Annotated in this window: 199 protein-coding genes, 3 tRNA genes and 2 pseudogenes (1 of these 204 only partly in view); 159 read left to right on the top strand and 45 right to left on the bottom strand. The window is 51.4% G+C overall.

Going from position 1 to position 199,555, the window contains the following annotated elements; translation table 11 throughout:
* The 5 genes from M2298_RS09835 to M2298_RS09855 form a co-directional block, all read left to right on the top strand.
* A protein-coding gene (locus tag M2298_RS09835; RefSeq protein WP_173598864.1) for a TIGR00282 family metallophosphoesterase crosses the window boundary here: on the top strand, positions 1–387 show its end. Its footprint begins 408 nt before the window's first position; only the last 387 of its 795 coding nucleotides appear in the window; its start codon lies beyond the left edge, outside the window; it ends in the stop codon at positions 385–387.
* A 118-nt stretch (positions 388–505) separates the two neighbouring features.
* Positions 506–766: a stage V sporulation protein SpoVS gene (gene spoVS, locus M2298_RS09840; RefSeq protein ID WP_003385776.1), complete on the top strand. Its 261-nt coding sequence runs from the start codon at positions 506–508 to the stop codon at positions 764–766.
* Positions 767–859: 93 nt separating this feature from the next.
* Positions 860–1,798: a dipeptidase gene (locus M2298_RS09845; RefSeq protein ID WP_173598863.1), complete on the top strand. Its 939-nt coding sequence runs from the start codon at positions 860–862 to the stop codon at positions 1,796–1,798.
* A 191-nt stretch (positions 1,799–1,989) separates the two neighbouring features.
* Positions 1,990–3,768: a 2-oxoacid:acceptor oxidoreductase subunit alpha gene (locus tag M2298_RS09850; RefSeq protein WP_122965261.1), complete on the top strand. Its 1,779-nt coding sequence runs from the start codon at positions 1,990–1,992 to the stop codon at positions 3,766–3,768.
* Complete coding sequence (locus tag M2298_RS09855; RefSeq protein WP_122965262.1) at positions 3,740–4,606, top strand: 2-oxoacid:ferredoxin oxidoreductase subunit beta; 867 nt, start codon at positions 3,740–3,742, stop codon at positions 4,604–4,606. Before M2298_RS09850 ends, M2298_RS09855 begins: the two co-directional genes overlap by 29 nt.
* A 49-nt stretch (positions 4,607–4,655) precedes the next feature.
* Here the strand turns inward: M2298_RS09855 and M2298_RS09860 are convergent, their stop codons facing one another.
* Positions 4,656–5,693 carry a YkvI family membrane protein gene (locus M2298_RS09860; RefSeq protein WP_242771119.1) on the bottom strand — a complete coding sequence of 346 codons (1,038 nt, stop codon included), beginning with the start codon at positions 5,691–5,693 and terminating at the stop codon, positions 4,656–4,658.
* A gap of 53 nt (positions 5,694–5,746) precedes the next feature.
* Here M2298_RS09860 and M2298_RS09865 point away from each other — a divergent pair, with 53 nt between their 5' ends.
* The 4 genes from M2298_RS09865 (at position 5,747) to M2298_RS09880 (ending at position 8,832) form a co-directional block, all read left to right on the top strand.
* On the top strand, positions 5,747–6,496 hold the full coding sequence (locus M2298_RS09865) for an MBL fold metallo-hydrolase (RefSeq protein ID WP_280648469.1): 750 nt from the start codon (positions 5,747–5,749) through the stop codon (positions 6,494–6,496).
* 35 nt (positions 6,497–6,531) lie between these two features.
* On the top strand, positions 6,532–7,092 hold the full coding sequence (mnmM, locus tag M2298_RS09870; RefSeq protein ID WP_063227550.1) for a tRNA 5-(aminomethyl)-2-thiouridylate-methyltransferase MnmM: 561 nt from the start codon (positions 6,532–6,534) through the stop codon (positions 7,090–7,092).
* 163 nt (positions 7,093–7,255) lie between these two features.
* On the top strand, positions 7,256–8,356 hold the full coding sequence (locus M2298_RS09875) for a YheC/YheD family endospore coat-associated protein (protein WP_122965265.1): 1,101 nt from the start codon (positions 7,256–7,258) through the stop codon (positions 8,354–8,356).
* Between the two features lie 128 nt (positions 8,357–8,484).
* A complete protein-coding gene (locus M2298_RS09880) occupies positions 8,485–8,832 on the top strand; it encodes a DUF3139 domain-containing protein (protein ID WP_122965266.1) in 348 nt (115 codons plus the stop codon).
* A gap of 64 nt (positions 8,833–8,896) precedes the next feature.
* On the opposite strand, the gene cbpB is transcribed toward M2298_RS09880, so the two are convergent.
* The 4 genes from cbpB to M2298_RS09900 form a co-directional block, all read right to left on the bottom strand.
* Positions 8,897–9,370 carry a cyclic-di-AMP-binding protein CbpB gene (gene cbpB, locus M2298_RS09885; RefSeq protein ID WP_122965267.1) on the bottom strand — a complete coding sequence of 158 codons (474 nt, stop codon included), beginning with the start codon at positions 9,368–9,370 and terminating at the stop codon, positions 8,897–8,899.
* Positions 9,371–9,590: 220 nt separating this feature from the next.
* Complete coding sequence (locus M2298_RS09890) at positions 9,591–10,730, bottom strand: acyltransferase (protein ID WP_173598860.1); 1,140 nt, start codon at positions 10,728–10,730, stop codon at positions 9,591–9,593.
* 54 nt (positions 10,731–10,784) lie between these two features.
* The gene (locus M2298_RS09895; RefSeq protein ID WP_122965269.1) at positions 10,785–11,627 is read right to left on the bottom strand and encodes a lipoate--protein ligase family protein; all 843 of its coding nucleotides are present in this window, start codon (positions 11,625–11,627) and stop codon (positions 10,785–10,787) included.
* A 163-nt stretch (positions 11,628–11,790) separates the two neighbouring features.
* A complete protein-coding gene (locus M2298_RS09900) occupies positions 11,791–13,017 on the bottom strand; it encodes an S-layer homology domain-containing protein (protein WP_122965270.1) in 1,227 nt (408 codons plus the stop codon).
* A 459-nt stretch (positions 13,018–13,476) separates the two neighbouring features.
* Between M2298_RS09900 and miaB the strand changes: the two genes are divergently transcribed.
* The 11 genes from miaB to hfq all read left to right on the top strand — a co-directional run bounded on the left by miaB (position 13,477) and on the right by hfq (position 25,491).
* Positions 13,477–14,988, top strand: a complete 1,512-nt coding sequence (miaB, locus tag M2298_RS09905; RefSeq protein WP_122965271.1) for a tRNA (N6-isopentenyl adenosine(37)-C2)-methylthiotransferase MiaB — start codon at positions 13,477–13,479, stop codon at positions 14,986–14,988.
* A 3-nt stretch (positions 14,989–14,991) separates the two neighbouring features.
* Positions 14,992–15,435 (top strand): YlbF/YmcA family competence regulator, encoded by a 444-nt coding sequence (locus M2298_RS09910; RefSeq protein WP_063227542.1) that lies wholly within the window; start codon positions 14,992–14,994, stop codon positions 15,433–15,435.
* Between the two features lie 135 nt (positions 15,436–15,570).
* Positions 15,571–16,131 carry an outer spore coat protein CotE gene (gene cotE / locus M2298_RS09915; RefSeq protein ID WP_063227541.1) on the top strand — a complete coding sequence of 187 codons (561 nt, stop codon included), beginning with the start codon at positions 15,571–15,573 and terminating at the stop codon, positions 16,129–16,131.
* Between the two features lie 122 nt (positions 16,132–16,253).
* Positions 16,254–17,540, top strand: coding sequence for a putative amidoligase domain-containing protein (locus M2298_RS09920; RefSeq protein ID WP_242771122.1), 1,287 nt, complete (start codon positions 16,254–16,256; stop codon positions 17,538–17,540).
* A gap of 85 nt (positions 17,541–17,625) precedes the next feature.
* Positions 17,626–20,199 (top strand): DNA mismatch repair protein MutS, encoded by a 2,574-nt coding sequence (mutS, locus tag M2298_RS09925; RefSeq protein ID WP_242771124.1) that lies wholly within the window; start codon positions 17,626–17,628, stop codon positions 20,197–20,199.
* A gap of 24 nt (positions 20,200–20,223) precedes the next feature.
* Positions 20,224–22,365 (top strand): DNA mismatch repair endonuclease MutL, encoded by a 2,142-nt coding sequence (gene mutL, locus M2298_RS09930; RefSeq protein ID WP_280648470.1) that lies wholly within the window; start codon positions 20,224–20,226, stop codon positions 22,363–22,365.
* 44 nt (positions 22,366–22,409) lie between these two features.
* On the top strand, positions 22,410–22,817 hold the full coding sequence (locus M2298_RS09935; RefSeq protein ID WP_280648471.1) for a Kelch repeat-containing protein: 408 nt from the start codon (positions 22,410–22,412) through the stop codon (positions 22,815–22,817).
* A gap of 21 nt (positions 22,818–22,838) precedes the next feature.
* Positions 22,839–23,225, top strand: coding sequence for a hypothetical protein (locus M2298_RS09940; protein ID WP_280648472.1), 387 nt, complete (start codon positions 22,839–22,841; stop codon positions 23,223–23,225).
* 255 nt (positions 23,226–23,480) lie between these two features.
* On the top strand, positions 23,481–24,266 hold the full coding sequence (locus M2298_RS09945) for a class I SAM-dependent methyltransferase (RefSeq protein WP_122965276.1): 786 nt from the start codon (positions 23,481–23,483) through the stop codon (positions 24,264–24,266).
* Positions 24,263–25,222, top strand: coding sequence for a tRNA (adenosine(37)-N6)-dimethylallyltransferase MiaA (miaA, locus tag M2298_RS09950; protein WP_122965277.1), 960 nt, complete (start codon positions 24,263–24,265; stop codon positions 25,220–25,222). The genes M2298_RS09945 and miaA overlap by 4 nt, the downstream gene beginning before the upstream one ends.
* A gap of 29 nt (positions 25,223–25,251) precedes the next feature.
* Entirely contained in the window at positions 25,252–25,491 is a 240-nt protein-coding gene (hfq, locus tag M2298_RS09955; RefSeq protein WP_063227534.1) for an RNA chaperone Hfq, read from the top strand.
* Between the two features lie 145 nt (positions 25,492–25,636).
* On the opposite strand, the gene M2298_RS09960 is transcribed toward hfq, so the two are convergent.
* The 3 genes from M2298_RS09960 to M2298_RS09970 form a co-directional block, all read right to left on the bottom strand.
* On the bottom strand, positions 25,637–26,656 hold the full coding sequence (locus M2298_RS09960; RefSeq protein WP_280648473.1) for a vWA domain-containing protein: 1,020 nt from the start codon (positions 26,654–26,656) through the stop codon (positions 25,637–25,639).
* Between the two features lie 74 nt (positions 26,657–26,730).
* On the bottom strand, positions 26,731–27,852 hold the full coding sequence (locus tag M2298_RS09965) for an AAA family ATPase (protein WP_280648503.1): 1,122 nt from the start codon (positions 27,850–27,852) through the stop codon (positions 26,731–26,733).
* A gap of 222 nt (positions 27,853–28,074) precedes the next feature.
* Positions 28,075–28,554, bottom strand: coding sequence for a DUF6530 family protein (locus M2298_RS09970; protein ID WP_122965279.1), 480 nt, complete (start codon positions 28,552–28,554; stop codon positions 28,075–28,077).
* Between the two features lie 272 nt (positions 28,555–28,826).
* Here M2298_RS09970 and M2298_RS09975 point away from each other — a divergent pair, with 272 nt between their 5' ends.
* On the top strand, positions 28,827–29,183 hold the full coding sequence (locus M2298_RS09975; protein ID WP_173596516.1) for a GIY-YIG nuclease family protein: 357 nt from the start codon (positions 28,827–28,829) through the stop codon (positions 29,181–29,183).
* Between the two features lie 146 nt (positions 29,184–29,329).
* Here M2298_RS09975 and M2298_RS09980 read toward each other — a convergent pair whose 3' ends face one another.
* From M2298_RS09980 to M2298_RS09990, 3 genes are all read right to left on the bottom strand, one after another.
* A complete protein-coding gene (locus M2298_RS09980) occupies positions 29,330–29,755 on the bottom strand; it encodes a VOC family protein (RefSeq protein WP_173596517.1) in 426 nt (141 codons plus the stop codon).
* Between the two features lie 194 nt (positions 29,756–29,949).
* Positions 29,950–31,176, bottom strand: a complete 1,227-nt coding sequence (locus M2298_RS09985; protein WP_173596518.1) for a multidrug effflux MFS transporter — start codon at positions 31,174–31,176, stop codon at positions 29,950–29,952.
* 48 nt (positions 31,177–31,224) lie between these two features.
* The gene (locus M2298_RS09990) at positions 31,225–31,695 is read right to left on the bottom strand and encodes a MarR family winged helix-turn-helix transcriptional regulator (protein ID WP_173596519.1); all 471 of its coding nucleotides are present in this window, start codon (positions 31,693–31,695) and stop codon (positions 31,225–31,227) included.
* 201 nt (positions 31,696–31,896) lie between these two features.
* Between M2298_RS09990 and infC the strand changes: the two genes are divergently transcribed.
* The gene (gene infC, locus M2298_RS09995) at positions 31,897–32,382 is read left to right on the top strand and encodes a translation initiation factor IF-3 (RefSeq protein ID WP_173596520.1); all 486 of its coding nucleotides are present in this window, start codon (positions 31,897–31,899) and stop codon (positions 32,380–32,382) included.
* Between the two features lie 17 nt (positions 32,383–32,399).
* Positions 32,400–33,182, top strand: a complete 783-nt coding sequence (locus tag M2298_RS10000; RefSeq protein WP_173596521.1) for a DUF4184 family protein — start codon at positions 32,400–32,402, stop codon at positions 33,180–33,182.
* Positions 33,183–33,258: 76 nt separating this feature from the next.
* Here M2298_RS10000 and M2298_RS10005 read toward each other — a convergent pair.
* A pseudogene (locus M2298_RS10005) lies at positions 33,259–33,360 on the bottom strand (AAA family ATPase); the annotation flags it as partial.
* A gap of 231 nt (positions 33,361–33,591) precedes the next feature.
* Here M2298_RS10005 and M2298_RS10010 point away from each other — a divergent pair.
* The 22 genes from M2298_RS10010 (at position 33,592) to M2298_RS10110 (ending at position 50,912) form a co-directional block, all read left to right on the top strand.
* Positions 33,592–34,524, top strand: coding sequence for an AAA family ATPase (locus M2298_RS10010; protein ID WP_173596522.1), 933 nt, complete (start codon positions 33,592–33,594; stop codon positions 34,522–34,524).
* A gap of 850 nt (positions 34,525–35,374) precedes the next feature.
* Positions 35,375–35,734, top strand: a complete 360-nt coding sequence (locus M2298_RS10015) for a hypothetical protein (protein WP_173596523.1) — start codon at positions 35,375–35,377, stop codon at positions 35,732–35,734.
* A 1,018-nt stretch (positions 35,735–36,752) separates the two neighbouring features.
* Positions 36,753–37,154 carry a hypothetical protein gene (locus tag M2298_RS10020; RefSeq protein WP_173596524.1) on the top strand — a complete coding sequence of 134 codons (402 nt, stop codon included), beginning with the start codon at positions 36,753–36,755 and terminating at the stop codon, positions 37,152–37,154.
* A 528-nt stretch (positions 37,155–37,682) separates the two neighbouring features.
* Positions 37,683–38,975 carry a GTPase HflX gene (gene hflX, locus M2298_RS10025; protein WP_173596525.1) on the top strand — a complete coding sequence of 431 codons (1,293 nt, stop codon included), beginning with the start codon at positions 37,683–37,685 and terminating at the stop codon, positions 38,973–38,975.
* An 8-nt stretch (positions 38,976–38,983) separates the two neighbouring features.
* The gene (locus M2298_RS10030) at positions 38,984–40,261 is read left to right on the top strand and encodes a methionine gamma-lyase family protein (protein ID WP_122965287.1); all 1,278 of its coding nucleotides are present in this window, start codon (positions 38,984–38,986) and stop codon (positions 40,259–40,261) included.
* A 251-nt stretch (positions 40,262–40,512) separates the two neighbouring features.
* Positions 40,513–40,923: a MerR family transcriptional regulator gene (locus M2298_RS10035; RefSeq protein ID WP_122965288.1), complete on the top strand. Its 411-nt coding sequence runs from the start codon at positions 40,513–40,515 to the stop codon at positions 40,921–40,923.
* Between the two features lie 34 nt (positions 40,924–40,957).
* Positions 40,958–42,292 carry a type I glutamate--ammonia ligase gene (glnA, locus tag M2298_RS10040; RefSeq protein WP_122965289.1) on the top strand — a complete coding sequence of 445 codons (1,335 nt, stop codon included), beginning with the start codon at positions 40,958–40,960 and terminating at the stop codon, positions 42,290–42,292.
* A gap of 116 nt (positions 42,293–42,408) precedes the next feature.
* Positions 42,409–42,693 (top strand): DUF4376 domain-containing protein, encoded by a 285-nt coding sequence (locus tag M2298_RS10045; RefSeq protein WP_244226807.1) that lies wholly within the window; start codon positions 42,409–42,411, stop codon positions 42,691–42,693.
* Between the two features lie 67 nt (positions 42,694–42,760).
* Positions 42,761–43,135 carry a C40 family peptidase gene (locus M2298_RS10050; RefSeq protein WP_122965341.1) on the top strand — a complete coding sequence of 125 codons (375 nt, stop codon included), beginning with the start codon at positions 42,761–42,763 and terminating at the stop codon, positions 43,133–43,135.
* 236 nt (positions 43,136–43,371) lie between these two features.
* Complete coding sequence (locus M2298_RS10055) at positions 43,372–43,590, top strand: hypothetical protein (RefSeq protein WP_122965342.1); 219 nt, start codon at positions 43,372–43,374, stop codon at positions 43,588–43,590.
* Complete coding sequence (locus M2298_RS10060; RefSeq protein WP_255679063.1) at positions 43,566–43,682, top strand: CD1375 family protein; 117 nt, start codon at positions 43,566–43,568, stop codon at positions 43,680–43,682. The genes M2298_RS10055 and M2298_RS10060 overlap by 25 nt, the downstream gene beginning before the upstream one ends.
* Positions 43,683–43,726: 44 nt before the next feature.
* Positions 43,727–43,861 carry a CD1375 family protein gene (locus M2298_RS10065; protein ID WP_254223122.1) on the top strand — a complete coding sequence of 45 codons (135 nt, stop codon included), beginning with the start codon at positions 43,727–43,729 and terminating at the stop codon, positions 43,859–43,861.
* 662 nt (positions 43,862–44,523) lie between these two features.
* Positions 44,524–44,919, top strand: coding sequence for a phage holin family protein (locus M2298_RS10070; protein WP_280648474.1), 396 nt, complete (start codon positions 44,524–44,526; stop codon positions 44,917–44,919).
* 1 nt (position 44,920) lies between these two features.
* On the top strand, positions 44,921–45,292 hold the full coding sequence (locus tag M2298_RS10075) for an N-acetylmuramoyl-L-alanine amidase (protein WP_481752851.1): 372 nt from the start codon (positions 44,921–44,923) through the stop codon (positions 45,290–45,292).
* The gene (locus tag M2298_RS28240; protein ID WP_370641078.1) at positions 45,289–45,405 is read left to right on the top strand and encodes a hypothetical protein; all 117 of its coding nucleotides are present in this window, start codon (positions 45,289–45,291) and stop codon (positions 45,403–45,405) included. The genes M2298_RS10075 and M2298_RS28240 overlap by 4 nt, the downstream gene beginning before the upstream one ends.
* On the top strand, positions 45,396–45,557 hold the full coding sequence (locus tag M2298_RS28245; RefSeq protein ID WP_373926282.1) for a hypothetical protein: 162 nt from the start codon (positions 45,396–45,398) through the stop codon (positions 45,555–45,557). Before M2298_RS28240 ends, M2298_RS28245 begins: the two co-directional genes overlap by 10 nt.
* Before the next feature lie 190 nt (positions 45,558–45,747).
* Positions 45,748–46,224 (top strand): DNA-directed RNA polymerase subunit alpha C-terminal domain-containing protein, encoded by a 477-nt coding sequence (locus tag M2298_RS10085; RefSeq protein WP_122965345.1) that lies wholly within the window; start codon positions 45,748–45,750, stop codon positions 46,222–46,224.
* Between the two features lie 147 nt (positions 46,225–46,371).
* Positions 46,372–46,536 (top strand): MerR family DNA-binding transcriptional regulator, encoded by a 165-nt coding sequence (locus M2298_RS10090; protein ID WP_229049696.1) that lies wholly within the window; start codon positions 46,372–46,374, stop codon positions 46,534–46,536.
* Positions 46,537–46,554: 18 nt separating this feature from the next.
* Positions 46,555–47,523, top strand: a complete 969-nt coding sequence (locus M2298_RS10095; protein WP_280648475.1) for an arsenic resistance protein — start codon at positions 46,555–46,557, stop codon at positions 47,521–47,523.
* 220 nt (positions 47,524–47,743) lie between these two features.
* Complete coding sequence (locus tag M2298_RS10100; protein ID WP_481752852.1) at positions 47,744–48,994, top strand: aminopeptidase P family protein; 1,251 nt, start codon at positions 47,744–47,746, stop codon at positions 48,992–48,994.
* A gap of 303 nt (positions 48,995–49,297) precedes the next feature.
* Positions 49,298–49,888 (top strand): sigma-70 family RNA polymerase sigma factor, encoded by a 591-nt coding sequence (locus tag M2298_RS10105; protein ID WP_122965348.1) that lies wholly within the window; start codon positions 49,298–49,300, stop codon positions 49,886–49,888.
* The gene (locus M2298_RS10110) at positions 49,863–50,912 is read left to right on the top strand and encodes a hypothetical protein (RefSeq protein WP_173598846.1); all 1,050 of its coding nucleotides are present in this window, start codon (positions 49,863–49,865) and stop codon (positions 50,910–50,912) included. Before M2298_RS10105 ends, M2298_RS10110 begins: the two co-directional genes overlap by 26 nt.
* A gap of 306 nt (positions 50,913–51,218) precedes the next feature.
* Here M2298_RS10110 and pdxR read toward each other — a convergent pair whose 3' ends face one another.
* The gene (gene pdxR / locus M2298_RS10115) at positions 51,219–52,598 is read right to left on the bottom strand and encodes a MocR-like pyridoxine biosynthesis transcription factor PdxR (protein ID WP_173596534.1); all 1,380 of its coding nucleotides are present in this window, start codon (positions 52,596–52,598) and stop codon (positions 51,219–51,221) included.
* 111 nt (positions 52,599–52,709) lie between these two features.
* On the opposite strand from pdxR, the gene M2298_RS10120 reads away from it, so the two are divergent.
* The 7 genes from M2298_RS10120 to M2298_RS10150 all read left to right on the top strand — a co-directional run bounded on the left by M2298_RS10120 (position 52,710) and on the right by M2298_RS10150 (position 57,179).
* Positions 52,710–53,102 (top strand): FMN-binding negative transcriptional regulator, encoded by a 393-nt coding sequence (locus tag M2298_RS10120; protein ID WP_256436763.1) that lies wholly within the window; start codon positions 52,710–52,712, stop codon positions 53,100–53,102.
* A 69-nt stretch (positions 53,103–53,171) separates the two neighbouring features.
* Positions 53,172–53,810 carry a LysE family translocator gene (locus M2298_RS10125; RefSeq protein ID WP_173596535.1) on the top strand — a complete coding sequence of 213 codons (639 nt, stop codon included), beginning with the start codon at positions 53,172–53,174 and terminating at the stop codon, positions 53,808–53,810.
* Between the two features lie 65 nt (positions 53,811–53,875).
* Entirely contained in the window at positions 53,876–54,265 is a 390-nt protein-coding gene (locus M2298_RS10130) for a hypothetical protein (RefSeq protein WP_173596536.1), read from the top strand.
* A gap of 327 nt (positions 54,266–54,592) precedes the next feature.
* Positions 54,593–55,012: a MarR family winged helix-turn-helix transcriptional regulator gene (locus M2298_RS10135; protein ID WP_122965352.1), complete on the top strand. Its 420-nt coding sequence runs from the start codon at positions 54,593–54,595 to the stop codon at positions 55,010–55,012.
* A 25-nt stretch (positions 55,013–55,037) separates the two neighbouring features.
* Complete coding sequence (locus tag M2298_RS10140; RefSeq protein WP_173596537.1) at positions 55,038–55,679, top strand: nitroreductase family protein; 642 nt, start codon at positions 55,038–55,040, stop codon at positions 55,677–55,679.
* A gap of 31 nt (positions 55,680–55,710) precedes the next feature.
* On the top strand, positions 55,711–56,007 hold the full coding sequence (locus M2298_RS10145) for a putative quinol monooxygenase (RefSeq protein ID WP_122965354.1): 297 nt from the start codon (positions 55,711–55,713) through the stop codon (positions 56,005–56,007).
* A gap of 794 nt (positions 56,008–56,801) precedes the next feature.
* A complete protein-coding gene (locus tag M2298_RS10150; RefSeq protein WP_173596538.1) occupies positions 56,802–57,179 on the top strand; it encodes a hypothetical protein in 378 nt (125 codons plus the stop codon).
* Positions 57,180–57,599: 420 nt separating this feature from the next.
* Here M2298_RS10150 and M2298_RS10155 read toward each other — a convergent pair whose 3' ends face one another.
* The 3 genes from M2298_RS10155 to M2298_RS10165 all read right to left on the bottom strand — a co-directional run bounded on the left by M2298_RS10155 (position 57,600) and on the right by M2298_RS10165 (position 59,577).
* Positions 57,600–58,238, bottom strand: a complete 639-nt coding sequence (locus tag M2298_RS10155; RefSeq protein ID WP_217021293.1) for a FusB/FusC family EF-G-binding protein — start codon at positions 58,236–58,238, stop codon at positions 57,600–57,602.
* Positions 58,239–58,408: 170 nt separating this feature from the next.
* Positions 58,409–58,723: a CD3324 family protein gene (locus M2298_RS10160; RefSeq protein WP_267901847.1), complete on the bottom strand. Its 315-nt coding sequence runs from the start codon at positions 58,721–58,723 to the stop codon at positions 58,409–58,411.
* Positions 58,724–59,007: 284 nt separating this feature from the next.
* Positions 59,008–59,577: a DUF4269 domain-containing protein gene (locus tag M2298_RS10165; RefSeq protein WP_173598843.1), complete on the bottom strand. Its 570-nt coding sequence runs from the start codon at positions 59,575–59,577 to the stop codon at positions 59,008–59,010.
* 126 nt (positions 59,578–59,703) lie between these two features.
* Here M2298_RS10165 and M2298_RS10170 point away from each other — a divergent pair, with 126 nt between their 5' ends.
* Positions 59,704–60,189 (top strand): DUF456 domain-containing protein, encoded by a 486-nt coding sequence (locus M2298_RS10170; RefSeq protein ID WP_173596541.1) that lies wholly within the window; start codon positions 59,704–59,706, stop codon positions 60,187–60,189.
* Positions 60,190–60,235: 46 nt separating this feature from the next.
* Here M2298_RS10170 and lexA read toward each other — a convergent pair whose 3' ends face one another.
* A complete protein-coding gene (lexA, locus tag M2298_RS10175; RefSeq protein WP_063228476.1) occupies positions 60,236–60,859 on the bottom strand; it encodes a transcriptional repressor LexA in 624 nt (207 codons plus the stop codon).
* Positions 60,860–61,171: 312 nt separating this feature from the next.
* Between lexA and yneA the strand changes: the two genes are divergently transcribed.
* From yneA to M2298_RS10195, 4 genes are all read left to right on the top strand, one after another.
* Positions 61,172–61,507, top strand: coding sequence for a cell division suppressor protein YneA (yneA, locus tag M2298_RS10180; protein ID WP_122965361.1), 336 nt, complete (start codon positions 61,172–61,174; stop codon positions 61,505–61,507).
* A gap of 92 nt (positions 61,508–61,599) precedes the next feature.
* Positions 61,600–61,797 (top strand): DUF896 domain-containing protein, encoded by a 198-nt coding sequence (locus M2298_RS10185; RefSeq protein ID WP_063228478.1) that lies wholly within the window; start codon positions 61,600–61,602, stop codon positions 61,795–61,797.
* 96 nt (positions 61,798–61,893) lie between these two features.
* Positions 61,894–62,259 (top strand): fluoride efflux transporter CrcB, encoded by a 366-nt coding sequence (crcB, locus tag M2298_RS10190; protein WP_274874020.1) that lies wholly within the window; start codon positions 61,894–61,896, stop codon positions 62,257–62,259.
* A 37-nt stretch (positions 62,260–62,296) separates the two neighbouring features.
* A complete protein-coding gene (locus M2298_RS10195) occupies positions 62,297–64,537 on the top strand; it encodes a HelD family protein (RefSeq protein ID WP_280648477.1) in 2,241 nt (746 codons plus the stop codon).
* A gap of 59 nt (positions 64,538–64,596) precedes the next feature.
* Here the strand turns inward: M2298_RS10195 and M2298_RS10200 are convergent, their stop codons facing one another.
* On the bottom strand, positions 64,597–64,899 hold the full coding sequence (locus tag M2298_RS10200; RefSeq protein WP_063228481.1) for a HesB/IscA family protein: 303 nt from the start codon (positions 64,897–64,899) through the stop codon (positions 64,597–64,599).
* 131 nt (positions 64,900–65,030) lie between these two features.
* On the opposite strand from M2298_RS10200, the gene ltaE reads away from it, so the two are divergent.
* The 3 genes from ltaE to M2298_RS10215 all read left to right on the top strand — a co-directional run bounded on the left by ltaE (position 65,031) and on the right by M2298_RS10215 (position 68,295).
* Positions 65,031–66,068, top strand: a complete 1,038-nt coding sequence (ltaE, locus tag M2298_RS10205) for a low-specificity L-threonine aldolase (RefSeq protein WP_280648478.1) — start codon at positions 65,031–65,033, stop codon at positions 66,066–66,068.
* A 249-nt stretch (positions 66,069–66,317) separates the two neighbouring features.
* Positions 66,318–67,961: a peptide ABC transporter substrate-binding protein gene (locus tag M2298_RS10210; protein WP_412679185.1), complete on the top strand. Its 1,644-nt coding sequence runs from the start codon at positions 66,318–66,320 to the stop codon at positions 67,959–67,961.
* Between the two features lie 139 nt (positions 67,962–68,100).
* Positions 68,101–68,295: a hypothetical protein gene (locus M2298_RS10215; RefSeq protein ID WP_063228484.1), complete on the top strand. Its 195-nt coding sequence runs from the start codon at positions 68,101–68,103 to the stop codon at positions 68,293–68,295.
* Positions 68,296–68,316: 21 nt separating this feature from the next.
* Here M2298_RS10215 and M2298_RS10220 read toward each other — a convergent pair whose 3' ends face one another.
* Positions 68,317–69,051 (bottom strand): alpha/beta hydrolase, encoded by a 735-nt coding sequence (locus tag M2298_RS10220; RefSeq protein ID WP_280648479.1) that lies wholly within the window; start codon positions 69,049–69,051, stop codon positions 68,317–68,319.
* 325 nt (positions 69,052–69,376) lie between these two features.
* Here M2298_RS10220 and pdhA point away from each other — a divergent pair, with 325 nt between their 5' ends.
* The 5 genes from pdhA to M2298_RS10245 all read left to right on the top strand — a co-directional run bounded on the left by pdhA (position 69,377) and on the right by M2298_RS10245 (position 74,655).
* On the top strand, positions 69,377–70,462 hold the full coding sequence (pdhA, locus tag M2298_RS10225; RefSeq protein WP_122965367.1) for a pyruvate dehydrogenase (acetyl-transferring) E1 component subunit alpha: 1,086 nt from the start codon (positions 69,377–69,379) through the stop codon (positions 70,460–70,462).
* Between the two features lie 3 nt (positions 70,463–70,465).
* Positions 70,466–71,446 (top strand): alpha-ketoacid dehydrogenase subunit beta, encoded by a 981-nt coding sequence (locus M2298_RS10230; RefSeq protein WP_122965368.1) that lies wholly within the window; start codon positions 70,466–70,468, stop codon positions 71,444–71,446.
* Positions 71,447–71,548: 102 nt separating this feature from the next.
* The gene (locus M2298_RS10235) at positions 71,549–72,946 is read left to right on the top strand and encodes a dihydrolipoamide acetyltransferase family protein (protein ID WP_122965369.1); all 1,398 of its coding nucleotides are present in this window, start codon (positions 71,549–71,551) and stop codon (positions 72,944–72,946) included.
* A 6-nt stretch (positions 72,947–72,952) separates the two neighbouring features.
* A complete protein-coding gene (gene lpdA, locus M2298_RS10240) occupies positions 72,953–74,362 on the top strand; it encodes a dihydrolipoyl dehydrogenase (protein ID WP_122965370.1) in 1,410 nt (469 codons plus the stop codon).
* Positions 74,363–74,493: 131 nt separating this feature from the next.
* Positions 74,494–74,655 (top strand): aspartyl-phosphate phosphatase Spo0E family protein, encoded by a 162-nt coding sequence (locus M2298_RS10245; protein ID WP_063228490.1) that lies wholly within the window; start codon positions 74,494–74,496, stop codon positions 74,653–74,655.
* A gap of 21 nt (positions 74,656–74,676) precedes the next feature.
* On the opposite strand, the gene M2298_RS10250 is transcribed toward M2298_RS10245, so the two are convergent.
* The gene (locus M2298_RS10250; RefSeq protein WP_217021275.1) at positions 74,677–75,399 is read right to left on the bottom strand and encodes a hypothetical protein; all 723 of its coding nucleotides are present in this window, start codon (positions 75,397–75,399) and stop codon (positions 74,677–74,679) included.
* A 154-nt stretch (positions 75,400–75,553) separates the two neighbouring features.
* Positions 75,554–75,703: a small acid-soluble spore protein P gene (locus M2298_RS10255; protein ID WP_063228492.1), complete on the bottom strand. Its 150-nt coding sequence runs from the start codon at positions 75,701–75,703 to the stop codon at positions 75,554–75,556.
* 207 nt (positions 75,704–75,910) lie between these two features.
* On the opposite strand from M2298_RS10255, the gene M2298_RS10260 reads away from it, so the two are divergent.
* On the top strand, positions 75,911–76,768 hold the full coding sequence (locus tag M2298_RS10260) for a HEPN domain-containing protein (protein WP_173596549.1): 858 nt from the start codon (positions 75,911–75,913) through the stop codon (positions 76,766–76,768).
* A 33-nt stretch (positions 76,769–76,801) separates the two neighbouring features.
* Positions 76,802–78,373 (top strand): ABC-F family ATP-binding cassette domain-containing protein, encoded by a 1,572-nt coding sequence (locus M2298_RS10265; protein WP_122965373.1) that lies wholly within the window; start codon positions 76,802–76,804, stop codon positions 78,371–78,373.
* A 68-nt stretch (positions 78,374–78,441) separates the two neighbouring features.
* Here M2298_RS10265 and M2298_RS10270 read toward each other — a convergent pair whose 3' ends face one another.
* Positions 78,442–78,951, bottom strand: coding sequence for a DUF6886 family protein (locus tag M2298_RS10270; RefSeq protein ID WP_173599480.1), 510 nt, complete (start codon positions 78,949–78,951; stop codon positions 78,442–78,444).
* A gap of 43 nt (positions 78,952–78,994) precedes the next feature.
* Positions 78,995–80,062, bottom strand: a complete 1,068-nt coding sequence (locus M2298_RS10275) for a phosphodiester glycosidase family protein (RefSeq protein ID WP_173596551.1) — start codon at positions 80,060–80,062, stop codon at positions 78,995–78,997.
* A gap of 129 nt (positions 80,063–80,191) precedes the next feature.
* On the opposite strand from M2298_RS10275, the gene M2298_RS10280 reads away from it, so the two are divergent.
* From M2298_RS10280 to M2298_RS10290, 3 genes are all read left to right on the top strand, one after another.
* Positions 80,192–80,335 carry a hypothetical protein gene (locus tag M2298_RS10280; protein ID WP_167470337.1) on the top strand — a complete coding sequence of 48 codons (144 nt, stop codon included), beginning with the start codon at positions 80,192–80,194 and terminating at the stop codon, positions 80,333–80,335.
* Between the two features lie 156 nt (positions 80,336–80,491).
* Entirely contained in the window at positions 80,492–81,781 is a 1,290-nt protein-coding gene (locus M2298_RS10285) for a DEAD/DEAH box helicase (RefSeq protein WP_242771178.1), read from the top strand.
* Between the two features lie 36 nt (positions 81,782–81,817).
* Positions 81,818–81,973: a hypothetical protein gene (locus M2298_RS10290; protein WP_173596552.1), complete on the top strand. Its 156-nt coding sequence runs from the start codon at positions 81,818–81,820 to the stop codon at positions 81,971–81,973.
* A gap of 66 nt (positions 81,974–82,039) precedes the next feature.
* On the opposite strand, the gene M2298_RS10295 is transcribed toward M2298_RS10290, so the two are convergent.
* Positions 82,040–83,524 (bottom strand): amino acid permease, encoded by a 1,485-nt coding sequence (locus tag M2298_RS10295; RefSeq protein WP_122965377.1) that lies wholly within the window; start codon positions 83,522–83,524, stop codon positions 82,040–82,042.
* A 228-nt stretch (positions 83,525–83,752) separates the two neighbouring features.
* Positions 83,753–84,601, bottom strand: a complete 849-nt coding sequence (locus M2298_RS10300; RefSeq protein ID WP_280648480.1) for a serine/threonine protein kinase — start codon at positions 84,599–84,601, stop codon at positions 83,753–83,755.
* A gap of 106 nt (positions 84,602–84,707) precedes the next feature.
* On the opposite strand from M2298_RS10300, the gene M2298_RS10305 reads away from it, so the two are divergent.
* The 3 genes from M2298_RS10305 (at position 84,708) to M2298_RS10315 (ending at position 87,629) form a co-directional block, all read left to right on the top strand.
* Complete coding sequence (locus M2298_RS10305; protein WP_063228500.1) at positions 84,708–85,823, top strand: DUF3900 domain-containing protein; 1,116 nt, start codon at positions 84,708–84,710, stop codon at positions 85,821–85,823.
* 11 nt (positions 85,824–85,834) lie between these two features.
* On the top strand, positions 85,835–86,422 hold the full coding sequence (locus M2298_RS10310; RefSeq protein ID WP_280648481.1) for a DUF1444 family protein: 588 nt from the start codon (positions 85,835–85,837) through the stop codon (positions 86,420–86,422).
* A gap of 310 nt (positions 86,423–86,732) precedes the next feature.
* On the top strand, positions 86,733–87,629 hold the full coding sequence (locus M2298_RS10315) for an apurinic/apyrimidinic endonuclease family protein (RefSeq protein ID WP_280648482.1): 897 nt from the start codon (positions 86,733–86,735) through the stop codon (positions 87,627–87,629).
* Here the strand turns inward: M2298_RS10315 and M2298_RS10320 are convergent.
* The 3 genes from M2298_RS10320 to M2298_RS10330 form a co-directional block, all read right to left on the bottom strand.
* On the bottom strand, positions 87,608–88,567 hold the full coding sequence (locus M2298_RS10320; protein ID WP_122965381.1) for a prenyltransferase/squalene oxidase repeat-containing protein: 960 nt from the start codon (positions 88,565–88,567) through the stop codon (positions 87,608–87,610). The genes M2298_RS10315 and M2298_RS10320 overlap by 22 nt on opposite strands.
* Before the next feature lie 20 nt (positions 88,568–88,587).
* Entirely contained in the window at positions 88,588–89,646 is a 1,059-nt protein-coding gene (locus tag M2298_RS10325) for a DUF2515 family protein (RefSeq protein ID WP_122965382.1), read from the bottom strand.
* 97 nt (positions 89,647–89,743) lie between these two features.
* Entirely contained in the window at positions 89,744–89,884 is a 141-nt protein-coding gene (locus tag M2298_RS10330; protein WP_167470339.1) for a hypothetical protein, read from the bottom strand.
* Between the two features lie 101 nt (positions 89,885–89,985).
* Here M2298_RS10330 and M2298_RS10335 point away from each other — a divergent pair, with 101 nt between their 5' ends.
* Positions 89,986–90,294 (top strand): iron-sulfur cluster biosynthesis family protein, encoded by a 309-nt coding sequence (locus M2298_RS10335; protein ID WP_063228506.1) that lies wholly within the window; start codon positions 89,986–89,988, stop codon positions 90,292–90,294.
* Positions 90,295–90,311: 17 nt separating this feature from the next.
* Here M2298_RS10335 and M2298_RS10340 read toward each other — a convergent pair whose 3' ends face one another.
* Both M2298_RS10340 and M2298_RS10345 read right to left on the bottom strand, forming a co-directional pair.
* Entirely contained in the window at positions 90,312–90,761 is a 450-nt protein-coding gene (locus tag M2298_RS10340) for a DUF441 domain-containing protein (protein WP_122965383.1), read from the bottom strand.
* A gap of 118 nt (positions 90,762–90,879) precedes the next feature.
* Positions 90,880–91,191 carry a YfhH family protein gene (locus tag M2298_RS10345; protein ID WP_063228508.1) on the bottom strand — a complete coding sequence of 104 codons (312 nt, stop codon included), beginning with the start codon at positions 91,189–91,191 and terminating at the stop codon, positions 90,880–90,882.
* 95 nt (positions 91,192–91,286) lie between these two features.
* Between M2298_RS10345 and M2298_RS10350 the strand changes: the two genes are divergently transcribed.
* Positions 91,287–92,051, top strand: a complete 765-nt coding sequence (locus tag M2298_RS10350) for an SDR family NAD(P)-dependent oxidoreductase (RefSeq protein ID WP_122965384.1) — start codon at positions 91,287–91,289, stop codon at positions 92,049–92,051.
* Positions 92,052–92,388: 337 nt separating this feature from the next.
* Here the strand turns inward: M2298_RS10350 and M2298_RS10355 are convergent, their stop codons facing one another.
* Together M2298_RS10355 and M2298_RS10360 are read right to left on the bottom strand one after the other, a co-directional pair.
* Entirely contained in the window at positions 92,389–93,027 is a 639-nt protein-coding gene (locus M2298_RS10355) for a cell wall hydrolase (RefSeq protein WP_122965385.1), read from the bottom strand.
* Positions 93,028–93,273: 246 nt separating this feature from the next.
* On the bottom strand, positions 93,274–93,969 hold the full coding sequence (locus M2298_RS10360; RefSeq protein WP_122965386.1) for a peptidylprolyl isomerase: 696 nt from the start codon (positions 93,967–93,969) through the stop codon (positions 93,274–93,276).
* Positions 93,970–94,095: 126 nt separating this feature from the next.
* On the opposite strand from M2298_RS10360, the gene M2298_RS10365 reads away from it, so the two are divergent.
* The 9 genes from M2298_RS10365 to M2298_RS10405 all read left to right on the top strand — a co-directional run bounded on the left by M2298_RS10365 (position 94,096) and on the right by M2298_RS10405 (position 103,274).
* On the top strand, positions 94,096–95,253 hold the full coding sequence (locus M2298_RS10365; protein ID WP_122965387.1) for a trans-sulfuration enzyme family protein: 1,158 nt from the start codon (positions 94,096–94,098) through the stop codon (positions 95,251–95,253).
* Between the two features lie 133 nt (positions 95,254–95,386).
* Positions 95,387–95,950, top strand: a complete 564-nt coding sequence (locus M2298_RS10370; protein ID WP_063228514.1) for an RNA polymerase sigma factor — start codon at positions 95,387–95,389, stop codon at positions 95,948–95,950.
* Positions 95,947–97,020 carry a TolB family protein gene (locus tag M2298_RS10375; protein ID WP_173596560.1) on the top strand — a complete coding sequence of 358 codons (1,074 nt, stop codon included), beginning with the start codon at positions 95,947–95,949 and terminating at the stop codon, positions 97,018–97,020. Before M2298_RS10370 ends, M2298_RS10375 begins: the two co-directional genes overlap by 4 nt.
* A 17-nt stretch (positions 97,021–97,037) precedes the next feature.
* Positions 97,038–99,269 carry a hypothetical protein gene (locus M2298_RS10380; RefSeq protein ID WP_280648483.1) on the top strand — a complete coding sequence of 744 codons (2,232 nt, stop codon included), beginning with the start codon at positions 97,038–97,040 and terminating at the stop codon, positions 99,267–99,269.
* A complete protein-coding gene (locus M2298_RS10385) occupies positions 99,263–100,195 on the top strand; it encodes an ABC transporter ATP-binding protein (RefSeq protein WP_122965390.1) in 933 nt (310 codons plus the stop codon). Before M2298_RS10380 ends, M2298_RS10385 begins: the two co-directional genes overlap by 7 nt.
* Positions 100,192–101,058: an ABC transporter permease gene (locus M2298_RS10390; protein ID WP_122965391.1), complete on the top strand. Its 867-nt coding sequence runs from the start codon at positions 100,192–100,194 to the stop codon at positions 101,056–101,058. Before M2298_RS10385 ends, M2298_RS10390 begins: the two co-directional genes overlap by 4 nt.
* 1 nt (position 101,059) lies before the next feature.
* On the top strand, positions 101,060–101,263 hold the full coding sequence (locus M2298_RS10395) for a hypothetical protein (protein ID WP_122965392.1): 204 nt from the start codon (positions 101,060–101,062) through the stop codon (positions 101,261–101,263).
* Positions 101,264–101,452: 189 nt separating this feature from the next.
* Positions 101,453–102,886, top strand: coding sequence for an ATP-binding protein (locus M2298_RS10400; protein WP_280648484.1), 1,434 nt, complete (start codon positions 101,453–101,455; stop codon positions 102,884–102,886).
* An 82-nt stretch (positions 102,887–102,968) separates the two neighbouring features.
* Entirely contained in the window at positions 102,969–103,274 is a 306-nt protein-coding gene (locus tag M2298_RS10405; RefSeq protein WP_063228520.1) for a DUF1292 domain-containing protein, read from the top strand.
* Positions 103,275–103,362: 88 nt separating this feature from the next.
* Here the strand turns inward: M2298_RS10405 and M2298_RS10410 are convergent, their stop codons facing one another.
* On the bottom strand, positions 103,363–103,740 hold the full coding sequence (locus M2298_RS10410; protein WP_122965394.1) for a YflT domain-containing protein: 378 nt from the start codon (positions 103,738–103,740) through the stop codon (positions 103,363–103,365).
* A 500-nt stretch (positions 103,741–104,240) separates the two neighbouring features.
* Here M2298_RS10410 and M2298_RS10415 point away from each other — a divergent pair, with 500 nt between their 5' ends.
* The 11 genes from M2298_RS10415 (at position 104,241) to M2298_RS10465 (ending at position 118,936) form a co-directional block, all read left to right on the top strand.
* The gene (locus M2298_RS10415; protein WP_122965493.1) at positions 104,241–106,211 is read left to right on the top strand and encodes a DNA gyrase/topoisomerase IV subunit B; all 1,971 of its coding nucleotides are present in this window, start codon (positions 104,241–104,243) and stop codon (positions 106,209–106,211) included.
* 2 nt (positions 106,212–106,213) lie between these two features.
* A complete protein-coding gene (gene parC / locus M2298_RS10420) occupies positions 106,214–108,760 on the top strand; it encodes a DNA topoisomerase IV subunit A (RefSeq protein ID WP_122965395.1) in 2,547 nt (848 codons plus the stop codon).
* A 6-nt stretch (positions 108,761–108,766) separates the two neighbouring features.
* Positions 108,767–109,093 (top strand): hypothetical protein, encoded by a 327-nt coding sequence (locus tag M2298_RS10425; protein ID WP_122965396.1) that lies wholly within the window; start codon positions 108,767–108,769, stop codon positions 109,091–109,093.
* Positions 109,094–109,278: 185 nt separating this feature from the next.
* On the top strand, positions 109,279–109,926 hold the full coding sequence (locus tag M2298_RS10430; protein WP_173596563.1) for a nitroreductase family protein: 648 nt from the start codon (positions 109,279–109,281) through the stop codon (positions 109,924–109,926).
* A gap of 155 nt (positions 109,927–110,081) precedes the next feature.
* Complete coding sequence (locus M2298_RS10435) at positions 110,082–110,762, top strand: metallophosphoesterase family protein (RefSeq protein WP_122965398.1); 681 nt, start codon at positions 110,082–110,084, stop codon at positions 110,760–110,762.
* A 115-nt stretch (positions 110,763–110,877) separates the two neighbouring features.
* Positions 110,878–111,918, top strand: coding sequence for a Gfo/Idh/MocA family protein (locus M2298_RS10440; protein WP_217021249.1), 1,041 nt, complete (start codon positions 110,878–110,880; stop codon positions 111,916–111,918).
* Positions 111,919–111,971: 53 nt separating this feature from the next.
* Positions 111,972–112,175 (top strand): hypothetical protein, encoded by a 204-nt coding sequence (locus tag M2298_RS10445; protein WP_063228527.1) that lies wholly within the window; start codon positions 111,972–111,974, stop codon positions 112,173–112,175.
* A 102-nt stretch (positions 112,176–112,277) separates the two neighbouring features.
* A complete protein-coding gene (locus M2298_RS10450; RefSeq protein WP_233454132.1) occupies positions 112,278–112,793 on the top strand; it encodes a MarR family transcriptional regulator in 516 nt (171 codons plus the stop codon).
* Between the two features lie 77 nt (positions 112,794–112,870).
* Positions 112,871–114,046, top strand: coding sequence for an MFS transporter (locus tag M2298_RS10455; protein ID WP_280648485.1), 1,176 nt, complete (start codon positions 112,871–112,873; stop codon positions 114,044–114,046).
* An 85-nt stretch (positions 114,047–114,131) separates the two neighbouring features.
* Positions 114,132–116,540, top strand: coding sequence for an AAA family ATPase (locus M2298_RS10460; protein WP_280648486.1), 2,409 nt, complete (start codon positions 114,132–114,134; stop codon positions 116,538–116,540).
* Between the two features lie 143 nt (positions 116,541–116,683).
* Positions 116,684–118,936 carry a S8 family serine peptidase gene (locus M2298_RS10465; RefSeq protein WP_173599518.1) on the top strand — a complete coding sequence of 751 codons (2,253 nt, stop codon included), beginning with the start codon at positions 116,684–116,686 and terminating at the stop codon, positions 118,934–118,936.
* Positions 118,937–118,984: 48 nt separating this feature from the next.
* On the opposite strand, the gene M2298_RS10470 is transcribed toward M2298_RS10465, so the two are convergent.
* Positions 118,985–120,631, bottom strand: a complete 1,647-nt coding sequence (locus M2298_RS10470) for a PucR family transcriptional regulator (RefSeq protein ID WP_280648487.1) — start codon at positions 120,629–120,631, stop codon at positions 118,985–118,987.
* Positions 120,632–120,802: 171 nt separating this feature from the next.
* Between M2298_RS10470 and M2298_RS10475 the strand changes: the two genes are divergently transcribed.
* Entirely contained in the window at positions 120,803–122,311 is a 1,509-nt protein-coding gene (locus tag M2298_RS10475; RefSeq protein ID WP_217021245.1) for a CoA-acylating methylmalonate-semialdehyde dehydrogenase, read from the top strand.
* A gap of 14 nt (positions 122,312–122,325) precedes the next feature.
* A complete protein-coding gene (locus M2298_RS10480; RefSeq protein WP_122965404.1) occupies positions 122,326–123,690 on the top strand; it encodes an aspartate aminotransferase family protein in 1,365 nt (454 codons plus the stop codon).
* An 89-nt stretch (positions 123,691–123,779) separates the two neighbouring features.
* Here the strand turns inward: M2298_RS10480 and M2298_RS10485 are convergent, their stop codons facing one another.
* On the bottom strand, positions 123,780–124,100 hold the full coding sequence (locus M2298_RS10485) for a MazG nucleotide pyrophosphohydrolase domain-containing protein (RefSeq protein ID WP_217021243.1): 321 nt from the start codon (positions 124,098–124,100) through the stop codon (positions 123,780–123,782).
* 95 nt (positions 124,101–124,195) lie between these two features.
* Between M2298_RS10485 and M2298_RS10490 the strand changes: the two genes are divergently transcribed.
* The 3 genes from M2298_RS10490 (at position 124,196) to M2298_RS10500 (ending at position 127,752) form a co-directional block, all read left to right on the top strand.
* Positions 124,196–124,780, top strand: coding sequence for an LOG family protein (locus M2298_RS10490; RefSeq protein WP_122965406.1), 585 nt, complete (start codon positions 124,196–124,198; stop codon positions 124,778–124,780).
* Positions 124,781–124,973: 193 nt separating this feature from the next.
* Positions 124,974–126,308, top strand: coding sequence for a hypothetical protein (locus tag M2298_RS10495; protein WP_217021241.1), 1,335 nt, complete (start codon positions 124,974–124,976; stop codon positions 126,306–126,308).
* A gap of 178 nt (positions 126,309–126,486) precedes the next feature.
* Complete coding sequence (locus tag M2298_RS10500; protein ID WP_280648488.1) at positions 126,487–127,752, top strand: hypothetical protein; 1,266 nt, start codon at positions 126,487–126,489, stop codon at positions 127,750–127,752.
* 53 nt (positions 127,753–127,805) lie between these two features.
* Here M2298_RS10500 and M2298_RS10505 read toward each other — a convergent pair whose 3' ends face one another.
* A complete protein-coding gene (locus M2298_RS10505) occupies positions 127,806–128,213 on the bottom strand; it encodes a hypothetical protein (protein WP_122965408.1) in 408 nt (135 codons plus the stop codon).
* Between the two features lie 9 nt (positions 128,214–128,222).
* Entirely contained in the window at positions 128,223–128,744 is a 522-nt protein-coding gene (locus M2298_RS10510; protein ID WP_217021233.1) for a hypothetical protein, read from the bottom strand.
* A gap of 189 nt (positions 128,745–128,933) precedes the next feature.
* Between M2298_RS10510 and M2298_RS10515 the strand changes: the two genes are divergently transcribed.
* The 6 genes from M2298_RS10515 to M2298_RS10540 all read left to right on the top strand — a co-directional run bounded on the left by M2298_RS10515 (position 128,934) and on the right by M2298_RS10540 (position 136,472).
* The gene (locus M2298_RS10515) at positions 128,934–130,277 is read left to right on the top strand and encodes an NAD(P)-dependent oxidoreductase (RefSeq protein ID WP_280648489.1); all 1,344 of its coding nucleotides are present in this window, start codon (positions 128,934–128,936) and stop codon (positions 130,275–130,277) included.
* Positions 130,278–130,379: 102 nt separating this feature from the next.
* On the top strand, positions 130,380–131,657 hold the full coding sequence (gene preA / locus M2298_RS10520) for an NAD-dependent dihydropyrimidine dehydrogenase subunit PreA (RefSeq protein WP_122965411.1): 1,278 nt from the start codon (positions 130,380–130,382) through the stop codon (positions 131,655–131,657).
* A 97-nt stretch (positions 131,658–131,754) separates the two neighbouring features.
* Positions 131,755–133,140 carry a dihydropyrimidinase gene (hydA, locus tag M2298_RS10525; protein WP_173596573.1) on the top strand — a complete coding sequence of 462 codons (1,386 nt, stop codon included), beginning with the start codon at positions 131,755–131,757 and terminating at the stop codon, positions 133,138–133,140.
* A gap of 34 nt (positions 133,141–133,174) precedes the next feature.
* Positions 133,175–134,065: a nitrilase-related carbon-nitrogen hydrolase gene (locus M2298_RS10530; RefSeq protein WP_173596574.1), complete on the top strand. Its 891-nt coding sequence runs from the start codon at positions 133,175–133,177 to the stop codon at positions 134,063–134,065.
* Between the two features lie 69 nt (positions 134,066–134,134).
* A complete protein-coding gene (locus M2298_RS10535; RefSeq protein ID WP_122965414.1) occupies positions 134,135–134,653 on the top strand; it encodes a hypothetical protein in 519 nt (172 codons plus the stop codon).
* A gap of 106 nt (positions 134,654–134,759) precedes the next feature.
* Positions 134,760–136,472: a methyl-accepting chemotaxis protein gene (locus M2298_RS10540; RefSeq protein WP_122965415.1), complete on the top strand. Its 1,713-nt coding sequence runs from the start codon at positions 134,760–134,762 to the stop codon at positions 136,470–136,472.
* A gap of 135 nt (positions 136,473–136,607) precedes the next feature.
* On the opposite strand, the gene M2298_RS10545 is transcribed toward M2298_RS10540, so the two are convergent.
* Positions 136,608–138,098, bottom strand: coding sequence for an NCS1 family nucleobase:cation symporter-1 (locus tag M2298_RS10545; protein ID WP_280648490.1), 1,491 nt, complete (start codon positions 138,096–138,098; stop codon positions 136,608–136,610).
* 176 nt (positions 138,099–138,274) lie between these two features.
* Positions 138,275–140,038 carry a UbiD family decarboxylase gene (locus M2298_RS10550; RefSeq protein WP_063228545.1) on the bottom strand — a complete coding sequence of 588 codons (1,764 nt, stop codon included), beginning with the start codon at positions 140,036–140,038 and terminating at the stop codon, positions 138,275–138,277.
* Between the two features lie 114 nt (positions 140,039–140,152).
* Here M2298_RS10550 and M2298_RS10555 point away from each other — a divergent pair, with 114 nt between their 5' ends.
* From M2298_RS10555 to M2298_RS10625, 15 genes are all read left to right on the top strand, one after another.
* Positions 140,153–141,763 (top strand): ATP-binding protein, encoded by a 1,611-nt coding sequence (locus tag M2298_RS10555; RefSeq protein WP_217021229.1) that lies wholly within the window; start codon positions 140,153–140,155, stop codon positions 141,761–141,763.
* The gene (locus M2298_RS10560; protein ID WP_122965419.1) at positions 141,760–142,461 is read left to right on the top strand and encodes a response regulator; all 702 of its coding nucleotides are present in this window, start codon (positions 141,760–141,762) and stop codon (positions 142,459–142,461) included. Before M2298_RS10555 ends, M2298_RS10560 begins: the two co-directional genes overlap by 4 nt.
* A 136-nt stretch (positions 142,462–142,597) precedes the next feature.
* On the top strand, positions 142,598–143,635 hold the full coding sequence (locus M2298_RS10565) for a Bug family tripartite tricarboxylate transporter substrate binding protein (protein WP_173596577.1): 1,038 nt from the start codon (positions 142,598–142,600) through the stop codon (positions 143,633–143,635).
* Positions 143,636–143,668: 33 nt separating this feature from the next.
* Positions 143,669–144,133 (top strand): tripartite tricarboxylate transporter TctB family protein, encoded by a 465-nt coding sequence (locus M2298_RS10570; RefSeq protein ID WP_122965421.1) that lies wholly within the window; start codon positions 143,669–143,671, stop codon positions 144,131–144,133.
* Positions 144,134–144,146: 13 nt separating this feature from the next.
* Positions 144,147–145,673: a tripartite tricarboxylate transporter permease gene (locus tag M2298_RS10575; protein ID WP_217021227.1), complete on the top strand. Its 1,527-nt coding sequence runs from the start codon at positions 144,147–144,149 to the stop codon at positions 145,671–145,673.
* Positions 145,674–145,796: 123 nt separating this feature from the next.
* Positions 145,797–146,387: a GNAT family N-acetyltransferase gene (locus M2298_RS10580; protein WP_217021225.1), complete on the top strand. Its 591-nt coding sequence runs from the start codon at positions 145,797–145,799 to the stop codon at positions 146,385–146,387.
* Positions 146,388–146,480: 93 nt separating this feature from the next.
* Positions 146,481–146,897, top strand: coding sequence for a DUF3054 domain-containing protein (locus tag M2298_RS10585; RefSeq protein ID WP_122965424.1), 417 nt, complete (start codon positions 146,481–146,483; stop codon positions 146,895–146,897).
* Positions 146,898–146,952: 55 nt separating this feature from the next.
* Positions 146,953–147,084, top strand: coding sequence for a hypothetical protein (locus tag M2298_RS10590; protein ID WP_255679059.1), 132 nt, complete (start codon positions 146,953–146,955; stop codon positions 147,082–147,084).
* Between the two features lie 163 nt (positions 147,085–147,247).
* A complete protein-coding gene (locus M2298_RS10595; protein WP_063230933.1) occupies positions 147,248–147,604 on the top strand; it encodes a hypothetical protein in 357 nt (118 codons plus the stop codon).
* Positions 147,594–148,223, top strand: a complete 630-nt coding sequence (locus M2298_RS10600) for a thiamine phosphate synthase (protein WP_280648491.1) — start codon at positions 147,594–147,596, stop codon at positions 148,221–148,223. Before M2298_RS10595 ends, M2298_RS10600 begins: the two co-directional genes overlap by 11 nt.
* Complete coding sequence (gene thiE / locus M2298_RS10605; RefSeq protein WP_122965426.1) at positions 148,220–148,882, top strand: thiamine phosphate synthase; 663 nt, start codon at positions 148,220–148,222, stop codon at positions 148,880–148,882. The genes M2298_RS10600 and thiE overlap by 4 nt, the downstream gene beginning before the upstream one ends.
* Positions 148,883–148,971: 89 nt before the next feature.
* Entirely contained in the window at positions 148,972–149,880 is a 909-nt protein-coding gene (locus tag M2298_RS10610; RefSeq protein ID WP_122965427.1) for a hypothetical protein, read from the top strand.
* 80 nt (positions 149,881–149,960) lie between these two features.
* Entirely contained in the window at positions 149,961–150,251 is a 291-nt protein-coding gene (locus M2298_RS10615; protein WP_280648492.1) for an antibiotic biosynthesis monooxygenase family protein, read from the top strand.
* A 492-nt stretch (positions 150,252–150,743) separates the two neighbouring features.
* Positions 150,744–152,105, top strand: coding sequence for a two-component system sensor histidine kinase NtrB (locus M2298_RS10620; RefSeq protein ID WP_233454133.1), 1,362 nt, complete (start codon positions 150,744–150,746; stop codon positions 152,103–152,105).
* 258 nt (positions 152,106–152,363) lie between these two features.
* A complete protein-coding gene (locus tag M2298_RS10625) occupies positions 152,364–152,864 on the top strand; it encodes a hypothetical protein (RefSeq protein ID WP_280648506.1) in 501 nt (166 codons plus the stop codon).
* 9 nt (positions 152,865–152,873) lie between these two features.
* Here the strand turns inward: M2298_RS10625 and M2298_RS10630 are convergent, their stop codons facing one another.
* On the bottom strand, positions 152,874–153,551 hold the full coding sequence (locus M2298_RS10630; protein WP_280648493.1) for a response regulator: 678 nt from the start codon (positions 153,549–153,551) through the stop codon (positions 152,874–152,876).
* Positions 153,548–154,750 carry a sensor histidine kinase gene (locus tag M2298_RS10635; protein WP_122965432.1) on the bottom strand — a complete coding sequence of 401 codons (1,203 nt, stop codon included), beginning with the start codon at positions 154,748–154,750 and terminating at the stop codon, positions 153,548–153,550. Before M2298_RS10635 ends, M2298_RS10630 begins: the two co-directional genes overlap by 4 nt.
* Before the next feature lie 209 nt (positions 154,751–154,959).
* Between M2298_RS10635 and M2298_RS10640 the strand changes: the two genes are divergently transcribed.
* The 14 genes from M2298_RS10640 (at position 154,960) to M2298_RS10705 (ending at position 165,489) form a co-directional block, all read left to right on the top strand.
* Positions 154,960–155,346 carry a MarR family winged helix-turn-helix transcriptional regulator gene (locus M2298_RS10640; RefSeq protein WP_063230942.1) on the top strand — a complete coding sequence of 129 codons (387 nt, stop codon included), beginning with the start codon at positions 154,960–154,962 and terminating at the stop codon, positions 155,344–155,346.
* Positions 155,347–155,422: 76 nt separating this feature from the next.
* Positions 155,423–158,557, top strand: a complete 3,135-nt coding sequence (locus M2298_RS10645) for an efflux RND transporter permease subunit (RefSeq protein WP_173596586.1) — start codon at positions 155,423–155,425, stop codon at positions 158,555–158,557.
* A gap of 30 nt (positions 158,558–158,587) precedes the next feature.
* Positions 158,588–159,820 (top strand): efflux RND transporter periplasmic adaptor subunit, encoded by a 1,233-nt coding sequence (locus M2298_RS10650; protein WP_122965434.1) that lies wholly within the window; start codon positions 158,588–158,590, stop codon positions 159,818–159,820.
* Positions 159,821–160,097: 277 nt separating this feature from the next.
* Positions 160,098–160,808 (top strand): cytochrome c biogenesis CcdA family protein, encoded by a 711-nt coding sequence (locus tag M2298_RS10655; RefSeq protein ID WP_122965435.1) that lies wholly within the window; start codon positions 160,098–160,100, stop codon positions 160,806–160,808.
* Between the two features lie 24 nt (positions 160,809–160,832).
* The gene (locus tag M2298_RS10660) at positions 160,833–161,366 is read left to right on the top strand and encodes a TlpA family protein disulfide reductase (RefSeq protein ID WP_122965436.1); all 534 of its coding nucleotides are present in this window, start codon (positions 160,833–160,835) and stop codon (positions 161,364–161,366) included.
* Between the two features lie 171 nt (positions 161,367–161,537).
* Positions 161,538–161,741: a hypothetical protein gene (locus M2298_RS10665; protein ID WP_173596587.1), complete on the top strand. Its 204-nt coding sequence runs from the start codon at positions 161,538–161,540 to the stop codon at positions 161,739–161,741.
* Between the two features lie 160 nt (positions 161,742–161,901).
* Positions 161,902–162,072 (top strand): YycC family protein, encoded by a 171-nt coding sequence (locus tag M2298_RS10670; protein ID WP_274874002.1) that lies wholly within the window; start codon positions 161,902–161,904, stop codon positions 162,070–162,072.
* Positions 162,073–162,146: 74 nt separating this feature from the next.
* Complete coding sequence (locus M2298_RS10675) at positions 162,147–162,713, top strand: thioredoxin family protein (RefSeq protein ID WP_122965438.1); 567 nt, start codon at positions 162,147–162,149, stop codon at positions 162,711–162,713.
* 68 nt (positions 162,714–162,781) lie between these two features.
* On the top strand, positions 162,782–163,093 hold the full coding sequence (locus tag M2298_RS10680; RefSeq protein WP_217021217.1) for a hypothetical protein: 312 nt from the start codon (positions 162,782–162,784) through the stop codon (positions 163,091–163,093).
* Positions 163,094–163,198: 105 nt separating this feature from the next.
* A tRNA-Tyr gene (locus tag M2298_RS10685) sits at positions 163,199–163,283 on the top strand.
* A gap of 49 nt (positions 163,284–163,332) precedes the next feature.
* Positions 163,333–163,414 (top strand) — tRNA-Leu (locus tag M2298_RS10690).
* A gap of 252 nt (positions 163,415–163,666) precedes the next feature.
* Entirely contained in the window at positions 163,667–163,969 is a 303-nt protein-coding gene (locus M2298_RS10695; protein ID WP_122965440.1) for a hypothetical protein, read from the top strand.
* Positions 163,970–164,183: 214 nt separating this feature from the next.
* Positions 164,184–164,257: transfer RNA gene (locus M2298_RS10700), tRNA-Gly, on the top strand.
* A gap of 593 nt (positions 164,258–164,850) precedes the next feature.
* Positions 164,851–165,489, top strand: a complete 639-nt coding sequence (locus M2298_RS10705) for a hypothetical protein (protein WP_280648494.1) — start codon at positions 164,851–164,853, stop codon at positions 165,487–165,489.
* A gap of 1,118 nt (positions 165,490–166,607) precedes the next feature.
* On the opposite strand, the gene M2298_RS10710 is transcribed toward M2298_RS10705, so the two are convergent.
* Positions 166,608–167,006 (bottom strand): hypothetical protein, encoded by a 399-nt coding sequence (locus M2298_RS10710; protein WP_173596590.1) that lies wholly within the window; start codon positions 167,004–167,006, stop codon positions 166,608–166,610.
* Between the two features lie 367 nt (positions 167,007–167,373).
* The gene (locus M2298_RS10715; RefSeq protein ID WP_173596591.1) at positions 167,374–167,742 is read right to left on the bottom strand and encodes a hypothetical protein; all 369 of its coding nucleotides are present in this window, start codon (positions 167,740–167,742) and stop codon (positions 167,374–167,376) included.
* Between the two features lie 944 nt (positions 167,743–168,686).
* Here M2298_RS10715 and M2298_RS10720 point away from each other — a divergent pair.
* From M2298_RS10720 to M2298_RS10745, 6 genes are all read left to right on the top strand, one after another.
* Positions 168,687–170,504, top strand: coding sequence for an APC family permease (locus M2298_RS10720; protein WP_122965441.1), 1,818 nt, complete (start codon positions 168,687–168,689; stop codon positions 170,502–170,504).
* Between the two features lie 61 nt (positions 170,505–170,565).
* Complete coding sequence (locus M2298_RS10725) at positions 170,566–170,691, top strand: hypothetical protein (RefSeq protein ID WP_255679058.1); 126 nt, start codon at positions 170,566–170,568, stop codon at positions 170,689–170,691.
* A gap of 142 nt (positions 170,692–170,833) precedes the next feature.
* Positions 170,834–171,820, top strand: a complete 987-nt coding sequence (locus M2298_RS10730) for a helix-turn-helix domain-containing protein (RefSeq protein WP_122965442.1) — start codon at positions 170,834–170,836, stop codon at positions 171,818–171,820.
* A gap of 254 nt (positions 171,821–172,074) precedes the next feature.
* Positions 172,075–173,064, top strand: a complete 990-nt coding sequence (locus M2298_RS10735; RefSeq protein ID WP_280648495.1) for an ABC transporter substrate-binding protein — start codon at positions 172,075–172,077, stop codon at positions 173,062–173,064.
* Between the two features lie 178 nt (positions 173,065–173,242).
* Positions 173,243–173,707: a Cys-tRNA(Pro) deacylase gene (gene ybaK / locus M2298_RS10740; RefSeq protein ID WP_122965498.1), complete on the top strand. Its 465-nt coding sequence runs from the start codon at positions 173,243–173,245 to the stop codon at positions 173,705–173,707.
* A gap of 190 nt (positions 173,708–173,897) precedes the next feature.
* Entirely contained in the window at positions 173,898–175,250 is a 1,353-nt protein-coding gene (locus M2298_RS10745) for an LLM class flavin-dependent oxidoreductase (protein WP_274873996.1), read from the top strand.
* Positions 175,251–175,421: 171 nt separating this feature from the next.
* Here the strand turns inward: M2298_RS10745 and M2298_RS10750 are convergent, their stop codons facing one another.
* Entirely contained in the window at positions 175,422–176,435 is a 1,014-nt protein-coding gene (locus M2298_RS10750; RefSeq protein ID WP_274873995.1) for an LLM class flavin-dependent oxidoreductase, read from the bottom strand.
* A gap of 377 nt (positions 176,436–176,812) precedes the next feature.
* Here M2298_RS10750 and M2298_RS10755 point away from each other — a divergent pair, with 377 nt between their 5' ends.
* The 10 genes from M2298_RS10755 (at position 176,813) to M2298_RS10800 (ending at position 185,456) form a co-directional block, all read left to right on the top strand.
* Positions 176,813–177,073: a glutaredoxin family protein gene (locus tag M2298_RS10755; protein WP_274873994.1), complete on the top strand. Its 261-nt coding sequence runs from the start codon at positions 176,813–176,815 to the stop codon at positions 177,071–177,073.
* Positions 177,074–177,314: 241 nt separating this feature from the next.
* On the top strand, positions 177,315–178,337 hold the full coding sequence (locus M2298_RS10760; RefSeq protein WP_141254259.1) for a methionine ABC transporter ATP-binding protein: 1,023 nt from the start codon (positions 177,315–177,317) through the stop codon (positions 178,335–178,337).
* Positions 178,337–178,987 (top strand): methionine ABC transporter permease, encoded by a 651-nt coding sequence (locus M2298_RS10765; protein ID WP_122965447.1) that lies wholly within the window; start codon positions 178,337–178,339, stop codon positions 178,985–178,987. The genes M2298_RS10760 and M2298_RS10765 overlap by 1 nt, the downstream gene beginning before the upstream one ends.
* A gap of 35 nt (positions 178,988–179,022) precedes the next feature.
* Positions 179,023–179,865 carry a MetQ/NlpA family ABC transporter substrate-binding protein gene (locus tag M2298_RS10770; protein ID WP_122965448.1) on the top strand — a complete coding sequence of 281 codons (843 nt, stop codon included), beginning with the start codon at positions 179,023–179,025 and terminating at the stop codon, positions 179,863–179,865.
* Positions 179,866–179,921: 56 nt separating this feature from the next.
* Positions 179,922–181,277 (top strand): LLM class flavin-dependent oxidoreductase, encoded by a 1,356-nt coding sequence (locus M2298_RS10775; RefSeq protein ID WP_242771222.1) that lies wholly within the window; start codon positions 179,922–179,924, stop codon positions 181,275–181,277.
* 43 nt (positions 181,278–181,320) lie between these two features.
* Entirely contained in the window at positions 181,321–182,478 is a 1,158-nt protein-coding gene (locus tag M2298_RS10780) for a M20 peptidase aminoacylase family protein (protein ID WP_280648496.1), read from the top strand.
* A gap of 9 nt (positions 182,479–182,487) precedes the next feature.
* Positions 182,488–183,273 carry a methionine ABC transporter ATP-binding protein gene (locus tag M2298_RS10785; protein ID WP_122965451.1) on the top strand — a complete coding sequence of 262 codons (786 nt, stop codon included), beginning with the start codon at positions 182,488–182,490 and terminating at the stop codon, positions 183,271–183,273.
* Positions 183,270–183,938, top strand: coding sequence for a methionine ABC transporter permease (locus M2298_RS10790; protein ID WP_122965452.1), 669 nt, complete (start codon positions 183,270–183,272; stop codon positions 183,936–183,938). Before M2298_RS10785 ends, M2298_RS10790 begins: the two co-directional genes overlap by 4 nt.
* Before the next feature lie 58 nt (positions 183,939–183,996).
* Positions 183,997–184,887: a MetQ/NlpA family ABC transporter substrate-binding protein gene (locus M2298_RS10795; RefSeq protein ID WP_122965453.1), complete on the top strand. Its 891-nt coding sequence runs from the start codon at positions 183,997–183,999 to the stop codon at positions 184,885–184,887.
* Positions 184,888–184,916: 29 nt separating this feature from the next.
* Positions 184,917–185,456, top strand: a complete 540-nt coding sequence (locus M2298_RS10800) for a GNAT family N-acetyltransferase (RefSeq protein WP_173599514.1) — start codon at positions 184,917–184,919, stop codon at positions 185,454–185,456.
* 202 nt (positions 185,457–185,658) lie between these two features.
* Here M2298_RS10800 and gltC read toward each other — a convergent pair whose 3' ends face one another.
* Positions 185,659–186,561, bottom strand: a complete 903-nt coding sequence (gene gltC, locus M2298_RS10805) for a glutamate biosynthesis transcriptional regulator GltC (RefSeq protein ID WP_122965455.1) — start codon at positions 186,559–186,561, stop codon at positions 185,659–185,661.
* Between the two features lie 122 nt (positions 186,562–186,683).
* On the opposite strand from gltC, the gene gltB reads away from it, so the two are divergent.
* The 8 genes and pseudogenes from gltB to M2298_RS10845 form a co-directional block, all read left to right on the top strand.
* A complete protein-coding gene (gene gltB / locus M2298_RS10810) occupies positions 186,684–191,303 on the top strand; it encodes a glutamate synthase large subunit (RefSeq protein ID WP_280648497.1) in 4,620 nt (1,539 codons plus the stop codon).
* A 207-nt stretch (positions 191,304–191,510) separates the two neighbouring features.
* Positions 191,511–191,939, top strand: coding sequence for a hypothetical protein (locus M2298_RS10815; protein WP_122965457.1), 429 nt, complete (start codon positions 191,511–191,513; stop codon positions 191,937–191,939).
* Between the two features lie 436 nt (positions 191,940–192,375).
* The gene (locus M2298_RS10820; protein WP_280648498.1) at positions 192,376–195,600 is read left to right on the top strand and encodes a late control protein; all 3,225 of its coding nucleotides are present in this window, start codon (positions 192,376–192,378) and stop codon (positions 195,598–195,600) included.
* Positions 195,601–195,609: 9 nt separating this feature from the next.
* Positions 195,610–196,053, top strand: coding sequence for a hypothetical protein (locus M2298_RS10825; protein ID WP_173598269.1), 444 nt, complete (start codon positions 195,610–195,612; stop codon positions 196,051–196,053).
* 188 nt (positions 196,054–196,241) lie between these two features.
* Positions 196,242–197,510 carry a hypothetical protein gene (locus M2298_RS10830; protein WP_173598270.1) on the top strand — a complete coding sequence of 423 codons (1,269 nt, stop codon included), beginning with the start codon at positions 196,242–196,244 and terminating at the stop codon, positions 197,508–197,510.
* A 59-nt stretch (positions 197,511–197,569) separates the two neighbouring features.
* Positions 197,570–198,001 (top strand): hypothetical protein, encoded by a 432-nt coding sequence (locus M2298_RS10835; RefSeq protein ID WP_173598271.1) that lies wholly within the window; start codon positions 197,570–197,572, stop codon positions 197,999–198,001.
* A 7-nt stretch (positions 198,002–198,008) separates the two neighbouring features.
* Complete coding sequence (locus M2298_RS10840) at positions 198,009–198,467, top strand: SUKH-3 domain-containing protein (RefSeq protein WP_122965459.1); 459 nt, start codon at positions 198,009–198,011, stop codon at positions 198,465–198,467.
* Positions 198,468–198,656: 189 nt separating this feature from the next.
* Positions 198,657–199,555, top strand: a pseudogene (locus tag M2298_RS10845) (late control protein); the annotation flags it as partial.

The raw sequence follows: 199,555 nt of genomic DNA on the forward strand, positions 1-199,555 counted from the left end.
CAAGCGCGCAAACGCACCAAATTGATTTTTGTCGATTTTCACGCCGAGGCGACATCAGAGAAGCAAGCCATGTCCTGGTACCTCGACGGGCGGGTTAGCGCGGTTGTAGGTACGCATACGCACGTGCAGACGGCTGACGAACGGGTTTTGCCGCAAGGAACAGGCTTTTTGTGCGACGTGGGCATGTGCGGCCCAAGCAATGGCATTCTCGGGATGGAGCGGGAAGCCGTGATCAAGAAATTTTTGACCCAGCTGCCTGTCCGTTTCGAAGTGGCGCCTGACCCGGCGCAGTTGAACGCTGTCCTGATTACGCTGGATAAAGCCACTGGTCACGCGAAGAAATTGCAGCGAATCAGAATTGACGCAGACCACCCGTTTATGGAATAATAAACATAAGATTAGAATTTTTTGAATCTTTCTAGCGAGTTAGCAGGAATTTTTAGGGGTTATGCGAATATCATTCTAATGATGACAGGATTCCTATCAGACGGGAGGTTCAAAAAGGATGGAAGTATTAAAAGTTTCAGCAAAGTCTAACCCCAATTCCGTTGCTGGTGCCCTTGCCGGCGTTCTTAGAGAACGCGGTGCAGCTGAAATCCAAGCCATTGGCGCTGGGGCGCTTAATCAAGCTGTGAAGGCCGTAGCAATCGCACGAGGGTTCGTAGCGCCGAGTGGAGTTGACCTCATATGTATTCCAGCCTTTACCGACATCGTGATTGATGGAGAAGAGCGTACTGCAATCAAACTAATCGTAGAACCCAGATAATAAAACTGCAAACGTATCGCCTGCCTGTTTGTTCGAAGAATGAACAGGTTTTTTCGTGTGCAAATATGCGGTTACATAGAAGGAGAGAGAATCATGAACGTATTCGATGCGCATTGCGATGTATTGTGCAAGCTGTGGAAAGAGCCGGAGCGTGACTTCTATAAAGAAGACGATTTTTTGCAGGCTGGTTTTCCCGCTCTCGTGAAAGGGAATGTAGATATACAGGTGCTTGCCTGTTTTGTTCCTACTCATGTGCCTTATGGCCGCCGTTTTCATACGATACTAGAAATGATCGATATATTTTATGAAAAGGTGGCGAGTGAACAATTCCGCCCGATTTACACGAAAGCTGATTTGGACGAGCGCGTATTAAAGGGGGAGAAAGGGGCTATTCTGTTTGTAGAAGGAGCACACGCCCTGGAGGAAAGCCTCGTACAGCTTCGCACATGGTATCGCCTTGGTGTTCGCGGAATGACATTGACCTGGAACCACGGCAACTGTGTGGCAGATGGCAGCGGGGAACCGAACCCGGGTGGACTCACCGCATTTGGTCGACAAGTAATAGAAGAAATGAATCGGCTCGGGATGATCGTCGACGTTTCCCACTTGGCCGATCCGGGGTTTTGGGACGTGATGGAGATTTCCAAAGCACCTGTCATCGCTTCCCACTCCAATGCGCGACAAATTTGCCGCCATCCGCGCAACTTGACGGACGAGCAGATTCGCGCCTTGATTGCCAAGGATGGAGTCATGGGGCTGACGTTTGTCGACTTTTTCACGGTGGAAGAGAAGCGGACGGCATGGATTGATGACTTGCTGCGCCATTTGGATCACGTATGCGGGCTGGGCGGAGTCGATCATGTTGCGTTTGGTTCCGACTTTGACGGCATCACGAACACCTTTGGCGACCTGTCTTCCTCAGCAGCGTATTCCCAATTACTAGAAGCTCTGCTTAGACGTTACAAAGAGGCGGAAGTATTGAAATTTGTGCGAGGAAATTGGTTGCGTGTTTTCGGAAACGTGCTACAATAATACATGAGGATATTAATGTACCAAGTTCAACATTAAAATTCAGGTCAAAAGTAAGTTGAGTAAAAGCACTTGCAATTTGACAGGGACAGGACTACAATTGTTACTGTCTATGCACAGAATTGTCACATCTTATCAATCTTTTCGGGTAAGATGGGCAGCTTTCTCACAGTCACTGAAAGGGTGGAATCTGAATGATTAGTCAACTTTCCTGGAAAGTTGGAGGACAGCAAGGGGAGGGTATCGAGAGTACTGGTGAGATTTTCTCGATGGCGATGAACCGGATGGGTTACCATCTGTACAGCTACCGTCACTTCTCTTCCCGTATTAAGGGTGGACACACGAACAACAAAATTCGCGTGAGCACAACACCAATGCGTGCGATCTCTGACGATCTGGACATTCTCGTAGCGTTTGACCAGGAGACGATCGATTTCAATGCGCATGAGCTGCGCGAAGGCGGCATCATTATCGCGGATGCTAAATTCAATCCAAAGTTGCCGGACGGGTTGAAGCCAGTTCGCTTCTTCACTGTACCACTAACTGAGATTGCTGATGAACTGGGAACTTCCCTGATGAAAAACATGGTGTCGATTGGTGCGTCCAGTGCAATCCTCGGCATTCCAGTGGAAAGTTACCGTGTTATCGTTGAAGATATGTTCCTCCGCAAAGGCGAAAAAGTGGTTGAAAAGAACATGGATGCCATTCGTCGCGGATTTGATTTCGTAAATGAACTGACTGGCGGTCAACTGCCTGAATTCCAAATGGAAAAAGCAGATCCGCAAAAACAACTGTTCCTGATCGGTAACGATGCGATCGCTCTGGGTGCTGTAGCAGCAGGCTGCCGCTTCATGCCAGCTTACCCGATCACACCTGCTTCCGAAGTAATGGAATACTTGATCAAAAAGCTGCCAAAATTGGGCGGAACCGTTATCCAAACGGAAGACGAGATCGCTGCGATTACAATGGCAATCGGTGCTAACTACGGTGGTGCCCGTTCCTTGACTGCTTCTGCAGGCCCTGGTCTGGCTCTGATGATGGAAGCAATCGGTCTGGCTGGTATCACAGAAACACCAGTTGTGATCGTGAACACCCAACGTGGTGGCCCATCTACAGGTATGCCTACCAAAATCGAGCAATCCGACGTGAATGCGATGATTTATGGTACTCACGGTGACATTCCAAAAGTTGTTATCACGCCAAGCACAGTAGAAGAGTGCTTCTACGATGCCGTTGAAGCTTTCAACATTGCCGAAGAATATCAGCTGCCAGTTATTTTGATGACTGACCTGACTCTTTCCTTGGGCAAACAAACCGTTACTCCATTTGACTACAGCCAAGTAGAAATCCGCCGCGGAAAACTGCTTGCTGGACAAGAATTGCCAGAAAAAGAGCAAAACGACCTGTTCAAACGTTATGAAGTAACCGAAGACGGCGTTTCTCCACGCGTAATTCCTGGTCAAAAATACGGTCTGCACCACGTAACAGGTGTTGAGCATGATCAAACGGGTCGTCCGTCCGAGAATGCTGCTAACCGTGTTCAACAAATGGATAAACGTATGCGCAAGCTGGAAGGCGTACTGAAAACTTTCAAAAACCCTGTAACTGTCGATGCACCTCACGCTGAAGCGGATGTTCTGGTAGTAGGTATCAACTCTACCATCGGTACGATTCAAGAAGCAAAAGGCCGTCTGGAAAAAGAGGGAGTGAAAGTAAACCACGCGCAAATCCGTTTGCTGCACCCATTCCCAACTGAACAAATCAAAGCACTTGTGGACAAAGCGAAGAAAGTCGTTGTTGTCGAGCACAACATCCAAGCGCAAGTTACAAACCTGCTCAAACAACACGTTGGAAACGCGGAAAAAATCCAATCTGTGCTCAAATATGACGGTAACCCATTCCTGCCGAAGGAAATCTATGCTGAAGTGAAGGAGCTGGTAAAACATGGCGACTATGAAAGAGTTTCGAAATAACGTAAAGCCTAACTGGTGCCCAGGCTGTGGAGACTTCTCCATCCAGGCGGCTATTCAACGCGCCGCAGCAAACGTAGGTCTGGAACCTGAAAATCTGGCGGTTATTTCTGGTATCGGGTGTTCCGGGCGCATTTCCGGTTACATCAACTGCTATGGTTTCCACGGTATTCACGGACGTTCCCTGCCAATCGCACAAGGTGTGAAAATGGCAAACCGCGAGCTGACTGTTATCGCAGCCGGTGGTGACGGGGATGGATTTGCAATCGGTATGGGCCACACTGTACACGCGATCCGTCGTAACATGAACGTTACGTACATCGTAATGGACAACCAAATTTACGGTCTGACAAAAGGTCAAACCTCCCCGCGTTCCGCGACTGGTTTCGTGACCAAGTCTACACCGCAAGGCTCTATCGAGTCTTCCATCACTCCAGTTGAACTGGCGCTGTCTGTTGGTGCGACTTTCGTTGCTCAATCTTTCTCCAGCGACCTGAAAGGTTTGACTGATCTGATCGAAAAAGGTATCCAACACGAAGGCTTCTCCCTGATCAACGTATTCAGCCCTTGTGTAACCTATAACAAAGTAAACACCTATGACTGGTTCAAAGAGAACATCGTGCCTGTAGACACAATCGAAGGCTACGATCCTCATGACCGCATCAAGGCTATGTCTACTTCCATGCAATACAAAGGTCTGATCACTGGTCTGATCTACCAAAACACCGAGCAAAAACCTTACGAAGCTCTCGTAAAAGGCTTCAAAGAAGAAGGCTTGGCAAACCAAGACATTCGTCTTTCCCAAGAAGACTTCGACAAACTGGTTGCAGAATTTGCATAAGGTTTCGATGAAAAAACCTCTCCGAAAAACGGAGAGGTTTTTTGCGTTATTACCAGGCGCGATCCCGCCATTGTCTGTAGACGAGCATCACCAGGAAAAACAGGACAAGCTGCCCAAACAGCGGGTACAAAAAGCGCAGCAGCGAGCTGAAGCCGATAAAGCTGACCAGGTAGCAAATCAGTAAAATGCCGAGAAGAATTGTCGGGCCACGCAACCGGGTAACTTGGCGGATTTGCTGGGCTAAGCCAAAGACGTTGGCTACGAGAGTCGAGAAAATTTCCGCGTAGACCAGCAGCGAGAACAAAAAGGGGATTCCTTTGCCCAGTCCTTTTAACAAGGCAATCATCGGCATTTCCGCCTCCTGGATACCCGGCATTTTTACCGACAGCGAGCAATAGGCGAGCAATAGGAGCAGGCCGATTCCCAGTCCACCGATGATTCCGCCGGCGATCAGTGGCTTTTCGCTCGTACTATGTCTGCCGATTGGCACAAGAACTGCTTGTGTAAGCGTGACATTTAAGGCAACATAATAGAGAGGAGAGCTGATCCAGGCCAAGGGGCGTACGGCTTCTACCGTGACGCCTGTAAACAGCCACGGCTTCGAATAGAGAAACACGAGCAGCGTAAACAAAATCAGCATCGGTACAAAGATGCTGTTTACTTGATGGATGGCAAACAACCCTTTGCGGGTCACGACGAAAATCAAGATCATGCTAAGCCAAATGCCGATTTGCGGAGACAAGCGAAACGACTCCCAGAAAATAGCGCCAGTAGCCGCTAACATGACGGATGTAGTTCCTAGCAACACCGTCAATAGCAACGTGTTGAAAACCGTGCCAAAAGGGTGCCCAAACAAATACGTGCTGACTTCTTGATAGGAATCGGCCTGGATGCGATAGGAAATCAGCATGACACGGATTCCGGCCCATACAAATAAACTTGTGGCGATGACAATGCCGATCAAGCCTTGCGTTCCGTATTGAACAAAGAACTCGACAATTTCTTTGCCAGAAGCAAAACCAGCCCCTACGACGGTACCGATATACGTAAAAGCGATTTGCCATGAGGCTCTCCATGTTCCTTGCATCTCAGACCTCCTGTCCCACCTTATTCCATCCTATGAATGGGAGTGAACCGAATATGCGCGTAACCGTACTTGGCTACCAATCTCCTTACCCAGGCCCTCAGGGTGCCACTCCAGGCTATTTGATCGAAACAGAGGAAGTGAAGCTGCTCCTGGATTGCGGAAGCGGGGTGCTTTCCCAGTTAGGCGTTCATTTGCCTGTTTACGAAGTGGATGCCTTGCTATTGTCTCACTATCATCACGACCATGTGGCAGATGTCGGTGTGTTGCAGTACGGCTTGATGGTTCATCAACTGTTCGGACAGCGGCCTGCTGACAAGCCGCTCCCCATCTACGCTCCAGACAAGCCAGAGGGACAGACAAAAACGTTGACGTACCGGGACGCAACCCGCTTTTTTCCGGTTCACGCGGAGACCAGCCTGTCCATTGGAGATGCGCACATCTCCTTTTTGCGTACCGACCATGGAGACGGCGACCCTTGCTATGCGATGCGCCTTGTGGCAAACGGCAAGACGCTGGTGTATGGCGCAGACAGCGGGCCTGGCACCAACTGGAGCGGTTTTGTCGATGGGGCAGACCTGTTCATTTGCGAAGGGACTTATTTGGATCATAACCTGCCTTCCAGGCCAAACGGGCATTTGTCCGTTCGCCAGGCAGCGGAGTTGGCGCAAGCGCACCACTGTCGTTCTTTGCTGATCACCCATCTGTTTCACGGGTATCCGGAGAGCGACGTACTGGCGCAGGCAGAGGCGTTTGTGGCAGGTCCCGTCTATGCGGCCCGGATTGGATTGAAAATCGAACTATAAGCGATGTGTGCGACACAAAGAGAGGAGAGAGGGCAGTGTTTCCAAATGTATTAGAGGTAGCACGAAAACTGATTCGCGAGCGAGTACAACCGGGAGAAACGGTGATTGACGCCACGATGGGCAACGGAAATGACACCATGTTTCTGGCGCAGCTCGTCCAGGAGACCGGGAAAGTTATCGCTTTTGATATTCAGCCACAGGCGATTGCCAAAACGAAAGAGCGATTGGAGCGCGAAGGCTTGGCAGAGCGCGTCGAGCTGAAGCTTGCCAGTCACGAGGAGATCGACCGACTGGACGGGCAAGCAGGTGCGATCATGTTCAATCTCGGCTATTTGCCAGGCGGCGACAAAGAAATTACGACGCAAGCGACGAGCACGATTCGAGCGATCCAGTCTGGTCTGCAAGTGCTTCGACCAGGGGGAGTCATGACCGTCATGATCTACTGGGGCCACACAGCAGGCGAAGTCGAGAAGGAAGCCGTCGAGTCTTTTTGCCAGGAACTCAGCCAGCTTGAGTTTCTCGTGCTGAAATACCAGTACGTCAACCAGCAAAACCAGGCTCCCTTTTTGCTGGCGATCGAACGCCGGGGGCAATGAGTTCATTTCCCTTTCCCGGGCAAGCGCATATTCCGACAGATTACGGAACGGGTACGAGAAATTTGTCTGGAGCTGGAATAGGCTTGCTGTTCGCAAAATAGGCACGCCCCTGCCGTTTTTCACACATACCTTATGGTGAGGAATGGAGCAAGGGGGATCTTTTGTGAACAGAATCGGCATTATGTTGGATTGGGGCATTATGCAGAAAGGGATCAAAGGAGACAAGTCTTACGAGCGTCTGCCGTACTATGTAGAAATCGGCAAAGAGCTCGGATTGGAGCCTGTCTTTTTTCACCCCAGGCATGTCCTTGCAGGCGATGAACGGGTGCAGGGCTATTTTTGGAACGGACACAGACTCGTTTCCCGATTGGTCCATATACCGAAAGTGATCCATAATCGCGTCCTGACAGGGGATCAAAAGGCCCGTGCCGTCATCTCCAGACTGAGCAGGAAAAAGACGGTCTTTAACGGCCTCGTTGTCCGCGACAAGCGCAAGGTCCACCAGATGCTTTGGAAAAATGAGCAGATTCGTCCATACTTGCCTAACACGGTTCCCTATTCAGGAGAACAGCTTCGCCAGTTTCTCGATAAATACCAAGTTGTCTACGTCAAGCCGTCGATTGGCTCTGTCGGCATCGGAGTAGCCAGAATCGAGCGACACGGCAGCGACTACCACTTTATCGCTTCGAAAAAACGCAAAGTGATGTCACGCCCCGAACTGTTGGCGGCTGTCCGCCGTTGGGTCGGCAACAAGCGCTTTCTCATCCAGCGCGGGATTCCGCTGGCGCGTTACGGAGGAAAAACGTTTGACATCCGTGTATCGGTGCAAAAAAACAGGGAGCGGGACTGGACAGTGAGCGGTATGGTTGCCAAAGTGGCCAACAGCAAAAACAAGCTGAGCAACCTTTCACGGGGCGGAAGAGCGGTTCCTTTTTCGGAGGCTGTGTCGACCCTGTTCACGCCTGAACAACAAGCGCAGACGGTCCAGCGAATCAATGACGCGGCAGTAGCGATCGCGAAACAGTACGGGCGTCATTTTCCTTCTCTGGCCGACCTTGGCATGGACATGGGGATCGACGAGAAAGGCAATCCGTATTTGATCGAGGTCAATGTGCGCGATCAGCGCTATTCCTTTTTCAAAGCAGGGGAAAAAGCGATGTTCAAGCAGACGTATCGTCATCCGATGGAGTATGCATTGACATTGATCGAGGAGCAAAAGCTCAGAAAAAAACATGCGGCCCAATACTTGCGGCTGCACGGTTGACGCTGGAAAGCAGACCATTGCGAGAGCAACGTCTGCTTTTTCATTTTGGCGGGAAAAGCAAGACACGTATTGACGAAAGAGAGCAGCTATGTATAATCTTGGGAAAAAGAGAAAGCGAGAAGCTGTGAATGAAACGCTACGTGTGGTGGATTGTGCTGGTCGTTGTGCTCTTGCTCGTGCTGACGCCTTTTGTTTATGTCGAATACAACAAGTACGCCTACGCCGAGCGCGTGAAAACATATTTGGTAGAGGAAGCGCATTACAAGCCAGAGCAGATCAAGTCGGTAACAGGGGTATGGAGCAAGAAGCTGCCGAGCTTTTTAGCGGAAGTCGTCTTTGCGGACGAGCCGGAAGTGACCTACATCTATTTCGCTCACAACGATGTGATGCAGTACGGTTATGTGCTCACAGACGAAGGGAAAAAGCGGGGATGGGAAGAGAAGGACCTGAAGCACGATCACCGCAAACAGGAATGACGGGAAAAGCTGATGGAGAACGAAAAGGACGGCGGCGCTGGCCCCCGTCTTTTTGCATGCAACGTCAAGCTTTCTCTTGTGCCGACTGCTGTTCGGCCAATGGGTACGGCAAGTTGCGGAAATGGCGATAAACCAGAGCCAAAATCGATTTGCGCGTTAAAATTCCTTGGAAGTAATGCTCCTTGTCTTCAATACAGACAAACGGGTGATTAATCGAGACTTCCAAAGCCTTTAAAAATTCATCCGTATCATTCAGACGCGGCACTTTCGTGTCCATGACATCATCGACGGTATGCTCGGAGATTTTTTCAAGCTCGAAGCGTTCGAGTCCAAGCGATTTGTTGATAATCATGTTCGTGCTGATCAAACCGTGCAAACGGTATTGGTGATCCAGTACCGGAACAGCCGAGTAACCGGATTTGATGAGGACGAGCAGGGCGTGCTCAAGTGAGTTCCCCAATTGCACATGAGCGACCTTAGTGGAAGCGATAATAAGCTCTTTAATGGGAGTATGTAACAATGGAATTTCCTGATTCATCAGATCGACCACCTTTTCTGTCGTCTACGGCAGCCAATGCGCTGCCAGTGATCCTCTTCTATGATACCGTAAGTGCGGTGCCAGCGGTAGATCTACACAAAAAAAGCCCGGCAGTTTGCCAGGCAAAGAATCGAGGTGTGGAACAATTGTCCCTGATTCTAGTATGCAAGAAGGAGCCTTTGATTACATTAGGAGTTTGGAGGAAAGCAAACGCGGGGCGCTATGCTTTGTAAACTTCCGTCTTGTAAAGCGGCTTGGATGTCGCCTTGCCTTTTCCCCGCATCCAGTGCGAGACGAGGGTATGCTCGTACAGGAAAATACAGAGCGGCGGCGTCACGACGAACATCGCCAGCATAATCCAGGGCGTGGACCAATCCAGCCGGAAAATGACATAGCTCTCAAGCAAAAACAAGATCAGCGGATGGACGAGATAGATCGCCATGTTTTGCCGGGCCATGTCCGATAGCCATTGCCCGAACTTGGGCAGCTTTCCGAGATAGCGGGAAAGCGAGTAGAAGCTGATCAGAAAGCTTGTCGTATAGAGCAAATAGAGCGGCTTGAAGATGTTCAGGCTCTCGTAATACGACTTCGAGCCGCTCACGAAATCGTTTGCAATCCAGAGCGCGGTGATCAGCGTGACGATACAGGCAGGCACTTGCAAACGCCATGTCCAGGCTCGCCATTTTTCCAGGTTCAGGCCAGCGTACGCACCGAGGGCGAACGTGAAGATGTACATATGCACGTAGTTTTGTCCAGCCACATACGTATGCTGGAAAAAAGTCAAAAGCGGTGAAGCTGCCCAGTCGATTTCCCAGAGCGGGTGGATGAACAAGTAGTTGTAAATCCCGTACAAGCCGATTTGTCCAACAAAAAGCACAACGAGCGTGCGAAAGCGCAAAAATCGCTCAAACCATGGCTTGATCAGGCAAAACAGCAGACACAGCTGCAAGTAAAGCGGGATGTAGTACAGATGGTAAAAGGCGCTGCCGGTAAAAAGGCTGTCCAAAAACGGAACAGCCAACACGCTCGGATCAACCGTCTGGAGCTTGAAACAGGTGAAGATCGCCGTCCAGATCACGTACGGCACAATGATGACCCGAAAACGCTTTTTCCAGAAGACAGCCCAGTTCATCTCCCGTTGCTGATACCAGTAAAACAGCAGCATGCCCGTCGCAAAAATAAACAGAGAGCGCCCGAAGCGCAACAAAATGAGCAGAACGGTTTCGATTTCGCCATTCCAAGGATAGTCTTGCTGGTTTTCCACAAAAAAACCGAGAATGTGAATCGCAAGTACAGAGAGTGCTCCAAAAACAAAAAGGGCATTCAGATCCTGAAACGTCCCCTTTCGATCGCTATTCATAAATCCTCCCAAAGTCTCACCGGCTACACCACCTGATTTTCCAGATGGAAAAGCTTATTTAGGCAAACGCCATTGGGGTATAGCCAGTTCTTTTGCGGTAAAGGAGAAAAGCTGCAAGCGCTGGGACAGATGATGCTCTGATTCGGCCAGCAACGACTCCTCTACGGAAAAAGGAACAGAGATGACAGGCCACTGGGAACGAATCGCAGCGAACAAACGCGCTTTTACATCGTCGACAGTAGTCGGCTTCCCGGTCAGTCCGGCAATGCTGCCTACCGTCGAGCCAACGATGCCAGGAATCGGCTTGTGCGCTTCCATCTCATCCAGTCCGGCCAGCGCATAAAAACGCTCCATCCATTCCCCGCGCGGTCTTTCCTCTATATTAATGCAAATCTGCAAAATCGATCCGTAGCGGGTACGGCGCTGCGCCATTCCCCCGATTTTTTTCCCGTGCAAGGAAAAATCGTACTCTCCGGCACAGTAAGATCCGACGACCTCGCCAAATTCCAGCTCGCCGTAGTCGCGCAGCCCAACTTGAAGCATGTCGGCTACAAAAGCAAAGAAAGCATCGATGGAGATTGCCGTATCGGGCAAGAGCCAGGCGATGTTGAGCACACCAGCATCCAGCGGTACACAGGCGCCGCCGGAAGATCGCAGCACACAGCCGAAGCCATCCTGACCGAACTGGTGCAGAGCTTGCTCCAGATGGGGGAGTCTGGCGTCTCTGCGCCCCAGATACAAAGCCTGATCGTATACCCAAAGGTGGATGATCGGTACAGCAGATTCCCGTTGCATACCAGCCGCCAAAGCCTCGTCGCGATACAACGGTTCAAGCGGTTGCCCTTGATAAATTCCTGAATCCATCCAGTGGAAAGGCTGATTGACAGAAAATGACATGAAAAAGGCTCCTCACAGGACAAGAATAGCTATCATTATACAACTGAACCGTGTACATTTCTAGGTTTTCGCCCCCCTTTTTTCTGGATGGGAAAAGCTTGCAGACAAGCCTGAGAAAAACAACACCCGACAAGCAGAGAGGCGCATGTCGGGTGTATGGTGGTTACTTCACTTCTTTCAGTTGGAAATTGTCCAGGTAAGTCATTTTGCGAGGAGCTTCTTCTGCCGCATCCTCTTGCATGTACAGACCAAGCTGTGTTCCTTCTTGCTTGATTTGTTGCTGTCCGAACAAATACTGATCGTTCGCATAAATCGAAACCGTGTTGCCTTTGACAGCTACCTTCAGGCGGTTGGACGATTTCAACTTGTAGGAACCGGATGCGATGACATCGATGTCGTCTTTGTTGGCGTCTGACACTTTGCCGAGAACGACGCGATCTTTTTGGACGAACACGACATTGGCTTTTCCGTCTTTTCCGTTGAAGAAAAGTCCGGCCAATCCATTCGTACCCGATACGTTTACATCGATGCTCAGCTCGTAATTTTCCGGTTTGGCGGATTCATTCCAGCTGAGCGGCAGGAAGTAGTGGTCGACGTCGTCATCGTCGGAAACAGCCGTAGCTTGCTTGCTGATGACGCCCCAGCTTCCGGTAGCCTTTTTCGTATCCCAGTTTTTCAAATCTGTGCTGGAAAAAGAGTCGCTGATGTTGATCGGTTCAGGCTTTGGCGGTTCCGGGTTCGGGAAGACGACTTTTGTTTCGTCGTCGCGGTCCAGGATGGCCCGGTACAGCAAGGAAGCAGCTTCTGCGCGAGTGATCGGGTCTTGCGGGCGGAAGTAGCTGTTGTAGCCTTTCATCAAATCAGTTTGCAGGGCGATGGCGATATACGGACGCAGGGCGGAAGAAATTTCGTTTTGATCCCGGAAGTTCTTCAACTGATCCAGGTCCGCCTTGTATTTTTTGTCATAGCCAAGCAGTCGAACGAGAGCCACCGCAATATCTTCGCGGACGGCGGATTGATCCGGTTTGTACGTGTAGGTGGAACCGGATTTGTAGCCAGTCAAGTAAGGCTTTGCGTACTCGACGTAATAAAACGCCCAGTGGGAACGGGGAACATCTTTAAACGTTGGACTGACGGAGTTTTTCTGGATGTTGACATCAGCTGCCGCAATCATGATTTTGGCAAACTCTGCGCGGGTTACCTGATTGTTGGGACGGAAAGTCCGGTCGTCATATCCTTTGATGATCCCTTTTGCTGCCATTTCGGTGATTTCCTTGTACGCCCAGTGACTGCGGGGAACGTCCGAGAATGAAGTCGAAGCGGCACCGACAAAAGGGATGGCAGTCAGGAACATCAACACCGACAGAAGTAAGGCGAATGCTCGTTTCATGCTGACCTCCTCAATTTTGCTCGTGTTTTTTGGTAGCTGCCTTCTTCGACGACGTCTGGGCGGGGAATGTTGCAAGGGACAAAGTCAATTCGGGAAAATTAGGAAAAAAGACGGAGGCCGTCCGCGGAAACGGCAGGAGCGCGGGGAAGCTTCTTAGGGAAAAGGTCAGGGAATCGTCAGGCAAAAAGGCTGGGTCATTACTGTCGAATAGGCAGAAGGCAGCTTGCACCATCTTGGCTTTTATACAGTGAGCAGCTTTTCGTTTCGCGAATAGCGAATGCCCGGCAAACTTGCATGTTTAATCATCGAAAAGCTGCTGTTGAAAAGCGTCCTTTTCGAAACGATTCCGTTCGTTTCGTACATATTTTGCCTCATTATGCATTGGCTTTTGTATGCACCAAAATGCTATAATTCTTTATTGGTTACTTATAAAGAAAATACTAGCTGAGGTGATACATGATGACGGAATCGAAAGTGGCGACTCCGGACTTAAAATCCGCCAAGTCACCGAAAACAACGGCGGACTTTGCGAAATACTTTCAGCCCCCGTCCTTGAAAGATGCGAAAAAGCGGGGAAAAGAAGAAATCCAGGTGCTTTACGATTTCGCGATCCCGGAAGACATGCAAGGAATCGGAAAAGGAAAGCGTTATCACGTTCGCACATACGGCTGTCAGATGAACGAGCATGACTCCGAGACGATCTCCGGCATTTTGCAGCAGATGGGCTACACTTCCACAGACGATGTGGAAGCGGCGGATGTCATCTTGTTCAATACCTGTGCGATCCGCGAAAATGCGGAGGATAAAGTGTTTGGCGAGCTGGGACATATGAAACGGCTCAAGCATAACAATCCGAACCTGATTCTCGGCGTTTGCGGCTGTATGTCCCAGGAAGAGAAGGTCGTCAACAAAATCTTGAAAAGCTACCAGCAAGTCGATTTGATCTTTGGGACGCATAATATTCACCGCTTGCCGCAGCTGATGCGCGATGCCATGTTCAGCAAGGAAATGGTGATCGAGGTATGGTCCAAGGAAGGCGACATCGTCGAAAACATGCCGAAGCAGCGGGAAGGAAACACCAAGGCATGGGTCAACATCATGTACGGCTGTGACAAGTTCTGTACGTACTGCATCGTGCCGTATACGCGAGGAAAAGAGCGGAGCCGCCGTCCGGAAGACGTCATCGCGGAAGTCCGTGACCTCGCCCGCCAAGGCTTCAAGGAAATTATGCTGCTCGGCCAAAACGTCAACGCCTACGGAAAAGACTTTGAAGACATCGAGTATGGCTTCGGCGATCTTTTGGACGAGATTCGCAAAATCGACATTCCGCGCATTCGCTTCACGACGAGCCATCCCCGCGATTTTGACGATCACCTGATTGAAGTGTTGGCAAAAGGCGGAAACTTGGTGGAGCAAATTCATTTGCCAGTCCAATCCGGTTCGTCGGAGATTTTGAAGCGCATGGCTCGCAAATACACGCGGGAGCACTATTTGGAGCTTGTACGCAAAATCAAGGCTGCGATTCCGAATGTATCCCTTTCTTCAGATATTATTGTAGGCTTCCCGGGCGAGACCGACGAGCAGTTTGAAGAGACGATCTCGATGGTCGAAGAAGTCCGGTATGAATTTGCCTATACCTTCATCTATTCCCCGCGCGAGGGCACTCCGGCTGCTGTCATGGAAGACAACGTGCCGATGGAAGTGAAAAAAGCGCGCCTCTACCGTCTGAACGAAGTGCTGGCCCGGATCGGCCTGGAAGAGAACAAAAAGCTGCAGGATCAGGTGCTGGAAGTGCTGGTAGAAGGCGAGTCGAAAAACAACCCGAACGTATTGGCTGGCCGCACGCGCACGAACAAGCTCGTGCACTTCACGGCAGACAAGTCTTTGATTGGTCAATATGTGCATGTCAAAATTACAGATGCGAAAACGTGGACGCTTCATGGCGAACTCGTAACCAAAGTCGAGGTGTAGAAGATGGAACAAACAAACCTGTACACACAAAAAGAAATTTTGGACAAAGCGCGCGAACTGGCTGCCATGATCTCCCGCACGAATGAAGTCGATTTCTTCAAGCGTGCCGAGCTGCAAATCAAGCACAATGAACGCGTGCAGGACTTGATCGACAAGCTGAAGCAAAAACAAAAGCAGATGGTCATGTTCGAATCGATCAATAAAAAGGAACTGGTGGAAAAGGTAGAAGCCGAATACAACCAGCTGCAAGAAGAGCTGGATGCGATTCCGCTCGTCACCGAATTTAAGCAATCGCAGGTCGATGTGAACGATCTGTTGCAAATGGTGACGAATGTCATCACGAACACCGTTTCCGAGCGTATTATTTTGGATACAGGCGGAAATCCGCTGACAGGCGAAACTGGCGGCGGACCGGAAAAGAAACATAGTGGCGGTTGCTGCTCGTAAGGTAGCATCCAACGCGCAAAACGTTGCTACGCGTGAGTTCCCAAACGAGGCACCCAATTTCAGGTGGGTGTTTGCACCCTAGCCGAATGCCCTGCATACAAATGTACAGAAACGTTGTATGGAGGAGGTAACGAAATGTCGGGTACAGACAAAGATCTACAGTGCCGGGAACTCATCGCGAAAGCTGTCTGCGGTAAAGGCCATAAATTCTCTACTACCACCCACACCATCATACCGTCGCAAACTCCTTCGACGATCCTCGGATGCTGGATTATAAACACGAACTTCCAGGCAGAGAAAGTCGGAGACGCGGTTGAAGTATCTGGTACGTATGACGTCAACCTGTGGTTCTCGTTTGCCAATAACACGCAAACCGAAGTCAAGCGGGAAACTGTCAAGTTCTCCGTACTCGTTCCGCTTACGTTCTTCGACAAAAACTGCAGAGGCGATCTGGAAATTGTCGCTCGCGCCGTGGAACAGCCGAAGTGCGTAAAAGCCGAGTTGAGTGCTGGAGGTACCATCACAGTCAGGGTTGAAAGCGAATTTGCCGTTGAAATCATTGGAGAAACCAAAGTCTGCGTAGTGGTATGCAATAACTGCGATGACAAGGACTTCACGCTGATTGGCGACTATGAAGAAAACAGTGATGAATTCGACGACTTTGATTCAGCCAGCATGCTCGATGAGCTTGACTAAAGAGGAGAGATATCTCCTCTTTTTCTTTTTTTATCGGGAAAAAGCGGTATAGGCTAGGCTCTCACTCTTCTCTGGGCGCGATCATATGATAACGAAGAATACAGCATGGGAGAGTGGAAAGCATGGTACGCACGCGAGGAAGGGCATGGGAGGGACTGCAGGAGAGCGCTGTTTCGCAGCCAATGACGGCAAACGCCAAAGAGGCTGTCGCCTTTTTGCACCGTCCCGAGATCGGGCGTTGGCTGTTGAAAACGAGTGGTCTGCCTGTGGCGTCCGGGCGCACGACACCGCCTGGATGGCGGACCTACAAGCTTTGCCTGTACCAGGACCTGGTGCTCGATGTCGCGCGGAGCCTGGAACACCCGCAATGGCTGCTTTATCGCCTGGAAGAGCCGGACTTTGAGCCAGTTCCGTTTCCCTCTTCCGATCCGGAGGTGCAAGTCGTAAAAGCGCTGGCCGTGCGCAGCTTGTATGCGGTCGGTGCCGAAGCGGGGCAAGTGACCGTCATGGCAGCGTCTTCTCATCGGGCGAAGGTCGTTCGCGTGGAACCGGATTGGCCTGCGCAAAAGGCAGATGCTTACATGCAGCGTGCGCGAGAGTGGTGGCGGGAGCGCATGAGCAGGCAGCCGCAAGAGCTGAACAAAATGGGAGCGGACCCGGAGTTTTCCTTGCGCCGGGCGACAGGCGAGATGGCGCTCGCCTCTGATTTTTTGAAAATCAACGGGACGGTTGGGTGCGACACGACCCGCTACCGGGAAGATTTGGCTCTGCATCAGCATCCTGTAGCCGAATTGCGTCCGGCCCCAACGGAAGACCCTGACGAGCTGTTTCTGCATATTTACGAAGCGTTGCGGCTCGCAGGGAAAAAAATCCCGCACAAGGATGTGGAGTGGCTGGCGGGCGGGATGCCTTTTTCCGGCTATCCGATTGGCGGACACATTCACTTCGGCGGGATGACGCCTACGTTTTCTTTGCGGCGCAAGCTCGATGCGTACTTGGCGTTGCCGCTCGTGCTGATTGAAGATCCGGGTTGCATCGAGCGCAGGCATCGCTACGGCTTTTTGGGCGATGTGCGGGAAAAGTCGTACGGCTTCGAATACCGGACGCTGCCAAGCTGGCTGGTGCACCCGGTCGTCGCGCGTGGAGTTTTGCATCTGGCCAAACTGGTCATGATGAGCCATGCCGAGCTGAAAGCGACCCCGCATTTGCAGTTGCCGCTGGTCAAGGCTTACTATCGCGGCGACCAAGAAACGTTGGAGCCGTACGTCAAGCAAATCCGCGAAGAATTGCGAGAGTTGCCTGGCTACGCGCTTTCGCGAATACACTTAGAGCAATATTTTGACTTGCTGCTGCGAGGCGAGACATGGCTTTGCGATTTCGACCTGAGAAGTGCCTGGAATCTTCTGTGAATTTTTTGCCGCGAATCGAGCATCAACATCATGGGAGGAACATGGTATAATAGCGTCGAGATTGGAAGGCTAGGAGAAGAAAAAAATGGCGCAATATACCCCGATGATTCAGCAGTATCTGGCTATCAAAAAAGACTATCCGGATACTTTCTTATTTTTTCGCTTAGGCGACTTTTACGAACTGTTTTTTGACGATGCTATTCTCGCGTCCCGCGAGCTGGAAATTACGCTCACCGGACGCGAGGGTGGTGGCGATGAACGGATTCCGATGTGTGGCGTGCCGCATCATTCTGCGGATGGGTACATAGCGGAACTGTTGAAAAAAGGTCACAAGGTAGCGGTATGCGAACAGGTGGAAGACCCGAAAGAAGCCAAAGGGGTCGTTCGCCGCGAAGTGACCCGTGTCATTACGCCCGGCACGATGATGGAGGGCAAATGGCTTACCGACAAGGAAAACAACTACATGGCTGCCTTGGCAGCGCTGGACGGCCGCGTCGGAATTGCCGCATGCGACATGAGTACAGGAGAAATGTACGTCACATCCGTGCTCGGCCAGATGGAGTCGGCTCTGGATGAGGCTCTGCAATACCGTCCGAAAGAACTGGTGTTCTGCGGTGTCGAAGCTTTGCCCAAGACAGCTTTGCCGACGACGGTTGTAGAGAGTCACCAGCTGGATGCTTTTGCGGTGGACAACCAGTATCCCGAAACAGGGAAAGAGCTGGATGTCTCCATGCGCTCGGCCGTCAACGCGCTGCTCTACTACATCGGCACGACGCAGAAGCGCAGTCTCGCGCACATGCGGCTCTTGAAGCGCTACGACAGCAAGCAATATTTGCAAATGGACGGCTTTTCCCGAAGAAATCTGGAGCTGACCGAAACGATCCGCGACAAGACGAAAAAAGGTTCTCTCTTGTGGCTGTTGGACCGGACGCAAACCGCGATGGGCGGACGGCTTTTGCGCAGATGGATCGAGCGGCCGCTGCTCGGACGCGCGGAACTGGATGCCAGACTGGAAGCGGTAGAGGCGCTGAAAGCCGATCTGTTGCTGCGCTCCGATTTGCGGACTTGCCTGGACAGCGTGTACGATCTGGAGCGGCTGGCTGGGCGGATTTCCTATGGGAACGCCAATGCCCGCGACCTGATTCAGCTGCGATTGTCGCTCACGGCAGTTCCTGAGCTGAAAGCGTACTTGGAGCAGACAAAAGCGCCCGTGTTGCAGGAGCTTTCCCGCGGCATGGATGAGTGCGCAGACCTCGTCAGCTTTTTGCAGTCGGCGCTCGTCGACGATCCGCCGATCTCCGTGCGGGAAGGCGGAATGATTCGCACAGGCTACGATGAATATTTGGACAAGCTGCACTCGGCGAGCCGCGACGGAAAAACGTGGATTGCCCAATTGGAGCAAAGCGAACGGGAAGCGACAGGGATTCGCTCGCTGAAAGTCGGATTCAACAAAGTGTTCGGCTATTACATCGAGGTGTCCAAGTCCAACATTGCCAACGTGCCAGCGGGCCGTTACGAGCGCAAGCAAACACTCGCCAACGCAGAGCGCTACATCACCCCCGAGTTGAAAGAGCGGGAAGCGCTCATTCTCGAAGCAGAGGAAAAAATGATTGAGCTGGAGTACCAGCTGTTTGCCGCCGTCCGCAGCGAAATCGCCAAGCACATTCCGAGATTGCAAAGCCTTGCCGAACGGATTGCCTCTGTAGACGTTCTCCAGGCTTTCGCTACGGTCAGTGACGAGCGCGGATTCGTGCGCCCGCAGCTTGTCGATGACGGGGAATACGTGATCGTGGACGGCCGCCATCCCGTTGTGGAAGCCGTATTGGAGCGGGAGAAGTACGTGGCGAACGACGTGAGGATGAACCAGGAAGAGCGTCAAGTGCTGCTGATCACGGGACCGAACATGGCTGGTAAAAGCACGTATATGCGCCAAATCGCCCTCATTACGGTCATGGCGCAAATCGGTTGTTTCGTCCCGGCAAAAGAAGCGAAGCTGTCGATTGTCGACCAGATTTTTACCCGGATCGGAGCGGCTGACGACCTCGTCGGCGGTCACAGTACGTTCATGGTCGAGATGCTGGAGACGAGACATGCCTTGCAAAAGGCGACAGCAAAAAGCTTGATCTTGCTCGATGAGATCGGTCGCGGGACTTCTACGTACGATGGCATGGCGCTGGCACAGGCGGTCATCGAGTACATTTGCCAGCGGATCGGTGCCAAGACGCTGTTTTCCACGCACTATCACGAGCTGACGGGCCTTGCGGAGACGATGAAAGGCGTCGTCAACGTGAACGCCCGCTGCGAGGAGCGAGACGGCAAGCTGTTGTTCCTGCACAAGATCGAAGAAGGCCGGGCAGATAAAAGCTACGGGATTCACGTGGCGGAGCTGGCGGAAATGCCTGGATGGGTCATCGAGCGGGCACGCAGCATTTTGGCAGGACTGGAAGCAACAAGTTCGGCTGCTTCCGACATGCAGATGTCGCTAGAGTCGCTCTGGTCCGCGCCAGTTGCCGCTGTGCGCGAGGAGCCTGTGTCGCTTTTGTCGTCGGAGGAAGAAGAGATTTTGCGCGATTTGCGTGAGATCGACCTGAATCAGACGACACCGATGGATGCGATGATGAAGCTGTTCGCGTGGAAACAACAGTTGAAGAAAAAATAAGCTTCGGGGGGAGGGGAGGATCGCATGGGAACGATTCGAGTGCTTGATGAGCAGCTCGCCAATATGATCGCGGCGGGTGAAGTGGTGGAACGTCCGGCATCTGTCGTCAAAGAGCTGGTCGAGAACGCGATTGACGCCAAAGCCACTTCGATTGAGATTCATGTGGAGGAAGGCGGTCTGGAGCTGATCCGCATTGTCGACAACGGACACGGCATGGATCGGGACGATTGCTTGCTGGCATTGGAACGCCATGCGACGAGCAAGATCAGCACCCAGCGCGACTTGTTCCGGATTCGCACACTCGGCTTTCGCGGCGAAGCTTTGCCGAGTATTGCCGCTGTGTCTCGGATGGAGCTGACGAGCAACCGATCGAGCCGCGAGATCGGTACGCGGCTGCTGGTCGAAGGCGGCGCAGTCAGCGAAGTGGCAGACGCGGCAGCAGTGCAAGGGACGGAAATATGTGTCCGCAGCCTGTTTTTCAATACACCTGCCCGGTTGAAATACATGAAGTCGATTGCCACAGAAGTTGGGCATATCTCGGATTACGTCAATCGGCTCGCTTTGACTCACCCGTCGATTTCCTTTCTTTTGACGCACAACGGGAAAAATTTGCTGCAAACGACGGGGGACGGCAAGCTGCTGCACGTCATGGCGGCGATTTACGGTGTGCAGATTGCCAAGCTTCTCATTCCGATTTCGGGGGAAACACTCGATTTCCGCTGGAACGGATTTTTGTCCAAGACGGAGGTAACGCGAGCAAACCGCTCCTACCTTTCTACACTGGTCAACGGTCGCTACGTTCGCAGCTATTCGCTCAACAACGCGATCATGCGCGGCTATCACACGCTTTTGCCGATCGGCCGCTTCCCGATCGTCGCGCTGCAAATCGAGATGGACCCGACGCTTGTCGATGTCAATGTCCACCCTGCCAAGCTGGAGGCGCGGTTCAGCAAAGAGGACGAGCTGTGTACGGCAATCGAGCAATCCGTCAAAACGACGCTCCGGCAAGGTTTGGGCATCGTCCGACCGATGGAGACACCGCAAAAGGCGAAAATCACCACGCAAGTCGTCCAGCCGCAGTTTGACTTGACGTTTGCCAAGCCAGCCGCGGAGACGCAGACGCGCTCACTTGTGGAAGCCAGCCCGCGCCTGCAAGAGTGGATGGCGCGGCAGGAGCAAAGCCAGCCGTTGCCGTTGCAAAAAGAAGCGGCAAGCGAGCTTTTGCCGGTTGCCCAAAGCAGGAAGGTTCAGGAAGCTTCCGAAGCTTATCCGCGTGCAGAGCAAGAGCAAGGGCTGGCGAGTTCTGCTCCAGAAGCAGAGAAAACAGGACAAGAGCAGGCCGCCGCTTCAGGGAGCGTGTTCGAGAAGGTCGCGCCCGTATCTGTTGCCACCGCTCCTTCTGCTTTCCTTGAAGGAACGAGTGATTCTGCCGCTCCTTCTGCCTCGCTTGAAGGGAAGACTGGTTCTACTGCCCCACTTGAAGGCATGGTCGCTCCACTTGCTCAACCTGATGCAGAGCAAGCGAGCGAGCCAGAGCAGAACGCCGCACCTGTAGCGGAGGAGCGCGTGCAATCGGCTGTTCCGGTCATGTATCCGGTCGGACAAGTCCATGGAACGTACATCGTCGCCCAAAACGATGAAGGGATGTACTTGATCGACCAGCACGCCGCCCAGGAGCGCATCTTCTACGAGTATTTCATGGCCAAGCTGGCAGAAGAAGGTGTGGCCAGCCAGATGATGCTGTTTCCGCACACGGTCGAGTTCACGACCGCGGAGGCGGCCAGACTGGAAAAACGGCTGTCGCTTCTGCAATCGTTCGGCTTGGAGGTAGAAGCTTTTGGCGGGCGCACGTTCATCGTCAGGGCGCACCCGCATTGGTTCCCGGAAGGAGCCGAGCTGGAAGTTATCGAAGAGCTGATTCAGTTCGTACTGGAGGCGGGAGAGCAAGGGCAGGCCCATCCTGTGCAAATGCGGGAAAAGGCTGCGATCATGATGTCGTGCAAAGCATCGATCAAAGCCAATCGCTTTTTGACCCACGCCGAAATGGAGAGCCTGCTGAATCAGCTGCGCGAGACGAGCAGCCCGTTTACGTGTCCGCACGGCAGGCCGATTGTAATTCACTTTACTGGCTATGATTTGGAGAAAATGTTCAAGCGCGTCATGTAGTGTGAACACGCATTTTGCTAATACCGCCCCTCGGATGAACGCCGATGAACGACGACCGATTCGGCGGGGCGTCGGCTGTCCTGGCGGATGGAGATGTAGTCGTGATTGGCGGCGGAATGGTGGCGACAGGCGAGCGGTACGATGTGAAAAACGATGAATGGTCGAGTCTTGCCCAGATGGACGAGGTTCGCTATGGTCCGGGCGCAGCGATTTTGCCAGACGGCAGAGTCCTTGTGGTTGGCGGAGATCCTGCCGGCAATCCGGATAAGATATGGAAAACAACCACCATTTACGACCCGGACTCGGACTCGTGGGAGCCTGGCGAGCCGATGAGCATCGAGCGCTTCAAACCGTTTGCCGTTGCGCTTGCGGATGGCAGAGTATTGGTAGCAGGCGGCATGTCCAAACGCGCCTATTTGAAGTCCGCGGAAATATACGACCCGCAGACGTAAAGCTGGAGCAAGGCAGCCGATATGACGATGACGAGAGAAGGAGCGAGCGCAGCGGTTTTGCCTGATGGACGGGTGCTGCTCGCAGGAGGTCAAACATCGAAAAGCGAAAAAGCCACCTTGTTCTACCAGCCACAGTTGCAAATCCGGCTGCTGTTCAGCGAAGCTGCCCGTTTGCAGGTCGACCGACAGGACGTTTTGCAAAATCTCTCCTACTCGATTGATGGGGGAGCTGACCAGGCTTTTGGCGAAGAGGATCGTGTTGTCGTATCGGAGGAGCACCTCGACATTACGCTGGATACTGTGCCGAAAGGATCGAACATTCGAATCAAACTCACAGCAGGCATTTTCGCCGATGAAGCCGGAAACGAAAACGAAGAAGCGATTACGGACAGCCTCGTGTACAACTAAAATCACCAGCTCGCCAATCGTTGAAAAGGCGATCGCCACCAAACAGGCCCAATCCGCTATGGGCCTGTTTGGCTTACGTACATTCATTCTTTGTAAAAAAATTCACAAGCTCGCAACGGACGAAGGAAAACATGATATGATAAGAAAAGAGAGGGAGTTTGGCTCAGATTCTATTTGACCGCCAAAATAATCCTGCTTACAATAAAAGAGTTTCCGTCCTGAAGAGGCGTAGACGTACGGAAAGGAAACAGATACGTGATTGTGACGACGGGACTTGAGCCTGCCGAGGAAACCTTGCGACACGCTGTACATTTGGCTCAGACATTCGGCGTACAGGCAGTCAGACGAGGCGACCTTTCTCTCAGTCAGCTGCGAAAACGGCATGGCGACGACGAGGTACTGGTTGTTTCAGCGCAAGGAGCGCGTCTGGAGGTACCGGGGAAAAAGCCTTTCTTTTTTCACCCGAACACTTCCGCTTTTCGTATAAAGCGGCTGTTGCGCGGCGATACTGATACTATGCTTGTTGCTTGCCAAATTCAGCCAGGTGATGAAGTGTTGGATGCTACGCTTGGATTGGGTGCTGACGCGATTGTGTTTTCCCATGCGACAGGAGCTAACGGGAAAGTAGTCGGTATCGAATCGGAACGGGTGCTGGCCATCATGGTCGAAGACGGGCTCAAGCACTGGACATCTGACTCGGAACAGCTGGAGACAGCCATGCGTCGCATTGAAGTGCGGTGCGGGAACCATTTGGAAGTCATGCAGGGATTGCCAAGCCGCTCTTTCGATGTCGTTTATTTCGATCCGATGTTTGAAATGACGGTGGAAAGCTCGGCAGGCATCGCTGGGGTACGGGAGTTTGCCAACCCGCAGCCATTGACAGAAGAAGCGATTGCAGAAGCACTTCGCGTAGCAAGAAGGCGCGTGGTGATGAAGGAAGGGAAAACAGGCAAAATCCACGAGCGCTTTGGTTTCACGCCATTTCGCTCTCGCGGCCAGCAGGTCGTGTACAGTTACAAAGAGACAGGTGGAGGGGAGTGACTTTGCAAGAGAGAGAAAAGCTAGTCGTCATTGTTGGACCGACAGCCGTCGGCAAGACCCAACTCAGTCTGGAATTGGCCCAGCAGTTCAACGGCGAGATTATTTCCGGGGATTCCATGCAAGTGTATCGCGGCATGGACATCGGGACGGCGAAGGCGGAGCCAGCCGAATTGGCACTGGTGCCGCATCATCTCATCGATATCAAAAATCCGGACGAAGAATATTCTGTCGCGATGTTTCAGGAAAGCGCTACCCAACTGATCAGCTCGATCAATGGGCGAGGCGGCCTTCCGTTTATCGTAGGCGGTACGGGTCTCTACATAGAATCGGTTACCCATCGTTTTCAATTTTCACAAGCCACGCAAGATCCAGAGCTGCGGGAAAGGTTGCAGCGTTTGGCGGATACAGAAGGCGTGGATGCGCTGCACGCGAGACTGGCCGACGTCGATCCTGTAACGGCTGAGCGATTGCACCCGAACGATGTAAAGCGGGTGATTCGCGCTTTGGAGATTTATGAGAGTACGGGCTACAAAATGTCCGACTTTCAGCTTCGAGCACAGCACTCCCCATACGAACTGGTGATGATCGGACTCACGATGGATCGCGCCATGTTGTATGAACGGATCAATCGTCGCGTCGAGCTGATGATCGAAGCGGGGCTGATCGAGGAAGTGCGCGGACTTCTGGACAAAGGCTACGACGCCTCGCTGGTGTCGATGCAAGGCTTGGGCTACAAAGAATTGATTCCTTATCTGTACGGTGAAATTACGTTGGAAAAGGCGATCAATGACATCAAGCAGCGGACGCGCCATTTTGCCAAACGACAGCTGTCGTGGTTCCGCCGTATGCCGGAAATCCAGTGGTTTGACATGACCGATCCGGCTTGTCAAGCGAACTCAGTGGAAACTATCAAGCAGATATTGGCAGGAAAGTTTCAACAATTGCCGAATATATAACATACAAGTCCTTTTAGGGGGTAGTGTACATGAAACAGACGATCAACATTCAAGATACGTTCTTGAATCATTTGCGGAAAGAAAACATCGCGGTTACCATTTACCTTGTGAACGGATTTCAATTGCGCGGGTATATTAAAGCGTTCGATAATTTCACGATTGTGATTGATAGCGAAGGCAAGCAACAATTAGTATACAAGCATGCGATCTCCACTTTCACTCCGCAACGCCCAGTTTCACTGATGTCTCAAGACAACAACCAGCAATAAGTCGTGAAATGCTCTGCCCACCAGCCAGGACCCTAGAGGTTCTGGTTTTTTCTTTTTGCCAAGCTTTTCTTTGCAAAAGCGCAACACAAACAAAGGCTCCCCGCTTATACACGGAAAGCCTTTGTCAGCTGAGTTTTCAGGCAAGTTACAAATACCGGGCAATCATTCGAACCAGCTTTGCAGGAAACTCGTGTAAATTTGTCATATCCAAAAAGCGTTCCTTTCCGTAAATTTCACTAATGACCTCCTTGTCTTGGCCGATGGCCGCTGCAAGGAAGGCGACTCCTTTTCGTTCGTATTCCTGGATCGTTTGCTGCATATCGGCAACCGCATGACTTCCGGTATAGTCGTCCAGCGCTTTCGGTTGTCCGTCGCTGATGCTGATCAACAATTTGGTCTGTTGCGGGCAGACGACTAGCCGTTCCGCCATAATGCGCAGTGCCATCCCGTCGCGATTGTTGCTTCTGGCTTGAATCCGCATCAGCCGGAAGCGGTCAGTGGCGTCCGTTTTGTCCAGGTCGACATAGGCGAAGACGGACATTTGCTCCAAGCGGGACACATCCGCCGTATCCCCGTAGATCAACACAGGAATGTGGCAAAGCTGACAAAATTCATAGACGGCGATGACCGCCCGTTTGGCCGCCTCCAATCTCCCGAAGGCTGACATCGACGCGGATTCGTCCACCCGCAGACCCACGACAAGCGACGGCGATTCCGTTGGCGGGCGTTTCTTGGCAAAATATTTGTAGTCTTTGTAGGCAACGCTGTCCGCTTGAAATTTGCTGCCGTAGTAACGATTCCGCGCAAAGTCGGAAGTGACCTCATGCTCTAAATAGGGAAGTGTCTTTCTGACAAGCTGTTGTACGATGGGCATGAGTCCTTTGCTCAGGCGGACGTACTCCTGCTGGTTTTCCTGATCGTAGTCAGGGCGGTGCACGATGAGCTTCACTTTTCGATGAATCGAATCGGAAATGACCTCTCGTGCGGCCTGATTCAGCTTTTTGCGGAAATCGCGCTCCTGTTGCTTCGCTTCCTCTGAGGCAGACTCGGGGTTTGCCTGATGATAGCGAGGGGTGCCGTCTTCCCCCGGAGTGGAGCGCTCGATTTGAGCAGGATCGTCGGAGACTTGCGAAGAGCTGTTGTCACTGTCAGCCGATTTTTTCAAGGCGATTCCTGTTTGCTCCCGTGGCTGGTCTGTGTCAAAAGCAGCGTCGTCAATCTCCCCGGATGTCTTGATTTCTATGGCATCGTCCCAGTTTCGTTTTTTTTTAGCTCACCAGAAGAGGCTGCCTCCAGACGGGCAAACAATTCATGCTGGGCAAGTGCTTCTTCCAAAAGCTGAATTTCTTCCGGATCGGTCGTGATTTTGTAGATGACCTTGTGGTAAAGCGATGCTTTTGCAGAAATGCCGTTGGCAATCGCATCTGCCCAGTAAAAGAACGAACGCATTCCCGCCACACCCTTGATCGCATTGGCTCGTGCCGTTTTGTCCAATAGCAAAATGACATCCGCTAAGAGAGACAGCATTTCTTCATCTTGGAAGCCCGTTTTGGCCTTGACGCGCCCGATCATGACCTCTTTTGTCGGCAAATCCATCTTTTCCGTATGCTGGACTCTGTCGCGCAGTGCCTCGTTTAACGGTCTTGTTCCGGCATAGCTGCGGTTTGTCGTGATCACGGCGATGAAGTCCGGGTGCCTGCGGATGATTTCCGTTGGAAGGTTGATGCTCCCATCCAGCTCCAGGGCAGAGTTTAGCGCCATTAACACCGCAGCATCGCGAATCACGTTCGGTTCCTGGATTTCCAAAAGATAGCCCTTTTGATAGGCTCTGACGATTTCAGAAGGGTAAAATCGGTATTCAATCGCTTCCCCATCGCTCTTTTCCGCGGCAAGCTTCCCTAATTGCTTCATCATTTTGGCGGCTTGCTCCCCGGAAATCCCCAATGCCTTCATCAAAATTTCCGTGCCGCTTGCCAATCCTTCGTTTTCATAGAGAGCTGTTAAGGCGGTTTGTTGCGCAGGCTGCAAATTGTTTAGGCGCTCAGAAGAAATCACCGGCAAAATAGCTCCAATAATATCTGATTTATCCATATCAGCAAAACAAGTGACTTTCGTGTACGGAAGCCCGAAATTCGCCGATAAAGCTTTTGCCAGTTGAGTCTTGCCAGAACCCGCATCGCCCTCCAGCAAAATGTTGGCGATCTTCATTTCCCCGCGATGCCAGTTGCGCCTGACTTCGTCACTAATGCGCCGCTCTTCTTCGCTGACTTGATGGGTAGGTGGCTTTTTCCACACGAGTGCTTTTTCTTCATCAGTCAACTGTCTATCAGGTGATAAATAATCGTGTCTGTTTTCTGTCATTCCATGTTCCTCCAAATTGTCGTCATGCTGCGTGTCGCTCTGCTTTGTGCCTTTTTTCAACAGCGACAAGCGGGAGCAGGCAAGTGGCATCGCCGATCATCCATGCTTCACTCGCGGCGTGTACCGCTTCTTCGAGGGAAAACGTGTCTTCGACTAGCCGGGTACGAATGTCCCGTTGACCAGCCTTCCGATGAAAACAGGGGTAACTGCGGCTAAACAAAGCTAATAGCCCATGTCTCTTAAAACTTTTGCCAATGAGCGCAGACGCTCGCCGATCAGTTCCCCGTCGTCGCTTAAAATTTGGCTGAACTGCTTGATGTCTTCATGGAGACTTTCGTTGTCTGTGCAGATTGCGACGTTCAACGCATCGCCTTGCAGGGCAATCCTGTCGATAACGGGCTTTTGCGGATCGTAAAAATGCTCATATCTGTATGCATCGTGAAAATGAGCCAACGACCGGCAAAGCAGCAGCGACAGATCAAGAACGCGATGGAGCGGGAGTTCCTCCGGTTGACTTGCCCCGTTTTCTCCCGCGCTTTTCCACACCTTGGCTGTGATAGCGGCTTTTTTATGGTCACTTTCCCGAGTCAAGCCGAGCGAGAGCGCTTGGACATCCGTGTTTCTGGCATGACGGCCGTCCACTCGATCGTAGTTTTCTGATACCACGACAGGCTTGTGTTCGGACGTAGCGGAGATTTTCATGTTCTTTTCCTCTTTCCTTTTCGAAATTACTGCAAAGTCTATCTGAGTTTTCCGCGAGAAGCAACACTTTTTTGTTAGGATTGACAAACGTTTTGTTTTTATGTTTATTATTATATAAACTTAATATTAATTTGTTTGTTTTTTATCGAGCCATCCGCGCCCCTCTTTGGAAGAGAGGGAGCTTGAGGAAAGTATACAGGCAGAAAAACGGATGGAAGACTATTACAGGCTGCAGGTCAGGTGTAGCTCGTGAAAAGTGAGGAGAAACCAAGATGAATCGCAAAGACGAACTGAAACAGACGTTTAAGGAAGCGAAGACAGAGGCGGGCGTGTATCAAATCAAAAACACCCTTAATCAAAAAGTGTGGATTTGCAGTACCCGCAATCTTAAAACGATGAACGGAAAACTGTTCACGCTCAAACTCGGCTCGCATATGAACAAGCAACTGCAAAGCGAGTGGGATGAGTACGGAGAAGAGGCGTTCGTTGCGGAAGTGTTGGAGGTTTTGAAAAAGAAGGAAGACGGATATTTTGATGAAAAGGATGAGCTGGAGAAACTGGAACAAAAATGGCTCGACAAGCTTCAGCCGTATGGAGAACGTGGCTATCATCAGGAGAAAAAGAAATAGGCGTGGGTCTAGTGGAGGGAATGCAAAGCTGTATGGATTGCAAACAAACGAGAGCGAGCCGAAACACGTTATTCTCGCGTTTCGACTCGCTCTGACGGCTGGCATGTCATGATCTACAGACAAAGAAACAGAACGGTCTTAGATGATTATTGTTCGCCTTTAGTGAAAATCTGGAAGGTGATGCCGAACTTGTCGCGCACGTTGCCGTAGGCAGGGCTGAAGAATGTTTCCTGCAAAGGCAGATGTACCTGCCCGTCCTCTTGAAGCGCTGCGAAAATGCGTTCTGCCTCGGCTTTATCCTCCAGCGAAATGCAAATGGTCACTTGATCGCCTAACTGATAAGGTTGTCCAGGAAACGCGTCAGAAAACATCAATTCGCTGTCGCCAATTTGCAGTGTAGCATGACCCACAAGATTTTTGGCTTCTGGCGGGAGCGGGTACTCAGGGTTTTCCGGCATTTCGCCAAACGTCTGCTTGTAAAGCACTTGCGCACCCAACACTTTTTCGTAAAACGAGATGGCTTCGCTTGCATTTCCGTTCAGGACAAGATAAGGGATCAGACGCAAAGACATGGAGGAATCAGCTCCTTGGAATAGTGGTCTAGGCATGGCTGACGACAGGAGAGCAGACAGGTATTCTGGCTTCCAATGTCATCCATAAGCAAATGATACCACAAAAGAACATACGTTCGCAATAGTGTCAAAAAAAAAAACGAGGCCGCATACGCGAATCCTCGTTTTGTTGCGTCTACGCCGCATCTGAAAAGTTACGCGGCTTTTCGACGAATCATGAACAGATAGCAGACAATCGAGCCGATGGTGGCAAGCGCCATGACAATGCCCATCGGCACAGCAGTGCCTTCCCCTCCGATTCCGACCAGCGGAGCGACAATACCGCCGCTGATGAAGGAGAGCAGACCTTGCAAGGCAGACGCACTGCCTGCTGCTTTGCTCTGATTTTGCATGGCGAGCGAGAAGCCTGTCGCCCCGACGATACCGACGCTGGAAACGACGAAGAACAAAGGCACGAGCACGGCAACCAGCCCAGCGTCAAGCACGATCATGGCGAGCAGCGTGATTCCGCCAAGCCCAGCCAGCAAAATGCCAGTGACAAACAGTTTTGTCTCTTTGACTTTTCCGGCAAGTCGTCCGGTAATTTGGCTGGCGATGATAATTCCTACCCCATTCATGGCAAAAATCATGCTGAAGCCTTGCGGAGAGACACCAAAAATTTTCTGGAACACAAAGGGCGATCCGGCGATATAAGCGAACATCGCGGCCGTGACCAGACCTTGCGACAAGGCGTAGCCCATGAAAACCCGATCTTTCACCAGCCCGCCAAAAGTGGCGAGCGTATTGCCGATTCCGGCTTTGGAACGGCGATTGACAGGCAACGTCTCCGGCAATCCGAGCATGACGACGAGCAGCATGACGGCGCCGATCAGACCGAGTGCGACAAACACGCCGTGCCAGGAGGTAAACTCCAGCAGCTGACCGCCGACGATAGGCGCGGCAATCGGCGCAATCCCGTTAATCAGCATCAGCAGGGCAAAAAACTTCGTCAGCTCTGTGCCCGAATACAAATCGCGTACAGTAGCGCGAGCGATGACGATCCCGGCAGAGCCAGCAAGTCCCTGCACAAAACGGAGGAAGATGAACGTATAGATCGAAGGAGCAACCGCGCACAAAAAAGAAGACAAGGCGTATAAAATAAGTCCGATCAAAAGTGGCATTCTGCGTCCGCGTACGTCGCTGATCGGTCCCGCGAAAAGCTGACCGACAGACAGTCCAATGAGGCAGGCGGTCAAACTGAGCTGCGCCATCGACGTACTGGTGGAAAGATCGTCAGCCAGAAGCGGCAAAGCAGGCAAATACATGTCCAGCGACAAAGGGCCAAACGCTGAAAGCGAGCCTAAAATGGTGGCGATCCACAGGCGGCGCGTCTTGTTTTCGGCAAGCGCCGATGAGTCCAGTTCTTTTGCTACATGGTTCAAAGGGATGTTCCAACCTTTCTGTTGTGGAATGAAAAGCAAACGCCCCCGCTACTCTTTGGCTTCTTCAGATGCTTGGGTGTTTTCCATATAAAAGGTCATCAAGTTGCCGTGCATTCTATCCAGCATGCCTTGCAGAACGATTTTTTCTTCATCAGTAAAATCTTCAAAGCATTTTAGTTCAAGAACGCGCAGTGCTTCCTTGACAGCTTTTGTCGCCAAACGACCTTTGTCTGTGAGAAAAACCCGCGAGATTCGCTGGTCGCGTTCGTCAGCACGACGTTCGACCAGACCGCATTTTTCCATGCGATTGATCATGACGGTAAGAGTAGCCGGTTTGACCTGGATTCGTCTGGCCAGCTCTTTCTGAATCAAGCCGTCTGTGTGGGCAAGACGCATGAGGAGGATGGGCTGTCCCGGATAGACGTCATAGTTTTGAATCAAGTATTCAACGTTCTTCTTGTGAAGCTTCATCACATGGCCCATTGCATGCGTCAAAGCAGTAGAATAATCAAATTCCACCAGAGTACCCCCGTTTGTTAGCTGGCTAACAGAATGTAAATGTAAATGATTCTCAATCCACTGTCAATACTGATCTATTATACAAAAACAAAGCGCGCTCGTCATGAGGTTGACCAAGAATGTTGCGAACAAAAGGAAGGAGAGGAGCAGCAAGCTGTAGAATGTAAGTTATTTGGAAATGAAAGGACAGGGTGAGCAAAGATGATTGTGAACGAACAAATAAAAGCGGCAGAAGTCAGCCTCACTGGAGTGGACGGAGAAGACCTCGGGATTGTCGCTACCAAAGTCGCGTTGCAAATGGCAAAAGAGCAAGGCGTCGACCTGGTGTGCCTCTCGCTGGCGACAAGTCCGCCTCCGTGCCAACTCGTAAACCGCACGAATCATAAAGAACAGCTCAATCGCGAAAAGGCCAAGCAGCGCAAGGCAGAAAAAGGCATGAAAGTAAAAGAGCTGCGCCTGAGCGCTTTTATCGAAGATCACGATTACGAGACGAAAAAGCGACAAGCCGAAAAAATATTGGCGGCAGGCGACGCCGTGCAATTGACCGTGCGCCTGGAGAAAAAAGAGAGCCAGGAAGCGAAAAAGCTCGTCGAGGGGCTGGTCAAAGAGCTGGCGCATTGCGGAAAACAAGATAAAGGGATTCAAGTGAGCGGCAAACAAGTTGTTGCCATCCTGCTCCCCAAATAAACAAAGCGAGTGATTTCATGCCATTTACTTTTTCGCATCCGGCGATTGTGCTGCCGCTAAGAAAGTTTGCCTGGGTATCGTTCCCGGCGCTTGTGCTTGGCAGCATGGCTCCGGACTTTGAGTATTTTTTGCGGTTGGCGCCTTACAGCGTCTACAGCCATACGACACTCGGACTGTTTACCTTTGACTTGCCGCTCGTCATGCTGCTTTATTTGCTGTATCGGTTTGTCGTGGAGAAAGGCTTGCTGGCGGTTGTGCCCCTGTGGGTGGCAAAGGGCTTGGCTGGCGACAAGGGCTGGGACCAGGCGAATCGCGGGCGAGGGCGAAGCTTCTTTTTATCGTTTGTGATTTTCGCTTATTCCGCTTTGCTGGGAAGCTTCAGTCACGTCCTCTGGGATTCTTTTACCCATGACCGGGGAAGCATGGTGGAACGATTTGCCTTGCTGCAACAACGCATTTCGCTTGCTGCTTGGGAGGTTCCCGTCTACAAGCTGCTCCAGCACGGGAGTACGCTGGTGGGCGGACTGGCTATTGTGTACGTCATCTGGCGTTGCGGGCGTGAGCGGAGGGAGAGAAGTATCCAAGTCGAGCAGGCGGCAGCGCATGTGAAAGGGCTGTTTTGGATCGGCGTAGCGGCCGTGGGCATGGTTGTAGCTTGTTGGGATGCGCTTTTTGTCAAAGGCGTTTCGCCCGTCTTGTATCCGCTGCAGCATGTCGTTCCGTTCATCTCGGGGGCATTGCTCGGGGTGTGCCTTTTCGCTCCAGTGGTGAGTAGGTTCGGCTTGAAAAATAAAGCTTAGAAAAGAATGCTGGCAACGAAAAAATCCCTCCTTCTTGAGAGGGATTTCATTGTATGGATGGGGAGACGCGGCAGCCCTATATGGTGAAATCCTCGGATTTTAGCGTCAGTAAATCTTCTTTCGTTGGCTCATACACCTTCAACAAGCGCACAGCTTGCACCCGGATTGCTTTTTCGATGTCAGCAAAAAAAGATTAATTTTCTTGTTTTGTATGATCTGCATTTTAATAAAAGTGTAACTGTAAAAGAACTGAATAAAAAATTGGTCATACTCCAGTGTATGTTAGGCGTATTTTTAAAGAGAATGGAAGCAATGCAGCGAAATCAGTTTGGGAAAAACGGCGATGATAAATTCAATTCGGGTGTAGAAAGCTACACGCATTCTATAGCGAGAAATGGGTGATAAACGGATGAAACAACAGTCGGAAAGCACTTCAGCGAGCTATCCCAACCGGATTCAAGTTGTTTTTAAGCGAGAGCCACCCAAAAAATTGACTGAGCCATTGGCTACAAGTATCAGATCAATTGTTCACTCAGAATTGTCGACACTTTTTAATGAACTCGAAGGACTTGTCGGCTTAACGGAAGCAAAGAAAACCATTTACGAAATATATGCCTTGTATCAAATCAACAAAGAGAGAGAAAAACATGGGCTTCAACTTGAAAAGCAAGTGTTTCACATGGTGTTCAAAGGAAACCCGGGAACCGGGAAAACGACAGTGGCTCGATTGTTTGGCAAAATTTTTCGCGAAATGGGGATATTGACCAAGGGGCATCTAATCGAGGTTGAGCGAGCAGATTTAGTTGGAGAGTTCATCGGTCATACTGCGCAGAAAACTCGTGAACTGGTCAAAAAAGCGTTGGGCGGCATTTTATTTATTGACGAAGCTTACTCGCTTGCTCGCGGGGGAGAAAAAGATTTTGGCAAGGAAGCTGTGGACTGTCTCACGAAATCCCTCGAAGATGCAAACAACGATTTCATCTGCATTATAGCGGGATACAACGAAGAAATGGAAAATTTTCTGGAACTAAACCCGGGCCTTCCCTCTCGTTTTCCAATTCACATTGATTTTTGCGACTACAGTGTAGATGAACTTCTGGAAATCGCACACATTATGTCAAAGAAAAAAGACTTTGAATTGACGGCTGATGCTTCCGATAAAATCAGGCGCAACCTTTTAAACATCCTGAGCAACCCATTTCAGGAGAACTTTAGCAATGCAAGGCATATTCGAAATTGCATTGAAAAAGCTATCAGAGTTCAGGCGGTTAGATTGTTGAGAAGCAACGAATTGACTAGGGAAGATTTGTTGCAACTTAAGGCGGAGGATTTTGTGGTTTAAGAATTTTGGAGGAACCTTTGAAGTGGAGTACAAGACAGAGAGAAGTTTCCTTTAATAGCCTGCTTTAGTGAGTCGGAATACTCAATCGATACTCGGGATCTGTTGAATTTACGAAAACTAAGCGACTGAGGAGATTGTTTAGCTAGCTGGCAAGACTTTTTTATATTTGAGAATGGTATACACTTTTCGGTTGCCAAAGTGTTTATATTTATATTACCAAGCGCAGTATGAAGGCGTTTCTGAATTTGTTGTAGGATTAGACACTGAAACGTCACTTCGTTAAATCAATTTCGTTTGGGGAGAGGCAACAGAGTTGATAACATTACACTTTAGATTTTAATCGCCGAATGATCTGTCCAGTAGTGGATGGGTCATTTTTGTTGCATTAGTTTGTCGAACAATAAAAGTTGATGAAAAGAAACAATAATGATACTATAATCGTCGTTAAAATCTATTTGTGGAAGTATATGGTTATTGATTGAAGAGAAGATGACAACCTTTAGGGAAATGATAAGGAATTTAGCGGTGACATATCAATTGCAGAATTGGTTAGATGGTCAGGTATCCAAAGAACTTAAATGAAAAAATATTACATTTAGTGAATGGTGCTATCATGAAAAGTTTCACCCACATTAACAAATGACAGGAAATTTAATATGAAAAGAAATTGCAAAATTCTAACCAATCGTTCCAAAACCAATTTTAATCTGCCATTAGCATCTACAGTTGCAGCAGTAGTAATCAGTTTACTTGTGCCTCAAGTAACTTGGGCTAATGAATTAAGGATAATAGGTGTATCAGCTTACGATCATATTTCTGATTTAACATTTGGGAATGATGATGCTACTTATTGGCAACAAAATTGCTGAATCAAGATTGGAAAGTGTCTTCGCATTACAATGAAGAAGCAACTCAAGATAAATTTAATAAAGCTGGAGATGACGATTTATTGTACTTTACAGGTCATGGATCGTCCAATGGCAGTCTAGCACTGCAAAAATATAAGAAACAAAATAAGCCAGAAGGTTCATATGCTAACTGGGATGATGCATGGCGGTTTGCAAATGTTGAATATAACGAATTTGATTGGGCGATTACAGGGCATAAAAAAATGAGGATGATTACTTTTGGGTATAAGATGGAACGACTACTGACGTTACTGGAACTAAAGACATCTACCATTGGTATAATGGAGGTGGGGACTATTTAGATGTTAAAAGCTTGACTAATGAGCGAAAAACGTCAAAACTATATAGGGACTAAGATTAAAAACAGAATCATTAGATGTTCAAACTATTGCCAAATCTCTGTTGGACGTTAATGAAAAAACACTAAGAGGAATTAACAACAAAGAACCTTATTACTTTTCAAACGAAAAAGGGAATCTTATCTCTTACCCATCTGGGGCAATTAATTATTTCCGAAACGTGTCAAATGATGGAATGCATAGCTCCAATGAAAAAGTTATTAAAGTCGCTGAGAAGTTTATAAGCGAACACGGTGGGTTTCCTAAGGATGCTCAACTAAATAGTGTTATACCCCAATAGAAGTTGATGCAAATACGAAAAAAGAAAAAGTTATCGGATACTTAGTGCAATACTCACGTGAGCATAACAATGTGCCAGTAGAGGGATATGCTGGAGACTCAATTAAGTTAATTATTGATGCTAAAGGTGTCACATACTATTTTAGACTTTGGAGAGAGATTGACGAATCTTCCTCTTCAAAGTTAAGTAGCGAACTAATCACTAATGAGGAAGCAGTTGAAAAAGGACTCGATGCCCTAAAGCCTTTCAGATAGGCGTAAAATCCAATCTTGCCCATTCCAAGTTCCTTGCACAACTCTTGGACAGAAAGACAGCCTATCTGTCCGTTTATAAGGTGGTTTTTGATCTCTGTAATTCGAACCACTTGTTAGAACAGCATTCTCCAATTCATTAGCCACTTGTTGCTTGGCCAGTTCTTGAGCCGCATTTCAATCGTTTTCTTCTTCAGCTCCAAACTAAATGACTGGAATTTTTGCCCCTTTTAGCCATGAAAAAAGTGCCTCCTAAAAAATTCATGGCTTTAACACCAAGCTGTTTTTCCAATAGCTGTTTTGTAGGTGCACTTCATTTGTGCAAAAACAAATAGTTTTGTTTATAAAAAATGAAAAGTGCTTCGTGTAAATACCCTGCTAATATTATAAAATATTCAAAATATAATTTTAAGAACTACGAGGAGAAAGCATGAATTCCATTTTGGCCATTGTATTTTCACTTTTGCTCACGTTTCATACCGTCCCTTATTCTATTGAGGTAGAGCCCCACTCCTATGAGGCAGAGTCATTGGCGTCAAACATAAAAACCAATGAAGTGAGAAAGGAATACTTGGAACAGTCATATCGCTTTTACACACGAATCGTTGAACTTGATAAAAAGAATATGAAAATGAGCGAAGAGTTCAAAACAGAATTTATGAATTTTGCCATTCAGATGGAAACAGAGAACCCTAGTGAGATGCTATTAGGTATATTGATTAGCAGGCTATATGTCAGGAAGATGGGGCTTGAATATAATGACAAAAATGCCAATGATAGAGCGACTTTCAATAAGACGGCCTCAGATTTGAAGATGGTATTTGGCAAGTAAGAAGCAGCAGGCAGCTTAGAAACAGTAAGAAGAAGTGGAGGCACTAATGAAGCCATTCCGAAAAACAGCGAAAAAAATTACGGTGAATGGAGTCGCATTCCACTGTGTTATCAATGAAATTCCTTCGAACGAAAATGTGTCTTTTAAGGCGTACCCTTGTGACACCAAACCTCTTCTTTCACAGTAAAATTCTCATGGCAGGGAAACTGGCATTTTAACCTGCATAAGCCGCAAAATTGTGCTCAGTTGATGAAATACGCAATCAGCAATGGCTGGGAGTATTATCGGGAGAAGCAAGTCATGGAAGTGGAGAACGGTGATTTCCTGATTCATGAGTTAGGGTTAACGGTGTAAAGGAAAGAAGAACCTTTCACCATGCAGATGACATACACGCGCTGCCCCTCCTTGGTGAGGGGCTGTCTGTTTCTGTAGCGCACTTTGAAAGGACAAGGCGGTCCATACCACACATCACACCCGTAACGAAATGGGCAAAATGTGGTATGATAAGAGAAGAAAGGGCGTGAATCGGTGAACGATCTGATCAAAACGAAAGAAACGGCGATCTTGGTCGGTTGCTTTTTGGATAACCGCGATGCAGAGCGAACACGTCTCTCCATGGAAGAATTGCATGAGTTGGCTGCCACTGCTGGCGTTGAGGTGCTCGATGTCGTGACGCAGAACCGGGATCGAATCGACTCGGCCTGGTATCTCGGGACGGGCAAAATTGATGAAATTGCCGAAAAGGCCCATGAGCTGGACATTGATGTGGTCATTTTCAACGACGAGCTGTCGCCGAGTCAGACGCGCAATCTCGACAGGATATTCGATTGCAAGGTCATCGACCGGACGCAGCTCATTCTGGATATATTTGCTGGACGGGCGCAGTCCCGCGAAGGGAAAATTCAAGTCGAGCTTGCCCAGTACAATTATTTGCTGCCACGTCTCGCAGGGCAAGGGAAGCAGCTTTCCCGGCTTGGCGGGGGAATCGGTACGCGCGGTCCCGGTGAAACCAAGCTGGAAAGCGACCGACGCCATATCCGCAAACGGATCAGCGAGCTGAAACAGCAGTTGGAAGACACCGTCCGCACGAGACAGCTGCATCGGGAGCGCCGCAAGAAAAACAAAGTGTTCCAGATTGCGCTGGTCGGGTATACAAACGCGGGAAAATCGACCATTCTCAATCAATTGACGCAAGCCAATACGCTGCAAGAAGATAAGCTGTTTGCCACATTGGACCCGACGACAAGACAGCTGGAGTTGCCAAGCGGCCTGGAAGTGCTCCTGACAGATACCGTTGGATTCATTCAGGACTTGCCGACGAGCTTGGTCGCTGCGTTCCGCTCTACGTTGGAAGGGGTAAAGGAAGCAGATTTGATTTTGCATGTGGTCGATAGCCACCATCCTGATTTTCGGGTGCACATGGAGGTTGTCGATAAAATTTTGCGCGAGTTGAAAGCGGAAGAAATTCCGCAACTCGTCGTATTCAACAAAGCGGACCTTTTGACAGAACGGTCTTACTTGCCGCATGCGGAGGATTCAATCCTCATTTCGGCCATGCGCAAGGAGGATCAGCAAAAGCTGCTGGCGAGACTGGAAGCTTTTGCGCTCGCTTCCTTCCATGAACTGAAGCTGCGTGTTCCGGTGGAGCGCGGAGATATTTTGTCCCTTTTGCATCGTGAAGGGGTTGAAATGGAACAGCAATTTAATGAAGAAGAGGAGTCATACCTGGTCACTGTACGCGTGAACCGGGACCATCCGATCTATGGGCGGATTGCTCCTTTTCTCCTGGATAAACCAGAGACTGTTGAAGAGAGTTGGTAAGATCACCTATGTTTCAATATTTTTCTCACGGGGAAAAGCTTCGTCCTCTCGTCCTGGAGGTAGAAGCGATGATCTCCGAAAGACATCGTCAAATTTCCGCGCTGGTGGACACCAATCAATTGAAGGTGCTGCGCTCTTTTCAAAAGCATGAGGTAAACGAATTTCACTTTTCGCCATCGACCGGATACGGATACGACGACTCCGGCCGGGCTACGCTGGAATCGATCTACGCAGACGTTTTTGGCGGCGAGGCGGCGCTGGTTAGACCGCACATCATTTCCGGAACGCATGCGATTGCCATCTCGCTGTTTGGGATTTTGCGTCCTGGCGACGATTTGCTCTACATCACGGGCAAGCCGTATGACACGTTGGAAGAGGTCGTAGGTGTGCGCGGCGAAGGCCAAGGTTCGCTGAAAGAATACGGGATCGGGTACAGCTATGTGCCTTTGACACCGGAGGGCGAAATCGATTTTGTCGCGGTGGCGCAGGCGATTACGCCCAAGACAAAAGTGATTGGCATTCAGCGCTCGCGCGGTTATGCGGATCGTCCGTCCTTTACGATCGCCAAAATCCGCGAGATGATCCGCATGGTCAAGGAAATCAATCCGGCGCTGATCGTGTTTGTAGACAACTGCTACGGTGAATTTACGGAAGAGCTGGAGCCGCTGCATGTCGGCGCAGACATTATGGCTGGCTCGCTCATCAAAAACCCGGGCGGCGGTCTGGTCAAGACTGGCGGATACATTGTCGGGCGGGAAGACCTTGTGCGTCTCGCTTCGTTCCGGATGGCAGCACCAGGGATTGGCGCAGAGGGTGGAGCTTCGCTGTACTCGCTGTTGGAAATGTTTCAAGGCTTTTTCCTGGCGCCGCACGTCGTGGGAGAAGCGCTGAAAGGCGCGGTGTTCTCCTCCGCCTTGCTGGAACGACTCGGCTTTCAGACCAATCCGCTCTGGCATGAACCGCGCACGGACCTCATTCAGTCTGTCGCTTTTGGCAGTGCGGAACGGCTGATTACTTTTTGCCAAGGGATTCAAAAAGCAGCTCCCGTCGATTCGCACGTCACGCCGTACCCGAGCGAAATGCCGGGGTATGCAGACCCGGTTATCATGGCGGCGGGAACGTTCATTCAAGGAGCGAGCATCGAGTTTTCCGCAGACGGTCCGATTCGCCCGCCATACTTGGGCTTTGTGCAAGGCGGTTTGACGTACTCGCATGTCAAAGTAGGGATTTTGACGGCGTTAAACGGCTTGCTGGACAAAGGATTGCTCGAATTGCCTGAGGCGTAAACGGTTTTTACAAAAGGAAAGACGGCATTCTCTCGGATGGGAGAAGCCGTCTTTTTGCTATTCGACTGTGCGCGGACGGTACTGCGAAAAACAACCATTGAGACAGGCATGTCGTGGGTTCCATACGGGGATAACGTGGATTTTTTCAAAAGAGGTCACTTTCTTGCGTAATATTTTCTAACATCCGTTGACAGTGTTTGTGCTTTTGCATAAAATAAAGCATAAGGAAAACGATAGAGGAGGGACAAGTCATGAGTGATGACCTTCGCCGGAATATGGCCCTCTTTCCAATTGGGATCGTCATGAAGCTGACTGATCTCACTGCGAGACAGATACGCTACTATGAGCAAAATGACCTGATTCAACCGGCTCGCACGGAAGGAAAGCAGCGGCTTTTCTCCTTCAATGATGTAGACCGACTGTTGGAGATCAAGGAACTGATTGAAAAAGGGCTCAACATTGCAGGGATCAAGCAAGTCTTGAAATTGCAAGAGTCTGTCATGGAACCGACGGAAATTTCTACAACGTCCGAAGTAAAGCGCAAGGACATGTCTGACAAGGAACTGCATCAGCTGCTAAGGCAACAAATCATGTATCGCAATGCAGCCCGCCCAGGCGAGGACGCATTGATTCGTGGAGAGCTTTCCCGCTTCTTCCACTGATATAAAGTTGTGAGAGAGACAGGAGGAGAGAAATGTGAGCAAGTACACAAGAGAAGACATTATGCGATTGGCCCAAGAAGAGGACGTGAGATACATCCGTCTGCAGTTTACCGACCTGCTGGGGATTATCAAAAACGTGGAGATTCCTTCTTCCCAACTGCCGAAAGCATTGGACAACAAAATGATGTTTGACGGTTCTTCTATCGAAGGTTTTGTTCGTATTGAGGAATCGGATATGTACCTGGTACCGGATTTGGATACTTGGGTTGTATTCCCGTGGGGTAACGAGCATGGGAAAGTTGCACGTCTGATCTGTGACATCTATATGCCAGATGGCTCTCCATTCGAGGGTGACCCTCGCTACATTTTGAAACGCGCGCTGAAAGAAGCAGAAGAAATGGGCTTCTCCGCGTTTAACGTGGGACCAGAACCTGAGTTCTTCCTGTTCAAGCTCAACGACAAAGGCGAACCTACGCTTGACCTGAACGATCAGGGTGGCTATTTTGACTTTGCTCCACTCGACCTCGGCGAAAACTGCCGTCGCGATATCGTTTTGACGCTGGAAAAAATGGGCTTTGAAATCGAAGCTTCTCACCACGAAGTGGCTCCAGGCCAACACGAGATCGACTTCAAATACGCAAATGCTTTGCAAGCAGCTGACCAAATCTTGACGTTCAAGCTGGTTGTCAAAACGATTGCGCAAAAACACGGCTTGCATGCGACATTCATGCCAAAACCGCTGTACGGCGTAGCGGGTTCCGGTATGCACGCGAACCAATCCTTGTTCCGTGGCAATGAAAATGCTTTTTATGACGAGACAGACGAAATGGGCTTGAGCCAAACAGCGAAGCATTACCTCGCAGGTATTTTGCAGCATGCTCGCGGTTTCACAGCGATCACCAACCCGTTGGTGAACTCCTACAAACGTCTGGTGCCTGGCTATGAAGCGCCTTGCTACGTGGCATGGTCCGCGAAGAACCGCTCTCCTTTGATCCGTATCCCTGCCTCCCGCGGCATGGGAACTCGCATCGAAGTGCGCAGCCCAGACCCGGCAACAAACCCATACCTCGCTTTGGCTGTCATGCTGAAAGCAGGCTTGGATGGTATCAAAAACAAAGTGACTGTGCCGCCAGCCATCGATCGCAACATCTACGTGATGACTGAGCAAGATCGCGAAGCAAACGGCATCGAAAACTTGCCAGCAACACTGAAAGAAGCAATCGAGTGCCTGAAAGCCGATCCAGTGATCTGCGAAGCGCTGGGCGAGCATGCACTGATGCACTTCATCGAAGCAAAAGAAATCGAGTGGGACATGTTCCGCACACGCGTTCACGACTGGGAGCGCGAGCAGTACATGGCTGCTTACTAAGAAGTCCAAACCCCTTGTGCCTCATGGTGCGAGGGGTTTTTTGCTTTGGTGGGTGCGGGTGTAAAAATCGCCTCACCCACAAGCGTACCCACAAATCACTCATAAATCTTCTGCATATGGTCTTCAAATTTTCTCGTGAAGGGCCGAACCCGGAGTGCTTCAAGGCGATTTACACAGGCTTTACCTCTGCGTCGACCGGACGCCAGTTCCGTTTCAACGAGGAAGACCAGGCAAACTTCAACCAGCAGAGCACGCTATTTCTGTTGAAACCTGATCTTGCCGAGACGCAATGGAAAACGGAAGACGCGGGCATCGTCAGCCTGACGCGGGAACAGTTCATTGAGGTGGTGCTGGAGGCAGGGCAGCATAAGCAGGAGCAAATCGCTAGGTACTGGACCTGAAAGCTCAGGTCGAAGCTGCTGAAACAAAAAACAAGTGAAATCTGTCAACTGGTAGGAGGTCGAGCGCATGGACTTGAAGCGCTTGGACCTTCTTTTTGTATCTGGTCGCTCGCCTTTGGCGGGGGCTATACAGTGGTTTACTGACTCACCATACAGTCACCTTGCTATCGTGCTGGATGACATGCACATTGCGGAGATGGATTGGCGGTTTCCATTGCAGCGGCACCACAATAATTATCCACCGTGGCAATGTGACGTGTACCGATATCGCGGCGAGCTGACAGCGGCGCAGGTTGCCACAATGACCGAATTTATCCAGGCGCACATCGGGACGGTGGACAAGATGTTTGAGGCAGCGGGCATCAGGCTGAGGAGCGGCGATATCGGCAAGGTTTCGCCTGCTGATTTGGCACGGTCAAGCCTGCTGCAAAGAGTCGCGTAGCTTTACATGACAACAAGACTGAGAGCCAGCCCCGAACAGATCGGGGAAATTTTTGTTCCCGGATGAGGGGGGATAGGAACATGAATTTTGACGGCATGATCACAGTTATTACAGTTGTGTCTGGACTTACAGGCATTGCGTTGGGGTGGATTGGCCGGGTCAGGACGGGATCAGTAAGGATGGACTGATGCCATGCAACGCGTCCACGTCTATGGATATGGGGGTGCTTTTGACTGATGAAGTTCAGCAATCAAGAGTCCATCACGGAAATTCGCAAAAAGCAGCAGGAAACGCCGGAACAAAAGATTGTCAGGCTGGAGGCGGAGCTGGTCGCCGAAAAAAATGACAAGTTAACAATCATGGAGGCAACTGCTCAACTGTATGAGGAGTTGCTGATGTTGAAAGAGCAGATGCCAGGAGGGACGGCAGAGTGGCAGCAATTTACTACAGTTTGATCAAGGCAGGCAGGCGGGAGATGGAACAAGTTCCCGCGCATCTTCGAGAGGAAGTGCAGGCGATGCTTGATGCTGAAATCAGCGCTAATTAATCTTGGCATCTGGTTCGTATCTTTGGGGGGGAGGTGAGGACATTTTGGTAGCGATCTACGTTGCTCTGATCGTCGCTGGCCGCCGCATATACAACAGTGTGTCGGTTGGCTTGAAACCAGCCGTAAAAGAAGACCCGGAAGCATTGGGGCTAGGCACTGAAGGTAAGCCTTTGGTGTAATGCTCCATTCGTTGAAAGGGGTGTTTTTTATGGGGGCGGCTAATGTGGCTCCCTATATATTTGTCGAAAACAATTTGTGTCAATGCAGACATAATTGGTGTACAATAAAAACGCCCATTGTGAATTTTCTTTCTTATCCGTTGATGGAACGCCGTGTGCGATGAAAGTCGCCTGCACGGTGTAGGCTCGAACGAAAACCCTCGTAAAGAGAAGGGAATAAGTCGAGAATAGCACACCAATATTTAATCTTGGAACAATGTTTGAAGATGGAGCAGCATTTGGTCCACAGGAATTACCATACAATCACAATCTCAGTGCAATCTTCCTGGATCAAGCGAATGGCCCTGGTACGGTTACATTTTCGAACGCGAGAAGCAGTGATCCTGCTGTAGGAAACCCTAGAATCCAGCATGGTGCGATGAATGTATCGTTGATCGTAGATAAGGTTGGGGTAGGGGAAACAACGGTATCATTTGATTACACTGACATCACCGGCGTCACCCGCACGCACTCTTGGGTTTTTAAGTTTAATTAATATCTTTGCTTCCATCAATGGCCCTCGGGAAATCCCGGGGGTATTTTTTATCAACTAGACCATGAGCCAGCCCCGAGCCGACCGGGGCAATTTTTACTGCACCGAGGGGAGAGAGGAAGAAGAGCGAATGGACAACTTTATCAAAACAGGAATTGCTATCGGAGGCGCAGCAGCCTCTTTTCTTTTTGGCGGCTGGTCAGCATTGCTCAGTGTGCTACTCGCATTCGTCATTTTTGATTTTGTCACTGGCCTGATTGCAGCCGGAATGGAAGGAAAGTTAAAAAGCAAGGTCGGTATGATCGGCATTGCGCGGAAGTTGTTCATCTTTTGCATGGTCGCGATGGTGCATCTGATCGACATGTCGCTTGGTGACCAAAATTTCATCCGCGACGCGACGATCTTTTTTTACCTGGCAAACGAGCTGCTAAGCATTATCGAGAACGAGGGACGCATTGGCCTGCCCGTTCCGGAATTGATTAAGCGAGCAGTAGAGGTACTAAAAGGGAGAGGGGAAGGGAAATAACATGCAAATCACAGAAATGCTACTCACGAACCCAACGGCCAGACCAGGTACAAAGATGGTCCCGAAAGGACTGGTCATCCACTGGACAGCCAACGAGAAAAAAGGCGCCGATGCGGTAGCAAACCGGAACTACTTCAACAAGCCGACGACAGAAGCCAGCGCTCACTACATCGTGGATGACTGGCAGATCGTCCGGTGCTTGCCGGAAATTGAAATGGGCTACCATGTCGGGGGGAAATCGTACAAGTCAGGCTATCGCCACTCGGGAAACCGGGCGTTTTTTATTTGCAAGTTTCCCAGTTGTTCGAATGAGAACAAACGTTCTTTTTGGGCGCGAACTTGTCGGCAGGAGAAGGCTTTGGCCGACAGATGAAGCTGGCGGAAGCGACGAATGATGCCATGGAGCTGTATGAGGCAGCCTGCCGGTTGTTTGCAGTATCGGGATCAACCTGGAACAACTCGTTTCCGATCATGCCGTGCAGCTGAATTTGTTCACAGACAACCACAAACGCCGTTCGCTCGCCCGGACGATCGATGAGATTCGTACGCGGTTTGGTACGGACGCGATTTTGCGGGCAGCCTCTGTCACGGAGGCTGGTCAGGCGAAAGAACGCGCGCAAGATCGGGGGGCACTATGAGTGAAAGAGACGCGTGTCTCTAGAAAAGATAACGTGTTTGCAGCCAGTCGATTTGTACTGGCCGGATCAAGCTGGTAAACGATGAGGACTGGCAGTGGATATCGATAGATGCTACCATGTCTGTCCGTTCATAGCCTTACCCTGCCGGACATAGTAAACTAGAGTAAAGTGAACAAGGCGGGGCTATTTAATGAAAAAAGCGCTGGTTTATATTATGGGTGTTAACGAGGCATCCGAAGCCTGGGAGCTTAGCAATGACACGATCAGAGAACTATGCAAGAGCGGTAAAATCGTCGCTGCACCAATTGACGACACATGGGCTATACTTCGTGAGCAATCAGAAGCAACCTTGCAACTGATCGAGGACATTCGGAAGAAAGAGAGTCTGTATCATGTTGCTGCAGATTCACCTGATGAGCCAATCATCAATTTATTAAAGGATATCGTACTACCTTTAGATCAGCCTATCGAAACGATCTTTGAGTATGACACTGGTCGCCTTTCTACACGAGCTATAAATGCACTGAGAAGAGTTGGCATCAGAACAGTACGTCATTTGGTTGAATCTACCTTTAATCGACTTTGGCCTATTCGAAATTTGGGCAATCGTGCTCTGATGCATACTTTTCACGCATTGAAGCAAGCAGCTACAATCCCGTCACCTTGACTTGGTGACGGGGAAACCCCTTGTGCCTCATGGTGCGAGGGGTTTTTTGTGCTCCACTCTTTGCTCATTTTGTCTACATCCTTTTCCTTAACGAGATATAATGGAATCATAAAACGTAAAGTTCACTTTAAGTCAAGGATGGCCGTTATGTCAGGTCTTAGCATCGGTCAATTGGCTGCAAAAGCAGAATTGAGCGCATCGACACTTCGTTATTATGAATCTGTTGGATTGCTGCCAGCGCCTGAGCGAAAAAACGGTCAGCGCCGCTATGATGAATGTTTGCAGAAGATAAACAATACGGGGGCGTGTTAGAAAGGGGCAGTGCGAGAAGTGATTGCAAGAGAGCAATTAGAAAAGCATCAAATATGGCTATATGCTGCTGTATTAATGATTGCTGCCGGATTTGGCTTGTTGTGGCCGGAATCGAGCAAAAGTTTCGATCAGATGATTTCGATTGTACTCGCCATTTTAATGTATGGCATGTTTGCGCAAATTCCTTTTTTTCGTTTAAAAGCGGCGTTAACAAATCGAAAGTTCATCTATGCACTACTTATTACGAATTACATAGCCGTACCTGTTCTGGTGTGGGGGTTAACCCGGTTTCTTTCAGCCGATCCAGCGATTCTGCTAGGTGTGCTTCTTGTTTTGCTCACGCCCTGCATTGACTACGTGATCGTTTTTACACATCTTGGGCGCGGGAACGAAAAGCTTGTTCTGGTTTCAACTCCCATCCTTTTTGTCACCCAAATGCTTTTATTGCCTGTTTACCTATGGCTGTTTATGGGCAAGACAGCGGCTGAAATCGTGAGTGTCGGGCCTTTTTTCGAAGCATTTTTAGGACTTATCGTTGCTCCGCTGCTACTTGCTCTGCTTACACAATGGTGGGCACGGCGACAGCCAAAGGGAGAACATCTCCTTGATGCGACTGCATGGCTTCCAGTACCTTTTATGGCCCTGACTCTTTTTGTTGTCGTTGCATCACAAATCGCCAAACTATATACCTCTTTTGAGTCTATTGTCCAAGTGGTTCCCGTCTATGCAGCATATATGGTCATTACGCCGATTGTTGCTCGTATCGTTTCTCGTCTGTTCCGTTTAGATACCGGAGCGGGGCGGGCCCTTATTTTTAGCGCAGCAACTCGTAACTCGCTTGTCGTTCTTCCCTTTGCACTGGCGCTACCAGAACCACTAAACGGGGTGGTGTCTGCTGTCATCGTAACGCAAACGGTTGTAGAACTTATCGGGGAGCTAGTATACATTCGGCTTGTTCCAAAGGTGCTTTTGCGAGGGACGGATTGAAAACCGAAAGCATGTTCCGCACAGGCATCCACGACTGGAAGCACGGATGAGGTAACAGGTTGGCACCTCAAAAAAGCTTTATTGCAAAATTCGTTTCCCAAATGCTAAAAATATCCTAAAATATTGATAATTGATCAAGAGCCCTTTTACACAACTAAATCAGACCATGCAGAAACTCACAAGCGAACAAGCGAAAAGAGGGAAACAAATGACAACAACCATGGATTCAAAAGAGTTCGTCAATCGCCGTCAAAAACTCGCGGAAAAAATGCCTGAGCATAGCGTACTGGTCCTATTCTCTGGGGTTGCCAAGACGCGCAGCCAAGACGATAAATATCCGTTTTCACCGAACCGCAACTTCTACTATCTCACCGGCATCGCGCGCAGCAACCTCATTCTCATGATCACGAAACGCGCGGGCAGCGTGAGCGAAACGTTATTTCTCCAGCGCCCAAATGAACTGGAAGCGAAATGGACAGGCGCCGTCTTGGCGGATCAAGAGGCAAAAGAGTTGTCTGGTATCGAATACTTCGACTATCTCGATGAGTGGCTGGAGGCTTTTGCGACTTTTGTGCGGCGTTGCGAAGGTCAGTGCTCGCTCTATCTTGACTTGTATCGTTACCAGTGGAGCGATGAGCAGACCCTTGCAGAGGCGTTTGCTAAAGACGCGCAAAAGAAATACAAGACTTTGCAAATGCAGGATGCAGGCCCGTGGCTGAAAGAACTGCGCATGGTAAAGAGTCCGGCAGAGATCGAAGAAATCAAGCGTGCGATTGCGATCACAGATGAAGCCATCCGGCGTATGTGGGCGCATGCACGTCCTGGAATCATGGAATATGAGCTGGAGGCGCACTATGATTTTGCGTTGAAGTCGAACGGGGTGCGCGAGCTGCCGTATTTGCCAATTATTGCGAGCGGCATCAATGCTACTGTTTTGCACTATGAGGCGAATAATCAGCGAGCGGAAGATGGTGACCTGGTCCTGCTCGACCTTGGTGCGGCATCGAACTACTATGCGGCTGATATTTCGCGTACATTTCCCGTGAATGGCCGCTTTACAGAACGTCAAAAAGCGATTTATCAACTCGTGCTCGAAGCCGAAATCAAGACCATCGAAGCTGTGAAACCGGGTGTCACGCTTCAACAACTAAACGAGGTCACGAAACAAGTATTGGCGGATGGCCTGTTGCGTCTCGGTCTTATCCAAGACAGCAGCGAACTGTCCAGGTACTACTACCATGCCGTGTCGCATCACCTTGGGCTGGATACGCACGATGTTTCGGACTACAGTGCTGTCATGCAGCCTGGTATGGTGATCACGATTGAACCTGGCCTGTACATAGAGGAAGAAGCGATTGGCATTCGGATTGAAGATGATGTGCTAGTCACCGCAGATGGCTATGAGGTGCTCTCAGCGCAGATCCCGAAGGAAATCGCAGAAGTGGAATTGCTGATCGGGAAAAAGGAATAGCGAACGCTTGCCAGCCAGATGGCATCGTAAGCAAGGCATCATGCAAGCATTCGTCTAATACGCGAAACGGGAGGGCGTCAGATTCGCACCAACACAAAAGGTGTGATCTGGCGCTTTTTATTTTGCCGCTGCCAAGCGCGTGGTTCGCATGGAAGCGGCGATGAGCCAGGATGCATGAGGCGATAGGAACGTAACCGGATAGCAACTGACGCTTTTCTTTTGCAAAATGCCAAACGGACCGAACCTTTTTGGGCAAACGAGACAATATAGGGTGTAAGCTGCTTACTCAGGAGGGCCCTCTGAATGCAAAGGGAATACATGTACGAATTGCTCGCGAAAATGAAAGAAGGGAATCGACAGGCGTTTCATGCGTTTTATGACGCAACTTATCAGGATGTGTACCGGACAGTCTCCTTTCTCGTGGATCATCCGCAAGATCGGGAAGATGTCATGAACGAGATTTACATGCAAATGTGGACCTCGCTCGCGAACTACGATACGAACCGGCCTTTCCACTTTTGGCTGCATGGCTTGGTCGTCCGCCAAGTACAGCGATTTCGGGTCAAACGCTGGCGGAGATTCCGAATTTTTGAGCGCGTCCGCGTTTTCTTTCGGGACGAGAATCACTGGGACCAACCGACTGTGCTGATGGATGGAACGAATCAAATGATAGAGCAGGCCATCCAAAAGCTGACGGACAAACAGCGAACGGTGATTATCCTCCGCTTTTTTCACGACTATACGCTGGAGGAAATCGCGGTCTTGCTGCAAATTCCGCCGGGTACAGTCAAGTCCAGATACCATGCGGGTCTTGAGGCGCTGCGAAAATACGTACGGAATCTCCCCCCGGAAAGGATGGAACAGCTCAATGCTTATGGAACGCAAAATTCGTGAACATCTCGAGCAAAAAGCAGAAACGATGGAGTGCCCGCCGGCCATTTCCAGACGAATCGAACAATCCTATTCTCACTATTTGCAACAAAAAAGGAGCGGAATAACTATGAAAAAACGATTGATAAGCGGTATCGCAGCCGCAGCGATTTTGATTCCAACGGCAGCATTTGCAGCCCCAGCCTTGATTGAAATTTTGACCCGAACACCGATGACTGCCGAACAAGTCCAAGTAGATGAAGTCGGCAAGGCAACACTTGAAAAGCTGTATCGTGCTTTTCCAGAGACAAAATCGTTTGCGATTATCGACGCCAGCAACGTTCAAGGTGTCCAAACAAGCATCACTTTGCAGGACAAAAGCGGGAGCGGCAAAAAGTTTACTCTTCATACAAACAGCCGTACGGGTACGATTGAACACATCATCCAGGAAAATGACGGGGGATCTGAGGAAAAGCCGCTGATTGCTTCCACCGAGCAGGAAATCAAGGCGAAAGTAGACGAGCTGCTGAATAAAATGTACGGCAACATCAGCGAGTACGAGTTTGCTATGGAGCAAATGGAGAACGCGGAGCAAAAAACGCTTATGCTCAATTACAGCAAAAAGGGAGCGAAAACCCCGTTCTACCAAGTATTTGTTCAGGGCAATACGATCAGCGCGTCGCTAATTGGAGGGGAAACGACACCTTCCGCCGCGAAAGTAGAAGGCTTTTTCACGATGAACGGCCAGCCTGATTATACTGCCGATGCTTTTTTCAATGATGAAAAGCTGTTGTCTTTGCTAAAAATGAGCGCAGCCGACTTAAAACAGGAACTGGCAAAAGGGAAATCGGTTGTGGAGATCGCAGCCGCTAAAAATATCTCCAAGCAACAAGTAATAGATGTCATTGCAACAACGCAGGTTGAGGTGCAAATGCAAGGGGAGAACAGCAAAGCAGGCAGCCATTCCAAAGAACAGATGCTGAAAGCGATTGAGCCAAAAGTATTGCAACTGATTGAGCGCAAAAATGAAACATCGAGCAAAAAATAGCAAGCTCGGCACATAAGGTTGGGAGATAGCGCGGGAGAAGCGAAATGACATTTTGCCAGAACCAGCAGCAATAACAGGATCAAAAACAGAAAAAACGCTTAACGAAGCTGCGCTACCAAACATTCGTTCACGGCATTAGCAGTAGCGTACGAAAACTTGAACTCAAAAAGGTGACCCGGAAGAGGCAGCGCTTGCAAAAAGTGCTCCTCCTGCGGGTCACTTGCGTTTTCATCAACAATTCGAATGACCGATGGTGTCACGGGGCAAAGGAGGGCGTTTGCAAAAATGGCACCCCAGTGATTTGTGCTATAACCAAGCCCGTTTTAACAACTCCACGCCAAGCTTGACTTCATCGCATGACAAGTTGCTGAACCCAAGTCTAATGATAGGCTCTGCGGTCTTGTTTTTCAAAAAATAGAGGGAAGTAGGATAGACTTTCACTCCCAGAAGGGAAGCTTGCTGAATGAGCCATTCCTCTGAACGCTCCAAGTGCACTTTGACCAAGACGTACAAGCCAGACTGCTCGCCAATGACAGTGATGTTGTGCTGGAAATGATTCCGTAATTCAGAAACGAAGTGCTGCATTTTGCGCTTATAAACAAGCCGCATTCGTTTAATGTGGCGATTCCATTCGCCTTCTTCCATAAATTTTGCCATAGCGAACTGGCTCAGCAGCGACGTCGTGCTCTCGAAATGTGCGAAGTGCTTTTTATAGCTGTCTAGCAGTGGCTGCGGCAACACCATGTAACTTAAACGTATGCCTGGCAGAAAGCACTTGGAAAAATTGCCAAGGTAAACAACTCTCGCGGAATCGATGGAAGCGAGAGCGGGGAATGGCTGTTGGGTATAGCGAAATTCACTATCGTAATCATCTTCAATAATGTACCCTTGCCGCTTGTTTGCCCAATGGATCAGCGCATGCCTTTGTTGAATGGTCATGCTTACTCCGTATGGACTGTGGTGGGACGGAGCCACATAAATTAATTTTGATTTCGTATGTGCCAATTGGGAAAAATCAGCGCCTGTCTCATAAACGGGTAACGTTTCCAGCGTAAAACGATTTAATTGAAAAGCTTCCCGAGCGCCATCATAGCCAGGGTCTTCCACAATGATGCTTGAGAAATCACGTTTCAGGACAAGACTTAAATACAGCAGCATTTGTTGGGTACTGCTTCCGATGATAACGGCATTCGGATCTGTGCGTACCCCGCGAGACTGGAGCAAGTAAGCTGCGATTTGTTCGCGCAAACACCGTTCGCCAAAAGGTTCTCCGTAGCGATAGGTGTCTTTTGCCGTTAAGATTTGATTCGAAATTCTTCTCCACGCTTTTACAGGGAAGTGCGTCTGATCGACGACATCTGCGCGGAAATCAATGCGAGCAGATGGTATCGGCTCTGCTTGCCTGTGATGAGGCGTGCTGTGAGTTGCTTGAAATAAAAGGGGCTCTAGCTCATTGACAAAATACCCTTTTCGACCTTCGCTACGTACATACCCTTCGGCAACAAGCTGTTCATAAGCCAGCAAGGTCGTATTGCGGCTGACATGCAAAGAATCGGCAAGCTGGCGGATGGAGGGCAAAGGCTCACCCGCCTTTATGTCGCCTTGCTCAATAAATGCTTTAAATTTTTCGTAGATTTGTTTGTATTTAGGAGAGTGATCCTGGAAGGTAAAAATGGTATTTTTCATCTATATCCCTTCTGACATGTACATTTACTCCGTATTGTATCTTTTTTTATGTCAGTTTGTATTTTATTGTTTGCTCATCGGGCAGTTATTTTGCATACAGAAAGGATGAGCATGGTGTACACTCCGAAGCAATATCGCATGAATCATGATGAGGCGGTTCAAATGATGAAGACTTCCCCGTTTGCCTTGCTGATTACGGTGGAGCAACAGCGCCCGTTGGCTACGCACATTCCGGTGGAGATTCGCGAAGAGGAAGGGAAAATTTATGCCACGGGGCACATCGCATACGGCAATACGCAGAAAAAAACGTTGAAAAACAATCGTGATGTCTTGCTGATTTTCCAAGGACCACACACCGACATTCAAGGGGCAGCCAAAATGAGTCAAAATCGCAACAACACCGATTACAAATCGATTGTGGGAGAGCTTGAAAAGTCAAATGATCAAGAGGAAAATCTCGTTGCTGAATGGCTGCGTGAGCAACGGAAAGAGTTATTTAAATAATTGGCCTGAAAGTGCTTTACGCAAGCCCAAGCAGATCGTGTACAAACATACAGCAAGGAGTTGCAAGTCATGGAATTTTCAACGGTTTGGCTGTTTGTAATTGCTGCCGCTACCTTGTTAATCATACCTGGACCTGCTGTGTTCTACATTATGGCAAGAAGTATAGATCAAGGCAAAAAAGCGGGCTTGGTATCGGTTCTCGGTGTATCTTTTGGTGGTTCTGTCCATGTGATCGCGGGAGCAATCGGAGTTTCTGCGATCCTGATGACGTCAGCAACAGCCTTTCATATCGTGAAATACGTGGGAGTTGCCTATCTGGTCTATCTCGGGTGCAAGACTTTGTTTTCCAAAGCGGATCGAACAGACGCAGAGATACCAAAAGCCCCTCGCAAACAGTTAGGGAAGATTTTTTGCGAATCCGCCATCGTGGAAGTCATGAATCCGAAGACAGCGCTCTTTTTTCTAGCCTTCTTTCCGCAGTTCATCTCACCTTCTGCTGGCTCCGTTACCGTACAGTTTTTGCTTTTGGGAGCGATATTTTTGATCCTGGCTTTGATTAGCGATGGGCTGTATGCGGTTCTCGCAGCAAGTATTCGCAAGCGGATTGTGGGCAGAACAGCGAGTTCCAGGTTAGTGAAGCGGATAACCGGCTATTTTTATATGGTTCTAGGGATCATTTCCGCCTTTGCCAGTCCTGCCAAAACATAAGAGCATGATCGTGTTGTGACGCAACAAATGACGTTTCTGCCAAAAATGAAAGGGAGAGATCAAGGATGCCTAGATTTATCGCGGAAGATGACTTTTGGTCGCTATTTCCCCAGGCCAAAATAGGCGTCGTTATTTGTCAGGGGATTGATAACTCTATCAAAAACGTTGAAGTTTACGAGAAGCTGCTACAGGAAGCAGGGAAAGAAGCGCAGCAATTCCTCAAGTTGGAGGAATTGAGCAGTAATCCGGTCATTTTGGTTTGGCGCGAGGCGCAGCGGACGATGCTAACCGAAAAGACGAAAAATGCTTTCCTCTGTATGGAATTAGTCGATGAAACGAGAAGCGATGAGTTTCATAGAGCGCTAAAAGAATTGTCTGATCTCGTCTCCCGCCATCTTGGCGGTACGGTGAAGCTGGAAGTATTGGACATCCATAACAGGGAAATGGCCATTTGAAACTAAGTGTTAAAGACGTGGAATCAGGATGTTTTTCAACCGAGATAGACAAACATGCGGCTGCGTCCCGCATAAAAGAAAAGCTTGTCAGAACTCTCAATCGACCTCGCTTCGGCGGGGTTTTTGCGTTAGGCAATGCCAAAAAACAACGCGAAGCATATTTGCGCCAGGCTAAAAGTTGCAATGGCGAGTGCATGATGGTATATTAATTGAGGTATCAATGATTGATGGGTCAAGTAATTGTCAGCCACTAACTGCATGCTGCTGAATTTGCTCATCCACACGCATGATCCGTATCGATTTACCAGCCCCCGGGAGGCATTTTTCATGACATACAAGGAGTTTGAAGAAGAACAAATTCTCAGCTTGCTCATTGGTTTAACCAATAAAATCAGCCCGAAATTCGAGCGCTGTACCGGAATCAGTTCGACTCGTCTCGCGATCTTGCAAATGTTGTGCGAGCGAAGCGAAATCAATCAGTCCCAACTGCAAAAGCACATCGACATCGATGGTGCGGCTATTACACGGCACTTGAAGCAACTGGAAGCGGATGGCATGGTGATTCGCTACAAAAATCCAAATGATAACCGCGAAACGTTCGTGCGCTTGTCCGACGAAGGGATCGAGCGGATTGAAGGGTACAAAAGCGAGAAACGGATTTTTATCCAGCAGATTTTGGCGGGATTCAGCGAGGAAGAGACGCGGGTCCTGGCTGATTTTCTCAAACGGATGCAAAACAACATTTGATCGATCAGAAAAGGAGTCTGTTACTATGGTGCGCACATTGCAAAAGACAAACGATTTTCGGGAAATTACATTTGGCCGTCGCTCTGTCAAACTGTATGACCCGGAAGTCAAAATCAGCAGGGAAGAGATGACCGAGATTTTAGCCGGAGCGACGCGTGCCCCATCTTCGGTCAATATGCAGCCATGGCGTTTCGTCGTGATCGAAAGCAAGGAAGGGAAAGAAAAGCTGGCCGAGCTGGCTCGTTTCAACAAGACGCAAGTGCTCACTTCGTCTGCGGTCATTGCCGTATTCGTTGACATGAACAATGCCGCATACATGGATGAGATTTTCGGAAAAGCGGTCGAGCTTGGTTACATGCCGCAAGAAGTGAAAGATATGCAGCTGCAAGCGGTGAAACCGTACTACGCGAATCTGTCGGTTGCTGATCTGCGGGACGTCAATTTTATTGATGCGGGACTCGTATCGATGCAACTGATGCTCGTTGCCCGTGCTTTTGGCTATGACACCAATCCGATTGGCGGCTATGAAAAAGAGCAAATCGCCGAGGCATTTGATCTGGACAAGGAACGCTATTTGCCGATCATGTTAATCAGCATCGGCAAAGCGGCGAAGGAAGGGCACTCGTCTTATCGATTGCCGGTGGAGACAGTGACCACCTGGAAATAATCCAACTACGTTTTCGAAAGGGAGAAAAAACATGCTGATCATTCATGCGCATCTGCAAGTAATTCCTGCACAGGAAGAAGCATTTTTGCAAGCGGTCAAAGGGCTGGTTGCTGCCAGCCAGGCGGAAGCAGGCAATCTCGGATACGTTCTGATGAAAAGCACAGAGCAAGAGCATTGCTATACGATGGTCGAGAAGTGGGCGGATGCTGCGGCAGTAGCGGCGCACAATGCAAGCGCTCATTTTCAGGCGTTCATCAAGCAAGCACCAGCTTTTGTTTCGGCACCGATGGAAGTGGAAGTATTCGCAGGCGAGCCAGTGAAGCTGTAAATCAGTCTGGAAAAGAAAAACAGCAAGGGTGATCCTGGGAGCTGACTCCAGGTGATCAGCTTTGCTGTTTTTTTGCATGACGGGAAGACATTGCGGTGGAAAGCATAGACCCGAAAAAAAAGACCCCACTTCTGGGGTGTAAATCCAATGACCCGTTGATGGAGGGGAGTTAGGAAACGCTTATTTCGAAGCAATCTGAGACAGTCCCACCTTTTCCGTCATGAGCGGTGACTTTCACGATAGCGTAATCTGAATGACCCGAAATGGTATGGAATACAATTTTTCCATAGTTAGGGCTAGTAACGACATCGTTGAAAGTGTAAACAAAGCCCGATCCCCGTTCAAATTGAATGGTAAAAGTCAGGCTATCTTCATCGGGATCAGCAAAATAATCGGTAAGGGAAACAGCCTCATGGGTTCCGGTAGGAGGGATAGCGAGATCAGGTATTCCCGAGCCTACAACAACCGGGGCTTGATTGCTATTCTCGACTTCTTCCCTGCTGTTTTGGAGGGATTTCGTTCGAGCCTACACCGTGCAGGCGACTTTCATCGCACACGGCGTTCCATCAACGGATAAGAATGGAGGAAAAGGAACAACGGGCACTATCATCGTACACCGCCTATGTCAAAATTTACACCTTTTCTTTCCATTTCACCCCAAAAAGCAAGCAATCACCAAAAGTTTGGGGAAAAGTATCCATTAAGACACAGGAGTCGTAATACATATAGACCCAGGCAATCTCGGTTCACAAGATGGAGAACAGGTCCGGAAAGATTTGAAATGGGGGGGTCTGATGAAAAAGCGGTTAGTAGTAAGCGGATTGATCCTTGTCTTTGCTTGCGCTTTCGTATTCGACAACAAACTTTACTATCCGCCACTCCCAATAGAAAGTATGAGCAAAAAAGCGGTGATAGAAAAGCTGAATGACTCTGACAAACCAATCGTTACATTATCGAACGAAAACGGTCAACAATGGTATATCATACGCGAACGAGATGCATCCGCAGCTGATGAGTTGATTAAGAAAATGGTCAGTCAAAAAGGATGGACGTTCCGACAAAAAGAAGGTAGTGGCCTCTTCTTTGAAAAACAAGGAGAAAATTTGATTGTAACTACCCAAAAGTGGACGGGTGACTATGTGTTAGTGAAAATTCCGGCCCCTTTTTCATGACTAAACGCGGTTCGCTTTCCGGTTATTTATGAGGCTGTCTGCTTATGAGTGATGAAGAGATAAAAAAATTAACCCCTACCTAACTTTCGATAGGAGACGGCAGAGAGGCAGGCAAAGTATAGTAAAAGTACCCGAAAGGAACATCCTCGCTTTAGTTGATGGACGCCATCTTCGATGAAAATCGCCCTCCTCGTGGCGTATCCTGTGTGGAAGGAACCATCTCTCCGTGCACCTTCCACACAGGAAGCGGGCTTATAATGGATTCCATTTGAGAGAATCAGATACAACCTCTCGCCCGCTTGCCATCAACAACCCCTTGAGCTGCACGAGGGGTTCATTTTTTTGCCAAAACAGCTCCTTGTTCATGAATGAGAACAAGGAGCTGTCATCGTTTTTGCCCAGAAAGTTGCTGTTGGTCCCTCATTTGATCATGAGAGCTAAAAACTCGTGCAGTTTATCCAAAGAGCGGATGTTTTGATTGCAGGTTGTGCTGTCTTGGCATAAATAGTTTCCTTTTTTCAAATACGTGCCGTCACTTGAACCGCGTGCTTCCAGGACGAACATGCCGATGTCGGAAACTTTGTTGCAGATGGCACAGATGCCTTTCTTCGCTATGGGCGTAAAAGTGCCGTGGATACCGATCAGCTTGTCGGGGTAGTTGGCGATGATAAATTTTTTATCAGAACCGTTGTCGAACCAACTGATGTACGACAACTCGGCATACGGAAGCTCGGCGGCTACTGGTGGCTTGAGCTTCTTGATCTTCGGGTACATTTTTTTGATCGCTTGCTCGGTAACAGCGGGAAACGGAACAACATAAGGCGACAAAGACAGCAGAAACTGTTTGGCTTCGTTCTTTTCTTTCAGCGAACGGATTGGCGCAAGTAGTTGTCTTTGTTCGTCAGAAAGATCAGCGAACAGCTGAAAAACCGCTTCCTGCGCAATGTCTTTTCGTGCCCGGATGACGTTCAAATCCGTGCTGCCCGTATACGCATTCAACAAGTTTTGCACCTGCCATTTGATAAAGTTGTAGTGGTGGGGAAAAATAAACGGTTGCATGTGATCGTGTACCTCCTGTATGTGTCCGCTGCGCTGGTGGAAGAACGCAGCAGTTTTGTCTCTTTTACTTTAAAAGCAAACGGCTGCGCTTGATAGGGAGAGAACGATTCTAAACAAAACTCGGCATAGAAAAAGCACTGATCGTCCTGGGGACAGATCAGTGCCTGAGTCTATTTGACATATACGATTTTTTTGATCGTTTCGATCGAGAGAAAGTACTGTTCGGCCAGCTGTGGAATGGACACACCTTCGCGAAAAGCGTTGCGGATCAGGTTGTTCCTTTCATCCAGCTGTTTTCTTCCGCCAGAGCGGGTTCCCCATTTATAATGCGTGGTTTTTGACTTCGGGATATAGATGGTTTCCCCCTGCACATACTTCTGGATTTCTGCAATCAGGCTTTCTGGCAGCATATTGGCTGCATTCGCATATTTCATTTTCGCTCGCTCCTTATTTTGGCATTCAAATAAGGGGCAAAGCCGGAAAATAAAAAATGAGATACATAACGGTAGGCGATGTATTGTCTAAACGACTGTCCACCTCATGCAAAGTATCGCCTTTTTATTTCCAGGCTTTGCATGAGACGCTGCAGTATCTGGCAAACTGAATCCATTCACCAACCATACACCCCCTCGATCACGATTCATACCTTCCTGTGCAGTACGCAAACTCTGCGCAGTTCCTTCCATTATAGATCATCTTGCAGCGATTTTCATGCGCAGATGTTTGCGAGCGCTTTGCCAAGTTACTCAAAAAACACGATCTTTGCGGCTTATCGGCCGACGATCAGGTCAAGCAACTGATCATCTGTCCATGGCTCCAGCGCAAGCAACGCTTGGTACGGGTCAGCTCCCGGGATGTGAAAGTAGGAGGCAAAAGCTGGCTCTGTCTTCAAGCCGTTTTGCTTGAGCTGGCGGATGTGCTGCCGCGCTTTCGGTCCTGCCAGTTGCAGCAAGCGATGTTCGATGATCATGTGCCGATACGCGTTTTGTTGTTCGACGGGGCGCGGTTGGGCAAAAAGCTCGAACCAGAAGCCGTGGGCAAAAAAGGAGACAAGACATGTGGGCACAGCTTGTACCGGCATGCGGGCTTCCTGGTATCCTTCGCAGTCTGCGTAAAAGCTGCGGGCGATCTCGGCGAACAGCTCAAGATCGTAGCATTCGCAGACGATGTCCAAATCACTGTCGCCAAGATCGATGTCGAGCGGAATCGTTCCGGCGAGCACCGGATCAAAAGCTTGCAGGCGTTGCAAGACCGCGCTTTGTTCGATGGCTCGTGCGGCTGTTTGCTGTTTTGCTGTACCGTTTTGCAAATAGGTGAGATCACGCCAGTTTCTCGTCATAGAAAACTCCTGTTTCCTTCGGTATTTGCAGATGTTTGTCGCAACAAGTATGATAGATTCGCGAAAACAAGTGTGCAACAAAAATCGCTTTTGCTCGTATTACCTATGTGAGGGGAGTGCATGCAGATGGATATTTTACTCTGGATCGTTGTTTTGGTGCTATTCGCGCTCAGTATTGCAGGTATATTTTTGCCTGTGTTACCCGATACGATTTTGCTGTGGGCAGGCTTTTTGCTCTACCACTTTTTCATAGCAGATCCGGGAGCGGGGTTGCCAGCGTCCTTCTGGTGGGGAATGGTGGTATTCAGTATTTTGCTGTACGGCGCTGACTTGTTGACCAACATGTATTTCGTGAAAAAATACGGCGGCTCCAAATGGTCATCGGTGGCGGCTGCCGCAGGGATTTTTCTCGGGATTTTCGTGTTCCCGCCATTTGGGATGATCATTTTGCCGTTTGTCTTTGTCGTGCTGGTGGAGCTGTTGGTGCAGAACCAGCCTTTCGAGCGGGCGGTCAAAGCGGGCTTTGGCTCCCTGATCGGCTTTTTGGGAAGCGCAGTAGTCAAAGTAGTGTTGCAGGTGACCATGATTATCTGGTTTTTCCTCGCCAGATAGAGAGAAAAAAGGACAGCGATGGCTGTCCTTTTTGTATGCCGCGAAATTAGTGAATGAGGCGGTAGACGCCGATGACTTTGCCGAGGATGGAAACGGCGTCCAAAATGATCGGTTCCATCGTGGCGTTCTCCGGCTGGAGACGGAAGTGGTTTTTTTCTTTGAAAAAGCGCTTGACGGTTGCTTCGTCTTCCTCGGTCATGGCGACAACGATATCTCCGTTGTTTGCCACATGCTGCTGGCGCACGATGACGTAGTCTCCGTCGAGGATTCCGGCGTCGATCATACTGTTTCCGGACACGCGCAGCATGTACACCTTGTCTGAAGTCACGATATTTTCTGGAAGCGGGAAGTATTCCTCTACGTCCTCAATCGCCGTGATCGGTTGCCCGGCAGTTACTTTCCCGATGACAGGAACGCGGACAACGGAGTCTTCGAAGTTGTCCTGGAAGCGATCTTCTTCAGACAACAGCTCGATCGCGCGCGGTTTGGTCGGGTCGCGGCGAATCAGGCCTTTCTTTTCCAGGCGGGCCAAGTGGCCGTGTACGGTAGAGCTGGAAGCCAGTCCGACAGCTTCGCCGATTTCGCGCACAGATGGAGGATAACCTTTGTCGCGAACTTCCTTCCGAATGAATTCGATGATGGCTTGTTGTCTGCTAGATAATTTTGACATAAAAAGACACCCCTGATTTCTCGAACATATTTTCCTATATTATACCATGGGAGCTTGCGTTCGACAAACATAAGTTCGATAAAAAGGCGAACAGGAATTTTTGCCCGAAAGAACGTTTCTTGTCGAATGGTTGGTGCGAGCCAGAAGCATGGCTGTTCGCGGATTGTCCCATACCAAAAGGGGAATTGGCCATCTTGCCGTCACCTGCGTGAATTTTGCAAAGGGGCAGGTTTTCGTATTGACATGAACATATGTTCTCATTTATGATTAGGGTACGAACTTATAGAACGTATGTTTGCAGGAGGTTATCCCATGAATGTCATGTCTATTCCTAACCGTTTTGAAAAAGAATCGTCCCGTCGCGTCCGTTTTGGTATTACCAGAGGCCAAGCCCTGTTGTTCCTGATTACGTTTTCTCTCTTTTTTTACTTGTTGACCGAACTGGTGTTTGCTTCTTCGCACACTGAGCCGCTAAAAGGAACAGAAGTGACGGTTCGCGACGGTGACAGCTTGTGGACCATTGCAGTCCGCCATCAAACGGAGACGGTCGATGTACGCGATCTGATCCAGGATATTAAAGAGGCGAACGATCTGCAGAGCAATCTGATTTATCCGGGACAGACCTTGCTCATTCCCGATCCGAAATGATAGAAAGCACTTGCCGGTTCGTCTCCATCTTGCGAGTTCGCCCTGATGTGATATAATTAAACGGCATTACTACTGGGTGGGAGGAACCGTACGTGGTATCTGACGCGGAAATCAAACGAATCAACGAACTGGTCAAAAAATCGCGCGAGGTTGGTTTGACCGATGAGGAAAAGCAAGAGCAGCAAGCTCTGCGACAAAAGTACATTGATGCGGTCAAGGCATCGCTGAAAGCGAATCTCGATTCCATCCGTTATGTGGAAGATCTTGAAGAGAATCGTCCCAAACATTAAGCTCACTTGTATTGATAAGGCAGACATCCTTGCTTGACGCTCGGGTGTCTTTTTGTTCCTTATGACTATCAGGTATTCGACAGAGGAGGAAAACAGATGGCGTGGGTGGCTGTAGCGGTAGGCGGTGCTGTCGGTTCATTGTTTCGCTATTGGTTGTCTTTGGCGGCGAATCAGCCGGGGTGGCCAATCGGCACCTGGTTAGCCAACATCATCGGCTCATTTTTGATCGGCGTGTTGTTTGTGATCGGCAAAGAGCGGGGAGGCATTTCTCCCGAAGCGTATATTTTGTTTACCACAGGGGTTATGGGTGGCTTCACGACGTTTTCCACCTTTTCTCTGGAGGTTGTTTCTTTTTGGGGCGACGGGCAATGGCTGCGCGGGACGCTGTATGCACTCGCGAGTATCGTGGTCGGGCTGTCCTCATGCGCCGTAGGGATTTGGCTTGCCCGGCAAATGCAATAATAAAAAATAATGGATAAAGCTGAGAGGGGGGATGGGTGTGAGTACCCAGCACCGCGATTACGAAGCAGAACAAAACAAGCTGAAAGAGACGATTGCGCTCATTGACGACGAGATTGTTCAACTGCGTGAGGAAATTAACGAAGCAACCGATGACTATGTGAAACAGGTCGTGAACTACAACAAGGCCAAAGATTTGCGGTATCTAGAAGATCACGGGCGAGACAAACCGTATTTCGGACGTGTGGATTTTCTCAAAGACGAGATTTACGAGCTGGATCAGGTGTATATCGGAAAACGCGGAATTGTCCGCAGTGATACGTTCGATTCGATTGTCGTGGATTGGCGAGCGCCCATTGCCAGTCTCTATTACTCCGGAGAGAGCAAGGATGCGTTTTACCGGATGGGGCGCGAGATTGTCCGTGGAGAGGTGCGGTTGAAGCGCAACTTTGCGATTGAGGACGGAGAGATTGTCGGGATTTACGATGGAGCGGTGAAAGAGACGATCAATCGGGAAATGGGGCATCCGGACGAGTTTTTGCAGGAAGGTTTCATCGACGAGTTTTTGAACGCGAATTTGAATATGGCCAATGACAGTCGCTTGAAAGATATCGTGGCGACGATCCAGTCAGAGCAAAATGAGATCATCCGGGCGGAAAAAGATCGGCCGATCGTCGTGCAAGGGGTGGCAGGTAGCGGAAAGACGACTATCGCCCTGCATCGGCTGTCGTACTTGATCTACAACTATCAGGATACGATGATGTCAAAAAAATTCATGGTGTTCGCGCCAAACCGGATGTTTCTTACGTACATATCAGAAGTGCTGCCTGAACTCGGCGTCGACGATGTCCAGCAGTCGACATTTGTGGACTGGGCGGCGCGGCTCGTCAAACCGCTCATGCCAAAAGGCTGGCGGATCGTCAGTCCCGACAAGCCGTTGCAGCTGTTTTTTGAGGAAGGTCAGGATCAGCGTGAACAGGAGATTACTCGCAACAGGCTGCGCTTCAAAGGCTCACTGGCGTGCAAGGAAGCGATGGAGCAATACATTCGCTACGTGATTGAGACGAGAATCCCTTTCAAGAAACTGAGTTTTCTATACAACAAAACAAAGCAAGTCTTCTCCATTCCGGGAGAGACGATCCGGCAATTTTTCCTGGAGCAGTTCGGGGCGTTGCCGTACCAGCGCAGGGTAGACGCGCTGCGCAAACATTTGAAGCAGGAAATGAACAAGCAGCTGTTTTCGCATTTGCGTGAACGAAAAGTCGATCTCGACAAGCAAGGGCTGGCCAAATTTGAAAAAATGCTGGAACAGATTTTGGATACATACCTGGTCAGCTTTCCGCGTCTGGATATTTTTGCGGCGTATCGGGAGTTGATTGCAGAGGAGGAATTGCTGCGCAAGCTTGCTCCGACTGCGATCCCGGACGAGGTGATCCGTGATGTCAGCACCTCTTCTGCCGCACTGCTGGAACAGGAGCGCCTGGAGCCGGAAGACATCGCGCCGCTACTGTACTTGCAGCATATTATCGAGGGCATGAACAAAGCGGAGCATTTTGATCATACGGTTGTCGACGAAGCGCAAGATTTGAGCGCATTGGAGGTTGCGGTCATCGGGCTTGCGACGAAGCGAAATTCCATGACCATCGTTGGCGACATTGCCCAAGGCATCCACAGCTATCGCGGCATTCACGCGTGGGAAGAGCTGACGCAAGGCATTTTTGAGCAGCTTCGTCCCGCCTACTATACGCTGGCACAAAGCTATCGTTCGACGATCGAAATCATGCAATGCGCCAATGAGGTGCTGCGACAGATTGATCTGCCGGAGACGGTTCTCGCCAAGCCGGTTTTGCGCCATGGGGAAAAGCCGGTGATGGTTCATGCCCATTCAAGAGCCGAGCTGTGGGACGATATTCGTTCGCGAGTCGCCGCCTTGCAACAGGAAGGCTTTCAAACGATTGCGATTGTCACCAAAACGATTTTGGCGAGCAAAAAGGCGCACAAGGCTCTTGCCGAAAGCATCGCCGATCTGACGCTTCTCGGCAGCAAGGACAACCAGTTTCCGGGCGGCGTAACGGTAATGCCAGCTTATTTGACAAAAGGCTTGCAGTTTGACGCCGTGATTTTGCTCGATGTTGCATCTTATCAAAACAACGAGTGGGACGCGAAGCTGTTGTACGTGGCGATGACAAGACCTGTCCACCGGCTGGTGATGACGCAGATGGCAGGCGAAGAAGCGCCGCTTTTAGCTAACCTCGCACAAGAACTGTATACGCAGGCGTGAACAGGAAAAATCCCCTCTGACTGAATAACAGCAGAGGGGATTTTTCCTGGCTGAACCGATTAATGGTCGCCTGTATTTCCTTTGGACGGATTGGTGATGACGAAGCCTTCCTGTGGCAGGAACAAGTAGTCGATGATGATGCCATCGAGCAATGGCTCGTCTTTTTTCACGATGACGTCAATTTCCTTGTCGGTGGAAACAACTACATCTTCTTCGGTTGGCTTGTCCAGAGCAAGACCGTAGTGCGCATGGTCACCGTGCGCGTGAGTGATATAGGCACGCAGCTTCAGGTCTTTGTCTGCTTCTTGTTCCATGATTGTGCCGAGCTGCTTCGCTGCATTTTTGGTAATCTTTACCTTCATAGGTCAAGTCTCCTAACTGTATGTATGTGAGTTTCTTCTCCATCTTAGCAAAGAGGGAAATGCAGATGCAATGTGGAAAGTGTTCTGGGTGATAGAGTTGCTAGACAAACTTGCGAAAAGGGGACGCTTTCATGAAGATTGATTTGCGCAGCGATACCGTCACAAAACCGACTGAAGCGATGCTTAGGGCCATGGCAGATGCCGAGGTGGGCGATGACGTTTACCGGGAAGACCCGACCGTTAACCGACTCGAACAGATTGCAGCCGAGCTGCTGGGGAAAGAAGCGGCTTTGTTTGTCACAAGCGGCACGCAAGGCAATCAGGTTGCCGTGTTGACGCACTGTGTGAACGGCGATGAGGTCATTGCGGAAGCGGATTCTCATATTTTTTATTACGAAGGCGGCGCGATGTCGGCTTTGGCTGGTGTGCAGACACGGACGCTGGCGGGAGAACGGGGCGCCCTGCGTCCAGAAGATGTGGAAAAGGCGATTCGCGGCAACAACATTCATTTTCCGCGCACGAAGCTGATTTGTATCGAAAATACACATAACCGGGCGGGCGGCGCGGTCGTTACGATCGAGCAAATGAAGGGCGTGCATGAGGTAGCGCAACAGCACAACATCCCCGTTCACTTGGATGGCGCACGACTGTTCAATGCGGCGGCAGCTCTGGGCGTGCCTGTGTCTGCGCTTAGCCAGCATACCGATACCGTCCAAGTCTGTCTGTCCAAAGGCTTGAGCGCGCCTGTAGGCTCTCTTTTGGCGGGGGATCGGGCCTTTATCGAAGAAGCGAGATGGTGGAGAAAAAAACTAGGCGGAGGCTTGCGTCAGGCAGGGTATTTGGCAGCGCCGGGAATCGTGGCTTTGACACAGATGACGGAGCGGTTGACGGAAGACCACGCGCGTGCGCAGCAACTGGCTGAAGGGTTCCGCAAGCTGTCGCTCGAAGTGGAGCCTGTCGAGACGAACATCGTGCTGGTGAAGACGGATTCGATCCGGGAGACGGCAGTTGCCTTTTTGCAGCGTCTTGCAGACAAAGGAGTCCTGGCAGTCGACTTCGATGAATACGTGATCCGCTTTACCACTCATCGCCACATTGATGAGCAGCAAGCAAACAGGGTGCTGGAAATCGTGGAAGAACTCATTGGCACGGCGAAGGTTTCGGGATAATTGTTGCGGGCACCAATCATGGGCAAAGCCAGTCTGCTTGAATCGGGGAGCGGATTGGCTTTTTCTGATTGCACCGTTCACTTGCGGCCGACTTTCGACAAATTGTACAAAAATTTTCGGAATAAAGAGAATATTTTTAACCAAGTCGTCCAGTTCCTTTCTCACTGTAATGCGATAGCATAATGATGAGTTGGAGCCTATCTTTCAGTCATCATCGCGAACTCGATACAGACGAGGGGGATGCCAGATTTGAAAAAGCGAATGGGCGCACTTTTGGCTAGTTTTCTGATTTTTCAATTAGTAACTGGATGTAGCACAGCGCAGCCAACAGCTACAGACAACAAGGGAACCGAAGCACCCAAAACAGACACAGCCAAAGCGAAAGAAATGGTCCTGAACTGGAACGCAGATGGGGGAGAACCGCCTACGGCCGACCCGGGACTTGCTTCAGATGGAACTTCTTTTGACGTCATTACGGCCTGTTTCGAGGGTCTGACACGCTATGGGACGGACGGGAAAATTGCGGGCGCGATGGCTGAAACGTATTCGGTTTCGCCAGATATGCTGACGTATACGTTCCAACTGAAAAAAGACGCGCTTTGGTCGAATGGAGATCCGGTAACGGCACACGATTTTGAGTTTGCCTGGAAACGCAATCTCGACCCGCAAACAGGATCGGAATACGCCTACATGCTTTATTTCATCAAAGGAGCGGAAGAATTTAATACAGGCAAAGGCAGCAAGGATGATGTCGGGGTGAAAGCGATTGACGATCATACCCTGGAAGTCAAGCTGAACTCGCCAGCGCCGTTCTTTTACGAGCTGACAGCTTTCCCGACGCTGTTCCCGCTGCACAAAAAAACAGTGGAAACTAACCCGGCCTGGGCGGCATCTCCGGAAAATTACATCGGAAACGGGCCGTTTAAAATGGAAACGTGGGAACACAAAAACAAGCTGGTTCTGGTCAAAAACGACAACTATCACGACAAAGGTGCAGTGAAGCTGGACAAGATCGTCTGGAGCATGATTACCGATACCAATACAGCGCAAGCTCTGTTCGATTCGGGCGATCTGGATTGGGGAGGCCATCCGACGTATACGCTCCCTGTAGATTTGCTGCAAAGCTTGCATGACGAAGGCAAAATTGTCCTCGATCCGTATCCGAACACGGTAGCCGTGACATTCAACACTACAAAGCCACCTTTTACGAACAAAAAAGTTCGTCAGGCGTTCTCGTATGCGATTGAGCGTCAGCCGCTGGTGGACGGCATCGTCATGCCGGGTGTGCCCGCTGCGTATGCCTGGGTTCCGCCGTCGATGAAGCTCAGCGGCAATGATTATTTCCAAGAAGATTCGGCGAAAGCCAAGCAGCTTTTGGCGGAAGGGTTGAAAGAGCTCGGTTTGACAGCGATGCCGGAATTTACTTTCTCCTACGGAACAGGGGATGACAGGCAAAAGAAACTGGCGGAAGCGCTTCAGGATCAGTGGAAGAAAAACCTCGGCGTAGAGGTGAAGATCAGCGGGCTGGAAGAAAAGGTATTCCTGCAAAACAAGCGCTCCAAAAATTATCAGTTTGCCTATCGGAATTGGGGAGCGGACTTCAACGACCCGATCAACTTCCTGGAGATTTTCAAAGACAAGACAGTCGGAACGAATGACGCCGCCTGGGAAAATGAACAGTACCGCAAACTGATCGTGGACAGCTATCTGGAACTGGATACAGCGAAGCGCAATGCGATCATGCAGCAAGCCGAGCAAATTTTGATGGACGAGATGCCGATTGCCCCGATTTACTATGGCGTGCGCCCGTACATTCAAAACGACAAGGTCAAAGGTCTGCTTCTGAATCCGTTCGGCGGCAGAGACTTTAAATACACTACGGTAGAAAAGTAAACGAAAAAGGCAAGAACCCCCTTTGTGCCAACGATCAGACCGGCGGCATGAAGGGGGTTTTCTCTGTTCAGCGCGTGTAATTCCGCACACCCAAAGAAATACTATAGCCATTGACTATGGAAGGAAATGAGGGATAGACATGATATCGGCCAAAGAGCGTGAGAGACTGCAGAACCAGATGAAACGCGATGAGAGCAAGATTGTCAACATTGTGCTCCAGGATGCCCGCCAAGTGGCAGGGGAGATTGAAAAAGCCACCCACCAAGGAATTTTCATGGTAGATGGCCGTTACTACGGATATGAAGACATCAAGGAAATCAACGGTTCACTCTAAACAGCGGATGTGCGTGTCCGCCTAAATCAACGGCGGCGGAAAAAAGTGACGCAAAGCATCGGGGAGTTCTTTTTGCCACAAGCCCCAGACGTGGTTGCCCGGTTTTTCCGAATAGGACAGGCTGGCGTTGCTGTTGGTGAGCAGTGTTTTTGCTTCCCGGTTCCATTGGACGAAGTCGAACGTTCCGATATGGGTTTCTACAGCGGTTTCATCCAGTCCGACAACCATCCAGAGCCGCAGCCAGGAAAGGTCTCCGCTGTTTTGGATGGCCGCTTGTGTCGGCTGGAAAAAGGCTCCTGACAGGGCAAGCACTTGGGAAAACAGTTCGGGGTGGTCCAGTGCGAGGTGCAAGGAAACCGTTCCTCCGAGCGAATCGCCCGCGAGCACGCGGGAAGCTTTGTCGCGTCTTACGGGATAGCGCTCCTCGATGTACGGCAGCAGCTCCTCGCAAAAAAAGCGTTTGTACGCTGCATTTTTTGCGCCTACAGGCGAATATTCACTCGTCCGTTTGCTGCGATCCACCGAGACGCCGACGACGAGGAACGGTTCGATGCCTTCTTCGAGAATCAACTGGTTGGCGATGGTGGCAATCCGCCCCATCGTAAAGAAATCGTTTCCGTCCTGACAATAGACGACAGGGTAAGAAAGCAGTTCATTATAGCCCGGCGGGAGGTACACTTTGACCGAGCGGGGAGTGTCTACGTGGACGCTTGGGACTTCTTCTTTTATGATTGTTCGTTTTACATAATCAGACATCGATTTACACTCCTGTTTGCTCAAATGTAAAACTAAGCCTTGAAAAAAACTGATACAGCTTATATAGTAAATGATAACAGAGAGGAAATAAACCCTGTAATATCAATACTATAACACGTTAAACAGACATTTTGTCTGCAATATAACAGGGTTGTGCGGACGGCGCTGTAAGCCCTTTCTTGCACACACAAACTTTCTTCTGCTTTTTATCAGGGGACACTTCCGACACGTTTCGTCTTCCTTGTCGATTGAGCACTGGCTCAGTTGCGTGGGACATGGCGAAGCAAGCAAGGAAGCCCCTTATTCTAGTGACGAGGTGAATGTGATGAGCGTAACCACTGCTGTTGAACAAACAGAGAACAACGCCCCGCTGCAAATTCTTGCTCCGGACGGTACGGTTGTTCGTCCTGACTTGATGCCTAAGCTCTCCGATGATGAACTGCGTGAACTGATGCGTAAAATGGTCTTTACCCGTGTGTGGGACCAACGCGCTATCAGCTTGAACCGCCAAGGTCGTCTGGGCTTTTACGCGCCTGTAGCTGGTCAAGAAGCAAGCATGATCGGTTCCGAGGCGGCTCTGTCCAAAGAAGACTTCATCCTGCCAAGCTACCGCGACATTCCGCAAATGGTCTGGCACGGTTTCCCTATGCACAAGGCGTTCCTCTACTCCCGTGGACACATCGAGGGTGGACGAATCCCTGAAGGCGTAAATGTATTGATGCCACAAATCATCATCGCAGCACAATGTACACAAGCGACAGGTGTGGCAATGGGCTACAAGCTGCGCGGTGAAAAGCGCGTTGCGATCAACTACTTTGGTGACGGGGCAACCTCCCAAGGTGATTTCTACGAAGGTATGAACTACGCAGGTGTTTACAAACTGCCTGTGATCTTCTTCTCGCAAAACAACGGTTATGCGATCTCCCTGCCGTTCGAAAAACAAACGGCTTCTGAAAATATCGCAGTCAAGGCAGTTTCTGCCGGTATCGCAAGCGAGCGTATCGACGGCATGGACATCCTCGCTGTTTACTACGCAGTTCAAAAAGCGAAAGAGCGCGGTGTTAACGGCGAAGGCGCGACTTTGATCGAGGCGCTGACATACCGTTATGGTCCGCACACCATGGCTGGTGACGACCCAACTCGCTATCGTACTGGTGAAGAGCAAAGCGAGTGGGAACTGCGCGACCCATTGATCCGCTTCCGCAAATTCCTGGAGAGCAAAGGTCTTTGGAGCGAAAAAGACGAAGAAGCTGTCATTGAAGAAGCGAAAGCAGCAGTTGCAGACGCAATCAAAAAAGCGGACGAAACTCCGAAAATGAAAGTGACTGAACTGATCGATGTAATGTTTGAGACACTGCCGCCTGCACTCGAAGAGCAAAAGGCAGAATTCCTGGCGAAGGAGTCGAAATAAGCCATGGCACAAATGACAATGGTTCAAGCCATTACGGATGCAATGCGCGTAGAATTGAAGCGCGATGAAACCGTACTTGTCTTCGGGGAAGACGTAGGGAAAAACGGCGGGGTATTCCGTGCGACAGAAGGTTTGCAAGCTGAATTTGGCGAGCAGCGCGTATTCGATACGCCGCTCGCTGAGTCCGGAATTGGTGGACTGGCAGTAGGCTTGTCCATTAACGGCTTCCGCCCTGTAGCGGAAATCCAGTTCTTTGGCTTCGTATTTGAAACGTTCGATGCGATCGCTTCCCAAGCGACTCGTATGCGTTACCGTTCCGGCGGTCGTTTTAGCAGCCCGGTAACTTTCCGTTCCCCATTCGGTGGCGGCGTGAAAACTCCTGAGTTGCATGCTGACTCTCTGGAAGGCTTGATGATGCAAACGCCGGGTCTGAAAGTGGTTATCCCTTCCAACCCTTACGATGCAAAAGGTCTGCTGATCTCGGCAATTCGCGACAACGATCCGGTTGTGTTCCTGGAGCACATGAAGCTGTATCGCTCTTTCCGTCAAGAAGTACCAGAGGGCGAGTACACCATTCCGCTCGGAAAAGCGAACGTAGTAAAAGAAGGCAGCGATGTTACCATCATCACCTATGGTGCTATGGTGCATACCAGCCTGAAAGCGGCTGAAGAAATCGAAAAAGCTCGTGGCGCCAAAGTGGAAGTCATCGACCTGCGCACCATCAGCCCGCTCGATATCGACACCATCGTAGCATCCGTGAAGAAAACAAACCGTGCGATCGTCGTGCAGGAAGCGCAAAAAACTTCCGGCGTTGCTGCGGAAATCATTACGCAAATCAACGAGCGCGCTATTCTCCACCTCGAAGCACCAGTGCTGCGTATCACGGCACCGGATACCGTTTATCCGTTTGCACAAGCAGAAGACATCTGGCTGCCTGACGTGAAACGCGTGGTAGACGGATTGACTCAAGTGCTCGATTTTTAATCGGTAACAGACATAATGGCGGAAAAGTTGAAAGCTTTCCGCCTTCTTTCCGAAATTTACAGGCTGTGAATACGGCGTAGTGTTTACTAAGGAGGAGATACTGTGAGTCGTTTTACATTCAGACTCCCGGAGCTCGGTGAGGGTATCCATGAAGGCGAAATCGTCAAATGGCACGTTCAGCCCGGAGATTCCGTAGAAGAAGACCAAGTCATTATGGAAGTGCAAAATGACAAGGCGGTAGTAGAAGTGCCATCGCCTGTAAAAGGAAAAGTTATCGAGCTGAAAGTAACAGAAGGAACGGTTTCTGTTGTCGGCGATCCTTTGATCGAGTTCGAGGTTGAGGGCGAGATTCCAAACCTGCCAGACCACGGTCATGGCAGCGCACCTGCTGCTGAAGCGGCGCCAGCACCTGCTGCTGACAAAATGGAGCCAGGTTGCGATATCGGTTCCCAAGTGAGCGCGAATGCGAACCAAGCGCTGGAAACACCAATGGCGCAAGCAACTGCGACAGCAGTAGCGGCTCCAATCGATCGCAAACACGTATTGGCTACCCCTTCCGTGCGTAAATATGCGCGTGAAAAAGGCGTTCAGCTGACACTGGTTCCTGGAACTGGCAAGCTGGGTCGCATCACTCGCGAAGACGTAGATCGCTTCGTATCGGGTGGCGCTGTCGCTCCTTCTGCACAAGCAGTGGAAACGGCTGCTCCAGCAGCAACAGAAGCACCGGCAGCTACGGCTCCAACAGGCGTAGCACAAGCTGCTTCCGCGCCAACTGTTCACTACAGTGCGCAAGCAGGCGAGCTGGAAGAGCGCGTTCCTTTGAAAGGAATCCGCAAAGCGATCGCCAAAGCAATGGTCAAATCCGCTTACACAGCACCACACGTTACTATTTTCGACGAAGTGGACGTAACGGCGCTGGTAGCGATGCGCAAAGACGCGAAACCACTCGCAGAAGAGCGCGGCGTGAAGCTGACTTACTTGCCAATGATCGTCAAAGCAGTCGTTGCTGGTCTGAAAAAGTTCCCAGAACTGAATGCTTCTATCGACGAGGAAAAACAAGAAATCATTTACAAAAAATACTACAACATCGGCATCGCGACTTCGACAGAAGACGGTTTGCTCGTACCGGTTGTCAAAGCGGCTGACAGCAAGTCGATCTTCCACATCGCGGGCGAAATCAGCGAGCTGGCGAAAAAATCTCGCGATCGCAAAGCGAGTGCTGACGAGCTGAAAGGTTCGACTTTCAGCATCACCAACATCGGCTCTGCTGGCGGCATGTTCTTCACGCCGATCATCAACTACCCTGAGGTTGCGATCCTGGGCGTAGGTCGTATCAGCGAAAAACCAGTGGTGAAAAACGGCGAAATCGTGGTTGGCCAAATGCTGCACCTGTCCTTGAGCTTTGACCACCGCTTGGTTGATGGCGAACCTGCACAACGTTTCGTCAACTACGTGAAGCAGCTTCTGGAAAACCCAACGCTGCTCGTCATGGAGGGATAAGAGACAATGGTAGTAGGTGAATTTACGACAGAAGTAGACGTGCTCGTCATCGGTGCGGGCCCAGGCGGATACGTGGCAGCGATTCGCGCCGCGCAAATGGGAAAAACCGTAGCGGTAGTGGAAAAAGCGGAAGTCGGCGGCGTGTGCCTGAACGTAGGTTGCATTCCTTCCAAAGCGATGATCCATGCTGCACACACGTATGAGCACGCTCAACATACCGAATCCATGGGCATCACCATGGAAAACGTCAAAGTGGATTTTGCCAAGGTTCAAGAGTGGAAAAGCGGGATTGTGAAACAATTGACAGGTGGCGTAAGCTCCTTGTTTAAAGGCAACAAAATCCAGGTGATTCCAGGTGAAGCACTGTTTGTCAGCGAAAACGAAGTGCGCGTCTTCCACGGCTATGACGTGAACCGCTATCGCTTCCAGCATTGCATCATCGCGACAGGATCTCGTCCGATCGAACTCCCTGCTTTCCCGTTCGGCAAACGCGTTCTGTCCTCGACAGAAGCATTGGCTTTGACCGAACTGCCTAAGAGCATGGTTGTAATCGGCGGCGGATACATCGGCATCGAGCTGGGTACCGTATTCGCGAAATTCGGCACCAAAGTAACCATTCTGGAAGGCTCCGATCAAATTTTGCCTGGCTTCGAGCCAGATATGCCTCGTCTCGTTGAGCGCAAGCTGAAAAAGCTGGGCGTGACCATCCATACCAAAGCGCTGGCGCAAGGAATGGAAGAAACCGAGAACGGCGTAATCGTCAAGGCAGAAGTAAAAGGCGAAGCGCAACAAATCGAGGCGGAATACGTCCTCGTTACAGTTGGGCGCCGTCCGAACACGGATGAGCTTGGCGTTCGCGATATCGGCATGAACCTGACTGATCGCGGCCTGATCGTCGTCGACAAGCAAGGCCGTACGAACATTCCTAACGTGTATGCGATCGGGGATATCGTGGCAGGACCAGCTTTGGCGCACAAAGCTTCCTACGAAGGAAAAGTGGCCGCTGAAGCGATTGCAGGCCATCCGGCTGAAGTCGACTACAAAGCGATCCCGGCAGTTGTTTTCTGCGATCCGGAAATCGCAAGCGTCGGTATCAACGAAAGAGAAGCAAAAGAACAAGGCATCGATTATGTGGTGGGACGCTTCCCATTCGCAGCAAACGGCCGTGCGCTCTCTGTCAATGCAGGTGAGGGCTACGTGAAGTTGATTGCCGAAAAAGAAACGAATCTCGTCCTCGGTGCGCAAATCGTTGGTCCAGAAGCTTCGAACATCATTGCAGAAGTGGGACTGGCGATTGAAATGGGCGCAACCCTTGAAGATATCGAATTGACCATCCACGCTCACCCGACTCTTGGGGAAGTGACGATGGAAGCGGCTGAACTGGCACTGGGTCGTCCGATTCACGTGATGAAATAACAGCAGCTTTTACGAAAAAAGCCTTGTACCTTTACGGTTACAGGGCTTTTTTCTTCCACATCTTACCCTTTCCACCTGTACTTATATAATGTAAAATAGTGGGAGACTGACGTGGGTGGAGGCTTGGCAGCATGGAGATTACAAATAAGATGATTGATGACTTGCGCCAAAAGCTGGAACGCGCAGCCAAAGAAGCAGGCTACAATTTTCTTGACCCCGAGATCGTAAAAATAAGTCAGCAGTTGGATAAGCTGATCGTCGCGCATATGTTGCATGAAAAACGCCCTTCGTAAGGGCGTTTTTAGTGGGCAAAATTAGGAGAAGGAATACAGCAGGTGGGCGTTAGACCCCATTTTTCGTAAACAAGGCTCTTGGGCATAATAATAGCTGGGGTACAAAATAAGCTGCTGCGCGTCATGGTTTGGCTCATCGCTCGGGTGCGTCAAATGACGAGCCGCTTCATCAAAAGCGAACGCAGGGGAAATGGTGTGCAAGTAGGCAAGCATGGCAGGAATATCTTGCACGGCATAGTAGATGCGCTCAGCTTCTTTTACAAACTGCGGGGCGATGACCTCCCAGTTCTCCTCGAAAACCATTTGCCAATAAGACGATACAAACAGGCTGAAGCGGCCTTTTACATAATCGGAGTCCTCCCGTATATCGAGAAGCACTTGTGGGATGCTGTGCTGCTCTAGCCATCGGTCCAGCATCGGGCTCACGCTTCGCACAAACTCTTCGGTTGGCAGGGTGACGAAGTATTCGTACTGATCGTCGACAGCCATGACCCCTTTGGTATGTACAGGATCGAACGAATCGGGGATGCCGTAACGAAACAGCGGCAGCAGATAGTCCCATTCTCTTTTCAGACGAACAGATTCAAATTGTTCAAGCTTGTCTTCCGACCATGAAATGAAGCGCTCAGGAGGAGTTGGCTGGGCAAGGGTATGCAGGCTGGCAGCCAGCTCGTACAAGGGAGAAACACTGTAGCTGATCGCGTTCGAAAGCGGGCTGTTGCCCGGAAGTGGAATAGTGATCATAGTGGGCTAAACCTCCATCATGGATACTGCATCCATCATAGATCATCCCTGTGGGACAATTCAATCTTTTTTATTGTAAGAAAAAGGAAAACCCGCACGGTCTAAACCGTCCGGGCTTCTGCACAATGCCGTTCTTGCGTAGGGAAAATTGCTTTCAGCCTTCCCTGGTCTTGATGGAACGAGAATGGTTTTTTTGCTTTACTTTTTTGGAGCCGGAAAGAGGCTCGCCAGTCTGTTCTTGCGGTTTTGCGACATTATTGTAAGTTTGATGAGGGTTCTCATCCAAAATATGATCCTTTTCCATAAAATCAGCTCCTTCTTTCCGTAGTTTGTATCAATCAGATGGTGACGAACCATAGGAAATGCTGGTATTCTATAAGGAAGCGTGCCCGCGATTGGTAGCAATGGATAGGTTGTCAAAAGAGCCAAAAAGCACGATACTGAAAGCATAACAGCATGTTTATTATGTAAACAAAAAACCAGGCTTTGATGGATCGGAAAGGAGCAGCTCATGCCACTGTTGATTGCACCCGTGTTTAATTCGACGACAGAACAGCCCATTCGGATCGAGCTGCCCAATTCGTACTACTTGGTCTCGGGAGCAGAGAGGCCGTACGAGATAGCCTCGCGCTATTTGCGCAACGAAATGGACGAGAACAAGCGCATTTTTGATCAGCGCGTGAGTCGCACCAGTCTGTTTTTGGTTGCAGAGCATGCCGAGATGAAAGTAACGGACGATCGCCCATGGATTGAAGAGATCGAGAACAAGCTGAACTTGTCTGCGTTTGACGGGACATGCTCCATTCCATACGTGCTGACGGTTAGCGGGAATATGTGCGGGATCACGTACTTGAAGCGCTCTATCGACGGAAACAAGCTGGCATTTGACCAGTCGACGCAGAACACGTTTCTGCGGATTTTGGAACATCAGCTGCCATCCCTCGCTTTTCGCCGCTATGTGCTGTCTCTTGAGAAAAAAAGCAACGAAGACCAACTGCTCGATTTGTGGATCGCGCTGGAATCGCTGTTTGCCCCTGACGGTAAAAAGGGAGAAATCACTTACAAACTGCGGGTACGGATGGCGTACTACTTCGGAGACTCGTATGCCCAGCGGCAAAAGATTGCCCAATTCGTCAAAAAATCGTACAATCATCGTTCAGAGATCGCGCACAGCGGAAAAGTATTCGGCGATAAACTGACCGATGAAGTCAATACGCTCAGATTGATGGCGAGAGCGACGATTTTGAATACGGCTATGCAAGGCATCAATCTGCAAGACATGCGCGTGCGCTTGGATGAGTTAATATTGTCTGGCGAGACCTATGAAGAACGGTACGAGCCGGCTTATTTTGAAAGAATCATTTTGTAGACCTCACAGAGGAAACAGGAGGAAGAAGCAAGCATGAGTGTTTTGATTGTAGAAGATTTGTCCCATGGGTTTGGGGATCGGATTTTGTTCCGCGACGTGTCGTTCCGTTTGCAGCCGAATGACCGCGTAGGACTTGTTGGAGCTAATGGTACAGGAAAGTCCACGATGATGGGCATTTTGACGGGCCAAAACATCGCGGATCACGGCCGTATCGAGTGGATGCCAAAAATTCAATACGGATATCTCGATCAGCACACGAAGCTGCAAGCAGGCAAAACCATCCGTGACGTGCTGAAAGATGCGTTCCTGCCCCTTTTGGAGCAAGAACAGGAACTGATGGCGATCGGGGAAAAAATGGCCGAAGCAACGCCTGAGGAACTGGAAGAGCTGCTGGAGCGCATGGGCGAAATTCAGGATAAGCTGGAGACGAGCGGTTTTTATTTGATCGATGCCAAAGTCGATGAGATCGCGAACGCTCTCGGTTTGAGCGCTATCGGTCTGGAGCGCGACGTTGCTTCCTTGTCCGGGGGTCAGCGGACGAAGGTTCTTCTGGCAAAATTGCTGCTGGAGCAGCCGACTGTTCTGCTTTTGGATGAGCCGACGAACTATTTGGACGAAGAGCACATTGTGTGGCTGAAAAACTACTTGCGCGAATATCCGTATGCGTTCATGCTGATCTCCCACGATACCGCGTTCATGAACGAAGTCGTCAACGTGATCTACCATCTGGAGTTTACCAAGCTGAACCGCTATACAGGCAACTACGAGTCGTTCCTTGCACAGTCCGAGATGAAGCGCAGCCAGCACTTCGACGCTTTTGAAAAGCAGCAGGAAGAAATCGCCCGCATGGAAGACTTTATCGCCCGCAACAAAGCGCGTGCATCCACTACAGGGCGCGCGAAAAGCCGTCAGAAGCAGCTGGATAAAATGGACCGTCTTGACAAGCCGGAAACGGCAGCGAAGCCTTCGTTCATTTTCAAAGAAGCACGCGCGAGCAGCCGCTTCGTGATTGAGGCAGAGAATCTGGAGATCGGTTATTCGCACCCGCTGCTGCCTAAACTCAGCGTGAAGCTGGAGCGAGGCGAAAAAGTAGCGATTGTCGGAATGAACGGTGTGGGGAAATCGACACTGTTGAAGACGCTGCTCGGCATCATCCCGCCACTTGGCGGCAAGCTGGAGCAAGGCGACTTCCTGCACCCTGCATACTTCGAACAAGAAGTGAAAGCCAAGCCGATCACGGCACTGGATGACGTCTGGAACGAGTTTCCGGCCATGAACAACCATGAAGTGCGCGGAGCTTTGGCGCGCTGCGGTTTGAAAAACGAGCATATCAATCGCAACCTGAACGCACTCTCCGGGGGCGAGCAGGCAAAAGTGCGTCTCTGTAAGCTTTTGCAACGGGAAAGCAACTGGCTTGTATTTGACGAGCCGACCAACCACTTGGATGTCGTTGCGAAAGAAGAATTGAAGCGTGCATTAAAAGAATTTAAAGGGACTGTCCTGCTCGTATGCCACGAACCTGACTTCTACGAGGATTGGGTGACACAGACGTGGGATGTTGAGAAATGGAGTCTGGAACAGGCAAAAACACCAATCAAGCTGTAACAAAAAAACAGGCAGCCACATTCAGTGGGACTGCCTGTTTTCTTTTGGCCAAAAAGTCGTGAGCTTCGTCAGCGGGCGTTGCGCATGCGAATCATCGAGAAGTGCAGGCTGCTGTCGAGCAAAGCTTCTTTGAGCGGCGTCAGCGACGGTGTGATTCGCAGCTCAATGTCCGCTTCGCCAAGACAGGCGAGCAAATCGCCCATGGCTGTGACCTGCAACGGTTGGACAGGCTCTTTGGAGACGAAGTAGCCCGCCCCTTCGTCGAGGCACGAAAAGGAATCGGCCGCAAACGTGTACTGGTAAAGCGTCGTCTGCGCAAGGATCGGATACCAGCGGCTTTCGATCGCAATGACCATTTTGGCGCTAGTCAGCCCGAGAAAACGTTCCTTGTCTGCCGAAGACGAATCTGGCTTCGCATAAAAAGCAATGCGCGGACAGTCGCGCGGGAAGTAATACATCGGTGCACGAGCCGCGTCAATCGCCCAGACGAGGGGAGGCAGGCTTGGGTGGCTGGGATGCAGCCGCGGCTGAAAATCGGCAATGGCAGAGTCTTCACTGTAATGAAACACCGTATGCATGTAAGCAAATTCCTTTCCGTAAGCAAAATGGAGGAAAGACAACCTAAATGACTGCCCAGGCATTTGGAAGGTATCGGCCCCGGTAGTATGGACACGATGTTTTCGTAATCGCTTCGCCGTTATGGAGCATCATCGAGCTGGAGCCGCCGTCCATCGCCATGGCAGTTACAACCCCATGCTCTTCCAGCAGTTCCGCCAGGTCATTCATGCTCGCCCCGATGGAATGCCCAGGCTGGCGGCCGTCGATGACGACGAATACAATCGTGCCGTCCGCTTTTTGCCCGATCGCGGTCCGTGGCTGGATGCCCCAGCTTTTGGCCGGCTTGTCTTTGAACATGTTTTTCCCGTTTACAATCAGTTGCGGACGGAAGCTCATCGCATCGCGAACGCCCATGTTGACCAATTGTTCGGCCGTGTAGTTGCCTGTAATCAGCTTGCCTTCGTAAGTGATGCCCAAGGCTGTCTCGCCGCTTTTGGGATTATAGCCTTGCAAAATTTTTCCGTCGTGGATGACCACGCCGTACGCCTTGGCTCCTTTTCCGTAGCCGTCAGGATCGGAGAAGCCGCTTGCGTTGACGATGCCGATTGCATTGGTTTTTTTGACAAATTCGTCGAGCAGATCGCCGCGGTCTTTGCGGTTTGTTACGACGAGCTGTACCCGTTTCGGGTCGTGGATGTACATGATTTTCCCTTTGAAATAGTACGTCTCTTTGGTCACGTCGATGTCTTCGATTTCGACCAACTCTTTCGGCTTTTCCGGCAGCGTGACGGTTACAGGCTGTTCTGTGGTAGGCGTTTCTTCCGGCTTGGTCGTGCCGTCAGGCTCTGAATTGATCACTTCCGGATTGCGAATTTGCTGCTTTAATGCATTCAATTTTTCTTCCGGCAAAAATGTATACGGCGCCCAGTAGTCGTGCTGCGTGGTCAGCAAGGTGCCTGCCGCCCACTCGCGCAGCTCTTCTCCGTTTTTCGTCCCAAACAAAAAGATGATACTTAACAAAGCGAGCGTCGTGCAAGTCAAAGCTGACACGAGCATCAGGCGCTTGACCCAGCGCCAAGGTCTTTTGCGAGTTGTGCGTTTGCGTGTGCGGGCACGTGATAAAGTTTGCATGATTTCTCCACATCCATCTGGTGTTAAAATTGACTGTTGCTATATGGTAAGGACGGATAAATGGGTAAAAAGTTTCAGGAAAATAATAAACGATCACCAGGGGAAAAATAGGGACAGGAGGTGAGGGCCGTGCGCGGCTATGATGAAGCATTTCAAAAGGAAGTAGAGGAGTACCAGGACAGTCCGAAAGGGACGCGAAACCAGACGACCAGTCGGGATCGCCAAGACCAGGGCGAGAAGCAGGAGACCCGAATCGATTCGAATAACGGGTAAAATGGCTGGCGGGCGGAGTCCACTTTGGATTTCGCCCTTTTTCCGCTCTGGGCAATCGGGCTTTCGCTGGAACGATTCAAGCGCAGGCCCTCTGTTATACATGGGCAAAGTGTGGTAAGCTTACCCAATGTACTTTTTTACGCCAGGAGGGTTCTTGTGAGCACCACGTTTGCAGATTTACAAATTAACGCGCCGCTTGTAGCGATTTTGCGCGACCAAAAAATGGAGACGCCGACACCCGTGCAGGTGGAAGCGATCCCATTGATATTAGCCGGACGGGACGCCTTGATCGAATCGCCTACGGGAACAGGCAAAACGTTTGCCTACTTACTGCCGCTGCTAACGAAAATCGATATGGATAAAAAAGATGTGCAGGTTCTTGTGCTGGCACCGACGCACGAACTGGTCGTGCAGATCGCCAAAGAAGCCGAAAAGCTTTTGCCGGGAGCCGATCATGCGGTTTTGCCGATCATCGGTGGAGTGGACGTCAAGCGCCAGGTGGAGCGCTTGAAGAAGAAGCCAGTGCTCGTCGTCGCTACGCCTGGTCGTCTGCTGGAGCTGATCGATCAAAGAAAACTGAAGGTGCACGAAGTAAAGACTGTCGTCGTCGATGAAGCCGACAGAATGCTCGATGCAGGTTTTGGCAAGCCGGTCCAGGAGGTCATGAAAAAAACATTGCGGGACACCCAGCGCCTGCTGTTTTCCGCAACGATTTCAGACCAGATCGTCGCGGCAGCCAAAGCGTTCACAAAAGAGGCTGCGCTTGTCCGGGCGCAAGCACCAGAAGGCGCAGCAGGAGTCGCGCATCTGTATCTCGTCTCTGATCCGCGAAAAAAAGTGGACACGCTCAGACGGTTGCTTCGGCTCGTCAATGTTCGCTCCTCGATCGTTTTTGTCAATCAGATCGAAAAAGTGGATGAGATCGTGTCCAAACTGAACTACCACCATTTGGAGTGCCGCCTGTTGCATCGCGATGCATCCAAGGAAGATCGAGCGCGTACGCTGCAAAAGTTCCGCGACGGGGCGTTCCCGGTATTGATTACGACGGATGTCTCGGCCCGCGGAATCGATATCCCGGAAGTCGAATGTATCGTTCATTACGATCCGGCCCCAGATGCGGATACGTACATTCACCGCAGCGGACGGACGGGACGGATGGGCCGTGCCGGACTTGTGTTCTCGATTCTCAGTCCGCAGGAGCGGTTTATTATCCAAAAGTTCGCCAAGCAGACGGAACTGGCGATTGCCGAAAAAACGATGGCGTACGGCGCTTTGGAAGATCCAAGACCGGAGCGAAAGCCAGCGGCCAAACCAACAGCCAAGCCAGCCGGAAAAGGAAAACCGCAAGACCGCAAAGCTGGTGGCGGCAAACCACCAATGAATGCAGGCAAAGAGTCTTCTTCGGCAAAGCGCGTACATAAGAAGGGCGGCTTTGGAACAAAGTAGGACAAGAAGCACACGTCTTGTTCTAAGGAGGGTTCCATGCGCAAAGATCGTTTGTATGAAGAGGACTTGCTGGTGAATGGCGCGGTTGGGGGAGAAGTGTTGGGCAAGCAAGAGCGGCAAACGCTTCGCCGCGAAGCGGGCGAACTGAAAGAAAAGATGGAAGCGGCCAAACAGGAGCCAATTTCTGAGTAACCCCACTGTAACAGTAAAAAAGAGCAGGGCTGCCGACCAATGCGGCGCCCTGCTTATTTTGATCGATTACTCGTCTTTTGTAAGCTGACATTGTTGCAGCGGAATGACTTTGGTCTTTTTCACGAACTTGTAGCCAAGCCACAGCAGGATGAACATGGGCAAGCCGATGTAGGAGACGAGAATGCCGTTCCAGTCGATGGTGTCGCCAGTGAATGCGCTGTAGTTTTGCCCGATAATAATGAAGGAGCAAAGGACGAAGGCGAACACAGGTCCGAACGGATACCATTTGGCCCGGTAAGTTAAATCGCTGAGGCTGCGTCCTTGGGCAAGGTACGCTTTGCGGAAGCGGTAATGACAGATGGCGATGCCGACCCAGGCAATAAAGCCGGACATGCCGCTCGCATTAAGCAGCCACATGTACACGACGCCGTCGCCAAACAAAGAAGCGAGAAAAGCGAGCATGCCAACCGCTGTCGTCGCGTACAGAGCGCGTGTCGGAATGCCGCGCGAGTTGATCTTTTTCAAAAACTTCGGTGCCTTGCCTTCCATTGCCAAAATCCACAGCATGCGAGCGGAGGCGTACATGCCCGAGTTTCCGCAAGACAAAACGGATGAGAGAATGACTGCATTCATAACCGATGCCGCAAACGCCAGTCCTGCTCTTTCGTAAACTAAAGTGAAAGGGCTTACAGAAATGTTGTCCACATCACCGCTCATCAGGTTGGGATCTGTATACGGGATCAAAAGGCCAATGACGGCGATGGACAAAATGTAGAACAGAAGGATGCGCCAGAAAACTTGCTTGATGGCCCGCGGCACATTGACTCGCGGATTTTCGCTCTCGCCTGCTGCTACGCCGACCAGTTCCGTACCTTGAAAGGAAAATCCGGCCACCATGAACACGCCGATCATCGCCATGAACCCGCCGTGGAACGGAGCGTCGCCGACAGTGAAGTTTTTAAATCCGACTGCTTCGCCGCCCATAATCCCGACGATCATCATCAGTCCGATCGCGATGAAACAGATGATAGCAATGACTTTGATGAGTGCAAACCAATATTCACCTTCACCGAATGCTTTGACGGAGAGAAAATTCAACACGAACAACAAGGCGAGAAACAGACCGCTCCATAACAGCGATGAGCTTTCCGGCAGCCAGAACTTCATGATCAAGGCGGCAGCCGAAATCTCCACCGCAATCGTCACGGCCCAGTTGTACCAGTAGTTCCAGCCCAGGGCGAAGCCAAGTGCCGGGTCGACAAAGCGGGAAGCGTACGAGCTGAACGAGCCTGATACGGGGAGGAAGGTAGCCATCTCGCCCAAACTCGTCATCAAAAAGTAAATCATGATACAGATCAAACCGTAAGCGGCAAGCGCGCCCCCTGGCCCTGCGGATTGAATGGTCGAGCCGCTCGCCAGAAACAAGCCTGTCCCGATCGATCCGCCGATGGCAATCATCGACATGTGCCTTGCGCGCAAACCTCTTTTCAACTCATACTGCTCTTTTCCCGTCTGTTTGTTTTCTCTAGTGGGTAGTGGAGTATGATTCAAACTTGATGCCCCCTTTTTTACCGTGAATGAAAATTCCTAATATTCAGGTTACAAATATGATAGTTGATTTGGGACAGATAATCTATTCGACCGGGTGTCATAAAAACGAAACCGATTTTTATCCAACATGTACAAATATTCCCTTTTTGTTCGCGGGGAATTATCCGTCTCTTTCTCGGAAAAAAGCAGGGCAGCCGCTTGTTTCCGGCGCCCTGCTTTGTGTATGGCTTATGCCTGTTCGTATTCGCTGGCAGGGCACTCGCCAGTTTGCAAGTACGCATCCAGATCTGCGAGCCACTCGCGGACGGTTGAGTAGGGCGTGTCCAACTGGAACAGCTTTCGGATCATCAGACGAATCTCTGGCGATAAGGAAAGCTCTTCCTCCCAGCTTCGTTCCGGCGCATTCTCATCCGCAGAGTAGCCGGAATAGAGCAGAAACAGAAAAAAGTGCCCGAGCGCATACAGGTCGCTCGAAGGCGCTACTTCCCGCTTGAGCTGCTTTTCAGACGGATAGGCGCTGAGTGTCTCTTCCGTGTAAGTCGGCTTGTCACCGACGAACCGCGCCAGCCCAAAGTCAATCAAGTACGGATTTCCTTCCTGCCAGATGACGTTTGGGATGCGGACATCGCGATGGATCAGTCCGCGGTCGTGCAAGTAAGCGACAAGCTCGCCAATTTGCTTCATATAGAGGGCGCATTGCCGCTCCGTCACGACAATGCCGCGTTCGAACAGCATCTCTTCAAGCGTAGGCCCCGTCAAATACGTCATGACGAGAAAGGAATCGTTGCGAAACCGAAAAGCGTCCAGACACCGCGGAAATTGCGGGTGCGACAGCGAGGACAGCACTTTGCGCTCGTACTCCTGCATGGCTTCGCCTTTTGGCGTATGACGCAAGCTTGGTTTGACCTGCTTGAGCACGACTTTCTCACCTGTTGCGCGATGGATAGCCAGGTAGGCGATGCCGTAGCTGCCCATCCCGAGCACTTGCTTGATCTGATAGGCGCCTGCCACCGTTCCTGCGCGATAGGGCTTGTCCCGGACATTGTTCGTCCACCATTCTTTTACTTCCGTCCACATAACCGTTCCCTCCTGTAGCCATCTTACCATGAATGGAAAAAGCCTGACCTTTTTTCATGCAGGTTTGCTATAATCAGTTCGTTACATGTAGACAGGAGCGACGGGTATGAATTTTATCATTGACTGGTTATCCTTTTATTTGATTGAACAACCTGAGGAAGAAGACGGCATCAAGCAGGTGCGCATGACCCGCTATTTGGGGCATGATGAATATCAGCGCAGCGAGTTGCGCGACTTTTTGGATGGCGAGTTCGCACGTATCGCCAAGCGCAAGGTGGAAATGAATCCGAAGACGGACGGGACGCCGACGAAGCTCGGACAATTTGTCCTGGAGCCGGGGCATCCGCTCGATTCCAATCCGAACTATGCCTTGCTCAACCGTTTGCTTGCAGCCGAGACGCCAAGCGAAAGCAGAGAGCCTTGCCAGGAGCTGATCCAGTCTTATTTGCGGACGTCGCAAGTAAGAGGCGGCGTGCTGATTGTGGTGCGCACGCGTCTGGAGCTGCTCGATGAGCGCTACGTCTTTATTTTGAAATGCGATTTTGAACAAAAAACAGCCGTCATTACGGATGAAAAGAGCCTGATTTCCAACGTGCGGATGGCGATCAATGCGAAAAACATGAAGTCGCTGATGTATCCGTACATGATCGAATCCGGGATGAATGATCCGTACCACGTCAAGATTCATCAGTTTTCCCACGCGCGTTACTTCGAGGAATTTTTGCGCTTTATTGAATATCCGCAAACGGTGACGCAAATCGTCTCCGATGAGGTCATTTCTCTCGCCCGCCAGCATATCGAGTACACCTATCCGGAGGAATCCGAGGAGCGCGTGCGCGAAGTAGAGGCAATTGAGCTGATTGCCGCCAGCCCCAAGCGGGAGCTGTCCGAGAAGTGGGAGCACGAGACGGTGATGGAAGCGATGCAGATCATCACCGACCGCCAGCCGGAGGTCGAACTGAAGTTCAAGCTCGATCACATGCAAATTCGCACCTTGCTCGCGGATTACGGCTCTACTTTGCATATTGCCAAAGTCAACGGTCGTTATGTCGTCATTTTGGAAGGGGAGCAGCTTCAGTTTGAGCGTGGGGTGTCTCCTGTTGAATTTGCCAAACCGAAATCACTTGCGGAGATCGTTCAAGAAATCGAATCGCGCAGCAGCTATTCTCCGCCAATGGCAGCAATGCCAGGGGAGCCGGACGATACGCCGCCTTGGGAATAGGAGGAGCGAGCATGACGGACAAAAAACTCACTTTAAAAGGGCAGGAGCAAAACGTATACCCTGTCTTGCGCCATGCTTCCATGGTCAAAAAATACCCGGACCGCTGGGTAGTCAAAGAGCACACGGCAGATACACGCGTGCTGTATGCGCTCGATCAGGGAGAGGGCTACGGCTTGATTACGCCTGACATGCTGGTTGCGGCAGAATGGACGGCTGAACAGCTTCATGCGTACGCGATGGACAACTTGCAACAGCTGCCGTATACCGTGAAAACACAGGAGGTAGCGGGCAACCGGATTCATTTTATCAGTCCGCAAGACGGCTACGCGGCGAGCAGGGTGTTGCTCGAACCGTTGCTCCGCCAGTTTGATCAAGAGAAGCAAGGAGATTCGCTTGGCGTTGCCATCCCGCATCAGGATGTACTCATTATCGCGGACATGAATGGCGAGGTCGGGGCGAACTTGCTGGCCCGTCTCACGTACGACTTTGCCTCAAAAGGGCAAGTGCCGATCGCCGTACTGCCGTTTTTCTGGGAGAACGGCGAGCTGACACCGTTTTTGGTCGTGTCGCATGATGCGGATACGAAGGGAACCACATAGGATAGAAACGCAACAAGAGAGAGTTGACCCTGGTGTGGTGCAACTCTCTTTTGCTATTTCGGGAAGGGTACGTCCATCTTTGTTGGCACGATGGCGTTTTGTGTAACGTAGTCGACTACATGATCGTAAAGCTCTCTGCCAAAGGATGAAATCGAGCGCTCTAGGGAAAAACCGCCAATGAGACTGGTCCACCATACCTCGAAGCTACGGAATATTTCGTGGTACGCCTCTTCACTCGTTGCGCTTTTCGTAAACAACGCTTCATAAAACGAGCGATTTTGTTGGAACAATCAGGGAAAGGAGCGTATCCATGAAAAACTTCATGATCGGGCAATACGGGCATTTCGATCGGAAAAAGTACGAGCGAGACTTCCGCAAAGGATTTTATGGAATCGAAGCATGCCTGCTGCCTGCGGAAGAAGATCTTCGCTGCTTGCAGCGCGAAGCAGAGGCCAACGGTTTTCAGATTGGCGTCCATTTTCCGTTGCGGGCGGGGCAAGCGAAGCTGAGGGACGCGCTGTTTATGCACCCAGACGAAAAGGTTCGCGCAGAAGCATTTGCCCGGATTGTCGACGAGCTGGACTACATGCGCGAAATCAAGCCCGCCTACGTCCTGTTCCACTACCCGAAGCCTGTCATTTTGGACGACCGTGTGGACTGGCAAAATTGGCGGTTCGCCGATCCGAGCGACTATGTTTTCGAATCGCAGTATCCGCTCGCCGCGTTTGAGGAAAAAAGCGAGCAATTGTTTGCCTGGCTTACGGAAATGGGCGAGAAATATGCGTTTGTGCCTGTGCTGGAGTTTGACGCGCTCAATCGTTACGTATACGAAACCGATGTGTTGGAAGTTTTGCTGAACAAGTACCCGAAAATCAAGCTGTGCCTCGATACGGGCCGATTGTTCGGCCAACAAAAAATCGACCCGTACTTCGACGCGAAGCGGGTCATTCAGAGCTATGCGAAATATGCCTGGAGTCTGCATCTTTGGACGATGAAAGCGACGGATACTTTTGCCTACAATCATTTTCCCGCCTTGCCGGAGTGCACAGCCGAGCAGGGCTGGGCGCCGATCGCAGACTATTTGCGCATCGTGCGGGACGAAAATCCGGATGTCAAAATTATGTTTGAACACCGCTCAGACTTGATTGACGACGAGCAGTTGAACATCTGCTACGCGTGGGTGAATCAACTGCTGCCCGGCTCCTGATCGTCCAGCAGCAACTCGATGAATCTTCCTGCTTCGTGAATCAGCCAATACGGCAAACGTGGACCGTGTATGTACAGGTTTGTTGCGGCATCGAGCATCGTGCGGACGCGCTGCTCATCGCCAATCATGCGGGCGCAAACGCCCATGACCATCCACGGGTACATATCGCCAGTGTCAAACGTGTCGAAGCGGGGGAATGCTTTCGTCATCCGCTGATACAGCATGGCGCCGATGTCCGGCTCACATAAGCCGTACACGATGGGAAACGCCTGCGAGGTCACGTCCGGGTACCATTTTCTCCAGCCGGGATGCGAACGGTCGTACATGGCGAACGAGCGGCGAAGACGGCTGTACATGTTGGCAATTCCCGTCTTGCAGGCAACGGCGCGCACAGACGCTTCCCGGGCGAGTGCTTCCTTGCCGAGCAACGCAAACAAATAGCTGGCGTCATCCAGCCCTTTGGCAACCTCGCAGTTGTCCATCAAATATTTGACGCGAAAAGAATGTTTGGCCCAGGTCAGCCCATCCTTTTGCTGCAACCGGGCGATGCCCCGGAACAAGTAAGCAAGCTGCTCCTGATTGGCGTACAGCCAGGAAGTGTCGCCACAACTTTCCACCCATTCGCTGACGAGACTGAAGTAAGTCGCATGGTAGCTGTCTTCGCTGTCGGCGGCTCCCGTGTCGATCTCTTGCCCGGAATCGAGACGAAAGTCGTTGATGTAGCCATTTTGGCTCAGATGCTGCAAATACCAGTCCAAATAGCGGCGCACCGCTTCCCGTTCCTGTAGCCGGACCAGCGAAATAAGGGCGAGGTTGGTAAAATACGGATTGATCTGATCCCGGTCAGGACCAAGGCGAAAAGCTCCGCTCGGAAGCTGGCAGGACAGGAGGTAATCTCGCTGGTGGGCAAGCAGAGCGTTGCGGGGCTCATCGAGCATGGCGGCATGCCCTCCCTTTTCTACGTGATTGCTGTCACCAATTTTACGCCGTATTCGGTCCAGTGCAAAGCCCGTATGTACGCGTCCGTGTCGATCAGAGGCAGTTCGGCTTGCTTTTCCACTTCCAATCGCCATTTCTCATCGCGAAACCAGTCGACGCCATCGGCAGGAGCGTGCTCGACATCTGCCCAGGCGGTTTGCAGCGCAGGGCTGTACAGCTTCGGTTTGCCAGAAATCAGGTTGTCGCCTTCCAGCCGCAGCTCATATCCGGTTTTTGTCTTTGCTTGCGGCAGGTGACGCGGGGTAAACAGGTGTGGCCAGTAGTCCGCGCGCGAGCCCGTATGGGGAATGCGTGTGCAAAACGTCACAATCTTGTCCAGCCGGTACGGATCGTCGAACAAGAGGCGGTAGAGCGTTTTTCCAATCGCGATCCGCTGGGTGAGTTCGGAAAAATGCTGCACGTTCAGGCCGACGATGTTCAACCTTTTGTCGGTCGGATGTGCTTTGTAAGGAAAGAGAATTTGATTGAGCGAAAACAGCGATTGCGTGAAAAATACATACGTCGAAAAAACGCGGTTCGTCGCAAGCGGCTTATGTACGACGCGCTGTTCGATATATTGCTGCTCGTTGACGATCAATGCGCGAGTGAGACGCGAGCTTTCCCGTGAAGCGAGAAACTCTTGCCAATACGAATGCATGAACAGAGATACGCCAAGAGGTTTCAACAGGGCGCTCAAGTCTTCCTGCCGCTGTTTCATCTGGGCATACAAGAGGAGTTGCGGGTAAGCATCGTGAAAAATGAGCCAGTTGCTTCTCTCCAACAACCAGAAAAAAGGCTTGATTTCTTGCGCATCCATGATCGCAGGAAGCCATTCGCCTTTTAGATCCGTCATATTCCAACCGCCATTTCGCGAGACGAGGTGGGCAAGCAAGGCCCAGTGAATCTCGGGATGCTCGCGGTAAAAATCAAGGTACGCTTGTGTCCGCGTGACATTGTTGCGATTGGCTCTCGCTGTTTGCCATCTGATTTGCGCGACCAGTTCTTGTTTGTCCAAGGAAGAAATCGTGGTAGTCGTCATGAATGGGATAGCTCCTTGCCGTTTGTCCGAATACAGGGGGAGGGGGCCTCTCTGCGGTTAAAAAAAGCAGGTCATCAAAAAACGACCCGCTTTTGATTCAGCCAATCATTTCGAGAACAAGAAGCCGCACCATCAGTTTTTCCTTGGCTTCTTCCCACGACTTGGCGAAGATGACTACATGCTCCGACTGGAACTGGGCTTCCGCGACAAACATGCCGTCCTGTTCGTAAATGTTCATAGAAGATCGTCCTTTCCGCTGCCTTTCAAGCATTGTATGCTATCATGAGAGAGTTGATGCATACAAAAGTGCTGGAAAAACAATGCAGGAGCGTGAACACGGTGAGAATCAAGCTGACGAAAGAAGCGGTAGACCAATTGCAAAAAGCGACGCGGCCTGTTCGCATTAGCGGTGAACTGGTAGGCGGCTGCGGAATGACCGTGGAATATTCGCTTTGGCTGGATGAAGCAACTCCAAATGACCAGGTGATGCAGGTCGAAGCGATGACTTTGCTGATTGATGCGGAGACGATCGGCTACATCGACTCGGATTCCTTGACGATCGATTATCGGGCACAGCAAGGGTTTCGGCTCGTGACCCCGCAGCAAATTTTGGCGTACGGCCTTACGTTGAAAGAGCGCTGGGGTTGACCCGTTCGCTTTCCGTTTTACTTGGGCAAAAATTGCAGGAGAAAAGCGAGCATTCCGGCGGCGATCAGCGGGCCGACGGCGACTCCGCGGAAAAAGGTGACGCCGATGATCGTTCCCAGCAACAAGCCCGTGACAATGAGCGGATTGCCGGACATCAGATCGGTTCCTTTTCCCGCCAGGTAGGCGACAAACACCCCCATGATGATCGCCAGAATCGTATGCCAATGGGTGAACAGGGCAAGCACGGAAGCCGGATTGACTTTTCCGCTTGCGAGCGGCGCGAGAATGCCGATGGTCAAGATGATAATGCCTACTTGCAAGCCATGCTGCTCAAGCAGCGGGAAATAGCGTTCGAGCGAAAACAGCCGCATCAAAAGCAGGATGGCTACGGCGATCGAGACGGTCGCGTTATTGCCGACGATGCCGAGCGCAAGCAAGAGGAGCAGAGTGAGGTTAATGACATCCATGCTGGTTGTGCCCGCTTTCGTTTTTGCCAGTAGTATATCCAGATGGGGCACGGCTTGTGTTGCCGCATACGAAAAAAGAGATCAGGCATGGCAGCAGCATGCACGGATCTCTTTTTGCTTAGTCGAACCAAAGTTCCAGCATCCCTACCGGAAAGCCTGTCTGCTCATCCGAATCAGGGAAGCGTCCCCAGGCGAATACACCGTTGAAATAATCAATCGTAAATGGCTGGTCGTATTCGGCAACGCTGTATTTTCCGCCAATGCGAAATTCTTTCGTCCCCAAATAATACGACTTGGCCATGAAATACTTTTGCGTAATGATGGCAAGCTGGGACTCGTCACCCAGTTTCTTTTTCTCCTTGGCTTCCACGTGCAGGCGTTCCATCTCTTCCTGCAGCTCAGCGAGTGTCATTTGACTGTACAAGCGCAACGGACTGCCTCCTTTCCCTACAGGTATATTGTAACAAAAGACAGGGGAAAAGGCGATGGATGGAGAAGTACGAGAGAACGAATGGAGGGAACATCATGACGAGATTTGATTTGACAGGCAAAAAAGCGATCGTAACAGGCGCTGGACGAGGCATCGGAAAAGCATTGGCGATCGGCTTGGCCGAGGCGGGCGCGGCGGTAGCCGTTGTCGCGCGCACAGAAGCGGACTTGCAGGAAGTGGTCCAGGAGATTCAGGCAAGCGGGGGAGCGGCTACGCCGATTACAGCCGATTTGACCGAGGCAGGTGCAGCAGAAAAAGTAGTGGCCGAGACGCTGGAGACACTGGGCGGCCTGCATATTTTGGTCAATAACGCCGGGATGAACATTCGCAAAAAAGCGCATGAGGTCAACGAGGAAGAATGGGATCGGGTTGTCGATCTGAATTTGAAGGGAGCGTTTTTTCTCAGTCAGGCGGCCGGAAAAGTCATGTGTGAACAGCGCTACGGGCGGATTGTGAATATCGCATCCGTGGCTGGACTTGTTGCGCTGCGCACGGGAGTCGCTTATGGGGCGAGCAAAGCGGGTGTCATCCAGATGACGAGAGTGCTTGCGTTGGAATGGAGCAAATTCGGCGTGAATGTCAACGCGATCGCACCTTGGTATTTCCGCACGCCGCTGACGGAAGCGTTGCTCGACGATGAAGCTTTTTTGCAAGAAGTGCTGCAGCGGACGCCGAGCGGAAGAATTGGCGATGTCGAAGATTTGGTTGGTCCTGCGATTTTTCTCGCTTCGGATGCGGCCAGTTACATATCGGGGCAAACGATTGCGGTCGATGGCGGAATGTCGGTCTACGGCTTCTAGCGCGAAAAGGAGAGAACCAGCATGAATAAGGCAAATAGCAAAAAAAGGGGCATTCCCGGCGTGGGAATGCCTAATTATTGGGGGCGATTGAGAAAATGAACGATTGGCGCACATGACCGGATTGCTCTCACCCAACACAGTCAATAGCCAGCTACTGTTAGCGTAGGCATATTTAGATGGAAAAATCGATCTACCCATGCTTACGTTAAAGAAGTCATTCTAGGAAGAACATCGAACTTTTTCTCAATGCGTTGAAAAAGTGCTTACAATGAAAAGATAACAGACAAAAGTAAAGTCGCAATAAAATAAAAATAAATCATTATTAAATTTTTCGGCGTTATCGGGCGAAGCGGTGATTTCCGATCACGACCGTTTGGGGCCTGGACCAAATCCATTTGGATGTTGCGGTATCAGGATTGAAAAAATAAAGGGAACCGTTTGTCGGATCCTTTCCATTCACTGCATCCGCGACAGCCTTTCTGACGCTCTCGTTCGTTCTCGACGAGAGTCTGCCGTTTTGGACAGGCGAGAATGCGTTGGGAGCAAAAATAACCTCCCGCACCGTATTTGGAAATTGTGATGAAGCTACCCGATTCAATACGACAGCAGCAATCGCTACTTGTCCTTCATACGGTTCACCCCGGCCTTCCGCATATACCAACCGGGCAAGCAGTTCCATATCCCTATCTGAAATTTTTACGTTTCCATGGCGAATCACTTTGCGGCGATCATCTCGACTGACTTGGATATGATCGCGTTTTGCTTGCGTTTGAGGGATAGACATTTTTGTTTGCTTCTTGGCTGTCGGCACAGGTGCTGTTGCTGTTTGGACTACATCTGCCAGAGCGGACGCGGACGGCGTTCCCTTTGAATGAGGTGCCATTGCGCTCGTCGGCGTGACGAACAGGCAGAGAAGAAGCAAGGCAAAACTGTTGAGAAAGAAGAAAAAGCGCGTTCGCGCTTCTCGTGTCTTCATGGTAAGAACCACTCCTTTTCGCTTTTTGCTTTTGTGTGCGGAAGCGAATCGGGTCTTTTGCAAGTCTAGCGACAATGTATGCGAAGTGCAAGAGGAAATTGGTTCCATAGGACTATTTACTGTCTGGAAGAGATGGATGAATACAGGGGAGAAGAAGACGAGGGGAGCGGAAAAAATCTTGTTTTTGCAAGGAAAAACACCACTGCGCATAGACAGTGGTGTTTGGTGTGAGCTAGTCACAAAGGCTTATTTTTCCGTAATCGTAATTGTATTGATTTTGATCGTTTGCTCTGGAGAGCTGGGTTCATTTGTTTGCGGGTTCGGTTTCACTTTTGTGGCTGCGATTTTTTGCACGACGTCCATGCCACCCACGACTTTTCCGAAAATCGTGTAATTTGGCGCGTTTTCCAAACCTTCTACATCTTTTCCCGACCCGATGAAAAATTGGCTGCCGTTTGTGTTTGCTCCGGCGTTTGCCATCGCAACAACGCCAGGCTCGTACTTGTGGCCGTTTTTCAACTCATCCTGGAACGTGTAGCCCGGGCCGCCAACTCCGATTCCCAGCGGATCGCCGGTCTGAATCATGAAATTTTGGATCACGCGGTGGAAAATAACGCCGTCATAAAACTTGTCTTTGGCCAAAAAGACGAAGTTGTTGACAGTGACAGGCGCGTCTTTGGCGAACAAATCAATCGTGATGTCGCCCATCGTCGTAGAGATTTTCGCTTGGTAGGACTTGTTTTTGTCGATCTGCATGTCAGGGGCTTTCTCGTACTTCTTTTCCCCGGTAGGAGCAACAGGTTGGGAAGGCTCATTGGAGCCAGGTTTTTCAGTTGGCGCAGTCGGTTGTGTCGGAGCGGTTTCGTTTTTCGCACTGGAACAACCCGCGACCAAGGCGATTGCCATCAGACATGTGAACAGGGTCATGAAAAACTTTTTCATCTTGTGCACCTTCCTTTGTTTCTTGCCATTAGGGTGGTTCGGTTTCGAATTATAGCATAAATGGACAGGCAAATGCCAATCGGGTAGTCTGTCCCGCTTGTGGCGTGGTATGATGGGAGGAAAAGGGTGATTGATGTGGGAGAACGGTTCGAAACAGCTACGGTACATATTGGGCATTCACCTTTGAAACAGGTAACAAGCAAGTCTACGCCGATCTATCAGACATCTGTTTTTGCCTTCGACGGCTTGGAGGAAGTAGAAAAATATTACGCTGGTGAAGGCGAATATTTGTATACGCGAAACGGCAATCCCAATCAGGTAGAACTGGCTGATGCCATCGCCCGGCTCGAACAGGCAGAGGCTGGAGTCAGTGCGGCTTCCGGCATGGGAGCGATCATGGCTGGCCTGCTTTCGATTCTTTCCCCTGGCGATCACGTACTCGCATCGCATGAAATATACGGGGGCACTTACGCTCTTTTGCATAAGGAATTGTCGCGGTTCGGCATCGAGCTGGAGTGCATTGTACTGGATCAGGGCACCAGGCTGAGCGATCATGTCCGCCCGGCGACGAAGCTGTTTTTCCTGGAGACGATTACGAATCCGTTGCTCACGGTTGTCGACTTGCCGCAGTGGATTCGTCAGGCGAAAGAACTCGGTCTGACTGTCATGGTCGACAACACGTTTGCCACGCCTTATTTGGTGCAGCCAATCGCGTTTGGCGCCGATCTCGTTGTTCACAGCGGAACCAAGTACATCGGTGGACACAGTGACGTTACGTGCGGTGTTCTGGTCGGGAACCGTGCCCTGGTGAAACGCGCAGCCGAAATCGTCGTCAATTACGGTGCGTCCCTCAGTCCGTTCGAAGCTTGGTTGACGGCGCGCGGTCTGAAAACATTGGCAGTGCGAATGGAACGGCAGTGCGACAATGCAAAGGAAGTGGCCCGTTTCTTGCAAAGCCATCCTGCTGTTAGCCGCGTCTACTATCCGAGCGACGAAGCGACTTCCTTTTTCACAAGGCAAAAGCAAGGGGCGATGGTTTCCTTCACGCTCAAGGAAGAGAGCAAGATTTACGACTTTTACCGCGCACTGGATTGGATTCAATTCGCGCCATCTCTGGCTGGGGTAGAGACGAGCGTGTCCCATCCGGTTACGACTTCGCATCGGGCATTCACCGAGGAGCAGAGACTGGCGACCGGAATTACGATGGGACTGGTGCGCATGTCTGTAGGGATCGAAGCGGTCGACGACATTGTCAGCGAGCTTTCCCGTGCTTTAAGGAATTAATTGAAAAAAGCAGGGAACCTTGTAACTTCTTGGCGGGCTGATCGTATAAATTAGGTAGGATGGAGTCAGGATGAACGAGGCTTATGTATCTTGACTCGATGCAACAAAATGGGAGAAACCGAGGAAAACCGCAATGGGAATGGCGATACAGCGTCCCGCGCAATCATCGGACCAAGCATCTGGAGACTATTACGAATCTCGTCCATTTACAGAACTGTACGACGAGTATTTTGATCGCGTGAATCGTTATTTGCGATGCCGTGTCCAGAGTACGTGGGATGCCGACGATTTGACCACCGTGGTCTTTTTGAAAGCGCTGGAAAAATTTGAACAATATAGCAGAACAAGTCCGTTTGCCTCTTGGATTTTTCGCATTGCGCACAATACATACGTGGATTTCATGCGAAAAAACAGAGAGCTTCCCGTCGATCAGGAAGATTTTTTGGGAGCTGAGCCGGATGATACCTGGCAGCCGGAGCGGCAGGCGTTGACCAACGAGGAAATTCGCCTGCTTCGCGACCGGCTCGACTTGTTGTCGCAGGATCAGAAGGACGTTCTCATGCTGCGTTATTTTGCCGATTTGAAAATCAGCCAGGTTGCTGAGGTGCTGGGTAAGACAGAATCAAGCATCAAAATGATCTCCTATCGGGGCTTGCAAAAACTTCAGAAGATGTACGAAAGGGGGGACTCCGAGTGAGAGAAGAGGAGAAATACCCCCAAGGTCATACCGATGATCAGACTGTAGCTCAACTCCTGACCCATTTAAAACGCATGCGCCGTTCTGTTCCCGTCAATTATCAGTTGAAGGCTGATTTGAAAAAGCAGTTGCTGGAACGAATGAAAGAGTTGGAAGCGAAAAAGGTTCAGCCACAACCGGAGCGACCGTGGATGAAGCGAAAGTGGGTCTGGTCCGGTGGTACTGTCCTGGCAGCCGTAGTGCTCATCGGCGCTTATTTGTTATGGTGGGGCGACAGCTCGGTGACGATAAACAAACAAGAGGTGCTCACACTTCCAGCCGAGGCGACTGTAGAGCAGGTGGATATTGATAAATCTGCCACGCAAATCGCTTACATTGTCCAGTCGTCCGAGTTGCGGACCATCCCGATTGACAGCGAAACTAAGCCTGTCACTTTCAAATTGCCGCCAACGAAAGGCAAGTATGTGGCAGTGGCGTGGTCCAATTTGGGCAAGCAGATCGCCGTTGTCGAGCAAGTCGAGCAGACGTCCCGGATTTGGCTCGTCGATTTGCCAACGACATACAATGTGGGCAGCAGCCGTCTGCTCAAGGAAGAGGAAGGGGTAGCTTTCAGCTCTCCGAGTTGGTCGCAGCACGACGACTCCCTTGCGTATACGCGCTCGAAAAACGGCATGGATGAAATTTGGGTCAGCAGCACCATCTCGTTTCAGGAATGGAAGCTCGCCGAAGGATCTCAGCCGGAATGGTCGCCTGATGGCCGTTTCCTGTCACTGCACAAAGATGGAGAGATCGCTGTCATGGAAATGAGGACGGGGCTGATCACGATACTGGGGCAGGGGCAGTGGGCTTCCTGGCGTTCAGAGCACGAGCTTACTTATACCAAAGCGGATGGCCAGTTGATGGAGGCCGAACTGGGAGACGAGTCTTTCGTGAACAGAGAGCTGCATTTGCGCAACCAGTCTGCTGCTGAATTTGTTCGCGGCAATTGGGCAGCGAAAGGCAAGCAACTCTTGCTCATTTCGCGGGAAAGTCAGCCTGTTGAGCTGGTTGTCTCACTAGCGTCACGATAACGAGCGGAGGAACAAGCATGAGAAGGAGCTGGATGTTGGCCTTTGTCGTGGCATGGGTCTGTTTTTTGGGACAGCCAGCGTCGGCAGAGAACAACGTGGATATAGAAATAAACATGCCGATGAGCGGCTTGATCAAGTATGAATCATGGGCGCGGGTCGGCGTGACGATTTCCAGTCAGGAAAAAGATGTTGCGGGCTTCGTGGAACTGTCGAGAAACCCTTTGGCAAAAAATCAGCGTCAAACGAACTTGCGCCAGCCTGTGAAGTTGGAAAAAGGCAAAAGCACTACTCTGTTTTTTGATTTGCCTGTGCAACTGTTGCTCGATGACTGGTACATCCAGGTGACACAAAATGGACAGGTGATCAAATCAGAAAAATTGCGCCTCCCCTACCCAAAGGACGGCCAGACGATCGGCGTCGTGAACGAGGGAGGCAACGCGTTTCATTTTCTGGCGGTAAATGCTTCCCAGACGAAGCAAAATCGGTCGATCTCCGTCCAAACGGTATCTCCCGACATACTGCCTGATCAGTCGTGGATGTTGGAGAGCCTTGATGTGCTGGCGATCGGCGGGAAGCAGGAGACGCCGATTAACGATACACAGCTGAACGCGATTAAGGAATGGATCAAGCTCGGCGGTGTCGTCATCTTGTCCGCAGGTCCCGAGCAGGATGGGCTGGTGCAAAGGTTCGCAGACATTTTGCCGATCCCGCCGGGGAACAAGGGAAGCGTGAACATAGCGGATGCGCTGCGGATATACATGGACGACAAGCCTGCTCCACCCGGGAATATCCCTGTTTACAACAAAGATTTTCCGCTGTTTGTTGCCAAGCCCAGCGGAAAAGGACTGCTGTTGTTCGTCAACTACGATGTGACTTTGGAGCCGCTTGCTTCCTGGCAGCACAACTTGCCGCTCTGGCAAAATGTCATGGTGCAGCAGGGCGCGACGACCATTTTGGAAAACAAGCGCTACCTGGATCAAATGTCGCGGCCTTTTTTGGAGTTGAGCAAGAAAATCCCCGATGTACAGACTCCGACGCCTGTTTGGATGGTCGTCCTGTGGGGCGGATACGTGCTGCTGGTTGCCCCCTTGGCTTACATCGTGCTGAAAAGAATCGGCAGACGGGAGTGGGCGTGGGGAATCATCCCAGGGGTTGCCGTCTTGTTGACTATCGGTATTTTCGCGTTTGGAAAACCGCTGGTGGTGAAAACGAACGCCAGCTATACGGTTTCGGAAATCAACATTTTGGACGAACATTTGGCCAGGGCCCGAACGGCCGCAACCTTTTTGTCCGTCGACAAGGATGGCTACGACGTGATTGTGGAGCCTTCCATCGTGGCTGTGCCTTTGACTCAGGGCCGCAGGGATTACGAGCCGGAAGGGCTGACAGATGGCTCGCGCCTGTTGTCTTACCGCAACCTTCCGTACCTGACTCCTAAACAGGCGACCGGGTTTGGGGTGCTGCGAGAGATCGGAGCTTTTGACGTGAACGTGCATGTGGAGGAGAACCGGATTGTCGGGCAAGTGAAGAACAATACGCTTTACTCCTACGAGCAGGCGTACATCGAAGTCGGCTTGCAGCGGATTCCGATCGGAGCATTGAAAAAAGGCGAAGAAAAACAGATTGACGGAGCGGTGGAAACCTTGTTTATGCCGCGCGATCAACTTCAAGAAGAAGCGGATTCGCCTGAAAAGAGACGAAAAGAGATGCAAGAGAACGTCATCGGGTATGGACAGGGCGGTCAGGTTCGCTTGATCGGGATCACGACAGACCCGATTCCGCTGATGAAAATGCAGGAGCCGCATCAGTCGTACTACTGGAATGTCGTCAACCAGACGGTACAGCTAAAGCCGCAAGAAAACGGGAATGTGGTAATGCCTTACGGGCTTTTGAACGTCGATCTGCTGGAAACGACGGGAGACTACGATTCAATCAATGGCTATTTGTGGCAGCTTGGAAAAGGCAGCATCACTTTTGAACTGCGCACCGACATGACGAATTTGGACCTGAAGCGTTTGCTTGTTCCGCTTGATCACAGTTCCTACCGTCCGTTCCGGGTGGAGTATTTCCAGCAGAAAAGCGGGAAATGGCGCCTGGTTGACCGGGGAACAAAGCTCGTGCTGGATCGGGAGCTTCAGGATGCGTTGACCGTGAATCATACGCTGCTGCTGCGCTTTTCCAATGACGGACCGTCGCGCTTGTCGCTGCCTGTGCCATTCTTCCAGGTTGAAGGGGTGAGAAAATGGTAATTGAAACCGTGCATCTTGGGAAGCGCTACGGAACCCTGCAAGCCTTGTCAGACTTGAATTTGGCCATCGAACCGGGAAAAGTATTCGGATTCATCGGTCCGAATGGCGCGGGCAAATCGACAACGATGATGATTTTGTCTACTTTGCTTGAACAGAGCGAAGGGGAGGCGTATGTGTGCGGCTACAACGTCCGCAAAGATCCGGCCAGCGTCCGCCAGTCGATAGGATACATGCCCGATTTCTTTGGCGTGTACGACAATTTGACGGCAGTCGAGTATTTGGAGTTTTACGCAGGCGCTTTTAAAATCCCTGCCCGAAACAGGCGATCCCTGGTCGCCGATTTGCTGGAGCTGGTCAACCTGTCGCCGAAAGCGGATGCTTTTGTCGATTCTTTGTCGCGCGGAATGCAGCAAAGGCTCGGTCTGGCGAGGTGTCTCGTGCACGATCCGGCTGTCCTGATTCTGGATGAGCCTGCTTCCGGTCTGGACCCGCGCGCACGCATCGAGCTGCGGGAAATCATCAAGCAGCTGCGGGAGATGGGCAAGACGATTTTGATCAGCTCGCACATCCTGCCGGAGCTGGCTGAGCTGTGCGATGATATCGGAGTGATCGAACACGGCAAGCTGATCGCCTGCGGCTCCGTCCACGAAGTGAGCAATCGCGAGACGGGTGGCAGCGTCATGCAGCTGCGGGCGCTGCGCAATCTGGACAAGGCAGCGCTGTTGCTCGAAAGCTCGCCGCTCGTCAACCATCTTGAGGAATACATGGGCGGCTTCCGCTTTTATTTTCAAGGCACCGAGCAAGAAAAAGCAGAGTTGCTGCAAGAGCTGATGGATGAGCAAGTGGCTGTCGTCTACTATGGGGACGCGAAGAAAAATTTGGAAGATGTTTTCTTGGCGATTACGGAAGGAGTCGGTATGGAATGAACGGCTTCCTTTTCAATCCGATTCTCGTCAAAGAGATGAGAGAAAGATTTCGCTCGCGCAAAACGGTGTGCATCCTTGCCATTTATTTGCTGATCATGGGCGGCATTCCGCTCGGTTTTTTGCTGACGGATACGCTGAAGGCCGAGGCGTTGGGCGAGAACCGCAATCTGTTTCTTATTTCCGCAGCGATTCATTATGCGATGGTCTGCTTTGTGGCTCCGGCATTGACCGCAGGCGCCATCAGCGGGGAGCGTGAACGGCAGACGCTGCACATTTTGCTGACGACACAGTTGTCGCCGACTACGATCGTCTGGAGCAAGCTGATCACATCGCTTGCGTTTTCGACACTGCTGATCGTCGCCTCGATGCCGCTATACAGTATCGTCATGCTGTACGGCAGCGTGTCGCCGGAACAACTGGCCCAGCTGATCCTGTTTTTGGCGGTCAATATTTTCTTTTTGGGCTCGCTTGGACTGTTTTGCTCTACCTGGATCAAGCGCACCTCGATCAGCACCATTACAGCGTACGGAATCGCGTTCTTTTTCGTCGTCGGAACCGGGCTGTTGTTCTTTTTCATCGGGGAATGGCTGCAGCAAAGCTATCCGGACATGTACCCGGACCAAGGAGTCTGGAATTTGCCCGAGCTGCAAGTGCTGGCGGGGATGAACCCAGTGATTGTCCTGTTCGGCATTTTGGGAGAGTCGTTGGATCATTCCGAGCAGCTGGCGTTTTCACCGTGGCTGTTTTTCTCCTGCACGTATGTGGTGCTAGGCTTGCTCCTCGTAGTTTGGAGCGCTTATTTGCTGAAACCGATCCGCCGCAGATGGTGGAGTTGGAAGAAAGCGTCTGGTCGTGTAAAATGAGATGGATGTGTTGGAAAAGGAGGTATGTTTTGTGAGCAAACAGGAAGAAGTGCAAATCATCGATTTTGAAGAAATGCTCAGATCGATTGAAAGTCGTCTCGCATCTGCCGGCATGTACGTGCAGCGGGAAGCGATCATCACGATTTTGCAAGCAGAAGAAGCGTTTCTGCTGGAAAAAGGCGTGCTGCAAGAGTATAGCGAGTAAAAACGGACAACCTGCCCTTTTCGGTAGGTTGTTTTTTTGTCAAAAGACGTATGCATGGAAAAGGCAGATGCGGTCAGTGCTTCATGGCGTATACGCGAATGCTTATGGATGGTTAGACGGAAAAAAGAGGAAATGCGACTTCTGTGGTGAATTTGTCCATATCCTTACGACCGAAGAGGTGAATGCTCGTTGCGTGCACAAGGCGTCGAAGCTGGAGCTGCTTCACCTAAAAATGAATGGCTCCATATTATCCAAAACGTACATAACCATATTTTCAAATTCATTCGGAATGAACAGGACGAGTTTATCTTGGAGCTGTCGGAAGGGAAGCTTGCGCATGAGTACGGGATTCACACGGATGCATTGAAAGGCATGCGCATGGAGGATATTTTTCGCAAAACCGATGTAGAGTATATCCTGCCTTACTACCAGGTAGCCGTTGCCGGGCAGACTGTAGAGTATGAACTCGTTCTGGGCGAACGGTATTTTGCCTCGGTATTAACCCCGATCAGCCATGACGGCGTCGTTACGGAAATCATCGGTTCAGCTACGGATATTACTGAATACAAGCTGATGAAACAGCAGATGCAAGAGGCAGAGGAGCTGTACCGCAGTCTGGTCGAGGACACTTTGATCGGCGTTTACATCGCATATGTCGAGGAGCCAGGGTTTGTTTACGTCAATCCGCGGTTGGGGGACATTTTTGGATACAGCCAGGAAGAGCTTGTGAGAATGACCGCCTCTGATCTGGTCATCGAGGAAGAGCGCGGGATCATTCACGGACATCAGGAGCGAAGATTGAACGGCGATCGTTCCAATATCCACTATCAGTTTCGCGGGCTATGTAAAAACGGCAGCAGGATCGATGTCGAAGTTTTGCAAAAAACGAGCATGTACAGAGGCAAACCGGCGGTCATCGGCATTTTGCAGGATATAACCCAGCGCAAGCAAGCGGAGGAGCTTGTGCGCAAATCGGAATTGTTGTCGGTGATCGGCCAGATGGCGGCAGGCGTTGCTCACGAAATTCGCAATCCTCTGACGTCTTTGAAAGGGTTTGTCCAACTGCTGCGAGCGTACCCGGAGGGCAAGGACGAATATTTTGGCATCATGCTGTCCGAACTGGATCGGATCGAGTTTATTATCAGCGAGTTTCTCGTGCTGGCCAAGCCGCAGGTTATCCTCCAGCGCAAGCGGGAAATGCGCCCGCTTCTGGAGCAGATCGTCATGATCGCGGACACACATGCGATTATGCACAATGTCCAAATCATCACAAGCTACGCCGAAAACCTGCCGTCGATTGTCTGCGAGGAAAACCAGCTGAAGCAAGTTTTTCTCAATCTGCTGAAAAATGCGGTGGAAGCGATGCCGAACGGCGGGGAAGTGAAGGTGACGGCGGCTGTGGAAGGGGAGACGATGGTCATCGCCTTTTCCGATCAGGGCTGCGGGATTTCCCAGGAACAACTGGCGAAGCTCGGCGAGCCATTTTTCACGACGAAGCCGAACGGGACGGGCCTCGGCTCGATGGTCAGCTACAAAATTATCGCCAATCACGGCGGGACGATTAGCGTGCGTAGCGGTGAAGGGACAGGCACGACCTTTGAAATCAGATTGCCGATCGGATAGCGCCATTTGCCCGTTTGCTTCTGCCGGAAAAAAACGGTATGATGGTGTAGAGAACCAATATCAGCATAAGGACGTGAACGCATTGACAGAAGATAACAAAGACCTCGAATTGGGCGATATCATTACGCTGGACGATGAAAACGGTGAACCGTTGGGTGATTTTGAAGTAATCGCGATGTTTGACCTGAACGGTAAAGAATATATTGCCTTGACGGAAGCAATCGAAGATGAAGAGGCAGAAGAAGACCTCGATGAAGAAGTAGACATCTTCGTATTCCAAGTTGACGGCGGCGAAATGGTTCCGCTGGAAGAAGACGAGGAAGGCGTTGTTTACGCGAAGCTGAACGAGGTTCTGGAAGGCATTGAACTGATCGACAAAGGCGAATAATCGGGTTGCCCCCAGGAAGCAAGCGGCACTCGTACGCATGAAGAAGCCACTGCTGGTGTCAATGACCAAGCAGTGGCTTTTTGACGTCTCAGTTTTTCATTTGAATAATATTGTCTTTGAGATCGCGCACGACCAACAGGCAGGTGTAATCCGTTTCTTGCAGTTCTCTGACCAGCGCGGAGCATTCGTCTTTGGTCAGCCCGAGCTTTTCCAGACGGGTGCGCAGTTCCTCGCCGCCATTGTCAAAAAAGTGGGCTTTGCTGTCGATGTCTCCTACGGCACTCTCGAAGTGGGTGCTGTATTTATAAAAATTGTTGCGCTGGTTCGAGTGGTTTTTATCGGGATTCCATTTCAGCACCCAGATGTCATCCTTATGATAGCCGGACGAATTCAGCGCCTGGATATCTGAAACCAGCTCCTGATCGTAGCGATGAAACTTCACAAATGGCTTGGTAGCACTGATCAAAGTTGTTCCCCCCTATGTCGGCTCAGGAATCGATGCCTTACTAGGATGCCCGCCGGAGCGTTCATGATGAATGGAAAATAGTTCGCCGCAGGCCACACTTGATGCGAAAAAAAGCACAGCGGGAATAATTTCCGGCAGAAGAGAAGGGTTTTTCCAAAACAACCAAGAAAATAAGTAAGAGCAAGCAAGGTTGCTTCGCTTTGACCTTGCTTTGTTGCAAATGCTACACTAATGAAGAAGCGTCATATGCTGGAGTGAATGCGGTGCGTGATCGGCCATCTCGCTAGGGCGGGGTGGTTTTTTTGCCCCATTTTGTGACTGGCGTTGAATACTATGGGAAGCATACGGTACAATAGCGATTAAGTGTTCGCTTTTTTCTGTGAAAAATTCCCTAGGTGGATCGCAAGGGGTTTTTGCGAAAAACAGGCGATGACCTGCGCGGTTACCAAAACGCCAGCAAGTTTTGGACGCTTTTCGAATTAGTAGAGGGGAGAGCGCGATTGAAGGAAACAGACACACTACATACACTGACCTATACCGAGGAAGATATCCAGGTACTGGAGGGCCTGATCGCCGTCCGTAAACGTCCTGGGATGTACATAGGCTCTACCGGAAGCAGAGGTTTGCACCATCTCCTGTGGGAAATCGTCGACAATGCCAAGGACGAGGCGTTGGCTGGCGTCAATGATACGATCATCGTTACTTTGTACAAGGACGGCAGCGTCAGCGTAGAAGACCACGGCCGGGGGATTCCGACCGGGATGCATAAAACGGGACGGCCTGTTCCCGAAGTCATTTTTACGACACTCCACGCCGGAGGGAAATTCGGCGGCGGCGGATATAAAAAAAGCGGCGGCTTGCACGGGGTAGGCTCCAGCGTCGTGGTCGCCTTGTCCAAATGGCTTGAGGTGGAAATCCACCGGGAAGGCAAAGTGCACAAGCAACGCTTCGCTTACGTGGTCGATGAAAAAGGCGTCGAGCATGTCGGCAAGCCGGTTACCGATCTGGAAGTGACAGGTACGACGAGAAGAACGGGAACGACTGTGCGCTTTTTGCCGGACGAAGCCGTATTTGGCAGCGCGCGTTTTGATTACGAGACGATTCGCGACCGTTTCCGGGAGACCGCCTTTCTGTTGAAAAAGCTGCGCATGGTCTTGATCGACGAGCGCGGACCGGAGAAAAAACGCGAAGAGTTTTACTTCGAGGATGGCTTGAAATCGTACGTCTCTTATTTGAATGAGGGCAAAAACACGCTGCACCCCATCGTTTATTTCGAGGGAGAAAAAGACAACGTCTACGTCGAGCTGGCGTTTCAATACAACGACGGTTATGCAGAGACGCTCGTATCGTACGTCAACTCGATTGTCACGACAGACGGCGGTACGCACGTCACGGGCTTCCGCAACGGAACGACCCGGATTTTCAACGAGTTTGCGCGGAAAAAAGGGTACTTGAAGGACAAAGATCCCAATCTGACGGGAAACGATTTGCGGGAAGGTTTCCTCGGAGTGCTGTCATTGCAAATGGCTGATGTCCAGTTCGAGTCCCAAACCAAGGACAAGCTGGGGAACGAAGAAGCGCGGGCAATCGTCGAACAAATTGTCTCAGAAAAGCTGGGCTTCTTCCTCGAGGAAAATCCGGAAATAGGCAAGCTTTTGATCGACAAGGCAGTGCGGTCTGCCGAAATTCGCGAGGAGCTGCGCAAACAGCGCGAAGCTTTGCGCGGGGACAAGAAAGGCAAGACGGCGAAAAAACGCAAATCGATCTCGGAAAAATTCACTCCTCCGCAATACCGCGATTCCAAACGCAACGAGCTGTTCCTCGTCGAGGGTGACTCCGCAGGCGGCTCGGCCAAGCAAGCGCGCAATTCCGAGTTTCAGGCGCTGTTCTCCTTGCGGGGAAAACCGTTGAACACGGAAAAGGCCAAGCTGTCCGAAGTGTTGGCAAACGAGGAATTTCGGACGATTTTGGAGGTACTGGAGACGGATATCGGGGAAGAGTTTGACATCGAAAACTGCGCTTTTGACAAAGTCATCATCATGTCAGACGCGGACGTCGACGGCTCCCACATCCAGACGCTGCTCCTCACCTTCTTTTTCCGCTACATGCGTCCGATGATCGCAGCAGGCCACTTGTACATCGCCCAGCCGCCGCTTTACCAGGTGAAAAAACAGGTGAAAGGCAAGCAGACGGAAGCGATCTACTGTTGGAGCGATCAGGAGCTGGAGCAGGCGCTCAAGCGGGTAGGACGAGGTGCAGAAGTACAACGATACAAAGGCTTGGGTGAGATGAACGCCGATCAGCTGTGGGAAACGACAATGGACCCGGAAACGCGCAAACTCATCAAAGTCGAGCTTGAAGACCTCGCTCACTGTGAAAAACTCGTGACGGTGCTGATGGGAGACAAAGTTCCGCCTCGTCGCGAGTGGATCGAGAACCACGTTACCTTTGAAGTGGGAGAGGATGAATAAACATGTTGTCCAATCAGATCATTAACCAGAGCTTCGCGGAGATCATGGGGAAGCGGTTCGGAGACTATGCCAACCTGGTCATTCTCTCCCGCGCGATCCCGGACGCCCGCGACGGTCTGAAGCCTGTACAGCGCCGGATTTTGTACGCGATGTACCAAGAGGGCAATACGAATGACAAGCCGTACCGGAAATCGGCGAAAACAGTCGGGTACGTGATGGGTACATATCACCCGCACGGCGACTCGGCGATTTACGAGACGATGGTGCGCATGGCCCAATGGTGGAAAATGCGTCAGGTGCTCATTCAGGGACACGGGAACTTCGGCAGTCTGGACGCCGACCCGCCAGCAGCGATGCGTTACACGGAGTCCCGCTTGTCCGCACTCGCCAACGAGCTTTTGCGCGATATTGAAAAAGATACTGTCACCTTCATCCCGAACTACGACAACTCGGCACAGCAGCCGGCTGTATTGCCTTCGCGTTTTCCCAACCTTTTGGTGAACGGCGCTTCCGGGATTGCTGTCGGCTTTGCCACGGACATTCCGACCCACAATCTGGGAGAAGTGATCGACGCGGCGATTGCCCAGATGAAAAATCCGGACATCTCGCTCGACGAGCTGATGAAGCACGTCAAAGGGCCGGATTTTCCGACGGGAGGCATCGTGCAAGGTCTGTCGGGAATCCGCAAGGCGTTTGAAACAGGCCGCGGCCAATTCATCATCCGTGCCAAGACGCATGTGGAGGAGCCAAAAGGCGGCAAGGTGAAGAAAATCGTCGTCTCGGAAATTCCTTACGAGGTGGTCAAGTCCAAGCTGGTCGGGCAAATTGACGAGCTGGTCATGGACCGCAAAATCGAGGGCGCGCTGGCTGTCCGCGATGAGACGGGGCGCAAAGAAGCGGAGATGAACAAAGTCCGCATCGTCGTCGACATTCGCAAGGAAGCAGACGAGCAGGCGATTTTGAATTACTTGTACAAAAATACCGACCTGCAAATTTACTACAACTACAACATGAACGTGATTCACGAGGGAACCATCCACCAGATGGGACTCAAAGGACTGCTCAAGGCGTACGTCGATCACCAGAAGGAAGTCGTGACAAAGCGCTGCGAGTACGATTTGGAGCGCAAGTCGAAGCGCGAGCATATCGTGCAAGGGCTGATTCGCGCCAAGTCGATTTTGCGCGAGATCGTCGACACGATCATGGATTCCGAAGACCGTGCCGACGCCAAGAAAAACATCATGGAGAAGTACGGCTTCTCGGATGAGCAGGCAGACGCGATCCTGAGCATCCAGCTCGCTTCCTTGACCCGCCTCGATATCGTCAAGCTGGAAAAAGAGCTGGCAACCCTGGCGAAAGAAATCGAGGAGCTGAAAGCGATTCTTGCCAGCGAGAAAAGGCTGATTCAGGTCATTACAGGCGAGTTGAACGAGATCAAGAAAAAGTACGCGGAAGAGCGCCTGACGGAAATCCAGGGCGAAATCGAGGAAATCAAAATCGATATCGCCATGCAGATCAATGCAGAAGATTGCATCGTCACCCTCACGAACGAAGGGTACATCAAGCGGACAAGCCCGCGTTCCTTCAAGTCGGTCGGGGGAACCCTGGAGACGTGCGGAGTGAAGGACGGGGATAAGGTTCGCTACTTCGTGGAGACGAACACGTCCCATACGGCCCTGTTTTTCACGCAGGACGGCAAGTATTTCGCCACACTCGTCAATGCTTTCCCGGACGACAAGTGGAAAGATATCGGTTCTGCGCTGGTCAACGTCATCCCGCTGGAAAAAAATCAGCGGATCGTCGGATTCACCATCGTCGAGAACTTCAAGCAGCCGTTGTTTGTGTACCATGTCAGCAAAAACGGCTTGATCAAAAAGACCGCGCTGTCCGAATATGAAACCAATCGTTCGAGCGCACTCGTGGCTGCCAAGCTGAAATCAGAAGATGACGAATTTGTCCATGTATTCGTAACGGCGGAAGCTGGCGGGATTTTGGGGGCAACCCGCGACGGGATGGGGATTCGCTTCTTGCAGGCAGAAGTCGGGGCGACAGGTCGCGCTTCCAGCGGCGTAAAAGCGATTACACTCGCAGCGGGAGATGAAGTCGTGACGATGCTGCCGACTGAGCTGGAAGACAGCCGAGCGTTTACGCTGTTGACAGAGGAAGGCGTAGTGAAGCGCACAGCGATTGCCGCCATGCCGCTGCAAGGACGTGCTGGCAAAGGCGTGCAGTTGATTCGCAAGCGCAAAAACCATCCGCACCAGCTGACGGCGATTTACCTGGAGGAAACCGTGTACGCCTGGACGGCGCAAAACGAGTGGGTGCCAGTGGACGCGAGCCAGGTGATCGTGAACGAGCAGGGCGGAATTGGCCGCGTCGTCGTGGAAGGCGGCGTCAAAGCGGTTGTCTTTGAAACCGTTTTGCCAACTGATGAACCAAAAGAGGAGCCGACCGCAAAAGGCTCTGGAGAGGGAGAATCCGCAAGCTCGCAGCAAAAGGCGACAGGTGCTCCTGTCAGTTTGTTCGATCTTGGCGAAGAGAAGGAATGATGGAAAATGGCAACTCCGTTTGAATCGTTTGTATCACCGTTGAGCTGGCAGCAAGTCTCTCTTCTGCTCGACACGGTTCAGTATTTTGAAGAAGCGCCCAAGCTGCTTTCCCTTCCGCAAGAGGAAGGGCCGAGCGTGCCAGTGCCCGTTACGGCAGATACACTGCGGCAGATGCTGGCGAGTTTGGATGAGGACGATGCTTTTTCGCGCAAGCCGTTTGCTCTCCGCTGGGAAGCGGGCGAGGATGCGGACGCTGGAGCTCTTATCGTTGAATTGCCTACTGGCGAAACCGTGAAGCAGCCTGCGGTTTTGTCCGCGTTTTCTCCGGTTTAACCGAATCAGGATGGCTTTAAAGGACGCTTTGGCACATGCTCATGCACCCGTGCAGGGGAAGGGCAGTGCCAAAGCGTTTTTTACAGTTGCAAGGATTGCCAAAAACTTGGCATGTATGGTACAGTTTGAGCACGTTTCTTTTTGTTTCAAAATGTTAGTTACTTACTGATTGGAGGAGCAAGCAGATGGAACAAACGATGAACCAAAAAGCTTTTGCGGATGTCATTCGCGAACGCAGATCAGTACGTCATTACGACGCATCCGTCAAAATTTCCCGCGACGAGTTGAAAGAGATGCTGGCCGAAGCGACATTGGCGCCATCCAGCTCGAATCTTCAACCTTGGCGTTTTCTGATCATCGACGAGCAGGAGCTGAAAGAAAAGCTGCTCCCGATTGCCTTCAATCAAAAGCAGGTTGTCGAAGCTGCCGCAGTGATCGCCGTACTTGGCGACTACGAGGGCTACAAGCAGGCGGAGCAAATTTACCAGAAAGCAATCGACGCCGGCTACATGACAGAAGAAGCGAAAGCAACCATGATCGCCAACATCAACCGCCGTTACGAAAACCGCGAGCGCAGCGTGCTGAAAGAAATTGCGCTTGTAGATGGCGGACTGGTCGCGATGCAATTCATGCTCGTTGCCAAAGCTCGCGGGTATGACACCGTTCCGATGGGTGGATACAACGACGAATTGTTCAAAGAGGCGTTCCAAATCTCGGATCGCTACGAAACGGTCATGCTGATCGCCGTAGGAAAAGCGGCACAGCCTGGACATCCGACTACCCGGCTAGACGTAGATGCCATTACGTTCTGGAATGAGATGCCAAGTAAATAAGCAAGTGTGTGGTACGACAGTCACTGGTCTATGAACCGTGACTGTTTGTTTTTTGATCAGGCAATCTTCCTGTCGGGGTAGAAATCGGGCAGGAGGGGGCGTACAATGAAACAGGACGAGCAACAACCTTACAGACAGAAGAAAGAAGGGTTAGCATGAAACGGATTTTGGCAATCAGCGATATACATGGGGAACTGGACAAGCTGGAGTCGCTGATGGAGCTTGTGAATTACGATGCGCAAAACGATCAGCTGATTTTGCTCGGGGATTACGTGGATCGCGGCCCCAAATCGCGAGAAGTGGTCGCAAAAGTGAAACAGCTTCACGAACAAGGAGCAGTTGTCCTGATGGGCAACCATGACCATATGATGGTGAAATCGTTTGAGCAAGACCCTGTTTTTATCGAACGTTGGTTCCGCAATGGCGCTCAAGCTACGCTGGCGAGCTACGGTCACGCAGGCGCTGCTACTGAGTCTGGCGCACCAGAAGCGTTGGAAGTGACGCCAGAAGTGCAGGAGCACCTCGATTTTCTCGGAGGACTGCGCTGCTTTTTTGAGACAGACGATTATATTTTCGTCCACGGAGGCGTGCATCCCGAGACTCCGGTGGCGGAAACAGACCCGTACAAGCTGATGTGGATTCGCGATGAGTTCCACAAAGGCTATCGCGGGGAAAAGACGGTTGTATTCGGGCATACCCCGACGGAAAATTTGCACGGAAAACACGATGTTTACTTCGGGGACAACAACATCATCGGGATTGATGGCGGCGCTGTTTTTGGCGGGCGCTTGCATTGCCTGGAGCTGCCGAGTCGCAAGGTGTACTCGGTCGAGTAGTCAAGAAAAAGAGACGGCATACCTGTCAGGGACAAGACCAGGGGCCGTCTTTTCTTTGTTTGCGATCGTCTGTATAATGAGAATATTAAGATAACTACGAAGGGAGAATACACATTTGACCTTAAAAGTCGGCATTATCGGTTGCGGTTCCATTGCCAATCACCGCCATGCTCCCGAATATCGGCAAAATCCTTACACGGACATTTTGCTTGTCTACGATCCGAATCCAGACCGGGCGAGGAAGCTGGCAGACAAATACGGCGGGCAAGTAGCAGAAAGCTGGGAAGAAGTCGTACGACATCCTGAAATCGACGCGATCAGTGATTGTTCAACCAACGAAATGCACCATCTGATTACGACGCAGGCGCTTTTGGCGGGCAAGCATGTGCTGTGTGAAAAGCCGATTGCGACGACAATCGCAGGAGCCAAGCAAATACTCGCAGCAGCGAACAAGTCGGGCAAAGTGTTGATGATTGACCACAACCAGCGTCTGGTCAGTGCGCATGCCAAAGCGCGGCAGCTGATTGAAGCCGGGGAGTTGGGAAACATTTTGTCGTTCAAAACAAGCTTTGGTCATCAAGGCCCTGAACATTGGAGCGCCAACGGGACAAACGGAACGTGGTTTTTCAAAAAAGCCCGCTCCGCGTTTGGCGTTGCAGGTGATTTGGGCATCCATAAAGTCGATCTGCTCCGGTATTTGCTCCAGGACGAGATTGCGGAGATTAGCGCTTTTTCCGGCGTTTTGGACAAAAAGGATGAACACGGACAGCCGATCGAGGTTTGCGATCATATGTCGTGCCTGCTCAGAACCAAATCGGGTGCGATCGGGACGGCATCTTTTAGCTGGAGCTATTATGGCGATGAAGACAACAGCACGATCTTGTACGGCGAGCGGGGCATCATGAAAATTTTTGCCGAGCCAGAAAAAGACTTGGAGATCATCAAGGCGGATGGACAGCGAGTGCTCTATCAGCTCGGGGCGATGCAAACAAACGACAACCAGACGGCGAGCGGCGTGATCGATGCTTTTGTCGAAGCCATCCGCACGGGACAAGCGCCGATCGCCACAGGCGAGGACGGATTGGCTGCGCTGCGCATTGTCGAGGCGGCGATGGAGTCGGCTGCCACGGGGAGAAGTGTCCGCTTGGAGACGTGACAGGGAATGAGAGCACACATGACTGGTCACACTAGAAGGGGAGGTGTGATCACATGGAAGGAAACATTCAGGTCAATGGCAAGCATTATCAGTGCGAATGCACGTATGATGGGGATTCCCAGTACAACGTTCAAGTGCGCAATGGCAAAAATGTAGTCGCAAACTATAAAATCTCGGCAGGTTCGGAAGGCGAAGTGCTGGAGTCTGCCCAGGCGCATTTTGCCGCAGACGTGGAGCTGGGCAATGTAAAAGGGTAAAACCGGGCAAAACGCAGCCGCCTATTCAGCGGACTGCGGTTTTTTCTTGTCAGCCGCCGCAGAACGTGATACAGTAATATTGTTTCCTGGGAAACTAAATACATGACAAAGGAGCTGACCGCTGAATTGGATCAGAAAACGAAAATTTGGAATCAGTGGCTGACTCTGCTACATAAACAGGAGGATCGCAGCAAACGGCGCGAGTCCTTACTGCTTGCGAAAATCCGCAGCAGCATCCCTGATTACCAGCATTTGGACAGCCTATCGATAACCGAACTGCACGTCATTTCCGAGATCGGCAGCAACGCACGGGTGAACGTGACGACGATTGCCCAAAAAATCGGGGTGACCAAAAGCGCCATATCCAAAATCACGGTGAAGCTGTTGAAAAAAGGCTTGCTGGAGCGCTATCAGTTGGAAGACAACCAAAAAGAAGTTTTTTTTCGGCTGACAAAAGTAGGCGAGTTGGTCAACTCGATACACGACAGCTTTCACGCGAAGCTGGAGAACGACATGATTCGCTTTTTGGATCGGTACAGCAAGGAAGAGTTGGCTTTTGTCTCCCGGTTTATTGGCGAGGCGACGGAGCAACTGCAAAAGAACTGGACAGAGGACTAGCGAGGGAGAGAGCATCTCCCTTATTATTTCGGAAGATTGTTTCCTTGGACACAAAAATGATGAGGTGAAGCTGAAAGATGAACGCTAAAAAAGTATTAATGCTGCTCGGGATCACCATTTTGTTCGGTACGTTCGCGCAAAATTTGTTCATGCCGATCCTGCCAGCGATGCAACAAGAGTTTCAGACGAGCGCGTTTCTCGTCAACCTGACGATTTCGCTGTTTACGGTCATGCTGGCTGTTATGCAAATTGTCTATGGCCCGCTCGTGGATCAGTATGGCCGGAAAAAAATCTTGATTCCGGCGCTCGTGTTGTACGCGCTCGCTTCCATCGGTTGCTATCTGGCAGATTCGATTGATATGTTGCTCGTCTTTCGGGCGCTGCAAGGGATCGGTTTCGCAGCGATTCCGATTGTCGCGGCGACGATGATTGGCGACCTGTTTGAGGGCAGCGACAGAGCGAGTGCCATGGGAACGTATCAAATGATGCTGGCAATCGGTCCAGCAATCGGGCCACTGCTCGGCGGTTGGATTGGCGGAGCAGGCGGACATACGGCGGTGTTTGCATTTTTGGCGGCTACGGCCGTGCTGCTGCTCGCTGGAAACGGACTTTTGCTGCCGGAAACGAAAAGCAGTCTGTCTAGCTCCAGACGGTTTCAACTGAGCGGCTATCTCGCTGTATGCCGGCAACCGACTGGTTTGTCCGTGATCTTGCTCGGCTTTTCACAGATGTTTACGTACTACTGCTTCTTGCTGTTTATCCCTGTGCAGTTGACAAGCTACTATCACTTGTCTGCCGACAAAATCGGCTTGCTTTATTTGCTCGCCTCTGTCGTCTTCATGATCAGCAGCAAACAGGCGATTCGCTTGCAGAAGAGGTGGGGATCGCGAAAAGCGCTCCTCTGGACGGCGGGAATGCACGCTATGGCTACCTTTTTCCTCATGGTGACAGCGAACGTGTCCCTGCCGTTGCTCGTGGCAAGCAGCGCGTTGTTTGCCTTTGCGCTCGGGATCGGGATGCCTGTGCATACGACTCTGCTTTCGGAAGTGTATGAACAGGAACGGGCAACGGCAATCGGCGTCTACAATTTGATCCGCTACTTGGGAATGGCCGTTGGGCCGATTGCCGGAGCAGCCTTGTACGGCGCAGGCGGTGCTTTCCTCGAATTTGGCGGTGCAGGCATTTTGCTCGTGCTGGTGACTTTGCTTGCGAAAAAGCAGATCGGCGCAGCAGCGGCAAACCGAAGCGTGTAAAAGCGAGTTTTGGCGATATCCTTTTCTTCCTCCAGTAAATGTGCTACAACAAAGATTGACACAGAAGAGCGGGAGGAACCAAAACATGCAGCAACAACATGAGCGAGAGCGGCAACCTGACAGGGAGCGCGCGTTTGACAACCCCGTATGTATTCAAACGTTTACCGAGGGCGAATGCCTGGCCCTTTTGCAAAAAATAGAAGAAAGTCGCACCATTCATTCCGAAGAGCAGCTCGATCAGGCAGAAGCCGCTGTTCTTGCCAGACTGTCAATCTTGCGCATGATGAAAAAAGGCGGAACAGCCATGGCGCAGGAGTGGCTGGACCGGGCTTTGGCGTTGCAACCGAACGATCCGTATGCGCTCGGTGCGCAGCTGCGGCTTTTCTTGCTGCAGTTGCGCAGTCATGAACTGGAGACAGCGTTTCCGACCTTGCGGGAGACGGACAATGTAGTCGCCAAAAGGCGGGCGGTGGAAGTGCTCGTAGACAAGGCGCTCCAGGCCCAAGACGACATCGGCAACTGGCAGGCGATGGCCAAAGCAGCGCTTCGCGTAGCCAACATGCTCGCAGACGAGCAGACGACGGCTTTGGCGGAAGCGATGGTCGCCCTGTACGACAGGCGACAGGTGCTGCTGGAAGAGCTGCTTGCGCGCGTGCAAGCTTATGGAGCCTCGCTTTCCGGCGTCTTTTTTTCCGCCGAGCTGCTTACGCAACTGCAAGAGACGATTCGCGCCCTCAACCAGCAAGCGCAGGAAAAAGAGCAGTTGCTGCCAGAGGAAGATAGCGAGCTGGCGCATGACGGGCCGACCAGCGAGGACCAGGACAAACGGACGGCATTGGAGCAGTTGGAGAGTTTGATCGGTCTGGACGAGATCAAACAGCGCGTGCGCCAGTTGGCCCAGTTTTTGCAATATCGCCAGCTTCGCGAGCAAAAAGGCTGGCACATGCACGACCAGCTCCCGTTGCATCTCGTGCTCATGGGCAATCCTGGCACTGGAAAGACGACATTGGCGCGCTTGATTGCCCGCCTGTACCACGAGTTGGGGCTTTTGGCCAAGGGACAGTTGATTGAAGTAGATCGCTCCCATCTGGTCGGCGGCTATGTCGGCCAGACGGAACAGCGGGTGATGGATGCGATCAAGCAGGCAGACGGCGGCGTCCTGTTTATTGATGAAGCATACAGCTTGAAGCGGCCGGACAGCTCGGGCAGCGACTACGGGCAAAATGCGATCGACACGCTGGTAGCCGCCATGACGAGTGGGGAGTACGCCGGGCGCTTTGTCGTCATGCTCGCTGGCTACCCGGAAGAAATGCGGCACTTTTTGTACGCCAATCCCGGTTTGTACAGCCGTTTTCCCCAGACAGGCCACTTCGTTTTGCCGGATTACTCGGCGGACGAGCTGGTGCAAATTGCCGATGCGGTGGCGGCGCGCAACGATTTTACCTTGACGGATGCCGCCAAGCTGGCCTTGCGCGAGCGAATCGAGAAAGCGCAAGTGGACGACACATTCGGCAACGCCAGAACGGTCACCAGTCTCGTCCTGGATGCGATTTTTGCCAAAGGACGAGCCACGGCGGGCAAAGCTTTGCAATGGGACGATTTCACGATTTTGCGCCCGGAAGATGTCCGCGAGCTGGCTGCGCCCCAGGCGGAAAAGCCTGCGGAGGCAAAGCTTCAGGCGTTGATCGGACTCGATCAGGTGAAATCCGAGCTGAAAAAAATTGCGGCGTACGTCGCGGTGCAGCAGGAGCGCTCGGCAAGAGGCTTGCCCAAGAGCGCGATCGAACTGCACGCTGTATTTACGGGCAATCCGGGTACGGGCAAAACGACCGTCGCCCAGTTGTACGCGCAAATTTTGCAAGAGGTCGGGTATTTGAAGCGCGGCCACCTGGTCACCGTGAGCCGAGCCGATTTGGTCGCGGGATTCGTCGGCCAGACCGCCGCTCTCACTCGCAGAAAAGTGCGGGAGGCATTGGGCGGTGTCCTGTTTATCGACGAGGCGTACGCCTTGCTCGGGAGCAGCCAGCAAGACTTCGGTCAGGAAGCGATTCACACGCTCGTGGAAGAAATGACGCGGCACGCGGAAAACCTCGTCGTAGTGCTGGCGGGCTATCCGCAAGAGATGAGCGGCCTTCTGCTGAGCAATCCCGGGCTTGTGTCCCGCTTTAAAAAGTACATTCACTTTGCCGACTACTCGGTGGCGGAGCTGGTCTGCATCTTGCAACAGGCGGCACAGCAGGCAGGCTATGTGATCGAGGCGAGCGCCGTTGCAGCGATTGCGCAAAGTCTGGAAACAGCCGAGCAGAAGCAGATGCTGCAAGGAAACGGACGGTTGAGCTACAATCTTTTGCAGGAAGCGATCCAAAACCAGGCGATGCGACTCACGAGTATTCCGCGGGAAGCCTGGGATGAAAAGTTGCTCGCGACGCTGTCGTGGAGCGACTTCGAACCGCTTCTGACCTTGCAATCAGAAGAAACCGGGACAAAAGACTAGGTTTTGTCCCACACATCTGTCTTCCTACTCTTTTGACAATTCACCCGATCCCGTATAATGGTAATACAAGCCATGAGGGGAAGGGTGTTTTTTCGTTGCAAAAGAAATGGCATGCTACACTATCTACTACCATCGCCGTAACGATGCTGCTAACCAGTTTGCCAGCGGCGGCCAGACAAGAAGGGGAGAGACGGGGCAATATTGAGATCGAAGCCACAGAGGGGCTGGCGATCGAGAAAACGTCAACCAAAAAGAGCGCGTCCGAACTCGTCATCATCCAGCTGTCAGGCCCTGTCCGTGAAGAGTGGAAAGAGAAGCTGACAGATATGGGAGCGACTTTGGGCGATTACATACCGGACTACGCTTTCCTGGCAAAGCTTGCAGACGAAGAGCAGCAAGAAGAAATCGAGCAGCTTTCCTTCGTGAAAAAAGTGGTTCCGTTTCAGCCGAAAGCCAAACTGGCACCGCAGCTGCGTTCCTCGCTGGAAAAAGACAAGGCGGTAGAGGTGGCGGTGATCGGCTTTGACCAAAACGTCGACATGGTGCGAACAGTAAGCCGTTTAGCCGATGACGCCGATATGGCAGGGCTTGCCACGCCAGAGGACGCACCGCATATTTCGATCGCTACGATGAACGAGGACGCGATTGGGCAGGTCATCGAGTCAGAGGATGTGATCGCGATCGTTCCGGTGCCGCAAAACGAGCTGCACAACGACATCGCGGCCAGCATCATTCATGCGGATGAGCTGTACTCGACAGGATATACAGGAAAAGGGCAGATCGTCGGCGTAGCGGATACCGGGCTTGATACAGGCAAGCTCAGCTCCATGCATCCGGATTTTTCCGGCCAGGTGAAAAGCTTGTACGCGCTTGGACGACCAGACGATGCGAGCGATCGGCACGGGCATGGGACGCACGTAGCTGGCGCGCTGCTCGGAACGGGAGAAGCTTCGGATCAGCAATATAAAGGGATGGCTCCCGGAGCCAAGCTTGTCTTTCATTCGATTCAGGATCGCAGCGGCAACCTGGTGACGGACGTGGAAACGATTTTGCAGGAGGCGTATGTCGACGGAGCGCGGATTCACTCCGACTCATGGGGAGCGAATGACAACGGGGATTACAGTTTAAGCTCGTTTCTGTTCGATCGCTTCTTGTGGGAGCATCCCGACATGACGGCATTGATCGCTGCCGGAAACAAGGGGCTGGCAGGCTATCAAACGATCGGCAGTCCTGCCACGGCGAAAAACGTCATTGCAGTCGGGGCGAGCGAGAGTGTTCGTCCCAGCTTGGGCGAGCATTCCGACAATCAAGACGAAGTGTGGGAAGAAAGCAGTCGCGGCCTGACAGCAGACGGACGCTTGAAGCCAGATATCGTAGCGCCAGGGACATCCATCTTGTCGACCAGGTCTTCGCTTGCTCCGAGCAAAAATTTTGACAAGCGCTTCAACGATTATTATGCCTACATGAGCGGGACGAGCATGGCGACCCCGATTTTGGCGGGCGGTGTCGCGCAAATTCGCCAGTACCTGGACGAGCAGGGGGAAAAAGAGCCAAGCGGAGCGTTGCTCAAGGCCATACTGTTGGCCAGCGCAGATGATTTGGGAGAAGACATGCGCTTGCAAGGCTTTGGCCGTGCCAATCTGCAAGAAGCGATCCAGACGAATTACAAGGATGTACAAGACGGGCTGCGAACGAGAGAAAAAGCCGAGTATGCGATCAAGGTGACGGACAGCTCCAAGCCGCTTGCCATCACGCTTGCCTGGACAGACTATCCCGCATCTTTTGCCGCCCGGCGCACGCTTGTCAACGATTTGAACCTCAAGGTCACTACGCCAAGCGGCGAGCGCCTGAACGGGAACGACTTTTTCGAAGCGCCTTATGACGATCAGGTCGACAACCTCAACAACGTGGAACAAGTGTGGATTGTGGAACCGGAAAAAGGGACGTACACGGTGACCGTGGAAGGCTACAACATTCCGAAAGGCCCGCAGCCATACGCTCTGGCGACGACGGGAAAATGGGCAAAAGCTGACAATGACGGCGGCGACGATGATGGCGAGACAGGGAATGGCGATAACTACGAAGTCAAGAGCGAACTGAAAAAAGGGACACTCGGCAAGAAAACGCCCTACAAGGAATTTACGATTCGCACCTATAACGCGGGCGAACTGGACGTGTCTGCGCAATGGGATGAGGAAGCCGATGTGAATGTGTACGTGTACGACAACAACACGCGGGAGGAATTGGCCGCTGCAACAGGAACGGATAACCCGGAAAAGCTGACGGTGTCGTTGCCAAAGTCCGGCTTGTTCAAGATTCGCGTCGAGCTTGCGGACGGCAAAGAAGCGAAGTTTCAGATGAACATCAGCTATCCAGGAAAAAAGAAGAAGCGGTAGGTTAGCCCAGCGATCAGGAAAAGGAACAGAAAAGGACAAAGCTCTGCGCTAGTACCGAGGCAGAGCTTTGTCTTCTTTTTGCAGCCATTGCTGTGCGTGCAGGGCGATTTCCAGACAGAGACGGCGCTCAGGCGAAGCGAAATCGTCTCCGATCAACTCCGCGATTTTTTCCAGGCGATGATACAGCGTTTGCCGATGGATGAACAATTGCTCGGCGGCCGCCTGCTTGGACAGATTGGCATTCAAATAGACGTGCAGCGTCTGGGTCAGTGCTGATCCATGCTTTTCGTCGTGCGCAAGCAGCGGGCCGAGGTAATCGGTGATGAAATGGTCCAGGACAGGCTCGGCCGGAATGTGAAACAGCAGGCGAAACAACCCCAGATCGGAAAAAAACGGGCTGCTAGAGTCGCGCTGGAAGGTGAGCGCCTGCTCCGCTTCCGCCAGATGTCGTCCCGCATCGGACAAACGCTTGCCCACGCGCCCGATCCCGCAGCGAATTTGGGTGTCTGCTCCGAGCATTTGCAAGGCGATCCGCTTCAAGTCAGTCCACGCCTTTTCCAATGCGCGCCGGGAATCTGCCCGCGGCTTCGGTTCGATCAGCAAAAAATAAAAGCGGTGGCCCATACAGCGGATGAACGGCAAAAAGCCTTGGCGCGTCAACAGCGAACGGTATATCGCGGTCAATTCGTGCGGCGGGAGGGCGCCTTCTGCGGCTGGTTCCGATTTTTCGCAGGAGACGATCAACGTATGGTAGCTCACTGTTTTCACGCTTCCCGACAACCCAAGGAGTGTACGCATATGATCTTCTGTCATCGGCCGATCGGCGATCAGATCGTCGAACAGTCGGTTTTCCATCACCCGGGCTTGTTCTTCGGCAAACATTTTTCGCATAAAAAACTGGGCCATGGCGGAGACGGTGTTGTCGAGCGCAAGCAGCATGTACTCGTCCGCATCCCGCTCGTACAAAATGACGCCTACATAGGCGAGCAAATGCCCCATTGCCATAACCGGCTGGTAGACGAGCTGCTTGGTCATGGATAACGGGTGGAAGCGGACGCTGGCATCACGGGTGTCCTCTTCGGCAAAAAGCGATGCCATCAGCTCGTTCATCTCTACCTGGACGGCGTGGGGCAAAACGGGAACGTACTGGGCCGCGACATCCGGCGAGTAAAACAACACCTGGGTTTGCACGGCCGCCTGAAAATGCTGGAGCAGCTTGGGGATGCTTGCCGCCTGGAGGCTGAGCTGCTGCAAGCCTCGGGAATACGCCTCCAGATCACGCAAAGCCTGCATCTGGCGATTGATCAAATGCTCGTGCAAGTCTTGGGTAATATCGACAAAGCGCACGGGCTGATGGAAGATGATCAGCGGAAACTCGTGATGATCCGCCATTTCCAGCATGTCAGCCGGAATCGCCGGGATGTATTCGCCAAGCTCGATGCACAGCCCGGATGCTTTGCGCCGAATCAATTCAGCCAAATAGGCAAGCCGCTTCTCTTTTGCCCCGCCAAAACCAAGCCCTGTCGAGAGGATGAGTTCGCCGCCATTGAGAAACTGTCCCGTATCTGCTGTTTCCAGGACATGCACCCAGCGAACCGGACGAGCCAGTCCGCGGTGGCCCGCGACCACTTCTGCGTGCTGGAACAGCGGGCGTTTGATTGCTTCTGTGATCGTCAAGCGCCAGTCATTGCTCATGTGCTTCTCCTTTTCCTGCCCGTCTACGTGAAGAGAGCCTTTTTCCAAACGGACAATTGACACTATGTATGATGAATGCTACCGAATGCTTAGCGTTTTGTCTAGTGATGACAAGCTTTATTTTTGGATAAAATGGAATTGTCAAACAAATGAGCGTAAGGAGTTGAAAGGATGAACACAGCCACTGTTGGAAATCCATTGAAAAACTACGTAGGGGGGCAATGGGTGGAGTCGCAGGCAACCCGTTTCGAGGATGTGCCCAATCCGGCGACAGGTGAACTGCTTTCCCGCGTACCGCTGTCGACGAAGGAAGACGTGGACAAGGCCGTTGCCGCTGCGAAGGAAGCTTTCGTAGGCTGGAGCGCAACTCCTGTAGTCGATCGGGCGAGGATCATGTTCCGCTTTCACAGCCTGTTGATGAAGCACGAGGACGAGCTGGCACGGATGATCACGCTGGAGAACGGCAAAAATTTGCCGGAGGCGCAGGCAGAGCTGTTGCGCGGGCTGGAAATGGTCGAGTTTGCCTGCGGGATGCCGACCTTGCTGATGGGCGAGACGCTGCCGAACATCGCGGCCAACATTGACAGCCAGTCGATCCGCTTCCCGCTCGGTGTCGTCGGCGGGATTACACCGTTCAACTTCCCGGTGATGGTTCCGATGTGGATGTATCCAATCGCGATTACGGCGGGCAATACGTTCGTTCTCAAACCGTCGGAGCGTACTCCGCTGTCCTGTATCCGCATTGCCGAATTGCTGAAAGAAGCAGGCTTGCCGGACGGCGTATTCAACGTCGTTCACGGCGCTCACGATGTCGTCAACGGCTTGTTGGAGCATCCTGATGTGAAGGCCATCTCCTTCGTCGGCTCGCAGCCGGTAGCGGAGTACGTGTACAAAACGGCGGCCGCTCACGGCAAACGCGTGCAGGCGCTGGCGGGCGCGAAAAATCACCATTTGGTCATGCCGGATACCGACTTGAAGCGGGCGGCGAAAACGATCGTCAGCTCGGCGTTCGGTTGCGCTGGCGAGCGATGCATGGCGGCGAGTGCCGTGGTTGCTGTGGAGGAAATCGCCGACGAACTGGTGGCGCATCTGATCGAAGAATCCAATGCACTGAAGATGGGCAACGGTCTTGAGGCAGGCGTCGATCTCGGTCCGGTCATCCGTGACGCGCATTTGTCCAAAGTCCACAGCTACATCGAAAAGGGAGTGGAATCCGGGGCAGCGTTGGTGCGAGACGGACGGGAGGATGCGAAACAACAAGGGAGCGGCTATTTCCTCGGCCCGACCATTTTTGACCAGGCGGATGCGGAAATGGTCATCGTGCGCGACGAAATTTTTGCGCCTGTGCTCAGTGTCATGCGCGTGAGCAACTTTGAAGAAGGATTGGCGACGATCAGCCGTTCCCGCTTCGGCAACGGGGCGACGATTTACACGAACAACGGAAAATGGGGCAGAGAATTTGTGCAGCGGGTGGAAGCAGGGATGGTCGGCGTCAATGTCGGCGTGCCCGCGCCTATGGGCTTTTTCGCCTTCTCGGGCTGGAAAGAATCGTTTTACGGAGATCTCCACGCAAACGGCAAGGACGGCGTCATGTTCTTCACCAAGAAAAAGACGGTCACCTCCAGATGGTTTGAAGATGGCGATACAAGCATCGGCTCGCAAAAAGTGTTCGTCAAATAAAGGGGGCTTTCGCGATGGAGCAAGATCAACAGTTGCAAGAGTACGACAAGGACAGCCTGCTTGCGTCAGACCGCGAGCACATGTGGCACCACATGTCGCCCTACAATCCGAACCCGATGATCGTGACAGGCGCCCAAGGCTCCTGGATCACCGATATTGACGGCAATCGCTACCTGGATGGCATGTCGGGCCTGTGGTGTGTCAACGTCGGCTACGGGCGCAAGGAGCTGGCAGACGCCGCCTACGAGCAGTTGAAGCAGCTCGCCTATTTTCCGCTGACGCAGAGCCATGTGCCTGCGATCCGGCTCGCGGAAAAAGTCAGCGAGTGGCTGGGGGAAGAGTATCGCGTCTTCTTTTCCAACAGCGGGTCGGAGGCGAACGAAGTCGCATTCAAAATCGCGCGCCAGTACCATCACCAGAACGGAGAACCGGGGCGCTACAAGTTCATTTCGCGCCACCGCGCTTATCACGGCAACACGATGGGGGCGCTGGCTGCGACAGGCCAAGCAGTGCGCAAGGAAAAGTACGAGCCGCTCGCACCAGGATTTTTGCACGTTCCGCCGCCGTACTGTTATCGCTGTCCAGCGGGAAAATCGTACGGCAAGTGCAATCTGGAATGCGCCCAGTATTTCGATCAGGTGATCAACTGGGAAGGCGAGAAAACAGTGGCTGCGGTGATTATGGAGCCGACGATTACGGGCGGGGGAGTGCTCGTCCCGTCACCGGAGTACATGCCGAAGGTGCGGGAGATTTGCGACAAGTACGGCGTCCTGATGATCGTCGATGAGGTCATTTGCGGGTTTGGCCGCTCCGGCAAACATTTTGGCCATCAAAACTTCGGCATCAAGCCGGACATCGTCACGATGGCAAAAGGAATTACGAGCGCGTACTTGCCTCTGTCGGCAACAGCCGTGCGGGCGGACATCGCCGACAAGTTCAACGAGCAGGGCAATAATGCGCACTTCCGCCACGTCAACACGTTTGGCGGCAATCCGGCCGCCTGTGCGCTCGCGTTGAAAAACCTCGAAATTTTGGAAGAGGAAAAACTGGTCGAGCGTTCGGAACAGTTGGGAGCGGAACTGCGGGCCAAGCTGGCGTTTCTCGCGGATCATCCTTACGTCGGCGACATTCGCAGCTTCGGCTTCCTGATGGGGATCGAGCTGGTGGAGGATCGCAAAACAAAAGAGCCTGCCGCACCGGCGAAGCTCACACAGGTGATCGGCGAATGCAAAAAGCGCGGACTCATCATCGGCCGCAACGGCGACACGATTCCAGGCTTCAACAACGTGCTCACCCTGTCTCCGCCGTTTTCCACGACTAGCGAGGACATCGACTTTATTGCCCGCGTCATGAAAGAAGCTTTCGATACGTTGGAGTAGGAGCGGTCTATATAGCGTACTAGAGAGAAAAAAGCAGCCGCACCCGGCGTTCCGCTTTCGTGAGCGGCCAGGTGCGGCTTGCTGTGATGCTATTTTTGGTCGTACCGTTTTTGCAGCTTGGCTTTATGGGCATCGAGAATCTCTTCAAACGGAATCTCGTACTGGTTGGCGAGCAGGATCAAGTTACCGAGCACATCCCCCAGTTCCTCGACCAACTCCTGACGCGCTTCATGCGCCGCTTTTTCCTCTTCGTCCGGCCGATCTCTGCCAATTTCAATCGCCCGTACCGCGCGGGCAAGCTCGCCTGCTTCTTCCATCAGGAAGCCGACGCGAATAAACGGCCCGTACTGCGTCCAACCGCGCTCCTCGTAAAAATCTCCTACCCATTTCTGAAATTCCGTGATATTCAAACGTATCTGTCCCTTCTAGATTTTTGTATAATTGTACTATACACCAAAAAGTGGTGCTCGCAGCCACACAACTTTGATTGGTCTAGGAGGATGACATGAAACGTATCTGTGTTTTTGCAGGTTCCAACCCGGGAGTAAACCCGGCTTTTGCCGAGTACGCAGAAGCATTGGGCAAAGAACTGGTCAAACGAGAGCTTGAACTGGTATACGGTGGCTCCAACATGGGACTGATGGGGCGAGTGGCGAATACGGTTCTCTCGGCAGGAGGGAGCGCGATTGGCGTCATGCCGACAGGATTGTTTCGCGGTGAGATCGTACATACGGGTCTGACCGAACTGCATGAAGTTGTATCCATGCACGAGCGAAAAGCGAAAATGAACGACTTGTCCGATGGCTTTATCGCCTTGCCGGGCGGCTACGGAACGTTTGAAGAAATTTTTGAAGTGGTGAGCTGGGGGCAGATCGGGATTCACAGCAAGCCGATTGGTCTTCTGAATGTCGACGGCTACTACACTCCGCTGATGGAACTGGTGCGGCACGCTACCGAGACAGGCTTCATCCCGCAGATGCAGGGAGAGTTGGTCGTGTGCGAGAGCGATCCGGCCGTGTTGCTCGATCGTCTGCGCGATTACAAGCCGCCTGTCAAAGGAAACAAATGGTCAGAGCTGACTGAAGAGTAGCCGCCATATAAAAAAGCAGTTCGCTGTTTCAAAAGGGCGAACTGCTTTGCTTTTCTGATAAAATCATTTTCATTAAACGAAAAAGCGTTGACACAAAGTAAGAGCAAGTGATAATGTAAATGATCATATATCCAAGTGAACATATAGGAATAGTCATTATATGTTTCTGCTTCATACATAAGGAGGAACGGTCATGATCAAAACAAACAAATGGCTCCAGCTTTCCGCCACAGCGGTACTGCTTTCTGCACTGGTGCTTCCGCAAGCAGCCGGAGCAGCGCAAGCGAATCAACCTGTTGCCGTATTGGCAAAAGAAACGGTGGCTGCAACAGCCAAAGCCGAATACGCCAGCTATCTTGCCCAGCAATATGGCATTTCTATTGACAAAACAGTATCGCGCAGCCAATTTTCCCAAGCGCTGGCGAAAGTTGTGGCCGCTACTCAAAGTATAACGGAAAAAGAAGCGCTCGCCAAAGCTTATGTTCCGGAAGCGAAGGCGGGAGCAACGAAAATCGCTGCCTGGGAAGCGATCAGTGCCTCTGTCAAGGCAGCGGGATTGGCTGAGCTTGCTTACACATACAGCGAGGACAAGGTAGCATCTGCCTGGAAGGAAGCAGGTCTTGCCTACCAAAAAGGCGGAGCGGTTTCGCTGCAAGCGGCACAGGAAGTAGCCTCAGCAATTGATACCGGGCTTGTATCGGCAAACACCTTGGCAGCAATCAAGGCCGAAGGCGATACGACAACTGAATTGGCGGTAGAGCTGCTGGCGAAAGTGGTAGAGTTCCACGGCGACTACAAGAACTATCTCGGGACTGTGCAGGAGTCGGGCATTTACGGCAAGCTGGCGCAAGCCTGGAGCGAATCGTCGATTATCAAGGCAGGGGAGCTGCAAAAGCTCATTGATACGGGCTTGAAGCAAAATCTGTACACAGGCTACAACTTGAAAGATGCGGCATTCGACCCGCATTTTGATCCGGCGCGCACAATCACGTACGGACATAGCGACTTGACTCATGCGATTCAACTGATCGGCTTGCTCAAGAGCGAGGGCATCGACGCGAAAATCCAGTTTGAGCCGAAAACGTCTGCTTTCATCTACTTGAAAGAGTGGGGAGAGCCGACGCAGACAGATGATTATCAAGTGGTCCAGATCGAAAACGGCAATTTCATCGCTTATGCGAAAGAATACGATTTGAGCTTTGAGTTTGCGAGCGAGGCTGAGAAAGAGCGCTTCCAGCCGCTCGTGCTGAAATACGCCAAACGGGATCAGGAAGACACTACCGGGCTCTTGGCAGCATCCTGGTGGCAGCCGCTCTACCATTCCCGCACGGAGCTTGCCGATTATCCGGTAATTACGAACAACGTGATCAAAGAAGGTCGCTACGTCGTCCAGACGTTCTCCCTGAACGAGGAGTCGGCAAAAGTGGTTGCCGGCTTGAAAAAGCTCAGCGACAAACTGAATGTCGAGACGTACAAGTTTTGGGTAGACCAGCCGTTCTTCAATTACTTGCACGGCGAATCGAAGTAAAGTCCATCGCGATCGCTTTTCGTCCAAAAGCCTTGTTTTCCGTACGCGGGAGCAAGGCTTTTGCCAGTTGCTGTCCTGTTTTCGGCTTGCGAAGCAATTTGCCTCACCGAAAAGTGGAACCATTTGGTAAACTGGAAAAGACAAACATCCGGCAAGAGGGAAGCGGGGAGAGAGTACCGTGATTGTGAAATATATGATTGCCTTGTTTTCTAGCGTATGCCTGTCAGCAACAGTGTCAGCCGCCGCCTACAGTGTGGCTCCTAGCTGGCAACAGGCGGATTCGAGTCAAGGGATGCACGCCCAAGCCGTACAGGAGCTGTCCCAGACTTCGCTGCTCGGTTTTTTGCAGACGGGCAAGTGGCAGCGAGATACTTTGCGCAGACAGCTTGGACAGCCAGTCAAAACATTTGACGGATATGAATATTTTCAAAAGGGCGTAGCCGTCAAGTGGGACGAAAACGAGCGTGCATTCGGAGTGCTGGCTGACTCTGCGTTCACGGGAGAGATCGTCCCGGGCATTACCGTCCAAACTGCGAAAAAGGAGCTTTTGCGCAAGCTGGGAACTCCACTATTCTCGCAACAGGAGCAAGAGCTGATCGGTTACGCGTATCCGAATTACTATTTGTTTGTGACGTTTGCCGGGGAAAAGGTCAAAGCTTTTTCGCTCTACCGTCGCGATCCTCTCACAGACACCCGGGCGATCCTTGACATGGCAAGACATTTGCAAGAATACGGCGAAAAGCTCGCAGAGCCGGCCAATTCCGGGTCATTTTCCATCTTTGCCGCCTGGGGCCAGCCTGATTTCACCTACCATTTGCATGGAATCGGCACGTACGCCTGGGAGTATCCGTCCAGAGGAATCGCCTATGACGGCGCCCCGGAGGATGGGACTTTGACGATTTACAGCAATTTTCCGGCGAAAAGCGAGCTGCCTGCCTTGGCGAAGCTGCCGCATGTGACGATTTCAGCGGAAGACGCGCTCTTTTTGGCGGAAAAAGAGCGAATCGAGCTGGAAAAAGCCAACGTGGCACGAGCGAAGAGCGAAGGAATTGCCTCGCCCGATCAAAAAACGATCGCGGTGCCCGATTCGGAAGGGTTGTACAGTTCGACGAACATTCGTTTTTACAATAAGGATTACCAGCCGCTCGCCCAGTTGTATCCGGGACATTTCGTCAATAAGCTCACCTGGCTCGACAACAACTGGATTTTGTACGAAACGATGCTGGGTGTTGGCGCGTACCACGTTCCTGCGCAAAAGAACAGTGTCATCGTTGCGATGGACAAGCAGCCGGGAGTGCCCTTCACGGTTTTTGATATCAACCAAACCCGCATAAACACAACGAAAAAAGAAATCGTCTTTGAAGTGGGGACAGAAGCGAAAAAGTTGTACACCGTCACGTACCAAATCGCGGGTGAGCGCATTTTCTTCACTTGGAAAAAATAAAGCCACCTCCCGTTGCGCGAAGCTGCGCAGGAGCTGGCAAGGCGAGCGTTGCTTCATTCGTTTCGGTCCTCTTCTTGTTCCGCGAGGTAGGAGCGCATGCCCCGCACGAACAGCTCGCGAATCACTTCCTGCTGGGTTTTGCTGCTGACGAGCGCGCGAATTTGCTCCAGTTCGGCAACCAGCTCGGAATCGAGGTGGAGATTGACGGTCTTTCCTTTGTGGCGGGGATGGATTTCTCCATGGCTGGCGACCTGGCGGATCGTCCCATCCAGAATGGTGCGCGGATCAAGCTGCTTCGGGTCGGGTATGTACAGGCACGGTGCTTCCAAAATAATATGGGTCAGTTCTTCGCTGAAACGAATGGCGAGGGGCTGCCCCTTTTTTTTGTGAAAGTCGCGTATTTGCCGGGAAAACGCCTGATTGTCCACGGTATTTTCCAGCATGATGACGGCCAGTTCCATAGTGCCTCCTTACGGGAGAGGGAAAAACAACTCTTCTTCCGGTACTGCCGGCACGACTTCTCCCGTTGTTTCCAATTGAACTTGGTAAAAAAAGCGAAGATCATGGCGCGAGACAGCCGTGACCAATGCCCAGCAAAAGTCCCGATTGGCCTGGCGGAGCTGCACGCGGTCCAAAACATCATACGCAGGGGCAAGCAGTCCTTTTTCATCTAAAAACGCCAGCACGGCTTCGCGCGGATACAGAAAGCGTTTGTTCCCTTGCTTGCTCGCGAGCAGGGGAAAAGCTTCCCGTTCATCGACGCCATCTCCCAAGTAGCCGTTGTCCGACCAGCGCTTGATGGAGGCCATGCTGCCGTAGCGCCCCTGCTTTTGGTTCAGCAGGTCGAGAATTTCCCGCGAGGACAAATACGTTTTCCGCTGTTCCAACTGCTCCAGATAGGCGTGCTGTTCCTGTTCCAGCTCGGCAAGCAGGGCGTGCAGCTCGGCGATTTGTTTTTTGGTCTGCTCGATTTTTTGGGCGTAGTCCCTCATCTGACAAACTCCTTTGCCGCCGTGGTTATTGTTAGCCTATTCGCTGCTGAAATCATTCATGACTGCGCGAGCGAAATGATTGCATCGCAAACATATGCTGCCGTGAAATGAAACAATCATAAAACGCGTTGCTTGCACATTGATTAATAGCAAGCATCTTATTCGAGCTGGCAAGGAGGTTGTGTATGGATGAGCGTGCCCAATGATCTGCAAAAAAATTTTAGCGAAGTGGTGAGCGCCCTAAAACCGAAAGAGGCGGTCGATGAGGCGAATCGCTGCCTGTTCTGCTACGACGCCCCCTGTATCAAGGCTTGTCCCACATCGATTGACATTCCTTCGTTCATTCGCAAAATCGCCACAGGCAATTTGCTCGGTTCGGCGAGGACGATCATGGAATCCAATCCGGTAGGGGCAAGCTGTGCTCGTGTTTGTCCGACCGAGGAACTGTGCGAGGGCGCCTGTGTGCTCAATCACGCCTCCAAGCCAATCATGATCGGTTTGTTGCAACGCCACGCGACCGACTGGGCGATTGCGAACAAAGCCAGTCTGTTTCAGAAAGGAGAGCCTGCCGGAAAGCGGGTGGCGATCATTGGCGCGGGACCAGCCGGGCTGTCGGCGGCGCGGGAACTGGCCCGTCTCGGTTACGAGGTCACGATGTACGAAGCGAAAGAAAAAGCGGGCGGCCTGAACACGTACGGCATTGTCTCCTTCCGGCTGCCGCAGGAAGTTTCGCTGTGGGAGGTCGAGCAAGTAGAGGCGCTCGGCGTCAAAATCCACACCAACACGCGGATCGGCGTCGACATCATGCCCGATGAGCTTTTTGCCAACTACGACTCGGTTTTGCTCGCGGCAGGCATGGCCAAAGTGCCTTCGCTCCAGATTCCGGGGGAAGAGCTGGAAGGCGTTTTGGATGCGATTACATTGGTGGAGGAGACGAAAACAAAGCCGCTGTCTGCTGAGATGGTCGGCAAAAAAGTAGTCGTGATCGGCGCAGGGAACACAGCGATTGACGCCGCGACCTGTTCGAAGCGGCTGGGTGCGGACAACGTGCAAATTTTGTATCGGAGAACCGTGCAGGAAATGAGCTGTTACCAGTTTGAATACGAGTTTGCCAAACAGGATGGCGTAGAGTTTCGCTGGCTGGTTGCCCCGACGCGCGTGCTTGGAGAAGGCGGGCGTGTGACTGGGCTGGAGCTGATCCGCATGCAGCTTGGAGAGCCGGATGCCAAAGGCAGAAAACGCCCGGTTCCTGTCGCTGGCAGCGAGTTCGTGATCGAGGTGGATTTCGTAGTGAAAGCGATCGGCCAAAACCGCCATCTGCCGTTGATCGATCTGCTTGGCTTGCAGCATCAAAACGGCATCGTCGCGGTTGAGGAAGGCACGTATCGCACATCGAATCCGCAAGTATTTGCCGCAGGGGACGTGATTTTCGGCGGAGGGAAGACCGATGCGATGGTAGTGGATGCAGCCAATCACGGCAAGCGTGCCGCTCACGCGATTCACAAGGCGATCAGCGAGAAGCAGCCTGTCTGAACAAGCAGGCGGGCGCAGCAAGCAGCCCTCTGAGCCTGTTTTTGCAGCAGATCAGGGGAGTACGGCGGGCATATTCTCGCCAAAAGATGGAGGAGTCCGATCATGGCCGATCTTTCTATCAATCTCGCAGGTATTCAATCCCCCAATCCGTTCTGGCTGGCCTCAGCGCCGCCGACGAACTCGGGCTATCAAGTCCAGCGCGCTTTCGAAGCGGGGTGGGGCGGTGCAGTCTGGAAAACGTTGGGAGAACCGATCGTCAACGTCACCTCGCGTTTTGCCGGATTGAATTTTGGCGGGCAACGCGTGTTCGGCTTCAACAACATCGAGTTGATTACGGATAAACCGTTGGAAGTGAACCTGAAGGAAATGGATGAAACGAAGAAGCGTTTTCCGAAACACACCTTGATTGCCTCGCTGATGGTGGAGCACAAGCAAGAGGCGTGGCACGAGATCGTCAAAAAGGTGGAAGCGATCGGCGTCGATGGCCTGGAACTGAACTTCGGCTGTCCGCACGGCATGGCGGAGCGGGGAATGGGTTCGGCGGTCGGGCAGCATCCCGACTTGATCCGCCAGCAGGTCGAGTGGGTAAAAGAAGTGGCGCAGACGCCTGTGATCGTCAAGCTGACGCCCAATATTACGGATATTCGCTTTACAGCCAGAGCCGCTTCAGCAGGAGGAGCGGATGCCGTCAGCATGATCAACACGATCAACAGCTTGATGGGCGTGGATTTGGACAAATGGCTGCCGATTCCCCACGTAGACGGAAAAGGGGCGCATGGCGGCTACTGCGGGCCTGCCGTGAAGCCGATCGCCCTGAACATGGTGGCGGAGTGTGCCCGCGATCCGTTTGTCCGCCTGCCGATTTCCGGTATTGGGGGCATCTCCAACTGGCGGGATGCGGTCGAGTTTTTGCTGATGGGCGCGACTGGCGTACAGGTGTGCACAGCGGCGATGCACCACGGCTTCCGGATTGTCGAAGACATGATCGACGGCTTGAACAACTATTTGGATCAGCGGGGAATCGCGTCAGTGATGGACATCGTGGGCAAAGCGGTACACACCTACTCGGATTGGGGCCATCTGAACCTCAACTACAAAGTAGTCGCCCGCATTCACGAAGAAACCTGTATCAACTGCAACAAATGCCATATCGCCTGTGAAGACACGTCTCACCAGTGCATCGATATCGTCAGCGATGCAGCGACTGGCAAAGAACGGCTGGTCGTGCGCGAGGAAGACTGCGTCGGCTGCAATCTGTGCTCGATCGTCTGTCCGGTAGAAGGAACGATTGAGATGGTAGAAATCCCGTCGAACCAGCCGCCGCTTTCCTGGAACCAGCGTCAGGCGGCACTTGCTGGCGGCGGCAGCTGCGAGACGTGAGTGGGACTTCTGGCATGATGGAGGCAAAAGCGGCATAGCATGTACGAGGAAAGATTGTCTCATTCACGCACGGCAGAGGAAAGGAGCGAAACAAGCGATGAAAAAATGGATTCGCAACGGGACGATTGTGACCGCGTCTGACACGTACCAGGCAGACGTGCTGATCGAGGGAGAGAAAGTCGTGGCGATCGGCTCTCAATTGCAAGCAGGCGATGCGGAAGTGATAGACGCGTCAGGCTGTTACTTGTTTCCAGGCGGGATCGACCCGCATACGCATCTCGACATGCCGTTTGGCGGCACCGTTACTTCGGATAACTTTTTCACGGGCACAAAAGCAGCGGCATTCGGCGGGACGACGAGCATCGTGGACTTTTGCCTGACGACCAAGGGAGAGTCGCTTCATTCCGCGATTGCTACCTGGCACGAAAAAGCACGGGGCAAGGCCGTCATCGACTACGGATTCCACTTGATGGTGTCCGATGCGAACGACGATGTGCTGGAAGAGCTGGAGGCAGTCGTCAACAACGAAGGGATTACTTCGCTCAAAGTATTTATGGCCTACAAAAATGTGCTGATGGCCGATGACGAGACGTTGTTCAAAACGCTCATCCGCGCAAAAGAGCTGGGGGCACTCGTCCAGGTGCATGCGGAAAACGGCGACGTGCTGGATTATTTGACCAAACAAGCGCTGGCTGAGGGAAATACCGATCCGGTGTACCACGCCTATACACGTCCGCCGGAAGCGGAAGGAGAGGCGACGGGACGCGCGATTGCTCTTACGGCGCTGGCGGATGCCCAGCTCTACGTCGTGCATGTGTCGTGTGCCGATGCCGTTCGCCGGATTGCCGAAGCGCGTGAAAAAGGCTGGAACGTGTACGGAGAAACGTGTCCGCAATATTTGGTGCTGGACATCACGGCATTGGAACAGCCGAATTTTGAAGGAGCCAAATACGTCTGGTCGCCTCCCTTGCGCGAAAAGTGGAACCAGGACGTGCTGTGGAGCGCCCTGAAAAACGGCATTTTGCAGACAGTCGGCTCCGATCACTGCCCGTTCAACTTCTCCGGGCAAAAAGAACTCGGGCGCGGCGATTTCACGAAAATTCCCAACGGAGGGCCAATCATCGAAGACCGTATGACGATCTTGTTCTCCGAAGGGGTGCAGAAGGAGAAAATCAGCCTCAACCAATTCGTGGACATCACCTCGACGAAGGTTGCCAAGCTGTTCGGCATGTTTCCGCAAAAAGGCACGATTGCAGTCGGTTCCGATGCGGATATTGTTTTGTTTGATCCGAATATTCAGCGGACGATCTCGGTGGAGACGCATCATATGAACGTGGACTACAACCCGTTTGAAGGAATGCAAGTGTACGGCGATGTCATTTCCGTTCTCTCGCGCGGCTCCTTCGTCGTTCGCAACAAGCAGTTTGTCGGCCAGGCGGGAGCAGGGCGCTACGTCAAACGCTCCACTTTTGCCAGACCGTAGTGATTACAACAGGAAGGCGCGAGGAGGGATAGGCATGGCGGATCGAGTACGGATTGGTCTGATTCAGGCCAAAAATGAGGTGCATGGCGACGAGCCTGTGCATCTGCACAAGGAAAAGGCAATCGAAAAGCATGTAAAAATGGTGCGGGACGCCGCTGCCAAAGGGGCGCAAATCGTCTGCCTGCAAGAAATTTTTTACGGCCCGTATTTTTGTGCAGAGCAGAGCACGAAATGGTACGAGTCGGCGGAAGAGGTGCCCAACGGCCCCACAGTCCAGCAGTTTTGCGCCCTGGCGAAGGAGCTTGGCACCGTGATCATTTTGCCTGTGTACGAAAAAGTCGGAATCGCCACGTACTACAATACAGCGGCCGTCATCGATGCGGACGGCACGTATTTGGGCAAGTACCGCAAGCAGCACATCCCGCATGTCGGGGTCGGCAGCAGCGGCTGCGGTTTTTGGGAGAAATATTACTTCAAGCCAGGCAATATGGGGTACCCGGTTTTCGATACCGCTTTTGCCAAAGTAGGCGTTTATATTTGCTACGACCGCCACTTCCCGGAAGGGGCGCGTCTGTTGGGACTGAACGGCGCGGAAATCGTCTTCAATCCTTCTGCGACTGTAGCGGGGCTGTCCGAGTATTTGTGGAAGCTCGAACAGCCTGCGCACGCCGTGGCAAACGGCTACTACGTCGCCGCGATCAACCGGGTCGGGACGGAAGCGCCGTGGAACATGGGCGAATTTTACGGCCAGTCGTATCTGGTCGATCCGCGAGGCCAGTTCGTCGCTGTTGGCAGCCGCGACCAGGATGAAGTGATCGTGGCGGACATGGATCGCAGCAAAATCAGGGAAGTGCGGGATACGTGGCAATTTTATCGGGATCGCCGCCCGGAAACGTACGAAGACATGGTGAAATTGCTGCCGTAATGCAAAGAGGGGGAGACGCCGGTTATGCGTCTTCCTCCTTTTCACATCGGGAAAAAGGAGCGCTCCGGCATGAAGAGGAAAGAAACGGTCTATCGGGGAGTGGAGTATGAGGAAGCCATGCGAGTCGTCCAGGCGCAGAAGTACGAACGCGCCGAACGCCGTCATTTTACAAATGGCGCAAGCGCCAAAGCTGTGTTTGGATCAGGGGTGTACCTGGTAAGCAATCCGGTGGTTGCGGCGCAGTACGCCATTTGCCATGCCGAGACGATCGGAGACAAGGCTGTCGTGCTCAAGCAAGAGGTCGATGTGCCCGGGCTTCTCCAATTGGACGAGCGCTTTGGCGAAAACGAGCTGCGCAGGGAAGCGCTGCGGTACAGGCATTCCCCCGAAGAGCTGGAACAGCGTGTTGCGAACATGGAGCATCAGGAGTGGCTGGAATGGACAGGGGACGAGGTGCGGGCCTATTTGCTCGCCTGTGGATACCGGGGGATTCGCTATCGGATCACCCCGGACCTTACGTACTACGTCTGTTATGAGCCTGATGCGCAAATCAAAGCGATTTCGATCCTTTCTGTGCTCGAACTGTGAGAAATCACCCAAGACTATCGACGTACTCGCCGTAGTTTGGTAAGATTAGACAATATTCGAGCTTTTCCATCTATCTAGTTTGGACACAGGAGGATTGCCTACAGCTATGAATGTACTACGTAATCTCAGTACCAGGGCCAAAATGTTCAGCTTGATCATCTTGATGGCTGTCTTCTTATGTGTGGTTGGATTCACAGGCTATTTCCATGTGAAAATATCCGGTGAGCGGATGCAATCCATGTATGAAGAACAACTGCTTCCAGTGAAATGGATCAATGACTGGCGGCAAGACATCCGGGCCATCGACGGGCTGATCTACAAAATGATTCTCGATCCCACTCCTGCCGTTCTCGCCGGGTACATGGCCGAGCTGCAACAGCGAGTCGCTTCGGCAGATCAGACGTTCCAATATCTCCAGAACTCCCACCTGGACGAAAAGGAGCAGGAGAAAGTCAAGAAGCTGACAGAGCTTTTGGCGCAGTACGAGAAAGATCAGACAGAGGTTATCAATCTGATCAAGGAGCACAAGACGGATCAGGCTTACGCTTACTATCGGGCCACTGACAAAACGCTGAGCTGGATCAATCAGGAGCAGCTTGAATGGGCCAACTACAAATCGTCCCAGGCCGATATGATTCAGCAAGAGAACGCTGCCGATTCCGAGAAAGCCGTCTTGATGCTGTTTATTGTAGGAGGCGCCTCGATTGCTTTGGCATGCGTTTTAGGATATTTGATCTCTCGCATGATTTCCGAGCCGCTGCGTCTCGTAGCAACCCGGATGGAAGAGTTGGCGCAGGGCAACTTGGCGGTTGCGCCAGTCACCTATTTGGCAAAAGACGAGGTAGGCAAGCTCGGGGTTGCTTTCAATGAGCTGGTCGTCAATTTCCGTTCCTTGATCGAGCAGGTAAAAGTGGCAGGGGAGCAAGTCGCCGCTTCGTCTGAGGAGCTGTCAGCGAGCGCTGAACAGACCGTTCGCGCAACGGAGCAAGCGATGGGCAGCGTGGAGCATATTGCCGCTTCGTCAGAGGTGCAGACGCTTCGCACACAGGAAAGCGTACGCGTCATGGAGGAAATGTCGATCGCGATTCAGCGGATTGCAGACACGTCCAGTGCGGTTTCGGAATCGTCGGCGCTGGCTGCGGATGATGCCCAGCAAGGGAACACACAAATCCAGCACGCTGTCGCGCAGATCGACTCGCTGTCCCAAGGCGTCAATCACGCAGCAGACCTCGTGCAGCAGCTTGGCGTTCGCTCCCAAGCAATCGGACAAATTGTCGATGTGATTACAGGAATCGCTTCCCAAACGAATCTGTTGGCGCTGAATGCAGCGATCGAGGCAGCGCGCGCCGGAGAACAGGGCAGAGGATTTGCTGTCGTGGCAGATGAGGTGCGCAAGCTGGCGGAACAATCGGAGGAGTCTGCTCGGGAAATCGCCCGCCTGATCGGAGAAATCCAGCAGGAGACAACACAAGTGGTTTCCGTCATGCAGTCAGGTACGGAAGAGGCGAAAAGAGGGGCTGTCGCCGTTCAGGAAGCGGGGGACACGTTCCAGCGGATTGTGGCGTCAGCCAAAGACGTGGCTGGCCAAATCCAGGAAGTATCCGCAGCGACCGAACAAATGTCTGCGAGCATGCAGCAGGTTGCATCTGCCATGGACGAGATGAACAGGCTGTCAGAGGAAGCTGCCGTACATACGCAAGCCGTATCAGCGGGAGCGGAGGAGCAACTGGCTACCATGCAGGAAATTGCTCGCTCCAGCAACAATTTGAACGAGCTGTCGCATGAATTGCAAGAATCCATCAGCCAATTCAAATGGTAGGGTAGAGCGTACCCGAACGAACAGAAGACTGGCAACCCACGTGGTTGTCAGTCTTTTTTTGCTCATCTAATAGGAAAAGGCTCCGTCAAAAACGCGACGAAGCCGATCTTTATTTCGCAATATTTCGATAATAAATCAGGAAGCTTTTGACTCTCTTGCTTGCGATGTGATTTGCTCGTAATCTTTTTGGCTCAAAATCGTCGAGTCGCTCTTCATCATCCACGTATAAATCGCCAGCGAAATCAGCAGGCCGATGGTCCAGGCGTTGTCCCAAATGATGTGCAGGCCAGGGATGTACTTGCTGATAAACGGAATGGCGGTCCCGATCAGCATCGCCCAGATCGCGCGGCTGTTGAAGCCGGTTTTGTAGGCGTACATGCCATCAGTTTTGTACAGCTCCGTCAGATGGATACGTCTTTTGCGCACGAGCCAGTAGTCAGCGATGGCAATGCCGTCAATCGGTCCAAGCAGTGCGCCATAAGTGCCGAGCCAGAGGAAAATGTAGTTGCCGAAATTCTCCAGGATGTACCATGGCTGCATGAGCAAGGAGACGACACCGGCAATGATAGCCCCGGCTTCATAGGAAAGACGGCGCGGCGCGAGGTTTTCCACAGCACGGGCGGGCGCGACGATGTTCGCGGCGACGTTGGTAGTCAGAGTAGCGAGAATGATGCCGAGAGTACCGAGGAAGATGGCAAACGGCGAGAATTTGGCAAGGACCGCAGCCGGGTCCCACAAAGCTTCTCCATAAATGACGACAGTAGCGGAGGCGACAGCTACCCCGATGAAGGAGAAAAAGCCCATCGTTGTCGGCAAGGAAGAGGATTGGCCGACGACTTGCGCCTTTTGGCTTTTGGCGTAGCGACAGAAGTCAGGAATGTTCAGCGCCATAGTCGCCCAAAATGCGATGGCTCCGGTCAAGGCCGGGAAGAAGACGACTAAAAACTCGCTTGTGGTGGTGAACTTGGACGGAGCGGAGAGCATCGGGCCCCAGCCGCCTGCTTTGGTCAGCGCCCACACGAGCAAAGCGAGACTCATCAGGATCAGGATAGGGGCTGCCCATGCTTCCATTTTTTTGATCGCTTCTGGACCGCGATAGGCGACCCAGACGTTCAACAGCCAAAAGCCGAAGAAGGCGATCCACAGATGGCCGGGAACGCTTGCCCAATCTGTCATCGACATAAGCAACGTATCGATGGCGGCACCGCCGAACCAACAGTTGATGCCAAACCAGCCAGCTCCGATCAGACCGCGAGCGACGGCCGGAATGTGCGCGCCCTTCGATCCAAACCAGAGCCTTGCAAACACGGGATAAGGGATGCCGAATTTTGTCCCGGCATGAGAGTTGAGGAGAATAGGGATAAGGACAATACAGTTTCCGAGAATGATCGTCAAAATTGCCTGCCACCAGTTCATGCCCAGCGAGATGAGTCCGGCGGCCATCGCGTACGTGGGAAGACAGATACACATCCCGATCCAGAGACTGGCGAAGTTGTAGGACGTCCACGTATGCTCTGCTTTGGTTGTCGGCCGCAGCCCTTCATTATAGAGCGGACTGTCCTTGACCAAATCCGTCCCTTCTTGGGTCAGGGTGACGATTCCATTTGATTCTGCCTGCGTCTTCATTGCTTTCCCTCCTTTTTTTGACAAAATCCGCTGGCATTCGGACAACCGCCCCCAGTTTGTCTCGAATACAAGTTGTAACATTATATTGGGGGAGAGAAGACCTAATTCCAGCTTTTTGCCGGGGAAAAAAGAACGCCTGGAACGGAAATGTTCCAGGCGAGCAGCAAGTACGAGCGTTATGCTTTTGGGAAATATTCATTCCAACGTTTGTCGACCAGTGCCGAAATTTCGGGTAGCGTCTCGACTTCATCCGGATAGAATGGCTTCATCCGCGCGTCGACGACCAGTGGCCCTTCATAACGAATCTTGTTGCGAACAATCGTCGATTTCGCGTACAGATCGTGTGCCGGATCGAAGCGGGTAAAGACGGTCCAGAGGAAGCTGCTTTGCTTCTCGGCGATCGCCGCGTCATCCACGATGCAGATCATCGGCCAGTCCGCGAGATTTTCATTGAGATAGGCCGTCAGTTCTTCACCCAGCTCCGGCCGGTCGGTGAAGCTCGGTCCGGAGATCACGAGACATCCGGGACAGAAAGCGCGAATATCGGAAATGCCCGGGATGCCGTGTCCTTTGTACTCCCGGGGAAGCTCGCGGACAGGATCGCCGATGCCGAGCATGATTCCTTTGGAGCCATGATTCAGCTTGCGTCCGGTGTAGTCGAGCGTATCGTTCGACGTATCGTTGACGATGAGCAGGTCGCGTTCCGGCTGGAAGCGCGCCAGAATGATCTCCAGAAAATGCTTGAAGTTGCCCAGGTCACACGGCACATCTGTGACCATCAAAAACTTGGTCAGCGTCAGTTGCCCTTCTCCCATGATGCGGAAAGCGTGGGCCATCGCTTCTTTATAGTAGCTTTCGCGCACGATGGCTCCGGCCAGAGCGTGGAAACCCGTCTCGCCGTACGTCCAGAGCGCTTTTACACCTGGCATGACGACCGGGAAAAGCGGCGACAGCAGACGCTGCAAGTATTCCCCGATGTAGTAGTCTTCCTGGCGCGGCTTTCCTACGACAGTCGCCGGATAGATGGCGTCTTTGCGGTGCCACATTTGTTTCACGTTGAAGACAGGGAAATCGTGCTCCCACGAATAATACCCAAAGTGATCGCCAAAAGGGCCCTCAGGACGTCTAACGTGCGGCGGCACTTCCCCGGCAAACACAAATTCGGCCTCAGCGACGATCCGGTGCGGATGATTCGGCACTTCAGCCATTTTCAGCTTGTCCCCCATCAACAGCGAGGCGAAAACCAGCTCAGGCACCATTTCAGGCAACGGCGCGATCGCGGAAACAATCAGGGCAGGAGGGCCGCCGATTGTAAGGGTAACAGGCAAAGCCTGGTTTCTTTTTTCAGCTTCATGGTAATGGAAGCCGCCGCCTTTTTGAATTTGCCAGTGCATCCCTGTCGTGTTTTTGTCGTAAATCTGGATGCGGTACATCCCCAGATTGTGATCTTTCGTATCAGGGTGCTCCGTGTACACGAGCGGAAGCGTGACGAATGGTCCGCCATCCAGATGCCAGCTCGTCAGCGCAGGCAGTTTGGTCATATCGACATCTGTCGTCGCGATTTGGGTCACAGGCGCTTGGGAAGCCGATACGGTTTTGGTTCCGGTGCGCATCACTTCCAGCAGCGGAGCGCGCAGATCCCACAAACCGGAGAGCTTCGGCGGCAAAAGCTTGTCCATCCCGTGCACCAGTTCGCGGACGACAGCCTCGGGCTTTGGCCCAAAAGCCATATCGACCCGCTCTACAGTCCCGAACAAGTTCGTGACCACGGGAAACGATTTTCCTTTGACATTCGTGAAAAGCAGGACAGGCCCGCCTTCTTCAATAACTCTGCGATGAATCTCGGCCAGCTCCAGATTCGGATCGACTGGTGCGTCGATCTCGACGACTTGTCCGGCGCGGCGCAATTGTTCTATGAACGAACGAAGGTTCGCGTGCATCTCTAGATACCTCCACATCCCCGTAATTCCCTTTTAACTGTACACGAACGCAGGCGATGAAGCTACCTTTTTATCGGCTTGGAATGGTAAGATGAACCAAGAGGTGAGCGATTTGTGACGACTGCCCGAAAAGCGATGTCTTTGCAAACGAGAATGATTTTGCTCGTGACTGTCGGTATTATTTTGATTATTTCGTCAGTTGGCGCTGTGTTTTCTTCGATGGTCGCTTCCTCGATTGAGGACCAAATCGGGAAGAAGGCGCTGAGCGTAGCGAAGATCGTCGCCAACGATCCCGAGTTGCGCAGAGCTTTTGACACTGCCTCCCCGTCCGCGCTGATTCAGCCGATTGCGGAAAACGTCCGGATGCAGACAGGCGCGGAATTTGTCGTCGTAGGCAACCGGGAAGGCATTCGCTATGCGCATCCGCTCCCGGATCGCATTGGCAAATCGATGGTGGGCGGCGACAATGAGCCGGGACTTGCGCATGGGCAATCGTATATTTCCAAGGCGATTGGCAGCATGGGGCCGTCCTTGCGCGGAAAAGTGCCGATTCGCGACGACGATGGCGCCGTGGTCGGGATTGTGTCTGTCGGCTTTTTGCTGGAGGATATCGAGGAAGCGATTGGCGACTATCAGTTGCAAGTGCTTTTGCTCACGCTCATCGCACTCGTCTGCGGAATTGCTTTTGCGATCTGGCTCAGCCGCTATTTGAAAAGGCTGACGTTAGGGCTGGAGCCGGAGGAGATTGCGGCGCTGTACGTGGAACGCAATGCCGTGCTCGAATCTGTCAGGGAGGGGATCGTGGCGATTGACCGGAACAATCGGATCACGATGATGAACAAGGCGGCGATCCGCATTCTGGATTTGCCGGAGGAAGACATCCACCACAAGCAAATTTGGGACGTGCTGCCGGACAGCCGCATGCCCGATGTATTGAAGACGGGCGAGCAGCAGCTTGACCGCGAAACGATTACCAGCGGCAAGGAAATCATCGTCAACCGTCTCCCGATCAAGCTTGGCGGCAAAGTCGTCGGGGTCGTCAGCAGCTTTCGGCCCAAGTCGGAAATCGACAAGCTGACATCGGAGTTGTCCCAAGTCAGACGCTATGCCGATGTGCTGCGCGCACAGACCCACGAGTTTCACAATTTGCTGTATACGATTTCCGGACTGTTGCAGCTCGGCTCCGTACAGGAGGCCATCGAACTGATCACGAGCGAGACTTCTGCGCAGGAAGAGCTGATCCTTTTTGTCGCCCGGCGAATCCCTGATCCGATGATCGGCGCTCTGTTGCTCGGCATGCACAACCGCGCGAAGGAGCTGAAAATCCAGTTTGTCATCGATCAGGACAGCGAGGTAAAAGAGCTGCCGCCGCATATCAACCGCCAGCAAGTGATCGTGCTGCTCGGCAATCTGATGCAAAACGCGCTCGAAGCCGTCAATGAAGCGGGCGTCCAGCAAAAGCGCGTGGACATTTACTTGGCAGATACGGGGGAAGAGCTGTTGTTTGAAATCGCCGATTCCGGGCCAGGTGTGCCGGATGAGCTGCGCGATGCGATTTTTGCCTACGGCTTTTCCACGAAAGCAGGGGAGGAGCGCGGGCTTGGTCTGGCAAAAGTGCGCGGCATGATCGAAGAGATGGGCGGCTATATTCTCGTGGGAAAAAGTGATTGGGGCGGGGCGCTGTTTACGGTGTCGCTGCCAAAGAGAAAGGAGGAAGGACAGTGAAGCAAAAGCTGGAAGTGCTGATCGTCGAGGACGATTTGCGCATTATCGACATTAACAAAAGATTCGTCAGCAAACTGGATGGCTTTGAAGTCATCGCTACGGCGACCAATGGCAGTGATGCCAAAGAGCTGCTCGCCTGCACGCGGCCTGACCTGGTGCTTTTGGACGTCTATTTGCCTGACATGCTGGGAACCGAGCTGGTCTGGTACATCCGCCAGCACTATCGGGATGCAGATATCATCATGATTACGGCAGCCAAAGAGATGGAGATGGTTCAGGAGGCGCTGCGTGGCGGAGTTTTTGATTACATTGTCAAGCCGCTCGTCTTTGAGCGCTTCCGGGAGCGGCTGGAGAGTTATCGCGCCCATTTGCTGCGGACGCGAGAGGCAAAAGAGGTAGACCAGGACGTCATCGACCAAATCATGACCAGACGTTCCCTCAGCCCCAAAGGGCGGGAGTCAGCCATGCCAAAAGGAATCGACCTTTTGACGCTGGAAAAAGTCATGGAGGCGATCAGGCAAACCGGAGACAAAGGCGTCTCGGCAGAAGAAATCGGCCGCGAAATCGGCACGAGCCGCACGACTGCCAGACGGTATTTGGAGCATTTGGTGCAGGAGAAGCAGGCCAGGGCTGATTTGATCTACGGAAGTGTCGGCAGGCCAGAGCGGAAGTACCGTTTTTTGCCCGAGCAGGCGTGAACAATATGAACAAAAAGTTGCTAATTTTCAAAATATAACTTATGCACGAAAACTATTCCCCCCGAATCCCGCATGATACGTTAATGGCAAGCGTGACAGCGCTTACAAAAACAACGGGCTGAAGGGGGATTTTTGTTTGAAAAAGAAGAGAAGCGTGATCATCACTTTGTCGGCGTTCATCACATTGGCTCTGGCAGCATGTGGCGGTGCAGGAAGCGGCACGTCCACGCAAGGCTCCCAGCCGACACCTGCTGCATCTGCCTATCCGGAAAAACCGATCGTGTTTGTCGCTCCCTCTGGTGCAGGAGGCGGCTGGGACAAAACAGCCCGCTCACTCGGCAAAGTGTTGAACGAGAGCAAGCTGGTGACCGAAGCGATTACGGTCGAGAACAAGCCTGGCGGCGGCGGAACCGTATTTATGGCCGAGTACGTCAGCAAGGACAAAGGCAACGCCTACAAGCTGTTCGTCAGCTCGCCCCCGATCCTCATCAACCACAACAAAAAAGAGGGAAACAGTCCGTTTGGCTTCCAGGATGTGACCCCGCTGGCGCAAATGACGAAAGATTTCGGCGCTCTGGTCGTCCGGGCTGACTCGCCGCACCAGGATATGAAAAGCTTTTTGGAAGAGCTGAAAAAAGACCCTGCGAAAATGACACTGGCTGGCGGTTCAGCGCCCGGATCGATGGATCATCTCGTAAGCGTCTTGCCCGCTGCCAAGTACGGAATTGACCCGAAAATCGTCAAATACGTCTCCTACGATGGCGGCGGAGAAGCGATTGCAGCGCTCCTCGGCGGGAATGCGGACATGATTGCGACAGACGCGTCCGGCGTCGGAGAATACGTGAAGGCGGGCAAAGTACGGGTGCTCGGCGTTACTTCAACAGAGCGGATGGGCGGAGAGTTAAAAGACGTTCCCACATTGAAAGAGCAAGGAATCGACGCCGTCTTCACGATTTGGCGAGGGGTGTTCGGCCCGCCAAACATGCCAGCAGATGCCAAGGCGTACTGGGACAGCAAGCTGAAAGAACTGTCAGAGAGTGAAGCGTGGAAAAAGGAGCTGGCTGCAAACGGCTGGGAGAGCGAATACAAGGATGCCGCTGCTTTTGCCACCTTCCTGGAAGAGCAGGATGGGCAAGTAAAAGAGCTGCTGACGTCGCTCGGCATGGCGAAATAAGCAGATGGCTGCTGGGGGAAGAAGGAGGTTGTCATGAATCTGAGGTTTGACCGCTACGGCAGTATCGCATTTGCCCTGATCGGCGCTTTTTTTATCACACAGAGCCAGTATATCTCCACGAGCGCATACGGCAGCCAGGTTGGCCCGAATCTGTTCCCGCTCGGCTTGGGCCTACTGCTTGTCGTGCTCAGCCTGCGCCTGTTTTGGGAAACTTTCCAGTCGAAGTACCGTTCTGACTCCAAAGCGGAAGCGGGACTAATGTACAAGCGCTTTTTCACGATACTGGCCGCGACGTTGTTGTACGTGCTGCTTCTGGAAATGATCGGATATGTGATCGCTACGGCTTTGTTCCTTTATGCAACATTTTTGGTCATGGGCAGCAAAAGTCAGCTGAAATCGCTTGTCGTCTCCCTGGCGTTTTCCGTCGGAGTATACGTGGTGTACGTGCAACTGTTGAAAGGGACGCTGCCGGGGCTGCCTGCCTGGTTGAGCGTCTAAGGAGGGACATATAGTGAGCGCTCTGCACTATTTGGCAGATGGATTTCTCATTGCATTCCAATGGCAAAATTTGATTTATGCGTTTATCGGGGTGCTGATCGGGACGGCTGTAGGCGTGCTGCCGGGGATTGGCCCGATGAGCGGCGTGGCTTTGCTGATGCCAGTGACGGCGTCGCTTACGGCGGGCTTGCCCCCCGAGATGGCGGCGGCGAGCGCTCTGATTTTGCTTTCAGGTGTGTACTACGGGGCGATGTACGGAGGATCGACGACATCGATTTTGCTGAACACGCCCGGTGAATCGTCTTCGGTTGTCACGACGCTGGACGGGTATCAGCTGGCAAGGCAGGGGCGAGCCGGGGCGGCCCTGTCGATTGCCGCCATCGGTTCGTTTGTAGCAGGCATCGTTGCGCTGATCGCGCTTGTGTTTTTGGCCGATCCGCTTTCTGATATGGCGTTGCAGTTCGGCCCGGCGGAGTATTTTTCGCTTATGCTGCTCGGACTGTGCGCGGTAAGCGGACTCGGAGGCAAGTCGATGACCAAGGCGCTGATGATGACCGTGCTTGGCCTTTTGCTGGCAACGATCGGGATCGACAACGTGTCGGGAGTGGCGAGGTTTACGTACGATATTCCCGATCTGTACCAAGGGCTGGAGTTTTTGACGATAGCGGTCGGATTGTTCGCGCTCGGAGAAGTGTTCAAAACGATTTTGGAAAGGGATCAATCTGCGCAGGAAATCATCAAAGTCGGGCGGATTCTGCCCAGCAAGCAGGATCTCAAGGAGAGTGCTGCTCCGATTGTTCGCGGCTCCTTGCTCGGATTTTTCATCGGCGTCCTGCCTGGTGCAGGCGCTACGCTGGCCTCGTTTTTTTCCTACATTTTGGAGAAAAAGTGGAGCAAGCACCCGGAGCGCTTCGGAAAAGGCGAGATTGCCGGAGTGGCTGCTCCCGAGTCCGCCAACAACGCCGCGTCAGGCGGAGCGATGATCCCGCTTTTGACATTAGGCATCCCGGGGTCCGGGACAACCGCGATCTTGATGGGCGCTTTGCTCATGTACAATGTGCAGCCAGGGCCGCTTTTGTTCAGCGACCACCCGCAAATCGCCTGGAGTCTGATCGCCAGCATGTTTATCGGAAATTTGATGCTGCTCGTGCTGAACATGCCGCTGGTCAAGATTTTTGCCAAAATTATCGAGACACCACCGCACTTTTTGCTCCCGATGATTATCGCCATCTCGGTGTTCGGGGTGTACGCGGTACAGATCAGCACGTTTGACCTTATCTTGCTCGTCCTGTGCGGTCTGGCTGGATATTTTCTGAACAAAAACGACTTCCCGCTCGCTCCGCTCGTGCTCGGTCTTGTACTCGGCCCGATGATCGAGAACAATATGCGCCGTGCCTTGACGACTTCCAACGGGGATTTCACGATTTTTTACACCAAACCACTCTCCGCGCTCTTTCTTGTATGTGCCCTCGCCTGGCTGGTCGTGCCGCTCGTCATGAAGCGGCGGGGAAAAACCGTTGTGATTAATGAAGAAGCGTAAAGCGCAGGGCCGATTTTCACGGATTCAACCTTGACAGGTATTGCCTCTCCCCTTATCATAGGAAAAATTTAGCGAAGCTGTTCTGTTTGGGCAAGCAAGCAGAACAGCAGAGGAGGGACGATGATGTTGACGATCGAACCCGTTACACTCGAAGGAAAACTCGTAAGACTGGAACCGTTGCGTCCCGAGCATGCGGAGGGAATTTTCGCAGCCGGAGACTTTCCGGAAATCTGGAGCAATATGTCTGTCGAGATTCGAACGCTGGCGGACGCAGAGGCTTTTATCGCGAACGCGTTGAAAATGGAAGAAACCGGAACGGAGCTGCCTTTTGCCATCCGCAATCGCGCCGACGGCACCGTTATTGGCAGCACGAGATTTTTGGCGATTTCGGCAAAAGATCGCGGGCTGGAAATCGGCTTCACCTGGTTGACCCCCAGCGTCTGGAAAACGGGCGTCAACACGGAGTGCAAGTGGCTCTTGCTGCGGCACTGCTTCGAGCAACTGGGATGTATTCGCGTCCAACTGAAAACCGATGCGCGCAATGTCAACTCACAGCGGGCTATTGCGCGCATCGGCGGCATCCGGGAAGGCGTGCTTCGCAATCACATGATCAGACGGGACGGCTTGTTCCGCGACTCGGTGTACTTCAGCATCATCGACAGCGAATGGCCGGGAGTGAAGGAACGGCTGGAATTGTTGCTGTTTGGTGAATAAAAGGGCGTAGCGATTGTAGGCGCAGATTCTCCTGTGTACAATAGGGGTGAACATTGGAGAAAACTCCACATGCGTTTAGAAAAGAGGGTATACATGAGACTCCGCATCTTGCCGACTGGCTACGTGTTGCTTGTCGGGGATCTTGTCGCCTTTTTGCTGTTTGCTTACTATGGGAAGCTGGCTCATAATCTGCCTGTCACGATTTGGGGAATAGGCGAGACATTGGCGCCATTTTTAATCGGTTGGATCGTCGCCATGTTTGTGTTTCGCACGTATGGGGAGCGGGTCTATTCATCTTGGTGGCGGCAACTGCTCACGATGCTGTTCACGTGGACGCTCGCGGCACCGATTGGCCTTTTGATCCGCGCCTGGTGGACGGGCGTGCCGATCACCCTGATTTTTGCTGCCGTCGCGTACTTTGTGACTTTGGCGTTTCTCTTAGGCTGGCGTCTTCCTTTTGCCATCGTCCATCTCCTGTGGAAAAAGACGAGACATCAGACTATTCACTAATAAACCGTCCCAAATTGGTTACGCTATCCTGTGATGACAGCAGGAGGTGAATCATTTGGGCAAGAACAACAACAGCAAGGACCTGGGCAAAAATCGCGGAAAAACGTTGGATCATAACGATCAAAACACGAACCTGCGCCAATCCCAGCACAACGATCGGAATGAAGGTACTGCCAAAGACCGCTGAGCATTCAGCGGTTTTTTCATGGGCACGCAGCCTTTTTTCGGGAAATACAGGCGCCAGCATAATGGCTAGAAACTGACAGAGTCAGTCTGGGCAAATCGTTCGACAAGCAGCAAGATGTGTTATAATAGGTCTTGTTTTTCAAGCGAGTGGAGGGGAAAACCGTATGACGGAACCGATGCATGACGTACAGCCGGTGACCTTGTCGTCACAGGCATTTTTCATTTTGTGTCGACTGTACGACGGATGCTACGACGAACTGAGCAAAAACGAACAGGTTCGCGAGCTGGTAGAGTCGATCGGAGATATGCTTTTGGCCGGAGTGGAGACGCTGGAAAAGCAAGAGATAAAGCCAAAAACGATCACCTTTCCACTGACGGTGCAGCAAGCCTTTTTTTTGAGAAGACTTATCGTGGAGTTGCTCGCTTCGGCACCTGCCGGCAATGACGCAAAGACGACGCAATGGCTTCAGGAATGCTTGACGGCTTTGTCCGGGGGCGGTGCCAAAGCGGATGCGCACTAGAAAGCAGCTTCACGTCATCACAAGCGGCAAACAGTCGCTGGAAAGCGTCATGCGAATGGCCGAGGCTGCCTATGCGGGAGGGATGGATTTCCTGCATATTCGCGAAAAGCAGCGGACAGCCAAAGAATGCATGGACTGGGTTCGGGCGCTGGCGAATGTCGTCCCGCTCTCTGCGCTTGTCGTCAATGATCGGGTCGATGTAAGTGCCGCGTCAGGCTGTGCTGGCGCTCATCTGGCTTATCACAGTCTTTCGGTCGGCGATGCCCGGCGAGTTTTGCAACCGGAACAAAAGGTGGGACGCTCTGTCCATTCCTACGAGGAAGCGGAACAGGCGGCGGAAGCAGGGGCAGACTATCTTTTGTATGGACATATTTATCCAAGCGCTTCCAAGCCAAACCTCGCGCCGAGAGGAACGTTCGAGCTGGCGAAAATAACCGCAGCGTGGACGATCCCGGTCATTGGGCTTGGCGGGATTACGCCAGAGCGCACAGGCGAGGTGCTTGCAGCAGGCTGCGCTGGAGTTGCTGTACTATCAGGAATTACCAATGCCACAGATGCGAAGCTGGCTGCTTTGGCCTATCGGGAGGCGTTGGATCGCTGGGAGGGGAATGCGAGATGAGAGACAGGCAAACACTTCGAGACAAAATGGGCGTCTACTTTGTCATCGGCACACAAGATTGCGGCTTTTCGCGCGAGAAAACGGTGGAGATCGTTCGCGAGGCGCTTGCAGGCGGAGTGGGCACGTTGCAGCTTCGTGACAAAGGCAGCAAGCTGACTTCCGAAGAACGCTGCGAACTCGGACGGCAGCTCCAGGAGCTGTGCCGCGAGCATCAGACGTTGTTCTTCGTCAACGACGATGTAGACTTGGCCGTTCGCTTGCAAGCAGACGGTATCCACGTCGGACAGGATGACATGCACTTGGCCGAGGTGAGAGCCATGGTCGGCGAAGCGATGTACATCGGGATATCGGCAGGCACGGTAGAGGAAGCGATTGCGGCGAAAAACGGCGGAGCGGACTGCATCGGAGTGGGAGCGATGTTTGCCACTTCTTCGAAGGCAGATGCCGGGGAGCCGATCGGGCCGGCAGGACTGCGGGAAATCCGCGAGGCTGTTGGCGCTGAGCTGCCGATTGTCGGGATCGGGGGCATCACTCTCGAAAACGCGAAGCAAGTATGCCAGGCCGGGGCAGATGGCGTTGCCGTGATCAGTGCGATCAGCAGAGCCGAATCGCCGAAGCAGGCTGCGGAAGACTTGCTGCGGATTGTACGATCGATCTAGCACGGACAAAGAGACGAATACATATGGTAGGGTAACATTACTCATTCAAGAAGGAACCCGATACTGGCGACCAGAAGGAGGTGGAACCGATGAAAAATCGGATTTACCGGATCGGATACGAATGGGTCAGCAAGAGGGAGTTGCTTGAACGACTGTACATGAACGATTGCATCCTGATTGAACATAAACGGCTCCAGCCACCGCCAGACGATCAGGATGCCGATGTGCCGCCGGAAAAAGAAGTCCATGCTGTCCTGATTCGCAGTCAGCGGCGTCCGGGCGAGTGGGTCACGTTTAACGGGCTGTACGAAATTCAAACCCGCGAACCGATTCCGTGGATTGATTCTCCCCTGGAGTATCACCAGTTCGGAACGGAGTTGATTCCGGGCAACATTCGCAGGGAAAAAGCGCCCCAAGCCAGGATTCCAGCCAGAACGAAGCTGCAGATTGCTGCCGTTCGTCAGGATACGGTTTTTGTCACAGTGCCTGGCCATCCTTCCAGACGATACGAAATGTCATTGGCTCACGCGCGCTTTGCCAAAGATTTTCCGACCGAGTTGGAAATGAAGCTGCAAGTGTATGCGTTTCCACCGCGGCACGACATCTTTGTCGACTGGCTATTGAAGGAAGGGCGCAAATCAGGGATCATCTCGCGACCGAATCAGGAGAGAGTGGAAAAGTCCGCTTTTCAAGTATGGGATGACTTGCGCAAGGAGTATGGACTAAGCGTCAGCGCAGCGTTGCTCGCCATCAAGCAGGCGCTGATCGTACTGGATCGGGCAGGTGTGGAGACGGACTTTCCGTACCCGGTTCAGGAGCGATCCGACTTGTCTTTGTTTAGTGAAACCGAACGCGATGCTTTTTACTCATACCAATCCGTGCGCTGCGCCATGGCGGCAGTGGCAGCCCTTTTGACCGTCGATCCAAAAGACCCTTTGCAGGACACATTGCTGATGGACATTATGCTGGAACAACAAATCAATCGCAGGCGTGACTGAAGCGTCTGCGGTTTTTTGGTTTTTGGCAAGGACGTTGTATAATGGAAGGGTAACCCATTTAGAAAAGGACGTGGACAAGTATGTACGTATCGATGAACAGGCTGAAAGTTCCTGCTGACTACCAATCCCACCTCGAACGGGCGTTTGGCGGCGGTGGCGAACGGATGAAAGAGGTTCCCGGTTTCCTTGAATTTCTTTTCCTGGCTCCAACAGAAGGAGATGAGTATATCGTCTTCACCAAATGGACAGACGAGGAATCATTCCAAAGCTGGACGCAAAGCGAAGCCTTCAAGCGGGCCCATTCTGGGACAAACCAAAACAGTCCGGTAAAATCGGACTTGCGCAACTACCATGTGAAAGCTAACTCCTAGAATGTAGGCAAAAAGAAGCATTTGTCTTTGCTGGACAAATGCTTTTTTTCGTAATGATTGAACAATAAAGGTTTTTTTACCAAACTCATGCTTGATCGTGATATGATAGAAGGAGATAGGAAAGCGGTTTCATCTGCTGTGAAAATGAGCAACCGCTCATCCAAGCAAACCCGGGTGCCAGGATGGCGGAGCGCATCGCGAGAATCTATCTGTTTTGCGTGACACTTTGCTTTACATCATGTCGGTTTTGTGTCCATAATAGAATCACTATTATACATACTTGAACGATGGCCTCAATGAAGCAAGAAGAAAAGGAGTCAGAGCGTTTTGAAAAATCGAATAAGTAAGTATCTTACTCATTTGGCCCCTGCTGCGGTGGCCAAAACGTTTTCCTTTCTTTCTGATAAACACGACCACTCTGCTTCGCTTCTGGGAGACCGCGCACAAACTGAGGCTTTGCTAGTCCAACTGCTTATTCGTTGGGCGGAAGCCGTGAAATCAAACGATTCTACGGCTTTGGAACAAGAAGTTAACGAAATGGCTTACAAGTGCTTCCTGCACGGATTGAATGTTGCCACCCTGGTACAGTGCATCCGAGTATGCCGGGACAGCATCATGGAGCAGATGAACTATGATGCTGCCACATTCGTTTCGAGCGAAGCCGAGCAGCTGGAGCTTTTGCGGGAACAATTCGCTTTTTATCAGGCGATGGATCAGTTGATCGCACAAGTGGTAAGCATCTACAATGAAGAAAAACAACGAGAAAATACCGGAACATCTGTGGAAAAGGCGCAAGGGGAACAGTTTGCCGTCCTTGCCGAGCAAGAACTGGTACAACTGGTTTTGCATTCGAGCGATATCGCTGTCTTGATGATTGACCGCAGCCTGAAAATCATTGAGGCAAACCATGCGCTGTGCCACCTGTTTGGCGTCAAGCGCGAGCAAATTATTGGAAAAAACATCGATGAAGCATTTTTGCCGCATGAGAGCGAGCGCTTTGTGCAATGGGTCGTAGAGCGCGGTCAGTCGGGCCATTACATGGCAGAGTACAACTCGAAGTGGACGACAGTCAGCACCAGTCCGATTTTTTACATGGGCGAAATGTGGGGCGCTATCGCTGTGCTTCGCAACATCACGGAGAACAAACGATACGAAGAAGAGCTGAACAAGCGGGAAGCACTGGCGGCGGTCGGGCAATTGGCTGCCGGGATGGCGCACGAGATCCGCAATCCGCTCACTTCGATCAAAGGCTTTATTCAACTGTTGCGCGAGCAAGGAAATTCTGCGCGCAGCGAGTCGTATTTTTCCGTCATCTTGACGGAGATCGAGCGCATTGACGGTTTGTTGAATGACGTGCTGGTTTTGGCCCGGTACAGGGATGACAAAATTGTTTCCGAGCGCTTTCTTGTGCTGGACGAGCTTTATGGGGTCATTCGTTTACTGGAGCCAGAAGCCAATCGCAGAGGCATCAAACTGGAGCTGGATATTACACCCGGTGAATGGTACGTTTTTGGCTATCGTTCCCGGATCAAGCAGGCCATCCTGAATATCATGAAAAATGCGTTTGAAGCTTTGCTGACACAAGGCAGCGTTGTGCGCGTCACCGTGTACGCCTCGATCAGCCAAGTCGTCATCGTCGTGGAGGACAACGGACCAGGTCTTAGTCCTGCTTGTCTGGAAAATTTGTTCGTGCCGTTTTACACGACCAAACAAGAGGGAACGGGGCTCGGCTTGTCCACGACACAGCGAATCATTGCCGATCACGGAGGCGAGATTTTTGCGGAGAACTCGCCGCGATTGAATGGAGCACGTTTTGAAATTCGCCTGCCGCTATCTGTTGCAGCGAGAACATAAGCAGACACGAGCAAAAGACGGATGATTCATCCGTCTTTTTTGCATGCGCGAAAACAGGGCTGGGTCGAAGCGGCCTTTCCTTGCGTCAAAAGACGGAGAGAAATCGCTTTTTTAGTTTTCAAACTGGTCATGTAGTCCTTTGTTTTGAAAAGGTTGCAAGTCTTTCGAATCAATTTTTTGTCGAGTTGTTGTCAAACCGTGTCGTTCAGTGGAATAATTTACAAAAAGACGGAACGGAGTGAACATCAAGTGATCCGCATGCTGCTGAAAAACGAAAAGAGGTGGAGCTACTGGGAAGTATGGTATGACGAAACAGACCGTTTGTATTCGGTACATTACGGTCATGTGGGAGAAATCGGCGACCATTACGCAATTGTGGCTGAACAAATCGAGGGAAAGCCGAAGCACGTCCTGAAAGTCTGGGCGGAAGAAATGAAGGAGAAGGGCTACGTCGAGCTTGCGGAAGAAGACTTGCAAAAGCTGATCGTTTGCTTCCCGCATCTGTCGGAATCAGATGTGGAGATGCGCTATTTCATTGAACAGTTGCTGGATGAATGTCTCGGCAAAACCGGAAATGGGCATTGCGATGGAGGAGATGACAGCGAGGGCAAGCTTGCTGTTTGCTGCCGCGTGATCGATCTGGAAAAAGCCGTGGTTGCCGTCCAAGAGGCCATGGCTATCGCTCGTTTGGAAGAGGGGATGGCGCTGTGGACTTTGCAGGACGACGGCACTCGCATCGCCCTGCATGTCTCTGTCTGAAAATTTCCGTTATTTTACAATTTTGAGCCGCAGAGCCTTGGCGACTGCCTGTGTTCGATCTTCCACACCCATTTTTTGTAAAATGCGGTGGACGTGTGTTTTTACTGTGCCTTCCGATATAAACAAGTTTTGGGCGATCTGGTCATTGCGATACCCGTAGGCGATTTGCTGGAGGACATCAAGCTCGCGGTCTGTCAACTCGTCGAGCAAAGCCGAGGGGGCAACGGTCACGTCCGCGACGCTTGGCTGAGCCTTCAATGCTTCGGCGAGCGCCTTGGCGGCTGTTACCGTATGGAAGAGAGCTTCCCCCTGGGAGGCTCTGCGGATCAGATCGAGCATCTCCTGCGAATCGGCGTCTTTGAGCATATAGCCGACGGCGCCAGCGCGGATTCCTTCCACGACGTAATTGTGATTGTCAAAAGTAGTCAAAATCAACACTTTGATGGCGGGATGCATGCGCATGATCTCTCGGGTTGCTTCGATCCCTGATTTTTTCGGCATCTGGACGTCCATCAGCACGACATCCGGCGTGATTTTCCCCACCAGCTCCACGGCTTCTTCCCCGTCCGAAGCTTCCCCGACTACCTGCATATCCGGCTGCATCTGGATCACGTACCCCAGCCCTTGGCGAATCATAGTTTGATCATCTACGAGGACCACACGAATATTTTTGGTTGAATCGGTCATGTTCGCATGCTCCCTTCTTTTTCCAAATGCTCGATTGGCAATGTGACATCGAGTCTGAATCCATGCGGTTCTTTTGCGAAGTAAGACAGGCTGCCGTTCAACTGTTTAATCCGCTCGGCGATTCCCGTCAGTCCAAATCCAGGCTGGATATGATCCTCGGGCGTAATGTTGCCATCGTCCTGAATCGAGAAAAACAGCGAATTGCCCCGTTGTTCAATCATAACCAAAATTTCCTTCGCGTTGGAGTGGCGCAATGTATTCGTAATTGCTTCCTGTAAAATTCGGTAAAACGTGATCGTCAGCTCCTGGGAGAGCGGAATGTCCAGATCGGCGGAAAGCAGCTCCATTTTGATCCCGGTATGTTTTTGGGCCTGGGACAGCAACGCGCGCAGCGGAGTCAGTCCGAGCGACGTTTTATCCATGGCGAGCGTATGCACGGAGGTGCGGATTTCGTCCAGGCTTTGTTTGGCTACACCGAGCATGTTGCGCACCGCTTCCTGCGCGTGCTCCGGGCCGTCTTGCAGCATGTATTTCAAGGCGTGCAACTGGACGATCAGCGAGGTCAGACTGTGACCCAAAGCGTCGTGAATATCCCGGGCAATCCGCGTTCTTTCTTCCAGAACGGCTACCTGCAAAGAATGCAGAGCGGCTTCTTGCAGCTGGGAGTGGGCTTCCTGCAACTCCGTATGGGCCTTTTGCAGCTCTTCCAGATGGGACTGATTGGTTTTGTACGCTTCGTTTTGAATCCGGTATCCGCGCGCACCGATATAGCAGCCGATGTACGTGAGGATAAACGGAATGATATGCGGGAATTTAAGGATGCCGTCAAAATACAAAAACAACGTGGTGCACGCGCCAAAAAAAGTCGCGTAAGCCAGCGCACGCCGTCCCTCAATGTAAAAGCCGATAAACACCGCAAGCGGTAGCATCAATCCGAAGCTTTCTCCCCCGGCAACAATGCCTTTTAGCAAAGACATGATGCCGAGCATGATCGTCACTAGCTCAAATTGGTACGGCTTCCAGTTCCTTTTTGAAATCCAGAAGACCACAATGTAACAAAAGAATAGTACAATCGTAAGTGAAAACTGTAAGGGAGTCTCGCGCATGAACGAGTCAGGCAACAAGGCAAGCACAATCAAAATGGAGAACCAGATGATCAGCAAACGTTTTTGAACTGCTTTTATACTCAGTTTCAGCAAACAGATGTCCTTCTTTCTCTGGCCGGATGATCATTTACTTTCATTCTAGCATGGGGTGTCGTCTATCTCCAGATAGACGCCGTCCACCTGGAAATCAACCTGCTGATAGACTTCACTACCCATGACGAAAGGTAGAATAAATCTTGCAAATAAAGATTAAGATTGGCTAGGATGAGTATGGGTCATGAGGGATAGTGAGGGAGGCTTTCATGAAAGAACTGATTCAGTTGGCAAAGCTCCTGAGAGAAGCGAGCGCCTTGTTTACTTCAATCTCCAAAAAAGAACTGGACTCAAGCGAGCTGAACTGGCAGCAAGTGCTGATTTTGGAACAGATCAGCAGCGGTGCTAAGACAATGGGGGAGATTTGCAAGGCTGTCGATCTTTCGTACAGTACAACTTCAGGATTGATCAACAGGATGGAGCAGGAAAATCTGGTGCGTCGTTTTCGGGATCAAACCGACCGTCGAATTGTCTGGGTATCGTTGACGGAACGCGTGTCTGAACAACAGGAAATGAAGCTGGAAGATCCTCACGCGATCTCATCTCTTCATGCGCTGCAAGAATTGTTCTCCCAAAAGAAGGAAATAACCGGCTGATTGTCACTTTGGGCAAACGACGATGCCCAAAGGAAACGATTGGCCATGTCAAGTTTTCTAGAAGAGGTGAGTGGATTTGAATCTGTCTGAACTCTCGATTAAACGCCCGGTCACGATGATTATGCTGACCGTGGCCATGCTGATTTTCGGTTTCGTCTCCTTGCCTCGTTTGGCGATCGACCTGATGCCGGAATTGAATTTCCCGGTTGCCGTGGTCGTTACGTCCGTGGATGGGGGTTCGCCTGCCGAGGTAGAAAAACTGGTGACGAAGCCGATAGAAAATGCGCTAGGTACAGTCTCGAACCTGGACAGCATTTCATCTGTTTCCATTGAAGGGGCTTCACAGGTCATTCTCATGTTTAACTGGGGAACAGACCTCGACCAAGCTACTCTCGACATGCGGGAAAAAGTCGACCAGGTGCGAGGAGCCTTGCCAGATTCGGCAAGAGCGCCGCGCGTACTGCGCATCGACCCGAACAGTCAGCCGATCATTCAGTTCGCCGTAACAGGTGAGCAGGATGTCAACAAGCTGAAAAAAGTAGCGGAAGATATGATCCAATCGCGCCTGGAGCGCATTGACGGCGTCGCGGCTGCTTCCATCAGCGGCGGTCAAGATCGCGTCGTGGATGTGATTGTAGATCCAGCCAAGCTCTCTGCGTACGGTTTGTCTCTGGAGCAAATCCAGCAGGCACTGTCAAGCGGCAATCTGTCCGGTTCCGCTGGTTCTGTACGGGAAGGCGACAGCAAAATGAACATCCGTGTTCAGGGTGAATTTGCCAACGTCGAGCAAATTGCGCTGACGCCGATTTCTGTGGGAGGCAGCTCGATTCGTCTGAGCGACGTCGCCCAAGTAAAAGATACGTTGGAAGACATCACGCAACTGAGCTACGTAAATGGCAAGCCGAGCCTTGGCATCTCCATTACGAAGGCTTCTGGCGGCAACACGATCGAGGTTGCCGACGAGGTGAAAGCAGAGCTGGAAAAGATCAAAGCCGATCTTCCGGAACATATGGAAATCATCACGACGCTTGACACTTCGACCTACATTAAAGATTCGATCTACACGACAGCAGAACACGCGCTGCTCGGTGGACTGGTCGGTATCATCCTGCTGTTCTTCTTCTTGGGCAGCCTGCAATCGATGCTGATCGCTGTCATCGTGTTGCCTGTATCGATTGTCGCGACCTTCCTGTTGATGTACATGACAGGACAGACGATCAACCTGATCTCGCTATCCGGTTTGACGCTCGGTCTCGGCTCCTTGATTGACTTTGCGGTCGTTATGCTGGAGAACATTTTCCGCCAGCGTGAACAAGGCAAAGGCATGATGGAAGCGGCGCTCACCGGTTCCAAAGAAGTAGGTACAGCCGTTATGGCGTCTGCCTTGGCGCAAATTTGCGTATTTTTGCCGATTGCCCTGACGGAAGGGATCGCATCCGAGCTGTTTGGACCGCTGGCATTGACAGTCGTGTACTCGCATATTGCGGCACTCGTCTTCTCGATCCTGTTGGTGCCGATGCTCAGCTCGCGTATTTTGAAAAAAGTACCGAATCATGCGAATCACGAAAACTATCGGGGAATCAACCCGGTTACTTGGTTCAACATCGGCTTTGGCAAAGTGGAAAAAGGCTATCAAAAACTGTTGGCATGGGCATTGGGCCACAGAAAAACCGTTTTGTTCTCCTCGGTTATCATGATGGTCGGCTCGCTGGCTCTGACTCCGCTGATCGGCGCAGAGTTCATCCCGAGCATGGACCAGGGGCAGATTTCCGTATCGATCAAAATGCCAAACGGTACAGTTCTGGCTGAGACGGAAAAAGTCGCGAAGCAAATTGAAGACATCGTAAACAAAGTGCCGGAGAAAGACATTGTGGCAACATCAATCGGCAGCAACGGTTCGCCGATTGCGAGCACACTGTCCTCCAACCAGGCGACGATCACATTGATGCTCGTCGATGTGACTGAGCGGAAACGCTCCTCCAATGAGATTGTCATGGATTTGCAGAATCAGCTGAAAACGATTCCCGGACCGGAAATCAAGGTCAGCGCTGCACAAGGCATGTCCACAGGCTCGCCGATCCAGTTGACTGTTCGCGGTGACGATTTGGCTGTCCTGAAAGACATCAGCTCGATCGTCAAAGGCGAAGTGGAGAAAGTGCCTGGCACAAGCAACGTGACCACCAGTCTGGAAGCGTCCCGTCAAGAATTTGAAGTGAAAGTGGACGCTGAAAAAGCGAGCTTGTACGGACTGACAACTGGACAGATTCTCTCCAGTGTCCGCACAGCCTTCCAAGGTCAAACGGTCACCAAATACCGTACAGGCGACAATGAGATTGACATTAACCTGAAGCTGCCGGAAAATTATCAGGAAGATATCAACTACTTGAACAACTTGCGGATTGCTGCGCCAGGTGGAGCGCAAATCGCTTTGACATCGGTTGCGTCGATTAGCAAGGTAGACGTACCGTTGACGATTAACCGCTCGAATTTGACGCGTGAAGTGCAAATTACGAGTGATCTGGCAGGGCGCGACCTGAACTCTGTTACACAAGAAATTACGGCGAAAATGAACAAGCTGAACCTCCCGGATGGCTACAAACTGGAGTTTGGCGGACAAAGCGAGGATATGGCTGAATCGTTCGGCAGTCTCGCACTGGCTATTCTGCTCTCCGTAGTGCTTCTGTACATGGTTATGGCTGCCCAGTTCGAATCGTTCTACAGTCCGTTTATCATCATGTTCTCGGTTCCGCCGACAGTGACAGGCGTTCTGCTTGGACTGCTGGTGACAGGAACGACGATCAGCGTATCCGTGTTGATCGGTTACATTCTCCTGATCGGTCTGGTCGTGAACAACGCGATCGTGTTGATCGACTACATCAACCAGTTGCGGGCAAAAGGCTGGGAGCTGCGCGAAGCGATTCTGCATGCCGGACCAATCCGTCTGCGTCCGATTTTGATGACGACACTGACGACGATTCTCGCGATTGGACCGCTGGCGTTCTCGGGCGGTTCGGGTACAGAGACACAAGCTCCGATGGCCGTCACGGTTATTTTTGGTCTGAGTTTTGCCACCTTGATTACACTGGTTCTGGTGCCGGTCGTGACTGCGTGGTTTGACGATATGGGCAAAAAGCGTCGGGAAAGACGCGAGAAACGCAAAGCAAAGAAACTGTTGAAACAAAAGAAAACCGTTCCCGCTTTGGAATCGTAAGAAGCGTTTGTGGGATGAGGAGGGACATTCATGAAACTTAGCATAAAACCCGTCATTTTGGCCGTATTGGCGATCAGCCTCGTGGCAGGTTGTTCCAGCCCGCAAGCGGAACCAGCACAGCAAGAAACGGCGGAAGCGGCGGCAACACCTGTGCAGATTGAAACGGTGACGACAGGTTCTGTGACAACCGAGTCAGGTCTGACGGCCAAACTGGCACCGAGCGAAGAGGTGCAAATCTCCCCGAAAATGGGCGGGAAAATTACTTCTTTGCCTGTCAAACTCGGTCAGTATGTGACCAAAGGCCAAGTGTTGTTCAAACTGGATGAAAAAGAACTGCTCAACAGCGTCAAGCAGGCGGAAGCTGCCTACCAGCTGGCGCAGGCAAGCTTGAATCAGGCTGGAAGCAGCTCGGATCAAGGCTTGGTGCAGGCGAAAAACGGACTGAAGCAGGCGGAAGTTGCTTTGGCCGATGCCAAGGTGAACCAGCAGCGGATGAATCAGCTTTTCACGCAAGGTGCGATCTCAGCGCAGCAAATGGAACAAGCGAACATTCAGCTGACCAACGCGCAGATGGCCTATGACAACGCCCAGCAAAGTGTGCAGGTTGCCCAGCAAAAGTCCGGTGTGCAAGTATCCGCAGCATCTGCCAAACAGTCTGCTGTCAGCTTGCAAAACGCTCGCGAGCAACTGGCTAATGCGACTGTGACTTCTCCCATCAACGGATTTGTCTCCAGCGTAAGCGGAGCGGTCGGACAAATGACAGGTCAACAGCCAGTCGTCGTCGTGGTCAATACGAATCCGCTGTTGGTGAAAGCCAACCTGTCCGAAGCAGACATCACCAAAGTCAAAGTCGGGACAGTCGTAAAAGTAAACGTACAATCGACAGGCAAGACGCTTGATGCCAAAGTAACGGCGGTCAGCCCTGTGATGGATTCCGCGCTCAAGGCGTATCCAGTGGAAATCAGCATCCCGAATCCTGCCAACGAGCTGAAATCGGACATGGTCGTCAATGTGACGTTCCCGTCCGAGGGAGCGAGCGAAGCGAAAGCGCTCGTCATTTCCCGCAAAGCAGTGTTTGATCGCGACGGCAAACAGTTCGTGTTCAAACTGGAGGGCGACATTGCGAAGCAGGTGGAGGTTGTCACCGGCAAATCTTCCAGCGACAAGATCGAAGTAACAAGTGGTCTGGCTGAAGGCGACAAGCTTGTCGTAACGGGAATCACTTTGCTTCAGGACGGCGGCAAGGTAAGCGTTCAGGAGTAAAGGCGGCTGTACAGCCAGCGCTTGTGCTTGTAATTCGAGTAAGGGAAGCGCGAGTGATTAACAAAAGAACGAAAAGAGGCGGATGGAAATCCGTCTCTTTTTTTTGCATGGAACGACGAGGAGGAGCCGTCTGGGAAAGAAATTAAATTACATAACATATATTACGTAACCTTAAATGTCACGGATTTAAGGCAAAGTGTCGGTTCCACTTTTGAAGGGGGGAAAGATTCGCTACAATAAGGAATATAGTGGATGAAACAACCTTTCGGAGGTACATATGACTGGGAATCTTACGGTGTTTTTGGCGTTTGCAGCGGGTTTTCTCTCGTTTATTTCGCCGTGCTGTCTGCCGCTTTATCCGTCCTTTTTGTCCTACATAACAGGGGTTACCGTGGATGAAGTGAAGAAGGGAAGAGCGGTTTTTCAAAAGCAGGCGTTATTACATACGCTTTTTTTCATTATTGGCTTTTCGATCATTTTTATTGCCTTGGGGCTTTCTACCTCTTGGATCGGCAGCCTGTTCGTCAATCAAAAGGATCTCATCCGGCAGCTTGGCGGCATTTTGCTGGTCGTTATCGGGCTGATCATGCTGCAAGTGTTTAAAATGGACTGGATGATGCGCTCTTTCAAGGTCGATTTAAAATCAAGACCTTTGGGGTATACTGGGTCCATACTGGTGGGAATGACCTATGCTGCTGGATGGACGCCTTGTGTGGGACCAATCCTCTCCGGCATTATCGTGCTTGGGGTAACCGATCCGTCCCGGGCGTTGACGTACACATTGGCCTATACACTCGGCTTTGCCATTCCGTTTTTCGTCATGACATTCTTCATCAGTAAAGTGAAGGCGATCGTCAAATATTCGGATCAATTCATGAAAGTCGGCGGGGGCGTCATGATTTTGTTCGGCGTGCTCTTGTACACCGACAAATTGACGGACATTACTCGCGTGCTCATTCAATTGTTCGGAGGCTTTACCGGATTTTAGATCAGGTCATGCAGAGGTGACGAAATGAAAAAGCTGTTGCTGGTTGTGCTGATTGTTGCGGGAGTTGGAGCAGCTGTGTGGGAAAAGCCCCAGGAGTCAGCGCCAGTCGTAGCCAACGTACAAAAACCGGAAGTAGGCTTTATGGCGCCGTCCTTTACTTTGACCGGGCTGGACAACCAGACGTACAAAGTAGAGGGCAAGCGAAGCAAGCCTGTCGTTCTCAACTTTTGGGCATCTTGGTGCGGGCCGTGCCGGATGGAAGCGCCTGACCTGCAAAAAATGTACGAGAAGTACGGCGGGCAGATCGACATGTACGGGGTGAATGTCACGAGCAATGACAGCCCTGAGGCAGCGCAAGCGTTTGTGCAGTCCTACAAGCTGACTTTTCCCATCCCGATGGATGTCAGTGGCTCCGTGTCGAACCGCTATCTCGTCCAGGCATTTCCCACGACCTACCTGATTGACACAGAAGGAATCGTCCGCAAAAAGATTATCGGGATGATTGACGCAGGCACATTGGAGCTGGAACTTCGCCAGCTTTTAAACGGCAAAAAATAAAGAGTGGAAACCGAACCGCAGGCGACAAATTGCCTGCGGTTTTCTTTTGCTGGGCGCGCTTGGGAGTGCCTGCCTATTTTGCACAGGGTCATTCCGTTTTGTATGTTTGCCTAAAGAGCGGGGTTGTTCTCCTTCATAGACTAGAGCACCAGGGCAAAGGGAGGGGAGCGAATGGCCAAGGGCAAAGGCAAGAAAGTAAAGAAGAAAAACAGTCGGCAGCATCCCAATCAGTTGAATCTTAAAATCGTGACGTCCAGTACATGCCTGGCGTGCAAACAGCAATGCGAGCGTGGCTTGGCGTATTTGGAGCGCATGTCCCAGCCTGGTGCGATCGGAAACGGGGTTCCCTGTATTCTTACCAAACCAAAGGCGTAGAGCGAGGCAGAGGCGCCCGACGGTCAGGAGATAATCCCAGCAGATGGAGCGGCGGGGTTATCTCTTTGTGCTTTTCGGGCGCAAGCCTCTCTCTAGCGGCACAGGACGCCATGTATTATACTGGAGAAAGCGTATTTGGCACAGAAAGGAGCTGTTTTTCGTGCGTCCCTTGCAAATCTCACCGGACACCGCCGTTAAGCTTGCAGAAGCCTTGAACGTTCCCCTGGAGCGGCTGATGCATATGCCGCAACACATTCTTTTGCAAAAAATGATGGAACTGGCCAAGCAGGAACAGGAGACAAACAAGCAAGATCCTGACCCATCCGAGTAAGGCGAAGAGGACTTTTCGCAACCGCCGTGGAAAAGATACAAGAACAAGTCCATACATATACTGGAGGAGAGCAAATGGCTGCAAATGTCGCACACAAGTTTCGCACAGGGTTGAAACCGCAAGCTTTCATCGAAGGCATGACCAAAAATCAGGATACGTTCCAAAACTGGTCAGAGGCGTTTGCTTGGGCAGATGAACAGGACCAGGCCTTTTTTGCCTCGTTGCAGCATCGGGATGATCTCAGATGTTTGATTTTGGCAGCAGAATGGTGCGGAGATGTGGTCAGAAACTTGCCGGTCGTTCTCCACGCTTTAAAAGAAACAGAGATGCCTGTTGAAATTTTGGTCATGGAAGACCACCTCGACCTGATGGATGAGTTTCTCACGATGGGCGGTCGCGCCATTCCAGTCGTCATTTTCGCAGATACAGGCGGACACGTGCTGGCAAAATGGGGCCCGAGACCTAGCCACGTACAGGCAATCATGACAGCGTTCAAACAGCAAAACCCAGATCGCAACGCCCCTGACTACGAAGAAAACATCAAGGTCGCTCGCGCAGAAATGCTCAAACAGTACGGAGAAGGCACGGGCTACCAGCAAGTCATTGTCAAAGAACTGAGAGAGCTGCTCTCCTCGATTTAACAAACGCGAACAACATACAGGGCGGAGTCGCGGCTCCGCCTATTTTCATGCAGAGAGGCTGAGATTGGATGCATTATTACGGAAACGAAACGATCATGTCCCTGGAGCAAGTTTTGCGTCTGGAGCCTTCCGAAGTGCGGATTTTAGAGTGGGTGCGCACCTATGAATTTTTGGAAAATCGCTTTGGTGTAGATGAGTCTGTGCCTTATTTTTTGGAGATCAAATGCGAGGCAGACCACGTCATGATTCGCAAAAACCGCATCCTGGACTTTCCGGACTACTCCTGTGAGGAGCAACTTTCGTTTGGGGAGGTGGAGCAGGCGCTTGCTGTTTTTCAACAATGGGCACAAGATATTTTAAAGCATGTCGTAAGCCCGTAAGAAAATGAGAAAAACCTATTGACGAAACTTGTGGTCCATGATAGAGTAAATAACGTCGTCTCGGACAAGCGCAAGCGGTAAGGAAGAGGCGCACGTTATTCAGCTGGGGAGATAGTGAAGTGGCTAAACACGGCAGACTGTAAATCTGCTCCCTCCGGGTTCGGCGGTTCGAATCCGTCTCTCCCCACCATTGATTTTCTAGCAGAAATGTGCTAGTATGTAACTACAGTTTTCTACATGCCGGTGTGGCGGAATGGCAGACGCGCGCGACTCAAAATCGTGAGGGAAACCGTGGGGGTTCAAGTCCCTTCACCGGCACCATATCTGAAAGACGACTCTTGGAATGTTTATTCCGAGAGTTTTTTTGTTTGCTTGTGGCGGCGGTCAGAAATTTAAGTGCATAATGCATGGCGCAATAAACGCTCAAGAAATTGCTCCAAAACGTCACTCGTGAAACCACAAGAAACTATAGGAATCCCACATGAACTTCGAAAATTTCGCCAGATTATGGGGATATTTGGTACAATAGTAATCGTTTACTTTTGAGTTGCTGGCAAGGGAAGAGAGGGCTGTATGAATAAGTGGGAGTACATTGTGGGAGCTGTTCTTGGTGTTATCTTTTTAGTCATATCGTATCTGATCGCGAGGTTTGTGTTCGGCTATCTTTCCTGGGCGGCGACGGGATTAGCTTTGGTGCTGCCACTCTATGCGTTTTATGCCTATATGACAAGGGTGGATGATCGCTCGACGGAAATATTGCGGTTTGTGAAAATTTCGTTTTCTGGTTCGCTCGTTTTTCTCGTTTCTTCATGGGCGTGCATCCAATATTTCGCCCCTTTTTTGGTCGCAGACATTGGCGATGTTGTCCTTCCTTAATTTACACTCTGCGGATGGCGGGAGCCTTTCTGGTGGTGTTTTTAATCGCAGGCGCATTGATTTCCAACCGCCCGCATTCGTGAGCGGGGCAGGGGTGGACAAAAGGATGGGGAGGCGGTATACTTATTATTGTTAAATATTTGAAGTGAGTAACTTTTCTCATTGTTGCGCTTGTTGCTGCAGGATGTGTGGCTTGATGTAGAAAAGTGAACTTGCGGGTGTAGTTCAATGGTAGAACTCTAGCTTCCCAAGCTAGTAGCGTGGGTTCGATTCCCATCACCCGCTCCATAGAGGTAATGCGTGAAAACCTTGAGGGATCAAGGTTTTTTCTTTTTGTGTGGGTGAGTTAAGTTCAGAAAAGCGGAGTTGTTGACGGATTGTTGATGAAATGTATTGGTCGTCGCTCATTCACGGGTTGAGTTTGCCCAATTTCAAGGCAGCTTCCTGGCAAAGTTTGTTGTAACGTGCGCATAGATATCTGCGATTGTTTGATATTTCTTATGACCAAGCCATTTTTGGACCTTATAAACATATTAGAGGATAGCCCTTTGTAAATGGTTAATGAATGGGCTAGAGTAAAGGATTCGAGCTAACTCCTGTTTATTCTTACTAAGCGTTTATGATTTTACAAATTTTTATATTTCGTGTCGACATTTTTTTGCATCATTTTCATTTTATTACCATTATTATGATTAAGAGAACGCTGATTTGAGGTGATATTATCAAAAAAATTCTCTTGGTTATACTTCTTGGGCTGTTGGCACTTAGTTTTTTTGATCTTGACGTTAGCATGGGAATAAGTAAAAAGGTTTCTGTAGTTATCACAGTTGCGGTTGTTGCTTGGATGACTTATCTGGACTATAGCGGTGGAGGAAAGACGAGTGAAAAAAAATCAAATAACTAAATCGTTACTAGCAGTTGCATTGACTACAGCTTTTCTATTGAGTGGATACTCTCAGGTAGCGGTACCTAATGTTCATGCAGCAGAACAAATTGATGACCGTGATCTTGATCTACTGCTTGAAATTGCAAAATCGGATTTGGAAGAAAAGACCTTTGCCAAGGACGGCATAGTTGTAAATGGGTACAGCAACTCCAAAGAAGCTGGGGTCAGCCAAGAAGCATTTGAAGAATTCGAAAAGATGATTAGCTTCGCAAATAACGAAATTAAAAAAGGGAATATGATCGTAGGCAAGAATATTTTAGATACAAAAGCAGATATCATAAACACAAATTCTAGTAAAGCTTGCAGTTCTAAGCAGTCAACCAAGAACATACAGCCTATGGCGTTTTATCTCGAATACTACGTAAGTGCAAGTAAAGCCACAAAGATAGGAAAAGCGTTGGCAGCAGGAATCGGAGGTGCAGCACTAGCTTCCTATCTTAAGCTTCCGGCTGCTGTAGCTGCAGTGCTTACTGCATTATACGGAGCAAATGAGTTGTGCAATTGGGATGGCAATGGATATACCCTCTACTATGTAATAACCCCAATTCCTGCCGGCTATTGCATACCAGATTGATTTTCATGTAGTCCGACAAATGAACGAACTCGGAAATTTCGCCGATTATGTATTGTTTCAATCTCTCTTGAAAAGTCTTATCTGCAAGTGTCAGCTCTATAGCGAGCGCCTATGTGCTACCAAGTGATCATTAAAGAATAGTAAATGCCCTCCTTCCATTATAGGAGGGAGGGCTTCTTGATAAAATTGTTTAGTATAAAACATTTTTGGAAAGACGAATAAATCCATGTTTCGGTTGTTCGATTGCCGCGATTTAAAAAGTCAATTGCTACTTTGATATCATTTTAGGTTCGTATGGCTTGTTTGTAGTAATGTAATGTTTGATTTCCATCATGTTTACTCTCCTAAAAGTTTTCTTGTTTAAATGAATTATCGGAAAAGTTACTTGACCAATGACAGAAAACAAAAGTTGACTGGTAAATTTAGAATTTACATAAAGGTATTGTAATCTACAAGACGAAGTGATTCTTCAATATTTCAAAGAGGGCATCAGCAAGAAACTCATCCGTTTTGGTGATTAATTCACCTCTCATTAACATTGACCACCCTTCACCGTGAGAGAACAGCGTAAAAGAAAGTAACCCCAAGATACTAAGTAGCTGACCTGTAGAATATAGCGGAAAGCAGTCATCGTAGTTGTATTTTTTTCCTGTATTTATTATGTATTTTTACATCCCTTGATACCGGGGAACAGAACTCGAATTCACGGTAACAAAACATGGGGGTGTAGCTGCATAAGTAAATTGCCAATAAAAACAGCCTCGCCATAACTTCGAGGCTGTTGACCAATTGTTGACGAACGATTGAACAAAACGCAATTATCAGGAAATCACCACATGAATCTGTCGATGATTTATTGTTGCAAGCGCAGCATACCAGAAAACAGGCAAATCGAAGAACTCATCAACGAAATGGCGGTGGTCAATGGGCTTGGAACATAGGCTTCTCAACGATACTGCTGAGAAACGTCTTATGAAGCAGATATACGTAGCCAAGACGCGTGGTAAACAAGAAGTTTTGAAGTCGTTTAGCAAATCGGTAAATGATAATAAAGGAGAGACAGGTTGATTTCACGAAAAAACATTTCGCATCGAGATATGTAAGAGGTGAATTGATTGTTACTCTTTTACATCAATTTCCCAATCTTCTGAGCCTGTAACCTTTCCTTTCTCAACAGAAAATCGAAGGGTATGTTTTCCTGCCTCTTGGAAGTAAATTGTCCCTTCATATCCATCCTCATAAGGTTGCATAACAATGCTTGCATTTTGGTTATTGTCAAAGTAAGTTACTTTTACCAGTGCATCCCGTAATGGCCTGCCATTATAATACAAATTACTCGCTACATCAATTGGGGTTTTGGCTACAATTCCATTGGCAGAACCGGCTTGTAAGTTCCAGTCAAATTCATTTCTCTGGGCTGGTGATGGCCCAAGGAAAAAACTTGCAGGAATTAAAAGTGCAAACAAGAAAGGCAGAACAACTATTAAGCTTCCAGATGCAAAAAGTTTTTTGTTCAAAATGAATTACCTCCGATTCTAATACGGAAACTGTTTCCATCTATAAGGACGAAGATGATGGTAATTAGTTACAATGTCGTTCAAATTTTTTTGCCGCCACTATGTAGAACTATTACACGGTTGAGGTTTATCAAAAAGAGGGGTAACAAACCATTAGGAGAGAATAGGCGGAAAGCAAGGAAGTACTACCTAAAGGCGCGTTTGTTTGATTAAATAGCCCACCGATTTGTGGGTATTCCAACAATATGACGTGTATCGACATCGAAGGGATCTGACAACAGCACAGGCTGCTGCTGCAACAACTGAGTTTAACCAGAGTACACATTGGGACACCGCATGACTTTTTGTAAACAGTAACAAGCGACTTTCATCTGCTCACTTGTCTGCTGATCATGACGGGTCTCGCCGGATGAACAGTAGCGAGCGAGACAGTGATTAGAATGCTTACGACAGCAGGAATCAGGTTGACAAGCAAGGCGCTGGGGAAGGGTTCGCCTGCTGGTCTAGCTGGATTAAGAAAATAGTAGAGAATCGCACAGAGGGCCTTTTCCAAAAGCGAGAAGGCTTTTTTCATGGGGGCTGCTGTTACGGCTCCCTGTTCATCAAAAACTTGGCATTTCAGAAAATAAACACTAGCAAAAAGCACCTGAATGGTGCTAAGATTTTTATGCCCGTTGTTAAGCTCTAACTTATCATCCGTTGACTGATCGCCGTGTGCGACGAAAGCCGCCTGCACGGTGAAGGCTCGTTATAAAACCGACAGATAGAGAAGGCATAAGACGAGAATAGCGGACCAGCAGTAATTAGTGCAGCTAATTCAACAGCTGTCATTGACTCTTCGTTTGGAGAGGATTCTGTTCCACGGACGATTACAGTTACAGCAAACGATCAAAACGGCAATCCGATTCAGGGCTATCAGTTTACATTTGATATCACTTTGACTCAAAGCGATATCAATACTCCAGAAGCGTACGGGATGTTCATTGGCGGTTCTCCATCTGGCATGCCATTCACCGCAACCACGACAAACGTGATGTTGCCAGTCACTGACGCTAACGGTGAAATCACTTTCCAACTCGGGTTATTGACACAACCGCTTGAAGTTGGGGACAGTATTTCAGTTCAGATCAAAACAAATGATAATTCCACTGACATCGGAAGTGCTTTTCTGTACAGCAAATAATCCGGGTGAGTCCTTAACAGAACAGTAGTAGGGAGCTGCAATTGCGGCTCCTTTTTCTTTTGCCAACAAGACTGACAGCGCGTCCCGATCTGACCTGGGCTTTTGTTGCCACAAAGGGGGAGAAGGCGGGGAGAAACAAGGATGAAGATAAAGACCTACCAAAATAGATTACCGGTATCCTGGCGGCTATCAGCAAGATCGAAACGGAAATCAAGCAGCTGATACCAAAAAAGAGAGGTTGCCAGGTTCGCACTGTTACATGAGGTGTGTTCTGGCGCCTGTTTTACTTGGCCTGCAGACTGGGGCGTATCACGGTGAAGAATTAGAAGGAGGATGCGACGAGGGGCCTTCCGTTTGGGTTTGGAAAAGAATCTGGAAGCAGCGAGCGGAGGGAGCTTCCAATAGGCGACAGCAAGATAGCACCAACAACAAAACAAACTAATTTTAATCGTAACAATGGGAAAACTACCAAGAAAACGCTGGATAGGGGAAAACGCATGATATCGGAATGTAAGCGATTTTTACTCGGTAGACCCATGAAATCAAGCGAGCTTGCCGCAGAAAAGTTAAATAAAGTCAAAGCTTTGGCTGTTCTTTCATCTGATGCCCTGTCTTCTGTCGCTTACGGGACCGAACAGATTCTCATCGTGTTGATTACGTTGGGTGCGGCAGCAATGTGGTACTCTATCCCGATATCGATTGCGGTGATCGGTCTTTTGACCATACTCATTTTGTCTTACCGCCAAACCATCTTTGCTTACACAACAGGCGGCGGGGCATACATTGTCGCAAAGGACAATTTGGGAACCACTTCTGGCCTGGTTGCGGGCGGCTCGTTACTTGTGGACTACATTTTAACGGTTGCGGTTAGTACGTCTGCTTCCACAGACGCGATTACTTCGGCATTTCCCGTGCTGCATGACCATCGTGTGCTGATTGCCCTGTTCATGATTACCATCGTAACGGTACTAAATTTACGCGGAATAACAGAATCCGCAACGGTTTTAATGTATCCTGTCTATTTGTTTGTCGTCGCTATTCTTGCGTTAATTATTGGCGGCGGGTATCAATGGATCGCGGGAAATGTCCAAGCGCATCCCCCTGAATACGGGGCCGTTGTTCCGGGTATCACGTTATTTTTGCTTTTGAGGGCATTCAGCTCAGGCTGTTCGGCATTAACAGGGGTCGAAGCTGTGTCAAATGCCATTCCTAACTTCAAGGAGCCAGCACCGAAAAATGCCGCAGCGACGCTTTTGTTGATGGGACTGATCCTTGGCGTCATGTTCATGGGCATTAGCTTGCTGGCGTATTTGTACGGGATTTCGCCAAGACGAGCGGAAACGGTGGTATCTCAAATCGCTTCGGCGGTTTTTGGACGCGGAATCATGTATTACTCGATTCAAACGGTCACTGCACTTATTTTATTTCTGGCCGCCAATACGGCTTTTGCGGCCTTTCCGTTACTCGCCTTTATGTTAGCCAAAGACAGATTTATGCCAAATATGTTCATGGTCCGGGGAGATCGTCTTGGGTTTTCAAACGGGATCATCTTTTTGGCGATCCTTTCCGCCATTTTGGTGATTGCTTTTGAAGGAGAAACGGAAAACCTCATTCCTTTGTATGCGCTAGGGGTCTTTATCCCGTTTACTTTGTCACAGGCAGGTATGATGAAACGCTGGATTTCGAAAAAACCGCCTGGGTGGCTGACGCCTTTTCTCATTAATACGTTGGGAATGCTAACGACGTTGACGATTTGCCTGATCTTTTTGGTGACGAAACTGTCGCAAGTATGGTCGATTTTTGTATTCCTTCCTATCGTTATTTTCATCTTCCGGAAAATTAACCAGCATTATCGAGAGCTGGCAGATGAGTTGCGACTTGATATCCAAACAGAAAAACCCGATCCAAAAGGGAGCGTCATCGTGATTCCGGTGGCCGGGATTTCGCAGGTGGTTAAAAATACGATTAGTTACGCTCAGTCCCTGTCAGACGACATTGTCGCTGTCTACGTCGGGTTCAGCGATGAAGACATGAAAAAAATGGAGGAGAAGTGGGCGCTGTGGAATCCCGGAGTGCGCTTGATTATCTTGCGTTCGCATTATCGCAGTATTATTAGGCCGCTGTTTAAGTTTATTGACACGGTGGAGTGGAAAAAGGCAGAGACGGATCATGTGACTGTCATGATTCCGCAGTTTATTACGAAGCGCTGGTGGCATAATTTGTTGCATAACCAGACGAGTTTATTGATCCGAGCGTATTTGTTCGCCCGCCAAGATGTAAAAATCGCTACAGTTCCGTATCGATTAAAGAAATGAAGTACAGAGTAATTGCTGCATGCATCCGATGAAAAACCTTGAGAGATCAAGGTTTTTCTTTTTGTGTTTGTGTGGCGATGAACATGGGCAGGCAAAAATCGCGCTTGGCGATATCGTGGACAAGGGCGTTGAGCTTTTGCTGCGCGACAAATCGCAGGCAAAAATTTTGCCCGATCCCCAGGCGTAATCTCTTTTTTGTGGGCGGTTGTCTTGCGAGCACCCACCCGTTCCCATGCACTTGATCGGTAGCCAAAAACAGCTTCATCCAGTATAATAATGAGAATAATTATCATCGAACTGGATGAATTTGGGCTTGAGGTGCATGCAAAATGAGTGCGGCAAACTTCCATGACAACTTTCAGTCTTATGTAGAGCGGCTCGGCGTACAAGCGCCTCACGGAAACGAGCAGGATCCAGCCACTGTGCCCGCAAGCGACGGAGAAGGCTATATCCGCCGGGTGATCCCGCGCAACGATATCGAGCTTGTGGTCGCGAAGCACGCCTTTTATCGCGAGCAGCAGCTTTCGGTGCAAACGACAGCCCCGATGGTGGAGCTGAATTTTTGCATGCAAGGCGCTCGTGCCCTGCATATCAAGGGCAGACAGCATGAGTTTACGACCGGAACGTGCTCGCTGCAATTCATGGGGCAGTTTGAGGCGGCTTTCGAATACAGGCGGGACGATCCGTTTTACATGCTGGGCATCGGGATTCCGGTGACGACTTTCCGCGAGTTCATGGCCGACGCGGAAGGGGGGACGGACGTAGAGTTCTCGCAAGTTCTCGGGCAGTCGCCTTTTCGGATTTGGCAAGAAAAAATCTCGCCGGCGGCTACGGTTGTCGCCGAGCGCTTGATTCAGGGGGCGTTGCAGCCGCGAACGAGGAATCTGGAGCTGCAATGCGGGGCTTTGGAGCTTTTCTCGATGGCTTTTCGTTCTTTTTTGACGGAATCAAACCCGGAGGCGGACAGTCTCTCCAAAAGCGATCGGGAAAAAATCCGGCTGGCGAGAGACATTGTTGTGGAAAACATGGCAGAGCCGCCGTCGCTGCTTGCCTTGTCCCGCATGATCGGCTTGAACGATTACAAGCTGAAGGTCGGCTTCAAGGCTATGTACAACAACACAGTGTTCGGCTTTTTGCGCGAAAAACGGCTGGAGAAGGCGTGGCAGCTGCTCCAGTCGGGCGACATGAACGTCACCGAGACGGCAAGCGCTGTCGGTTACTCGAACACGAGCTACTTCGCCGAAGCGTTTCGGGAGAAGTACGGAGTGAATCCGGGAGCTTTTGTCAGACAGACAGCCGCTTGGGCGAAGCAGTAAAAAGGATAGGGATGAGAAGCCGTTCGATGCCTAACATGTGGGCGTCGGGCGGTTTTTTTTCGTGCAGCGAGGCTCGTCTCGGTTTTTTTGTGAAAAGGATATCCGTACAACCAGCAAAGTAGTCCGTCTGGTGGTGGAACGGACTGGCGATGTTTAGTATCTTACCTTTTAGTGATAATGATATTCATTCACATATTATCGTGTGTATTTCCTGCCAGATGAAGGATCGACACAAAAAGGAGAGAGACAAGCGCATGGCAAAAAATGCCTCATTTTGGTTCAAACTCGTGTTCCTCGCGGCTTTGCTCGTGACAGGATGCAGCAGCAACGGAAGCAGCGAGAAAGCAACGCTAGGGGAGCAAAGCAACCAGACAGCCACTACTGCGGCCGCGACCACGCAGGATAACACCGCAACCGCAGTCGCCTATCCGAAAACAATCAAGCATTTGGCTGGCGAAACGGTCATTCCGCAAAAGCCGTTGAAAATCGCCACGCCGTACATTGCCTTCGTGGATTATCTCGCGGTTTTGGACGAGTATCCGATCGCCGCACAAGGCGTGGCGACGATCCAGCGCAATTTTCCCGTCCTGAGCAAGCGGTTGGAAAACAAAGACATCGCGGATCTCGGCATGGAGGTCGATCTGGAAAAGCTGCTGGCGATGACGCCGGACGTAATTATCGCGGCGAATGACATGACAGATCAATACGAAAGCTTGTCGCGGATCGCACCGACCGTCATCCTTCCCCAGGCTGGCGATTGGCGCGAGACATTGGAACAAATCGCACAGGTCATCGGCAAGGAAGACAAGGCGAAGAGCGTCTTGGCGGATTTCGACCGCAAATCGGCGGAATACAAGGAGAAGCTGGCGTTTCGCAGTCAGGAGTCGGTCATGTTTGTGATGTACAATGAAAAAGATACGTTCACGACATGGAACGACGGACGGTTTGACCCGTTTTACGTCGGCCTCGGTCTGAAACGCGTGGATGGCAACCAGGCGCAAGGACAGCTTTCCATTGAAAGTCTGGCTGCTTTGAACCCGAATCATCTGTTTGTGATCAACAACTGGCAAACGCCGATCGCCGGAGGGGTCAAAGCCGCTCTGAAAGACAACAAAGTGTGGAACAGCCTGAACGCGGTGAAAAACAATCATGTGTACGAGCTGAAAGACCCGTCTTTGCCTGGCCCGATGGCGCTTGCCAAAATCCAGGGGATCGAAGACATCATGCAGGCGATGGGCCAGTAATCTCCTGACCGAATCGCGTCCGCTCTCGACGTGAACCAGCGAAAACGCTATTGCCTAGGCAGTGGCGTTTTCGTTTTTGGCTTTTGCTTTTCGCCTATATTCGGTACACTTGTTTTAATTCAACTGGACTGGAAATGGAGTGGAACGAGCCGTGGCCAAGCAAGGAAAAACGAATGCGATGCGAATCTTGGAGAAAGAAAAGATCGAATATGCCATGCTGACCTACCAGACGGACGACGGAAAAATTGACGGAATTTCCGTGGCGCAAAAAATCGGCAGGGAAGCGGGTGTCGTCTACAAAACATTAGTTTCCCAAGGGACGAGCCGTGCTTACTACGTATTCGTCATTCCCGTGGAAGCCGAGCTGGACTTGAAAAAGGCGGCAAAAGCGGTTGGCGAGAAAAAAATCGAAATGATCCCGGTGAAGGACATTACCGCTGTAACCGGGTACGTGCGCGGCGGCTGTTCGCCCGTGGGGATGAAAAAACTGTTCACGACGATCGTCGACAGCAGCGCCGAACAGATGGGGCGGATCATCGTCAGCGGCGGACAGATCGGCATGCAGATTGAGCTGGATGTGGCTGGTTTGCTCCAAGCGACAAAAGGGCGGCTGGCTGACGTTTCCGGAGCGCCAAGTGAATAAAAGGCTCTTGTCTTGTCTGGATTTCCAAAACCTCATTGACACATCGGAATAATAGTAATAATCTAAACGGAGAAAATCTGTTACCGCCGATTGGTCAACCAAAGGCTCCTGTTCGCTACAGGGGCCTTTTTGCGTCCAAAAAAAGCGGGTAACACCAATGCCGACGGTGTAGGATTGAGGAGGAGAGACGATGGGACAAAAAAGACAGCTAAAGCTCGGAGCCATGATCCACGGGATCGGCGGCCATATGGGAGCATGGAGGCACCCGGATGTGCAGGCGGATGCGAGTGTCAGCTTCGCTTTTTACAGCCAACAAGCGCAAAAGGCAGAGGCGGGGAAGTTTGATCTCGTCTTCGTCGCGGATGGCTTGTATATTAACGAAAAATCGCTGCCGCATTTTTTGAACCGCTTTGAGCCGATTTCGATTTTGTCGGCTTTGGCCGGGGTCACGGGAAAGATCGGATTGGTGGGCACGGTGTCGACTTCCTACAGCGAGCCGTTTACGGTAGCCCGGCAATTCGCCTCGCTCGATCTGATCAGCGGCGGCCGCGCAGGCTGGAACGTAGTCACTTCTCCCTTGGAAGGGTCAGCGAAAAATTACGGCAACAAACCGCACCCGGACCACGCCTTGCGCTACCGGATCGCCGAGGAGTACTTGACGGTGGCAAAAGGACTGTGGGATTCGTGGGAGGACGACGCCTTCGTGCGGGACAAACAAACAGGCGTCTTTTTCGATCCGGCGAAAATGCATCGCCTGGATCATCAAGGGGAGTTTTTTGCTGTGCAAGGCCCGCTCAATATCGCCAGGTCCAGTCAAGGGCAACCCGTTATTTTTCAGGCAGGCTCCTCAGAAAGCGGCAAAGAGCTGGCAGCCAAGTCTGCGGACGCCGTCTTTACCGGGCAGGAAACGCTTGAGGACGCCCGGCGTTTTTATCGGGAAGTAAAAGAGCGGGCGGCAGCCTATGGCCGAAGCGAAGACGACATCCTGATTTTCCCCGGGATCAACCCGATCATCGGCAAAACGCCAGAGGAAGCCAGGCGCAAGCATGCGGAGCTTGCCAGTCTGATCGGCATTGAGCAGGCGCTGTATTATTTGGGCCGATTTTTTGACCACCATGATTTCTCCCAATATCCGCTGGACGAACCGTTTCCAGAGCTGGGCGAGGTAGGCAGCAACAGCTTCCGCAGCACGACAGACAAAATTAAGCAAAAGGCGAGGGAAGAAAACTGGACGCTGCGCCAAACCGCGCTCTACACGGCGACACCGGAAGGCGAGTTCATCGGCACTCCCGAGCATATTGCCAATCTGATTGAGCATTGGTTTTTGCAAAAAGCGGCAGACGGATTCATTGTTCAGGCGAATGTCCCGCGTGCCTTGGACGATTTCGTCGAGCTGGTCGTCCCGATTTTGCAAGAGCGAGGCTTGTTCCGCACCGAATATGAGGCGGACACGCTGCGCGGTCATCTCGGGATTTCTGTTCCCGCCAATCGCTATGCGCTGGAACAAGGCAAAAAGCCGGATGCAGCAGACGTCCATTCGTAAAGCACAAAGCATCTGCCGATGGAAAAGAGCTAATCAAGACACGAGTCTGCGGGAGCATTTCATTCAGCCCCGCAGGCTTTTTTCATGGCAAAAAAAGCTCCTTCTCGCGCCAAAGGCATCAGAAGGAGCTTTTTCATCGATGGAGATAAGGCAAGGCAAGGCGTATTCCTATTACTTGACCGTTAATTCGAGAAAGGCTTCCTGCAACAGTTCGTAAGACAGCAAGCGCTTCTGGAATGGCTTGATCGGGGTATGGATGATCAATTCCTCTACCTGATGCTTGGAAGCGATGGCCAACAGCTTTTCGCGCACCGACTCTTTTGTGCCGGCAATGACATTCGCTTCCTTTACTTCAATCGTGTAGTCCTCGTCGGATTGCTGCCCATACTCTTCCGCCTTTTTCAAACTCGTGACCGTGACGATTTTCCCGCTTTTCAGATGAATTTTGGCCACTTTCGTATCGGCGGAAAGCTGGGCGGCTTCTGCCTCGCTTGGCGCGACAATGACGGAAACAGCCAGGATCGCAAGCGGAGTGGCCCGTTTGCCTGGTCGAAACTGCTGGCGGTACGCGGCAAAGGCGGCTTGGCAAACCGTCTCGTCCTGGTTGATAAACAGCGCGAACACATACGGGACTCCGCGCTCTGCGGCAAGCTGTGCGCTGGCTACGCTCGTGCCCAGCAAGTAGATCCCGACTGGCTCATCCGGAATCGGCACTGCCTTCAAGCCGTACAGCGGGTGTGCCGGATGAAGCTCGTCGTGCAGGAACAGCTCAAGCTCCGCCAACTTTTCTTCGAGAGAGGAGCCGGATGTTCCCGGCTGCTGCAACGCCTTGGTCGAGAGCGGCAGTCCACCCGGCGCGCGGCCGATCCCGAGATCGATCCGCCCCGGAGCGAGAGAAGCGAGGACGTGAAAATTTTCCGCTACTTTATAAGGACTGTAATGCTGGAGCATGACGCCGCCTGAGCCGATGCGGATGCGGCTTGTTTTGGCCAACAGATGAGCGATCAGCACCTCTGGCGATGAGCCGACGACATGATCGAGGTCGTGATGCTCCGCCACCCAGAACCGATGGTAGCCCCACGCTTCCGCCTTTTGCACCAGTTCAATCGTGTGCTGGAGGGCTTCTGTTGCTGTTTCTCCTTCTTGAATCGGACTTTGATCGAGAATGCTCAAAGTAAGTGCCACGGTTTCTCTCCCCTAACGATGCGATTCTAAGGTCAAGCAAACACAAAAAGCCCCTTGCAAGTAAAAATCGCGAAGGGGCTTCTGGTGGTCCAGTCAGCTTATTTCCTTAGTTGTTTACTCGGATTTTAACGATAACGTATGCCGCTGTCAATGCAATCGTGAAAAATGCCTGCAGACCGTACGTTGAATTTACGCAGAAAAAATCCGTTGACGAAACAGATTGGGAATGATAATATCCCTAGTAATCCGATAAGAATTTAAAAAGTCATCGACCAGACCACTGGAGAGGCTTCCTGCTTGGCATCATACAGCAGGAAGTCTTTTTGTTTACCGGAGACGGAGAGAAAAAGCAGCGAGAAGATAGGGAGGGAATGGAAGTGTCTGATGGACAGGAGAAAAAAGTCGTCGTGTGGGGGCGAGAAGGTTGCTCCTATTGTGAAAATGTGAAAGCTATTTTGGAAACGAACAACCAGCCGTACGAATGGATCAATGTAGCAGGAAAAGACGTGTTGCGCGACGTTTTGGAAGTCAAGTACGGCACGCGCTTGATTCCGCTGGTGGAGATTGGCGGCGAGGGGAAATATGAAGCCTTGCTCTACAACCAGCTGGATCGGCTGGAGTCACTCCTGGATCGTTAGTTCGTTAGTTGCTTCCCGGCCCGAACAACCGCACAAAAGACAAAAGGCAGCGGAAGCAACTTCCCATAACCGGATCGATAAGGCGACAGACCGCTTGCGGTCACATTCCTTTTCAGGAAAAAGTCCCGACGTGTTTCCAAAGAAAAAGTCAGCTTGGCTAGGAGGAGATTGGATGGGAATCGGAGCGGCGGTTTGGAAGGAGCAGTCGCCGGCTGGCAGCCCGAGCGAGGCGAAAGAGGGCATGATCGCTTTTCAGCAAGTAAGCAAAACGTTTGAAAGCGGCGGCAAAACCGTCGAAGCGTTGAAAGACGTCACGCTCACGGTGGAAAAAGGCGACATTTTTGGCGTCATCGGCTTTAGCGGGGCAGGAAAAAGCACCTTGCTGCGCACCGTCAATTTGCTGGAGCGTCCCACAGCTGGCTCCGTCATTGTCGACGGAAAAGACTTGAGCAAGCTTTCGGTCAAAGAGCTGAGAAGCGTCAAGAAAAACATCGGCATGATTTTTCAGCAATTCAATCTGCTGGAGACCAAAACCGTGTTTGACAATGTAGCGATGCCGCTGGTGCTCGGCGACACGCCGAAAAAACAGATTCGCGAGCGAGTCGACGAGCTGCTGTCTTTCGTCGGTTTGACGGACAAAGCGGGCAGTTACCCGAACCAGCTCTCCGGCGGCCAGAAGCAGCGTGTCGGGATCGCCCGTGCCCTTGCGACCAACCCGTCGATTTTGTTGAGCGACGAGGCGACATCCGCACTCGACCCGCAGACGACCGAATCGATCTTGCAACTGTTGCAGCGCGTGAACAAAGAGTACAACATCACGATCTTGATGATCACGCATGAAATGAACGTCATCAAGGAGATTTGCAATCGCGTGGCCGTCATGGAGCATGGGGCGGTTGTCGAGCAAGGCAGCGTCCTCGATGTTTTTGCCAATCCGCAGACGGAAGTGGCACGCAATTTTGTCAAATCAGTCGTGCGCGATGATATTCCGCCAAGCGTGCACAAGCTGCTCGCAGCCAAACGGGGCAAGTCGAAAATTATCAAGATTCACTTCATCGGCGAAAGTACGGGACAGCCGATGCTCTCCCAGGTGGCGAAACGCTTCAACAGCGACGTGAATGTACTGTTTGGCAGCATCACAGAGCTTGCGGGCGTGCCTTTTGGCAATCTGATCGTGGAGCTTGCTGGCAACGAGGCGGACATAGCCCGCGCGTATCACTACATTCAGCAACAAAATGTGACGGTGAAGGAGATTGTTTCGTGATGGAAGTCAGTTCTGAGCAAGTTTTTCAGGCGCTGTATGAAACGGTCTACATGGTAAGTGTGTCACTGGTGTTTGCGACCGTGATCGGTTTGCCGCTCGGCATTTTGCTCGTCGTCACCAGAAAAGGGCACATTTTGGAAAATTCGGCGATCTTCTCGGCCTTGAATCCGGTGATCAACGTGCTGCGTTCTGTGCCGTTCATTATTTTGCTGGTGGCGATTATTCCGTTCACACGTCTGGTGGTGGGAACGTCCATCGGGACGACTGCGGCGATTGTTCCGCTCGTGATCTACACGGGGCCGTACATCGCCCGACTGGTGGAAAACTCGCTGCTGGAAATCAACCCCGGCATTATTGAAGCAGCCGAGGCGATGGGAGCGACTCCGCTGCAAATCATTTTCCGCTTCCTCATTCCCGAGACACTCGGGTCTTTGATCCTCAGCATTACGACTGCAACGATCGGACTGATTGGTGCAACAGCGATGGCCGGAGCGGTTGGCGGCGGAGGAATTGGCGACCTGGCGATTACATACGGGTACCAACGCTTCAGCACGATCACGATTGTGGCAACGGTCATCATTTTGGTCGTGCTCGTCCAGGGCATTCAATCATTGGGCAACGTGTTCGCCCGGAAAATCCGCCGAAATTAATCGAAACCTCGCAAAAGACAGGAGAGAAACCAACGATGAAAAAGCTCGCCATTTCCATACTGCTGACCCTCGTGACGATTGTCGCCGCAGGGTGCGGAAGCGCAGCAGACCAAAAAAGCTTGAAAATCGGGATTCGCGGCTCGGAATCGCGGACGTGGGAGTTCGTGAAGGAGCAGGCTGCCAAACAGGGGCTTGCCATCGAACTGGTGCAATTCAATGCCAACGTCAACCCGAATACGGTGCTGTTGGAAGGCGAGATCGACGCCAACGCTTTCCAGCACGTCGCTTTTCTCGATCAGTTCAATACGAAAAACAACTCGGAAATCGTTCCCGTCGGCTCGACGATCATCGCGCCGCTGGGCATTTACTCCGACAAGTACAAAAAAATCGAAGAAATTCCGGACGGGGCAAAAATCGCCCTGCCGAACGACGATTCCAACTGGGGCCGCTCGCTGCTTTTACTCCAGGAAGCGGGCTTGATCAAAGTCGTTGACAACTTTGACGGCTTCGGCGGCCAAGACAAAATCAAAGAAAATCCGAAAAAGCTGGAAATCGTTCCGGTCGATCCGGCGACTACGCCGCGCGTCATGAAAGACGTGGCCGCTTCGATCATCAACAACGGGACGGCGGTCGAAGCGGGCTTTTTGCTCAAAGACTCCATTTTTCACGAAAGCAAAACCGCCAAGCCGTACATTAACGTGATCGCGACCACCAAGCAAAACGAGAACCGCGAAGAGTTGAAAAAGCTGGTCGCCGTGTACCAATCGAAAGAAGTATCGGATTTTATCACCCAGACTTATAAAGGAAACTACATTCCGACACAAGTGACGGTCGAGGAGCTGAAAAACTTCAAAGACGCGTTTAAAAGCAAGCCGTAAAGCCGTTTGAACAGCAAGGCAGCAAATTTTATTTCAGGAGGAAGGGGAGCAGTGCCATGCCGCAAAAAAGACAGATTCACTTGTCCGCCTATCTGGTAGGGACCGGGATTCACGTCGCCTCCTGGCGTCTGCCGGAAGCGCGAAAAAATGCCAGCATTGACATTGAATACTACAAATATTTGGCGCAGACAGCCGAGCGGGGCAAGTTCGACATCGCATTCATCGCGGATAGCCTGGCGGTGAACGAAGACTCGCACCCGAATATTTTGAACCGTTTCGAGCCGACGACATTGCTCGCTGCCCTCGCTGGCGCGACCAGTAAAATCGGCTTGGTCGCCACAGCGTCGACCACGTATTACGAACCGTACAATCTCGCGCGCCTGTTCGCCTCCGTCGACCACATCAGCAACGGCCGCGCGGGCTGGAACATGGTGACGACCGGAGACGCTACCGGGGAAACGGGACGCAATTTCAGCCGCAATAACCACCTGGAGCACGATCACCGTTACGAGTGGGCTGAGGAGTTCATCGATGTCGTTCAAGGCTTGTGGGATTCCTGGGAAGACGACGCTTTTGTCCAGGACAAGGAAACGGGCGTCTTTTTCGACCCGAATAAGCTGCATCGACTCCATTACAAAGGAACGTACTATTCGGTCCAGGGGCCGCTGAATATCGGCCGATCGAGACAGGGGCAACCCGTTATCGTGCAGGCAGGCGCGTCTGAGCCAGGACAAAGGCTGGCAGCGCGTACCGCCGAAGTGGTCTTCTCGCATGTCAAAGATTTTGAACGCGCCAAAGCATTTTACCGCAGCTTGAAAAGCAAGCTGGCCGATTACGGTCGCACGCCTGACCAGCTGCATATTTTGCAAGGCATTTCGCCGATCGTCGCGGATACGAAGGAAGAAGCGGAAGCGATCCATCGCCGTCTGCACGACTTGCTTTTGCCGGAGCAAGGGCTGCGCTTTTTGTCCGGCTACTTGGGCAAGGTCGATTTCAGCAAATACTCGCTGGACACCCCGGCAAAAGAAGTGGAGTTCCCGCAAGACAACGGGATTCAAAGTCATTTTGAGTGGATGACAGATTTGATCCGCCAAAAAAATCCGACTTTGCGCGAGCTGTACGCCCTGCTCGAAGGCGGCCCCAATCGCGAGCTGATCGGCACGCCGGAACAAATTGCCGACGTGCTGGAAAAGTGGTTTACCCAAGGGGCGGCAGACGGCTTCATGTTCATCGCTCCAGTTTTGCCGCAAGGTTTGGAAGCTTTCGTGGACAAAGTCATCCCGCTGTTGCAGGAAAGAGGCTTGTATCGCCACGATTACGAGGGCGATACGCTGCGGGAGCATCTCGGGCTGGAAAAACCGTACAACCGCTTGGCCGTGCGCAGCCGGGCATTAAGCGAAGTCGAGTCCTGAACGTAGCAGCAGGTCAGGTGACAGAAGAAAGGAGAGGTTCAGGATGAGCACAGAAACGCAGGAGCTGACACGAACCGATTGGGAGCAAAAGCTGATCGCGATTCGCAGACAGTTGCATCAATACCCGGAAGTGGCCTACGAAGAATTTGAAACGACCCGTTCGATTCGGGAGTGGCTGACAGAAGCGGGGATTCGCCTGATCGAGCTGCCGCTGGCAACAGGTGTCGTGGCGGAAATCGGGGGCAAAAACGCTGGCCCTGTGATCGCCTTGCGCGCCGACATCGACGCGTTGCCGATTCAGGAGGAGACGGGGCTGCCCTATGCCTCGACCATCGTCGGAAACATGCACGCTTGCGGGCACGACTTTCACACCGCCGTCATCCTGGGCGCTGCTTTTTTGCTGAAGCAGCAGGAGGAAAAGTTGCCCGGAACGGTGCGTCTGCTGTTTCAGCCGGCAGAAGAAAAAGGTACGGGCGCCGCGCTTTTGATAGAAAAGGGCGCTTTGGACGACGTGACAGCGATCTTCGGGCTGCACAACAAACCTGATCTGGAAGTCGGGACCGTCGGGATCAAGCCGGGAGCGTTGATGGCGAGTGTCGATGGCTTCGATATCGAGGTGGAAGGGCTCGGTACACACGCGGCAATTCCTCACGCCGGAATCGATCCGATTGTCGCCGCATCGCAGATCGTGACCGCGCTGCAATCGATTGTCAGCCGCAACGTCAGCCCGCTGGAAAATGCGGTTGTCAGCGTGACGACGATCCACGGAGGGACGACCTGGAACGTGATCCCGGATAAGGTCGCTCTCGGCGGCACAGTCCGCACGTTTCAGGAGGAAGTCCGGCAGAAAATCCCGGGGCGCATTCGGGCGATCATCGAGGGAGTCGCTGCGGCATACGGGGCGAAAGTGAGCCTGCGCTGGTTCAAAGGCCCGCCTTCCGTGCAAAACGACGGCCCTTTGACCAAACTGGCGGCCGAAACAGCGGAGAAGCTCGGCTTGCAAGTCGTCACGCCTGAGCCGTCCGCCGCAGGGGAAGATTTCGCCTATTATCAGCAAAAAATTCCCGGCGTGTTCGTTTTCGTCGGAACATCCGGGACAAACGAATGGCATCATCCCGGATTTACCGTAGATGAACGGGCGATTGCGATCAGCGCGAACTATTTTGCCGAGCTGGCCTGGCGTGCTCTGAAAGGCGGGTGAGAGTAGCAGATGATCCACATTAGCAACTTGAGCAAATCATACAAAACCGCCAAAGGCGTCATTCCCGTTTTGCAAAACATCGATCTGTTCATCCCCAAGGGCGACATCTTCGGAATCATCGGCTTTTCCGGGGCGGGCAAATCGACCTTGATCCGTTGCTTGAATCGGCTGGAAGAGCCGGATTCGGGCACCATCGAGATCGGGGGAAAAGTGATTACCGATTTGCCGGAGAAGGAGCTGCGGCAGGCGCGGCAAAAAATCGGCATGATTTTTCAGCAATTCAACCTGCTTGACGCGCGCACCGTTTTTCAAAATGTCGCTTTTCCGCTGGAGGTGGCGGGGCATCCGAAGCCGTTCATCCGCGCCCGAGTCCGAGAAATTCTCGACCTGGTGCAGCTTGGCGACAAGGAGAACGTCTATCCGTTTCAGTTGAGCGGCGGGCAAAAGCAGCGCGTCGGCATCGCCCGCGCGCTCGTCAACCAGCCTGATCTGTTGCTCAGCGACGAAGCGACATCCGCTCTCGATCCGCAGACGACTTATTCCATCCTGGAGCTTTTGCGCGAGATCAACCGCCAGCTCAAGCTGACGATCGTGCTCATTACCCACGAGCTGGACGTACTCCAGCATGTGTGCAACAACATGGCGGTAATTGAAAATGGCCGGATCGTCGAAACCGGGACGGTGGAGAAATTTTTCCTCAACCCGGAAAGCGACACGGCGAAGCGCTTCGTCCATATTATCGATCATTACCGGGAGAAGCGGAGCGTAATGGAAGGAGTCGGGGCAGGCATATGAACAACGATCTGATTGACTTGCTCTGGGAAGGGCTATTGGAGACGCTTTACATGGTTTTTTGGTCGTCTTTGTTTGCGCTCGCGATGGGCGTCGTGCTTGGAGTCACGCTGGTTGTTACCGACAAAGGAGGCATTCTCGAAGCGCCGAAGCTGAACAAGGTCATCAGTACCGTAATTAACGGTGTCCGCTCTCTTCCATTGATCATTTTGATCGTCCTGCTGTTGCCTTTGTCGCGCCTGATCGTCGGTACGACGCTTGGGCCAACGGCGGCGATTGTCTCCTTGTCGATCGGTGCCGCTCCTTTTCTCGGACGAATTATCGAAAGCGCGTTGAAAGAAGTGAGCGCCGGGAAGATTGAGGCCGCGAAGGCGGTCGGGGCTACTCCGTTCACGATCATTTTTCGCGTGCTGATTCCCGAGGCGATGCCAGCCCTCGTGCGCGGAATTACGATCGGAATTATCGGGATCACCGAGTTTACGGCTGTAGCAGGGGCGATTGGGGCAGGCGGGCTTGGCAGCCTGGCGATCCGTTTCGGCTATCAGCGCTTTCGCGAGGATGTGCTGATAGCCACAGTCCTGCTCATTATTTTGCTCGTGCAAATCATTCAATGGTCAGGCGATTTGCTCGTCAAATCGATCAACAAGAAGCGGTACAAATTCGAGTAAACAAAGCAAGCGTGACCAAAAAAGAAATCAGAGATTCATCACTAGAGGAGTGGAACGTATGAGAAAAAAAGGTCTTGGGGTCATTTTTAGTGTACTTGTCGCATTCAGCATGGTAGCAGCAGGGTGCGGCTCAGGTTCCGGTTCCGGCGCATCGGGCAGCCAGTCGTCCAGTTCGGCTCCCGCAGCACCAGCCCAGTCCGGCTCCGGGCAGGCGGCAGAACCAGCCAAAGAAGTCACTTTGAAGGTTGGCGCGGCCCCTGTCCCGCACGCGGAAATTTTGGAGTTCGTGAAGCCAAAGCTGAAAGAGCAGGGCGTGAATTTGGAAGTCGTCGTTCTCGATGACGAGGGACAGCTGAATCCGGCTTTGCAAGACAAGCAGATCGACGCGAACTTTTTCCAGCACGTCCCGTATTTGGATTCGATCAAAACCGAAAAAGGCTATGACTTTGCGGTGACGACAAAAGTTCACGTAGAACCGATCGGGTTTTACTCTGACAAGCTCAAATCCAAGGACGAGATTCAGGAAGGGGCGAAGATCGGCATTCCGAACAACCCGTCCAACGAATACCGCGCGTTGATCTTGTTGCAGGAACAAGGCTGGATCAAGCTGAAAGACGGTCTGACAACCTATCAGGCGACGCCAAAGGATATCGCGGAGAATCCGAAAAAACTGGAGTTCATCGAAGCGGAAGCATCCACATTGCCGCGAGTTTTGCCCGACCTCGCTGGCGCGGTGATCAATACAAACGTCGTGCTGGAAGCGAAAATCGATCCGAAGAGCGCTCTGTTCCGGGAAGGGGCGAACTCGCCATACGCCAACGTGATTACGGTTCGCAAAGGCGACGAAAACCGGGACGAGATCAAAAAGCTGGATGCCGTTCTTACTTCACCTGAGGTCAAAAAGTTCATCGAAGACAAATACGGTGTCGCTGTCGTTCCCGCTTTTTAACTGGTCCGGGAGAAGGGAGCAAGTCGACCATGAAGGAAAATCAGCGAGCAAAAGCCATTCGCATCCGCGATGCACGAGGCGAGGATCAGGAGCAGATCAAACAGCATTTGCTCGAAGCGTACACGCAGTACGAGCAGCTGCTGTCGGTAGAGCGATGGACGCGCTACAAGCAGGAGATCGAAGAATCTGCGCAAGGGCGCCAGACGATTGCTTTTCTTGTTGCAGACTGGGGCGATGAAATCGTCGGCAGCGTCCAGTTGTTCGCTTCGGCGCAGTCGGCGTACAATCGGCCTGAGCTGGAAATTCATACGCCGATCATCCGGTTTCTGGCCGTATCGCCAAAAGCGAGAGGAAACAGAATCGCCGAACGGCTGATCGAGGAAGTCGTCCGGCGCTCCCGCGACCTGGGAGCGGCGACCTTGCACCTGCACACGACAGACATGATGGCGGCGGCCGTCAAGCTGTACGAGCGACTCGGATTCGCTCGTGCAGTCGAGAAAGACTTTTTCAACGGGGAAACACACGTCAAAAGCTATTGGCTGCGGCTGGGCGAGGCGAGGGTGGGCTGACGCAGGCAAGCTGAGCAACCAACATAGCGTGTTAGGGAGCGAGTGCTTCGTATCCGGCACCAAATAGCGTGCCAAGGAGTCTTACTCCCAGCCAACACCAAATAGCGCGAAGCTGCGATTATCCCCCATCCCGCACATATGAAAGCCCTGATGAGAGCAAGTCGTCATCAGGGTTGTTTTTTTGCCTGTCTCATTACGTGGGTCAGCTGTACTTGCTCAGCACATCGAAAAATTCCTTTAAAAAGTGGTAAAACAGCTTTTCCGAAGGGGGCAGCTCCCGGTTGTTCGGGATGATGATGCCGACCGTACGCTGGACGAGCGGCTCGCTGATCGGAATTTTGACAGTCTCGCGCGGCACGTTATCCGTCAAGGTCAGCTCAGGCAAAAGCGTGACGCCAAGCCCTGCAGCGACGAGTCCCTTGATCGCGTCAATATCCTCCCCTTCGAAGGCGACTTTGGGAGCGAAGCCCATTTGCGAACAGGCGTTGACCGCGATATTTCGCAAAATAAAACCGGGCGGGAACAGGACGAACGTATCTTCCTGAAGCTGATTCAGTCGCAAATTCGGCTGTTTGGCGAGCGGATGTCTCGCGGGCAGCAGCGCGACGATGTTTTCGGCGAAAAAAATATGGCTGCGCACGTTTTTTTCCTGGGTCGGAACCGGGCCGAGAAAAGCCAGGTCGATCTCGCCGTTGATGACGGAGTCGATCAGCCCCTGATAAGAGCCTTGCTTCAACTGAAAGCCGATATCCGGGTACCTTGCGCGAAAGCCGGAAATGACCGTTGGCAGCGGATTGGCAGCCAGACTGCTCGTAAACCCGACGCGGATCGTCCCGCGCTCCGGATCGAGAAATTCGTCAATTTTTTGCTTGGCTTTTTCGATTTCGCTCACAGCCATTTCCATGTGTTGCAAAAAGATTCTGCCTACGGCTGTCAGCTTGACGTTGCGGCCTTCGCGGATAAACAGGGAGACGCCAAGCTCTTCCTCCAGATTGGCGATCTGCCGGCTCAGCGCAGATTGGGCCACGTGCAAGTTGTGCGAAGCTTCAGTGAAATGCTCGCGTTTGGCTACTTCAATGAAGTATTGAATCTGTCGAAGCTCCATGAAGACCCCCCATTCCCGATCAATCTCGTTTTGAGATTAATATTGAGTAAATTATATATTGTTTGTATCGGTTCACTCAATCTAAAATTGAGTTAACAGAGAGAGCAAGGGAGTGGAGACAAATGACGAGAAATGGAATGCCTGCGAAGCAAGGTTTATACGATCCGATGTTCGAGCACGACGCTTGTGGAATCGGTTTTATTGCCAATTTGAAAGCAAAAGCCACGCATGAGATGGTGCAAAACGGCTTGAAAATTCTTTGCCAGCTGGAGCATCGCGGCGGGCAAGGCAGCGATCCGGAAACGGGTGACGGAGCCGGAATTTTGACGCAAATTCCGCACGCCTTTTTCAAAAAAGCCTGTAAGGAGTTGGGCTTCCAGCTTCCGGCGCAAGGCAAGTACGGCGTGGGCATGCTGTTTATGCCGATGGATGAACAGCTGCGCGAGCAATACGAAGCGAAACTGGCCGCCATTATTGCGGCAGAAGGTCAAAAGCTGCTTGGCTTCCGCACGGTGCCCGTCGATGGGACGAAGATCGGCAAAACGGCCGCAGCCAGCCAGCCTTTTGTCCGTCAGGTGTTTATCGGAGCGAGTGCTGATTTAGCTGACCAGATGGCGTTTGAACGGAAGCTGTACGTCATTCGCAAGCAGATGGAGCAAGCGGCAGGCGAAGGCTTCTACGCAGCGTCCATGTCTTCCCGCACCATCGTCTACAAAGGACTGTTGACTCCAGGACAGCTTGACGCATTTTACCTTGATTTGCAAGAAGATTCGTACACTTCTACTTTTTCCGTGGTGCACTCGCGATTCAGCACGAACACCTTTCCGACGTGGGAGAGAGCGCACCCGAACCGCTATCTGATCCACAACGGGGAAATCAACACGTTGCAGGGCAATGTGAACTGGATGATGGCCCGCGAAAAAATGTTCGAGTCGGCTCTGTTTGGACGCGATCTGGAAAAAGTGGTTCCCGTCATTGATATGCAAGGAAGCGACTCGGCTATCCTCGACAACTGCGTGGAATTTTTCTCGCTGGCTGGCAGATCGTTGCCGCACGTCGCGATGATGATGATTCCCGAACCGTGGGATCAGGATGAGCAGATGGATGAACATAAAAAAGCTTTTTACGAATACCACAGCTGCTTGATGGAACCGTGGGACGGCCCGACCGCCATTTCCTTTACCGATGGCAGACAAATCGGGGCGATCCTCGACCGGAACGGCTTGCGCCCGGCGAGATACTACGTAACGACAGATGACACGATCATTTTCTCGTCGGAAGTAGGCGTACTCGAAGTACCGGAAGAAAAAATCGTGCAAAAAGGACGCCTCAGCCCCGGCCGCATGCTGCTCGTCGATCTGGAGGAAGGCCGCATCGTCTCGGATGAAGAGATCAAGCGGCAAATCGCCAGCGAACAGCCGTACCGCGACTGGGTAAAAACGCAATTGCAGCCGTTGGAACAACTGCCGGCAGCAGGCACTCCCGACGATCTGGCAGGTCAAGAACTGCTGGCGCGCCAAAAGGCATTTGGCTACACGCAGGAAGAGCTGGACAAAATGTTGGCGCCGATGGTCGCAGAACAAAAAGACCCGATCGGCTCGATGGGCGTCGACACGCCGCTCGCTGTGCTGTCAGACCGTCCGCAGCTGCTGTATCATTACTTTAAACAATCGTTCGCGCAAGTTACGAATCCGCCAATCGATTCGCTGCGCGAGGCTTGTGTCACATCGACCCATACGGTTCTCGGGGCGGAAGGCAATCTGTTGGCACCGACCGCAGCCAATTGCCGCAGAATCCGTTTGACCAATCCGCTTTTGTCCAATCAGCAGCTGGCACAGCTTCGCGCCAATCCGTACCAAGAGTTCAAGGCGAAGACGTTGCCGATTCTTTTCAAGGCAGACGGCGGAGATCGCGCGCTGGAGGAAGCGCTGGAAGGCTTGTTTGCCGAAGCGGATGAGGCGATTGCAGCTGGATACACCTTGTTGATCTTGTCTGACCGCGGCTTGAACGCCGACTGGGCGGCGATTCCGGCTTTGCTTGCTGCAAGCGGCTTGCATCACCATCTGGTACGCCAGGGAACCCGCACGAAAGCCAGCCTGATCGTCGAATCGGGCGAACCGCGCGACGTGCATCAATTCGCCATGCTGATCGGCTACGGCGCGGATGCTGTCAACCCGTACGTTGCGATTGCCTCCGTGCTCGACCTGATCACTGCTGGCAAGCTGAAAGAAGTGACGGTCGAGGAAGCGATTGAGGCTTACTTGCAAACGGCGATCGAAGGCGTCGTCAAGGTCATGTCGAAAATGGGCATTTCCACGATCCAAAGCTATCGCGGCGCGCAAATTTTTGAAGCGGTCGGCATTCATTCCGCTGTCATCGACCGTTACTTTACCCGCACGCCTTCGCAAATCTCGGGCATCTCGCTCGATGTGATCGCCCAGGAGACGCTGCTCCGCCACGCGCAAGCCTTTTCGCCAGAACATTCCGAAGAAAAGCTCGACGCAGGCAGCGACTTCCAATTCCGGCGCGACGGCGAGTATCATCTGTTCAATCCGAAAACCGTGCACGCTTTGCAAAAAGCATGCCGCGAAGGCAGCTACGAGCAGTACAAAATTTACGCCGAAATGGCGGGGGAGCAGCCGTTTTCCGCTTTGCGCCACCTGCTCGATTTCCAATCGGATCGCAAGCCGATTCCGTTGAATGAAGTCGAATCGGTAGACTCGATTGTCCACCGCTTCAAAACGGGCGCGATGTCCTACGGCTCGCTGAGCAAGGAAGCGCACGAGACGCTGGCGATTGCCATGAACCGTCTGGGAGCGAAAAGCAACAGCGGTGAAGGGGGAGAAGACCCGACCCGTTACACGACGGATGAAAACGGAGACTTGCGCCGCAGCGCCATCAAGCAGGTCGCTTCCGGACGATTTGGCGTATCCAGCCACTATTTGGTCAATGCTTCCGAAATCCAGATCAAAATGGCGCAAGGAGCGAAGCCAGGGGAAGGCGGACAGCTTCCAGGCAGCAAGGTGTACCCGTGGATTGCCGAAGTGCGCGGCTCGACGCCAGGTGTCGGACTGATTTCGCCGCCGCCTCACCACGACATTTACTCGATTGAGGATCTTGCGCAACTGATTTTCGACTTGAAAAACGCCAATCCGCGCGCTCGCATCAGCGTGAAGCTCGTGTCCAAGGCAGGCGTCGGAACGATTGCCGCCGGGGTGGCAAAAGGCTTGGCAGACGTCATTGTCATCAGCGGTCACGACGGAGGGACGGGTGCCTCGCCGAAATCGAGCATCAAGCACGCTGGCTTGCCGTGGGAGCTGGGCTTGGCGGAAACGCATCAGACGCTGTTGCTCAACCAGCTGCGAGATCGCGTCGTGCTGGAGACAGACGGCAAGCTCATGACCGGCCGCGACGTCGTCATCGCTGCCTTGCTCGGAGCGGAAGAGTTCGGTTTCGCGACGGCTCCGCTCGTCTCCATCGGTTGCGTCATGGCCCGTGTTTGCCATCTGGATACGTGCCCGGTCGGGGTTGCCACGCAAAACCCCGAGCTGCGCAAACGCTTCAAGGGCGATCCGCAGCACGCCGTCAACTTCATGCGCCTCGTCGCTCGCGAAGTGCGCGAAATCATGGCCCAGCTCGGTTTCCGCTCCATCGAAGCGATGATTGGCCAGAGCCAGATTCTCACCGTAAGCGAAAGAACGAAAGCGCACTGGAAAGCGAAACATATCGACCTGTCCGCACTTTTGTTCCAGCCAGCCGTCTCCGCCGAGGTCGGCAGATACCATCAGCGCAACCAAGATCACAAGCTGGAGGAGACGCTGGATCGCCAAAGCTTGCTCGCATTGTGCAAGCCAGCGCTGGAAAAACAAAAACACATCCAGGCAAGGCTGCCGATCAGCAACACAAACCGCGTCGTCGGGACGATCCTTGGCAGCGAAGTGACGAGAAGATACGGTCTGCACGGCTTGCCGGAAGATACGATTCGCCTGGACTTCTACGGTTCGGCTGGTCAAAGCTTCGGCGCATTCGTTCCGCGCGGCATTACGTTGCAGCTGGAAGGCGATGCGAACGACTACGTCGGCAAAGGGCTGTCTGGCGGAAAAATCGTCGTCGCGCCAGCGAAAAAGAGCCTTTTTGCCCCTGAGCGCAACATGATCATCGGAAACGTCGCCTTCTACGGCGCGACCTCTGGCGAAGCGTACATCAACGGCCTGGCAGGCGAGCGCTTCTGCGTGAGAAACAGTGGTGTCACCGCCGTTGTCGAAGGTGTCGGCGACCATGGCTGCGAGTATATGACCGGAGGACGTGTCGTGGTGCTCGGTCAGGTCGGCAAAAACTTTGCGGCGGGCATGTCGGGCGGAACCGCCTACGTGCTGGCAGAAGACAAAGCGGCTTTTGCGGCAACTTGCAATCAGGAAATGGTTCTTTTGGAAAAGCTGGACGACCAGAACGAGATTGCCGCTGTCAAAAAACTGCTGGAAAATCACGTTGCTTTCACAGGAAGTCCGCTGGCAAAAGCACTCTTGGATCAATGGCAGCAAACCGTCGCCAAGTTCGTCAAAGTAATTCCAAAGGACTACAAGCAAATCGTCTTGACGATGGAAGAGCTGGAGAAATCCGGAATGAAGCGCCAGGAAGCGATCTTGGCCGCATTCGAAATGAACCAAAAGAAGAGCGAACAAAAAGCAAAAGCACCGAAAAAAAAGGAGCCTGAGCAAGTCGGCGTGTCGGTAGGGCAATAAATTCGCTCCGGCAATAAATTCGCTCTGGCAATAAATAGGAAGGAAAGCGGCAACTCGGGAGACGGGTTGCCGTTTTTGGCTTTTCATTTTGAGAAAAAAGAACCGGAACGAGTGCACTTTTAAGGTCTAATGTCCTATGAATGTGGTTTCTATATTTGTCGATTTTTATAAAGTGTGTAAAAATATCCAAAGAAAGGGAATTGATTGATGAAAGCACCACTCTCGATTAAAATCATCCAGGGATTTATGCTCTTGCAAATTTTTGTCCTGGTAAGCCTGTACGTAATCGTGGAACTGGCCGATCCGATGAACCTCAGCCATTGGGCGAGCAAAATCGTCTTTCGAATGGTCGATATGCCACAGGACATGCTGGAGCAAAGCTATGTATTGGGCAGGTTAAAAGGCATGTTGACGTTTCCGTTATTTTTCACGTCTCTGCTCGCGCTTTTTATCAAACTGCGAATGTTGAAAACGTCAATCGGGTGCATCATTTTGATCATGTTGCTGGATGTAAGTAAAGGAACGTTTTTGGTTGCCATCGTCTATTTGGTTATTTTATTGGTGCTGCTCAACAACAAGCAAGCGAAAGTGTATTTTCAGCAGAAGCGAAAAACCAAGGCGGCCGAAGCTGCATAAATGCGCATAAAAACAGGACATTCTTCCAAGAGCTGCTGGAGGGAATGTCTTGTTTCATTATATATGCGATATCTCTTGCTACACAACCAAGCTCCAAGCCATGATCAACAAATAGCAATCACTGAGCAGCATCATTTATCTCAGCCATGGGAGAGCCGATGGACTCCATATGTAAGCGCCAAGAAACATTTTTGGCCGCATTCGAAATGAACGAGAAGAAGAATGAGCAAACAGGTCCGAAAAGAGGCGCCTGAGCAAATCCCTCCTCCTCCCTGGTAGAAAAGGTGGAAAAGCAAAGGCTGAGATCCGGAAAAGAGGGACTTTAGTATCATGGAATATTTTAACATATATGTCGATTTAAAAATGAAGTTACAAAAACATGCATCTGTTAAACATAGTCGTTTGGGAATCGGAGAGAAAGGAGGGAGCATAGCAAATGCAGGCAACAGATGGCGTCATGACCTATCACGATTTGCAAGTCGTCTGGCCGTATGGGCCGATCCGGCTGGACAGCCTGACATTTTTGCATCAGACGGGCACGCATGCGACTTTGCGCCTGACCGGAATCGTCCCGGAAGACAAAGAAGAGGAAATCATCCATCTGGCCAGCAACCACGACGGCATCGGGCTGTACGGGAAACAGGGCGCGGCGAAAAAGCCGATTTTCATGGGCCGCTTGCAGCATGTGGAGATCAAAGTCGTCCGGGATATTCATTACGTGACGATTCAGGCGATTTCCCATACATACGCGATGGACTTGAGTCCGAAAACGCGCTCTTTTCAACAGGTAGACCGCCTGTACCGGGATGTCGTCGAGGAAGCTTTGTCCGTCTATCCGGGCGGGGATTTCATCGACCAAGCTTTTGACGAGAAAAAGCAAGGCAAGTTCATCATGCAGTACGAGGAGACGGACTGGACCTTTGTCAGGCGCATCGCTTCGCATGTGGGAGCCGTCCTCGTCCCGGATGTCAGTGACCACAAGGTGCGTTTCTGGATCGGAATGCCAGAGGGACGCAAGCAAATCAAGCTGGAAGCGGCTCCGTACGAGGTCAACCGGGCGATTGCGCCATATATGAAAAAAGCGGCGAACGGCGCATCCTCGCTGTCCGAATACCAGTACACGACGTACACCTTCGCTCACGACGAGTGGCTGCACATCGGCGATGAGGTGCAGCGTGACGGCCGGACGTTTGTCATCACGAAGGTTACCGCAACGCTGGAGCAGGGACTGTTGAAGTGGACCTATGTGTGCGCTGTGCCTGAATCGGTCAAACAGACGAAGCTGTACAACTCCGCGATCATCGGCGCAGCCATCGACGGCAAAATCATTCAGGTTGGCCGCAACCAGGTCAAAATTCACTTGAATATGGACCAAAAACAAGACGCAAGCAAAGCCCAATGGTTCCCGTACGCCGCAGAAGGCAACCAGATTTTATACCTCATGCCAGAGCTCGGTTCCAAGGTCAAGCTGTACTTCCCTGGTGCCGAAGAGGACGACGGCATGGTCATGAACTCCGTGCGCCACGCCCCGCAAGGCGAAGCCGTCCAGAAGCAAGCGGAAAAAATGCAGGACCCGGGGGTCAAATCGTTCGGCAACCCCCAAGGCAAAGAGTTCACGCTGGGCGACAAAGAGCTGACGATGACGGCGCAGGAGGGCATGCTGTACATCTCCATGAATAAGGATGCGGGTGTCAGTTTGCATAGTGCGTCGCAGGTGCGGATTCAAGGAAAGGGCGCCGTGAGCCTGAGCGGTGCGGCTGTTCATTTGTCCGGCACAGAAGGATTGACGGTCAAAACGGCAGGAGATGCCCTAGAGTTAATCGAAGAAGCAAATGCGAGCAGTGAAAACATTCAGCTGGAAGCGAGTGCCCGGCATTCTTTTCCGCAACTGTTAAGTGCGTTTGAGCAGGATGTAGCGGCCAACGGGATTCTTGCGGTCATGGCGAAACGCACCTTGGACAATCAGATCGCAGAGGTGGAAGGGAAGTTTGCGGCCTTTGGGGATACGTTGGCTGGTTTGTGGAGGGCAGTAGTCGACGCGGGAGATCTTGCCGTGACCGGATTGTATGCAGCTGTAGGCAAGGATTCTGCTGATTTGTATCAATCTGTGAGCGGAAAAGAATTCGGTTCGCTGACCGAGAGGAACAATCTGGCCAAGGGCGCGGTGGAAGCGGCCACCAACGCAGTCGAATACGTAGAGAAAGTGGCCTCAGGCCAAAAAACGGCACTGGATGTACTGGGAGATGCAGGGGGAGCCGTCATCTCGACGGTGAAAGAATACACCGAACCCTTCATGAAAGAAGGGGAGTACCGACAGGAGAATTTGCACGGTGGTCTGTGGACTCGTTCGATAGAAGACAGCTATCAAAAAGGGAGAAACGAATATCAGAAAGACCTGATCATGGCGGAAGCACTCATGAACGCTTACAGTTTTGGAGGCGGGTCAGTTGTTCTAAAGGCCGAGAAATTCATAGCCAAGCAGGAGGGGGAAAGAGGTACAAAGAATTCTCATGGCGATGTCGATTCCGACGGTGGAAAAGGCAAAGGCGGCTCCTTGCATGGTTCTGACAAAAATGATGGGCTGGAAGGAGCACCGCTCAAGGACGGGAAGCTCAAGACGAAGGCCGAGTTGCCGGTTGATGTGTTGAAGGACTTGGATTTGATAAAGGAAAAATTTCAGCTTGGCATGTTGGCACAAGTCTTGAAGAAGACCGGTATGAAAGTGGAGATGGTCGATCCGGTTACTAGGCAAAGCTTTTGGTCTTGGGACAAAGAGGCGATGGTTTCTCACTTTAGAAAAACAGAAAATGGAAATGGGCGGCAAAATGTGGGCACGTCAAAGGGCCATGTCAATGAGGCTCCTCGTAAGGACATTCCACATGAAACAACGCCGCCAAAAGGAGGAAAGGCAAGCGGAGATTCCGGGCATTCTCAGCATGATGAGCCAGTTACTGATAAGGGGACGAGAGCTAATAAAAATGAGCCTCATGAGAAGGAGAAAGTGGGGGCTGAAGGAGCGGGTAACCTTTTCAATACACTGGAGAATTTAGGGCTTAATACTTCAAAGAATGAGGTTCGTGCTAAAAACTTGCGAGCTGTAGGTGTAACAGAAGAGAACATCATTAAAGCAATTCAAAGTGGAATAAACTCTTCTGCGTTTATTCAAAAGAAAATTTTAAACTTGAATGAATTTAAATATCTTAATGCCGAACAGCGAAGTGCGATAATTTCAGCAATTAATGATGGTAGAGTTGATATTTCTAAATGGGCGGGTAAAATATCAGGGGAACTAGATGGATTAACTCGAGAAGAATGGTTGGCAATCGATAAATTAATTGGGAACGGGAAGGATGTTTATAGAATTCCTGAAAACGCAAAGGAAAAGGTAGCTGATTTTGTAGTTGATGAAGTTAAGGTGGAGTTCAAAGGTTTACTTACCGACACATTTGAAGGTATTGAAAGTAAGGCATTTAAATACGCTAGAGAGAGTTTCATGCCGTTACCTGCAGGTAAAAACGCAGATTCGCTGGTGTTGGATGTTTCTTCAAATGGTCAGAAGATTACTCTTGAACAAGCGAGTAATATTGCAAATAAAATTAAGGAGAGATTCCCAAACAAGACTATTGAAATATGGACATCAGACGGGGATGTCATTAAGTAGGGGGATGCAATGAGAAAGACATGCAAGTGTGGAGTAATTCTGTCGGACACAATAGTGCCTAATAATGTAGTTTTTTGGACTTATAAGGCAACTGAAAGAAATCAACTTATTAAAAATTTTGAAGGAGAATTTACTGATCTAACTCAAATTGCAATTTGGTACTGTGAGGAATGTAAACGAATTTACTATTGGGGTGACGACGGAAAAGTATATACGTATGCACTAAGAAACAAAGAAGTGTTAGACTATCCCAATATAGACTGGGAAAGTGATAAGGAATTGTACTATTCTTTTAATGATTTTGAGGAAAAAGAAATAAGAAATGAACTGAAGGGAACAGGTGAACTTACTGTCCCAAGGAAAATAAAAGTACTAGAAAATAGAAATGAAATTGCGATTAAGTCAAGTGAACATGGAACTATAAAGCTATATAAGCTAGAAAATGTTGAATAGATGTAATAGCAAATTGTAAAGAGCGTAAGGTGCAATTAACTAAGGTCTGTCAAAAGTTTTGTGTAAACATGTTTACAACTCCAACAACAAGACCATACAAGACAACCAACAAACCAAACACTAAAAAATTTGACAACCATACTTGATTAACTTTCAAAAGCTCTTTCCCACTTGAATCATGAGTAGGAATGAGCTTTTTTGTCATACAGGAGCAAATATGGAGTGCCTTTGAGCAAGATGTAGCGGCCAACGGGATTCTTGCGGTCATGGCGAAACGCACCTGGGATAACCAGATCGCAGAGGTGGAAGGGAAGTTTGCGGCCTTTGGGGATACGTTGGCTGGTTTGTGGGGGGCGGCGGTAGACGCGGGCGACCTGGTTGTGACAGGTGTTTTGGGAGGCGATGACGCCCAAAGCTTGTATGAGTTTGTGAGCGGTTCCGAAGTCGGTTCGCTGACCGAGAGGAACAATCTGGCCAAAGGAGCGGTGGAAGTCGCCACGAACACAGCCGAATATGTAGAGAACGTGGCTTCAGGCAAAAAATCATGGCAGGACGTAGCCCAAGATGCAGGCGACGCAGCCGTCTCGATCGGGACAGGATTATACAACGATTACATCGACCCTTTTGTGAAAGACGAGAAGTACAAACAAGATAATTTGCACGGCGGTCTGTGGACCCGCTCGGTCGACGAAAGCTACGCAAAAGGGCAAAACGAATTTAAGAAAGACATGGTCGTAGCGGAAGCCGTACTGACGGTGTATAGCGGTGGAATGGGCACAGCAGCATTAAAAGGCGGCAAATCGGTGGCGAAGTTGGATGTGGACGCGCCGCATGGCAAGCAACCCCATACAGATGTGGATGAGGACGGCGGAAAAGGGAGAGGCGGTCTCTTGCACGGGTCCGGTGTAGATGACCTGCTGGAAGGCGCGCCCCTCAAGGACGGGAAGCTCAAGACGAAGGCCGAGCTATTTGATGGTGTGTTGAAGGATTTGGATTTGATAAAGGAAAAGTTTCAGCTTGGTATGTTGGAACAAGTCCTGGAGAAGGTCGGCATTAAAGCGATGGTCGAACCTATGACGGGGCAAGGCTCAGGAAAGCCAACCAAACACGTAGGTTATCATGATTGGGATAACCAAACGAGTCATGCAGGCCTACCTGACAAGAAAGGAACAGAAGCGAAGCTGGCAACATCTCTTAACCCGGCCTTCTCAAAAAGAAATACAGAACCTCATGCTTCAGGAACACAAGCCGTACAGGCAAACAAACTGCCGGATAAAAATACCCCGAACGAAAATGTGTTGCCAAAGGTAGCAAACGGAGACACATGGTATTCGAATTATTCTTCGGTGAAGAAGAACGATGGTGGTGGTACTAGCAAAGGGAATCTACCAGAGAAGGATAAGCCGAATGCTGGGGGACTGGTAATGTTGTTACAAGAGCTCAAAAAATCGATTTAGCTACTAGTGTGCTTAGAGACCAACTTGATAAACATATAGATTTTATCAAAAAGGGAGGATTGAGAAAGCCATTAATAGCTCCAAACATTGGTGGGGGCAAGTACGTTCCAAAGGTTGTAACGGCAGCAATTGATATTGAAGTACCGGATATAGTTCACTTTGGTTATAATGGCAGGAGAGAGGGGCAATTTAATCCAAGTGTAAAAGAGTTACATGAGGATCTGGAAAAATTAATTAATAAAATTAAGGAAAGGGCAAAAAATGACCCCAATAATGAATACAGGTCTAAAGAAAGTTATGAAGATTGGGATGTTGAAAACTGCGCAGAAGTACAGGCTGTGAATTTAGCACTTCATAATGGCGCAAAAATGGAAAATATCTTAATACGTACAGTATATGGTAACAGTGGAGAACTTAAAGATCTATGTAATAACTGTAATAAAACATTTGAAAATTTTCTAATCGATTTAATTAACTTGAAGGGGGAATAGCTTCTACATGCTATCAGATAAAGCCTTAGATGTATTGATTCGATCAGGATGGTATGAAGGAAGAAAAATAGATATAAAAGAAACAATTAGTTTTTTAGAAACAAGAGGTTTCACAATATTTTCATGTGTAGAAAAACTGCTAGAAGAGTTCGGGGGAATAGAATATCTTTATACAAAGAAAGACGGAACTATAGAGTCTTTTCACTTTATCCCTGAAACTGCGCTAGGTGACATTCTGGAAAGAGAAGATTTTTCAGAATTCGAATATTGGTTTCAAGAACCACTTGTAATTATTGGAGAGGCATATCGACGTAACATGAATTTGTTTATGTCTGCTAGTGGTATAGTTTATGGGGAGTATGGCGGATATGATCTGTATAAGTTTGGTAACAACATTTACGAAGCCCTAGAAACGCTGTGCATGCCTAAACCTGCCGAAAAAATAAAAAACCCAAGTCTATCATAGGAGTCTGTTAGATTCTGTAAAATATTTTGTGTAGACTTGTTTACAATTCCTACAATACAACAAGCTAAACACTAAACCATTCAAACGCTTGATAAGCTTTAAAAAGCTCTTTCTACTTGAATCATGAGTAGGAATGAGCTTTTTTGGCATGTAGAAAATAAAAGATAAAGCAATCAGGCATTATACTTCATGCCAGAACTTAAGCGATACTTCCCAGGGGCAGAAGAGAACGATCGCATGGTCATGAACTCCGTTCGCCACGCTCCGCAAGGCGAAGCCGTCCAGAAGCAAGCGGAAAAAATGCAGGACCCGGGGGTCAAATCGTTCGGCAACCCCCAAGGCAAAGAGTTTACGCTGGGCGACAAAGAGCTGACGATGACGGCGCAGGAGGGCATGCTGTACATCTCCATGAATAAGGATGCGGGCGTCAGTTTCAATAGTGCGTCGCAGGTGCGGATTCAGGCAATCGGAGGACTGAGCTTGCATGGGGCTGCGGTTACCTTGACCGGATCGGAAGGTCTGTCCATAAAGACGATCGTAGACCATATGGGACTGCAAGAAGAGATTAGCGCCAGCAGTGAGGAAATCAAGCTGGACGCCACCACGCGCAGAAGCTTTCCCCACCTGTGGAGCGCCTTTGAAGAAAAAGTGCAGTCCATAGGAGTGGACGGGATCATAAAAGAGCGAATCCAGGCAAACATGGACGCGGAAGTGCGAGTCACGAAAGAGTTTTGGTCGGAAAACATGTCGGCATTTTGGGCGGCCACTGTCGATACAGCGGACATCGTTTTTTCCACGTTATCCTTCGGGTATTCCGAGAACGTGTATGAATGGGCAAGCGGGAAAGAGGTAGGCTCATTAACGGAGCGCAATCTCATGGTACAAGGACTCCAGAAAACCGCAGAGGATGCCTTTACGTACGCAGAAAAGGTGATTACGGGGGAAAAGTCAAAACTGGAAGTGGCAGGAGATGCGCTCGATGCAGGGCGGGGAATTCTAAAGGAAGCAGTTGAACCTTTTATAGAAGAAGCGCAGTACTTGATCGAGGATGCCAAAGGCGGCAAGTGGACCCGTTCGATTGAAGAGAG

The organism is Brevibacillus sp. 1238, assembly GCF_029892995.1.
GTDB lineage: Bacteria > Bacillota > Bacilli > Brevibacillales > Brevibacillaceae > Brevibacillus > Brevibacillus parabrevis.

Excerpts from the sequence above, each read along its gene's own strand:
- spoVS (WP_003385776.1), top strand. The coding sequence starts at position 506 with ATGGAAGTATTAAAAGTTTCAGCAAAGTCTAACCCCAATTCCGTTGCT.
- M2298_RS09845 (WP_173598863.1), top strand. The coding sequence starts at position 860 with ATGAACGTATTCGATGCGCATTGCGATGTATTGTGCAAGCTGTGGAAA.
- M2298_RS09850 (WP_122965261.1), top strand. The coding sequence starts at position 1,990 with ATGATTAGTCAACTTTCCTGGAAAGTTGGAGGACAGCAAGGGGAGGGT.
- M2298_RS09855 (WP_122965262.1), top strand. The coding sequence starts at position 3,740 with ATGGCGACTATGAAAGAGTTTCGAAATAACGTAAAGCCTAACTGGTGC.
- M2298_RS09860 (WP_242771119.1), bottom strand. The coding sequence starts at position 5,693 with ATGCAAGGAACATGGAGAGCCTCATGGCAAATCGCTTTTACGTATATC.
- M2298_RS09865 (WP_280648469.1), top strand. The coding sequence starts at position 5,747 with ATGCGCGTAACCGTACTTGGCTACCAATCTCCTTACCCAGGCCCTCAG.
- M2298_RS09880 (WP_122965266.1), top strand. The coding sequence starts at position 8,485 with ATGAAACGCTACGTGTGGTGGATTGTGCTGGTCGTTGTGCTCTTGCTC.
- cbpB (WP_122965267.1), bottom strand. The coding sequence starts at position 9,370 with ATGAATCAGGAAATTCCATTGTTACATACTCCCATTAAAGAGCTTATT.
- M2298_RS09890 (WP_173598860.1), bottom strand. The coding sequence starts at position 10,730 with ATGAATAGCGATCGAAAGGGGACGTTTCAGGATCTGAATGCCCTTTTT.
- M2298_RS09895 (WP_122965269.1), bottom strand. The coding sequence starts at position 11,627 with ATGTCATTTTCTGTCAATCAGCCTTTCCACTGGATGGATTCAGGAATT.
- M2298_RS09900 (WP_122965270.1), bottom strand. The coding sequence starts at position 13,017 with ATGAAACGAGCATTCGCCTTACTTCTGTCGGTGTTGATGTTCCTGACT.
- miaB (WP_122965271.1), top strand. The coding sequence starts at position 13,477 with ATGACGGAATCGAAAGTGGCGACTCCGGACTTAAAATCCGCCAAGTCA.
- M2298_RS09910 (WP_063227542.1), top strand. The coding sequence starts at position 14,992 with ATGGAACAAACAAACCTGTACACACAAAAAGAAATTTTGGACAAAGCG.
- cotE (WP_063227541.1), top strand. The coding sequence starts at position 15,571 with ATGTCGGGTACAGACAAAGATCTACAGTGCCGGGAACTCATCGCGAAA.
- M2298_RS09920 (WP_242771122.1), top strand. The coding sequence starts at position 16,254 with ATGGTACGCACGCGAGGAAGGGCATGGGAGGGACTGCAGGAGAGCGCT.
- mutS (WP_242771124.1), top strand. The coding sequence starts at position 17,626 with ATGGCGCAATATACCCCGATGATTCAGCAGTATCTGGCTATCAAAAAA.
- mutL (WP_280648470.1), top strand. The coding sequence starts at position 20,224 with ATGGGAACGATTCGAGTGCTTGATGAGCAGCTCGCCAATATGATCGCG.
- M2298_RS09935 (WP_280648471.1), top strand. The coding sequence starts at position 22,410 with ATGAACGACGACCGATTCGGCGGGGCGTCGGCTGTCCTGGCGGATGGA.
- M2298_RS09940 (WP_280648472.1), top strand. The coding sequence starts at position 22,839 with ATGACGATGACGAGAGAAGGAGCGAGCGCAGCGGTTTTGCCTGATGGA.
- hfq (WP_063227534.1), top strand. The coding sequence starts at position 25,252 with ATGAAACAGACGATCAACATTCAAGATACGTTCTTGAATCATTTGCGG.
- M2298_RS09965 (WP_280648503.1), bottom strand. The coding sequence starts at position 27,852 with ATGACAGAAAACAGACACGATTATTTATCACCTGATAGACAGTTGACT.
- M2298_RS09970 (WP_122965279.1), bottom strand. The coding sequence starts at position 28,554 with ATGAAAATCTCCGCTACGTCCGAACACAAGCCTGTCGTGGTATCAGAA.
- M2298_RS09975 (WP_173596516.1), top strand. The coding sequence starts at position 28,827 with ATGAATCGCAAAGACGAACTGAAACAGACGTTTAAGGAAGCGAAGACA.
- M2298_RS09980 (WP_173596517.1), bottom strand. The coding sequence starts at position 29,755 with ATGTCTTTGCGTCTGATCCCTTATCTTGTCCTGAACGGAAATGCAAGC.
- infC (WP_173596520.1), top strand. The coding sequence starts at position 31,897 with ATGATTGTGAACGAACAAATAAAAGCGGCAGAAGTCAGCCTCACTGGA.
- M2298_RS10000 (WP_173596521.1), top strand. The coding sequence starts at position 32,400 with ATGCCATTTACTTTTTCGCATCCGGCGATTGTGCTGCCGCTAAGAAAG.
- M2298_RS10010 (WP_173596522.1), top strand. The coding sequence starts at position 33,592 with ATGAAACAACAGTCGGAAAGCACTTCAGCGAGCTATCCCAACCGGATT.
- M2298_RS10020 (WP_173596524.1), top strand. The coding sequence starts at position 36,753 with ATGAATTCCATTTTGGCCATTGTATTTTCACTTTTGCTCACGTTTCAT.
- M2298_RS10030 (WP_122965287.1), top strand. The coding sequence starts at position 38,984 with ATGTTTCAATATTTTTCTCACGGGGAAAAGCTTCGTCCTCTCGTCCTG.
- M2298_RS10035 (WP_122965288.1), top strand. The coding sequence starts at position 40,513 with ATGAGTGATGACCTTCGCCGGAATATGGCCCTCTTTCCAATTGGGATC.
- M2298_RS10045 (WP_244226807.1), top strand. The coding sequence starts at position 42,409 with ATGGTCTTCAAATTTTCTCGTGAAGGGCCGAACCCGGAGTGCTTCAAG.
- M2298_RS10050 (WP_122965341.1), top strand. The coding sequence starts at position 42,761 with ATGGACTTGAAGCGCTTGGACCTTCTTTTTGTATCTGGTCGCTCGCCT.
- M2298_RS10055 (WP_122965342.1), top strand. The coding sequence starts at position 43,372 with ATGAAGTTCAGCAATCAAGAGTCCATCACGGAAATTCGCAAAAAGCAG.
- M2298_RS10070 (WP_280648474.1), top strand. The coding sequence starts at position 44,524 with ATGGACAACTTTATCAAAACAGGAATTGCTATCGGAGGCGCAGCAGCC.
- M2298_RS10075 (WP_481752851.1), top strand. The coding sequence starts at position 44,921 with ATGCAAATCACAGAAATGCTACTCACGAACCCAACGGCCAGACCAGGT.
- M2298_RS28240 (WP_370641078.1), top strand. The coding sequence starts at position 45,289 with ATGAAGCTGGCGGAAGCGACGAATGATGCCATGGAGCTGTATGAGGCA.
- M2298_RS10085 (WP_122965345.1), top strand. The coding sequence starts at position 45,748 with ATGAAAAAAGCGCTGGTTTATATTATGGGTGTTAACGAGGCATCCGAA.
- M2298_RS10090 (WP_229049696.1), top strand. The coding sequence starts at position 46,372 with ATGTCAGGTCTTAGCATCGGTCAATTGGCTGCAAAAGCAGAATTGAGC.
- M2298_RS10100 (WP_481752852.1), top strand. The coding sequence starts at position 47,744 with ATGGATTCAAAAGAGTTCGTCAATCGCCGTCAAAAACTCGCGGAAAAA.
- M2298_RS10105 (WP_122965348.1), top strand. The coding sequence starts at position 49,298 with ATGCAAAGGGAATACATGTACGAATTGCTCGCGAAAATGAAAGAAGGG.
- M2298_RS10110 (WP_173598846.1), top strand. The coding sequence starts at position 49,863 with ATGCTTATGGAACGCAAAATTCGTGAACATCTCGAGCAAAAAGCAGAA.
- pdxR (WP_173596534.1), bottom strand. The coding sequence starts at position 52,598 with ATGAAAAATACCATTTTTACCTTCCAGGATCACTCTCCTAAATACAAA.
- M2298_RS10120 (WP_256436763.1), top strand. The coding sequence starts at position 52,710 with ATGGTGTACACTCCGAAGCAATATCGCATGAATCATGATGAGGCGGTT.
- M2298_RS10125 (WP_173596535.1), top strand. The coding sequence starts at position 53,172 with ATGGAATTTTCAACGGTTTGGCTGTTTGTAATTGCTGCCGCTACCTTG.
- M2298_RS10130 (WP_173596536.1), top strand. The coding sequence starts at position 53,876 with ATGCCTAGATTTATCGCGGAAGATGACTTTTGGTCGCTATTTCCCCAG.
- M2298_RS10135 (WP_122965352.1), top strand. The coding sequence starts at position 54,593 with ATGACATACAAGGAGTTTGAAGAAGAACAAATTCTCAGCTTGCTCATT.
- M2298_RS10140 (WP_173596537.1), top strand. The coding sequence starts at position 55,038 with ATGGTGCGCACATTGCAAAAGACAAACGATTTTCGGGAAATTACATTT.
- M2298_RS10145 (WP_122965354.1), top strand. The coding sequence starts at position 55,711 with ATGCTGATCATTCATGCGCATCTGCAAGTAATTCCTGCACAGGAAGAA.
- M2298_RS10150 (WP_173596538.1), top strand. The coding sequence starts at position 56,802 with ATGAAAAAGCGGTTAGTAGTAAGCGGATTGATCCTTGTCTTTGCTTGC.
- M2298_RS10155 (WP_217021293.1), bottom strand. The coding sequence starts at position 58,238 with ATGCAACCGTTTATTTTTCCCCACCACTACAACTTTATCAAATGGCAG.
- M2298_RS10165 (WP_173598843.1), bottom strand. The coding sequence starts at position 59,577 with ATGACGAGAAACTGGCGTGATCTCACCTATTTGCAAAACGGTACAGCA.
- M2298_RS10170 (WP_173596541.1), top strand. The coding sequence starts at position 59,704 with ATGGATATTTTACTCTGGATCGTTGTTTTGGTGCTATTCGCGCTCAGT.
- lexA (WP_063228476.1), bottom strand. The coding sequence starts at position 60,859 with ATGTCAAAATTATCTAGCAGACAACAAGCCATCATCGAATTCATTCGG.
- yneA (WP_122965361.1), top strand. The coding sequence starts at position 61,172 with ATGAATGTCATGTCTATTCCTAACCGTTTTGAAAAAGAATCGTCCCGT.
- crcB (WP_274874020.1), top strand. The coding sequence starts at position 61,894 with ATGGCGTGGGTGGCTGTAGCGGTAGGCGGTGCTGTCGGTTCATTGTTT.
- M2298_RS10200 (WP_063228481.1), bottom strand. The coding sequence starts at position 64,899 with ATGAAGGTAAAGATTACCAAAAATGCAGCGAAGCAGCTCGGCACAATC.
- ltaE (WP_280648478.1), top strand. The coding sequence starts at position 65,031 with ATGAAGATTGATTTGCGCAGCGATACCGTCACAAAACCGACTGAAGCG.
- M2298_RS10215 (WP_063228484.1), top strand. The coding sequence starts at position 68,101 with ATGATATCGGCCAAAGAGCGTGAGAGACTGCAGAACCAGATGAAACGC.
- M2298_RS10220 (WP_280648479.1), bottom strand. The coding sequence starts at position 69,051 with ATGTCTGATTATGTAAAACGAACAATCATAAAAGAAGAAGTCCCAAGC.
- pdhA (WP_122965367.1), top strand. The coding sequence starts at position 69,377 with ATGAGCGTAACCACTGCTGTTGAACAAACAGAGAACAACGCCCCGCTG.
- M2298_RS10230 (WP_122965368.1), top strand. The coding sequence starts at position 70,466 with ATGGCACAAATGACAATGGTTCAAGCCATTACGGATGCAATGCGCGTA.
- lpdA (WP_122965370.1), top strand. The coding sequence starts at position 72,953 with ATGGTAGTAGGTGAATTTACGACAGAAGTAGACGTGCTCGTCATCGGT.
- M2298_RS10245 (WP_063228490.1), top strand. The coding sequence starts at position 74,494 with ATGGAGATTACAAATAAGATGATTGATGACTTGCGCCAAAAGCTGGAA.
- M2298_RS10250 (WP_217021275.1), bottom strand. The coding sequence starts at position 75,399 with ATGATCACTATTCCACTTCCGGGCAACAGCCCGCTTTCGAACGCGATC.
- M2298_RS10255 (WP_063228492.1), bottom strand. The coding sequence starts at position 75,703 with ATGGAAAAGGATCATATTTTGGATGAGAACCCTCATCAAACTTACAAT.
- M2298_RS10260 (WP_173596549.1), top strand. The coding sequence starts at position 75,911 with ATGCCACTGTTGATTGCACCCGTGTTTAATTCGACGACAGAACAGCCC.
- M2298_RS10265 (WP_122965373.1), top strand. The coding sequence starts at position 76,802 with ATGAGTGTTTTGATTGTAGAAGATTTGTCCCATGGGTTTGGGGATCGG.
- M2298_RS10270 (WP_173599480.1), bottom strand. The coding sequence starts at position 78,951 with ATGCATACGGTGTTTCATTACAGTGAAGACTCTGCCATTGCCGATTTT.
- M2298_RS10275 (WP_173596551.1), bottom strand. The coding sequence starts at position 80,062 with ATGCAAACTTTATCACGTGCCCGCACACGCAAACGCACAACTCGCAAA.
- M2298_RS10290 (WP_173596552.1), top strand. The coding sequence starts at position 81,818 with ATGCGCAAAGATCGTTTGTATGAAGAGGACTTGCTGGTGAATGGCGCG.
- M2298_RS10300 (WP_280648480.1), bottom strand. The coding sequence starts at position 84,601 with ATGTGGACGGAAGTAAAAGAATGGTGGACGAACAATGTCCGGGACAAG.
- M2298_RS10305 (WP_063228500.1), top strand. The coding sequence starts at position 84,708 with ATGAATTTTATCATTGACTGGTTATCCTTTTATTTGATTGAACAACCT.
- M2298_RS10310 (WP_280648481.1), top strand. The coding sequence starts at position 85,835 with ATGACGGACAAAAAACTCACTTTAAAAGGGCAGGAGCAAAACGTATAC.
- M2298_RS10315 (WP_280648482.1), top strand. The coding sequence starts at position 86,733 with ATGAAAAACTTCATGATCGGGCAATACGGGCATTTCGATCGGAAAAAG.
- M2298_RS10320 (WP_122965381.1), bottom strand. The coding sequence starts at position 88,567 with ATGCTCGATGAGCCCCGCAACGCTCTGCTTGCCCACCAGCGAGATTAC.
- M2298_RS10325 (WP_122965382.1), bottom strand. The coding sequence starts at position 89,646 with ATGACGACTACCACGATTTCTTCCTTGGACAAACAAGAACTGGTCGCG.
- M2298_RS10330 (WP_167470339.1), bottom strand. The coding sequence starts at position 89,884 with ATGAACATTTACGAACAGGACGGCATGTTTGTCGCGGAAGCCCAGTTC.
- M2298_RS10340 (WP_122965383.1), bottom strand. The coding sequence starts at position 90,761 with ATGGATGTCATTAACCTCACTCTGCTCCTCTTGCTTGCGCTCGGCATC.
- M2298_RS10350 (WP_122965384.1), top strand. The coding sequence starts at position 91,287 with ATGACGAGATTTGATTTGACAGGCAAAAAAGCGATCGTAACAGGCGCT.
- M2298_RS10355 (WP_122965385.1), bottom strand. The coding sequence starts at position 93,027 with ATGAAGACACGAGAAGCGCGAACGCGCTTTTTCTTCTTTCTCAACAGT.
- M2298_RS10360 (WP_122965386.1), bottom strand. The coding sequence starts at position 93,969 with ATGAAAAAGTTTTTCATGACCCTGTTCACATGTCTGATGGCAATCGCC.
- M2298_RS10370 (WP_063228514.1), top strand. The coding sequence starts at position 95,387 with ATGGGAATGGCGATACAGCGTCCCGCGCAATCATCGGACCAAGCATCT.
- M2298_RS10380 (WP_280648483.1), top strand. The coding sequence starts at position 97,038 with ATGAGAAGGAGCTGGATGTTGGCCTTTGTCGTGGCATGGGTCTGTTTT.
- M2298_RS10385 (WP_122965390.1), top strand. The coding sequence starts at position 99,263 with ATGGTAATTGAAACCGTGCATCTTGGGAAGCGCTACGGAACCCTGCAA.
- M2298_RS10390 (WP_122965391.1), top strand. The coding sequence starts at position 100,192 with ATGAACGGCTTCCTTTTCAATCCGATTCTCGTCAAAGAGATGAGAGAA.
- M2298_RS10395 (WP_122965392.1), top strand. The coding sequence starts at position 101,060 with ATGGATGTGTTGGAAAAGGAGGTATGTTTTGTGAGCAAACAGGAAGAA.
- parC (WP_122965395.1), top strand. The coding sequence starts at position 106,214 with ATGTTGTCCAATCAGATCATTAACCAGAGCTTCGCGGAGATCATGGGG.
- M2298_RS10425 (WP_122965396.1), top strand. The coding sequence starts at position 108,767 with ATGGCAACTCCGTTTGAATCGTTTGTATCACCGTTGAGCTGGCAGCAA.
- M2298_RS10430 (WP_173596563.1), top strand. The coding sequence starts at position 109,279 with ATGGAACAAACGATGAACCAAAAAGCTTTTGCGGATGTCATTCGCGAA.
- M2298_RS10435 (WP_122965398.1), top strand. The coding sequence starts at position 110,082 with ATGAAACGGATTTTGGCAATCAGCGATATACATGGGGAACTGGACAAG.
- M2298_RS10445 (WP_063228527.1), top strand. The coding sequence starts at position 111,972 with ATGGAAGGAAACATTCAGGTCAATGGCAAGCATTATCAGTGCGAATGC.
- M2298_RS10450 (WP_233454132.1), top strand. The coding sequence starts at position 112,278 with ATGACAAAGGAGCTGACCGCTGAATTGGATCAGAAAACGAAAATTTGG.
- M2298_RS10455 (WP_280648485.1), top strand. The coding sequence starts at position 112,871 with ATGAACGCTAAAAAAGTATTAATGCTGCTCGGGATCACCATTTTGTTC.
- M2298_RS10460 (WP_280648486.1), top strand. The coding sequence starts at position 114,132 with ATGCAGCAACAACATGAGCGAGAGCGGCAACCTGACAGGGAGCGCGCG.
- M2298_RS10465 (WP_173599518.1), top strand. The coding sequence starts at position 116,684 with ATGCTGCTAACCAGTTTGCCAGCGGCGGCCAGACAAGAAGGGGAGAGA.
- M2298_RS10470 (WP_280648487.1), bottom strand. The coding sequence starts at position 120,631 with ATGAGCAATGACTGGCGCTTGACGATCACAGAAGCAATCAAACGCCCG.
- M2298_RS10475 (WP_217021245.1), top strand. The coding sequence starts at position 120,803 with ATGAACACAGCCACTGTTGGAAATCCATTGAAAAACTACGTAGGGGGG.
- M2298_RS10480 (WP_122965404.1), top strand. The coding sequence starts at position 122,326 with ATGGAGCAAGATCAACAGTTGCAAGAGTACGACAAGGACAGCCTGCTT.
- M2298_RS10490 (WP_122965406.1), top strand. The coding sequence starts at position 124,196 with ATGAAACGTATCTGTGTTTTTGCAGGTTCCAACCCGGGAGTAAACCCG.
- M2298_RS10495 (WP_217021241.1), top strand. The coding sequence starts at position 124,974 with ATGATCAAAACAAACAAATGGCTCCAGCTTTCCGCCACAGCGGTACTG.
- M2298_RS10505 (WP_122965408.1), bottom strand. The coding sequence starts at position 128,213 with ATGGAACTGGCCGTCATCATGCTGGAAAATACCGTGGACAATCAGGCG.
- M2298_RS10510 (WP_217021233.1), bottom strand. The coding sequence starts at position 128,744 with ATGAGGGACTACGCCCAAAAAATCGAGCAGACCAAAAAACAAATCGCC.
- M2298_RS10515 (WP_280648489.1), top strand. The coding sequence starts at position 128,934 with ATGAGCGTGCCCAATGATCTGCAAAAAAATTTTAGCGAAGTGGTGAGC.
- preA (WP_122965411.1), top strand. The coding sequence starts at position 130,380 with ATGGCCGATCTTTCTATCAATCTCGCAGGTATTCAATCCCCCAATCCG.
- hydA (WP_173596573.1), top strand. The coding sequence starts at position 131,755 with ATGAAAAAATGGATTCGCAACGGGACGATTGTGACCGCGTCTGACACG.
- M2298_RS10530 (WP_173596574.1), top strand. The coding sequence starts at position 133,175 with ATGGCGGATCGAGTACGGATTGGTCTGATTCAGGCCAAAAATGAGGTG.
- M2298_RS10535 (WP_122965414.1), top strand. The coding sequence starts at position 134,135 with ATGAAGAGGAAAGAAACGGTCTATCGGGGAGTGGAGTATGAGGAAGCC.
- M2298_RS10540 (WP_122965415.1), top strand. The coding sequence starts at position 134,760 with ATGAATGTACTACGTAATCTCAGTACCAGGGCCAAAATGTTCAGCTTG.
- M2298_RS10545 (WP_280648490.1), bottom strand. The coding sequence starts at position 138,098 with ATGAAGACGCAGGCAGAATCAAATGGAATCGTCACCCTGACCCAAGAA.
- M2298_RS10550 (WP_063228545.1), bottom strand. The coding sequence starts at position 140,038 with ATGCACGCGAACCTTCGTTCGTTCATAGAACAATTGCGCCGCGCCGGA.
- M2298_RS10570 (WP_122965421.1), top strand. The coding sequence starts at position 143,669 with ATGAATCTGAGGTTTGACCGCTACGGCAGTATCGCATTTGCCCTGATC.
- M2298_RS10580 (WP_217021225.1), top strand. The coding sequence starts at position 145,797 with ATGTTGACGATCGAACCCGTTACACTCGAAGGAAAACTCGTAAGACTG.
- M2298_RS10585 (WP_122965424.1), top strand. The coding sequence starts at position 146,481 with ATGAGACTCCGCATCTTGCCGACTGGCTACGTGTTGCTTGTCGGGGAT.
- M2298_RS10595 (WP_063230933.1), top strand. The coding sequence starts at position 147,248 with ATGACGGAACCGATGCATGACGTACAGCCGGTGACCTTGTCGTCACAG.
- M2298_RS10600 (WP_280648491.1), top strand. The coding sequence starts at position 147,594 with ATGCGCACTAGAAAGCAGCTTCACGTCATCACAAGCGGCAAACAGTCG.
- thiE (WP_122965426.1), top strand. The coding sequence starts at position 148,220 with ATGAGAGACAGGCAAACACTTCGAGACAAAATGGGCGTCTACTTTGTC.
- M2298_RS10610 (WP_122965427.1), top strand. The coding sequence starts at position 148,972 with ATGAAAAATCGGATTTACCGGATCGGATACGAATGGGTCAGCAAGAGG.
- M2298_RS10615 (WP_280648492.1), top strand. The coding sequence starts at position 149,961 with ATGTACGTATCGATGAACAGGCTGAAAGTTCCTGCTGACTACCAATCC.
- M2298_RS10625 (WP_280648506.1), top strand. The coding sequence starts at position 152,364 with ATGCTGCTGAAAAACGAAAAGAGGTGGAGCTACTGGGAAGTATGGTAT.
- M2298_RS10630 (WP_280648493.1), bottom strand. The coding sequence starts at position 153,551 with ATGACCGATTCAACCAAAAATATTCGTGTGGTCCTCGTAGATGATCAA.
- M2298_RS10640 (WP_063230942.1), top strand. The coding sequence starts at position 154,960 with ATGAAAGAACTGATTCAGTTGGCAAAGCTCCTGAGAGAAGCGAGCGCC.
- M2298_RS10650 (WP_122965434.1), top strand. The coding sequence starts at position 158,588 with ATGAAACTTAGCATAAAACCCGTCATTTTGGCCGTATTGGCGATCAGC.
- M2298_RS10655 (WP_122965435.1), top strand. The coding sequence starts at position 160,098 with ATGACTGGGAATCTTACGGTGTTTTTGGCGTTTGCAGCGGGTTTTCTC.
- M2298_RS10660 (WP_122965436.1), top strand. The coding sequence starts at position 160,833 with ATGAAAAAGCTGTTGCTGGTTGTGCTGATTGTTGCGGGAGTTGGAGCA.
- M2298_RS10665 (WP_173596587.1), top strand. The coding sequence starts at position 161,538 with ATGGCCAAGGGCAAAGGCAAGAAAGTAAAGAAGAAAAACAGTCGGCAG.
- M2298_RS10675 (WP_122965438.1), top strand. The coding sequence starts at position 162,147 with ATGGCTGCAAATGTCGCACACAAGTTTCGCACAGGGTTGAAACCGCAA.
- M2298_RS10680 (WP_217021217.1), top strand. The coding sequence starts at position 162,782 with ATGCATTATTACGGAAACGAAACGATCATGTCCCTGGAGCAAGTTTTG.
- M2298_RS10695 (WP_122965440.1), top strand. The coding sequence starts at position 163,667 with ATGAATAAGTGGGAGTACATTGTGGGAGCTGTTCTTGGTGTTATCTTT.
- M2298_RS10720 (WP_122965441.1), top strand. The coding sequence starts at position 168,687 with ATGATATCGGAATGTAAGCGATTTTTACTCGGTAGACCCATGAAATCA.
- M2298_RS10730 (WP_122965442.1), top strand. The coding sequence starts at position 170,834 with ATGAGTGCGGCAAACTTCCATGACAACTTTCAGTCTTATGTAGAGCGG.
- M2298_RS10735 (WP_280648495.1), top strand. The coding sequence starts at position 172,075 with ATGGCAAAAAATGCCTCATTTTGGTTCAAACTCGTGTTCCTCGCGGCT.
- ybaK (WP_122965498.1), top strand. The coding sequence starts at position 173,243 with ATGCGAATCTTGGAGAAAGAAAAGATCGAATATGCCATGCTGACCTAC.
- M2298_RS10745 (WP_274873996.1), top strand. The coding sequence starts at position 173,898 with ATGGGACAAAAAAGACAGCTAAAGCTCGGAGCCATGATCCACGGGATC.
- M2298_RS10760 (WP_141254259.1), top strand. The coding sequence starts at position 177,315 with ATGATCGCTTTTCAGCAAGTAAGCAAAACGTTTGAAAGCGGCGGCAAA.
- M2298_RS10765 (WP_122965447.1), top strand. The coding sequence starts at position 178,337 with ATGGAAGTCAGTTCTGAGCAAGTTTTTCAGGCGCTGTATGAAACGGTC.
- M2298_RS10770 (WP_122965448.1), top strand. The coding sequence starts at position 179,023 with ATGAAAAAGCTCGCCATTTCCATACTGCTGACCCTCGTGACGATTGTC.
- M2298_RS10775 (WP_242771222.1), top strand. The coding sequence starts at position 179,922 with ATGCCGCAAAAAAGACAGATTCACTTGTCCGCCTATCTGGTAGGGACC.
- M2298_RS10780 (WP_280648496.1), top strand. The coding sequence starts at position 181,321 with ATGAGCACAGAAACGCAGGAGCTGACACGAACCGATTGGGAGCAAAAG.
- M2298_RS10785 (WP_122965451.1), top strand. The coding sequence starts at position 182,488 with ATGATCCACATTAGCAACTTGAGCAAATCATACAAAACCGCCAAAGGC.
- M2298_RS10790 (WP_122965452.1), top strand. The coding sequence starts at position 183,270 with ATGAACAACGATCTGATTGACTTGCTCTGGGAAGGGCTATTGGAGACG.
- M2298_RS10795 (WP_122965453.1), top strand. The coding sequence starts at position 183,997 with ATGAGAAAAAAAGGTCTTGGGGTCATTTTTAGTGTACTTGTCGCATTC.
- M2298_RS10800 (WP_173599514.1), top strand. The coding sequence starts at position 184,917 with ATGAAGGAAAATCAGCGAGCAAAAGCCATTCGCATCCGCGATGCACGA.
- gltC (WP_122965455.1), bottom strand. The coding sequence starts at position 186,561 with ATGGAGCTTCGACAGATTCAATACTTCATTGAAGTAGCCAAACGCGAG.
- gltB (WP_280648497.1), top strand. The coding sequence starts at position 186,684 with ATGACGAGAAATGGAATGCCTGCGAAGCAAGGTTTATACGATCCGATG.
- M2298_RS10815 (WP_122965457.1), top strand. The coding sequence starts at position 191,511 with ATGAAAGCACCACTCTCGATTAAAATCATCCAGGGATTTATGCTCTTG.
- M2298_RS10820 (WP_280648498.1), top strand. The coding sequence starts at position 192,376 with ATGCAGGCAACAGATGGCGTCATGACCTATCACGATTTGCAAGTCGTC.
- M2298_RS10825 (WP_173598269.1), top strand. The coding sequence starts at position 195,610 with ATGAGAAAGACATGCAAGTGTGGAGTAATTCTGTCGGACACAATAGTG.
- M2298_RS10830 (WP_173598270.1), top strand. The coding sequence starts at position 196,242 with ATGAGCTTTTTTGTCATACAGGAGCAAATATGGAGTGCCTTTGAGCAA.
- M2298_RS10840 (WP_122965459.1), top strand. The coding sequence starts at position 198,009 with ATGCTATCAGATAAAGCCTTAGATGTATTGATTCGATCAGGATGGTAT.